The sequence below is a fragment of the Streptomyces sp. NPDC027185 genome (genome assembly GCF_055567035.1).
Window position 1 is genome coordinate 113551 of sequence record NZ_JBVHRF010000008.1, and the last position, 223920, is coordinate 337470.

Genomic DNA, 223920 nt, shown 5'->3' on the forward strand with positions numbered 1-223920 from the left:
ACAGGAGGCGGGCGTCTGCGCCTTCCACGTACTCGTCGCCGACGACGGCGCGGTGCTCGGCCGGTTCAACCTCATGGACCTCGCCGACGGCACCGCGACGCTCGGCTACCGCGTCGCGGAGCACGTCGCCGGGCGCGGTGTGGCGACCGCGACCGTCCGCGCGCTGTGCCCGCTCGCGGCCGAGCGGTACGGGCTGCGCACCCTGAGGGCGGCCGTCGCCCACGCGAACGCCGCGTCCCGGAAGGTGCTGCTCAAGGCCGGTTTCCACCCGGCCGGCCCGGCGGACCCGGCCGACATCGGCGGGGAGGAGGGCACCTGGTACCGGCGGGTCCTGCTCCCCTCCGGCTGACGGCGCGGTACGGGGCCCGTACCGTGACGGGTGCGCGCGGACCGGCCCGGCCCGGGAGTCCGGGCACCGGCCCCGGCCCACGGCGGTGCCCCGCGAACCCCGGAGTCCGGCCCGCGTCGTGTCGCGCCGTCGGGGGCGGCCGCTACCCGCCCACGCCCCGGTGCCGCACCGCCGACCCCGACCGGTCCTTGACGACCTCCAGCTGAGCGGGGATACGGCCCTTGAGGTCCGCGACATGGCTGACGATGCCCACGCTGCGGTCGCGTTCGCGCAGCCCGTCGAGGACGTCCAGCACCTCGTCCAGGCTCTGCTCGTCGAGGCTGCCGAAGCCCTCGTCGATGAAGAGGGTGTCCAGGCGGGTGCCGCCCGCCTCGTCGGTGACCACATCGGCCAGGCCCAGCGCCAGGGCGAGCGAGGCGTAGAACGTCTCCCCGCCCGACAGGCTCGACGTGTCCCGCTCCCGTCCCGTCCACGCGTCGATCACCCGCAGCCCCAGCCCGGAGCGGCGCACCCCGGCGCTGCGCGCGTCCGAGTGCACCAGGGTGTAGCGGCCGCCCGACATCCGCCGCAACCGCTCCCCCGCGACCACCGCGACCTGCTCCAGACGGGCGGCGAGCACGTACGACTCCAGCCGCATCCGGCGGACGTTCTCGCCGGAGGTCCCCGCCACCAGCGAGGCGATGCCGCCCACCACGCCGAACTCGGCGTACAGCGGGGCGAGCGCGCGGGCCTCGGCCGCCGCCCGCCGCGAGAGCCGGTCCAGCGCCGCGCAGCGCTCCGCGGCGCCGGTCCGGGCGGCGGTGGCCGCGCGCAGCCGCCGGGCGGCCATCTCCACGGCGCGGTACGCGTCCGCCGCATCCACCTCCGCGTCCGTCTCCACCGCCGCGGCCGCCGCCTCGGCCCCGGCCAGCTCCGCCGCCACGGCCGCGGCTTCCGCCTCCCGGTGCCGGACCCGTTCGGCCAGCTCCCGCCGGGCCGGCTCCGCCAGCTGCGCCGACCGCACCGCGTCCGCGTCCGGGAAACCGGCCGCCGCGACGGCCGCCGCCAGCGCCTCCTCGGCCTCCCGCAGCCGCCGCTCCGCCGTACGGGCGGCGCCCGCCGCCTCCACGACGGCGGCCAGCGCCGCCGCGCGCCGCTCCCCGCGCGCGGCCCGCTCCGCGACGCTCGCGCACTCCCCTCGGGCGAGCGCCACCTCCTGACCGAGCGCCGCCTCCTCCGCCTCCAGCGCCTCGCGCCGGGAGAGGCGGGCCGCGATCCGGCGCTCGGCGTCCTGCCGTGCCGTACGCCGCCGCTCCGCCTCCCGCTCGGCGGCCGCCAGCGCCTCCCGCGCGGGCCCCGCCCCGGCCGCCACCGCGCGCACCTCGGCGTACTCGGCGGCCAGCTTCTCGGCGTGGGTGGCGCGTTCGGCCGCCGGGGCGTCCCCGGCGGCGGCGGTGGCGGCGGCGAGTTCACCGGCCGCCTCCCGTACCCGGCCCTCCGCCGTGCGGTACGCCTCCTCGCGCTCGCGGTACGCGGTGAGCGCGGCCTCCTCCTCGGCCCGGCCGACGTGCCCCTCCTCCGGGCGCGCGGGGTCCGGGTGCCGCGTCGCGCCGCAGACCGCGCACGGGGCGCCGTCGCTCAGCGCGGCGGCCAGTTCGGCGGCGACGCCCCGCAGCCGGGCGTCCTTCCGCTCCAGCCAGTGTTCGTGGGCCGCCGCGGAGTGTTCCCGCGCGGTCAGCGCCAGGGCGCGCAGCCGCGCCAGCCGGTCCGTCAGCTCGTCGCGGTGGCGGGCCGCCGCCGCGCGTTCGCGGGCCGTGGCCACCGCCGCCTGAAGCGCCTCCGCCCGGCCGATGGCCTCCTGGGCGCGTTCCACCCGTTCCTGGAGGGCCAGCCGCCGCTCGCCGGCGCCGGCGAGCCAGTCGGCGCACTCCGCGACGGTGTCCTCGTCGGCGGCGCCCGCGCGCTCCGCCGCCTCCCGCTCGGCGGTCAAGGCGGCGACGCGCTCCTCCGCGCGGCGGGCCGCGGCCAGGGTGCCGAGCTGGGCGCGTTCGGTGTGCTCCCGTGCGGCGAGTTCGTCCGGTGCGGCGTCGGTGAGGGGGGCGGGCAGGGCGGCGCGGCGGGACCGCTCCGTGGCGGCGGCGGCCTCGGCCTCCCGCCGGGCCGTCGCGCACCACGCCAGCACGGGCGCCACCTCGGCGGCCCGGCCGGCCGCCGCCAGGCGCTCCCGGTCCCGGCCGTCCTCGTCGGCGGTCGCGGCCAGGCGGGCGGCGCGCTCCCGGGCCGCGTCACGGCGGCGCCGTACCCGGTCGCGCTCCTGCGCCTCCTCCCACACCACGGTGGCCGCGCGCTCCGCCGCCTCGGCGGACCGCTCGGCACAGCCGGCCACGGTCAGCCGCTCCCGCGCCGCGGCCCGCGCCACGGCCAGGCGGACGAGGACGGACGCGGCGAACCCGGGCTCGCCGACGCCCGGGACACCCGGGGCCGTCTCCGGTGCGCTCCGGCGGCCCGTGGTGCCCGCCTTCCGTGCGGCCGGGACGGTGCCGGACGGCAGCGGGGGCAGCGCCGCCAGGTCCGGGCAGTCGCCGGCCGCCTCCGCCGCGCGGTGCGCGAGCGCCAGCAGCCGTTCGTCGCCGCCGCGGACCCGTTCGGCCGCGGTCTTGCGCCGGAGGGTGAGCCGGTCCTCGACGGCGGCGAAGCGGCGGGTGTCGAAGAGGCGGCCCAGCAGCCGCGCCCGGGACTCCGCGTCGGCCCGCAGGAACCGCGCGAAATCGCCCTGCGGCAACAGCACCACCTGGCAGAACTGCTCCTTGTTCAAACCGAGCAGCCCGCCGATCTCCTCGCCGATCTCCTGGTGCGAGCGGCTGAGCGCCTTCCACCGGCCGCCCTCGCCGGGCCCCGGCACGTACTCCCGCAGCCGGCTCTGCGCCTTCTCCCGGGTCGTGCCCGTACCGCGCTTCTTCGGGCGGAGCTGCTCGGGCAGCCGGGTCAGCTCCAGCCGGCGTCCGGCGACGGTCAGTTCGAGGACCACCTCCGTCGGCACCGACGGGTCGGCGAGATCGCTGCGCAGCGCCTGACCGGCCTGCCGGGCGCCGGGGACGGAGCCGTACAGCGCGAAACAGACGGCGTCCAGGACGGAGGTCTTGCCCGCGCCGGTGGGGCCGTGCAGCAGGAACAGGCCATCGCGCGAGAGCCGGTCGAAGTCGACGGTCTGCACCCCGCCGAACGGTCCGAACGCCGTCACCGTCAACCGGTGCAGCCTCACGGCGCCACCTCTTCCGCCGCCTCGGCCAGCCGTACCTCTTCGAACGCCTCGCGCAACACCGCCCGCTCCTCCTCGTCCGCCGCCCGGCCGCCGCGCACATGCGCCACGAAGTCCTCGGCGACCTCCTGGTCCCCGCGGCCCCGCAGCCGCTGCGCGTACGAGGCGAACGTCTCCGCCGGGCGCTCGTCGGGGTCGAAGTCGAGGGCGAGGATGTGCCCGAACCGCTCCGTCAGGCGGGCCATCGGCTCCGCCGGGCGCACCGGATCGGTGAGCGTCGCCTCCACCCAGTGCTCCGTGTGGCGCTCCAGCGCCGGGTCCTCCAGCAGCGTCTCCAGACGGCCGCGCAGCCGGGCCAGCGGGCGCGGCACGGGCGCGTCGATCCGCTCCGCCGCGACCGCGCCGTCCGCGCCCAGCTCGATCAGCCAGGACGATTTGCGGTGCGTCGCCTCGGAGAAGGAGTACGCGAGCGGGGAGCCGGAGTAGCGGACCCGGTCGCTCAGCGTCTGGCAGCCGTGCAGATGGCCCAGTGCGACGTAGTCGACGCCGTCGAAGACCGCGGCGGGCACCGACGCCACACCGCCGACGGTGAGGTCCCGTTCGCTGTCGCTGACCTCGCCGCCGGTGACGAAGGCGTGCGCCAGGACGACGGAGCGGGTCCCGGCGGGCCGGGCGGCGAGGTCGGCGCGGACCCGGTCCATCGCGGCGCCCAGCACCTCGGTGTGGGCCGCGCGTCCGGCGCCGAGGCGGTCGCGGACGAGGGCCGGTTCGAGGTAGGGCAGGCCGTAGAAGGCGACCGGGCCGTCGGCGTCGTCGAGCAGGACCGGCTCACCGCAGCGCTCGGGGTCGGTGCGCAGGTGGACGCCGCCGTGCTCCATCAGTCCGGCGCCGACGCCGAGGCGGCGGGCCGAGTCGTGGTTGCCGGAAATCATGATCGTGGGGACGCCGAGCGCGGCGAGGCGGTGCAGCGCGGTGTCGAACAGTTCGACGGCGGCGAGCGGCGGCACCGCCCGGTCGTAGATGTCACCGGCGACGAGGACGGCGTCGACGTCCCGGGCGGTGACGGTCTCGACGAGATGGTCGAGGTAGGCGCGCTGGGCGGGGAGCAGGCTCACGCGGTGGAAGGAGCGTCCCAGGTGCCAGTCGGAGGTGTGCAGCAGTCTCACCACGCCGCTCCCGCCCGCATCGTCACTCCCTCACCCGCCGCCCCGGGGCGGCCTCGCCGGTCCGCTGTCACCCGGCCATCCTCGCAGGCGCGCGCGGTGCGCCCGGCCGCCCGGGGACGTGCCGTCCGTCTCACGCCTCGCCGTACACCTCGCCGCCCAGCTCCAGGACGGCGCTGCCGGCGGTGGTGTCCGCCAGCCAGGCGCCGAACGCCGCGACGTCCGCCTCGGGCAGCCCGATGCCGATCCGGACCTCGGCGCCGTAGCTGACCTCGCGCACCACGCGGCCGGTGGCGCGCAGATCGTTCTCCAGTTTCCCGGCCCGCTGGTGGTCGACGGTGACGGTGGCGAGGCGGTAGCGGCGGCGGACGACCGTGCCGAGGGTGTCGAGGGCCTCGCCGACGGCGCCGCCGTAGGCGCGGATCAGCCCGCCGGCGCCGAGCTTGACGCCGCCGAAGTAGCGGGTGACGACGGCGACGACGTACCGCATCTCGCGGCGCAGCAGCATCTGGAGCATCGGGACGCCGGCGGTGCCGCCCGGCTCGCCGTCGTCGCTGGCCTTCTGGACGCCGCCGTCGGCGCCGAGGACGTACGCGTAGCAGTGGTGGCGGGCGGTGGGGTGCTCCTTGCGGACGGCCGCGATGAAGTCCTGTGCCTCGGCCTCGGTCGCGACGGGCGCGAGGGCGCAGAGGAAGCGGGACTTGTTGATCTCGATCTCGTGCACCCCGGCGTGGGCGAGGGTCCGGTACTGCTCCTGCATCGCCCCAGCCTATGCGGCGGCACGGCGGCCGGGGTCACCGGCTGTCGCACGGGGGTACGGGCGCGGTGTCCGCCGTCCGGGGGCCCGGGGCGCGTCCAGGCGGCGTATCCGGGCGGGTGTTGCGGTGCGTCGGGCGGACGCGGGCGCCGCCCGTGGGCACTGTGACCGGGGCGACGGCCTCGTGCGCGGGGCCCGCTCGCGCACCCAGGAACCGTACGGCGGGTCGGCGGAGGCTTCATGGACGACAACACACACACGACGCTGGCGGCGGGCGCGCCCGTGACGGGCGAGGCGATGCCCGAGCCGCCGCCGGAGGTGGTCGAGGCGGCCCGCGAGGCGCCGGATCACTGGCTGGCCATGGTGGACCTGACGTGGACGGGCGAGGGCCCGCCGCCGCTGTGGGCGGTGATCGGACAGTGGCGCTCGGGGCCGGACGGCGAGATCGCGGACTGGCGGGACAACCCGGAGTACCGGCCGTCCCCGCAGATGCTGGACTGGGCCGAGCCGACGGACCCGGTCGACCACGCCGTGCAGCTGGCGGCGACGGGGTACGGTCCGGTGCCGGACGTGGCGCGGGCGCTGGCGGCGGCCGAGGTGTCGTTCCTGGTGTCGGCGGCGGGCGCGCCGCTGCCCGCGGCGTCGCCCGAGGGCACGCCGGTGGTGCCCGTCTACACCTCGGAGGAGCATCTGGAGCCGGTGGGCCGGGTGCTCGTCGACCGGCGCCCGGTGGCGGACCTGCTGGAGCTGCTGCCCGCCGGGCACGCGCTGTACGTCAATCCGACGGGCGCGGTGAGCATGCTGGTGGAACCGGACGCGGTCCGGACGGCGGTCGCGGAGCACGCGCCGGACCGGATCACGGTGGAGATCGGGCGGCCCGGTACGGGAGCGGGCGGCGCGGAGCCGGTACGGGACGGTGAGGCGGGTGAGCGCGGCGGTCTGCCGAAACCGGCGCGGACCGCCGCCGTCGCGGCGTCCATGGCGAGCAGCGGGGCCCGGGGCGGCGCCGTCTGACGGCCCCCCTCCCACGAACCCGCCCCGCCCGTCTTCCCCTTCGGGCGGGGCGTTCCGCGTCCGGCGCGGGAATCGCGGCCGCCCGGCGGGTGTTGGCCGTACGGAACCCGCCGTCCGGGCGCGGTTCCCCCACGGCACGGTGGGACGGAAGACGGGGAGGCGGCGCATGTACGGCGATCCTGCGGTGATCCGCGGCATGCTGACGGAGCTGGGCGACACCTGGGCGGTGGTGGGCCTGTCGGGGAACAGGTCACGGGCGGCGTACGGCGTCGCCGCGGCGCTGCAGCAGTTCGGCAAGCGGATCGTGCCGGTGCATCCACGGGCGGAGACGGTCCACGGCGAGCGGGGTTATCCCTCGCTGTCGGCGATCCCGTTCCCGGTGGACGTGGTGGACGTGTTCGTCGCCTCCGAGCGGGCGGGCGCGGTCGCGGACGAGGCGGTGGCCATCGGGGCGAAGGGCGTGTGGTTCCAGCTCGGCGTCGTGGACGAGGCGGCGTGGGAGCGGGTCCGCGGCCAGGGGGTCGCGATGGTGATGAACCACTGCCCGGCGATCGAGATACCGCGCCTAGGCTGAGGGCGCGGGGCCCGGTGGCGGCGCCGTACCCGGCGGGCGGTAGCGTCCGGGCATGAGTACACCGCGTCCCGCCGTGCCCGGGGATGCCGCCGAGTTGGTGCGGCTGCGCCGGTCGATGTTCGCCGCGATGACCGGGCGGGACGCGCCCGGCCCCTGGGAGGACGACGCGCGCGCCATGGCCCGGCGCCGGTTGGCCGACTCTCCCGAGGCGTTCGTGGCGTACGTCGTCGACGGTGTGTCCGGGGCGGCGGCGCCGCATCTGGCGGCGTGCGCGGTCGGCACGGTCGAGGAGCGGCTTCCCGCTCCCGGGCATCCCACGGGCCGGTTCGGCTTCGTCTTCAGCGTCTGCACGGACGAGCGGTACCGGGGGCGCGGGTACGCGCGGGCGGTGACGGAGGCGTTGCTGGGCCGGTTCGCGGAGCTGGGCGTCAGCCGGGTCGATCTGCACGCCACCGACGCCGCCGAACCTCTTTACCGCAGCCTGGGCTTCGCGGCGCACTCGACGGCGCTCTCGGTGGATCTGCGGTCGTGGCGGTCCGGCGGCTGAGCCGGATCAGGCGGTCGCCAGTCCTTCGAGGACGGTGGCGTGCGGGAGTTCGGCCAGCGCCTTGCCGGGGACGATGAGCTTGCCCCGGCGGCTGCCGCTGCCGATCAGCGCGTACGGCGTATCGGCGACGGCGGCGTCGACGAGCAGCGGCCAGTCGGCGGGCAGCCCGATGGGGGTGATGCCGCCGTACTCCATCCCGCTGTCGCCGACGGCGGTGTCCATGGGGGCGAACGACGCCTTACGGGCGCCGAGTTGGCGGCGTACGGCGCCGTTGACGTCGACGCGGGTGTGGGAGAGCACCAGGCAGGCGGCGAGGGTGCTGCTCCCGCCGCGCTTGCCGGCGACGACCACGCAGTTCGCGGACTGCTCCAGCAGCCACGCGCCGTGGTGGGCGACGAGCACGGCGGTGTCGGCGATGGCCGGGTCGGTGTCGACGTAGCGGATCTCCTCCACCGGAACCGAGCCGTTCCAGCTCCGCAGGGCGGCGGCGACGGGCGCGGCGAGCAGGTCCAGGCGTTCGACGGCGGGCCGGACCTCGCTGAATGCATCCATGGGCACGGGCATGGCGCCAAGCTAACAGCCGCCGACCTGCACCTGACGGCATGTCTTTGGTCAGCGGGCGGCCGGTGGGCCCGGGGCGGGGCCCGGCGTACGCGGCGGGCGCGGGACACCGGTGTCGAGGCCCCCGGCCGCGAGGGCTGGGGGAACGAGGGCACCGGCGGGACGCCGGGGAGGGAGGCCCTCGGCGGGTCCGGTTCAGCCCACCGGGTGACCGCGCCCGGTGGGCCCGGTCATCCGCGGACCCGCCCCGTGTGGTCACCCGGTGGGGCCGGGCCGGGCGTCCGGGGCGGCGCCCGCGTCCTTCGGGGCGGACGGGGGCTCCAGGGCGGAGAGCGCCACCAGCTGTTCGGGGGTGACGCCCTCGGGGACCGGTACCGGCGCCGGGGTGCGCAGCGGTGGGTGCCAGCCGGTTCCGGCCTCCCAGCGGCGGACGACGCGGGCGGGGGCGCCGGCGACGACGGCGTGGTCGGGAACCTCGCCGCGGACCACCGCGCCCGCCGCGACGACCGCGTTCCGGCCGAGCCGGGCGCCGGGCAGGATGACCGCGCCGGTGCCGATCCAGCTGCCCGGCCCGATGCTGACCGGGGCGCTGCGGGGCCACTGCTTGCCGACGGGCACCTCGGGGTCGTCGTAGCTGTGGTTGGTGGTGGTGAGGTAGACACCCGGGCCGAAGAAGCAGTCGTCGCCGATGGTGAGGGGGACGTCGGCGATGACATGGCTGCCGCGCCCGAGGACGACGCCGTTGCCGAGGGTGAGGATCGCGTCGGGGCCCAGGTCGAGGTCGGGCATCATCCCGGCGGTCAGGGTGACGTCCTGGGCGATGATGCAGTGCTCGCCCAGGGCTATCCAGGGGTCACCGAAGACGGTGCCCTGCGGGAAGGCGAGGCGGGTGCCGGTGCCGATGGCGCGGAAGCGGTACGGGCCGGGGCGCTCGGCGGTGACCGCTCCCGCGCGGCTCACCCAGCGGGTGCCGCGGTGCAGCGCGCGCGAGGCGGCCCGTCGCCGCCAGGCGGCGAGGGAGGAGAACACGTTCTTGTTCGACACCACTCGCACACCGTACTCAGCGCGCCGGGCCCCCGGCCGGGCCCGCCCCTGTGATCTTCGCCCCAGCCGCGCGCCGCCGTACGCCCCGGGGCCCGGGGCCGCGCCCTCAGCCGGTGGCCGGGCCGCTCAGCCGGTGAACGACGCGGCGTGGGTGGCCGCGAGGTCCTGGTAGACGGTGGCGTTCAGCTTGATGCCCGCGCGCTCCTCGTCGGTCAGCTCCCGCTTGACCTTGGCGGGGACACCGGCGACCAGCGAGCCGGGCGGGACGACCATGCCCTGGGGGACGAGCGCCTGTGCGGCGATCAGCGAACCGGCGCCGATGTACGCGCCGTTGAGGACGGTGGCACCCATGCCGACCAGGACGTCGTCCTCGATGGTGCAGCCGTGCAGGACGGCGTTGTGGCCGACCGAGACGCCGCTGCCGACGGTCACCGGGAAGCCGGGGTCGACGTGGACGGTGCAGTTGTCCTGGATGTTGCTCCCGGCGCCGACGGTGATCGGGCCGCAGTCGGCGCGCAGCACCGTCTGGTACCAGACGCTCGCCCGCTCGGCGAGCGTGACCTCGCCGAGCACGACCGAGGTCGGGGCGGTGAACGCCGCCGGGTCGACGACCGGTGCGGTGGTGCCCACGGCCGCGATGAGTGCGCCCTGCGCCATTGCTGTTCTCCTTCGTCCGTGCGGATCGCGCCGGGTGCACAGTAGGCGACGGGCCCGGCGGTCCGTCAGGCGGCTTCCCAGGCCGCCCCGATCATCCGGAAGACCTCGTCCACCGCGGTCTGCGGGTCGGCCGCCTCGCGCGCGACCGCGTAGGCGTCGATGACGAACCGGGCGAGCGCCCGGCAGGCCGTCGCGGTCAGGGCCAGGTCCGGATCGGCGGCGAGGGTGGCGGCCAGCGCTTCCGCGTGGCGCAGCCGCATCGACTCCTCGTACTCCCGCAGGGCGGGTGAGGCGGCGATCATCCGCCACACCGGGGCGGCGCCGTCCGCGGTGCAGTGGCGTACCAGCTCGTGGACCTCGCGGCGCAGTGCGGGCAGCGGCGAGCCGTGCGGGGCGCGCCCGGTGACCGCGCCGGTCAGGCGCCGCTCGAAGTCCTGGTCCTGCTCGAAGACGAGGGCCTCTTTCGAGGCGAAGTGGGAGAAGAGCGTGGTGACGGCGACGTCGGCCTCGGCGGCCACCTCACGGATGCCCACCGCGTCGTATCCGCGCTCCAGGAAGAGGCGGAGGGCGGCGTCGGCGATCTTCTGCCGGGTGGCGGCCTTCTTGCGTTCGCGGCGTCCGGACGGCTCGTTCATGCGGTGACGCTACCAAATGCGAATCCATAACCGTTCCAAAACACTAACGATTAGTGTTACGTTCTGCCGCATGAAGCGAGTGAGTTTTGCCGAGTTCGGCGGACCGGACGTGCTCCGCCTGGAAGACGCCGAGGAGCCCCACGCGGGCCCCGGCCGGATACGGATCGCCGTGCGGGCGGCGGGGGTGAACCCCGTCGACTGGCGGATCCGCGAGGGCCAGTCCCTCAAGGCCCATCCCGTCGCGCTGCCCTCCGGTGTCGGGCTGGACGCCGCCGGGGTGGTGGACGAGGTCGGCGCGGGCGTCACCGGCGTCGCGGTCGGCGACCGGGTGTTCGGCGAGGGGGAGAACACCTACGCCGAGCACGCCGTGCTGACGGCGTGGGCCCGGATGCCCGAGGGGCTGACGTTCGAGGAGGCGGCCGGGTACCCGTCCGTGATGGAGACAGCGCTGCGGCTGCTCCGCGAGGTCGGAGTGGTCCCCGGGCAGACGCTGCTGGTCAGCGGCGCGTCCGGCGGCGTCGGCTCGGCGGTGCTGCAGATCGCCCGCGACCGCGGCATCACGGTGATCGGCACCGCCGGCGCCGCGAACCAGGACTACCTGCGCGATCTGGGCGCCCTCGCCACGACGTACGGCGAGGGCTGGGCCGGGCGGGTGCGGCGGCTCGGCCGTCGTATCGACGCGGCGCTCGATCTGGCCGGGGCGGGCGTGCTCGACGAGTTGGTGGAGCTGACCGGGGATCCGCGGAAGGTGCTCTCCATCGCGGACCTGGACGCGGCCCGGTTCGGCGTCCGGTTCTCCGGAACGGCCGGAAGCGTGCCGGACGCGCTCGCCGAGACCGTCGCCCTGCTCGCGCGGGGCGCACTGCACATCCCGGTCGAGAAGGCGTACCCGCTCGCCGGGGCCGCGGCGGCGCACATCGACAGTCAGGCCGGTCATACCCGGGGCCGGCGGGTCATCGTCGTCTGAGCCACCCGGCGCGGCGCCCCCGCGGGCGGGGAAGCGGGGCGGCCGGCGCCCTCACCCACGGTGACGCGGCCCGCACCCCCGGCATGCGATCAAGGGCGGTGGCGGGCAGGCTGAGGCCATGGACCGCGTACCCGTTATCGTGCACCCGCCCTGTGCGGGCGGCCGTCGCGTCACGCTCCACGGGCAGGACATCGGGCGGGCCCGGCGGCCGGGCGACATCGCCGCGATCCTGCGCCGCGCCGGATTCCCCGCGACGGAGCTGATCTGGGACGACGCCGGGGTCTGCGAATGGCGGGAGGGCGGTCCCGACATCTGGTTCACCCGCTGAACGGCACCGGCCCGGTGGCAGCTGCCACCGGGCCGGAACGCTGTACGGGGGAAGGGTCAGTCGGTGCTCGCGCCGACCGCCGCCGCTTCCTCCTCCTTCGCCGCCTCACGCGCGGCGGCGGCCTTCTTCGCCCGCTGCTTCATGAGGAGGAACGAGCCGATGCCGAAGAGCACGGCGGCGGCCAGCCCCCAGTAGGAGAACCGCTTGAGCCACGGCTCGGCGACGACGCCGACGCTGTAGAGGAGGGCGGTGGTGCCGCCCGCCCAGACGATGCCGCCCAGGACGTTGGCGATGAGGAACTTCCAGTACGGCATCTTCAGCACGCCGGACAGCGGACCGGCGAAGATCCGCAGCAGGGCGATGAACCGGCCGATGAAGACCGCCCACATGCCCCACTTGTCGAACTTCTCCTCGGCCATCGCCACATGGTCGGGCCCGAAGTGCTTGGGGAACTTCCGCCCCGCCCAGTCCAGCAGCGGCTGACCGCCCTTGCGGCCGATGAGATAGCCGATGGAGTCACCGATGATCGCGCCGGCCGACGCGCAGGCGCCCAGGACGAACGGGTCGATGTGGTCCTGGGTCGCGGACAGGATCGCCGCGCTGACGAGGACGATCTCACCCGGCAGCGGAATGCCCAGGCTCTCCACCCCGATGACCACTCCGACCAGGAGATACACACTGATGGCCGGAACCGTCGCCAGCCACTCCTGGATATGCAAAGCCGCTTCCTCCGCATGGTGTCGGGCCCCCGTGGGCCGCTGCCCGGTGTCACCGAAACCGGTGCGTCCGATTCCCCCGGCGCGCCGGATGGGCGCGTCCGGGAAGCGTACTCGAACGAGCCGGACGGAGGCGGTGGCGCGAACGCGCGGAGGAACGCCGGCGCGCGGGGCGGACGGCGCGGCCCCGCGCGCCCCGCGGCCGGGCGGGCTCAGCCGTTCGGGCGGAGGGTCCAGACGATGGACATCTCGCCCGTCACCGCGCCGTCCTCGCGGGTGAGCGTGACGTTCACGGGGAATTCGGGGCGCGCTCCGGCGTCGAGGTCGGCGATCACCTCGGCGGCGGGGCGGCCGAGCTGCGCGGTGGCGGTGACGGGCCCCTTGGCGAGCTTCTTGTAGCCGATCTCGGCGCCGACGGCGAGCGGCACCGCACGGTGCAGCTCGGAGCCGAAGGCGGTCATGACGATCGCGCCGCTCGCGGACTCGGCGAGGGTGAACATCGCCCCGGCGTGCGGCCCGGCGACGTGGTTGTGGAAGGCGGGCTGGTCGGGCAGGCGGACGACGGCGCGCTCGGCCGTGGTCTCGGTGAATTCGAGGTTGAGGGTGCGGACCATCGGCACGGAGGCCGCCATCATCTCGCCGATGGACGGCAGGGACTCGGAAGACATGAGCGGCATGTTACCTGTGAGTAGCTTGGTGCGGAAGGCCCTGACCTGAGCCGTCGCGGCATCCGCCTATCGTGGATGCCCATGACGACGACCGCTCCGCAGCCGACCGGGAGACCCCGCCCGCACCGCTCCCCCGGCCCCGGCCCCGTACGCCCGGCCGCGGTGGCGGGGCGGCGGTGAGAGCGGGCCGGCCCGCCTGGGCGGGGCGGAACTACACGATCCTCACGGCCGCCGCCGTCGTCTCCGGACTCGGCCACTCCGGCGCGCTGATCGCCACCGCGTTCGCCGTGCTGGGGGCGGGCGGCTCCGCGACCGACGTGGGCCTGGTCGCCGCCGCCCGTACGGTCCCGCTGATCGCGCTGATCCTGGTCGGCGGGGCGCTCGCGGACCGGCTGCCGCGGCACCGGGTGATGGTCGCGGCCAACGTCCTCAGCTGCTTCTCGCAGGGCGCCTTCGCGCTGCTGGTGCTGACCGGTGAGCCGCGGTTGTGGCAGATGGCGGTGCTCGCGGCGCTGGGCGGCACCGGGCAGGCGTTCTTCGCGCCCGCCTCGGAGGGCATGGTGCTCGCCAGTGTCTCCGCGGAGGACTCCGGGCGGGCGTTCGCGGTGTTCCGGATGGGCCTGAACGGCGCGAACATCGGCGGCGCCGCGCTCGGCGGCGCGCTGATCGCGGCCGTCGGTCCGGGCTGGGTGCTCGCCGCCGACGCCGCGGCCTTCGCCTGCGCCGGGGCGCTGCGCGCCCTCCTCGACGTGAGCGGGGTGCCGCCGCGCGCGAGCGGGGAAGGCATGGTGCGGGCGCTGCGCGACGGCTGGCGCGAGGTGGTCTCCCGGCCCTGGCTGTGGTCGGTGGTGGTGCAGTTCTCCGTGGTCAACGCGGTGATCGCGGCGGCGGAGGCGGTCTACGGTCCGCTGGTCGCCGAGGCGCATCTGGGCGGACCGGGGCCCTGGGGCATGGCGCTCGGCGCGTTCGGCGCGGGCACCGTGGCCGGGGCGCTGCTGATGACCCGCTACCGGCCCCGCCGCCCGCTGCTGACCGGTTCACTCTGCGTCTTCCCGCTGGCCCTGCCGTCGGCGGCGCTGGCGGTGCCGCTGCCCGCCGCGTGGCTGACCGTGGTGATGGGCCTGACGGGCGTGTCCGTCGAGGTGTTCTCGGTGGCGTGGATGACGGCGCTGCACCAGGAGATCCCGGAGGAGAAGTTCTCCCGCGTCTCCTCGTACGACTGGCTGGGCTCGCTCGCCGGGGTTCCGCTCGCCACCGCGCTCGCCGGTCCCGTACAGGACGCCGTCGGCCTCCGGGCCGCACTGTGGGGGTGCGCCGGTGTGGTCGCGCTGCTCACCGCGGCGGTGCTGTGCGTCCCGGACGTACGGCGGCTGGCCCGGCGGGCGCCGGACGGGGCGGCGGGCGGCGGCGCGGCGGACGGGGCGCCGCCGGCGGCGGAGAGCCCGGCGGCGGGCTGAGGCGGCGGAGCACCGGGCGGGCCGCCGGTGCGCCCCGCCCGCATCAGCCGATGCTGAACGCGCCTTCGGGCGGCTCGGGCGAGGCGACCGCGTCGGCGTCCTGGACGGGGGTGGCGTCGCCGGTCAGCCGGTGCAGGGCGGCGCCGTGCGTCACCCGGGCGGGGAAGGCGTCACCGGCCGCGCGGCGGGTCAGCGCGGCCAGCGGCAGCGGGGCGGCGGAGGCGACCAGGACGGTGTTGCCGAAGCGGCGGCCACGGAGCACGGACGGTTCGGCGATCAGCGCCGTCTCCGGCCAGACCGCGGCGGCGCCGGCGAGCTGGCCGCGCAGGAAGGTGAACGGCGCGCCGTCGGCGAGGTTCGCCGCGTACACCCCGCCGGGGCGCAGCACCCGGGCGACCGCGCGGGCGTAGCTGACGGTGGTGAGGTGCGCGGGGACCCGCGAGCCGCCGAAGACGTCGCCGATGACGAGGTCCGCGGAGCCCGCGGGCGCCGCCTCCAGCGCCCGGCGGGCGTCGTCCGCGCGCACGGTGATGCCGCTGCCGGCGGGGAGCGGCAGCTCGTCGGCGACGAGGGCGAGCAGTCCCCGGTCGGCCTCGACGACGTGCTGGCGGGAGCCGGGGCGGGTGGCCGCGGTGTAGCGCGGCAGGGTCATCGCGCCGCCGCCGAGGTGCAGCACGTCGAGCGGCTCCCCGGGCGGGGCGATCTCGTCCAGGACGTGCGCGAGGCGGCGGACGTACTCGAACTCCAGGTGCTCGGGGTCGTCGAGGTCCACGTACGACTGCGGGGCGCCGTCGACGGTCAGCAGCCGGGCCCGGGGCCGGTCCACGTCGGGCAGGAGTCGGGCGGTGCCGCCGTCCACGTCACGGATGACCGGTATCGGCTCGGAGGGTGCGTCCACCGTCCCATTGTGCCGGGCGGGACGGAACGCGCCGGCGCCCGTCCCGGGCGGGGAACGCACCGGGCCCGCGCCGGGCCGGACGGCCCCCGTCGCGCGGCCCGGCGGACGCCCGGTGCGCGCCGCGTCCGTCGGTTACGCTCCCGACGTGTTCGAACCCGCCGCGCCCTACGACGGTCCCGCCGCGCGCGCCGCGCGTGTCCTGCGCTCCCCCTGGTGCCGGCTGGCGCTGCTGGTGACGGTGCTGGTCTGCGCGGCGGCGGCGATGGTGGTGTGGCAGCCGCAGCGGCTGCTGACGGGCGGAACGCCCGGGTGGCCGACCGGGCCCGGCGCGGTGGCGGTCTACGCGCTGGCGTACGGCGTGTGCACCACGGCGTTCGTCCCGCGGCCGGTCCTCAATCTCGCGGCGGGCGCGGTCTTCGGCAGCGCCTCGGGGAGCGCCGCCGCGCTCGCCGGGACGGTGCTGGGCGCGGGGTTCGCCTTCGGGCTGGGGCGGCTGCTGGGCCAGGACGCGCTGCGGCGGACGCTGCGGGCCCGGTGGCTGACCGCCGCCGACCGGCAGCTGAGCGAGCACGGCTTCCGTTCCATGCTGGTGATCCGGCTGCTGCCGGGGCTGCCGTTCTCCGGGACCAACTACTGCGCCGCGGTCTCCCGGATGCGGTGGGCGCCGTTCCTGCTGGCCACCGCGGTCGGCAGCGTCCCCAACACCGTCGCGTACACCGTCGCGGGGGCGCGGGCGACCGCCCCCACCTCCCCGGCGTTCCTGGCCGCGACGGCGTTCATCGTGGTGAGCGGGGTCGGGGCGGCGGCCGTGGCGTGGCGCAAGCGGGCGGCGCTGCAGGGCGGCTGACGGGGGTCACCGGGTGGCCGTCCGGGCGTGGCCCGCCGTACACCTTCCGTCGTTACGTTCCTCGGGCCGCCGCATGATCGCTTTCGTCGTCCGCCGTGCCGTGCCGCTTCCCCGACGCCCGGCGGCGCGCGGGGGCGGGCGGCCTCATCCCGGGATTGCCGCCCCATGAGCTGGTTCGCTTCCTTCGTCCTCGGACTCGTCCAAGGGCTGACCGAGTTCCTGCCGATCTCCTCCAGCGCGCATCTGCGGCTGACCGCCGCGTTCGCCGGCTGGCACGATCCGGGCGCGGCGTTCACCGCCGTCACCCAGATCGGCACCGAGGCGGCGGTCCTGCTGTACTTCCGCTCCGACATCGCGCGCATCGTGTCGGCGTGGGCGCGCTCACTGTTCGACCGGCGGTCGCGCGGGGACCTGGACGCGCGCACGGGCTGGCTGGTGATCGTCGGCTCGGTGCCGATCGGTGTGCTGGGGCTGACGCTGAAGGACGCGGTCGAGGGCCCGTTCCGCGATCTGCGGCTGATCGCCACCACGCTGATCGTGCTGGGGCTCGTCCTGGGCTTCGCCGACCGGCGGGCGGCGCGGGCGGAGCACGGCGGACGCCACCGCGCGGCCGCCCGCCGCAAGGACCTCACCGAGTTGAGCGTCCGCGACGGCCTGGTCTACGGCGTCTGCCAGGCGATGGCGCTGGTCCCGGGCGTCTCCCGTTCCGGCGCCACGATCAGCGGCGGTCTGCTGATGGGCTACACCCGCGAGTCCGCCGCCCGTTACTCCTTCCTGCTGGCCGTCCCCGCCGTCCTCGCCTCGGGTCTCTACGAGCTGAAGGATGCGGGCGAGGGGCACGTCGCGTGGGGCCCGACCCTGCTCGCCACGGTCGTCGCGTTCGCCGTGGGCTACGCGGTGATCGCGTGGTTCATGAAGTTCATCAGCACCAGGAGCTTCCTGCCGTTCGTGGTCTACCGCATCGTGCTGGGCGTGGCGCTGTTCGTGCTGATCGGCGCCGGGGCGCTCGACCCGCACGCGGCGGAGTCGGCGGGATGAGGCCGGCGGGGCCCGCGGCGATCGCTGAGCGTGTGGGAAGGGACACACGCGGCCAGCGGAACGGTGGCGAACGTTGTGCTGTTTGCGCTGGTCAGCGGGGAGTTGAGGGGGAATCAGGGGCGGTTGGCGCGGCGCCGGGCGGCGCGGAGGGCCGTGCACGGGGTGAGGCATTGTCAGTGGCTGCCCCTAGCATGTTTGCCATGTCCCCTACTCCTTCCGCCCTTTCGGGCGCCCTCGCCCCTGCCTCCGAGGCCAACGACGCGATCCGCCGTTTCGTGTGCGCCCGGCCCAGCTGGACCTGGACGGCGCAGGACATGACGGAGTACGCGACGCTGCTGGAGACCTGGACGCACGCGGTGCGCGCGGAGGTCGTCGAGGCGGCGTGACGAGCGGTCCTGACAGGGCGTCAGTTCGGTGACGGTCCGCGGAGGCGCGGCGGCCCCCGGGTGTTCCGGGGGCCGCCGCTCTCTCGTCCCGGGTCCGTCGGACCCGGCCCGTCATCCTTCGTACTGCGCCACGATCTTGGTGTACGCGTAGGGCTCCTGGTCCACGCCGCTGCAGCTGTCGCCGTCGCTGCCGCCGGAGCCGCAGGGGCGGTCGCGGTTGACGGCCCAGTAGGCGAAGCGGGCGAGGTGGTGGGTGCGGGCGTAGTCGAGGATGGTCGTGAAGTCGTCGAGGGTGACGTTCTCGTCGGCCTCGTCGGTGTGGCCGTTCATGGAGGAGACGCCGATCCTGCGGTAGGCGTCGTCGTCGCTGTAGCCGTAGGCCGCCTTGACGTCGGCGGCGAGACCGTCGAGGGCGCTGACGGTGGCCTCACCCATGGTGCCGCTGTGGCTGCCGAAGTCGAACGGCATGATCACCCAGCCGTCGTTGTCCAGTCCCGCCTTCGCACCGCGGCGGATGAGGTCCTTGCCCTCGTCGGTCGGGCCCTCGGGCGTGGTGCCCATGGTGACGTAGGTGACGAGCCCCTTGTTGGCGTCCTTGACCTTCTTCAGGGCGTCGACGACGCGCTGGCGGACGGTGGCGTTGCTCATCTCGGTGTCCTCGATGTCGATGTCGAGGGCCTTGAGGTGGTAGGCGTCGATGACCTTCTGGTAGGCGCCGGCCAGGGCGTCCGCGCTGGTGCACTTCTCGCCGAGCTTGTTGCCGCTCCAGCCGCCGGCGGAGATGACGACGTCGCCGCCGTTCGCGCGGATCGTCTCGATGGCCTCGGCGTCGCTGCCGCCGGTCAGCGGCCGGTCGCCGTCCCAGGCGGGGTTGCAGCCGCCGTCGGAGAGGATGAAGGCGAGGGTGAACCACTTGATGCCGGTCGCCTTCATCACCTCGGCGGGCGGCTGCGGGTCGCCCCAGCCGAGGTACTCGTAGGGCGCGGCGGCCATCGGCGGGGCGGCCTTCGGGGGGTGCGCGGGCGGCGCGGCGGCGGAGGTGCCGGCGGCGCCCGCCGTGGCGGCGGTGGCCAGGAGCGTCGCGGCCACGGCGCCGGCCAGGGCGCGGCGGCGGGTGGGGGGTGTGGCGCGATCCATCAGGAGGTCTCCACTTCGCGGGACGGGGACGGGTGGCCGGGCCGCCGGGGGCGGCCCAGCGCGGTGGTGGGGGGCGCGGGCGCGTCCACCAGGTCGCGGACGAGGGTGTGGTGCGGGGAGTGGCGGCACGCCGGGTCGGTGGCGGCGGCGTCCCCGGTGAGGGCGTACGCCTGGCAGCGGCAGCCGCCGAAGTCCCGTTCGCGCAGGGCGCAGCTGCGGCAGGGCTCGCGCATCCAGTCGGTGCCGCGGTAGCGGGCGAAGGCCGGGGAGCGTTCCCAGATCCAGCGCAGCGGGCGGTCGCGGACGCCGGGCGGGTCGAGTCCGGGGAGGGCGGCGGCCGCCGGGCAGGGCAGGACGGTGCCGTCGGGGGTGACGGTGAGGGAGACGGCGCCCCAGCCGCCCATACAGGGTTTGGCGGTGCCGTCGAAGTGGTCGGGGACGACCCAGATCACCTCGACCCGGCCGTCCAGCTCCTGCCTGCGGCGGCGTACGGTCTCCTCCGCCTCGGCCAGCTGCGCGCGCGAGGGCAGCAGTTCGGCCCGGTTGAGGAGGGCCCAGCCGTAGAACTGGGTGTTGGCGAGTTCGATGCGTCCGGCGCCCCAGGCGGGGGCGAGGTCGATGAGCGCGTCGAGGGCGGCGAGGTTGTGGCGGTGCAGGACGACGTTGAGGCCGAGCGGCAGTCCGGCGTCGGTGACGACGGCGGCGGCGCGTTCCTTCGCGGCGTGCGCGCGGCGGCGTCCGGCGATCCGGTCCCCGGCAGCCGCGTCGGCGTGCTGGACGGAGAGCTGGACGCTGCGCAGTCCGGCGTCGGTGAGGGCGGCCAGCCGGTCCCGGGTCAGGCCGATGCCGCTGGTGATCAGCTGGGTGTGGATGCCCGCCCCGTCGGCCGCGGCGACGATGCCGGTGAGGTCGGGGCGGAGCAGCGGTTCGCCGCCGGAGAGGTGGGTGCTGACGACGCCGAGGGCGGCGGCCTGCCGGAAGACGTCCTGCCACTCGGCGAGCGTCAGCTCCGCGCTGCGCCGGGTGAGTTCGAGGGGGTTGGAGCAGTAGGTGCAGTGCAGCGGGCAGCCGTGGGTCAGCTCGGCGAGGAGCGCCCAGGGCGGCGGCGGTGCGGGGGCGGCGGGGGCCGGGCCGGTATCCGTACGGGCGGGCCGGGCGGCGGCTTCCGGGGTGCCGGGGCCGGGGGTGCGCGGGCCGGTGTCCGGCGCGGATCCATGCCCGGCGGCGGGGGCGCCCGGTGGGGGTCCGGCGACGGAGGCGGGCGGCGCGGGCTCCGGGGGGTGCGGTGCGGTCATCGCAGCCAGCCCTCCTTACGTACGCGGTCGAGGAAGGCGGGCACCTCGTCGGCGACCGGCGCCTCGGGGTGGCGGGCGCTCAGCTCCCGGACGATCCGCGGGACGTCGCGGGTGCCGTCGCAGAGCCGCAGCACCTCACCCGCCGAACCCTCCAGCACCACGACACGTTCGGGCAGGAGCAGCAGGTCGACGCCGCGGACCGGGTCGGCGCGGAGGAGGACGCCGGGGGCGGGGCCCGGACGCCAGGTGGTCATGCCCGCGCTCCGGGTCCGCCGGCGGCCGGGCGGCCCCCGCGTTCGACGGCGTCGAGGAGCGACCAGAGCACCTCGCACTTGAAGGTGAGGGCGGCGACGGCGCGGTCCTGGTCCGCCTCGGTCCGGGCGCCGTCGAGGACGAGGGCGAGGGCTTCCTTGCTGTCGCGGCTGCCCTGGTCCTGCCGGTCGTGGAAGTAGGTCAGGCCGTCCCGTTCGATCCACGGGTAGTGGCGCTCGAAGGCGCCGATGCGGGTGCGCATGATGTCCGGGGCGGAGAGTTCGGTGAGGGAGGCGGCGACCGCCTCCAGCGGGGAGCGCAGCCGGCAGAAGTTGACATAGCCCTCGACGGCGAGGCGGACGCCGGGCAGTACCCCCGACTCGTCGAGCAGCACGGCGCGGTCGATTCCGGCGGCCTCGCCGAGCCGCAGCCAGCGCTCGATGCCGCCCTCGCCCTCGCGGTCGCCGTCGTGGTCGCGGATCCGCCGCAGCCACATCCGGCGCAGTTCGGGTGTGCCGAGCTTGGCGGTGATCAGCGCGTCCTTGACGGGGATGTGCCGCTGGTAGTGGAAGCGGTTACGGATCCAGCGGCGCAGCTCGTCCGGCGTCAACTCTCCTTCGTGCATACGTACGTTGAAGGGATGACGGTCGTGGTAGTGCTCGCGGGCGACGGTGCGCAGGCGCTCCTCGAAGGAGGCCCGCGCCGCCGGAGGTACGCAGTGGTCGGGGGTCGGGTCTCCCTGTGGGCCGTTCATGGCGCGATCTCCGTCCCTTCCGCCGCGGCGGCGCTCCTGCGGCGGACGCCCGGACGGGGCGCCGCGCGCCGGCCTGCGCGGGCGGCGGTGCGCGGGGTGGGTGGGGGTGAGGGGGCGTTCCGGGTGGACGCGTGCCCGGCCGGGCCGGGGCACGCGCCCAGGCGCCGTGGATGCGGCCGCCGCCCCGGCTCCGGGCGCACCCACCGGGACGCGCGGTGTCCGGGCCGGTCAGCGGCGGTTCTCGGCCGGTGGGGTCAGCGGTCGGCGAGGCGGTACGCGGTGACTTCGAGCGCGGTGTCGATCACGGTGTAGCCGGGGGTGGCCCAGGTCGCGGGCCGGACGGCGACACCGTGCGGACGGGGCGCGGACTGCGGGGCCGAGGTGGACGGGGTGTCCGTCGTCTGCGGGGTCCGTACGGTCTGGCTGGTCATGGGGTCCGCCCTTCGCTGGCAGGTCGTGGGGGAACGGAGAGTTTCGGACACGGCGGCGGCACCCCCCGGACGCCGCCCGCACCGGCCACGGCACCGACACCCGGAATTCACGTAACTCCCCTGCTCGAACAGGAGAGTTACGGCGCTTCCGCCTTCGGTACGGCACCGCCCCGGCCGACCGGCGCATGCCCGGTGCACCGCCACGCCGTGACGCTCCGTACCGCACCGCAGAATCACCGCCGACGCGTGCCGGAGTCAATGGGGCGGAACACCATTGGTCCGGTCCATCTCCCCTCGGGACGCCGTCCGCACTCCCCTCCTGCCGGGCAACGCACCTGGTCGGGCGGGATTTCCGGGGAACACCGCGGGGCCGTGCCGCGGATTCCGATCGGCGGTGAATCCGTCGACGAGGAGGCCGCCCCCACCGGGCGACCGCGCCGTTTCCGGGTGAGTGCGGCGGTACGTCAGCGGGCGGGCGCGGGGCCGGAGTTGCCGGATCCGGTGCGCGGGCCACTCACGGGCGGGGGCGGGCCGGGGCCGGATGCGGTCCGAGCCGGTGGGTGGGCCAGGGTGTCCCGGCAGGTGGTGTGCGCGTGAACGCGCCTGACAGGGCGACAGGTGGCGTGTCCGGCGGGCGCACCGCGCGGCGTTCCGGGTGCGCCGTGCGCCTTCCCGGTTCTGCCGGGTGTCTTGACGGTGCCCGGGGCCCGCAGTAGGTTCCCGGCTCAACAAACAGGAAACTTTCCTATCAGCTCTTGGCGGCCCGCCCGCCGGTCCCGCGCCCGGACGGGATCGGCGGCGTTCCGCGCCCGATCACGGTGAGCGGCGGGGTCGGTGCCGGTGACCGCCGCGTCCTCGGCAGCCGCCGCGACCGTGGTGGCCGCTTGCGGGCGAGGGCGTCGGCCGGCTGCTCTCGTTGCCCGGTGGTCGCCGTCGGCGGTAGGCACGGTCGGCGTGACCGGTGGCCGCTGCCGTCGGTGGTCACTGTCGCCGTGGGGCCGGTGGCCGGTGGCCGCCGCACCTCCCGTTCACCGGCCCTCGCACCGGTGGTGGCCGCCGGTGGTGGCCGCCCCGGTCGGTGCCCGGCGACACCTGCCGGACGAGGGTCTCCCCCGCACGGCGGGTCCGGCGGGCACCGGCCGAACCGCCCGCACACCGCTCCTCGTCCTCGTCCTCGTCCCGGCTCCGTACCGCGTCCTCGTCCCGCTCACCCGGGCATGTCCTGCCGCACCTTCCTGACCGGAGGCCCCCCATGCGCAAGCGCAGCCCCTTCCTCCCCCACCGTCTCTCCCTCGCCGGTCTCGGTGCGTCCGCCGTGGCCGCCGGGCTGCTGCTCGCCGCCGGTACGGCCGGACCGGCGACGGCGGGCCCGGCGCGTCCGGCGGGCGCCAACGGCCCCGCGGCCGTGGCCGATTCCGCTCCCGGCAAGCCCGCGACCGTATCGGAGGGCTGGTCCATCCCCTGGGGGCTGAGCTGGCTCCCCGACGGGAGCGCACTGCTGACGGAGCGGGACACCTTCAAGGTCTTCACCCTCACCCAGGACGGCAAGAAGAAGCAGGTCGGCAAGGTTCCCGAGGTGGTGACCACCGGTGGTGAGGGCGGGCTGCTGAGCATCGCGGTGTCACCGAAGTGGGAGAGCGACCACCATGTCTTCGTGATGCACACCGCCAAGGAGGGCAACCGCATCGCCCGCCTCACCTACCAGGACGGCAAACTCAGCGACTACACCGTGCTGGTCAAGGGGATCAAGAAGAACACGTACCACAACGGCGGCCGTATCAAGTTCGGCCCCGACGGCCTCCTCTACGCCACCACGGGCGAGGCCCAGACACCCGACCTGGCGCAGGACAAGAAGTCCCTCAACGGCAAGATCCTGCGGATGACACCCGACGGCAAACCCGCGCCGGGCAACCCCTTCGGCACCCTCGTCTACTCCCTGGGCCACCGCAATCCGCAGGGCCTCACCTGGGACGCCCAGGGCCGCCTGTGGGAGGCGGAGTTCGGCAACGCCAAGTACGACGAGCTGAACCTCATCGAGCCGGGCAAGAACTACGGCTGGCCGGTCTGCGAGGGCAACTGCTCGGAGAGCGGGATGACCAGCCCCAAGCGTCAGTGGCCGGTGAAGGAAGCGTCCCCCAGCGCCGTCGCCTACGCGGACGGCGCGATCTACATGGCGGCGCTGCGCGGCCAGCGGCTCTGGCGCATCCCCGTCGACGGCACCACCGCCGGTACGCCCAAGGCGTACTACACCAAGGACTACGGGCGGCTGCGCACCGTCGAGACCGTCCCCGGCAAGAAGGCGCTGTGGCTGACGACGACCAACGCCGACAACAACGGTGACGGCGGCGCCGGTTCGGACAAGGTCTTCCGGATCGACCTGAAGTGAGCCGGGGCGGGGGCCGGCGCCGCGCGGGCCGTGCGGTGAGGCGGGCCCCGCGCGAACCGGCGGCCCCCTGAGCCGGTGCGGGCGGAGCCGTGGGGTCCGCCCGCACCCGTACGGCGGCGCCGGGGCGGGACGCGTACGGCATGACGGCGGGCGTCCGCCGCTCCCCGGTCCGGCTCATGAGGGCCTGGTCCCGGGAGCGGCGGGCGCCCGTACGGTTTCCGCACCGCGGGCCGCCGCCCGCCTCAGCCGTCCGGGGGCCCGGGGCGGCCGGTCGGGGTCCCGGTCGAGGAGCGGGTGGCCGCCCCGGGCGGTGCGCTGCGGGTGGCCGGACGCGGTGCGGTGTACATGACCCACCGTCAGGAACACGCAGGTGCAGGCGCGTCCGGGCCGGTGGCGGTGTGGCCGGCCACGCCGCCGGTGTCAGTGACGGCGGTGCCGCCCCCGGCGGGCGCGGCGCGCGGGGTCCGGGGTCGGGTCCGGGAGGGTGAAGTGGCCTCCGGCGTCGGTGGTGGCGTCCGCCTGGTGGCCGCGCCGGTCGATGAGGGTGACGTTCGCCCCCGCCACGGGCGCGCCGGACGCGGTGTGGACCGCGCCGCGCATACCGGACGTTCCGCCGCCGCTCCCGGCGGGGCGGGCGGTGTGGCGCTGGGAGGGCAGGAAGGCGGCGAAGAGGACGCCGAGGAGCACCGCGCCCGTGGCGATCATGAAGGAGACCCGGAAGCCGGCCATCGTCGGGTAGGAGACCGGCCCGTGGGTGGTGGACATACGGGCCAGGACCATGCCGATGACGGCGCTCGACATGGAGGTGCCGATCGATCGCATCAGGGTGTTGAGGCCGTTGGCGGCACCGGTCTCCGACGGGTCGACGGCGCCGATGATCAAGGTGGGCAGTGAGGAGTAGGCCAGACCGATACCGGCGCCCACGACCACGGCGATGATGATCGTCTGCCAGGGGGCGTTCATCAGGCCGATGCCGGCGCCGTAGCCGACGCCCATGATCAGCATGCCCAGCAGCAGCGTGACCTTCGGGCCGTAGCGGGCGGCGAGGCGGGCGTAGACCGGGGCGATCATCATCATCGTCAGGCCGAGCGGCGCGACGCACAATCCGGCGACCAGCATCGACTGGCCGAGTCCGTAGCCGGTGGATGTCGGGAGCTGGAGCACCTGGGGCAGCACCAGCGAGATGGCGTAGAACGCGACGCCGACGGTGATGGACGTCAAGTTGGCGAGGAGGACCTCGCGGCGGGCGCTGGTGCGCAGGTCGATGAGGGGGTCGGCGCGGCGGAGTTCCATCACGCCCCACAGCGCGAGGATCAGCGCGGCGAGGCCGAACAGCCCGAGGGTGGTGGGCGAACCCCAGCCCCAGTCACTGCCCTTGGTGATCGGGAGAAGTAACGCGATCAGACCGGCGGAGAGCCCGAGGGCGCCGAGCAGGTCGAAGCGTCCGGGCGCCCGGACGGCGCTCTCGGGGACGACGAGCAGGGTCAGCAGCATCGCCAGGGAGCCGAGCCCGGCGGAGAGGAAGAACAGGGCGTGCCAGTCGGTGTTCTGGGCCACGAGGGCGGCGACGGGCAGCGCGAGTCCGCCGCCGACGCCGACCGACGAACTCATCAGGGCCATCGCCGAGCCGAGGCGTTCCTTGGGGAGTTCGTCGCGCATGATGCCGATGCCGAGCGGGATGGCGCCCATCGCGAAGCCCTGGAGCGCCCGGCCGACGATCATGACGATGAGGTTGTCGGTGAAGCCGCAGATCAGCGAGCCGAGGACCATGACGGCGAGGCTGGCGAGGAGCATCCGGCGCTTACCGGAGAGGTCGCCGAGGCGTCCCATGATGGGCGTGGCGACGGCGGCGGAGAGCAGGGTGGCGGTCATCACCCAGGTGGCGTTGCTGGGTGCTGTGTGCAGCAGCGTGGGCAGGTCCTTGATGACCGGCACGAGGAGCGTCTGCATCACCGCGACGGCGATACCGCAGAAGGCGAGGACGGGGACTATGCCGCCGGTTCTCCGCTCCTTCCCGGGGTCGGGCACCGGGAACGCGGCCATGGGCGGCGCGCTCCGAGGTGGCTGTTCCGTCGTCGTCTGGGTCATGCCTGGAGCCTCCGGGCGGAGTGGAACGGATACGGATCAGGTCCGTCCGGCCGGGATGCGGTCGGACGGTGCGGGTCAATCTCGAACGCGGCGGGTGGCGCCGCGGATGTGGCCGTGCTCGTGGGACGGACCGGGGTGCACACGATGTCTCACGCCGTCCGGCGGGCGGCGGTTCCGCGGGCCGGACGGCCTGGGACCGGCAGCGTACGCCGGGAGCGGCGGTGACGGGGCGTCACCGCGCGCGGCGGGCAACGTCCGTGTGCGACAAGGCTGTTGGTGCGGTGGCGTGGCTTCGGTGGGGCGAGGTCAGGACACCGGATCCCCGGGTGGGGGACCAGGTACATGCATACCGAACGTTGTATGCCGTGACCGTATTCCGACATGATCCCGTCCGCCCCGCGATCCGCGGGTGATCTCCGTCACTGACTCGACCGCTGTCAGGTTTCTCCCCGTCATCAGCCCTCCCCCGATGGCGTTTTGGCTGCTGGACCGGCCGGGCGGCCGGCGGCGCGGCCGGACGCGAGCCCGGCTCACCGGCGGCCGGACGGATCCCGCACCACGAGGGGCGCGATGCGTCCGACCGCGGTTCCCAGTCAACACCACACCACTGACAACGAGTTGGCCGCGGGCGGCACGGGGGCGCGAGATGGCGCTCCGTCAGCGCGCGGTCACCGAGGGCGGACCCGTCACGCGGAACCGTACGCGTGATTACCATCCGTCACGGATCAGGCGTCGTGGAAGGCGGGGCCGAGGGAGTGGCGGCGGCCGGACCGTACCGTGCTGACGCCGTGCCGGAGCTGCCCCGCCGGCCGGCCGCGGGCGGAGCGCACCGGACGGTCGTGAGTGGTGAAGACCAGGCCGCGGCCTTGCTCCCGGACGGTCGTGGTGCCGCGCGACCGGTCGCGCGGGCGCTGTTCGACGAGGAGCAACTCGCCGCCGGTGCGGTCCTCCCCGGGGACGCGAGGCCCAGGACGACTTGGACCGGGTCGGGCAGCGGGTGGGCGAAGTGGCGGTGTCCGCCGGATCCGAAGCGGTGGCGGGCCATGTCCGCGGTGGTGCGGAAGAGTTCGGGCCGGTCGTACCGGGCGATGAGGTGGCGGCGCCCCTCGGGAGTCTGGAGGGGCGGTGTCATGGCGCGCACCCCAGTGCGTCGAGTCCGGCGGCCAGGGCCCGCGGGCCCTGGCGGCGGCGCGGGCCGCGTGGCCGGAGCGGGCGGCGGTCGCGGACATACAGGCCCCCGGTTCGCGGATCGGTGGCGCGCCCCGGTGGCGGGCGGGGCGCGCCGGCGGTCAGGCGGTGCCGGGCAGGGCGCGCTCCAGGTGGAGCAGCCGCTCCTTGCGTTCGGGTCCGGCGGCGTAGCCGGAGAGGGAACCGTCGGCGCCGATCACCCGGTGGCAGGGCCGGACGATGAGCACGGGGTTGGCGCCGATGGCGGTCCCCAGGGCGCGGACGGCGCCCGGCGCGGCGCCGATCGCGGCGGTCAGCTCGCCGTAGCTGGTGGTCGTGCCGTACGGGATGGTGTCGAGGGCCTGCCAGACGCGCCCCTGGAACTCCGTTCCGTGGGTGGCGATTTCGAGGGAGAAGTCGGTGAGTTCACCGGCGAAGTAGGCCCGGAGCTGGCGGATGACCTCGGTGAAGGCCGCGGGGTCGTGGGTCCAGCCGTCCCGGACGGTGGCACCGCCCTTCTGGCCGGGCAGGGACAGGGCGGTCAGCGCGGTGCCGCCGGCGGCCGTCGCCGATTCCTCGCCCACGAGGAGGATCTCGCCCAGCGGGCTGTCGTACGTGGCGTAGCAGGTCATGAGGCTGTCCGTTCCTGGGATTCTCGGCCGTGCACGCTCCACTGTGCGGTACGGCGAAGGCTCTCGCTGGCGGAAATCGGACAGGGCGATCCGGAGCGGCCGGGGCCCGGCGGGCGGGGCCCAGGACGCCGGGCAGGGAGAGCCGGAACGCGCGGGGCCCGGCTGCGGGCGGCGGCCCGGCCCGGTCCCGGCCTCCGCGGGCAGGTGCAGGCCGGGCGGACCGGCGGGGCGACGCGGTCGGGCACGGAACCGGCCGGACCGGGAACGGGGCCGGTCAGGCCGGGGGCAGCGGCCAGTCGTTCAGGTCGCCGCCGCGCCATTCGACGAGGTTCGGGTCGTCGAGTGTGATGTCCTCGGCCGGTTCGCCGAGCCCCGCTCTGCGGAGGAACTCGGCGACGTCGCCGCGGCCGTGCGCCAGACCCACGATCTGGCCGTGCACGGTGACACGGCGCCCACCGGAGGGGGACGGCGGATGCACGATGACGGGCGGGTGCTCGGTCATGCCTCCAGACTGCGACGGGGTCCGCGGCCTCGCATGTCGGCCCGCCGCCACCCGCCCCGCACGGGGCGGAGCGGGGAGGCGGGAAGCCCCGGCCGGACGGGGGGAGCCGGCCGGGGCGGCTGAGGTGCGGGACCCGGAGGCGGTCGCCTCTCGGCGAAAGGCACTGCGGGGCTTCAGCCGGACGATCGTCCCCGCAGGCGGAGGGTGAGGCCCGGGGACACTGTCCCTCCGGGGCCCGCACCCAGTTGAACGGTGAACCGGACGGTGGTGTTCCAGCCGGTAGAGGTGACGGTCGTCACCCCTACCGGGACGTCCGGCGCCGCGCCGTACGGGACCGGCGTCCCCTGCGGTTTCGGCGCCCGTACGGGCTGACCAGCGGCACCGTCGCCCGGTGGCCCGTATGGACGGCGCCCCGAACCCGTACGGGCCGGACCCGGTGAGAAGGTCCGGCCCGTACGGGGGGCGGCGGAGGGGGCGGTGCGGCCGAGGTCGCGCCGCGGGCGGGCCCTCCTCCGTGCGGGAGAGGCGGCGCGGAGGAGGCCCGGGTCGTCAGACCTTCAGGGGCTTGATCGCCGTGGGGGCGTGGCCGGGCTCGGTGGCCAGCTCCTCCCACTCGTTGACCTTGTCGATCTCGGCTCCGGCCATCGAGATGTTGGTGATCCGCTCCAGGATCGCCTCGACGACCACCGGGACGCGGTACTCGGCGGCGAGCTTCTTCGCCTCCTCGAACGCGGGCAGCAACTGCTCGGGCTCGGTCACCCGGATCGCCTTGCAGCCCAGGCCCTCGGCGACCTTGACGTGGTCGACGCCGTAGACGCCCAGCTCAGGGGTGTTGATGTTCTCGAACTCCAGGTTGACCTGGAAGTTGATGTCGAAGTTGCGCTGTGCCTGGCGGATCAGTCCCAGGTAGGCGTTGTTCACCAGGACGTGGACGTACGGGATGCGGTGCTGGGCGCCGACCGCCAGCTCCTCGATCATGAACTGGAAGTCGTAGTCGCCGGAGAGCGCGACCACCGGGGTGTCCGGGTCGGCGGTGGCCACGCCGAGGGCGGCGGGGATGGTCCAGCCGAGCGGTCCGGCCTGGCCGCAGTTGATCCAGTGGCGCGGCTTGTAGACGTGCAGCATCTGCGCGCCGGCGATCTGCGAGAGGCCGATGGTCGTGACGTAGCGGGTGTCGGGCCCGAACGCCTTGTTCATCTCCTGGTAGACGCGCTGTGGCTTGATCGGGACGTTGTCGAAGTGGGTGCGGCGCTGGAGCCGGGCCTTGCGCTCCTGGGCGGCGGCGGCCCACGCGCCGCGGTCGGGCAGCTCGCCGGCGGCCTTCAGCTCCCCGGCGACCTCGACGAAGAGTTCCAGGGCGGCCTTGGCGTCGGAGGCGATGCCGTAGTCCGGGGCGAAGATCTTGCCGATCTGGGTGGGCTCGATGTCCACGTGGACGAACTTCCGGCCCTGGGTGTAGAGGTCCAGCTCGCCGGTGTGGCGGTTGGCCCAGCGGTTGCCGATGCCGAGGACGAAGTCCGACTCCAGGAAGGTGGCGTTGCCGTAGCGGTGCGAGGTCTGCAGGCCGACCATGCCGGCGTTCAGCTCGTGGTCGTCGGGGACGATGCCCCAGCCCATCAGGGTCGGGATGACCGGGACGCCGGTCAGCTCGGCGAACTCGACCAGCAGATCGGCCGCGTCGGCGTTGATGACGCCGCCGCCGGCGACGATCAGCGGCCGCTCGGACGCGTTGAGGAGGGTGAGCGCCTTCTCGATCTGGGCGCGGGTCGCGGCCGGTTTGAAGGCGGGCAGCGGCTCGTAGGTCTCCGGGTCGAAGTCGATCTCCGTCAGCTGGACGTCGATCGGCAGGTCGACGAGGACCGGGCCGGGCCGCCCGGAGCGCATCAGGTGGAACGCCTGCTGGAAGACGCCGGGGACCTGCGCGGCTTCGGTGACGGTGGTCGCCGCCTTGGTGACGGGCCCGGCGATGGCGGCGATGTCGACGGCCTGGAAGTCCTCCTTCCGCATGACCGCGACCGGCGCCTGACCGGTGATGCAGAGGATCGGGACGGAGTCGCCGGTCGCGGAGTACAGGCCGGTGATCATGTCGGTGCCGGCCGGGCCCGAGGTGCCGATGCAGACCCCGATGTTGCCGGGGTGGGTGCGGGAGTACCCCTCGGCCATGTGCGAGGCGCCCTCGACGTGGCGGGCGAGCGTGTGGTCGATCCCGCCGGCGGCCTTGAGCGCCGCGTAGAAGGGGTTGATCGCCGCGCCCGGCACTCCGAAGGCGTGGGAGATGCCCTCCCGCTTGAGGATCTCCACCGCGGCGCGGGCGGCTGTCATTCGAGGCATCGCGTACTCCTGCGTCGGCCTGTCAGGGGCGTGGTCCGGCCCGGAGCCGGAACTCTTTAATTCCGCATCATGGAATTCATGTTTTGCTTTATGGAAGGAAAGTAGAGCGCGGCCCCGCACCCGTCAAGAGATCCCGTGGCGACGGCGCCCGCCCCGGCCGGCGCGGCCATCCGCCGCACCCTCACCCCCACGCCTCAACTTCCCTGCCTGGCAAGGGAGTTCAGTTCACCGGCGACCCTGCCGCGAACCCGTTTCCGGTGGCGGGTACCGTCACGCCCGGCCGGAGGACGGCCGCCGGGCGACGCGCCCGGACCCGCCGAGATCAGGAGTACCGCCCGTGCGCCATGCCGCTGTGACCCCCGCAGGCGACCGCATCCGCTGGATCGAGCACCCGGACGACGGGACGGAGCGGCCCGCCCGCCTCTACCTGCACGGGCTCGGCGCCTCCTCCCCCGTCTACTGGAGCGCCACCGCCGCGCACCCGCTGCTCACCGGCGCACGGGCGCTCCTGCTCGATCTGCTCGGCTTCGGTATCAGCGACCGGCCGGCGGCGTTCGCGTACACGATGGAGGCGCACGCCGACGCGGTGGCGGCGGCGCTGGAGGCGGCGGAGGTGGAAGGCGCGCAGGTGGTGGCGCACAGCATGGGCGGCACCGTCGCCGTACTGCTCGCGGCGCGCCATCCGCGGCTGGTGTCGCGGCTGGTGCTGGTCGACCCCAATCTCGACGCGCTGGAGCCGGAGCGGGGCGCGGGCGGCAGCCGCGGGATCGCGGCGCGGACGGCCGGGGAGTTCGCGGCCGGTGACGCGGAGACCGCCGCCGCGGCGGGCAGCGAATGGTGGGCCACCATGCGGCTGGCCGGGCGGGACGCGCTGCACCGCAGCGCCGTGGAGCTGGTCCGCGGCTCCGCACCGTCCGTCCGGGAGACGCTGTGCGCCCTGACCGTCCCCCGGACGCTCCTGTACCCGACCGACGACGGGCCGTTCCCCGGCGCGGACGGGCTGACCGCGGCGGGCGTCACGGTCGTGGGCCTGCCCGGATGCGGGCACAACATGATGCTGGACGCCCCGGAGGCGTTCGCGCGGGCGACGGCCGAGGCGCTGGCGTAGCCCGCCCGGACCTGCGGAAACCGCCGGCCCCTGGTGTCAGGGTGCCGGCGGTCGGGAGTCCGGACGGGGCGCGCGGCCGTGGCGGCGCGCCCCTAGGGGGTCAGCGGATGGGCATCCCGGACAGCGTCCGGGCGATCACCAGGCGCTGGATCTCGCTGGTGCCCTCGAAGATCGTGTAGATCGCGGCGTCACGGTGCATCCGCTCGACCGGGTACTCCCGGGTGAAGCCGTTGCCGCCGAGGATCTGGAGGGCCTGGGCGGTGACCTTCTTGGCGGTCTCGCTGGCGAACAGCTTCGACTGCGAGCCCTCGGCGGCCGTGAACGGCTTGCCGTTGACCGCCATCCACGAGGCCCGCCACACCAGCAGCCGGGCCGCGTCGACGGAGGTGCGCATGTCGGCGAGCTGGAAGGCGACGCCCTGGTTGTCGATGATCGGGCGTCCGAACTGCTCCCGGGTCTTCGCGTACTCCAGCGCCTCCTCGTACGCGGCGCGGGCGGTGCCGACGGCCATCGCCCCGACCGCCGGACGGGACGCCTCGAAGGTGGCCATCGCGGCGTTCTTCACGCGCTCACCGCCGCCCTTCGCCCGCTCGCGGGCGCGGGCGAGGCGCTCGTCCAGCTTCTCCTTGCCGCCCAGCAGGCAGCTGCCGGGGACACGGACGCCGTCCAGAACGACCTCGGCGGTGTGGGAGGCGCGGATGCCGTGCTTGCGGAACTTCTGCCCCTGGGACAGCCCCGGGGTGTTCGGCGGCACGATGAAGGAGGCGTGCCCCTTGGAGCCCAGCTCCGGGTCGACGGCGGCGACGACGACGTGGACACCCGCGATACCGCCGTTGGTCGCCCAGGTCTTGGTGCCGTTCAGGACCCATTCGTCCTTGGCCTCGTCGTAGACGGCGCGGGTGCGCATCGAGGCGACGTCGGAGCCGGCGTCGGGCTCGGAGGAGCAGAAGGCGGCGACCTTGACGTCGTCCGGGGTGCCGTACATCTGGGGGATCCAGGTGCCGATCTGTTCCTCGGTGCCGTTGGCGAGGACGCCGACGGCGGCGAGACCGGTGCCGACGATCGACAGCGCGATGCCCGCGTCGCCCCAGAACAGCTCCTCCATCGCCATGGGGATGCCGAGACCGGTGGGGTCGAAGTACTGCTGGGCGTAGAAGTCGAGCGAGTAGATGCCGATCTTGGCGGCCTCCTGGATGACCGGCCAGGGCGTCTCCTCGCGCTCGTCCCACTCGGCGGCCGCGGGACGTATGACATCCGCGGCGAAGCCGTGGATCCAGTCCCGGACCTCCTTCTGCTCGTCGTTCAGCTCCATGATGAACTCGGCCATGTCCCCTCCAGCGGTACGCGCCCCATCCAGGCGTTACTTACGGTAACAGGAGTCTGTTACTCGCGAGTAAACGTGTCAACTCCCCCGCTGGCGGCAGGCACCGCGCGGCCCGGGTGTTACGTTGCGCGAGCACCACGGATACACAAGGGCGGGGAGCTGGACCATGGAGAGCACCGAGCGGGACGGCCGGCGGCAGACCACCGCGGACCGGCGGCGCGAGCTGCTGGAGGCGGCCGAGCGGATCGTCCTGCGCGACGGCCCGGAGGCATCGATGAACGCCATCGCCGCCGAAGCCGGGATCACCAAACCGATCCTCTACCGCCACTTCGGCGACAAGGGCGGTCTCTACCGCGCCCTCGCGGTACGCCACACCGACGGACTGCTGGCCGGACTGCGGGCGGCGCTCGCCTCCCCGGTACCGCGCCGCGAACGGGTCGAGGCCACCCTCGACACCTACCTCCTCGCCATCGAGACCCGCCCGCAGGTCTACCGCTTCCTGATGCACCCGGCCGACGAGGCGGCCCCCGCCGACTCCGGGTTCGACGTCGGACGGCACTCCGCCCCGCTGCTGCGCCGCCTCGGCGAGGAGCTGGCGGAGGTCATCACCGAACGCCTCGCCCTCGGCCCCGCGGGCGAGGAGAAGGCCCGCGTCTGGGGCCACGGCATCGTCGGCATGATGCACGCCGCCGGCGACTGGTGGCTGCGCGAACGCCCCTGCTCACGGCAGCAGTTGGTGACCCACCTGACGGATCTGCTGTGGGGCCAGCTCGCCGCCATCGAGGACCGGCCGGACGGACCCGGCTTCTGAAGAGCCCGCGCCGTCCGAAGACCGGAGCGCCGCGCGGACGCGGCCCGCGCCCTCAGCGGCCGGCCGCCGCCTCCTTCGCCCACGGGGCACGCGCCGCGGCGCGCAGCGCGCGGCGGCGGCGCAGCCCGGTGAGCCGGTCCACGTAGAGACCGCCCTCCAGGTGGTCGCACTCGTGCTGGAGGCAGCGGGCGAAGAAGCCGGTGCCCTCGATCCGGACCGGTGCGCCGGTGCGGTCGACGCCCTCGACCACCGCCTCGTCGTGGCGCGGGGTGCCGGCCTCGACACCGGGCAGCGACAGACAGCCCTCGGGTCCGCGGAGCAGCGGCCCGTCCGTCCGGACCGGCCGCGGGTTGACGACGTGCCCGAGGTGGCGGCGGTCCTCGTCGTCGGGGCAGTCGTAGACGAAGACCCGCAGCGGGACGCCGATCTGGTTGGCGGCCAGGCCCACACCCCGCGCCGCGTACATCGTCGCGAACATGTCCTCGATCAGCCGGGACAGCTCGGCGTCGAAGGACGTGACCTCCCGGCAGGGGGCCGCGAGGACCGGATCGCCGAGGAGGCGGAGGGGACGCGGGTGCCCGGTGCGGCCGGGGATGGTGCGGGACGGCATGGGGAACAGCGTACGGTTCCCCCTGCGCAGGGTGACGCCGCAGGGGTGGCGGGGTTCGGGCACGGGCCCGGATCTCGATAGGCTGATCCCCGACCGGAGCCCCCGGCCGGCCGTCGGCCGCGGGGGAGGCGTTCCACCGGCAGCCCGGAGGGCAGGCGGGCGCCGGATGCAAGGAGGATCAAGGACGATGGCAGGCAACACGGAGCCGCTGTCGCCACGGGCCAAGCTGGCCGTGACGGCGGGCAGAGCCGCGGCGGCGGTATCGCGCGCGGCGGGCCGCGGCAGCGGATCGGTGATCGGCGGCCGGGTGGCACTCAAGCTCGACCCCGACCTGCTGGCCCGGCTGGCGCGTCATCTGGACGTCGTGCTGGTGTCCGCGACCAACGGCAAGACCACCACGACCCGGCTGATCGCCGAGGCGCTGCGGGCCGGCGGCCCGGTGGTCTCCAACGCGCTGGGCGCCAACATGCCGGCGGGGATCACCTCCGCGCTGGCGGGCGGTTCGGACGCCAAGTTCGGTGTGATCGAGGTCGACGAGAAGTACCTCGCCGGAGTGGCGCGGGACGTCACGCCGAAGGCCATAGCGCTGCTGAACCTCTCGCGTGACCAGCTCGACCGGGCGGCGGAGACCCGTATGCTCGCCGAGCACTGGCGCGAGGGCCTCTCCGGCTCCAAGGCGCTGATCATCGCCAACGCCGACGACCCGCTGATCGTCTGGGCCGCGTCGTCCTCGGCGAACGTGGTGTGGGTCGCCGCCGGTCAGGAGTGGAAGGACGACGCCTGGTCGTGCCCCTCCTGCGGCGGTGTGATGCAGCGCCCCGACGACGACTGGTTCTGCGGTGAGTGCGGTTTCCGCCGCCCCACGCCGAGCTGGGCCCTGTCGGGCGACTACGTCCTCGACCCGCACGGCAGCGCCTGGCCGATCAAGCTCCAGCTGCCCGGCCGCGCCAACAAGGCGAACGCCACGACGTCCGCCGCGGTGGCCGCCGCCTTCGGCGTGCCCCCGCAGGTGGCGCTGGAGCGGATGTACAGCGTGCAGGCGGTCGCGGGCCGGTACGACGTGGTGTCGTTCATGGAGCGGGAGCTGCGGCTGCTGCTGGCGAAGAACCCGGCCGGCTGGCTGGAGACGTTCTCGCTGATCGACCCGCCGCCCACCCCGGTGATCATGTCCGTCAACGCCCGGGGCGCCGACGGTACCGACACCTCCTGGCTGTGGGACGTCGACTACACCCGCCTCGCCGGACACCCGCTGTTCGTCCTGGGCGACCGGAAGCTCGACCTCGCGGTCCGCCTGGAGGTCGCGGGGCTCGACTTCGAGGTCTGCGACAGCCTCGACCAGGCGGTCCAGATGGCGCCGCCCGGCCGGATCGAGGTCATCGCCAACTACACGGCCTTCCAGGACCTGCGCCGGCGCGTGGGCAACTGATGGCGATGGAACGACAAGGACGAGCGAGAATGAGCGACAACAGCCTGCGGCTGGTGTGGATCTATCCGGACCTGCTGAGCACCTACGGCGACCAGGGCAACGCGCTGGTCGTGGAGCGCCGGGCCCGGCAGCGCGGCCTGGACGTGCAGCGCCTCGACGTACGGTCCGACCAGCCGATCCCCACCTCCGGTGACATCTACCTGATCGGTGGCGGCGAGGACCGGCCGCAGCGGCTGGCGGCCGAGCGGCTGCTGCGCGACGGCGGGCTGAACCGCGCGGTCTCCAACGGCGCGATCGTCTTCTCGGTCTGTGCCGGGTACCAGATCCTCGGCCACGAGTTCATCAACGACCAGGACAAGCAGCAGCAGGGCCTGGGCCTCCTCGACGTGGTGAGCACCCGCGGTGAGGCGGAGCGGTGCGTCGGTGACGTCCTCGCCGACATCGACCCGCAGCTCAACCTCCCGCCGCTGACCGGTTTCGAGAACCACCAGGGCGTCACGCACCTGGGGCCGACGGCCCGTCCGTTCGCGAAGGTCCGGTTCGGCAACGGCAACGGCGTCGGCGACGGCTTCGAGGGCGCCTGGCAGGACACCGTCTTCGGCACCTACATGCACGGCCCCGTGATGGCGCGCAACCCGCACATCGCGGACCTGCTGCTGAAGCTGGCCCTGGACGTCAACGCCCTGCCCCCGGCCGACGACCGGTGGTACGAGGCGCTGCGCCAGGAGCGGATCGCCGCCGCGACCGCCACCACCTGACGGCCGCCGGGCGGCCCCCGCACGGCCCCGGCCCCTCTCCCCGTACGCCCGCGGTCCCGCACCGCGGGCGTACGTGTGCGTGCGGGCCCGGCGCTTGTAGGGTGAACGCCATCCCCACCGGACGACGGGGTCCGGCCTCCCCGCTCCACGTTGCAGAGGGTTTCTGGCATGCGTATTGGTGTACTCACCTCCGGTGGCGACTGCCCCGGTCTGAACGCCGTCATCCGCTCCGTCGTCCATCGCGCCACGGCCGACCACGGCGATGAGGTCATCGGTTTCCACGACGGCTGGCGCGGTCTGCTGGAGGGCGACTACCGCAAGCTCGACCTCGACGCCGTCGGCGGCATCCTGGCGCTGGGCGGCACCATCCTCGGCTCCTCCCGCGTCCAGCCCGCGCAGCTGCGCGACGGTGTCGAGCGGGCCCGCGGGCACGTCGCGGACCTGGGTCTTGACGCGATCATCCCGATCGGCGGGGAGGGCACGCTCAAGGCGGCGCGGCTGCTGTCGGACGCCGGGCTGCCGATCATCGGCGTGCCGAAGACCATCGACAACGACATCGCGGTCACCGATGTGACGTTCGGTTTCGACACCGCGGTGGGGGTGGCGACGGAGGCGCTGGACCGGCTCAAGACCACCGCCGAATCGCATCAGCGGGTGCTGATCGTCGAGGTGATGGGGCGGCACACCGGCTGGATCGCGCTGCACTCGGGGATGGCGGCGGGCGCGCACGCGATCGTGGTGCCGGAGCGGCCGTTCGACATCGAGGAGCTGACGGCGCGGGTCGGTGAGCGGTTCGCGGCGGGCAAGAAGTTCGCGATCGTGGTGGCGGCCGAGGGCGCGAAGCCGCGTGAGGGGTCGATGCGGTTCGAGGTCGGCGACACCGACATGTACGGCCACGAGCGGTTCGCCGGGGTGGCGCGGCAGCTGGCACGGGAGCTGGAGCACCGGCTCGGCAAGGAGGCCCGCCCGGTGATCCTCGGCCATGTGCAGCGCGGTGGGACGCCGACCGCGTACGACCGGGTGCTGGCGACCCGTTTCGGATGGCACGCGGTGGAGGCGGCGCATCGCGGGGACTTCGGGATGATGACGGCGCTGCGCGGCACGGACATCACGCTGGTGCCGCTGGCCGAGGCGGTCGAGACGCTGAAGACGGTGCCCGGCGAGCGGTACGACGAGGCAGAGTGCGTGCTGTGACCGGCGGCCGCGCCCCGGTGTGAGGCGCGCCGTGTGAACCGCCCCCGGCCGAGGCAGGCGCCGGGGGCGGTTCTAGTCTGGTCGCCGGAGTATCGGTACGAATCAGGAGCGAGCGGATGGATCACAGCGGGCACGGCATGACGATGGATCTGCCGCCGTTCACGCTGGGGCGGGGGCTGGAGTTCGGCGGTGATCCGTTCTTTCTCGTCGGGTGCCTGGCGGCGCTGGTGCTGTACGGCTGGGCGGTGGCGCGGCTGCGGCGGCGCGGTGACGCGTGGCCGGTGGGGCGGACCGTCGCCTGGGTGATCGGTGTGCTGACGATCGCGCTGGTGATGTGCACCGAGCTCAACGACTACGGCATGGTCATGTTCAGCGTGCACATGGTGCAGCACATGGTGATCTCCATGCTGTCGCCGATCCTGCTGCTGCTCGGGGCGCCGGTGACGCTGGCGCTGCGCGCGCTGCCGGCCGCCGGGCGGGGCCGCAAGGGGCCGCGGGAGCTGCTGGTGGCGCTGCTGCACAGCCGGTACGTGCGGATCATCTCGCATCCGGCGTTCACCATCCCGCTGTTCATCGCGAGCCTGTACGCGCTGTACTTCTCGCCGCTCTTCGACTTCCTGATGGAGTCGCGGGTGGGGCACATCGGGATGATGGCGCACTTCCTGGCGGTGGGCCTGGTGTTCTTCTGGCCGATCATGGGCGTGGACCCGGGGCCGCACCGGCCCGGTTACGTGATGCGGATGCTGGAGCTGTTCGCGGGCATGCCGTTCCACGCGTTCTTCGGTATCGCGCTGATGATGGGCACCGAGCCGATGGTGGACACGTATCTGCATCCGCCGGCCTCGCTGGGCATCGACGCGCTGTCGGATCAGACGGCGGCCGGCGGTATCGCGTGGGCGTTCAGCGAGATCCCGTCGGTGGTGGTGCTGATCGCGCTGGTCTACCAGTGGTACCGGTCCGAGGAGCGGCAGTCGCAGCGGTCGGACCGGGCGGCGGACCGCAACGGTGACCAGGATCTGGCGGACTACAACGCGTATCTGGCGTCGCTCAACGCGCGCGGGCGCTGACGGGGACGGATGGCGGTGCGGGCCGCGGCCGGGGACGATGGTCCCAGGCCGCGGCCCGCCGCCTTTGCGGCGCGGCCTTCGTGAGGAGGTACGCCGATGAGCGGATCCACGAGGACGATGACCGGGCTCACGGTGGCCGGTCTGGTGGTGGCGACCGCGTACAGCGTGGCGCTGGGCGGTGATCCGTGGGTCTGGCTCACCTGGGTGGTGGTGGCGCTGGTGACGGCGGCGATGGTGGTGTCCCAGCGGTACTGAGGGCGTCGGCGGTCAGAAGCGGAACAGCGGGCCGGTGGCGGCGTCCATGGTGCAGGCGTTGGCGAAGGTCCGCTGCCAGTCGATGCGCAGTCCGCGCCACTCCCCCTCGGCGGTGACCGTCACCGGCGCGTACTGCTTGGTGCAGGCGTGCGGTGTGCCGCGCAGCGCGTCGAGGTCGCCGCGGGCCCAGGTCAGCGCGGCGCAGGCGGCGTCGTGCCGGGGGTGGTGGTCGCGGCCGTCGGGGCAGCGCAGCAGGACGCCGCGGACCCAGGTGCGGGCGGTGTCGGAGACGGTGAGGAAGACGCCGCGGTCCTCCTGGGGCGTGGCGGCGTCGGCGGGGGCGGCGGGGGCGACGGCCACCGCGGTGACGAGGGCGGCGGCGGTGACCGCTACGGCGCGGGCCGCTCGGCGGCGTCGGCTGACGGACATGGGGCATCTCCTGGGCGCTCGTGGGGGTGGGCGGCACCGGGCGCGCCGGCCCTGCGTGGGGGCCGGGCGCGCCGGTATCCGCCTCAGCGCACCGCGCGCGGGCCGGTCCGGCAAGCGGGCTCGCCGTGTGGTCGCCCCAACGGCGCCCGGGTGCGCGGTGGCCGTCAGGCGCCGTCGGCGAGCGGGCCGACGGGGGCGCGGCGGACCACGTCCACCAGCGACCGGTCGGTGATCTTCAGGCTCGGGGAGACGGCGAGGGTGAGGGTGGAGACGCTCATGAAGGGGTTGAGGTGGTCCCAGCCCCATGCGTCGAGGGCGTCGCGGACCGCCCGGGAGCGGCGGACCGTCTCCTCGGCGGGTGCGGGCGACATCACGCCGCCGACCGGCAGCGGCAGGCTCGCCACCACCCGGTCGCCGTGGGCGACGGCCACCCCGCCGCCGGTGGCGACGACGTCCCGCGCGGCGGCGGCCATCGCGGCGCGGGAGGTGCCGATGGTGACGAGGTTGTGGCTGTCGTGGGCGTACGTGGTGGCGAGCGCGCCGTCGGTGAGGGTGCGGCCCAGCAGCGGGGCGAAGACGCGTCCGTCGCGCCCGTAGCGGTTGCGGACCCGGATGACGGTGGCGCGGCCCTCCCACTGCACCTCGCCGTCGCGGACCGGCAGGTCGAGCGCGTCCTCCTCGGTGTAGGTGTCGCGGGGGTTGAGGCGCAGGGCGCGGAAGCGGTGGGTGCCGTCGGGGAGGTCGGTGTGCCAGCGGAAGCCGTCGGCGTCCTGCGGTTCGACGTGGACGGTGCCGGTGAGGGCGCCGGATGCGCCGGAGGAAGGGGCGGGGGCGGCCGTCTCCGGTACGGCGACGGCGTCGCGGGCCACGACGCGGCCGCCGGCGAGGACGAGCGCCGGGTCGAAGGCGGCCAGGTCGCCGCGGAGGAGGACGAGGTCGGCGCGTTTGCCCGGGGCGACCACGCCGCGGTCGTACAGGCGCAGGCGCTGGGCCGGGTTCCAGGTCAGGGCGCGCAGGACCGCCTCGGCGGGGAAGCCGGCGCGGACGGCGACGCGGGCGATGTGGTCGAGGTGGCCGTGGGCCAGGATGTGGTCGGCCGCGAGGTCGTCGGTGACCAGGCAGAACGGCGGGAGCTGCGGGAGGGCGAGGAGCGCCTGGGCGACCTCGGGGAGCAGGCATTTCTCCTGGAGCATCATCAGCATGCCCAGGCGGGCCTTCTCCAGGACGACCTCGGTGCGGTTCTTGGTGTGGTCGGAGTCGACGCCGGTGGCGAGGTAGGCGCTGAGGTCGGCGCCGCTGAGGTTGGGGCAGTGGCCGTCGAGGATCATGCCGCGGCGGCGGGCGGCGCCGACCACGTCGCGCATCCGCGGGTCACCGCCGACGACGGCGCGGTAGTCCATGACCTCGCCGAGGGCGATGACGCCGGGCCAGCCGAGCATCGTGTCGATGTCGTCGGCGCTCAGGCTGGCCCCGGCGTGCTCCAGCCCCTCCAGGGCGGGGACGCAGGAGGGGACGCCCCACAGCTGGGTCTGGGCGGTGGTGGCGCCCGCGTCGATCATCCAGCGCATGGCGGCGGCGCCGGCGACGTTGACGATCTCGTGGGGGTCGGCGAGGACGGTGGTGGTGCCGCGGGCCAGGGTGAGGGCGGCGAAGGTCTGCGGGGTGAGGAACGAGCTCTCGATGTGCATGTGCGCGTCGACGAAACCGGGCGCGATCAGCAGACCGGTGGCGTCGAGGTGCTCGCGGGCGTCGGCGGGGGTACCGGGCGGCAGGACGCCGCTGATCAGGTCGGAGCGGACCAGGACGTCGGCGGCGAACCGTTCGCCGGTGAAGCTGGACACCACCTGGCCGCCGCTGATCCTCAGGTCGTGCGGGCGGGGGGAGGGCATGGGCGTATCTCCTCGTACGGTGCGGGGTGGGCCGCGGGTGTCAGGTGGCGAGGGTGAAGAAGTAGTAGCCGAGCGGGACCAGGACGACCCACAGGCCCCACGGGATCTCGCGGAAGCGTCCGGCGACGGCCTTGACCAGCACGTGGGAGGTCAGGCCGACGGCGATGCCGGTGCCGAAGTTGCCGAAGAAGAGCGTGGTCGCGACGGTGAGGGCGGCGGGGACGGCGTCGGTCGGATCGGTGAAGTCGATCTTGCGCAGGGCGCCGAGCATGGTCAGTCCGACGTACATCAGCACCGGTGCGGTGGCCGCCGACGGGATGAGCGTGGCGAACGGGGTGACCAGCAGCAGCGCGGCGAAGCCGAGCGCCGCCCAGACGGAGGCGAGACCGGTCCGGGCGCCGCTGTCGGCGCCCGCCGAGGACTCCAGGTAGGCGGTCATGCTGGGCGCGCCGAGGGCCGCGCCGCCGATGACGGCGCCGGAGTCGACGTAGAAGGGTGTGCGGACGCCGGGGAGGTTGCCGTCCGCGTCGGTGAGCCCGGCGCGGCCCGCGACGGCGAGCAGGGTGCCGGTCATCGAGAAGAACTCGGAGACGAAGAAGGCGAAGATGTACGGGAAGTACTCGGGCTTGAGGGCGCCGAACACGTCGATGTGGAAGACGGCGGGGCCGGGGCTCGACGGCAGGGCGAAGAGGTGGTCGGGCAGGTGGGTCACGCCGAGCGGGATGCCGGCGAGGGTGACCGCGGCCATGGTGATCAGGAACGCGCCGGGGACCTTGCGGGTGGCGAGGGCGGTGAGCAGGACGAGTCCGGCGAGCGCCAGCAGTCCGGCGGGGGCGGCGAGATCGCCGACGGTGAGCGCGGCGCTGTCCGGGCGGGCCTTGACCAGCCCGCTGTCGCGGAAGCCGATCAGCGCGATGTAGAGGCCGAGGCCGCCGCTGATGGCGTACTTGAGGTTCAGCGGCATCATGCGGGTGATGAGGTCGCGGATGCCGAGCGCGGTCAGCAGCAGGAAGGCGACGCCGGACCAGAGGACCATGCCGAGGGCGGCGTCCCAGGGGACCTTGTCCTGGCCGACGATGGTGACGGCGAGCAGGGCGACGCCGCCGAGCCCCGGGGCGACGACGAAGGGGAGGTTGGCGACGAGGCCCATCGCCAGTGTCGCCAGGACGATCGCGATCAGGACGGCGGTGGTGGCAGCCCCGTGCGGGATTCCGGCCTTGGCGAGCTGACTGGGCACGACGACCGCCGCGTAGGCGGCCGCCACGAACATCGACAGTCCGGCCAGCGCCTCCGTCCGCGGTGTGCTGCCGCGCTCCCGCAGCCGGAAGAGCCGTTCCAGGCGGGAGACGGGCGCCTCGGGCCCGGACGTGGCCGTGGGCCCGGCGCCGCGTGCGTCGGTAGGGGGCATGAACACCTCGGAGGAGGACGGGGCAGCTCCGGGAAGTCTCTCCCCGGCCGCTGCCGAGTGCCGTGAAACCGGTTGCAGAGACCGGTTGCAGACAGCATGCCACGGGTGGCGGCGCGGGGGAAGGCCGGGCGGGGCCACGGCCCGCGCCGCCGCCGCATACTTGGCCGATGGCCGAACCGAGAGAATCCTGGACCCACACCACCCACGACTGGGCCGCCACCGTGGACGAGGCCCACCTCGCACTCATCCGCCGGAACCCCGCCGGGTTCGCTCCGGGCGGGCCGGTCCACCTCGTCCTCGAAGTGCTCGCCCACGCCGGCGACGAGGCGGCGGACCGGGGCGGCGGGCGGTGCGTGGTCACCCTCCACCCGGACGGTTCCGTCGCGGTGACGGACGACGGGCGGGGCACCGACACCCGGTTCGACGAGGAGGGGCGGGCCGTTCGGAAGCCGGTCATGTCCACGGAGGACCTCCGCTTCTTCCGCGCCCCCGCGCCCGAACGCCTGCCGGACGGGAAGCCGCGCCGGGGCATGTCCGTCGTCGCGGCGCTGAGCCCGTGGCTCACGCACACCAACCGCCGCGCGGACGGTGCCTGGCGGCAGCGCTACGCGTACGGCGTCCCCGTGACCGGCCTGGAGCCCGTCGCGGCGGACGGCACGACCGGGACCCGGGTCCACTTCCTGCCGGACGCGGCCCTGGGGCCGCGGTGGTCGCCGACCGCGGCGGAGGTGGCCCGGTGGTCCGCCCACTGGCCGCAGCTGACGCTCCGCCTCGACGACCGGCGCGGCCACGGGGACCGTACGGTGCGCTGATCACGGCAGACGGGAGGCGCCCACGGCGAGCCGCCGGCCACGGAAGAGACGGCCGCGGCGCCCGCACGGGAACGGCCCCGGGCGCCCCTCGGTCCCCGGCGGGACGTGCGGGGCGCCGGGCCGCCCCTCGCGGGCGCCGCGGCGTACGTCTCTCCGTCAGTCCTTGTGCAGCGCGCCGTCGAGGAGCGGCAGCAGGCGGTCCCAGTGGCGCTGGTAGGCCGCGGGGTCGAAGGCGGCGGTGTCGGACATGGTGAAGCCGTGGAGGGTGTCCGGGTAGATCTCGGTGGTGTGGCTGACGCCCGCGGCGTCCAGCGCGCGGTTCAGCTCCTCGATGCCCTCCGGGGAGAGGTCGCCCTCGGCGAGACCGATGTGGACCCGCGCGGTCAGTTCGGGCATCAGGCGGTGCGGGCTGTCGGGCTCGTCGGTGACCAGGGGGCCGGGGTGGAATCCGGCGACGGCGGCGACCCGGTCGGGGTGGGCCGTCGCGGTGCGCATCGCCAGGATGGCGCCGAAGCAGTAGCCGATCGCGGCGACGGGCCCGGCGGCGACCTCGGGCTGTTCGGCGAGGAACCGCAGGTAGGCATCGGCGTCGCGCAGCGCGTGGTCGGTGGTGTACGCCTCGATCAGCGGCATGATCCGGCCGAAGAGCGCGGGCCGGGACGCCTCGTCGATGTGGTCGGGAAGCTCGAACACCGGCGCCGGGCGGGTGCGGTAGTAGAAGTTGGGGACGAGGACGTAGTAGCCGTGGCCGGCCAGTTCCCGCGCCATCTCGCGCAGGACGGGCCGGACGCCGAAGGCATCGGGGTGGAGCAGCACCGCGGGGTGGCGCCCGCCGCCGTCGGGGAAGGCGGCGAAGGCGTCGGCGGTGCCGTCCGGAGTGGGGATCTGCACCTGCTTGTGGGGCATGGGATGTTCCTTCCTCGGGCTGCGCCGCCGGTGCGCAGCCCCGGTCCGGGTGGAGTCTCCAGAAGATCACCCCGGCGCGGGACCGGGCGGTGATTTTCCGGATGGAGCGACGGGAACCGCGGCGAGGCGGGCGGAACGGGCCCCGCCACGGGAGCGGGGCGTCCGGTCCGGCCCGGTCGCCGGTCATGATCCGCCATGAGGGTACGGGCCGGGCGACGCGCCGCCCCCGGGTGGTCGGGGGCCGGCGGGCGCGGACGCGTACCGCCGCGGATCCGGACCGCCCGGTGGGGGCCCGGCGCCGTACCGCGCAGCCCGGCTCCGGGCCGCCCGCCGACGGCCCCGGCCCCCTGCTACGACTTCGGATGACGCGATTTCCGGACACACCCCGGCCCGTCGGCCACCGCCCGGAGCCGCCTCCCGGACCGCCACGGCCGGCCGTCTCCCCCGCCCCGGCGCACGGCCGCTGACCTGGCCCGCCCGCTCCTTCCCCGCCTACCGGCGACGGACTTCCGCCCGTTTTGCGGCCGGGCGGGAATATCACCGCACCGGTCACGTCCGGCCGTGACCGGAAAAGGCGGGAGTGACAGGTGATCCACTCCGTCCGGTTTTCCGGAACGGAGCCCCGGGGAAAGATCGCCGCGTGTCATTCCTGTTATGAGCAGACCGTACGGCGCGAGCGCTTCCGGCCCTCGGAAGAACCCCCCTGCGCCCTCCCCGGGCCCCTTCGAGTCCGCCTCGGGGGCCGCCCCCTCCTCCCTGATTCCGGAGAGCGGTATGCCCTTTTCCCTGCCCGCCGAGATGGAGCGCTTCGGCGACTCCATCGCCATGATTTCCGCAGACCGGACCTGTAGTTACCGGGAACTTTCCGCACACGTCACCGAATGGCGCTCCCATCTCGACTCCCACGGAATTTCCGCGGGAGCGGTCGTGACCCTGGAGGGCCCGTGCACCCCGCGCACCGTCGCGGGCCTGCTCGCCCTCGCCGAACGCGGCGCGATCACCGTGCCGCTGAACGACCCGCCCGCCGCCAAGCGCGCGGAGTACCTCGACGTGGCCGGGGCGGAGGTGACGATCACCGTCGGCGCGGACGGCGGCGTACACACCGAACGCACCGGCCACACCGCCGGCCACCCCCTCTACACCCGCCTGCGCCGGGCGCGCCGCCCCGGTCTCGTACTGTTCAGCTCGGGCACCACCGGGCGCAGCAAGGCGTCGCTGCTGGATCTGGAGAAGATGCTGGCCCGGTACGCCGCGGGCGGGACCGGGCGCCGCATCCTGTCGTTCCTGAGCATGGATCACATCGGCGGGGTCAACACCGTCCTGCACACGCTGAGCACCGGCGGCACCGTCGTCACCGTCACCGAGCGCACCCCGGACGCGGTGCTGGCGACGGTCGCCGCGCACCGCGTCCAGGTGCTCCCCACCACTCCGACGTTCTTGAACATGGTGCTGATCTCCGGCGCCGCCGAACGCCACGACGTCTCCGGCCTGGAGCTGATCACCTACGGCACCGAACCGATGCCCCAGCGCACCCTGGAATGGCTCTGCCGCGCTTTTCCGCAGACCCGCCTGAAACAGACCTACGGCCTTTCCGAACTGGGCATCCTGCCGACGAAATCGCGCGGGAACGGTGAGCTGTGGATGAAACTCGGCAGCGCCGGATTCGCCCATAAAATCATCGACGACGTGTTGTGGATACGTTCGGAGATGGCCATGCTCGGCTATCTCAACGCCCCGGCACCTTTCGACTCCGAGGGATTTTTCAACACCCAGGACGTGGTGGTGCGCGAAGGAGAATGGATAAGAGTTCTCGGTCGCCGTTCGGAAATCATCAACGTCGGCGGCGAGAAGGTTTATCCCAGTGAGGTGGAGAGCGTACTGCTGGAGGTGCCCGGCGTCGCCGAGGCCACCGTCAGCGGCCACCCCAGCCCGGTGACCGGCATGGTGGTCCGGGCGACGCTGCTGCCCTCCGCGGCGGCGGACGCCACGGACCTCGTCAACCGGGCCCGCCGCCACTGCCGCACCCGGCTGGAGGCGTACAAGGTGCCCGCCCTGCTGACGGTCTCGGACGCCGAGCAGCACTCGGACCGGTACAAGAAGATCCGGGCGGGCCGGTCGTGACGGGCGGACCGGCGCGGGACGGCGCACCCGGCGCCGGGCCGGTGGCCGTGATCAGCGGCGGGAGCCGCGGGCTGGGCCGGACCGTGGCCGAACGGCTGCTGGCGGACGGCTGGCGGGTCGCCGCCTTCAGCCGCGGCGCGAGCGCGTTCACCGACGAGGCGCGGCAGAAGTGGCCGGACACCTTCTGGTGGGACGCCGCCGACCTCGCCGATCCCGCACAGCTGCGGGCCTTCACCGCGGCGGCCGCCGAACGGTTCGGGCGGATCGACGCACTGCTCAACAACGCCGCCGCACTGGACCGTCAGGAACTCTTCCTGACCGCCTCGCCCCGCCGCGTCGAGGAGTCCCTCACCGTCAACCTCACCGGTCCCCTGGTCCTGACGCAGGCGTGCGCCAAGGTCATGGCCCGCGGGCAGGGCGGACAGATCCTCAACGTCTCGTCGGTCAACGCGGTACGCGGCTACCGCGGGGTGGCCGTCTACACCGCCGCCAAGAGCGGTCTCGACGGCACGGTCCGCGCGCTGGCGCGGGAGCTGGGACCGCTCGGCATCCGGGTCAACTCGGTCGTCCCCGGGTTCTTCGACAGCGAGCTGACCCGGGACGTCACCGACGAACACCGCGACCGTATCCGGCGCCGCACCCCGCTGGGGCGGCTGGCGGACATCGAGGAGATCGCCGACGCCGTGGGCTATCTCCTCTCCCCCCGGGCGTCCTTCATCACCGGACAGACCCTCGTAGTCGACGGAGGACTCACATGCTGACATCCCGTGACGACATCACCGCGGTGGTGCACGACACGCTCAACGAACTCCTCAAGGAGGCGGAGTTCGACCCGATGGCCTTCACCGGCGCCGAACGCATCGGCGACATCGGCTTCACCTCGCTGCTGCTGGCCCGGCTGATCATCCAGCTGGAGGCGGCCGTCGGCGCCTCCCCCTTCGAGGAGCGCTACGTCGTCTCCGACATCCGCACCGTCGACGACCTCGTCGACGCCTACCGGCAGACGCTCCACGCGTCCGCGGCCGGCTGAACCCGAGACCGAAAGGAGGGAGCCGGCCATGCCGGAGAACGTCCTGGTCGTCGTGGGCGACCGCTTCCCGCAGTTCGCCGCCAACCGCGGCACGGTGACCGCCTCGCAGCTCCTGGAGCGGCTCCGCTCCGGCGAGGCGGGCACCCCGCTCCGTCTCGCCCTGGGGCAGGGCCTGTCCCCCGAACAGCGCGCCGCGATCGGGAAGTACGCCGCCACCGGCGCGGTGGTGTGCCACGACGGCGTCCCCGCCCCCGCCGAGCACCGCACCGTCCGGCCCGGCCATCCGCCGACCGCGCTCGTCGGACAGCTGGTGCGCACGGCCCCGGGCCGGTTCACGGCGCCGCTGCTGCTCGACGAGCGGGTGGATCTGCTCCAGGACCGCCTCAGCAGCCAGCACATCTCGGCGATCACGCTGCTGGAGGCCGCCCGGCAGACGTGGGTGACCGTCACCGAACAGTTCCTGCTCTCCGCCGAGGAGCGCGCCACCTGCGTGATCAGCGAGGTCACGAGCGTGAGCGCGGCCTACCACCGCTATGTGTTCCCGCTGCCGGCCACCGTCGAGTTCCGCCTGACCTCGCACGAGACGGCCCTGGCCGAGCGGTTCGGCTTCACCGTCGCCTTTCACCAGAACGGGCGGCTCACCACGGAGATCGCCGCGGAGATCGGCGTCCTGCCGCAGACCGTCGCGAAGAAGCAGGAGGCGCTGGCGGCCCGGCAGGCCCTGCACGACACCCTCGCGCCACTGCGGGCGGCGCAGCCCGCGCCCGCGGCGGACCCGCACCCGGGAGGAATACCCGTATGACCCTGAAACGCTACGCACTCACCCCGCAGATGGAGCAGTACGACGACTTCGACGACCGCGGTGAGGCCCGGTACCTGCCGTATCTCATGTACTACCACCGTGCCGGCTACCGCTCGGAGGTGCTCAACACCGACCGGTTGGGGTTCCGTATCGGACACGGCGCGGGCGCGGCGGCGTCGGTCGCCGGGGAGCGGCCGCCGGGCCCGGTGAAGCTGCTCGTCGGCAGCTCCACCGCGTTCGGCATCGGCGCCACCACGGACGCGGCGACCCTCTCCTCGCGGCTGTGGAGCCGGTACGCGCCGTCGACGCCGTGGCTCAACTTCGGCGGGCGCAGCTACAGTTCCGCGCAGGAGTTGCTGCTCTTCGTGCTGCACCAGCATCTGCTGCCGCCGGTCGAGGAGATCGTGATCCTCTCCGGCTTCAACAACCTGGCGCTCGCGCGGCTGCCGGAGCACCAGCAGGGTGAGCACGGCGCGTTCTTCTTCTGCGGCGACTACTACGCGCAGATGGCGGAGTTGCAGGCGCGGCACCGGAAGACGAAGCCGGGGTTCGGCCGCCGGGCGCAGCGCCGGTCCGCCGCCCCGCCGGACGACGCGCCGGTTCCCGCCACCCCGGAACTCGTCTCCCGCGCCACCGAGCTGACCGCCCGTCACCTGGAGACCTGGCGCAAGCTCGCCTCCGTCACCGGCGCCCGGCTGTCGTACGTGCTCCAGCCCCTGGCGACGTGGGTGCGGCAGGAGGCGGCGCCGCAGGAGACCGTCCTGTTCAAGGAGTTGGACAAGATGTCCCGGCTCGGCGTCTTCGAGGACCTCTTCGGCGACATCGTCACCCCGGAGACCGGCCGGGCGTACGCCGAGGCGCTGCGGGTGGCCTGCGAGAAGCAGGACGTGCCGTTCCTCGACCTCAACCCCGTCCTCGCCGAGGCCACCACGCCCGAGGACTGGCTCTACGTCGACCGGGCGCACTGCACCGACCACGGCTACGACACCGTCGCCCGGCTGCTGGCCGACAGTCTCGGCCTGCGCTGAGCCCCGCACCTTCCCGACAGCAGAGAGGCACCCCATGGCGTTCTTCCGATGGCTGCGCGACCGCGTGTTCCGGCGTAAGCGCCGTGCCGAGCAGGACGCGTCCATCTACCCGATGTTCTGACCGTGTTCCCCCGCCGGCGGGGCCGCACCGCGGTCACCGTCCGGCGCCCGGCAAGTGAAGGAGGCATCAGGTGCGAAGCCGCCCCGGCCCGCACGAGGGCCCCGAGGGGACGAGCCGGTCGCTCTACCTGTCCGCGACCGACCCGGAGGGGCTCTTCCCGCACGGCCGGCTCCACCCGGCACAGCTCCGCGCCGAGCTGGCACAGGCCCCGCCGGCGACCGGGCACCTCGAACCGCCGGACGGTCCGGGGCCGGACGGCGCCGCCGCCTGGTCCACCCGGGAGGCCGCGCGGTTCCGCGCGCTGTACGACCGGGCGGACCCGGCGGCGCGCGAGGTCCTGATCCGCAAGGCGGCCCTGGGCAGCGCCCCGCTGGCGCTGGTCTCCGGGGCATGGCTGCAGTGGCTGAGCGATCCGGGCAACGCCGACGACCCCGGCACCCTGCGGCTGCTCGCCCGGTACGCGGGGGACGTGGGCGCCGGGAGCCCGCGGGCCTCCCGGGGCAGCGCCGCGCTGGAACTGCTGCGCCGGCTGCGCCTGTCGGAGCAGGCCGTCCCGGTGTCCCGGCTGCCCTTCGACCGGCGCATCGCGGAGGGGTGTTTCCGGCTCCCTGCGGTGCTGCTGACGATGAGCCGGTTCCCCGACGCGTTCCGTCACGAGATCGCCGGCGCCGACGCGTGGCTGCGGGCCGTGGGCCTGCTCCCGGCCCTCGGCTTCGTGCGGGACGCGCTGCCCGGCGCGACGGACTGGCGCCGTCTCGACCCCGGGGACGCGGCGGCGCAGGACGCGGTGCCCGAACGGGCCGAGGACGCCGCCGCGTTCGCCCGGGGCCGCGACTGGGCCCGCTGGGCGCTGGAGCGGTGGAGCGCGGCCCTCCACGACGAACTGCTCGCCTCGCTGGACCCGGCGCACGACATGCGGGAGCTGCTGCGGCAGCGGGCCCGGGAGGGCGCGGTCTACCACCACGACTTCCCGCTCGGGGGACGGCCGCTCGCGCAGTGGCTGGCCGAGTCCGTCACCGACCCCGGGCCGCTGCTGGCCGCACTGGCGGCGAGCCGGCTGATCCGGCCGGGCGCCCCGGACCGCAGCCCCCTGGTGAACGCCCTGATCGGGGAGAGCGGCCCGATGTTCCGGGTCTTCTCCCCGGACGACATCGCCGTCATCCGCCGCTGGATCGCCTCCCTGAGCACCGCGCCCGCCCCGGAGTCCCCGGCGCCGCCGGTACGGTCCGGCCCGCCGCTCACCGACGCCTTCCCGCGGCTCCCGGCCCTCTCCGCGGTCCCGGAGGAGACGGGCCGGACACCGGCCGGTCCACGGGAGGCGTACCACCTGCTGCAGCGGCGCGACGACACCCCGGCGCTGCGGGCCTACGCGCTGGAGCACACCCGCCGCTGGCTGGCCGCCACGCGGCGGGGCGCCCGGCGCGGCGCACTGCCGCTGCCCGACCGGTGGGACGCCCGGGGCCTGCGGCCCTGGCTGCTGGACCAGCACGACCGGCACGGCGCGGAGTTCGAGGAGACCGCCCGTACCCCGCTGCCGACGCGGGAGCAGCTCATCGACTCGACCGTCCAGCTGGCGCCGCTGACCTTGATCGACGGCAGCTGGATCCGCGGTTTCACCGATTACGCCGAGGCCACGTCCGACATCGGCCACTTCCTCTTCTCCACCTACTGGGACGAGCTGGGCAACGGCGAGACGGAGCTGAACCATCCGCTGATCTACCGCGAGGTCCTGGCGGAGATGGGCGTGGAGCTGCCGCCCACCGGCTCGGCGGAGTTCGCGCGGTGGCCGGGCTTCCGGGACGAGTCGTTCGCGCTGCCCGTGCACTGGCTGTGCATCGGGCGCTTCCCCCGCACGTTCCTGCCGGAGGTGCTGGGGCTGAACCTCGCCATGGAGCTGTCCGGGGTGGGCGGCTCGTACCGCAGGGGCCGGCTCGCGCTGCGCGCGCACGGCTTCTCCACCCGCTTCGTCGACATCCACAACACCATCGACAACGTCGCCACCGGGCACTCCGCCTGGGCGGCGGACGCCATCGACACCTATCTGGCCACCCTCCCGGACGGCGACCGCGAGGACGCCAGGGGCCGGGCCTGGGAACGCGTCCGGATCGGCTACCTCTCCCTCCAGACCCCCGGTGGCCTGCGGGCGCGGCGCGTGCGGCGGATGCCCCGCGGTCGCCGCCCGCACGGTTCCCCCACGGCGTGACGACGCGCGAAGGAGCACGCTCATGAACAACGACCTGGTCCTGGGAATCTCCGCCTTCTACCACGACAGCGCCGCCGCGCTGGTCCGCGGCGGGCACATCGTGGCGGCGGCGCAGGAGGAGCGGTTCAGCCGCCGCCGGCACGACTCCGCCTTCCCCTCGCGGGCGGCGGAGTACTGCCTGCGCGAGGCCGGCGCGGAGCTGGGCGACGTCGCGGCGGTGGCGTACTACGAGGACGCGGAGCTGAAGTTCCGGCGGGTCCTGGGGACCCACCTGGCCGCCGCACCGCTCGGCTTCGCGTCGTTCCGGGAGACGCTGCCGTCCTGGCTGGCGTGGAAACGCGACGTCAGGAGCACCGTACGGAAGAATCTCGCCGCGCTGGACTGCGGCCCGGTGCCGGAGATCGTGACCCGCCGCCACCACGAGTCGCACGCGGCGTCGGCGTTCCTGCCCGGACCGTACGAGTCGGCGGCGGTGCTCTGCGTCGACGGTGTCGGCGAGTGGGCGACGACCACGCTCTGGCACGGCCAAGACAGTACGCTCACGCCCCTGGCCGAGCTGCGCTTCCCGCACTCACTGGGGCTGCTGTACTCGGCGTTCACCTACTTCTGCGGCTTCAAGGTCGACTCCGGCGAGTACAAGCTGATGGGGCTCGCGCCGTACGGCACACCCCGCTACGCCGGGCTCATCCGGGAGCGACTGATCGACGTCAAACCCGACGGCTCGTTCCGGCTGAACATGGCCTACTTCGCGTATCTGCGGGGTCAGGTGATGACCGGGCGGGCCTTCGAGAAGCTCTTCGGCGGGCCCCGGCGGCTGCCGGAGAGCCCGCTGACCGAGCGGGAGTGCGACCTGGCCGCGTCGGTGCAGGAGGTCACCGAGGAGGTGATGGTCAAACTGGCCCGCTCGGCCCGGGAGCGGACCGGCGAGCGCCACCTCTGCCTGGCCGGCGGGGTCGCCCTCAACTGCGTCGCCAACGGCAAGATCATCGAGGAGGGGATCTTCGACGAGGTGTGGGTGCAGCCGGCCGCGGGCGACGCCGGCGGCGCCCTCGGAGCGGCCCTGTCCGTCGCCGTCGACCGCGGCGCCGGCCGGCCGCACCTGGGAAGCGGCCGGGACGCGATGTCCGGCTCGCTGCTCGGGCCGGGCCACGGCGACGCGGAGATCGGCGCGTTCCTGCGCGCCCGGGGCCTACCGCACACCGAGCTGACGGCGGACACCGTCGCCGGGGCGGTGGCGAAGCGGCTCGCCGAGGGCGCGGTCGTCGGGTGGTTCCAGGGGCGGACGGAGTTCGGGCCGCGCGCGCTCGGTGCCCGTTCCATCCTCGGGGATCCGCGCGATCCCGGGATGCAGTCCGCGATGAACCTCAAGATCAAGTTCCGGGAGTCGTTCCGGCCGTTCGCCCCCTCGGTCCTCGCCGAGGACGCCAAGGACTACTTCGCGCTGCGCCAGGAGAGCCCGTACATGCTGGTGGTCGGCCAGATCGCCGAGCCGCAGCGCCTGGCGGCCGAGGCGGACGACGCGACCGGTCTCGACCGGCTCAAAACCCTCCGCTCCACGATCCCGGCCGTCACCCACGTCGACTGCTCGGCCCGCGTCCAGACGGTGACCGAGGAGGCCAACGCCCCCTACCACCGGCTGCTGACCGCCTTCAAGGAGGAGACCGGCTGCCCGGTGCTGATCAACACCTCGTTCAACGTCCGCGGCGAACCGATCGTCAACACCCCCGAGGAGGCTTACACCTGCTTCATGCGCACCCATATCGACGTACTGGTCCTCGGCAACTTCGTGCTGGAGAAGGACGATCAGCCGCGCTGGGAGGAGGAGCACGACTGGCGCGAGTCGATCCCGCTGGACTGACCGGACACCCCACGGAAAGGAACACACCCCATGCGCAAACCGCTGCTTCTCCTCGCCTACGCCCTGCTGGTGACGCCTGCCGGGCTGGTGCTGAGGATCGTGCGCGACCCGCTCACCCGCCGCCTGCGGCCGGGCGCCGCCAGCTACTGGACGCGTCCGGCGTAGGGCGACCGCGCCGAGGGCCCGTGCGGGAGGTGTCCGCGCGGGCCTCAGCGCCGTCCCGGCGGCGCCGTCGACGCGCGGACCTCCAGCCGGGGCGCCAGACGGGTGGTGGTGCGCGGGCCCGTACCGGCGCACAGGTCCAGAAGGCGGCGGACGGCCGTCGCGCCCGCCTCCGCCACCGGGAGCGCCAGCGCGGTGACGGGCGGATCGGTGGCGGTGAAGGCGGTGAGGTCGTCGCCGGCCGCCACGCTCAGATCCTCCGGGACGCGGCGGCCCGCGGCGCGCAGCCCGTGCAGCAGACCGAGGGTGAGGTAGCTGTTGTAGACGAGCACCGCCGTGGCGTCGCCGGGGAGTCCGGCCGCGGCGGTGATGCCCGCGTCGAAGGTGGGCGGCAGCGGTCCCAGGACGTGCAGGCGGGCGCCGGCGGCCGCGGTCCGTTCGGCCAGCGCCGCCCGGCGGTGGGTGTCCGACCAGGAGCCGGGCGGCCCGGAGACGTATGCGAGGTCGCGGTGGCCCAGCTCCAGCAGGTGGTCGGCGAGGCGGGCCGCGCCCTCCTCGGCGTCGAGGACGACGGCGGGCAGCCGGCCCACCCGGCGGTCGACGAGGATCAGCGGCCGGTGTCCGGCGTGCTCGCGCAGTGCGGCGTCGGTGCCGACGGGCGCCACCATGACGACGCCGTCGGCCTGTTCGCCCAGGCGCGCGACGAGCGCCGCCTCCCGGTCGGCGTCGGCCTCGGAGACGCTGATGAGGAGGTGGGCGTCGGCCTCCTCGGCGGCCCGCTGCGCCCCCAGGACCAGCGGGGAGAAGAAGGGGTTGGCCAGCGTCGGCACGATCAGGCCGATCAGACCGGTACGGCCGGTGGTCAGCGCGCGGGCGCTGCGGTTGGGCTGGAAGCCGAGCCGGGCGGCGGCGTCACGGACCTTCTCGCGGGTGGCGTCCGTGACCATCTCCGGGCGGGTCAGCGCGCGCGAGGCGGTGGCCTTGGAGACCCCCGCCACGCGCGCCACGTCCGCGAGTGTCGCCATCCGCCGCCTCCTCCTGACCGCCCGCCGGCCGACCGCCGCGCGGGCACGCGGTATGGCGTCCGATGCTAGTGCAACCGCTCTCTGAAACCGGTTCCCCCGACGGGGGACGGTACAGGGGAGAGCCGCAACACGCGGGCGCGGGCGCCCCGGAGGGATCCGGGACGCCCGCGCCGCACCACGGTGCCGGTCAGGGGGCGCCGGGCAGGTCGCTCGCGCCCACGGCGGCGGCCTTCGCGCTCTTCTTCGCGGGCTCCGGGGTGGCGTGCGGGGCGCACGTCACGTCCCGGGCGTCGGTCTTCCCGTGCAGCAGGTAGGCGTCGACCCGGTCGTTGATGCAGGGGTTGGTCAGACCGGTGACGCCGTGCGAACCGGCGTCCCGCTCGGTGATCAGCCGCGAACCGGCGAACCGCTTGTGCAGTTCGACCGCGCCGTCGTACGGGGTGGCGGCGTCGCGGGCGCTCTGGACGATCAGCACCGGCGGCAGCCCCTTGCCGCTCTTGACCTCGACGGGGCGCTGCTGCTTGGCGGACCAGGTCGCGCACGGCAGGTTCATCCAGGCGTTCGCCCAGGTCATGAAGGGGGCCTTGGCGTGGACGCGGGTGTTGTCACGGTCCCAGGTGCGCCAGTTCGTGGGCCACTTGGCGTCGGCGCACTCGACGGCGGTGTAGACCGCGTTGCTGTTCTCGGACGCGACGTTGCCGGCCTTGTCGTCGAGGTTCGGGCCCGCGTTCTCGATCAGCGGCTTCTCGTCACCGGCGCGGTAGGCGCTCCACACCTCGGCGGCGGGCGCCCACATCGAGTCGTAGTAGGGCGCCTGCTGGAAGAAGCCGATCAGCTCGGCGGGGCCGACGACGCCGCCGACGGGCTTCTTCGCCGCGCTCGCGCGCAGCTTCTCCCACTGCGCCTGGACCTTCTCGGGGGTGTCGCCGATGTGGTACGTCGCGTCGTGCTGGGCGACCCACTTCTTCCAGTCGCCCCAACGGGTCTCGAAGGCGACGTCCTGGTCGAGGTTGGCCTGGTACCAGACCTTCTCGCGCGCGGGGTTGACGACGCTGTCGACGATCATGCGGCGGACGTGGCCCGGGAAGAGCGTGCCGTAGACGGCGCCGAGGTAGGTGCCGTAGGAGACGCCGAGGTAGTTGAGCTTCTTCTCGCCGAGCGCGGCGCGGATGACGTCCAGGTCGCGGGCGGTGTTGGGCGTCGTCAGGTACGGCAGGAGGTCGCCGCTGCGGGCCGCGCAGCCGTCCGCGTACGCCTTGGCGAGCTTGCGCTGGACACGCTTGTCGGCCTCGTTGCGGGGCACCGGGTCGGCCTTGGGGGCGCTGACGAACTCCTGCGGGTCGACGCAGGAGATGGCGGCGGAGTGGCCGACACCGCGCGGATCGAAGCCGACGAAGTCGTAGGCGGCGGAGGTCTTCTTCCACAGCGGGTTGCCGCCGGTGACCCGGGTGGGGAAGCGCATGCCGGAGCCGCCGGGGCCGCCCGGGTTGTAGACGAGGGCGCCCTGCCGCGCGTCCTTGCCGCCGGTGTTGCGGACCCGGTCGACGGCGATCTTGATGGTGCGGCCGCCGGGGCGGGCGTAGTCCACGGGCACGGTGACGTATCCGCACTGGATCGGGGCCTTGAGCCCCCAGTCGGCGGGGCAGTCCTGCCAGTCGATGCCCTGGGCGGCGGCGCGGGCGGCGGCGGTCCGCACACCGCGGTCCTCGGCCGAGGCGGCGGGGCGGCGCTCACCGGCGGTGGCGGGCGTGGCGGAGATCGCTCCGGCCAGGAGCGCGCCGGTCACCAGGGTGCCGGCGGCGCCGAGTGCTGCTGTTCTTCTCACGTGGTGGTTCCCCCTGAGGGCGTGCCGCGCGTAGCGGCTGATCACAGCGGTGTACGAGGGGATCCTGTCGCTCTCCACCCCCTCTTGAAAAGATTCGAACATCATTTCTTTATCAATCCGTAGGAATGGTGGGGAGAGTGGAGGAGCTGCGACCGAGACCCCTCACGTCACATCCGCCGCCCCGTCGCCCTCCTTTCCCTGCCGTTACGGACAGTGGTGGCCGAGACGGCGTCAGCACGGCCGGAAGTCGCCGTGGCCGCCGTGTTTCGCGGCGCTCCGAAGGCATTTCCGAGGCGCGGGAGCACCAACCCACCGAAAGGAAAGGGCTGTTCAGCTCCAGGTCGGCGTGGTGCGCGGCGAACCGCTGGGCGTCCGGCGCGCTGCACATGGACCAGAACGCGTCAATCGTCCGTCATGTACGTTCCGGCTCTGTGCGAAGACACGCACGGTGAGTAGCCTTCAAGCGGGCTCTCCTCCGTGCCAGCCGCGCGGGGAGAGCTGTCGGCGTTTCGCCTCCGTCCCGTGACCGAGAAGGAGTTCCGCGTGCCGGGTATCGATCAGGTGTTGTCCGAGGCGATGGGTATCCCCGGCGTTCTCGGCGCCGGGCTGATCGACTGGACCAGCGGGCTGTCCCTCGGCACGGCGGGCCGGGCGCCCCGGAACGACCACGACGCCGCCGCCGCGGACACCGCCGAGGTCGTCCAGGCGGTCCAGCGCAGCGCCACCTTCGACTCCGGCGCCGACGGGGCGCGACCGGGTCTGGAAGACCTGATCCTCACCGCCGCCGGGGGCTACCACCTCATCCGCTTCGTCCACACCGCCTTCGACAGTCAGACGTACCTGTACCTGTACCTGGACCGGGAGCGGGCCAATCTGGCCGTCGCACGCAGGCGGCTGCACGATCTGGCGGCCGGGCTCGTGCCGGGCTGACCGCGGGCCCGCCCGCGCCGCCGCGACACGTCCGCGGCCCCGGCACCACCGGTGCGCGGGGCCGTGCCCGGCCCCGGTACCGCTCGACCGGACACGCTAGGGGAACGCCATGGGCCACTCCGCCGCCACTCCCCCGACCGGACCGGACGGCCCGCTCGCGCGACTCGCCGCCGAACGGGCCACCGGAGCACTCCACTTTCCCGGTGGCCGCATCCGTCTCCGAGACGGTGCGGTCTCCTGGGTGGAGTGCGACGACCTGCCCGGGTCCGCCGCGCCCGGCGGCCCGGCCCGCGAGGGCGGACGACCACGCCGTACGCGGCAGGGCCGGGCGGCCCGCGGAGCCTCCGGGGACGGCAGGGCGCCGGAGCCGGACGCCGGGGACACCGCCCCGGAGAGCCTGACGCTCCGGCAGATCCGCCATCTGACGCTGCTGCTGGACGCGGCGTTCCTGGTGCTGCCGCTCCCGGCGGAGGGCACCTCGTTCACGCCCGGCGCGGAGCACTGCCCCGCGGCCGTACGGCAGGTGGGCGTCGCCGCGCTGCTGCGGGCGGTCGCCGCCCGCCGGGCGCAGCTCGACGCCTGGCGGACGTGGGCGGCGGTGGACGGCGCGCCGGTCGTCCTCGCCCCGGACGCCCGGCGTACGGACGGCCCCGGCTGGCGGGCCCGGCTGCTGCTCGGGGCGGCGGACGGCCGGCGCACCCCCGCCGATCTCGCCCGCACGCTGGGACATTCGGTGTTCTGGACGCTGCTGGAGGTACGGCGGCTGGCCGCCGGCGGGCTGATCGCACTGCCGGAGGGCGCGACGGAGACGGACGGCACGCGGACCGGCGGCGCGTCCGTCACCGGTCCGGCGGCGGACGGCGGGACGGAGACAGCCGGCCCCGCGGCGGCCACGGGCACGGCGACGGGTAGCCGCAGGACGGGCGGCGGGACGGGGACGACCGGCGCCGCGAGCGGCCGGAAGGCGGGCCGGGGCACGGCGTCCGGCGGCCGGAAGACAGCCGGTGGCGCGGCGACCGGTGGGACGGAGGGTGCGGGGGCGGCCCGTGACGCGGGACCGGAGGCGTCCGGCGGACGGTCCCCGGGCCGTGGCGGCGGGACGCGGCCGGGCGGGTCCGGGCGTCCCCGCGGCGGGGAGAAGCGTTCCGCCACGGCCGGGCGGGAGCGGAGCGGGACGGACAAGCGGCCGGGTGCCGCGCCCTCGCTGCCGTCGCGCCCGGTGTCCGGCGGCCGGGAGGGCGGGTTGCCGACCCGCGCCCCCGCGGGCGGGCGGGGCGGCGGGCCGTCGTCGCGCGCCGCGGGGCGGGAGCGGGACACGGAGCGTCCGGCGCACTCCGCCGCGGACGACGGCGGGGCGCCGGGCGGGCTGCCCCGGCGGCGTCCGGGGGTGTGTCTGGAGGAGGCGCGGGAGCGGGACCCGCAGCCCGCCGGGGCGCCGGCGCTGCCGCCGGGACTCCCGGAGACCGCCGACCCCGACGTCACGCTCCTCACCCGCCTGCGTACGGCACTGGAGGAGAACTTGTGATCCGTGGTGACGACCCATGAGACGCGCCCTCGCACGGCGCGCCGAGAAGAGGAGACTGATGACGATCCAGCCCAGGGTGCGGGACGAACTGCACGCGCTGCGGGACCAGGTGCGCCATCTCCGCGGCGGCATGGTGGCCAGCGCGGACGGCATGGTCATCGCCCACGATCTGCGGAACATCGAACCGGACGCCCTCGCCGCGCTCACAGCGGCGGCCATCGGCGTCGCCAAACGTCTCACCGAGGCGACCGGTCAGGGCGCCTTCGAGGAGACCCTCACCCGCGGCACCCACGGCTACGTCGCGGCGTACGCGGCGGGGGCGCGGGCGGTGCTGACCACCGTGGGCGGCCCGGAGATCAACGTCGGGCGGCTGCATCTCCAGGCCCGGCAGGCCGCGGAGCGCATCGGCGCGCTGGTGGACGAGGCGCCCGCCCCGGACCCGTCCTGAGACCGCTCCCGCCCCGCGCCCACGGGTCGTCGCCCGGCCGGCGCCCCGCCCCGTACCCCGTGTTCCCGGCCCGCCGCAATCCGTACCCAGAAAGGTGTGCACCGTTATGGCATCCATGGAAACCGCGCTCGCCGATGCGATGTCGACCATCGAAGGCGTCATCGGCATCGCCCTCGTCGATCACACCAGCGGGATGACGCTGGCGGCGCTCGGCGGCGGCAACACACTGGATATGGAGGTCGCGGCGGCGGGGAACACCGACCTCGTCCGCGCGAAGCTGCGCACGATGGAGATGCTCGAACTCCAGGGCTCCATCGAGGACATGCTGATCACGCTCACCTCCCAGTACCACCTGCTCCGGCCGGTGACCGGGCGCCACGGCGCCGGCCTCTTCCTGTATCTGGTGCTCGACCGCAAGCGCGCCAATCTCGCGCTGGCCCGGCACCGGCTCGCCCGGGTCGAGGAGGTACTGGAGGTGTGAGCGCCGGGCCCCGCCGGTCCCGCGTCCGCCGTCCGGACGCCGAGGGTCGGGCGGGGCCCGGCGCGCCCTCAGCCGGGCAGGTTCCCGGCCGCCTCGTCGAGGACGGCGCGCAGCCGCAGGGCGTCCGGGGCGACGGCGGTGGCGAGGAGGGCGGGGCCGGTCAGCGGTGTCAGCACGCCCTGCCCGGCGGCCGGGTCCAGGCGTTCCGGCGCGGCGGCGCCCAGCAGCCGCACCCGCTGCTCCTCCTCCGCCAACTCCGGTTTCACGAAGAGGAGTTGGCCGATGGCCCGGTGGCCGCCGAGGACGGCGGAGGTGTCCCAGCCGGGTACGCCGGGGCCGTAGGCGGTCTCCTGGTCGAGCAGGGTTCGGCCGGCGCGGCGGACCGTCAGGCGGCTGTGGAGGCGGCCGGTGGGTTCCCCGGCGCGGCCCAGGACCTGTTCCTCGCGCAGGACGAGGCGGGCGGTGGGGGCGAGGTCGATGGTGGTGGTCATCCACAGGTCGCTGCCCGCGGCGCAGATCAGCGGTTCGGGCAGCCAGTCGAGGCGGGCGCCGTCGCCGACGGTCAGGTGGACGTCGTAGGTGGCGGCGTCGCCGGTGCGGCCGGGCAGCGCCACGGTGGCGGCGGCCGCGGTCAGCTCAAGTGACGCCCCGTCCTCGGCGGTGGCCTCGACGGCCAGCCGGTCACCGCCGAGCGGGGCGCTCATCGCGCCCACCATGCAGACGCGGGCCCGCGGTCCCGGGAGGCCGAGCCGGCGCAGCGCGAACGGCCCGGAACCGTCCAGGACGGGCAGCCGGGTGGTGCCGTGCGCGTCGGTGCGGGCGACGATGCGGGCGGTGGCCCGCAGCCCGGCGGCCGTGGTGAGGTCGCCGGACGGCCGGGTGATCGTGGTGGGCACGGTGGTCATGCGGCGCTCGTGGTCCAGGCGGTGAGGCGGTCGCGGACCCATGCGGCGACCGGGGTGACGCCGCCCTCGGACTTGACGTTGGTGAACACCACGGGCAGTTCGCCGCGCTGCGCCTTGGCGTCGCGGGCCATGCCCTCCAGGTCGACGCCGACGTAGGGGGCGAGGTCGGTCTTGTTGACGATCAGCAGGTCGGCGGTGGTCACACCGGGGCCGCCCTTGCGGGGGATGTCGTCGCCGCCCGCCACGTCGATGACGAAGATCTGCGCGTCGACCAGGCCCTTGGAGAAGGTGGCCGTCAGGTTGTCGCCACCGGACTCGACGAGGATCAGATCGAGGGGGCCGACCTCGTCCTCCAGGTCCTCGACGGCTTCGAGGTTGGCGGAGATGTCGTCGCGGATCGCGGTGTGCGGGCACGCGCCCGTCTCCACCGCCTTGATCCGCTCACCCGGCAGGACCGCCTCCCGCAGCAGGAACTCGGCGTCCTCCCGCGTGTAGATGTCGTTGGTGACGACGGCGAGGGAGAGTTCGTCGCGCAGCGCGCGGCACAGAGCGGCGACGGTGGCGGTCTTGCCGGTGCCGACCGGGCCGCCCAGACCGATCCGCAGCGCGCGGCGGGAGCCGTCGGGGCGGATCGGCGTCGCGGCGCTGTAGCTGTGGCGGTGCGGGAAGATCTCGTCGAGTTCGTGGTCGAGGTGCATACGGACTCCGTAGGTCGTGCGGGCGCGCGAGGCGCCCGTGGCCGCCGGGAACGCGGGGCTCCCGGCGACGGTGGATCAGGAAGCGAAGAGGCGGACCGGCCAGGCCGCGTGCTGCTCGGCGGTGAGATCGAGGAGCGGCGCGGACGCGGCGGGCAGGACCTGCGGCCCCTCCGCCGGGAAGCGGGACCCGGCCGCCGCGGCGTCGGCCGCGAGGCGGTCGAGGTCACCGGCGAGGCGGGCGAGGACGGCGGTGGCGTCGAACGGATCCAGGCTCAGCAACCGGACCACCGCCGTCGCCGGGCCGCTGACGTTCTCGTACGCCGCGGCGTACGCGGCATCCAGCGGCGCCAGCCCGGCGGCGCGGGCCGCGACGCCCAGCACCACCGGCTGATGGGCGCCACGCGGCCGCGCCGCCGCCAGCGCGGCCAGCTCCGCCGACGGCCACGCCGCCCGCGCCGCACGCATCATCTGACGGCCCAACCGGCGGGCGGCGGCCCGCAGCGCCGGGACGGGGGTGCGGGCGTCGGCCGCGTCGTCGAGGGCGAGCGGGTCGCCGCCGGCCGCGGCGGCCGCGGCGAGTCCCGCCGCGACCAGCCCGGCGGTGTGCAGCCGACCGCGGCAGAACGCCTCCAGGGAGGCGGCGTCCGTGACGCGTCCGGCCGCGACCGCGGCCTCCGCCCCGCCGGAGTGCGCATGGCCTCCGGCGGGGAACCGGCCGTCGGCCAGCACCATGAGGGCGGCCCGGCTCATCGCCGGTTCCCGGGGTGCGTAGCGTTCATGGGAGAGATCACCTGTGCCGCGTCAGAAGAGGAAGTACCGCTGGGCCATGGGGAGTTCGGCGGCGGGGGCGGGCTCGACCACCTCGTCGTCGATGGTCACCGTGAAGGTGTCCGGCTCCACGTGGACCCGCGGCAGGGCGTCGTTGTTGCGCATCGACGCCTTGGTGACGGACCGGGTGCTGCGGATCGGCTCGTACGCCTTGCCGAGCGGGAGCCGTTCGGCGATGCCGTCCTCGACCGCCTGCGCGGAGACGAAGTTGACGGAGTTGCTGCCCGGGGCCTTGCCGATGGCGCCGAACATGGGGCGCGGCAGGATCGGCTGCGGGGTGGGGATGGAGGCGTTGGCGTCGCCGACCTGCGCGTACGCGATCTGACCGCCCTTGATGACGAGCAGCGGCTTGACGCCGAAGAACGCCGGGTCCCACAGCACGAGGTCGGCGAGTTTGCCGTCCTCGACGGAGCCGATGACGTGGTCGATGCCCTGGGCGGCGGCCGGGTTGATGGTGTACTTCGCGACGTACCGGCGGGCGCGGTTGTTGTCCGCGGCGCTGTCGCCGGTGAGGAGGCCGCGGCGCTTCTTCATCACGTGCGCGGTCTGCCAGGTGCGCATGACGACCTCGCCGATGCGGCCCATGGCCTGCGCGTCCGAGGACATGATCGAGATGGCGCCGAGGTCGTGCAGGATGTCCTCGGCGGCGATGGTCGAGGGCCGGATGCGGGACTCGGCGAACGCGAGGTCCTCGGGGACCGCCGGGTTCAGGTGGTGGCAGACCATCAGCATGTCGAGGTGCTCCTCGACGGTGTTGACGGTGTGCGGCCGGGTCGGGTTGGTCGACGCGGGCAGCACGTTCGGCTCGGAGACCATGGCGATCATGTCGGGGGCGTGCCCGCCGCCCGCGCCCTCGACGTGGAAGGCGTGGAGGGAGCGCCCGGCGATGGCCGCGATGGTGTCGCCGAGGAAGCCGGCCTCGTTGAGGGTGTCCGTGTGGATCGCGAGCTGGGCGCCGCTCTCCTCGCAGATGTTCAGGCAGGCGTCGAGGACGGCGGGGGTCGCGCCCCAGTCCTCGTGGATCTTGAAGCCGAGGACCCCGGCGCGCAGCTGGTCGCGCATCGAGTCGGCGGACATGGTGTTGCCCTTGCCCAGCAGCCCGATGTTGACGGGGAGGTGGTCCATCGACTCCAGGAGCCGGGAGATGTGCCAGGCGCCGGGGGTGATGGTGGTGGCCTTGCTGCCCTCGGCGGGGCCGGTGCCGCCGCCGACGAGGGTGGTGACGCCGGAGGCGAGCGCCTCGTCCACCTGCTGGGGGCAGATGAAGTGGACGTGGGTGTCGATGGCGCCGGCGGTGAGGATCTTGCCGTTACCGGCGATGATCTCGGTCTCCGGGCCGATGACGAGGTCCGGGTGGACGCCGTCCATCGTCTCGGGGTTGCCCGCCTTGCCGAGCCCGGTGATCCGGCCGTCGCGTATGCCGACGTCCGCCTTGACGATGCCCCAGTGGTCGAGGACGACGACGCCGGTGATGACGGTGTCGGGGGCGCCCTCGGCGCGGGTGACGCGGGACTGTCCCATCGACTCGCGGATGACCTTGCCGCCGCCGAAGACGGCCTCGTCACCGGCGCGCCCGGGACCGCCGCCGCGGTCCTCCTCGATCTCGATGACCAGGTCGGTGTCGGCGAGGCGGATACGGTCGCCGGTCGTCGGGCCGAAGAGGTCGGCGTAGTCCTGGCGGGAGAGCTCAGCCATCGAGGGTGCCTCCGGTCTCACCGCGCAGCCCGGCGACGATCCGCTTGCCCGCGAGGGGGACCAGCTCGACCTCGGTGGGGATGCCGGGCTCGAAACGTACGGCGGAGCCCGCCGCGACGTTGAGCCGCAGGCCGTGCGCGGCCGCGCGGTCGAACGCCAGGCCCGGGTTGGCCTCGGCGAAGTGGTAGTGGGAGCCGACCTGCACGGGGCGGTCGGCGGAGTTGAGGACGGTCATGCGCGTGAGGGGGCGGCCTTCGTTGAGGCGTACCGGCTCGTCGGCGTAGAGGATCTGTCCCGGGATCATCTTCTGCTCTCCCGCGGTCAGTTGATGGGTTCGTGAACGGTGACGAGCTTGGTGCCGTCGGGGAAGGTGGCCTCGACCTGCACGTCGTGAATCATTTCGGGGACGCCGTCCATGACATCGTCGCGGCTGAGCACCTGGCGTCCGGAGGACATCAGCTCGGCGACGGTCCGGCCGTCCCGGGCCCCTTCGAGGATGTGAGCGGTGAGCAGCGCAATGGATTCCGGATGGTTGAGCTTCAGCCCCCGGGCACGGCGTTTTTCGGCCACGTCTGCCGCCACATGAATCATCAGACGTTCCTGCTCATGCGGAGTCAGTTGCATACGTTCCACCTCACAGACTTCCTGCCCGGGTACGCGTTCGCCCAGGTCACAGGCGTGGACACGCCCGTATAGGTAGATGTATCACACAGCGACTAAAGGGAGAGCAAACCGCCTCTCCGCGGGAGGTCATCAACACCCGCCCGCGCAGAGGTTAGTTCGGGCGCATTTCCGTGGCGTTACACGCCCGGTCACCTGCGGAACCCTTCTCAGCACTGAAGAGTCGGCACCTCCCTTACCGGGAGTTACCGACCGGCGACCGAATTCCCCTTCCGGATTTCCCGTACGGGAATTTCCGGCGACCTGAATACGGTGGCGAATTCCACATCCCGGAACGGACGGCGGACCGATCGGACAGGCCCCCTCGGGAGCCGCGAATTGGATGCACCGGGCAATCCGGGCCACCTCCGCTGGACGAACACCACTGTCCGGTATCCGCTCTTGACGGGGCGGTGATCGCTCACGATCCTCATGTGCGCGTCAAACGCTCCGCACCACCCCCCACACCAGTATCGGAGCCACACCGTGACTCGCACCGCCCGTACCCGCCGTCTCACCCTCGCCATCGGCGCCTGTACCGCCGTCGTCGCCCTGCTCGGCGTCGCGGCCGGCGCCCAGGCGACCGCACCGGCCGCCGCCCCCGACATCCCCGTGGCGGACGTCAAGGCCGACCTCGCCAAGTTCCAGTCCATAGCCGACGCCAACAACGGCACCCGCGCCCACGGCACCCCCGGCTACCAGCAGTCGGTCGACTACGTGAAGAGCAAGCTGGACGCCGCCGGATTCACCACGAAGGTCCAGGAGTTCACCAGCGGCGGCGCGAAGGGGTACAACCTCATCGCCGACTGGCCCGGCGGCGACGAGAGCAAGACCGTGATGTCCGGGGCCCACCTCGACTCCGTCCCCGCGGGCCCCGGCATCAACGACAACGGCTCCGGCTCGGCGGGCATCCTGGAGGTCGCGCTCGCGGTCGCCAAGGCCGACCTCAAGCCCACCAAGCACCTGCGGTTCGGCTGGTGGGGCGATGAGGAGGACGGCATGATCGGCTCCTCCCACTACGTCGACTCGCTCGGCGCCGACACCGCCAAGCTCGACTCGTACCTCAACTTCGACATGATCGGCTCGCCCAACCCCGGCTACTTCGTCTACGACGACGACGCGCGGCTGGAGAAGGTCTTCAAGGACTGGTTCGCGAGCAAGAACATCGCCACCGAGAAGGAGACCGAGGGCGACGGCCGCTCCGACCACGCGCCGTTCCAGGACGCCGGTGTCCCCGTGGGCGGTCTGTTCTCCGGCGCCGACTACATCAAGACCGACGCGCAGGCCAAGGCGTGGGGCGGCGAGGCGGGCAAGGCGTTCGACGCCTGCTACCACGAGTCCTGCGACACGGTGAAGAACATCGACGACACCGCGCTGGACAACCACACCGACGCCATCGCCCACGCCCTGTGGGAGCTGAGCTCCTGACCCCGCACGCCTCGCGGGGCACCGCCCGCGACGCCTGAGGGCGGACGCGTACGGGCGCCCCCGCCCCTCTCCGGCCCGCGCGGCCGGCTCCCGGCCCGGCCGCTCCCCTCCGACGGCCGGGCCGCGGCGTGCCGGGAAGCCGCGTCGCGGGCGAGCGGTCCGGCCGCCGGTCCGCGGCGGCACCCCTCCCCCGGACGGGCTCGCCCGTACGGCCCACCCCGTTCCCGGTCCGCGCGGGGGCGTCACGTTGCGGGGCGCGGGGGCGGGCCGTGGCGGGGGCGGGCCTCTTCCCGCTGGTCCGGGGCGCGCGAGCGGTGCGGGCGCCGCACACCCGGCGCCCGGAAAGCACCGTTTGGCACACTTGTGACCAATGTCACACTCCGTCATTTCAGCGCGGAATCCGGGCCTGTGATGCGTGACGATCCCCACGACGACAAGCCCCCGCCGCAGCGGCGGGGCGGTCCGGGCGGACGCCGAATCCTGCCGCCGTCCGGACGTCAGGTCGACGCGGACGCACCGGCAGGAGCGGAGGACCCGAGCACGACGGGGCCGGGCCGCCGGGGCGCCTCCGCGAAGTCCCGCCCCCGGGCGGACGACAGGGCTTCGCGGGCGCGCCCCGGGCCGACGGCCCCTTGGGGTGAAGCCGTACACGGCCGGGCACCTTCGCCTGCCCGAACCCGACAGGTCTTCCTTCGCAGGCGGCTGACGAAGGGTTTGCGCATGACTGTGCGCATGCATGTGCCGGCCGCGGTCGCCCGCGCCGGAACCATCTCCGCTCTCACACTCGCCACCGTCGGCGCCGCCGTCACGCTCCCCCCGGACGCCGACGCCACCGCCGTCTCCACCACGGCGGTACGGATCGCCGCCTCCAAGAAGGGCGCGCCGTACCAGTACGGGGCCCGGGGGCCGCACCGCTTCGACTGTTCGGGGCTGACGCAGTACGCCTTCAAGCGCGCCGGGCGGAGCCTGCCCCGCACCGCCGCCGCGCAGTACAACCGCGCCCGCCACGTCCGTGCCGGCTCCCGCAAAGCCGGTGACCTGGTCTTCTTCCACGGCCGTCAGGGCGTCTACCACGTCGGCATCTACGCCGGGCACAGCCGTATCTGGCACGCCCCGCACTCCGGCACCGTCGTGAAGCTGGAGAAGATCTGGACCCGCTCGGTCTCGTACGGGCGGGTCGGCTGACCCCGGTCAGGCTCCGGCGGACGGCCACGGCAGCCGCACCCGGACGGTCTTGCCGCCGCCCGGCTCCGGCACGGTCGCCACCTCTCCCCCGGACTCGGCGGCCAGCAGCCCGACGATGAGCAGACCGCGCCCGCCGGGGCGGCACTCCTCGGCGGGCAGCCGCCGGGGCGGCCGGGGGTCGCGGTCGGTGACCCCCGCGGTCAGCGTCGTGTCCCGGTCGAGCCGGAGCGCGACGGTGAAGTACGGGGAGGTGTCGCCGGTGTGCCGGACGGCGTTGGTCGCCAGCTCGGAGACGATCAGCCGGACCGCGTCGGTGAGCGGCGCGGCCGGATCGAGACCCCAGGCGCCGAGCACCGCGGAAACGTGCCTGCGCGCGGCCGCGACCGACTCCGGCGCGCCGGGGAGGGTGAGGGTGGATTCCTGGTGGTCTGCCATCGCCGTGCCGTCCTTCTTCCCACCGGGGTCGGATCCGGCGCACGGGCGCGGGCGGGACGCCGCTCGGTCACCGAGCCGGTCCGTACATCAAAGGGTGCGGACCGGGCGGTCCATGCTGCCGGTACGCCCCGCGATCCACCATGAAATGCCCATATCTCTCGCTCGAAGCGGTGAACGGTACGACGCGAGAACGGATCACCGGCCCGGCGGCTCCGGCGCACGCGCGCCCGGAGCCGGCCGTCAGCCGCGCGGCGCGGTCGCCGTCAAGATCCGTACGGCCGTGGCGAGTTGCTCCTCCGTCAGGTCGGCGCGGGCCGTCAACCGCAGCCGGGAGACGCCGTCGGGTACGGACGGCGGGCGGAAGCAGCCGACGAGCAGTCCGGCGGCGCGGCATTCGGCCGCCCAGCCGACGGCCGCCTCCGCCGACGGGGCGCGGACCGCGACGACGGCGGCGTCCGGACGGACCGCGGCCGGCCCGGCGGCGGTCAGCCGGTCGTACAGGGCGCCGGCGATCTTCCGGGCGCGGGCCGCGCGCTCCGGCTCGCGGCGCAGCAGCCGCAGCGCGGCGAGCGCGGCACCGGCCGCCGCCGGGGCGAGCCCGGTGTCGAAGATGAACGTCCGCGCGGTGTTGACCAGGTGCTCGATGACCCGCGCCGGTCCGAGGACCGCGCCGCCCTGGGAGCCGAGGGACTTCGACAGCGTCACGGTCGCGACGGTGTCGGGGGCCCCGGCGAGTCCGGCGGCGGCGACGGCGCCGCGTCCGCCGTCGCCGAGCACCCCGAGCCCGTGGGCGTCGTCGACGAGGAGGCCCGCGCCGTGGCGGCGGCAGACGGCGGCGAGGGCGGGCAGCGGGGCCGCGTCGCCGTCGACGGAGAACACCGCGTCGGTGACGGTGAGCGCCCGGCCCTCGTTGGCGGACAGCGCGGCGTCCACGGCGGCGGGGTCGGCGTGCGCGACGACGGTCTTCCGGGCGCGGGAGAGGCGGCAGCCGTCGATGAGGGAGGCGTGGTTGCCCGCGTCGGAGACGAGGAGGGCGCCGGGGCCGGACAGGGCGGTGACGGCGGCGAGGTTGGCGGCGTACCCGGAGGAGAGGACGAGGGCCGCCTCGAAGCCGCAGAACGCGGCGAGTTCGCGCTCCAGCGTGGCGTGGAGTTCGGTGGAGCCGGTGACCAGCCGGGAGCCGGTGGCCCCGGCGCCCCAGCGGTGCGCGGCCTGCGCGGCGGCGCGGGTGACCAGCGGGTGGCGGGCGAGTCCGAGGTAGTCGTTGCTCGCCAGGTCCAGCAGTTCACCGGCGGCCGGGCGGGGGCGCAGGATCCGGCGCAGACCGGCGCGGCGCCGTGCGTCGTGGGCCGCGTCGAGCCAGTCGAACGCGCCCGGATCCCGCGGCGCGGCGTCGGCCAACGGGGCGTCACGGGGCGGCGGCGGGGCGGGATCCGCGGGCATCGGCTTTCCTTCGTTTTCCCTCGGTGATTGTGGACTGCCGATAGACGTTAGCGGCCGTTCCACCGGCTCAGGGTGTGGTGATACACACACCCCGATCCGGGCGCGTTGTGGGAATCCTCCTTGGCCAGGGGCACCGGCGTACGTCAGGATCATCGCCATGGAGCTGCTGAACACGTTGGTGGAGAAGGGGCTGCGGCGCGAGCTGCCGACCCGTGAAGAGGCGCTCGCCGTACTGGCGACGTCCGATGACGACCTGCTCGACGTCGTGGCCGCGGCCGGCAAGGTGCGCCGTAAGTGGTTCGGCCGGCGGGTGAAGCTCAACTATCTCGTCAACCTCAAGTCCGGGCTCTGCCCCGAGGACTGCTCGTACTGCTCGCAGCGGCTCGGGTCGAAGGCCGAGATCCTCAAGTACACCTGGCTGAAGCCGGAGGAGGCGTCGCGGGCGGCGGCCGCCGGGGTGGCCGGGGGCGCCAAGCGGGTCTGTCTGGTGGCCAGCGGGCGCGGGCCGACCGACCGGGACGTGGCGCGGGTGTCGGAGACCATCTCCGCCATCAAGGAGCAGAACGAGGGCGTCGAGGTCTGCGCCTGCCTCGGACTGCTGACGGACGGCCAGGCCGGGCAGCTGCGGGAGGCCGGGGCGGACGCCTACAACCACAACCTCAACACCTCCGAGGCGACGTACGGCGACATCTGCACCACCCATGACTTCGGCGACCGGGTGGCGACGGTCAAACAGGCGCAGGCCGCCGGGATGTCGGCGTGCTCCGGGCTGATCGCCGGGATGGGCGAGAGCGACGCGGACCTGGTCGACGTGGTGTTCGCGCTGCGGGAGCTGGACCCGGACTCGGTGCCGGTGAACTTCCTGATCCCGTTCGAGGGGACGCCGCTGGCGAAGGAGTGGAACCTCACGCCGCAGCGGGCGCTGCGGATCCTGGCGATGACCCGCTTCGTCTGCCCGGACGTCGAGGTCCGGCTGGCCGGCGGGCGGGAGGTGCATCTGCGCAGCATGCAGCCGCTGGCGCTGCACCTGGTCAACTCCCTGTTCCTGGGCGACTACCTGACCAGTGAGGGCCAGGCCGGCAAGGACGACCTCGCGATGATCGCGGACGCCGGTTTCGAGGTGGAGGGCACCGGCACCACGACGCTGCCCGAACACCGCGTCACGGGCGGGACCTGCGGCGACGGCGGCTGCGGCGACACGGCGGCGGGCGGCTGCCACGGCGCCGCCGAGGTCCCCGAGCAGGCCGGCGGCGCCCTCTCCGACGAGGAGCGGCGCGGCCTGGTCGCGGTGCGCCGCCGGGGCGCGGGCACGGAGCTGCCGCCCAATGCCTGAGCCGCTCACCCCGGCCGAACTCCTCGACCTCGACCGGCGGCACGTCTGGCATCCGTACGGTCCGATGCCCCCACGCGCCGAGCCGCTGGTGGTCGAATCGGCGGCCGGGGTGCGGCTGCGGCTGGCCGAACCGGCGGGCGGCCACCGTGAACTGGTCGACGGGATGGCGTCGTGGTGGTCGGCGGTGCACGGCTACCGGCACCCGGTGCTGGACGAGGCAGCTCGCGAGCAGTTGGGGCGGATGAGTCATGTGATGTTCGGTGGGCTCACCCACGAGCCCGCCGTCCGGCTGGCCGAGCGGCTGGTCGCGATCACACCGGAGCCGCTGCGTCATGTCTTCCTCGCCGACTCGGGATCGGTGGCGGTCGAGGTCGCCGCCAAGATGTCTCTGCAGTACTGGCGCTCGGTGGGCCGCCCGCGCAAGCAGCGGCTGCTGACCTGGCGCGGCGGCTACCACGGCGACACCTGGCACCCGATGTCGGTGTGCGACCCCGAGGGCGGGATGCACGACCTGTGGCGGGGCGTCCTGCCGCGCCAGATCTTCGCGGACGCGCCGCCACCGGGCTTCGACGCACCGGTCGACGAGGCGTACGCGGCCCACCTGCGGGAGCTGATCGCCCGCCACGCCGACGAGCTGGCCGCGGTGATCGTGGAGCCGGTGGTGCAGGGCGCGGGCGGGATGGTGTTCCACTCCCCCGGCTATCTGCGGGTGCTGCGCGAGGCGTGCGACGCCCACGACGTCCTGCTGATCTTCGACGAGATCGCCACCGGGTTCGGCCGTACGGGCACGTTGTTCGCCGCCGGGCACGCCGGGGTCACCCCCGACGTGATGTGCCTGGGCAAGGCTCTGACCGGCGGTTATCTCACGCTGGCGGCGACGTTGTGCACGGCCGGGGTGGCGGCGGGCATCTCGCGCGGCGAGGTGCCGGTGCTGGCGCACGGCCCGACGTTCATGGGCAATCCGCTGGCCACCGCCGTCGCCGGCGCCAGCGTCGAGCTGCTGCTCGCCCAGGACTGGGCGGGCGAGGTGGCCCGTATCGGATCCGGACTGCGGACGGGTCTGGCCGCGGCCCGGGACCTGCCCGGGGTCCGCGACGTACGGGTGCTGGGCGCGATCGGTGTCGTCCAGCTCGATCACGAGGTGGACCTGGCCGCGGCGACGGCGGCGGCGGTCCGCGAGGGCGTCTGGCTGCGCCCGTTCCGCGACCTCGTCTACACCATGCCGCCGTACGTCACCGGCGACGACGACGTGGCCCGGATCTGCGCCGGGGTGTGCGCGGCGGCCCGCGAGGGCTGAGCGGCGCGGGTGTCCCGGGAGTCCGGGCGCCCGCGGCTACGGGGCCAGGTACGACAAGACGGAAGGAGGCACCATGACGGTGCTGTTCGTGACGGGTACCGGTACCGGTATCGGCAAGACCGTGACGACGGCGGCGCTCGCGGCGGCGGCGCTCGCGGCCGGCCGTTCGGTGGCGGTGCTCAAGCCCGCGCAGACCGGCGTCGGGCCGGACGAGCCGGGCGACGCGGCGGAGGTGGCGCGGCTCGCGGGAGCGGTGACGACGGCGGAACTGGCGCGGTTCCCCGAGCCGCTGGCCCCGGCGACGGCGGCGGCGCGGGCGGGCCTGGCCCCGGTCGGACCGCAGGAGGTCGCCGACGCCGCGGAGAAGCTGGCGGCCTCGCACGATCTGGTGCTGGTCGAGGGCGCGGGCGGGCTTCTGGTGCAGTTCGACGCGGACGGCAGCACCCTCGCGGACGCGGCGCGGCGGGCGGACGCACCGGTGCTGATGGTGACGGAGGCGGGGCTGGGCACGCTCAACACGACCGCGCTGACCGCACTGGCCCTGCGTACCCACGGCCTGCGCTGCGCGGGCGTGGTGATCGGCAACTGGCCAGCCGAACCCGATCTGGCCTCCCGCTGCAACCTCACCGACCTGCCCACGGCGGCGAACGCCCCGCTGCTCGGCCTGGTGCCGGAGGGCGCCGGAAGCCTGCCGCCGGGCGCGTTCCGCTCGGCGGCCACGGGGTGGCTGGCGCCGGCGCTCGGGGGGTCGGGGGCGTTCCGGGTGCCGGAGTGAAGGGAGGCGGCCGAGGCAGGGCGTACTCCCGCAGGGCCGTCCGCCGGGCGGAAATCCGCTCCCCGGCCGCCCCGTCCCCGGCACACTGGCCGCCATGACCGGTCTGACCGACGCCGGACTTCTGGCGCACTGGTACGACGCCTGCAATCCCTGGGGTGCCTGCGACGACTTCTTCCTCGATCCGGTGATGCGGGCCGGCGCCGTCCTCGACGTCGGCTGCGGCACCGGCACCCTGCTGCACCGCGCCCGCGTGCACGGCCATCGCGGACGGCTCTGCGGTCTCGACCCGGACCCGGCGATGCTGGCCCGAGCGCGGGCGGGCGGCCCCGGCGACATCACCTGGATCGCGGCCGGTCTGGGCGCCACCACCGACCCGGCGCGGCTGGGCGGAGTCGGCGCGGCGCCGGAGTTCGACCTCGTGGTGATGACCGGCCACGCCTTCCAGGTGCTGTGCGACGACGCGGAGCTGCGGGCCGCGCTCGCCGTCGTCCGCCGGGCGCTGGTCCCCGGCGGGCGGTTCGTGTTCGAGACGCGCAATCCGGGGGCGCGGGCATGGGAGCGGTGGACCCCCGAGCACGCGCGGGAGGTGAGGGGCCCGGACGGTGCGCGGGCCCGGATCGCGCACCGGGTGCGGCAGCCCGTGACCGGCGGGTTGGTGCGCTTCACCACCACTCTCACCGGGCCGGGTCTGCCACGTCCCGTCCGGGCGGACAGCACGTTGCGCTTCCTGCCCGCGGAGGTGCTCGACGGGTTCCTGGCCGAGGCGGGGTTCACCGTCGAGGAACGCTACGGCGACTGGGACCGCTCCCCGCTGACCCCGGCGAGCCCCGAGATCATCACCGTCGCGGGGCTCAGTCCAGCGCCGCGCCCTTGCGTTCGGGGATGAGGAACATCGCGGCCATGTCGAGGACGTAGAGGACGGCGAGGAGGCCGATGGCCTTCTGGAAGCCGTAGGTTCCGGCTACCAGGGCGACGAGGAGCGGGGCGAAGCCGCCGACGCCGCGGCCGAGGTTGAACAGGACGTTCTGTGCGGTGGCGCGGGCGTGTGTGGGGTACAGCTCGGCGATGAGCGCGCCGTAGCCGCCGGTCATGCCGTTGACGAACGCGCCCATGACGGCGCCGCCGATGAGCAGGGCTACGGGGGTGGTGAGGGTGGCGTAGGCGAGGACGGTCACGACCGCGCCCGCCTGGAAGAGCCAGAAGGTGGGGCGGCGGCCGATGCGGTCGGCGAGGTGGCCGAAGGCGAGGATGCCGCAGGCCATGCCGAGGACGGTGACGGCGGTCCAGGCGCCTGACTTGGTGAGGCTGTAGCCGAACTGCTGGGAGAGGTAGCTGGGCAGCCAGGTCATCAGGCCGTAGTAGCCGAAGTTCTGGACGGAGGTCAGGACGAGGACGCCGAGGGTGGCGCGGCGTGCGGCGGGGGTGTCGACGAGGCTGCGCAGCGGTGCGGTGGCCGGGCGGGCGCGGCCGGCTGCGGCGGTGAACGCGGCCGGCTCGTGCATGGTGCGGCGGAAGAGGAACGCGGCGAGGGCGGGCACCACACCGAGCGCGAAGAGGGCCCGCCAGCCCCAGGCGTTGATGACGGGCGCGGAGACGAGGGCGGCGGCGAGGACACCCGCCTGCCAGCCGAGGCCGACGTACGAGGTGCCGCGGGCGCGTTTGCGGCTGGGGAACGCCTCGGCGGCGAGCGCCATGCCGATGCCGAACTCACCGCCGATGCCCATCCCGGCGAGGAACCGGAAGGCCGCGAGCTGCGGGAAGTCCTGGGCGAGGGCGGTGGCGCCGGTGAAGACGGCGAAGAGCACGATCGACCAGGACAGCACCCGGATCCGGCCGAGGCGGTCGGAGAGCATCCCGAAGAGGAGGCCGCCGGCGACACAGCCGATGAGGGTGAGGGTGGTCAGCGATCCGGCCTGGGTGGAGGTCAGATGCAGTCCGGCGGTGACGGCGGAGAGCGCGAAGCTGAGGATGAGGAGGTCGAAACCTTCGAGCCCGTAGCCGACGGCGGAGGCGACGACGGCCTTGCGGGCGTAGCGGTCCGCGGCGGCGTCGGGCGCCGCGTCCGTCGTCTCGGAGGGGTGCGGGGGTGCCGGCGGCGCGGGGTGCTGGGGCATGCGTCCTTCAGTGCTGCGTACGGAGCGGGGGCGGTCTGGCGACCTGGAGGTCAGCAGCCGGGCCGAAGGCGGTCGGTGTCTCCCGTACGGGATGCCGCCGGTGCCGCGTGCCCACCGTGTCCGGCCGCGCGCGGGGCCGAAGGGCCATTCTAGGGGGCGTGGCGCGATCTTTTCGCACGGGCGTCCGGTCAAGGGGTCCGGCGGCCCCGGTGGCGGTGTCAGACCGTCCAGCTGCGCAGTTCGTCGGCGATGGCGGACAGCTCGGTGGTGTCGTCCTTGACGAGGCGGGCGAGGTCGCGGACCCGCTCGGGCGAGGTCGCGATCTTCAGGCCGCTGGCGACGAGGTAGCCGTAGGCCACGGCCGTCGCGAACATGGCGTTGGACCGCTCCAGCGCGGGCACCCGCAGCAGGAGCTGGAGAAGGGCGGCGGCGCGGTCCTGCGGGTCGGTGTAGACGGGGACGCCGATGATCTCCGCCTCGTGGCGGGCGACGGCGGCGACGAGGGCGCCCCAGTCGGTAACCGCGGGATCGCCCGGGGTGTGCTGTTCGGCGACGAGGAGCAGCCAGGCGAGGTCGATGCGGAGGGTCACTTCTTGCCCGGGTGTCCTTCCCTGCCACCGGCCGCGCCGTGCGCGGGCCCCGCCGCGCCCCGCCCGAATTCCTCGGCGAAGACGCGCTCGTACTGCTTCATGAAGTCGGAGGCCGCCTCGACGAAGGTCTGGCCGACCTCGCCGGCGTCCCGGAGGACGAGTTCCTCGATATAGCGATTCACGCTCACTCCCCGCTGCAGGGCGCGCTCCCGGGCCGCTTCGGCGGTGGCTTCGTCCACACGGACGTTCAACTGTGTTTTCGCCACGCCTTCACGCTAGCGCGCATCCGCTAGCACCGGCAAGCGGCGGGTGGCCCGGCGAACGGGGCCGTGCGCCCCGCTCCGTTCCGCGGCGCATGTCCCGGCGCGGTTCAGGCGTCGCGGCCGTTAGGGGCGACCGGGACCGGCGGGGAGACCGCTTCCGCGGCGGGCGGCGCGCCGCCGCCGTCGGCGGGCCCGTGGCCGAGGGCATGCACGCACAGCCCGGCGAGGATCAGCGCGAGCCCGAGCAGGCCGGTGGCCGCGGGTGCCGCGACGCCGAGCAGCAGTGCCTCGCCGAGCAGCGTGAACGGGACCTCGGCGGCCTGGGTGGCCTCGACCGCGCCGAGCCCCGCGGGGTGGTGGCGGACGAGGTCGGTCGCGCGGAAGAAGAGGGTGGTGGCGAGGACCCCGGAGGCCAGCGCGACGATCACGGACTGCACCAGCTGCCCGCCGGACGGCGGCCCCGCGGTGACGCCCGCGACGGCCGCCAGCACCAGCCACAGCGGCAGCGAGCCCAGCGTCATCGCCAGGGTGCGCTGGACGCCGTCGAGCCCGTCGGTGCCGAGCAGCATGCGGTTGCCGAGCGGGTAGGCGACGGCCGCGATCAGGACGGGCACCACCACCGTCAGCGCGGTGGACACACCCGTACCGCCGGCGTGTTCCAGCTGGGTCAGGACGACACCGAGGACGATCAGCGCGGAGACCAGGACGGTACGGAGCGGGACGCGGGCGCCGCCCAGGGCGCCGATGGCGATGCCCGCGACGATGACCAGCTGCCAGGTCGAGGCGACCAGCCAGCCCGCGCCCGCCTGGGAGGCCCAGGCCAGCGGCGCGTAGAAGAGGCCGAAGCCGACCGTCGACCACAGGAGCCAGCGGGCGGGGCGGGCGCGCAGGCTGCGCAGCACGTCGGGCAGGCCGCCGCGCACCGCGACCAGGAGGGTCATCGGCGCCACCATGAAGAGGTAGCGCAGGCTCGCGGTCCACAGCCAGGAACCGCCGGACAGACTCATTCCGCGGTTGAGCACGAAGCTCATGGCGAATCCGGCGGCGGCGAGGACGCCGAGGGCCATGGGCGTGGCGAGGGCCGGTGTCCGGCCGCCGGGGCGTATCCGCACTGTCGTCTCTCCGATTTCTCCGTGGTGTCCGCCGCTGTCGCGCCGCACCGTCCGTCCGCGTCGCGCACTGACATCTGAAATGTCAGTGGGTGCGGTCACCGTACGGCACCCGTTGCGGGGCCGGTCCCCCGCCCCCGCCGCCGTCCGGCCGGTGCCGGGACGGGCGCTTAGGATCGCCGGGTGACCGCACTGGAACCGGTCCCGAGAAGGCTGCTGCGCGACGAGGCGTACGACGCGCTGCTGGAGGCGATCGTCTCCGGTGAGCTGCCTCCCGGGCAGAAACTCAACGACGCCGAGCTGGCCGCGCGCCTGGGGCTCTCCCGCGCGCCGGTCCGCCAGGCCCTGGCGCGGTTGGCCGGGGAGCGTCTGGTGGTGTCGAAGCCGCAGAGCTACACGCGGGTCGCGCCCGTCGACGAACGGGAGACCCGGGACGCGCTGGCGGTGGTCCGGGCGATGCACGCACTGGCCGTGCGGGCGGCGGTGCCCCGGCTGACCGGCGGCGACCTGGCGCGGATGCGGGCGGCCAACGCGGACTTCGTCCGGGCGCTGGACGCCGAGGACGTCTCGGCGGCGCTGGCCGCGGACGACGCGCTGCACGCCGTCCCCGTCGAGGTGTGCGGCAACGCGGCGCTCGCCGAGACCATCCGCCGCTACACGCCGCTGCTGCGGCGCCGGGAGCGGCGCCGGTTCTCGGGGGCGGCGGCCCGCGCCTCCGCCGCCCGCCACGACGCGCTGATCGACGCGTGCGCGGCGGGTGCGACGGAGACCGCGGTGGAGCTGTCCGGGGAGATCTGGGGCGGTCTGGACACGCCGGACTGAGCGGCGGAGCCGTCCCGGCGGTACGGGCGGCGGGCCGGGCGAGGGCCGGGTCCGGGCGCGCGCCCCGTACGCCCCGGGCTGCTGCCGGTCCCGGCGGTGCGGCGCCCGGCGGCCCCGGCAGCGGCCCGGCTCCGGACCGGCTCCGGACCGGTCTCCGGCCGGTGACCGTACGCACCGCCCGCCCCGGGACACGGATGCCCGCCGGAGCCCCCGCCGCGCCTACGGGGCCGTCTCCGTCCAGGTGACCGGCAGGGCGTGGACGCCGTAGATGTTCATGTCGGTCCGCAGGGGTACCTCGTCGGCGGGGACGGCGAGGGCGAGGTCCGGGAAGCGGCGGAGCAGCGCGGTGAGGGCGGCGCGCATCTCGATACGGGCCAGTTGCTGGCCGAGGCACTGGTGGACACCGTGGCCGAAGGCGAGGTGGCCGCGGGCGTTGCGGTGGACGTCCAGGGCGTCGGGGTCGTCGAAGCGGCGGGGGTCGCGGTCGGCGGCGAGCAGGGAGAGGACGACGGTGGAGCCCTCGGGGACGGTCTCGCCGCCGAGTTCGATGTCCTCGGTGGCGTAGCGGTAGAAGATGTCGGCGACGGTCAGGTGGCGCAGCAGTTCCTCGACGGCGCCGGGCATCAGGCCCGGATCGGCGCGCAGCGCGGCCAGTTGTGCGGGGTGCTCCAGGAGGGCGAAGGTGCCCAGGGCGAGCATGTTGGCGGTGGTCTCGTGCCCCGCGAGCAGCAGCAGGAAGGCGATACCGGTCAGTTCCTCGGCGGTGAGGTCGTCGTGGCGGGTCAGGTCGGAGAGGAGGTCGTCGCCGGGTTCGGCGCGCTTACGCGTGACCAGCGCGGCGAGGTAGGAGGTGAGCGCGGTGTACGCGGCCATCTTCTCGTCGATCGGCTGCTCCTTGACCATGAAGCGGGCGGAGTCGGCCTGGAAGGCGGCGCGGTCGTCGTAGGGGACGCCGAGCAGTTCGCAGATGACCAGTGACGGGACCGGCAGCGCGAACTCCTGGACCAGGTCGACCGGCGGGGTCAGGCGCACGACGGCGTCCAGCCGGTGTTCGACGATCTCGGCGATGTGCGCTTCGAGGTTCTTCATCCGCCTGACGGTGAAGGCGCCGGTGAGCTTGCGCCGCAGCCGGGTGTGGTCCGGCGGGTCCATGGCGATGAACAGACCCGGCACCTGCGGCGACGGTTCGGTCAGGACGGGCATGCCCGGGATCTCGTACGGCACGTGGAGGACGCCGAGGTCCTGGCGGGAGCTGAAACGGGGGTCGGCCAGGACCCGGCGGGCCTCCTCGTGACCGGTGACGAGCCATCCCTCGTGGCCGTCGGGGAAGAGCAGCGGGCTGACGGGGCGGGCCTCGCGCAGCCGGCTGATGCGGCGGGGCGGGTCGAAGGGGCCGGCGTCGCGCTCCATGGGCAGGCCGTGCGGGACGGGTTCGGTGTGGCGCATGGGAGGTCCTTCCGTACGGGGCCGGCCGGTGGGCGCGGCCGGCCCCGGGCTATGTGGATATGGGCATGACAAGTAGGGCCACGTCCTCTCCCCGTACGAGGGGTGACGTGTCCGGAGGCGGCGGACCGGCGGGCCGGCCCGGCGGTCAGGCGCGGGCGCGCAGGACGTCGATGTTGCCGTGGCGGGTGCGGGCGTGGACCTCGACGGTGTCCTCGGTCTTCCCCGGGGCCTCGGCGGCGGCGAGCGCGTTGCGTACCTGGCCGGAGCCGGAGGCGGCGTCGATCCAGGCGGCGGTGCCGGAGCGGATGCCGACCTCGATGGAGCCGGATGAGGTCTCCAGGCGCACGGTGCCGCGGGCGGCGTCGGCCAGCCGCAGCGCGCCGTGGGCGGTGGTGGCGGTGACCGAGTCCTCGGCGCGGGCGATGTCGATGTCGCCGTGGGCGCCGCTGACCCGCAGTTCGCCGGTGACGGTGCCGACGGTGGTGGCGCCGTGCGCGTTCTTCAGGACGGCGGGGCCGTCGAGGGTGGAGACGCGCAGGCTGCCGGAGCTGGTGCCGATCTCGGCCGCGCCCTCGACCCGGCCGACGGTGACCGAGCCGTGGGCCGCGGTCAGCCGGAGCGGGCCGGTCTCGTCGAGGCGGACATCGCCGGACGAGGTCTTCACCCGGACCTCACCGAGCCGCCCCTCGCCCAGCACCTGCGTCCAGGCGCCGGTCAGTTCGACGTCCGAGCCCGCGGGCAGTTCCACCGTCACATCGACGGTGCCGGTCCGCCCGAAGAGGGAGCGCGGCTTGGGCGTACGGACCGTCAGGACCCCGCCCGCGTATCCGACCTCGGTCTGCTCGGCCGCGCGCACGTCGCGCTCCCGCCCCGTCTCGCGGGGCCGTACCTCGACGGCGGTGTCCGGGCGGTCGCCCGCCAGGAAGCGGATCGAACCGGCGTCGACCTGGGCGGTGACGGTGATCGGTCCGGGGGTGTCGAAAGAAGGCATGGCGCTACCGTCCTCAAGAGTCGGTGGGCCGTCCCCGCAGGTGGGACGGGTGTGTGGTGGATTCCGGCGCGGGAGGCGCCGGGGCGGTACCGGTGGTGCGGGGCGGGCGTACCGGGCCGGTCGCCGGACTCCCGCCGGGCGGGGCGCCCTGGGGGCGTCTCGTCGGCCTTCAGGGGATCGGGCGCGGCGTCGGGTGACATGCGCCGTGGCGAAGTACCTGCCACGGGCGGGTGTCCGCGCGGTGCGGCGCCGGATGCCCGGCCCGGCGAAGGCCGACGAGGTGCCCTAGCGGACCCAGCCCGTGAAGCTCTGGCCGACGGCGTGGGCCCGTCGGGGGGCGGCGGTCGGCCGGGGGTCGCCGTCGACCGCGGCGGAGACCGCCCGTACCAGCCAGGCGTTGACCGACAGGCCCTCGCGGCCGGCGGCCTCCTCGGCGCGCGCCTTGAGGTGCGCCGGGAGCCGGAGGTTCACCCGGGCCGTGCCGCCCTCCTCCGCCTCGGCGGGCGGCGGCGCCGGGGCCGACCCGGGGGCGCTCTCCGGCACCTCGGCGGCCGGCGGCGGCGTCACCACGAACTCGGGGTCCAGCCCCCGCAGCCGCACATCGACCGAGCCGGGCGCCAGGTCGCGGGTGATCTCGTCCATCGCGGCGGAGAGCACCTGCAGCATGGCGAGCCGGGCCGCCGACTCCAGCGGAGCCGTCAGCCGCTCCGCCACCTCACGGGCGCCCTCCCCGCCTGCTTCGGCGGCCACCGCGAGATCACGGCGCAGGGTTTCGACATACGGGGTGAGATCCATGGCGTCATCATGGCACCATAGTGGCACCACACGCAAGCCCACATGGCGCCAGTGTCGCAGCGGGCTCTCCTTCACCCGTCATGACCTGCGGAAACGTACGGATTTCGAGTCGGTCAGTGGCGCAGCCGCGAGTTTCCGGAAGGCTACGGAGGCCCGGACCAGCGCCATCTGGCACCATGTGGCACCAGATGGCGCCACGAGGTGCCACGTGACGTCACCTTCCGCGCCGGAGGAGAGCGAGCCCCAGGCAGCGCCCCCGCCCGGACGTACCTCCCGTGATCCCCCATCGCGCCCGCTCGGCGCCCCGGCTGTCGGACCCATCTGGTTGCATGGGCCCGTTCGGCCATCACCGAACACGCCCACGGGCGCCGGGCTTCGGGCGCCCGCCACTCAGGGGGTCCCATGTCCCGACCGTTCCGCTTCGGACTCAACATCCTCTCCATCGACACCGGTACGACCTGGCGGCAGACCTGCCGCCGGGCCGAGGAGCTGGGCTACGACGCCCTGCTCGTCCCGGACCATCTCGGCCGTCCGGCACCGTTCCCGGCACTGGTCACCGCGGCGGAGGTGACCAGCCGGCCACGGGTCGGCACCTTCGTCCTCAACGCCGGTTTCACCAATCCCGCGCTGCTCGCCCGTGAGGTGGCGACGACCGACACGCTCACCGGCGGGCGGCTGGAGCTGGGGCTGGGCACCGGCTACGTCCGCGCCGAGCACGAGACTGCCGGGCTGCCCTGGGGCTCCCCCGGCGAGCGCGTCGACCATCTGACGCGCACCGTGGAGGAGTTGGACCGGCTGCTGGGCGACCCGGACTTCACCCCGCGTCCGGCCCAGCGGCCGGGCCCGCCCCTGCTGATCGGCGGCAACGGCCCGCGAATGCTGCGGCTGGCCGCCCGGCACGCGCAGACCGCCGCCTTCTCCGGCGTTCGGCAGGCCGCCGGACGCCCCGAGGGCACGCTGGAGTTGCTCTCCGCCGAGGAGGTCGCCGCGTCGGTGGCCCGCTACGCGACGTACGAGGAGGCCGCCGGGCGCACCGAGCCGGCGGAGCGGAACATCCTCATCCAGCGGGTGGTGGTGACCGGTGACCGCCGGGCCGCGGCGCGGGAGTTGGCGGCGGAGGGCGTGGGGCTCGACGCGGAGCAGCTGCTGGCCGCGCCGACGGTGCTGCTCGGCACGCCCGCCGAGATGGCGGAGCAACTCCGCGAGCGCCGCGAGCGCTTCGGGTTCTCGTACATCACCGTGCTGGATCCGGTCATGGAGGAGTTCGCGTCGGTGATGGAGGAGTTCGCGTCGGTGATGGAGGAGGTGCGGCGCGGCTGACGGCCGGGGCGCGGGCCCGGCGCGTGCGGGAGGGAGGAGCGGGCCGCCGCCCCGGTGGGCAGGGCCCGGCGCGCCCCGGCCCCCGGCGCGCGGAGCCGCGGGCGCGCGGAGCCCCTGGCGCGCCGGGGCCCCGGCCGACGTCACCGGCAGGGCTCGCGACCCCGCGCGGCACGGCATGCGGCCCGGTGGCGGGCGGCAGGGCCCCGCGGCTGCGCACGGTGCGGCCGCGGGGCCCTACGGGGGCGCCACCGCCCGCATCGTGGAAGGGGTTCGACGCCGCGCGGGGGCCGTTGATGGGATGGGAGCATGAGTGATCAGCCGCGCATCCGCCACGCCCGCCTCTCCGACATCGACGCCGTACTCGGCTTCTGGCGTACGGCGGCGGAGGGCACCAGCATCAGCGACGACCACGACGGCATGACCCGGCTGCTGACCCGCGACCCCGAATCCCTCCTGCTGGCCGAGCGGGACGGGGAGTTGGTGGGGACGGTCATCGCCGGGTTCGACGGATGGCGGTGCTCGGCCTACCGGTTGGCGGTCCATCCCGGGCATCGCCGGCAGGGTGTGGCCACCGCGCTCATGGAGGCGGCGCAGGCGCGGTTCCGCGCGCTGGGCGGCCGCCGGATCGACGCGATGGTCCTGGAGGCCAACGAACCGGCGCACCACACCTGGGCCGCGGCGGGCTACCACCGTGAGGACCACTGGCGACGCTGGGTGAAGCCGCTGCCCGCCGAGGGCTGAGCCGCCTTGTCGCGCCCACAGGTCCCCGAGGGCTTCCCGCCGGATGATCCGGGCTGCCCGGAACGTCCGTAGGATTCACCCTTCTCCCTCCGAATCACCTTTCCCATGGGCAAGTTGACCTCCCCCGGCCCTCAACACCCACCCATATACATCGTGCGTATACACGCGTTATATAGTCGGCCACCCGTCACACCCGGCGGGGCGCTCGATTCGTCTGGAGGACCACCGTGCTCAGGGGCACTTCGCTACTTCCCGCCCGGAAGGGGCGCGCGCCCGCGGCGAACCGGACGGACGGCGCCCCCCTGCCCCCGCCCGGCGGACCGCGCCTGGCCGCCATCGACGGACTGCGGCTGCTGGCCGCCGCAGCGGTGGCCGCGTACCACTTCCTGGGGACGACCACCCCGCACTTCTGGGGCGCTCACAACCTGCGGGAGAGCGTTCCGGTGCTGCACGAGCTGAGCCGGTACGGCTGGCTGGGCGTGGAGTTCTTCTTCCTGATCAGCGGGTTCGTGATCTGCATGAGCTGCTGGGGCCGCACGCCCGCGCAGTTCGTCGTCTCCCGCGTCTCCCGGCTGTTCCCCACGTACTGGTGCGCGGTGCTGCTCGTCGTCGCGCTGGTGCTGACCGCGCGGGTCGCGCATCTGGACGCGGCGACACCGATCGACCTCCGGACGGTGCTGGGGAATCTGACGATGGCTCCGGGCCCGATGGGACTGACGCTCATCGACGGCGTCGCCTGGACGCTGTGGGTGGAGGCGCGGTTCTACCTGCTGATGGCGCTGATGCTCTTCATCGGGATCACCTACCGCCGCATGATCGCCTTCTGCGGTGCCTGGCTGACCCTGGCGCTGCTCGCCCGCGAACTCCACTCCGAGACGCTCGACGCGCTGGTGCTGAGCCAGTACGCGGGGCTGTTCGTCACCGGGATCGCGCTGTACCTGATGTACCGCTTCGGACAGAACCTCGTCCTGTGGCTGCTGGCCGGTTTCGCCTGGTGCTACGAGCTGACGGTGCTGCACGCGCGGGTCGCCGGGCACACCGTGAAGCCCGCCGCGGGCGGCGCGCTCTCCTGGGGCGCGTGCGCCGCGCTGCTCACCTTCTTCCTCGTCGTCCTGGCGCTCGCGGCGTTCGGCCCGCTGGCCCGGATACGGTGGCGCGCCCTCGTCACGGCGGGCGCGCTCACCTACCCGTTCTACCTGGTGCACCAGAGCATCGGCGTACCGGTGGCGAAGGGGCTGCTCCAGCTGGCGCCCGGACTGGGCCTCCTGCCGTCGGTGGCGGCGGGCCTCGCCTTCGCCCTGCTGCTCTCCTACGCGCTCTACCGCCTCGTCGACCGCCCCGGAGGACGCCTGCTGCGGCGCCACCTCGTCCGCGGGATGAACGCGACCGATCGCCCGGCCCCTGCCGCCCCGGAGAACGGCCCGCGGCGCGACCGGGAGGACGGCGCCGCGCCGCACCGGGCGGCGGGCGGCGCGGAGCCGGCTGCGCAGCCGGTGACCAGCGGCGTCTGACACGGGCACGACCGGCGCGGGAAGACGCAGGAGCATGACGAGGGGCCGTCTCCCCGGAGGCGGCCCCTTCCGCACACCCAGCAGCATCACACCGCGCTCACCGTCCCGCCTTTTGCCCATCCTTTACCATGGTGGGGTCTCTTCCCCCGTACGCGGCGCGCCCGGCGCTCCGTACGACTCCCCTGCGAAAGGTGTGTGAGCGTCCAGCCATGGGCGAGCCTCCCAGTTGCCGAGCCCGCTTTCGACAGAGCGCGAACCTCCGGATCCTGTTCGATCATGGGACGGAGGTGACCCGATGACCGAGCTGCTCCTCCTGGCCCTGGCGCTCCTGCTGACGCTGGCCTGCGGCGTCTTCGTCGCGGCCGAGTTCTCGTTGACCACCGTCGAGCGCAGCGATCTCGAACGCGCCGTGGAGCGCGGCGAGCGCGGCGCGGGCAGTGCGCTCAAGGCGGTCCGCCGTCTGACCTTCCAGCTCTCCGGCGCTCAGCTGGGCATCACCGTGACCGGTCTGGTCATCGGCATGCTCTCCAAACCGGCGCTGGCCACCTTGCTCGCCGGACCGCTCGACGCGCTCGGGCTGTCGCACGGCGCCGCCGAGTCCGTCGCGCTGATCCTCGGCACGGCACTCTCCACCGTCGTCCTGATGGTCGTCGGCGAGCTGGTGCCCAAGAACTGGGCGATCTCCAGCCCGCTGCCCGTCGCGAAGCGGGTCGCCGGGGTGCAGCGGGCGTTCAGCGCCGCGTTCTCCCCGCTCATCGCCCATCTCAACACCACCGCCAACCACGCCGTGCGCCGGATGGGGCTGGAGCCCGCCGAGGAGCTGGCCTCCGCCCGGGGGCCGCAGGAGCTGGTGGCGCTGGCCCGGCACTCCGCCGAGGAGGGCGCGCTGGAGCCGGACACCGCCGAGCTGTTCGTCCGCACCCTCAACCTCCCGGCCCTCACCGCCGAGAACGTCATGACGCCCCGTGTCCAGGTCACCGCCCTCGACGTCCTGGCCAACGCCGAGGACGTCGCCAACGCGACGCGGGCGACCGGACTGTCCCGCTTCCCCGTCTACCGCGGCAGCCTGGACAGCGTCGTCGGCGTCGCGCACATCAAGGACGTCCTGGCCGTACCGGACGGGCTGCGCGCCCGCCGCCCGGTCGCCGGGATGCTCCGCGAACCGCTGCTGGTCCCGGCCACCCTCCCGGTCGACCAGCTCCTCGACCGGCTCTCCGGCAAGCGCACCATGGCCGTGGTCATCGACGAGTACGGCGGTACCGCGGGCGTCGTCACGCTGGAGGACATCGTCGAGGAGGTGGTCGGCGAGGTCCGCGACGAGCACGACCCGATGGAGACCCCCGACCTCGCGCCCGCGGGCAGCGACGCCGAGGGCCACGCCCTCTACCACGCCGACGGCGCCGCCCGCACCGACCAGCTCGCCCGCATCGGACTGCGGCTGCCCGAGGGCCCGTACGAGACGCTGGCCGGGGTGATCGCCGCGGGTCTGGGCCGTATCCCGGCCGAGGGCGACACGCTGGAGGTGGCGGGCTGGACGATGGACGTGCTCGACGCGTCCGGTCGCCGCGCCGCGCGGGTGCTGCTGCGCGCGCCCCTCCCGGAACCACCCGGTGACCGGGGGCAGGAGGCCGCCCGATGACCGCACTGCAGATCTTCGTCGGGCTGCTCACCCTCGTCGTCAACGCGTTCTTCGTCGGCGCCGAGTTCTCACTGATCTCGGTGCGCCGCAGCCAGATCGAACCCCACGCCGAGCAGGGCGACCGCCGGGCGCACCGGGTGCTGTGGGGGCTCCGGCACGTCTCGGCGCTGCTGGCCACCGCGCAGCTGGGCATCACGCTGTGCACGCTGGTGCTGGGCGCGGTCGCCGAACCGGCCATCGCCCATCTGCTGGAGCCGGTCTTCCACGCCGTGTCCGTACCGGACGCGCTGGTCCACCCGGTCTCGTTCGTGATCGCGCTGGCGCTGGCGACCTATCTGCACATGCTCTTCGGCGAGATGGTGCCGAAGAACGTGGCGCTGGCCGAGCCGGTGCGCACCGCGCTGCTGCTGGGCCCGCCGCTGGTGGCGCTGACCCGGGCGCTGCGCCCGGTGATCTTCGCGATCAACAAGCTGGCCAACGGTGCGCTCCGGCTGCTGCGGGTGGAGGCCAAGGACGAGGTCGAGGCGACGTTCTCGGACGATCAGCTGGCCCGGATGGTCGACGACTCGCGGGCGGCGGGACTGCTGGACGACCGCGCCAAGGAGCGGCTGCGGGACGCCCTGGAGCTGGGCCGGCGGCCGGTGCGCGATGTGGTGCTGCCGGTGGAGAAGGTCGTCTCGGCGGGTCTGGGGATCACCCCGGAGGGCCTGGAGCGGCTGGCCGCGGCGTCCGGCTTCTCGCGCTTCCCGGTCGTCGACGACACCCATCGGATCGTGGGATATCTGCACGTCAAGGACGCTTTGGACGCGATGCCGCGGGAGGTGCCGTTCCCGGTGTCGGCGATGCGGCCGATCGCGCGGGTACGGGCGGCGACGCCGCTGGACGACGTGCTGACCGCGATGCGCGGCTCCCGGACGCACCTGGCCGCGGTGATCGGCGAGGGCGGCACGCTGGCCGGGCTGGTGACCATGGAGGACGTCCTGCGCGAGCTGGTGCTCCAGCAGCCGGCGGCCTGAGCCCGCCTTTGCCGGACCGCCTCTCCGTACGGCCCGTACGGCACCCCCGGTTCCCCGCGGCTGACCGATCGGTTAGTTTACTGACCGATCGGTCAGACAGCGTGCGCCGCACGCGCCGGCCGGTCGCGCCGCCGTGGGCGTACGGCGGCGGCCGGACACCTGGGGGAACGAAGAAATGGCACGCACCACCTGCTGCGTCGTGGGCGGCGGACCCGCCGGAATGATGCTCGGCCTGCTCCTGGCACGGGCGGGGCTGCACGTCACCGTCCTGGAGAAGCACGGCGACTTCCTGCGCGACTTCCGCGGCGACACCGTCCACCCCTCGACCCTGCGCCTCCTCGACGAACTCGGGCTCGGCGCGGAGTTCGCCGCGATCCCGTTCCCCCGGCTGACCGAGATGCGGACCCGGATCGGGGACACCACCGTCGTCATGGCCGACATGCGGCACCTGCCCGGACGGCACCCGTACATCGCGATGGTGCCGCAGTGGGACTTCCTCGCCCTGCTCGCCCGCGCCGCGTCCGCCGAGCCCTCCTTCGAACTGCGGATGCGCACCGAGGTCACCGGGCTGCTGACCGAGGGCGGCCGGGTGCGGGGCGTGCGCCTGCGCGACGCGGACGGCCGGGCCGGCACCCTCACCGCGGACCTCACCGTCGCCTGCGACGGCCGCGGCTCGGTCGTGGCGGCCGCCGCCGGACTGCGCCAGGAGCAGTTCGACGTACCGATGGACGTCTGGCAGGTACGGGTCGACGCCCCGGCCGACTCCCTGAAGTCCGGCCGGGTCTTCGCCCGCTTCGGCGGCGGGCAGGCGGCCGTCACCATGGACCGCGGCGCCTACTTCCAGACCTCGTACCTGATCGCCAAGGGCCGTGACGCGGAGCTGCGCCGCCACGACATCCAGTGGCTGCGCGACCGGCTCGGCGCCCTCTTCGGCTGGGACGCGCGGGTGACCGCCGCCATCGGCTCCTGGGACGACGTCAAACTCCTCGACGTGACCTTCGGACGGCTGCGCCGCTGGTACCGGCCGGGGCTGCTCTGCATCGGGGACGCGGCGCACACCATGTCGCCGGTGGGCGGCGTCGGCGTCAACATCGCGCTCCAGGACGCCGTCGCCGCCGCCCGGATCCTCGCCGGTCCGCTGCGCGCGGGCACCGTCTCCGTCCGCGATCTGGCGCGCGTCCAGCGCCGCCGCCGGCTGCCGCTGACCGTCGCGCAGAAGGCACAGCACACCGAACACGGGCTGATCGCCGCCGCCCTCGGCGACACCCTCGACCCGCGCCGCCTGCCGCCGATGCTGCGGCTGCTGCGCCGGGTGCCGCCGCTGCGGACGGTCACCGGCTACCTGGGCGCGATCGGCATCCGCCCGGAACACGCCCCGCCGTTCGCCCGGCGGGACTGAGCCGGTCCGGGGCGCGGGCGGTACGGGGGTCCGGCCGCGCCCCGGACCCGCAGGCCGCAGGGGACCAGGACCGGGCGGGCCGGGCGGACCGCCCGCGCGCTCAGTCCCGCGGCTCGATCGCGTACCGCGTGAACGCCTCCAGTTCGGCGGTGGCCGCGTCCAGATCCAGTTCGGGGTGGGCCAGCCAGTGCGCGATGACGCCGTCGATGGCACCGCCGATGGCGAGCGCGACGGTCTTGGTGTCGCAACGGCGCACCCGCCCGGCGTCCTGACCCGCGGCGAGCAGCGCGGCCAGGAACTGCCAGCGGCCGTGGGTGTCGTGCGAGCCGGGGGTCTTCAGCCGGGTGCCGCCCGCGTCGTCGAGCAGCATCTCGGTGATCACCCGGACCTGGCTGCGGTGCGCCCGCTGGTAGCCGATCATCGCCCGGACGTAGGCGAGCACCGCTTCCCCGGGGTCGCTCTCCTTCGCCACCTGCGCGGTGACATAGGCGGCGAACGCCTCCAGCACCTGCGTGAGCGTGGCGCGGGTGAGGTTGTCCTTGGAGGAGAAGTGGTAGAGGACCGCCGCCTTGGACAGGCCCGCGCGCTCGGCGATGGCGGCGAGCGAGGTCGCCGGGTAGCCGCGGCCGGCGATCAGCTCGATGGTGCAGTCGATCAGCTGCTGCCTGCGGGCGCTCTCCGTGAAGGTCGGTGTGGCGCCGTCCGCACCGCGGCGAGGCGTCATCGCGGACCCACCCCTGTTCGTTCGTCGTGTACCGGCCGGAAGCCGACCGTACACCGCGGGATAGGATCGCCGCGCCATGGAGATGAATGCCCGCTACACCAGTTTTGTCGCGGTCGGCGACAGCTTCACCGAGGGAATGTCGGACGGCCTGCCGGACGGCTCCTACCGCGGCTGGGCCGATCTGCTCGCGGCCCGCCTCGCCGCCCGCACCCCCGGCTTCCGCTACGCCAACCTCGCCGTGCGCGGCAAGCTCATCGCGCAGATCGCCGACGACCAGGCCGGGCCCGCGGCCGCGATGGGCGCCGATCTGGTGACGCTGGTCGGCGGGCTCAACGACGTCCTGCGGCCCAAGTGCGACGTGGCGCAGGTCTGCGAACGGTTCTCCGCCGCGGCGGCGGTGCTCGCCCGCGGCGGCGGACAGCTGGTGCTGATGCGCAGCCCCGGCCGCCAGGGCCCGGTCCTGGAGCGCTTCCGGCCGCGGATGGAGCAGCTGTACGCGCACATCGACGCGGTCGCCGCCCGGCACGGCGCGCTCGTCGTCGACCTGTACGCCTCCCGGGCGCTGGCCGATCCGCGGATGTGGGCCGACGACCGGCTGCACCTCAACGCCGAGGGCCACCGGCGGGTGGCGGAGGCCGTCTGGCAGGCGCTGGGGCTCGGCGCGGAGAGCGACTGGGACGCCCCGCTGCCGCCCGCGGTGGCACCGGGCTGGCGCACGCGCCGCTCCTCGGACCTGCGGTTCGCCCGCGAGCATCTGGTGCCGTGGATCGGCCGCCGGCTGACCGGCCGCTCCTCCGGCGACAACCGGGCGGGCGCCCAGTTCAACGCCGAGTTGGGCAGAGCCTTCTGGGTCACCCCCGCGGACCACACCAGCCCCGGCCCCGTGACCGACTGGCGCCGGCTGGACCCCTGACCCGGAGCCCCGGCCCGACGGCCGCGCACCGTACGCCCCCGGGCCCTCGCCCGCCCGGCGCCCGTGGCCACCGGACCGGCGCCGCACCGCGAACCGTCCGGAGATCCCGGGCCTCAGGCCCCGTGGATCTCCGGGCCGCCTCCCCGGGCGACCTTGAGCAGCGCCCCGGTGATCACCGCTGCCTCCTCGTCCGTCAGATGGGCGGAGAAGTGGCGGCGGATGCTGCGCAGGTAGACCGGCGCGGTCTCCTTCAGCGCCGCTGCGCCCTCCTCGGTGATGGCCGCCCAGGAGACCCGTTTGTCGGCGGGGTCGGGCTGCTTGGTCACCAGGCCGACCCGTTGCATCTCGTCGACCAGCCGGCTCACCCGGGTACGGCTGAGCACGACCCGGTTGGCGACCTCCTGCATCCGCAGGCCGCGCTCCCCCGCGCCCTTGAGCTCCAGCAGCACGTCGTACCACGTGAGCGGGATCCGCCCGTCCCGCTGCACATCGGTCTCGATGGCGCGCACGGCCGCGTTGTGCGCCAGCAGCAGGGCACGCCAGGCGTCCAGTCGGTGTTTTCCCTGGTTCTTCGCGTCGCTCACCGGCTCAGTATATCCAGCGTTGCGTGCGCGCGCACGCACCTGTTAAGGTGCGTGCGTACGCACAGATCGATGAACGGCATCCGATCGTCATCCAACGGAGGTGTGACGCACATGGTCCGGAAGATCACGCGCGACGAGGTACAGAAGAAGATCGACGCGGGGACCGCCACGGTGGTCGAGACACTGCCCGCGGAGTACTACACCAAGGCCCACCTGCCCGGCGCCCTCAACCTGCCGCACGACGCGGTGGACGCGCTGGCCCCGGGTCTGCTGCCCGACAAGCAGGCCGAGGTCATCGTGTACTGCGCCAACCTGCCCTGCCCCAACTCGCAGATCGCCGCCGAGCGCCTGGCCGAGCTGGGTTACACCAACGTCCACGAGTACGAGGCGGGCAAGGACGACTGGATCGCGGCCGGGCTGCCGACCGAGACCGGCGCCTGACCCTCCGACATCACGGGGAAGGACTCATCATGACCAGTGGAACCACTCCGACCCGCACACTCGGCGGGGTCGAGCTGCCGGCCGCCGGAGTCTGGAAGGTCGACCCCGGCCACGCCGAAGTCGGCTTCGTGGGGCGGCACTTCATGCTCACCAAGGTGCGCGGCCGCTTCACCGCGGTGGACGCGGCCGTGGAGGTCGGCGAGCGGCCCGAGGACAGCAAGGTCACCGCGGTGATCGACATGGCGAGCGTCGACAGCGGCGACCAGGCCCGCGACGACCACCTCCGCTCGAAGGACTTCTTCGATGTGGACAACCACCCGAAGGCCACCTTCAGTTCGACGTCGGTGACGTGGAACGGCACCAGCGGCACGTTGACCGGCGAGCTGACCATCAAGGGCGTCACCCGCCCGGTCACCCTCGCCGTCGACTACCTCGGCTACGCCCGCGACCCGTGGGACAACGACCGCACGGCCTTCTCGGCCCACGGCAAGGTCAACCGCGAGGACTGGGGCCTGACCTGGAACATGGCGCTGGAAACCGGCGGCATCCTGGTCTCCAAGGAGATCGAGCTGGCGCTGGAGCTGGAAGCGGTCCGGGAGGTCTGACCGGTCCGAGGGGGAAAGCGCGGGCCCGGGGCATGGCCACACGCCCCGGGCCCGCGCGCGCCTCGGCGTCAGCCGCCCACCATGCGGCGCACCAGCCTGCCGACCGCCTCCCGGGTCCGCCCGTGCGCGAACCCCCGCTCCTCCAGGGCGTGCTGGAGGTCGGCGTCGAGCGGTGCCAGCAGCAGGTGCGCGGTGCACTCCGCGTCCAGCTCGGGCTGCGCCTCGGCCAGCAGGATCGCCAGATGGCGCTGCCAGAAACCGTACGAGCCGACCCGGTAGCGGGCGCCCGGCGCCGCGGTCTCGGAGAGCCGGACCAGTTCGAGGTTCACCTCCAGCACCCGGAGATAGGCGTCGAAGAAGGCCACGATCCGTTCGGCGGGCGCCGCACCCGGGCCGAGCGGGGGCGGGCCGAAGAGGATGCGCTCCTGGAGCTCCCGGTCCTGGTCGTCCAGGAGAGCGGCGGCCAGCCCCGCCTTGTTGCCGAACCGGCGGAAGAGCGTTCCCTTGCCCACCCGGGCCTGCGCCGCGATGGTGTCCAGAGAGACGCCGTCCACCCCGTGTTCGGCGAAGAGCTGGGCCGCGGCGGCGAGGATCCGGCGGCGGTTGTGGGCGGCGTCCGCGCGTTCCCGGGGCGGGCGGACGGCGAAATCGGCCAGTTCGCCCACTGGCTGTTTATGCACGTGAAGCCTCCACTCACCACGGTCACCGGCGGAAAGGGCCGGTCGTGTGGACAGGGTCCAGGGAGCCTACCCACTCCCCGTAGGCCGGAAATCGATTGTCGTCCGCGGCTGGATATGACTAGAGTCACCAATCGGACCACAGTCCGTTTACGGGGGGAATCGTGACTGGATTGACCGAGCGCGCCTGTTTCGCGCCACCGGCGGCTCCATGCCGCCCCGGCCCGTCGTCCGGGCCGAGCGACGTTCGCCACACCGGCTGACGACACACGCCGGCACATCCCGCGCACCGCGCCATGCCACCAGCCGGCCCATGCCGGCGCCTGCGCCGCGGCCGCGCCGATGACCTCCCACGTCCGACGGGGCGTTGACGCGTACCTACGCGCCGCGCTGCCCGCGCCCATGAGCACCGTGTGTGACTGGAGGAACCATGAACCCGCACAGCACCACGCGTACCACCGCCGAACCCGGTCAGGAACTACTCGACCTGACACAGCACGAGATCCAGGCACTGCGCACCAAGTTCAACCTCGCCGACGCCCACACCCACCAGCGGCAGTCCGCGAGCCAGCACCGCATCGTCTCCCGGCTGCCCGAGCTCTGGTACGAGGCCGAGGAAGGTCTGCAGGCCACCTACGAGCAGAAGTTCCTCCAGGCGTTCTTCCGGCTGCACCGCCAGCCCACCGCCCTGGCCAGGAACAAGACGCTGCTCTCCTACGCCGCGTCGATCTCCACCATGGTCGTGGGGATGTACCTCAAGCGGCAGCGGATGGCCGTCACCCTCGTCGAGCCCTGCTTCGACAACCTCTACGACGTCCTCGCCAACATGGACGTCCCGCTCTACCCCATCGACGAGTCCGCGCTGCACGACCCGGACCGCATCTACGCCGAGCTCAAACGCCGGGTCCGCACCGACGCGCTCTTCCTCGTCGACCCCAACAACCCGACCGGCCACACCCTGCTCCAGCACGGCCGCCGGGGCTTCGAGGAGGTGGTCCGCTTCTGCAAGGACCACAACAAGCTGCTGGTCATCGACTTCTGCTTCGCGTCCTTCACCCTCTTCGACTCCGAGCCGGCGCGGTTCGACATCTACGAACTGCTGGAGTCCTCGGGCGTGTCGTACCTGGCCATCGAGGACACCGGCAAGACCTGGCCCGTCCAGGACGCCAAGGCGGCGATGGTCACCGCCAGCGACGACATCCGCGAGGACGTGTACAACCTCCACACCAGCGTCCTGCTCAACGTCTCACCGTTCGTCCTGAACATGCTCACCCAGTACGTCGAGGACTCCACCGCCGACCGGCTCGCCTCGGTCCGTGAGGTGCTCACCGTCAACCGTGACGCGGTGCGCAAGGCGCTGGACGGTTCGATCCTCGAATACCAGGAACCCCTCGCCAAGGTCAGCGTCGCCTGGGCCCGGATCAACCATCCGGAGCTGACCGCCACCGAACTGCAGCGGCTGCTGAGCGCCGAGGGGGTGTACGTCCTGCCGGGCCGGTACTTCTACTGGAGTCAGCCGGGCAAGGGCGAGTCCCATGTGCGGCTGGCGCTGGCCCGGGAGCCGGAACTCTTCGCGGACGCCATGGTGCGGATGCGGGAGGTGCTGGACCGTCATGCCCGCTGACACGGCGCCGGACGCGTACGCGGACGCCGCGCTGTTCCTCGGGATGAACAGCGCCGACGACCGGCTCCGGCGCGCCTGCAAGGCGTTCTTCGCCGACCGGCTGCACGGCCGGGTGGTGATGAGCCAGGAACAGGTCGGCCGCTGCGACGACACCATCTGGCGGTTCGACCGCGCACTCCAGGACGCGTACTACCCGTTCATGGACAACCTGCACACCGTCATGGACATCGCCCGCCCGCCGTACGACGAGGACGATGTGCGCCGCGGGCTCGACGGCGAGCCGCCCCGCACGCTGCCCGTGCACGAGCGGCTGCTGCTGGGCATGGTCCTCAACCGGCACGGACGGCTGTACTCGGCCAGCGCCCGGCTGCTGGAGCACGGCGCCCGCGGCGGACTCCCCGTCGCGGCCCCGGCTCCGGTCAGCGGGCCCGAGCCGGTCTTCCCCGAGCCGCTGGAGAAGCTGTACCAGCAGTCGCTGGCCCTGCGGATACCGGTGGACACGCCGTGACCGACGCGCCGGTGCCCACCGGAGATCCGTACCCGAGCCCGTGCTGACGCCCGCGCCGGCGTCCGCACCGAAGGAGGCGAGCACAGCATGTTCCCAGGGGTGACCGTCGCGCTGGTGACGCCGCTCTCGGATGCCGGGGAGGTGTCCGGGAAGGCCGTGGCGCGCCTGGTCGCCTCCGTCCGGCCGTACGCCGGCGCGCTGCTGCCGGCCCTGAGCACCGGCGAGGGCGGCGCGCTGACGGACGCGCAATGGGAGGTGATGGTGTCCGCCACCGTCCGGCACGCCGGCGGGCTGCCGGTGGTGGCGGGCGCCCTGCGGCCCACCACGGACGAGGTCGCCGACCGGGCGCGGGCCGCCGAGCGGCTGGGCGCCCGCGCCGTGGCGGCGACCACCCCGTACGGGCCGGGCGTCACCCAGGAGGAGATGTTCCGGCACTACGAACGGCTGGCGCGGGCCACCCGGCTGCCGCTGGTCGTCTACCACGAGTCCGCGGTGTCCGGGAACGCCCTCGACCTCACCACCCTGCTGCGGATCTGCGCCCTGCCCGGTGTGGCAGGTGTCAAGGACTCGGCGGGCAGCGGCCGGTTCACCCGGGAACTGGTCGCCGCCCGTCCCGGGGTGCCGGTCCTCCAGGGGCTGGAACATCTGCTGCTGGAGTCCGGGCCCGTCGACGGGTTCGTCCTGGCCCTGGCCAACGTCGAACCCGCCCTGTGCGCGGCCCTGTTCACCGACCCATCGGCGGACCGGGCCGCCGAACTCACCGCTGCCTGCGCACGGTTCGGGCTGGAGCGCGACGACTGGTACCGCGCGCTCAAGTCCGAGCTGTGCCGGCGCGGCGTACTGGAGACCGACCGCACGGTCGCTCCCGGTGCGGCCGGCACCGACCGGACCACCGCCACCGGGAGCACCGTCGAGAGCGGAGAGAGCCTGTCATGAGCAGTACGACACCCAGCCGGACAGCATTACCGACACGGACGCGAGCACGGACACGGGCGTCCTCCGCGGCTCCGGGGCCGGGCAGCGTCCACCGGCGGCTGTTCGTCCTCAACCGTTCGCGCGCCACCTCCGAGGTCCTCGCGGAGATCGAGGAGCTGGAGAGGGGGTGGATAGAGCCGCGGATCGCCCAGCTCACCGACGCCGCGGAACCGGTCGCCTCCCGCACCGAGTGGACGGAGCGGCTGGACGCCCTGCTCGCCGAGGAGCGGGCCGGAAGCCCGGCCGCGGAGTACCTCGCCGAGCACGCCACCCGCGACCAATTCGCTTACGTGGTGAGGGAGTTCGCGCTCGACGGACTGACCGAGGCACAGAACTTCTTCCCCTCGGTACCGCGGCTGCCCATCAGGGCGCAGATGGCCGTGATGCGGGTGCTGATCGACGAGTTCGGCTGCGGCAACCTCCAGCAGGCGCACTCCCAGCTCTACCGCAACCTCCTCGCCGAACTGGGCCTGCCGCAGGAGACCGAGCACTTCCTCGACACCACCGGCGACGAGACCTTCCAGTTCCTCAACGTCTTCTACTGGCTCACCCAGCGCGCCCCGGACGTCGAGTACTTCCTCGGCGCGCTGGCCTATCTGGAGGCCAGCATCCCCGACTCCTTCCGGACCCAGGCCCGCGCCTGCGCCCGCCTCGGCATCGCCAACGACCGCTACTACACCGAGCACCTGCACATCGACACCTTCCACCGGGAGGAGACGCAGCAGGCCATCAAGGAGTACGGAGCGGTGCACGGCCTCGACCCCACCAAGGTGTGGACCGGCGCCCGGCTGCTCTCCGGTCTGATCGGGGACGCCTTCGACGCGGCGGTGCGGCGGGCGCGGGAGGCGGCATGACGGACACGGTGCTCGAAGAGCTGCCGGGCGACCGGGTGCGGGTGCGGGTCGCCGGCCGGGAGTTCGTCATCGACGGTGCCTGCCCGCACCGCAAGGGCCGCCTCGTGCACGGCTACGTCAACCCGCGCACCCTGCGGATCGTCTGCCCGCTGCACCGCAGCGGTTTCGACCTGGCCACCGGCTGCCCGGTGAGCGGTCCCGGCACCGACGCGCTCACCGTGCACCGGGCCGGTGTCCTCGGGCAGGACTACGAGCCGGAGCAGATCTGGCTCCCGGCGTCGGAGCAACTGCTGGAGTGGGACGACGGGTTCCACGACCTGATGCTGGGCGACCGGCTGCGGATGGCGGCCTTCCGGGCCGCGGTCATGGAGGCCGTACGCCCCGGGGACACCGTCCTCGACCTGGGCACCGGCACCGGCATCCTGGCCCGCTGGGCGCTGGACGCAGGAGCCGCCCGGGTCTACGGCATCGACCTCAACGCGTCGGTCCTCGACACGGCCGTGGCAGGGCTGACCGCCGCCGGATACGGCGACCGCTTCCACCCCCTGCGCGGGCTCTCCTTCGATCTGGAGCTGCCCGAGCGGGTGGATGTGGTGATCTCCGAGATCATGGGCAACCTCGCCGACAACGAGAACTTCGCCGCGATCCTCGCCGACGCCCGGCGCCGCTTCCTCAAGCCCGGCGGCACCATGCTGCCGCGCCGGGTGGAGAGCCATCTCGTCCCGGTGGCCGCCGAGCGGGCCCACGCCCAGCTGGCCCGCGGCGTGCCCGAGGACGCGGGCAGCGCCGCCGCGTTCGCCGCGCTGCTGCGCCGGCGCGGGGCCCGCAGCCCGTTCGACCTCTACTACGACGCGGTCCTCCCGGTGGACGGGTACCTCGCCGCGCCCCGGCCGGCCAGGACGTACGACCTCCAGGCGGACGGGGCCGCGGACGCCGCCTACCGGCTGCCGCTGGTCTACCCGGTCCGCCGCGACGGGGTGTTCACCGGTTTCAAGGGCTACTTCACCGCGACCCTGTCGGACACCGTCGCCCTGGACATCTCCGGGGACGACACCGGCGGCCCGGACCGGGCCCGGACCACCTCCGACAGCTGGAAGCACTGCTATCTGCCGGTCGCCGAGGCGGTGCCCGTGCGGCGCGGCGACCGGATCGTGCTGACCTTCGGCCGGGACGCCGGAGCGGACCGCTCCTTCGGCCAGCACTACTTCTGGGAGGGGCGGGTGGTCTCCGGCACCACCACCGTCGCCCGCTTCGCGCACAGCACCCGCCCGTACGGCACGGGCGAGGCGGGTACGCCCGGACACTCCTGACACCGGCGCACCACCGTTCCATCGGCACCACGGGGGAGAGACACATGAGCACCGCATTCACACCAGGGGAGCAGACCCGCGACGGGCGCCCCATCAGGACGTACGACGTGGTCGCGCTCCACGTCCCCATCGCCTACAACGAGTACGGCGACCACGACCGCGACGGCGCGCTCTACACGCTCGTCCACGACGCCCACGAGCTGCGTGAGGTGGCGGCCACCTGGCCCGAGCCGTTCCCCAGCTATCTGGAGGAGCCCGAGCTGGTGCCGCGTCCGCATCCGCTCGCCCGGCCGCTGGTGCTGCGCGTGCGCAGGGGCGAGCGGCTGCGGGTGCGGCTCAACAACGAGCTGTCCCGACCGGTCGGGATCACCCTGCAGGGCGTGCGCTACGACGCCCGCACCATGGACGGCGCGGCGGTCGGCGCCAATCCGGACAGCAGTGTGGCGCCCGGCGAGGCCCGGGTGTACGAGTGGGTGTGCGAGCACGAAGGCGTCTTCCACTTCGGTGACATGTCCGACGTGCGGGGCGAGGGGACGCAGAGCCACGGGCTGGTCGGCGCGCTGGTCGTCGAGGCGCCGGAGGCGACCTGGACCGATCCGGAGACCGGCAGTCCGCTGGCGGCCGGGCTCTACGCCGACGTCCACCTTCCCGAGCGCAGCTTCCGCGAGTTCGTGGTCTTCATGATGGAGTACCCGAGCAACGCCAACCCCGCTTCCCCGCCGCCGATGGCGGGGATGCCGGGGCACGGCGGCGGGCACGGTCACGACGGCATGGCTGACACGGGTGACACGGGTGACACGGACGACGCCTCCGCCCCGGCGTCCGACGTGACGCGGATGCTGCGCGTGCTCCCCGACGGCGGCGCGCCGGCGGCGACCGCACCGGCCGAGTTGCCCGCCTCGCCCGGGAATCCCGCGCCCGCCGAGCGGCCCGAGGAGTCCGACAGCCTCTCCGACCTCACCCCGCCCAACGTCGCGATGCTCCCGGTCAACCTCCGTATCGAGCCGATGGAATGGCGGATGTACCGCCACCACAAGATGATGAAGGAGGGGGTGCTCGACCCGGAGCGGGACGCCGCCTACGGCGAGGAGATGCACCACAGCTCGTGGATGTTCGGCGATCCCGCCACCCCGGTCCTGCGGGGCTACGCGGGCGACCCGGCCGTCATCCGGCTGGTGCACGGCGGGATGCGGGACACCCACGTCTTCCACACCCACCTCCACCAGTGGCGGCTCGATCCCGCCGACGAGCGCTCCCCCATCGTGGACTCGGTCAGCATCAGCCCGCAGGAGGCCATGACCCTGGAGCTGCTCGGCGGACTCGGCTCCCGGCAGCACGCGGTCGGCGACTCCCTGTGGCACTGCCACATGTACGTCCACTTCCACATGGGCATGTGGGGCATGTTCCGGATCTTCGACACCCTCCAGAACGGCACCGGGCGCTTCCCGGACGGCACCCGCATCCAGCCGCTGGTCCCGCTGCCGCACCGCGACGCGCCGCCGCTGCCCACGGCGGGACGACCCGGTTTTCCCGGCTTCCTCGCCCAGTCGGCGACGTACCCGCAGAAGAACCCGCGGCCGCCGCGGACCCCGCTCCAGCCGCCGGGCATGGGGCGCGAGCCCACCACGCTGGAGACGCTGGCGTACTGCGCGGATCCGCAGCCCGGCGAGGCGTTCACCAAGATCGGCCCGCCGGACGCGCCGGTGCGCCGCTACCACCTCGTGGTCACCAACGGCACGCTCTTCTACCACGGCGACCCGAGGAAACCGCACGCCGAGACGTGGCACGACCACAACGCGATGTTCTACGTCCTCGCCGAGGAGGTGGAGGAAGCCGGCGGGCTCGACGCCTTCAAGGCACAACTCGCCAGTGGCGAGCGGCGGTTGGAGCCATTGGTGATCCGGGCCAACAAGGGCGAGGTGCTGGAGATGACCCTCACCAACGCCCTGCCGTCCGGCCCGCAGAAGGAGTCCGCGTTCGATCCGCCACTGCCCTTCCAGCCCGAACTCGGCCTCCACACCCACCTGGTGAAGTACGACCCGCTGGTCTCCGACGGCTCCGCCATCGGCTGGAACTACCTCTCCGCGACCACCACCGCCGACCAGGGCCGTGAGGCGTACGAGCAGTACAACTCGTGGACGTACCGCTGGTACCTCGACGAGGAGTTCGGCGCGGTCTTCTTCCACGACCATCTGGCCGCCAACTACCGGCAGCGGCACGGCCTGTTCGGCGCGCTGATGGCCGAGCCGGAGGGGGCCACCTGGGTCTCCCCCGCCGACCACACCACCGAGCTGCGCCGCGGCAGCCAGGCCGTCGTCAAGCTGCCCAACGGCCATGCCTACCGCGAGATGGTGCTGGCCCTGGGCGACTTCGTCCCGCTGGAGCGGCACACCGGCCGTGCGCACGGCGAGCCCGTCAACCCGCCGCCGTCCCCCGGCGCCACCGACGACCAGGGCGGTATGGGCGTCAATTACCGCTGCGAACCGCTCGGGAACCGGCACGGCGACCCGGCCCACTGGTTCGCCAGCGGTGTCCACGGCGACCCCGGCACCCCGCTGCTGCGCGCCTACCCGGGCGAGGACCTCCGGCTCCACGTCCTGCAGGGCTCGCACGACCTCCAGCACAGCTTCACCCTCAGCGGCGCCCGCTGGCGCGAATGGCCCCGCCGGCCCGAGACCGCCTGGCGCAACCAGCAGACCCTCGGGATCTCCCAGGTCGCCCAGCTCGCCCTGGCCCCCACCCTCGGCGCCGGCGACCATCTCTGGTCGTTCACCTCCGGCAGCGAACTGTGGCTCGGTTGCTGGGGACTGCTGCGGATGCACGGCCGCAGCCAACCGGACCTGCCGCCGCTGGCCGGCGCGTACCCCCGCCCCGCCCCGCCCGGCCCCGGCCCCACCCGCCGCTACACGGTCCGCGCCCGCTCCCGCACCCTCGACTACAACGACCGGCGCACCGACCCGTACGGCCTGGTCTTCACGGTGGACGGCGAGGACGGCGAGGGGCCACTGGTGCTGCGCGCCCGCGCCGGCGAACGGATCGAGGTCACGCTGATCAACGAACTGGCCGGACCGCCGCCGGCCAGCCCCCTCGACCCCAAGCTGATGGCCGAGGACGACCCCGGCGCCCGCACCGTCTCGGGCCGGGTCTCCCTGCACCCCACCCTCCTGTCGTACGACGTGCGCACCGACGACGGCGCCCATGTCGGCCACAACGAGGACAGCACCGTCAAACCCGGTGGCTCCCGCACCTACCACTGGTACGCCGACGAGCCGGGTGTGTCCCTGCTCCGCTCGCACGCCGATGTCGTCTCCCACCTGCACCGCGGTCTGGTCGGCGCGCTGGTCGTCGAGGCGGCGGACGCCACCCCCTACGACCCGGCCACCGGGCGGGAGCGGTGGAGCGGTGAACAAGCCGTGATCCGCCGCCCGGACGCCGAAACGGTGCGGGAACTGGTCCTCATCACCCAGGACGGTCTGCGGCTCTACCACGGCGGTGACCTCACCCAGCCGGTCACCGACCTCTTCTCCGACAGTCCCGACGACGCCGGTCAGAAGGCGTACAACTACCGCACCGCCGCACTGCACCCGCTGGCCCCGCACCTGTCCGACCCCGAACCGCCGACGCCGCTGCTGCGGTGCCGTCCCGGTGATCAGGTGGCCATCCACCTCGCCGTCGGCGCCGCGCGGATGCGCAACCAGGGTTTCACCGTGCACGGCCAGATCTGGGACGCTTCCGAGACCGGCCGCGGCGCCTTCGTCTCCACGATCGGCGCCCTGGCCTCCGCCAGCACCCGTACCGTCCGATTCCGCGCCAACCACCCCGGCGACTACGCCTACCGCACCGGCAATCTGCACTGGGGCGTCAGCGAGGGCTGGTGGGGCCTGATCCGAGTCCAGGAGACACCATGACCGACAAGGACGTATCTGCCGAGGACCCCCGGCTGCCGGCCACCCCGGACACCCTCGCGGTCTTCACCGACCTGAACTGCTCCTTCGCCCATGTGGCCGTCCACCGGCTGCACGAAACCCGTAAGCGGCTGGGTCTGGAGGGGAGGCTGTGGTTCGACTTCCGGGCCTTCCCGCTGGAGCTGTTCAACCGCGAGGTCAACGCCCGGCCCGGCGTCGACTCCGAGATCTCGGTGCTCGGCGCCATCGAGCCCGAGGCGGGCTGGCGCCTCTGGCAGGGCCCGGACTGGACCTACCCCGTCACCACCCTCCCGGCGCTGGAGGCCGTCCACGCGGCCAAGGCGCAGGGCTGGCACGCCAGCGAGCAGCTCGACCGGGCGCTGCGCCGGGCCTTCTGGGCGCAGGGGCGCTGCATCTCGCTCCGGCACGTCATCCTCGACGTCGCGGCGGAGACCGGCGCGGTGGACGTCACCGCGCTGGCCGGTGCGCTCGACACCGGGTCGGCCCGCACCGCCGTGATGGACCAGTACCGGGCGGCCGGTGACGGACGCGTCAACTGCAGCCCGCACCTCTTCCTGCACGACGGCACCAACAGCGCCAACCCCGGCGTCCAGGCCCACTGGGTCAACGGTGACTTCGGCGTGGGCGCCCCGGTGATCGACAAGGACCGCGGCCCGGAGGTCTACGAGGAACTTCTCACCCACGCCGCCGGCCTGATCTGAGATCCCGGGCGGCCGGGTGAGCGGCCGGGTGGCGGCCGACCACCTGGCCGGCCGTCCGGCGAGGTGGCCGACCGCCGCCCGGCGGGCTCCGGACCGCACGTCGATCAGGCGATCAGGCGATCAGGCGATCACCGACACGTTCGGACCGGAGCCCGGCCCCGGCGTGCCCGGCCCGGAGCCTCGCCGACGCCCGGCCCGCTCCGGCCCCCCTGCCGTACGTGCCCTCAGCCCCCGGTGCGGGACGCCCGGACGTACGGCACGCCGTGCGGCGACGGCCGCCCGCCGGACGGCCCGGCCCGCCGCACAGGGGCCGCGCGGTCGGCACACCGCGGGCCTGTAGGAACGTACAGCCGGGACCGGGGCGCTGGCCTGCGGAAACCGACAGTAGACTCTGGCCATGTGACTGCTGTGACTGCGAAGCCCCGCATCCCCAATGTCCTGGCCGGCCGCTACGCCTCCACCGAGCTGGCCGTGCTCTGGTCCCCCGAGTACAAGGTCGAGCTGGAGCGGAAGCTGTGGCTCGCCGTCCTGCGCGCGCAGAAGGACCTGGGCGTGGAGGTGCCCGAGGAGGCCCTCGCGGACTACGAGCGGGTCCTGACCACCGTCGACCTCGCCTCCATCGCCGAGCGCGAGAAGGTCACCCGGCACGACGTCAAGGCCCGTATCGAGGAGTTCAACGCCCTCGCCGGGCACGAGCAGGTCCACAAGGGGATGACCTCCCGCGACCTGACGGAGAACGTCGAGCAGCTCCAGGTCCGGCTGTCGCTGGAGCTGATGCGCGACCGTACGGTGGCGGTCCTCGCCCGCCTCGGCTCGCTCGCCGCCCAGCACGCCGAGCTGGTCATGGCCGGGCGCTCGCACAACGTCGCGGCGCAGGCCACCACCCTCGGCAAGCGGTTCGCGACCGCGGCGGACGAGCTGCTGGTGGCGTACGGGCGGCTGGAGGAGCTGCTGGCGCGCTACCCGCTGCGCGGCATCAAGGGCCCGGTCGGCACCGCGCAGGACATGCTCGACCTGCTGGGCGGGGACGGCGCCAAGCTCGCCGAGCTGGAGCAGCGGATCGCCGCCCACCTGGGCTTCGGCCGCGCCTTCACCTCCGTCGGGCAGGTCTACCCGCGCTCCCTCGACTACGACGTCGTCACCGCGCTGGTGCAGCTGGCCGCCGCGCCGTCCTCGCTCGCCAAGACGATCCGGCTGATGGCCGGGCACGAGCTGGTGACCGAGGGCTTCAAGCCCGGCCAGGTCGGCTCGTCGGCGATGCCGCACAAGATGAACACCCGCTCCTGCGAGCGCGTCAACGGCCTGATGGTGATCCTGCGCGGCTACGCGTCGATGACCGGTGAGCTGTCGGGCGACCAGTGGAACGAGGGCGACGTGTCCTGCTCCGTGGTCCGCCGGGTGGCGCTGCCCGACGCGTTCTTCGCGCTGGACGGCCTGCTGGAGACGTTCTTGACGGTGCTCGACGAGTTCGGCGCGTTCCCCGCCGTCGTCGCCCGTGAGCTGGACCGTTACCTGCCGTTCCTCGCCACCACGAAGGTGCTGATGGGCGCGGTGCGCGCCGGGGTGGGCCGCGAGGAGGCGCACGAGGCGATCAAGGAGAACGCGGTGGCGTCGGCGCTGGCCATGCGCGAGCAGGGCGCGGAGCGCAACGAACTCCTCGACAAGCTGGCCGCCGATTCCCGGATCCCGCTGGACCGGGCGCAGCTCGACGCGCTGATGGCCGACAAGCTGTCGTTCACCGGTGCCGCCGCCGACCAGGTCGCGTCCGTGGTGGAGCGGATCGGGAAGATCACCGAGGAGCACCCCGAGGCCGCGGCGTACACGCCCGGCGCCATCCTCTGACCGTGGGTTTCACCCCCGAGGAGCTGCAGGCCGGGCGCGGCCGTCATGTCCCCGATGTGACGGCGCCCGGCCTGCGGGTCCTGTTCTGCGGGATCAACCCGTCGCTGATGACGGCGGTCACCGGGCACCACTTCGCCCGGCCCGGCAACCGCTTCTGGCCGGTGCTGCACGCCGCGGGTTTCACCCCGCGGCAGCTGACCCCCGCCGAGCAGGGTGAGCTGCCCTCGTTCGGGCTGGGCATCACCAACGTCGTGGCGCGGGCGACCGCGCGGGCCGACGAGCTGACGGCCGAGGAGTTCCGCGAGGGCGGGAAGCTGCTGGCCGAGAAGGTGGCGCGACTGCGCCCGCGCTGGCTGGCCGTGGCGGGCGTCACCGCGTACCGCACCGCCTTCGGCGACCGGCACGCGGCCATCGGCCCGCAGGAACGCACTCTGGGCACCACCCGCGTCTGGGCGCTGCCCAACCCCAGCGGCCTCAACGCCCGGTGGACGGTGGCGGCGATGGCAGAGGAGTACGGCCGGCTGCGCGCCGCGGCGTTCGACGGGGAGGACGCGCCCGCGGAGTGAGCCACGGGCCGGGCCCGCCCACCGCGCCCGGCGCCGCCGCAGCCGCTCCGTACCCGACGGCCCGCCCCACCGCCCGGGGCGGGCCGTCCGGCTTTTGTCCGTGCCCGTCCGGCGGCTCTCCGGGGCTCGCCGGTATCCCGCTGACCGGCTACGATCCGCCACACACCGAGGCGAGGAGACGGACGTTGGGGCGGCTCACCGGCGGGGACCCCTCCCTGCTGCGACGGATCAACTCGGCGGTCGTGCTGCACGCGCTGCGCGCCGCCGGCTCCTCCCCCACGCTCACCGATCTCGTCCAGGTGACGGGGTTGTCCCGGCCGACGGTCGAGGGCGTGGTGGAAGGGCTCATCGAGACCGGGCTGGTGGCCGAGGCGGCCGCCGAGGAGGGCGAGGCGCGCCGCCAGGGCCGGCCCGCGCGCCGGTTCCGTTTCCGGGCCGAGGCCGGGCATCTGCTGGGCATCGAGATCGGCCCGCACCGCGTCACCGTCCTCCTGTCCGACCTCGGCGGCCGCGTCGTGGACTGTGCTCAGCGCACGGTCGACGAACGGGCCGGTGCCGACGAGCGGTTGGAGCGGGTGCGTACCGCCGTCGCCGAACTGCTGCGCCGGGCCGGGGTGCCGCGCAGCTCCCTGCGGGCCGTCGGCGTGGCCAGTCCGGGCATCGTGGAGGCGGACGGCACGGTACGGCTGGGCACCGCGCTGCCCGGGTGGACGGGGCTACCGCTCGGCGAACGGCTGCGCCGCTCGTTCCGCTGCCCGGTACTGGTCGAGAACGACGCCAACGCGGCGGTGGTGGCCGAGCACTGGAGCGGCGCGGCGACCGGCAGCGACGACGTCGTCTTCGTCCTCGCCGGGCTGAGCCCCGGGGCCGGCGCGCTGATCGGCGGACGGCTGCACCGCGGTTTCGGCGGCGCCGCCGGCGAAATAGGCGCCCTGCACCTGCTCGGCCGGGAGGCCACCCCGGAGAAACTGCTGTCGACCACGGGGAAGCCGCTGCACCCGCTCGACGAGGCCCAGGTCGCCGAGGTCTTCGCGCTGGCGCACGAGGGCGACGCCCGTGCGCAGGAGGCGATGGACCGCTTCCTGCAACGCCTGGTCCACCACGTGGCGGCGCTGGTCCTGGCCCTCGACCCGGAACTGGTCGTCATCGGCGGCTGGACGGCGGGCCTGGCGGGCGCCCTCGACCCGCTCCGCGACGAACTGGCCCGCTACTGCCTGCGCCCCCCGCGGGTCGCGCTCTCCACCCTGGGTGAAACGGCGATCGCCACCGGAGCGCTGCGCCTGGCCCTCGACCACGTCGAGGGCGAACTCTTCGCGGTCGAGAGCCACTGAAGAACCGCACTCCGCGGCGGCTTTCCGCCCCACGGGGCCCGGCCCGGTTCCCGTGACAGTGCCTCGCGGCGTCCCTTCCAGGAGGCTCTTCCGGATGCCCCCGGACGAGGGCGGCCGGGCGATCGGCGGCGTTGTCAGAGGTGCTGGTTACGCTCCAGACATGAGCGACAACACGATGTGGGACGCCCTGGCGGCGACCCCTCTCCCGGAAGTACGACGCCGCGCGGCCGTCATGGACGAACTCGCCGAGGTCGAACCGGTGACGGTGCCCGGCGCACGGCGTCTGGCGTGGAACGACGGCGGCGGTCAGTCCGCGGTCTGGTACTTCGCCGAGGACGGCCGCGCGCTGCTGCTGACGTTCGACCACGAGTCCACACTGAATCTGTACGCCGAGGACGATTTCGCCCTCCAGGAATCCTTCTACGAGGGTGTCCCCGAGCCCCTCGTCGCCCTGGTCCGCGACCGCCCCGAGAACTACGAGTCGCTGAACCTCACGGACCCGGCGACGGGCCGGACGATCCACTACGCGGGCGGTGTCTTCTGGTACGACGGCACCCGCTGGCACGTGGCCGACGGCCTCGCGGAGTACTGCCGCCGCGAGGACACCGACCTCTTCGGCGAGTCCGGCTTCGAGTACTGCCTGGACGGCTACCGCTTCGGTCAGGACTTCACCCCGGAGACCGTCGTGGCGGCCCAGGACGAGGACGGCTGGTACGAGGACGAGAAGCAGAAGGAAGCCGCCCTGTCCGGCATCCGTGAAATCTTCGCCCGGCACGGCTAGCCGTTTCATTCCTCGCCCGGCACGGCTAGCCGCTTCTCTGCACCGCCGTGCCGCGCGGACGCGTCTCCTGGCCGGTTCGCCGTCAGGTCCAAAGACGGGGCGCCCGGCGGGCCGGCGCGCCCGCCCGCACACGCCTCGGGCCCGGACCGCCGTGCGGCGGCCGGGCCCGAGGGAGCGTCGTCGGTCAGCCGGCGAGCAGGGAGACCGCTTCGCTCTCGCCGAAGGTGAGGCGGCAGGTGTCGGCGCGGTAGGTGGAGACCGCCACGGCGGCGGGGCGGCCGCCGGAGACGTAGCGGGTCGTCACGACCAGGACGGGGGCGCCGGGCAGCCGGTCGAGGGCCTTGGCGTCCTCGGCGCTGGCGGAGCCCAGTTCGACGGTGCGGTCCTGGCCCTCCAGCTCGTGGACGGCGAGGGCGTCCAGCACCGCGCGGGCACGGGCCGGGGCGCTGACCGCGGCGATCTCGGCGCAGCCGGGGACCGACGCCGCGGGGACGTACAGCAGCTCGGCGGCGACGGGGCGGCCGGCGGTGACGCGGTTGCGGCGGACGATGTGCACGGGGGCGCCCGGCTCGGCCTCCAGGAGGCGGGCGACGGACGCCGGGGCGGCGTCGGTGGTGCCGGCGTCGACGGGCTCCCAGTCGTCCCCGGCGGCGCCGGGCCAGGTGTGGCGGGCCGGGTCGACGGCGACGCCGACGCGCGGCGGGGCGACGGTGGTGCCCACCCCGCGGCGGCGCTGGAGGCGGCCCTCCAGCTCCAACTGTTCCAGCGCCTGACGCAGCGTGGCGCGGGCGACGCCGAACCGGGCGGCCAGCTCCCGCTCGTTGGGGAGGATCTCGCCGACGGAGAACTCCGAGTCCAGCGCCTCGCTGAGTACGGTCTTGAGGTGCCAGTACTTCGGCTCCGGCACCGTTTCGAGCTGCGTGGTCCCCACCCTGTCCTCCGCCTCGGCCGTGCCCCGAAGGGCCGCGCTCCGCTCCCGCTGTCCATTGGGCGGACCGGTTATGAGCGCTTCTTTATTAAAGGTTGTTGCAGTATCGCCGACGATAGGCCCGGCCCCACCCTTGGTCAAGACCAATGAGCCAGGAGTGGGGGAATCGCCGGGCGGGACGCCAGGGGCTGCCGCGGACACCCCTGACCGTCTAGCGGAGCCGTCAAGGACCCGGCGGGCGGCTGGCCTTCGGCACGGCGGCTTGCCACGATGGCCCGGTCGCGGGGCGCGGTGGTCGGCCGGAGTTCACCGGGAGTTGGCCGACCGGGCATCGCGGCACGGTACGAACGGGACGTCACGGTACGTGTGCGACTTCACGGAGGTACATCTGATGGCACCGGGATCCGGCGGCGGGTTCGGACGGCGGTCGCTGCTGCGCGGCGCCGCGGTGGGCTCCGCCGCGCTGGCGCTGCCCGCCCTGTCCTGCGCCGCGCCCGCGCAGGCCCGCAGCGGACGGCCGGCGGCCCGGTGGGGCACCCAGGTCGGCGATGTGACGGCGACGTCGGGGCTGGTGTGGGTGCGCTCCGACCGCCCGGCCCGGATGATCGTCGAGACGGCGGCGACCGAGGCGTTCCGTAACGCCCGGACCTGGACCGGCCCGGTGACCGGCGCCGGGACGGACTTCACCGGCGTCACCGCGGTGCACGGACTGCCGCCCGGTGAGCAGATCCACTACCGGGTGCGGCTCGCCGACCCGGACGACCCGCGGCGCTCCGGCGAGCCGCTGACCGGTACGTTCCGGACCGCTCCGGCGCACCGCCGCGACGGGGTGCGTTTCCTGTGGTCGGGCGATCTGGCCGGACAGGGCTGGGGCATCAACCCCGACCGGGGCGGCTACCGGATCTACGAGGACATGCGCCGCCGCGACCCGGACTTCTTCCTGTGCAGCGGCGACAACATCTACGCCGACAACCCGATCGAGGCACAGGTCACGCTGCCCGACGGCCGGATCTGGCGGAACGTGACGACCGAGGAGAAGGCGAAGGTCGCCGAGACGACCGACGAGTTCCGCGGCGCGTTCCGCTACAACCTCCAGGACCACCATCTGCGGGCGTTCAACGCCCAGGTGCCGACGATCACGCAGTGGGACGACCACGAGGTGCACAACAACTGGTACCCGGGGCAACTGCTGGACGACGACCGGTACACGGTCAAGGACGCCGATGTGCTGGCGGCGCGGTCGCTGCGGGCGTTCGGCGAGTACTTCCCGATCCGTACGCTGCGGCCCGGACGGGAGGGACGGGTGTACCGCGTGGTGCGGCACGGTCCGCTGCTGGACGTGTTCGTGCTGGACATGCGGCGCTACCGCAACGCCAACTCGCCAGGGCGGCAGACCGACGACCCGCAGGGCATCCTCGGCGCGGAGCAGCTGCGCTGGCTCAAGCGGGAGCTGTCGCGTTCGCGGGCGGTGTGGAAGGTCATCGCGTCGGACATGCCGCTGGGTCTGGTCGTACCGGACGGCAAGGAGAACTTCGAGGCGGTGGCGCAGGGGGATCCGGGTGCGCCGCTGGGGCGGGAGCTGCAACTCGCCGAGCTGCTGCGGCACATCAAGCACCGGCGGATCACCGGCACGGTGTGGCTGACCACCGATGTGCACTACACCTCGGCGCAGCACTACGCGCCCGAGCGGGCGGCGTTCAAGGACTTCGAGCCGTTCTGGGAGTTCGTGTCGGGTCCGCTGCACGCGGGCGGTTTCCCGGCGGTGAAGCTGGACGGCACGTTCGGGCCCCGGCAGGCGTTCGTCCGGGCGCCGGACCGTGCCAACACCTCGCCCGCGGAGTCGCCGCAGTACTTCGGCGAGGTCGACATCGACGGCGGCAGCGGTGAGCTGACGGTGCGGCTGCGGCGGGACAGCGGGCCGGGGGACGGCCGGGAGGGCGACGAGGTGCTCTTCAGCAAGGTGCTGCAACCCGGGCGAGTGGGGCAGTAGCCGCGTCATGCCGCGAAACAGGAGCTTGCGCCTCTTGCACCCCTTACCGGTTTTTACCCGTCGGACACAAGACGTTGGCGGCCAGGCAACACCGGTCGGCGAGGCTGACGGCATGACCGACACCACCCCCGCCCTCTCCACCCGCCGGGACCACCGGCGCCGGAACGCCCTCGCCCTCGCGGCGCCGTACGCGGCCGTCGCGGGCGTGGCCGGCGCCGCGGGCTCGCTGGTCCACGGCCCGGCGGGGCCGGCGCTGCTCGGCGCCGCCGGGCTCGCCGCCGCCGCTCGGCCCGCCGTGACCGGGCTGCGGACACGGTGGTCACGCCGGCACGATCCGGCGCCGCCGCCGTCCGATACCGGCGCCGCGGCACCGAACGCCGCCGCGGGGGCTCCGGCGCCCGCGGCGCGGACGGCGCTGTGGCGGATGCGTACCACCGTCGAGGACACCCCGGGCAGCCTGGCCGCGCTCTGCACGGCGCTGGCCGCGCACGGCGTGGACATCCTCAGCCTCCAGGCCCATCCGCTGTCGGCGGGGACGGCGGACGAGTTCCTGCTGCGCGCGCCGGGAGAGCTGACCCCGGAGCAGCTGACGTACTCGGTGGCCGGTGCGGGTGGCCGCCACACCTGGCTGGAGCGGGCCGACGCGCACGATCTGGTGGACGCGCCGGCCCGGATGCTGGGCCTGGCCACCCGTACGGCGCTGGACTCCGCGGAACTGCCGCTGGCGCTGCGGCAGTTGCTGGGCCGGTGCACGATCCGCTCGGTGCCGGCCCGGCCGGCGCACGGGCGGCCCGCCGAGCCGCCGCCCGCCGAGGGTGTGCTGGAGGACCATGTCATGAAGTTCCGGGACCCCTCGGGGGGTTCCCTGATCGTCGAAAGGCCGCAGTTGCCGTTCACACCCACCGAGTTCGCGCGGGTGCACGCGCTGGTCGAGCTGGACCGCCGGCTGGGGCAGCGGGTGCCGCCGCGCCGGGACGTCCTGACCCTGCCCGAGGGGAACGATCTGACGGTCCGCCGGGCCGGTCCGAAGGACCTGGCGGCGGCGGTGGCGATGCACCGGCGCTGCTCACCGGAGACGCTGGCCCGCCGCTACCACGGTCCGGTCGGTGACGCCGACGCCTATCTGCGGCATCTGCTCGGCCCGCACCACGGCCGCACCCTCGCGGTGGAGACCGCGTCGGGCCGTCTGGTGGCGCTCGGGCATCTGCTGTGGGACGGCGAGGAGACCGAGGTGGCGCTGCTGGTCGAGGACGTCTGGCAGAGCCGGGGCATCGGCGCGGATCTGCTGCGCCGGCTGGTGGCGATGGCCGGTGCGGACGGCTGCGGGAGCGTCTACGCGATCACGCAGCCGTCCAACACCCAGATGGTGGCGGCGATGCGGAGTCTGGGCCTGCCGCTCGACTACCAGATCGAGGAGGGCACCCTGGTGATCACCACCCGGCCGGAGGGCGGCCCGGCCCCGTACCCCGTCCGTCCGGCGACCGCCTCCGGCGAGTTGCCCGGCCCGGTCTGACCCCGGCCCCACGGCCTCACCCCGCCCCCACCGCGGGCTCCTTCAAGCCCCGCAGCAGGAGGCCGCCGAGGGCCGGGAGCGCGATCAGCGGCAGCAGCGCGGTCCGCAGCGAGGTGGCGTCGGCGAGGGTGCCGATCAGCGGGGTGGCGAGGCCGCCGACGCTGACGGCGAGCCCGAGCGTCACCCCGCCCGCGGTGCCCACCCGGCCCGGCAGGTAGTCCTGGCCGAGCGTGACCTGGAGCGAGAACGGCACGTACAGCGCGGCCGAGGTGAGCGCCACGCACACGTACAGCGCGGGCCCCGGGACGAGGACGACGCCGGCGACGGCCGGGACGGTCAGCGCGCAGGCCCACCGGACCACCGGGAGGCGGCCGAAGCGGGTGGCGAGGCGGCCGCCCGCGACGGTGCCGACGGCGCCGCCGAGGTAGAGGACGAAGAGGGCGGCCGCGCCCGCGGCGGGCCCGCCCCCGGTGCGCTGGCGCGCGTAGAGGGAGAGGAAGGCGCCCAGGCCGACGAAGACGACCGAGCGGCAGACGACGGCGCCGGAGAGGCGGGCGAAGGAGGCCCAGTCGTCGCGGGCGGCGGGGGCCGTCCGGGCGGGCGCGGGTCCGGACGCCGGTGCGGCGAGGGCGCGCAGCGCGGCGGCGCAGAGGACGGCGCCGAGGAGCGCGGGCAGCGCCAGCAACGGGGAGGCGCGCAGTCCGCCGGTGGCGACGACGACGGCAACGAGCAACGGGGCGGTGGCGAAGCCGAGGTTGCCGCCCAGTGAGAACCAGCCCATGGCGGTGTGGCTCCCGCGGCTCGCCACGCGCGCCACCCGGGCGGCCTCGGGGTGGTACGCGGCGACGCCGAGGCCGCCGACCGCGACGGCCGCGAGGGTGAGGCCGTAGGTGCCGGTCAGTCCGGCGGCGGCGACGCCCGCACCGGACAGCAGGACGCTGACCGGCAGCAGCCACGGCAGCGGCCGCCGGTCGGTGACCGCGCCGAACAGCGGCTGCACGACGGAGGAGAGCAGCGAGGCGGCCAGCACGATCCCTGAGGCGGCGGCGTAGCCGTAGTGCCGTTCGGCCACGAAGAACGGTACGAGGGCGGCGACGGCCCCCTGGTAGACGTCCACGCAGGCGTGTCCGAGGGAGAGCAACGGCAGCGGACGGAGGGCGCGCGGGGTGCGGGGGCGGGCCGGGGCGTCGGGGTCCGGGCGGGTGACGCCCGGGGCGCCGGGCTGCCGGTGTGCGGTGGCCGGGCCGTCGTCCGGTCGGGGTCCGGGGCCTGTTCCCGCGACGCCGGGGGCCGGGCCGGGACCGGCGGGTGGGGGGACCGAGCGGGAACGGGAGGTCCGTCGTGTCGTCATACCGCCATCGTCGGCGGCGGATCGGCGGCGCGCTTCCGGTAAATTGCCAAGTGATGCCGGAGATCCGCCACACCCCCGAGGCGCCCACCCGGGCCCGCTCCCTCGCGCCGGGCGAGCGGATCGCCGCGCACCGCCACGACGGGCATCAGATCATCTACGCGGGCTCCGGGCTGGTCGCCGTCACCACCGACGCGGGGACGTGGTTCGCGCCCGGCAACCGCGCGCTGTGGGTGCCCGCCGGATGCGTCCACGCCCACCGGGCCCACGGCCGTCTCGCCCTGCATCTGCTCGGGCTGCCCGCCGACGTCAACCCGCTCGGTCTCGACGCCCCGACGGTCCTCACCGTCGATCCGCTGCTGCGGGAGCTGATCGTCGCGTACACCCGCGAGAGCGCTGCGGACAGCCCCGAGCGGCGGCGGCTGCGTGCCGTGCTGCTCGACCGGTTGCGGGCGTCGGCGCAGCAGCCGTTCCGGCTTCCGGCGCCGGCCGATCCGCGGCTCGTCGCGGTCTGCGGGCTGCTGCACCGCGATCCGGCGGATGCGCGGACGCTGGCGGCGCTGGGTGCCGCGACCGGCACCGGTGCCCGTACCCTCAGCCGCCTCTTCCGGCGGGAGCTGGGCATGACGTTCCCGCAGTGGCGTACGCAGTTGCGGCTCTACCACGCGCTGCGGTTGCTGGCCGATGAGGTGCCGGTGACGGTGGTGGCGCACCGTTGCGGGTGGGCCTCCGCCAGCGCGTTCATCGATGTCTTCCGCCGTGCGTTCGGCCATACGCCGGGCAGCCACCACGGCCCGGCCTGACGTGCCGTCACCTTCGGGGGGCGCCCGTGCGCAGGCCGTCCATGACGAGGTCCAGCAGCCGGGCGGCGCGGCCCTGCCAGTCGCCGCGGGGATCGAGCTGCCAGAGTCCGGCGATGGCGAGGAGGAAGTCGTCGGGGGTGACGCCGGGGCGGATGGTTCCGGCGCGGGTGTTGGCGTCGAGGAGGAGCGTCACGGCGGCGGTCACCGGGGCGCGGCCGACGCCCGCGAGGCCGCCGGGCGCGCTGGCCCGGCGGAGCGCCTCGGCGAGTCCCGCCTTCGTCAGGGCGTGCCGGGCGAGGCGGTCGAGCCAGGTGCGGAGTGCCACGTCGGGGGCGTGGGCGCGCAGGAGCGGGGCGGCGAGGGCGGCGACCCGCTCGACCTCGTGGCGGTAGACCTCCAGCACCAGGCACTCCCGGCTGGGGAAGTTGCGGTAGAAGGTGGCCTGTCCGACGCCGGCCCGGCGGGCGATGACGCTGAGCGGGGCGCCGGCGTCGGCCGTGAGTTCGGTGAGCGCGGCGTCGAGGATGCGCGCGCGGTTGCGCAGGGCGTCGGCGCGCCGGGGAGGTTCCCGGCGCGGACCGGGCCGGGGTTCCTCGTGCACCCGTCCTCCTCCGGAAGCGGCCGGCGGCCCTTGCTGCGCGCACGGCCGTCCACTAGGTTTCCCCGATGTGGACAACTGTCCGCTCGGTCCACCGTAGCGGCTGACGGGCGTGGTGGGGAGAGGCGGTTCCGCCGGTGCGGGCGCCGCTTTCGGCCGCCCTCCGGCCCGCCTCCCCGCTCCCGTACCGGCACCGCCCTCGCGGTGCAACCCCCTCCCGTGCTCCCGCCGTTCACCGATGGCACCGTCCGGCGGCGCGGGAGCACCCGACCTCCGGTCGACCACTCCGTCCGCCGGGCCGCCCGGCCCGGATGCGGCCGCGCCTGACTCCTGCGAAAGAAGGCTGACCCATGCCCCCATCGACGTCCCCGGCGTCGTCGGCGCCGTCACCGTCGTCCCCGTCCAGCGACATCACCCTGCGCGTCAACGGAGAGGCGCACACGCTCCCCGTCGACCACCGCACCACGCTGCTCGACGCGTTGCGCGAGCGGCTCGATCTGACGGGCACCAAGAAGGGCTGTGACCACGGCCAGTGCGGTGCCTGCACGGTGCTGGTGGACGGGCGGCGGTCGCTGGCGTGTCTGCAGTTCGCGGTGGCCACCGAGGGCCGGGAGGTCACCACCATCGAGGGGGTGGCCGACGGCGATCAACTCCACCCCGTGCAGCAGGCGTTCCTCGACCTCGACGGCTACCAGTGCGGTTACTGCACGCCGGGGCAGATCTGTTCGGCGCTCGGGGTGATCGCGGAACACGCGGCGGGCTGGCCCAGCGCGGTCACCGCCGATGTCCGCCCCGGGGCCGCTCCGCCGCCGCTGGACGCGGCGGAGATCCGGGAGCGGATGAGTGGCAACCTCTGCCGCTGCGGCGCGTACGCCTCCATCGTCGAGGCGGTGGCACGGGCCGCGGCCGAGACCGCGGGCTCCCCGTGCGGCGGGGTCTGCGGGACGGAGGTGACGGCGTGAGGGAGTTCGCCTACGAGCGGGCGGCCGATGTGGCCGGTGCGGTGGCGCTGCTGGCCTCCGGCCCCGAGGTGCGGGCCCTGGGCGGCGGCACCAACCTCGTCGATCTGATGAAGTCGGGGGTCGAGCGGCCGCGGCTGCTGGTCGACGTACGGGAGTTGCCGCTCGACCGGATCGAGGAGGGGGACGACGGCGGGCTGCGGATCGGTGCGACCGTCACCAACAGCGATCTGGCCGCCCACCCCGAGGTGCGGCGGCGCTACCCGGCGCTGGCGCAGGCGGTGCTGGCCGGGGCCTCGGGACAGTTGCGGAACATGGCGACGGTCGGCGGGAACCTCCTCCAGCGCACCCGCTGCGGCTACTTCACCGACACCACCAAGGCGTGCAACCGGCGCTCCCCCGGCAGCGGTTGCCCGGCCGTCGCGGGCGAGCACCGCAACGCCGCGATCCTGGGCGCCTCGGAACACTGCGTGGCGGTGCACCCCTCCGACATGGGCGTGGCGCTGGCCGCCTTCGACGCGGTGGTGGAGTACGAGACGGCGGACGGGCCGGGGGCGCTGCCGCTGGACGCGCTGTATCCGGCGGTGGGCGACACCCCGCACCGGGAGACGGCGCTGCCGGACGGTGCGCTGATCACCGGCGTGACGCTGCCGCCCGCGCCGGTGGCGGCGCACTCGCGCTACCGCAAGGTGCGCGAGCGGGCCTCGTACGCCTTCGCGATCGGCTCGCTGGCGGCGGCGCTCGGCGTCCGGGACGGGGTGGTGGCCGAGGTGCGGCTGGCGTTCGGTGCGGTCGCCTCGCGGCCGTGGCGGGCGCGGCGGGCCGAGGAGGCGCTGCTCGGCGAGGTGGCCGGGGCCGAGGCGTTCGCCGCCGCGGCGGACGCGGAGCTGGCGGCGGCACGGGCGCTGCCGGACAACGGATACAAGCTGACGTTGATGCGCAACCTCGTCGTGGCCGTCCTCGGCGAGCTGACCGAGGAGGCGGGCCGATGACGGTCGCGACGGGAACCGCGGCGGGCAGCCGCGCGGCGGGCGGTGCGGTGGGCACCGCGCACACCCGGCTGGAGGGCCGGGCGAAGGTCACCGGGGCGGCGCGGTACGCCGGAGAGGTGCCGTTCGCGGAGCTGGCCCACGGGCACCTGGTGGTCTCGACCGTCGCCCGCGGGCGGATCACGGCGGTGGAGACGGACGCGGCGCTGGCGCTGCCCGGGGTCCTGGCGGTGCTGCACCACGGCAACGCGCCGCGGCTGAACGGCGCGTACTCCGGTATGGGCGGGGCGCCCGACCCGCTGCTCCAGCTCTTCCAGGACGAGCGGGTGCGGCACGTGGGGTGGCCGGTGGCGCTGGTCGTCGCCGAGACGCCGGAGCAGGCGCGGGAGGCCGCCGACACGCTGGTGGTGCGGTACGCGGCACAGGCGCACGACGTGGCGTTCTCCGAGGCGCATCCGGACGCGTACGGCACCGGTGCGGAGACCGGCGGGACGGCGGGGACCGAGGAGGCGCTCGCCGCGTCCGCGGTCGTGGTGGACGCGCGGTACACCACGCCGGAGGAGCACCATCACCCGATGGAGCCGCATGCGGCGATGGCCCGCTGGGACGGCGGGCGGCTGGAGGTGGTCGACTCCAACCAGGGCAGTTCCTTCGTCGCGAGCGAGCTGGCGCAGCTGTTCTCGCTCGACCCGGGGTCGGTGCGGGTGCGGTCGGAGCATGTCGGCGGGGCGTTCGGCGCGAAGGGGACGCGGCCCCCGGTGGTGCTCGCCGCGATGGCCGCGACGGCGCTGCACCGGCCGGTACGGGTGACGCTGACGCGCCGTCAGCTCTTCTCGCTGGTGGGGTACCGCAGCCCGACGGTGCAGCGGGTGCGGCTGGGCGCGGACGCCGACGGGCGGCTGCGGGCCCTGGATCACCAGGCGTACTCGGCGACGTCGTCGTTCCGCGAGTTCATCGAGCGCAGCTCCGGCTTCGGCCGGGTGATGTACGGGCCGGACGCCTACCGGTCGGAGAACCACGTCGTGCCGCTGGACGTGCCGACGCCCGGGTTCATGCGGGCGCCGGGTGAGGCGCCGGGGTCGTTCGCCCTGGAGTGCGCGGTCGACGAGCTGGCCGAGAAGTGCGGTATCGACCCGATCGTGTTGCGCGCCCGGAACGAACCCGAGGTGGGGGTGGTCTCCGGGCTGCCGTTCGGCAGCCGGAATCTGCTGGCCTGCTTCGAGGAGGGCGCCCGGCGGTTCGGGTGGGCGGAGCGCGATCCGCGTCCGGGGGTGCGCCGTGAGGGGCGCTGGCTGCTGGGCACCGGGACGGCCGCGGCGCGGTTCCCGTCGGGTGTCGCGCCGTCGACCGCGGCGGTGACGGCGGAGGCGGACGGGACGTTCACCGTCCGGATCACCGCGGCGGACGTCGGGACGGGGGCGCGCACCGCGCTGGCGCTGGTCGCGGCGGACGCGCTGGAGGTGGCGCCGGAGCGGATCGACATCCGGATCGCGGACAGCGACTTCGGCCCGGCGATGCTGGCCGGCGGCTCGATGGGGACCCGCTCCTGGGCGTGGGCGATCATCGAGGCGGTGGCGGCGCTGCGCGAGAAGCTGGCGCTGGGCGGCACCGTCCCGCCGCAGGGCCTCACCGCGCGGGCGGACACCGGCGCGTCGGTCGGCGCGCTGTCGCAGAAGGAGCGGCACTCCTTCGGGGCGCAGTTCGCCGAGGTGGCCGTGGACACCGCCACCGGTGAGGTGCGGGTGCGGCGGATGCTGGGGATGTTCGCCGCCGGGAGGATCGTCAATCCGCTGACGGCGCGCAGTCAGTTCCTCGGCGGGATGGTCTGGGGACTGTCGATGGCGCTGCACGAGGAGGCGGCGCGGGACGGGGAGACCGGCGGGCACGTCGGCGCGGACCTGGCCGGATACCACATCGCGGCGCACGCCGACATCCCGCAGCTGGAGGCCGGTTGGGTCGACGACGTGGACGAGGACGACCCGGTCGGTATCAAGGGCATCGGGGAGATCGGCATCGTCGGCTCCGCAGCGGCCATCGCCAACGCGGTCTGGCACGCCACCGGTGTCCGCCACCGGGACCTGCCGATCCGCCCGGACCGGGTACTGGCGGCGGGATCGGCGGAGCGGCCGGCGGACAGCTGATCCGTGACACCTGCGCGTCGGGCCCCGGGCGGTGCTGCCCGGGGCCCGACGGGCCGGGGCGCACGGGCGCCGGGTCCGGTCGGTGATGACCGGGCCCGGCGCGGCATCCGGGCTGGGACACCGAGGCGCCCGGGGGCCGGGGCGCCGGGCCACGGTCCGCTCACCCCCGCCCGGCGGCTTTTCGGGCCGCGCTCTCCAGGCGTGCGTGGTACTCCTCCCACCAGGCGGGGTCCTGCGACGGCAGGTTGGTGTTGCCGACGCGCATCCCGGCGGCGCCGTCGATCAGTTCGCGGACGATGTCGGCGTGGCCGACGTGACGGTGGGTCTCGGCGGTCATGTGCAGCAGCACCTGGTGCAACGTCACATCCCGGCGCTCCTGCGGCCACCACGGCACCTGGCCGGGGGCGTCGAGCGGGAGCGCCGCGACGGTCGCGTCGGCGTGCCGCCACGCCCGGTGGTACAGCCCCACGATCTCCTCGCGCGTCTCGTCGGCGGTGGCCCACATGTCGGCGTTGGGGTCGGCGCCGTCCGCGAGCCAGGGCAGCGGCTCGCCGGGCGGGCGGCCGAACGCCTCGCCGAAATAGCCCAGTTCCACACTGGCGAGATGCTTGACCAGGCCCAGCAGATTGGTACCGGTCGGTGTCAGGGGGCGGCGGATGTCGTACTCGTCGAGCCCGTCGAGCTTCCAGAGCAGGGCATCGCGGGCGGCCTGCAGATAGCGCAGGAGGTCGGCTTTCGGCTTCGTCTCGTCCATACCGGGAAGCATGCCACCCGCCACTGACAACGGTCCCGGACCGGGCCTCCGGCCGTCCGGGGCGGGGGTGTTCAGGAGGCCCGGCAGACGCAGAACGGCTGGCCGGACGGGTCGAGGAGGACGGTCCAGCGTCCCTCGCCCGGCTGGTGGTCGGGGCGGGTGGCGCCGAGGGCGAGCAGGCGTTCCTCGGCCGCGGCGGGGTCCTCGAAGGCGAGGTCGAGGTGGAAGGGGAGTTCGTCCCGCGGCCACTCGGGGGCGCGGAAGGTGCGGGCCGTGCAGAACACCAGGGTCCGCACGCCGTCGCTGATGAGGTGTGCGGCCGGGTTGCCGTCCTCGTCGTGGAAGGTGTGGCGGCTCTCCCAGCCGAGGGCGGCGGCGTAGAAGTCGGCGAGGGCCGCACCGTCGGGGGCCCAGATCCCGGAGCCCAGCAAGGTGCCGGTGGGGGTCGCCGGGGCGGTGGTGGCGGGGGTCTGCGTCATGGGTGCGGTCCTTCGGGAGGCGCGGTGGCGCCCGGACCGCACCGTGGCGGTGTCCCGGGCGCCCGGACACCTCCACGATGTCCGCCGTTCCGGCCAGTTCCTGTCCGCAATGACGCTACGGGGACGGCGGACCTGCGGCGCACCGGGACGGGGCGGCACCGGGCCGCCCCGCCCCGCGCCCGCCCGGTGGTGTCGCGCCCCGTGAGCCGCGATCGGCCCGGCCCGTACCGCCGCCCCGTGCCGTCGGCCCCGTGCCGCTCTCCGGCGGCCGTCCGCTACGCGATCCGGCCGTCCCGCAGGCGGCGGTTGTCGAGGACGGCGACGGCGCGGCGGACGCGGGCGGTCTCCGCCTCGTCGACGGTGACGGTGACCGTGGCGGGCTCCGCGCCGAGGCGGGCGCGGACGGTGCCGTCGGGGGCGGCGAGGAGGCTGTGCCCGACGCCGGTCGGCGCCTTGGTGGGCTGCTCGGGGTCGGCCGCCGGGTCCGGGGCGCACTGGCCGACGGCGGCGAGCCAGACGGTGGCGTCCAGGGCACGGGCGCGGACCAGGAGTTCCCACTGGTCGCGTTTGCCGGGGCCGGCGCCCCAGGAGGCGGGGAGCACGCTGACGGTGGCGCCGGCGTCCGCGTGGGCCCGGAACAGTTCGGGGAAGCGCAGGTCGTAGCAGGTGGCGAGGCCGACGCGGACGCCGTCGACGTCGAGGGTGACGACGCGGTCCCCGGCGGCGACGGTGTCGGACTCGCGGAAGCCGAAGGCGTCGTAGAGGTGGATCTTGTCGTAGGAGGTCTCCGCCTCGGGGCCGGTCGCCAGGAGGGTGTTGGCGACCCGGCCGCCGGGGGCGGGGGTGAACATCCCGGCGACGACGGTGATCCCGGCGGCCTGCGCGGCGGCGCGGACGCCGTCCGCCCACGGGCCGTCGAGCGGTTCGGCGACGGGGCCGAGCGGGACACCGAACCGGCACATGGCCGCCTCGGGCAGGACCGCCAGCCGGGCACCGTCGTCGGCGGCGCGGCGGACGTGCTCGGTGAGCAGGGCGAGGTTCTGCCGCGGGTCGGCCGTCGAGGTCAGCTGGCAGAGGGCGATACGCATGGGGCTCCGTTTCCTGGTGTCGGGTGCGGTGCGTCCGGGGCGCGCGGGGTGTACCCGTAGCAGCATGGTGCCCCGCCCGGACGGACGGCGGCAGCGGGATCCCGGCCGAAAGGCCGGGGCGCCGCCCTGCCGCGCAGGTCAGGCGGCGGCACGCCTCGTCGCCCGGGGCGCGGCACCGGCGGAGCGGCCGGGCCGTCACTCCCCCATGTGCGCCGCGATCTCCTCCACGCAGCCGCGCAGCCGCGGCAGATGGCCGCGGAGTTCGTCGGCCGGGGTCAGGGCGGTGACGGCGCCGAGGGAGACCGCCAGGCGCGGGGGGCCCGAGCGGGCCGGGACCGCCATGGCGATCGAGCGGACGCCGGCCTCGCCCTCCTCGTCGACCTCGGCCCAGCCCCGGGCGCGTACCCGGGCCAGTTCCTCGCGTACCGCCTCGGGGTCGGTCACCGTGCGGGCGGTCACCGCGGGCAGCGGTGCGGACAGCAGGGTGTCGGTGGTGGCGGCGGACGCTCCGGAGACCAGGGCCTTGCCGAGCGAGGTGGCGTGCCAGGCGTTGCGGGTGCCCTCGGCGCTGCGGAGCTGGAGGTGCTGGGTGCCCTGGACGGCGAGGACCAGCAGGACGGCGCCGTCGTGGAGGATGCCGGCGATGGCGGGCAGTCCGGTGGCGGCGGCGAGGGCGCGCATGGGCGCGGCGGCCTCGGAGTAGCCGGCCGGTGAGCGGTGGAAGCCGCGGGAGAGTTCCAGGACGCGCACGCCCGGGGCGTAGCGGCGGGCGCGTTCGTCGTAGGAGGCGAAGCGTTCGGCCACCAGGCGGCCCAGGATGCGGTGGGCGCTGCTGACGGGGAGGCCCGTCAGCCGGGCCGCGGCGCTGACCCCGAGACCTTCGGGGTGGTCGGCGAGGGCGGACAGCAGGCGCAGCCCCCGGCTGAGCTGGTCGTCGCCGGATGTCGTGGTCATGGTGGGTCTCTCCTGTGTGCCGCGCCGGTGGCCCGGCCGTTCCCCTTGCGTCAGCGGGCCTTCGCGGGCGCCGGCTGCCCGGCCACCGTACCCAAGGGCTCCGTGGCGGTGCGGGGTTCGCGCACCGTGAGGGTCAGTGCGGCGGAGAGCAGTGCGCCGGCGGCCATCAGGGCGAAGGCTCCCGCGTCGCCGAGCGGGGTGCCGCGCACCCAGCCGACCAGGTACGTACCGGCGAACGAGCCGAGCGCGCCGAAGGAGTTGACCATCGCGACGGCCGCGCCGGAGATCTGGGCCGGGGCGAGCGAGGAGACCAGCGCGAAGAACGGCCCGTAGGGCGCGTAGAGGCAGGCGGCGGCGATCACCAGCAGGGCGAAGGCGAGGGTGAAGCGGTCGCCCGCCGCGTAGGAGCCGAAGAGGGCGAGGCCGCCGGTGGCGAGCCAGGGCCAGACGGCGGTGCGGCGGCGGCCGCTGCGGTCCGAGAGGCGGGAGTTGACGAGCATCGCGACGACGGCGAAGGCGTACGGGACGGCGGTGAGCAGTCCGGTGGCGCCGATGCCCTCGCCGGTACCGCGCTTGACGATCGAGGGCAGCCAGAAGATGAAGCCGTACATCCCGAACGACCAGCAGAAGTACTGCGCGGACATCAGCAGGACGGGGCGTGAGCGCAGCACGGCGCGGTAGGAGCGGGCCAGGTCGCGGGTGGCGGCGGGGGCGGCCGGGGCGGTGGTGGGGTCGGCGCGCAGCTCGGTGAGTTCGGCGGCGGGGAGCCAGCCGGCGTCCTCGGGGCGGTCCTTGATCAGGCGGAGGCAGAGCAGGCCCCAGAGCACCGAGGGGACGCCCTCGACGATGAACATCACGCGCCAGTCGGAGACGGAGATCAGCCAGCCGGAGAGGGCGGACAGCCACATCACGGTGACGGGGTTGCCGAGGATCAAAAGTGTGTTGGCGCGCCCGCGCTCGGCGTGGGTGAACCAGCGGCCCAGCAGCATGACCATCGACGGCAGGACGGCGCCCTCGACGACGCCGAGCGCGAAGCGGACGGCGATCAGCTGCGCCGGGTCGCTCAGCAGGCCCTGGACGACGGCGAGCAGCCCCCACACCACGGTCGACCAGGCGACCAGGCGGCGGGCGCTGCGCTGCTCGGCGTAGATGGTGCCGGGGATCTGGAAGACGAAGTAGCCGAGGAAGAAGGAGGCCGCGATCAGCGAGTCGAGGCCCGCCGAGAGGTGCAGTTCCTGGGCCATCCCGCCCGCCGAGGCGAGGGAGTAGTTGGACTTGTCCAGGTAGGCGAGCGAGTACGTGAGGAAGGCGACGGGCATGAGGTGCCGGGCGCGGCTGGAGGCCCACAGGGAGCGTGCGGGCTTCAGGGACGGTGACGGCGTTGTCATCGTTGACCCCCCGTTTTCCGTGAGATGGAAAGTGTTTCACTAGGCGGGAAGAACTTACGAGGAGGCGGACGTTCCGGTCAACGGTTCGACGCTCCCCGTTCACCGACTTCACCCGCCGTCGAGGAGACGCACGATGACCGACGTCCTGATCCCCTGGCCGCAGCTCGACACCCGCCACGGCCCCTGGCCCGACGGCACCCGCGTCCATGTGTGGGACGGCCGCACCCCCGTCGGGGAACTGTCCGCCGACGCGCTGGCCGCGGTGAGCCTGTGGGTCATGCCGTACGCGGTCGCGGACGCGCACCGGCTGCTGGCGCGGCTGCCGCGGCTGCGCGCCGTACAGTCGCTGAGCGCGGGCGTCGAGAAGCTCCAGCCGCTGCTGCCGGACGGCGTCGCGCTGCACAACGGCCGCGGACTGCACGACGCGTCCACCGCCGAGCACGCCCTCGGCCTGATCCTCGCCGCCCAGCGCGAACTGCCGCGCTGGGTCGCCGATCAGTCAGCGGGCCGCTGGGCACCGCACTTCACCCGCGCGCTCGCGGACAGCCGGGTCGCGATCGTCGGGTACGGGTCGATCGGCGAGGCGCTGGAGCGGCGGCTGCTCGCCTGTGAGGCAGAGGTCGTACGGATCGCCCGCAGGGCCCGGCCCGAGAGCGGGGTGCATGCCGTGGAGGAGCTGCCCGCGCTGCTGCCGGACGTCGACATCGCGGTGCTCACCCTGCCCGAAACCCCGGCCACCACCGGGCTGTTCGGCGCCCGGGAGCTGGCCGCGCTGCCGGACGGCGCGCTCGTCGTCAACGTCGGACGGGGCCGCACCCTGGACACCTCGGCGCTGCTGGCGGAGACGGCGGCCGGCCGGCTGCGCGCCGCCCTCGACGTCACCGACCCCGAACCGCTGCCCGGCGACCACCCGCTGCGCCACGCGCCCGGTGTACTGCTGACCCCGCACGTCGGCGGCGGCGCGGCGTCGTTCCGCCCGCGCGCCGAGCGGCTGATCGTCGAACAGGTCCGCCGGTGGGCGGCGGGCGAGGAACTGCTGAACCCGGTGCCCGCGCGGGGGTGACGGGCTGCCGCCGCGTCCTCCGTCCGGGACGGTGCCGAGCAGGGCGTACGGGCCCCGGGACCGCGGCGGCGGACGGACGCGGCGGCTCCGGCGACACGGGCCCCGGCGACGCGGGGCCACCGCGCGCCCGATGCCGTAAAGCTCCCGCGCCCGCGGACGGCCGTCCGGCGGGCGCCCGCTTCCGTCAGGCGGCCACCGGGTCGCCCGGCGGGACCGCCGTGGCCGCCGCGCTCAGGGCGTCGAGGACCGGGCGGAAGAGCGGATGGTCCTCGGCGCCGTGGCGGACGGCGGCGAAGACCCGGCGCGTCGCCGCCACCCCGTCGACCGGCCGTACCGCGACCTGCGTGAGATCGGTGTCGCGCAGCGCCGAGCGCGGCACCAGCGCCACCCCGGCCCCCGCGCCGGCGAGCGTGACCACGGCCCGGAAGTCGTCCGACGAATGCGCCAGCTCGGGCCGGAACCCGGCGTATTCGCAGGCCAGGACCATCACGTCATGGCAGGGGTTACCCGGGTACGGGCCGATCCACGGGTCCTCGGCGAGCGCCGCCACCGGCACCGCGGGGGCGTGCGCGAGCCGGTGGTCGCGCGGCAGCACCGCGTCGAACGGCTCGGCGTACAGCGGCACGCGCACCAGCCGCCGGTCAGCGGCGCTCGGCGCGCCCCGGTACTCGACGGCGACGGCGATGTCGGCACGCCCGTCGAGCACCATCGGCAGACTCTCGTCGCCCTCCGCGTCCCGCACCCGGACGACGATGCCGGGCGCGGCGGCGCGCAGCGTGGTGATGGCCGGGGCCACCACCACGCCGATGCCGGTGGCGAACGCGGCGACGGTGACCTCACCCGCCGCCCCGCTGGTGTACGCCGCGACCTCCGCCTCGGCGCGCTCCAGCTCCGCGAGGACCGCCCCGGCGTGCCGCAGCAGGATCGCGCCGACCGGGGTCAGACGCGCCCCGCGGTGGTCGCGGGCGAGGACCTTGTGGCCGGTTTCCTGCTCCAGGGCCGCGATCTGCTGGGAGACGGCGGAGGGCGTCAGGTGCAGCGCCGCGGCTGCCGCGGTCACCGTCCGGTGGTCGGCCACCGCCTGGAGGGTGCGCAGCCGTCGTGCGTCGATCACACCGTCGATTCTGCCAGGCGGCTCACGCCACCTCGGTGGCCAGGGCCTTTTGTGCGGCGACGAAGGCGTCCACGGCGCGGTGCACGTCCTCGGTCGAGTGCGCGGCGGAGAGCTGGACGCGGATCCGGGCGGCGCCGTGCGGCACCACCGGGTACGAGAAGCCGATGACGTAGACGCCGCGCTCCAGGAGAAGTTCGGCCATCCGCGCCGCCTCTGCCGCGTCGCCGATCATGACGGGGGCGATGGGATGGTCGCCCGGCAGCAGGTCGAAGCCCTCCTCCGTCATCCGGGAGCGGAACAGCGCGGTGTTCGCGGCGAGCTTGTCGCGCAGGTCACCGGCGGACTCCAGCAGGTCGAGGACCTTCAGCGAGGCGGCGGCGATCACCGGGGCCAGGCTGTTGGAGAAGAGGTACGGGCGGGAGCGCTGGCGCAGCAGGGCGACGATCTCGGCGCGGGCGGCGACATAGCCGCCGGAGGCGCCGCCGAGGGCCTTGCCGAGGGTGCCGGTGAGGATGTCGACACGGTCCATCACGCCGTGCAGCTCCGGGGTGCCGCGCCCGCCCGCGCCGACGAAGCCGACGGCGTGCGAGTCGTCGACCATGACCATCGCGTCGTAGCGCTCGGCGAGGTCGCAGATCTCCTGCAGCGGCGCGACATGGCCGTCCATGGAGAAGACGCCGTCGGTGACGACGAGCCGGCGGCGGGCGCCCGCCGCCTCCTTGAGCTGCGTCTCCAGGTCGGCGAGGTCGCGGTTGGCGTAGCGGAAGCGGCGGGCCTTGGACAGGCGGATGCCGTCGATGATGGAGGCGTGGTTGAGGGCGTCGGAGATGACCGCGTCCTCCGGGCCGAGGAGCGTTTCGAAGACACCGCCGTTGGCGTCGAAGCAGGAGGAGTAGAGGATCGTGTCCTCCTGGCCGAGGAAGGCCGAAAGGCGCGCCTCCAGCTCCTTGTGGACCTCCTGCGTCCCGCAGATGAAGCGGACGGAGGCCATGCCGTAGCCCCAGCGGTCCAGGGCGTCGCGGGCGGCGGCGACGACCTCGGGGTGGTCGGCGAGGCCGAGGTAGTTGTTGGCGCAGAAGTTGAGCACGTCGCCGGGGCGGCCTCCCGCGGTGACCTGCACGCTCGCGGACTGCGGGGTGGAGATGACGCGCTCGGGCTTGTGCAGTCCGGCGCTGCGGATCTCGTCGAGGTCGGCGCGCAGGTCATCGCGTACGGAGTCGAACATGGCCTGTCCTTCGGGGTCGGTTACCGGGATGCGGAGGGACGGGTCGCCGGGCGCGCCCGGCGGGGGGAACGGGAGGTCAGACGGTCCAGTCGAGGATGACCTTGCCGCCGCGGCCGCTCGCGGCGTCGGCGAAGGCCGCCTCGTGGTCGCGGTGGCCGTAGCGGCCGGTGATCACCGGCGCGAGGTCGAGGCCGCCTTCGAGCAGCACCGACATCGCGTACCAGGTCTCGAACATCTCGCGGCCGTAGATGCCCTTGAGGGTGATCATCGAGGTGACGATGCGGGCCCAGTCGACGGGGAACTCGTCGGAGGGCAGGCCGAGCATGGCGATGCGGCCGCCGTTGGTCATGTTGGCGATCATGTCGCGCAGCGCCTCGGGACGGCCGGACATCTCCAGGCCGATGTCGAAGCCCTCGCGCAGCCCGATCTCCCGCTGGCCGTCGGCGATCGTCGCGTCCGCCACGTTCAGCGCGAGGCCGACGCCGATCTTGCGGGCCAGCTCCAGGCGCTCCTCGCTGACGTCGGTGATCACGACGTTCCGGGCGCCGGCGTGCCGGGCGACGGCCGCCGCCATCAGCCCGATCGGCCCGGCGCCGGTGATCAGCACGTCCTCGCCGACCAGCGGGAACGACAGGGCGGTGTGCACGGCGTTGCCGAACGGGTCGAAGATCGCGGCCACATCGAGGTCGACGGGGACCCGGTGCACCCACACGTTGGAGGCGGGCAGCGCGACGTACTCGGCGAACGCGCCGTCGCGGCCGACGCCGAGCCCGACGGTGGCGCGGCACAGGTGGCGGCGCCCGGCCAGACAGTTGCGGCACTTGCCGCACACCAGGTGGCCCTCGCCGCTGACCCGGTCGCCGACGGCGATGTCGGCGACGTCCCGGCCGGTCTCCACGACCTCGCCGACGAACTCGTGGCCGACGATGAGCGGGGCGGCGACGGCCTGCTGCGCCCAGCCGTCCCAGTCCCGGATGTGCAGATCGGTGCCGCAGATCCCGGTGCGCAACACCTTGATCAGCACATCGCCGGGTCCGACGGCCGGCTCCGGGACGTCCCGGAGCCGCAGACCGGGCTCAGCCTTCTCCTTGACCAGCGCTTTCACCGAGGCGTCTCCTGTGCCGACGACGGGCCCGGCGCCTCGCGGCGGAGCGCGTCCGGGCAGGAAAAACCGGCACACGGCGACGGACGCGGGAACCCGCGGCCGCCCGTGGCCGGACGCCTCACAATCTGCCGTCCGGCGGGCGCCGCGTCCATCGATCATTTCTTAAGCCGGGCAACAGAAGCGCTTCATCCGCCCCTCCCGGCCCACGGCACACCCGTCAGCGCGGCCGTTGCGGCGCGGGGTCCTCGTCGAGGAGCGGCCGCAGCGCGCCCAGCAGCGCACCGATGCACACCTCACGGAGTTCGGCCCGGGTGCAGCTCTCCTCGGTGAGCCGGTCCACGCAGAGCACCTGGACGAAGACGAGCCGGCTCTTCAGCACGCCGGAGGCGGCCTCCCGCCGGCCCTGCGCGTAGGGCAGCACGGCGAGCAACCGCTCGCGCAGCGCGTCGAGTTCCCCGTCGATGATCGTCTGGATGAGCCGGTCCCCCCGCCCCCGGCCCCGTCCGTGGTCCCGGCCGCCGGTCCGGCGTGCGCCCCGGCCCCGCCGGCTACACGGCCCCGGTCGCGGAGGTGCGGCAGTCCGGGTGGCCCCAGCCGTCCGGGTTCTTGGCGATGGGCTCACCGGCGGCGTACGAACGGCCGCAGCGGCAGCGGCCGGGGAACTTCGCCTTCAGCGTCCGGGACGAGCCGCCGCCGGAGCCGCCGGTACGGGTGGCGCCGGTGCGGCGGGCCGGCTTGGGGCGGGCGGCGGACGGTGCGGAGGGCGGCGGCTCCGGGGAGCCCCGGTCGCTGCCGGCGGGCTCCTGTTCGGTCGCGGCGCGGCTCGCGGCACGGTCGGCGAAGTCGTTGAGCCGGTCGCCGTCCACCTGGTGGGCGGGGACGTAGCGGAACGTGACGGAGCGGTCGGTCAGCAGTGCGTCGATGCGGACCACCAGCTCCTGGTTGGCGACCGGCTTGCCCGCGGCGGTCTTCCAGCCCTTGCGCTTCCAGCCCGGCAGCCAGGTGGTGACCGCCTTCATCGCGTACTGCGAGTCCATCCGGATCTCCAGCGGGAGCTGCGGATCGGCGTGGGTCAGCAGCCGCTCCAGGGCGGTCAGCTCGGCGACGTTGTTGGTCGCCGTGCCCAGCGGGCCCGCCTCCCAGACGGCCGGGTCGCCCGCCTCGTCGGCGATGACCCAGGCCCAGCCCGCCGGTCCCGGATTTCCTTTCGACGCCCCGTCACACGCGGCGATTACGCGTTCAGCCATACCCCGATCATCCCAGGCCCGGCGGGGTGCCGGACGCCACTCCCCCGCCGTGACTCAGTGCGCCGGGCCGGTGGCGGGCCGCCAGGACGTCAGCCGGTCCGCGCGGTTGCGGGCACACCAGGCGGTGAACGCGGGATAGCCGCGCACCCCGTCGTCGACGACCGCGCGGTAGACCCGGATGCCCGGCAGCGGCTCGCCGGCGGCGGCCGCCGCCTCCTTGATCGTGAGGATCGCGTCCCGCGTCTCCTCGGTCAGCGCCGCGCGCAGCGGTCCGACCAGATCGGCGGCGCGGGGGCCCGGGTGATCGTCGGCCAGCCACCACATGTCGATCTGCCAGGTCTCACCGGCGTCCGTCTCGTGGTCCAGGCGCCAGTAGAGGCCCTGGTCGGGCAGGTCAAGGGCGTTGGTGAAGCGCAGCCGCCGGACGCCCGGCAGCTCGGCGCAGGGTGTCAGGGCGGCGAAGCCCTGAGCGACGGACGGCGCCGGGGAGTAGATCTCCAGGTCGATGTCGGGTTCGACGACGAGGTCCAGCGCGACCGACCCGACGAGCACCGGGCGGCCGAGCGGACGCCAGCGGTCGAGCAGCCCGAGCGTGCCGAGGACGTCGAGGGCGGCGGTGCGGCGGCGAACGGCGCGGTCGCGGCGGGCGGCGGCCTCGGTGGCGGACATGCGCCGAGCGTAGCCCCGCAGACCCCGCGGGTGCGCCCGCCGGTCCGCGGAGGCGGCGCCGCCCGGTCCGTCCGCTACCGGCCGAAGGTCTCCGTCAGCCGGGGCGGCGCCGCCTGCTGCCAGGAGTCGGTCAGGATGTCGCGGAGTTCGGCCTCGTCCTCCAGGGCGGCGAGCCGGACGCGTACCCAGTGCGAACCGGCCTCGTGCGGCGGGACCCAGAACTTCTCCGGCTCCGCCGCGATCAGTTCGTCCCGCTCGTGCATCGGGCAGCGGACGGCGAACGACGTCTCGTCGTCCGGCACGGTGACGAACATCTTCCCGGCGACCCGGAAGGTCGGCATCCCCCACGCAAGCCGCTCCTCCGTGGCGGGGAGCGAGAGCGCGATTCGGCGGACGTCGTCGGAGTCGGGCAGGCCCTGGGCGTCGGTCATGCCCCGAGGTTACGAGGGCGGCGCGGGGGTGCGCACACGGACGCGGGCCGGCGCCGCGTCCGGCCCCCGGAATCGGTCCAGTTGCCGGCGGGTGGACCGGGCCGCGGCCGTACGCACCGGCCTGGCGTGGCGCCGAAACCGAAGAACGGAGTCCCCGTGCACCACCGCCTCGCCGCCGACCTCACCGACCTGCCCACCCTGTTGGACGCCGCACGCGAACGCGCCGTGGCCTTCCTCGACGGGCTGCCCGAGCGGCCGGTGGTCCCGGCGTGGCAGCCGCCGCCCGAGGCACCGCTGCCGGAGCGCGGAACGGGGCTGCGCGGTGCGCTCGCGGAGTTCGGCGACGTCCGGGAGCCGGGCCTGCCGGCGAGCGCGGGGCCGCGCCACCTCGGGTTCGTCACGGGCGGGGCGACTCCCGCGGCGCCGGCCGGTGACTGGCTGACGGCCACCGCCGACCAGAACTCCAGCACCTCGCTGGACGGAGCGGACCAGGTCCTGGAGCGGCGGACGGTGGCCTGGCTGCGGGAGCTGTTCGGCCTGTCCGGCGCGCACGCGGGGACGTTCGTGAGCGGCGCGACGGTGTCGAACACCGTCGGGCTCGCGGTGGCCCGCGAATGGCTCGGGGAGCGGCGCGGCGTCTCCCCCGCCCGCGACGGTGTGGCGGCGCTCGGCCCCGTACGGGTGCTCTCCGGCGCCGCGCACGCGAGCGTCGCCAAGGGCCTGTCGGTGCTGGGGCTCGGGCGCAACGCGCTGGTGCCGGTGGCGACGCTGCCGGGGCGGGAGGCCGTCGACGTCGCCGCGCTGGAGCGGGAGTTGGCCCGGCAGGACGGGCCGTGCGTCGTCGTGGCGAACGCCGGGACCGTCAACACCGTCGACTTCGACGATCTGACGGCCGTCGTCGCGCTCCGCGAACGTTACGGCTGCCGGCTGCACGTCGACGCCGCGTACGGCGCCTTCGCCGCGCTCTCCCCCGCGTCGGCGCCGCTGGTGGCCGGGCTGGACCTGGCCGACTCGATCTGCGTGAACCTGCGCACATGGCTCAACGTGCCGTACGACAGCGCGGTGCGGTTCACCCGGCGGCCGGATCTGCAGGCGGCGGTCTTCCGCAGTGCGGCGGCCTACCTGGGGCCGCTGGGAGCCGAGCCGGACCTCGTCCATCTGACACCCGAGAACTCGCGCCGGCTGCGGGCGCTCGCCGCGTGGTTCACCCTGCGCGCCTACGGGCGGGACGGCTACCGGGAGATCGTCGAACGGTGTGTGGCCGGGGCCCGGAGCCTGGGGCGGGCGGTGGCGCGAGCGCCGGAGCTGCGGCTGCCGGCGCCGGTGCGGCTGAACGTCGTCTGCTTCACGCTGTCCGGCGAACCGACGGCGGAGCGGCTGCGGGCGTTCGCGGACGCGGTCGCCCCCGGAGGTGTTCGTGACGCCGACGACGTACGACGGTACGCCCGCGCTGCGGGCCGCGTTCAGCAATTGGCGCACCGAGGAGGCGGACGTCGCCCGCGCCGCGGCGGCGCTGACGGCGGCGGCCCGCGAACGGTGAACACGGAGCACGGCGGCGGGGGTCCGGACCCCCGCCGCCATGTCCGGGCCGCTTCCGTGGCGGCCTGCGCGCCGTAACGCGGGCCCCGGGCAACGGCGTTCGGACCGGATGTGCCGAGGTGCGGTGATCGGCGGGCCCCGCCCGGGATAGACTTGCTGGATACAAGCAACATGCCGGGTCGGCCGTGGTGCGCGCCGACGGACTTCGCAAGGATTCACCATGAACAAGGGGACGGTCCCCCCTGTCGGCCGCACGGGCGAGCGGGTCACCGCCGCCTCGCAACTGGACGAGGCAGCCGCGGGGCTGGGGTCGGAGATCGTGCGGTTCACGCGGCTCATCGCGGCGTGGAAACAGCGCGCGAAGAACGACGCGAGCGCCGCCGACCGGGTGCTGCTGGCCCGGTTGGTGCTCGGCGGCGACCGCCGGGCCACCGATCTGGCCGCCGATGCGTTCCTGGACCTGTCGACGGTCAGCCGTCAGGTCCGGGCGCTGGTCGACCGGGGTCTGGTCGAGCGGCGGCCCGATCCGGACGACCGGCGGGTGACGCTGCTGAGCGCCACCCCGTCCGGCCGGGAGACCTTCGAGCACTACCGGCGTCAGCGCGACGCCGAACTGGCCAGACTGCTGGAGCCATGGACACCGCAGGACCGGGCGGACCTGATCCGGCTGATGGGCCGCCTCAACAACGACTTGGTGGAACACCAACACGCGCGACCGTGCTCCGGGGGAGACCAGGGCGACGCCGCGCAACAGGGAGAGCACAGCGCATGAGCACATCCACCTCCCCACCCACGGCGGGGGCCAAGGAGATACCGGGGACAGGTGTCCTCACCCATCGCCAGATCCTGACCATCCTCAGCGGACTCATGCTGGGGATGTTCCTGGCCGCGCTCGACCAGACCATCGTCAGCACCTCGATCCGCACCATCGCCGACGACCTGCACGGGCTGAGCCAGCAGGCGTGGGCGACCACCGCGTACCTCATCACCTCGACGATCTCCACACCGCTGTACGGCAAGCTGTCCGACCTGCACGGCCGTAAGCCGTACTACCTGACGGCGATCAGCGTCTTCGTCGTCGGCTCGGTGGCCTGCACCTTCTCCACCTCGATGACGGAACTGGCGGCGTTCCGCGCCGTGCAGGGGCTGGGCGCGGGCGGTCTGATGTCGCTGGCGCTGGCCATCATCGGCGACGTCGTCCCGCCCCGCGAACGGGCCCGCTACCAGGGCTACATGCTGGGTACCTTCGCCACCTCCAGCGTCGCCGGGCCGCTGATCGGCGGTGCGCTGGCGGGGCAGGAGCACCTGCTGGGCATCACCGGCTGGCGCTGGGTGTTCCTGGTGAACGTGCCGATCGGCATCATCGCGCTGTTCGTCGTCGCGAAGGTCCTCAACATCCCGCACACCCGGCGGGATCACCGCATCGACTGGTGGGGCGCGCTGACCATCGCGATCGGTGTCGTCCCGCTGCTGCTCGTCGCCGAGCAGGGCCGCGAGTGGGGCTGGGGCTCGAACACCTCGATCGCCTGCTATGTCATCGGCGGGATCGGCATCATCGCGTGGATCTTCGTCGAGCGGTGGATCGGGGACGACGCGCTGATCCCGATGCGGCTCTTCCGCAACAGCACCTTCAGCATGACGAGCCTGCTGTCCGTGCTGATCGGTATGGGGATGTTCGGCGGGATGCTGATGATCCCGCAGTACCTCCAGATCGTGAAGGGCGCGAGCCCCACCCGCTCGGGTCTGGAGATGCTGCCGCTGATGGCGGGCATGCTGATCGCCTCCGTCGCGTGCGGCCAGATCACGGCGAAGACCGGGCGCTACAAGATCTTCCCGATCGTCGGTACGGCGCTGATGGTCGCGGCGATGCTGCTGTTCCACTTCCGGGTGCAGTGGGACACGCCGCTGTGGGAGACGATGCTCTACATGCTCGTCTTCGGCCTGGGGCTGGGCGGTTGCATGCAGACGCTGGTGCTGGCGGTGCAGAACGCCGTGCCGCCGCGGGACATGGGCGTGGCGACCGCGTCGTCGACGTTCTTCCGGCAGATGGGCGCCACCGCCGGTACCGCGATCTTCCTGTCGGTGCTGTTCAGCACCGTCGGCGACAAGATCGCGGACGCGTTCGGCTCCGCCGTGCGCACCGAGCGCTTCCAGGCGGCGCTGCACGATCCGAAGGTCCTCCAGGACCCGGCCAACAAGCCGGTCCTGGACATGCTCAAGGCGCCCGGGGGCGGCGGGAACTCCTCCGGTGTGCTCAGCGACTCGTCGTTCATCCAGCATCTGGACCCGCGGCTGGCCGAGCCGTTCAAGCGCGGCTTCGCCGACTCGATGCACACGGTGTTCCTGATGGGTGCGATCGTCGTGGCGGTGGCGTTCCTGCTGGTGCTGTTCGTCAAGGAGGTGCCGCTGCGGCAGATCTCCGGACTCCAGGCGCGCGCCCAGGCCGAGGCGGAGGACGCCGGGGCCGCCGGGGCCGATGCGGGTGAGCCCGCCGCGGCGGAGACCGGCGCCGTGGCCACCGCCGTGGAGGCGGTGCCCACCGCACCGGCGGAGGTGACGGGTCCCTGCGTCGAGGGCACGGTGCACGACGGCGGCGGCGCGCCGGTGGCGCAGGCCGTGATCACGCTGATCGACATCGGCGGGCGGCAGTTGGGCCGGACCGCCACCGGGGCGGACGGCCGCTACGTGCTGGCCGCGCCGGGCGCCGGGACGTACGTCCTGATCGGCTCGGCGGGCGCCCGGCAGCCGCAGGCGGCGACGGTCGTGGTGGCGGACGGGCCGGTGCGGTTCGATCTGGCGCTCGGCGGCGCGGCCGGGCTCTCCGGCGAAGTCGTCGCGGACGCGGACAGCGCTCCCTTGCCGGGTGCGCTGGTGGTCGCCACGGACGTCCGCGGTGAGGTCGTGGCGTCCGGGGTCGCCGGTGCGGACGGCGGCTTCGTCTTCGGGGAGCTGGCGCAGGGCGGTTACACCCTCGCGGTCAGCGCCGAGGGGCACCGCCCGGCCGCGCTCCCGGTGGAGGTCACGCCCGGCGCCCGCAACCGTTACGAGATCCGGCTGACGCCCGGCGCGCGGATCCGCGGCACGGTGCGCACCGCGCACCGCGGCCCGCTGGGCGACGCCCGCGTCACGCTGCTGGACCCGGCGGGCAACGTCGTGGGCACGGCGACGACCGGCGATGACGGCGCGTACGCCTTCACCGACCTCGACCAGGGCACCTACACGGTGATCGCGAGCGGCTATCCGCCGGTCGCCACGCCGCTGCGGGTGAGCACCGAGGGGCACACCGAGCTGGACATCGACCTCGGTCACGACACGGCCGGCTGACCGGCCGCCGACGGGACTCCGGGCCCGGCTCCCACCGAGGGGGCCGGGCCCGCTGCCGTCCGGGGCCCGGCGTGGCGCGCCCCGGCGTGCGCGGCGCCGTCCCTCCGACGCCTCCTCACCCTCCGTTCCCCTCCACCAACACGCGAAATACACGAAACCCTCCCCAAACGCGCACTCTTTGTGGCCAACAAGTCACTCTCTGTGTAACGTCGAGGGGTGGCTGCCGTGTTCCCGATCGGAGCCGGCCGGTCACCACTTGTCAGTCATCCATCGTCTGTCACGGCCTCCCGCACGGTGCGGGAGGTCTTACGAGTTCCCGTGGAGGGCATATGAAGAGCGGCATCGTGAAGTGGTTCAACGCGGAGAAGGGATACGGCTTCATCCAGCAGGACGGCGGCGGTCCCGACGTCTTCGCCCATTACTCCCACATCAACGCCACCGGCTTCCGGGAGCTGCGGGAGGGCCAGGCCGTCACCTTCGACGTCACCGAGGGCCACAAGGGTCCGCAGGCCGAGAACATCGTGGTCAGCACGGTCGTCGCCTGATCCGCCGCCCGGCCCCCTTCCCGGGCTCCGTCGCCGTCCCGCTCCCGTCGGGGGCGGGACGGTTCCGTGTCCGCCCACGCGCTCACCACACCCCGGCCGGTGGGAGAATGCGGTGCCACGGTCCCGGGGAAAGGTGCGCAGGGTGGAGTCTCCCGTTCCGAGTGTGCTGTGTGAGGTGGGGGCGCTCACCGCGGACGTCCCCGGCAATGCCGCGGTGCGGTGGAAACTGGCCGAGTCCGGGCGTCAGCTCGACGCCAACGTCGTCCATCTGACGGCCGGGCAGCGTGTGGACACCCACACCGAACCGGATCTGGACGTCCTCCTCCTCGTCCTGGCCGGGGACGGCACCCTGGAATCCCCCGCGGGCGACGCGGCGCTGGGCGCGGATGCGCTGGTGTGGCTGCCGCACGGCGCGACCCGGGCGCTCGTCGCGGGTCCGGCGGGCCTGTCGTACCTCACCGTGCACCGCAGGCGTCCCGGTATGCGGATCGGCCGCCGTCCCCCCGGGCCCGCCGCCGGCTGACGCCGCGCGCCGGGCCGCCGGCGGCCGGGCCGTCAGGGGGTGGCGGTGTGGTCGGGGTGGCCGCGGGTGCGGCGGGATTCCTTGAGTTCCGCCTCGTGGACGTGGGTGCGGCCCTCGACGAGCGCGTCGCGGACCTGCTCCTCGACGGCGGTGAAGGGCCGGTAGTAGGTCGCGTTGTACTCCTCGACGACCTGGAACGTCCAGCGGCCCGGGAGGACGTTGCGGCCGACGATCTCCCGCTCGACCAGGTCGGCCAGATCGAGGTGACCGGCCGCCCGGAGCTGGTGGACGCTCTCCCCCACCACGCGGTCGGCGCCGCCGGTGAGCTGGTGGAAGGCGTAGAGGTGGCCGCGGGCCCGTTCGACGGTCTCCAGGGCTTCCGAAAGGGTGCCCAGCGCCCGGACCGTGGCGTCACCGACCCCCTCGGGTCTGCGGTGGGCGGGGTCGGGGCCGGGCCGGTCGGCATCGCGCGGTGCGGAGTGACTGCTCATGCCCCTCCTCTGCCCCGAAGCCGGGCGGCTGTCCGCACGGGCACGGCCACCGGAGTGAACCGGGCCGCCCTGCGGCGACCGGCCGCCGGTGCCAGACTTGAGGAACTGCGCCCGGCCGCCGGCCGGTGCCCCCGTCACCCGAGGGGGAATTCATGACCTGGGCTTCCTGGACCACCGTCGGCATCCACGCGCGGCCGGGCGCCGTCCGCACCGAGGAGGTGGGGGTGCTCAACGGCGATGTGACCATCCATACGACCTGGTCGGAGGGGCAGGCGCAGGTGGCGGTGCAGCCCACCGGCGCCTCGGACTGGTACACGATGGTCGGCAGTCCCGTGCCCTGCTTCTCCGAGGAGGACAGCCGCAGCTTCCACCAGGCGGTCGTGGAGGCGGTACGCGGCGGCGAGGACGCGGAGCAGGAGCTGCAACGGCTCTTCGAGCGGTGAGCCGGGCGTTGGGGGCGCGCGGTCCGCGGCCGGGCCGCGCGCCCCGGTGTGACGGCCGTCCTGCCGCGCCCGTACCCCTGTCTTCTCCCTGTTCCCGGCCCGCGGGCGCCGTGCGGGCTCTACCGTCCCTGGGGAGCGACGACTTCGGCCCGCCGGGCCGGTCGCGGGACGAGAGAGGACCGTCATGGCGCAGGCACGTACGGAGCACGACTTCCTTGTGGTGGGGGCCGGTTCGGCCGGGAGCGTGCTGACCCGGAGACTGCTGGACCGGGGGTACTCCGTGCAGGTGCTGGAGGCCGGGCCGCCGGATGACGACGCGCGGGTGCACAGCCCGCAGGGCTGGCCGGCGCTCCTGGGGTCCGCGCTGGACTGGGCGGCCGTCTCCGTCCCCCAACGGCACGCCAACAACCGGGTGTTGGCCTGGCCGCGCGGGAAGGTGCTCGGCGGTTCCAGCTCCCTCAACGGCATGATCTACATCCGCGGGCACCGCAGCGACTACGACGGCTGGGCCGCCGATGGCTGCGAGGGCTGGGACTGGGAGAGCGTACTGCCGCTGTTCAAACGGTCCGAGGACCATGTGGACGGCGCCGGCGCGTGGCACGGCGCGGGCGGGCCGCTGCCGGTCAGCCGGATCACCGCGCCGCATCCGACGGCGACCGCGTTCGTCGAGGCGGCGGCCGGTCTCGGCCATCCGGTCACCGAGGACTTCAACGGCACCCACATGACCGGTGTCGGCTTCAACCACGTCACGGTCCGCGACGGGCTGCGGATGAGCGCCTGGCAGAGCTTCGTCGCCCCCGTCCTGGGCCATCCGAGGCTGACGGTGACGACCGGGGCGCGGGTGCACCGGGTGCTGCTGGAGAAGGGCCGGGCCGTCGGGGTGGAGTACGCGGCCGACGGGCGGCTGCACCGGGCCCGCGCCGCGCGGGAGGTGCTGCTCTGCGGCGGGGTGCTCGGCTCGCCGCAGACGCTGCTGCACTCCGGTATCGGCCCGGCGGCGGACCTGCGCGCGGTGGGGGTGGAGACGGCCGTGGACCTGCCGGGCGTCGGCGCCAACCTCCACGACCACCTGCTGGTGAGCAACGTCTACGAGGCCACCGGGCCGCTCCCGGCGGGCACCGCGAACCTGCTGGAGGCGCAGTTGTTCGCGTCGTCCGACGCGGACCTGCCGGGGCCCGACCTCCAGCCGCTCTTCATGCACCTGGTGTATCCGGCGGAGTCCTATCCGGTGCCGGAGCACGGCTACACCATCGCGCCGGGGCTCGTGCGGCCCCGCTCGCGCGGCACGCTGCGGCTGGCCTCCGCGGATCCGGAGGCGGCGCCGCTGCTCGACCCGAACGTGCTGGACGATCCGTACGACCTGGAGGCGCTGGTCGACGCGGTGGAGCTGAGCCGGGAGATCGGCGGGCAGCGGGCGTTCGACGCCTGGCGGAGGGCGGAGGTGGCGCCGGGGCCCGAGGCCCGTACCCGGGACGACCTGCGGGCCTATGTGCGGCGGGCGGTGGGGACGTACCACCACCAGGTGGGCACCTGCCGGATGGGGCGGGGGGATCGGGCGGTGGTCGATCCGTCGTTGCGGGTGTACGGCGTGGACGGGCTGCGGGTGGCGGACGCGTCGGTGATGCCGTCGGTGCCGTCCGGCAACACCAACGCCCCGACGATCATGATCGGCGAGAAGGCGGCGGAGCTGGTGCTCGCGGACGCGGGCTGAGGACCGGTCCGGGGCGCACGGTGCGGTGCCGGGGCGTGCGGGGCCCCGTTCAGCCGGGCGTGGTGGCGGCCGTTCCCGGGCGTCCGGGAGGGGTACACGGGGCCGGTCCGGTGCGTACGGACGCGCCGGACCGGCACGTATCGCTCTGAGCCGGGCCGTCCCGTACATCGGCTCCGGAGCCGTCCGGCGGCGGGTCGTCACGGCGCCGGGCGGGCGGGGTTCAGCGGTCGTGCTCGCGGAGGTCCGCGACGCGGCGGATCTTGCCGACCGAGCGTTCCAGGGTCTCCGGGTCGACGACCGTCACCTCGACCGTGACGCCGACGCCGTCCTTGACGCCCTTGGCGATCCGGGCGGCGGCGGCCGTGCGCGCCTCGGGGGCGGCGTCCGGCCGGGCCTCGACGAGGACGGTCAGGTGGTCCATGCGGCCGCGGCGGGTCAGCCGGAGCTGGAAGTGCGGGGCGACGCCGGGGGCGGCCAGGACGATCTCCTCGATCTGGCTGGGGAAGACGTTGACCCCGCGCAGGATGATCATGTCGTCGCAGCGCCCGGTGATCTTCTCGATCCGGCGGAAGGCGGGGCGGGCGGTGCCGGGGAGCAGACGGGTCAGGTCGTGGGTGCGGTAGCGGATCACGGGCAGCGCCTCCTTGGTGAGGGAGGTGAAGGCCAGTTCGCCGTGGCCGCCGTCGGGCACGGATTCGCCGGTGAGCGGGTCGACGATCTCGGGGTAGAAGTGGTCCTCCCAGACGTGCAGACCGTCCTTGACCTCGACACATTCCTGGGCGATGCCGGGGCCGCAGACCTCGGAGAGGCCGTAGATGTCGACGGCGTGCAGATCCAGCCGCTCCTCGATCTCGCGGCGCATGCCCTCCGTCCAGGGCTCGGCTCCGAAGACGCCGACCCGCAGGGAGGTGGTGCGCGGATCGATGCCCTGCCGCTCGAACTCGTCGAGGAGGGTGAGCATGTAGGACGGGGTGACCATGATGATCTCGGGGCGGAAGTCCTGGATGATCTGTACCTGACGGGCGGTCATGCCGCCGGACGCGGGGATGACCGTACAGCCGGCCCGCTCGGCGCCGTAGTGGGCGCCGAGGCCGCCGGTGAACAGGCCGTATCCGTAGGAGATGTGCACCTTGTCGCCGGGGCGGGCGCCGGCGGCACGCAGCGAGCGGGCGACGACGTCGGCCCACATCGAGAGGTCGTTCTCGGTGTAGCCGACGACGGTGGGGCGGCCGGTGGTGCCGCTGGAGGCGTGGACACGGCGCACCTCGGACATCGGGACGGCGAACATCCCGAAGGGGTAGGTGTCGCGCAGGTCCGCCTTGGTGGTGAAGGGGAAGCGCGCCAGGTCCTCCAGGGTGCGGCAGTCCTCGGGGCGGACCCCGGCGCGGTCGAACTTGGTGCGGTACAGCTCGACGTGGTCGTACGCGTGGCGCAGTGTGGCGCGCAGCCGGCGGAGCTGGACGGCGCGCAGTTCTTCGCGGGTCAGCCGCTCGCCGTCGTCCAGCAGGGCGGGGGGCAGGGGCGCGCCGAGGCGGGTGCGGCCGGCGGCCCGGAGGGTCGGTTCGCTGCTCATCTCGGCTCCTTCGCCGTCGTTCCGCGGACGCTGCGGCTCCGGCCGCGGAACTCCGCGATGACCGTGTCGGCCCGGCGGACCGTCACGTCGTAGATGCCGCTGCGGCCGAAGCGGGTGCGCTCCGCGGCGGCGGCGTGGAGGATGTCGCCCTCGTGCGCGGGGGCGATGAAGTCGATGTCCGCGGCGGCCGCGACGGTCACCGGGCCGTGGCTGTTGCAGGCGCAGGCGAACGCGGTGTCGGCGAGCAGGAAGAGGCAGCCGCCGTGGGCGGTGCCGTGGCCGTTGACCATCGCGGCGGTCACCGTCATCCGCAGCAGGGCGTGTCCTTCGCCGTGGGTGACCAGCTCGATCCCCATGGCACGGGAGGCCCGGTCCGCGGCGAGCATGCGCTCGACCGGTCCGGGGGCGGCGCCAGCGGTGTACCTCACCTTTTCCCCAGCTCCTTTCGGCACCTTGTGCGCCGACCGAACATTCGGTTAGCGTCGGCTCCGTCACGTAAGCAAGCATCAGCACTGCCTGTCAAGAGGTGGACCGCATGCCCCAGTACGCCCCGGGAAGCCCCGGCTCCCCCGCCCGCCGCCGGCCGCCGCGGGGGCGCGCCGCGACCGCCGCGCACCGCGCGCCGGGAGCGGTGCGCCTCCCGGGCGGCGCCCCTCTCCCGGAGGGGGCCGGCCGTGGCTGACGAGGTCTACCTCATCGACGGTGCCCGTACCCCGCAGGGCCGCTACGGCGGGGCGCTGGCCTCCGTACGGCCGGACGATCTCGCGGCCCTGGTGGTCGGGGAGGCGATGCGGCGCGCGGGGATTCCGGGCGAGGCGGTGGACGAGGTGATACTCGGCGCCGCCAATCAGGCAGGCGAGGACAACCGCAACGTGGCGCGGATGGCCGCCTTGCTGGCGGGTCTGCCGCACACGGTGCCCGGCCACACCGTCAACCGGCTGTGCGCCTCGGGGCTGACGGCCGTCGCCTCCGCGGCCCAGGCGGTGCGGGCGGGCGAGGCCGAGCTGGTCGTGGCGGGCGGGGTGGAGTCGATGACCCGCGCCCCGTGGGTGATGGAGAAGCCGGGCACGCCGTGGGCGAAGCCCGGCGAGCTCCGGGACACCTCCCTGGGCTGGCGGTTCACCAACCCGCGCTTCGCGGCGGCGGACCGCGCGGTGGCGGCGGACGCGGGGCCCGAGGCGGTGCGGGTGACGCTGTCGATGGGCGAGACGGCCGAGGAGGTCGCGGCGCTCGACGGGATCGACCGCGCCGCATGTGACGCGTTCGCGCTGCGCAGCCACCGGCGGGCGGTCGCCGCCCGGGAGGCGGGCCGGTTCGACCGCGAGATCGTGCCGGTGGAGACGGCGGACACCACGGTGACCCGCGACGAGGGGCCGCGTCCGTCGACGACGGCCCAGAAGCTCGCGGCGCTCCGTCCGCTCTTCCGGCCCGGAGGTGTGGTGACGGCGGGTTCCGCCTCACCGCTCTCGGACGGCGCGGCGGCGCTGGTGGTGGCGGGCCCGGCCGCCGTCGAGCGGTACGGACTGACGCCACGCGCCCGGATCGTCGCCTCGGCGGCGGCCGGGGTGGCGCCGCAGCTGATGGGTCTTGGGCCGGTGCCCGCCACCGGGAAGGCGCTGGTGCGGGCCGGCTGGCGGGCGGCGCAGCTGGACGCGGTCGAGCTGAACGAGGCGTTCGCCGCGCAGGCGCTCGCGGTGATCCGGCGGCTGGAGCTGGACGAGGCGCGGGTCAACGCGGACGGCGGGGCGCTGGCCCTGGGGCATCCGCTGGGGTGCTCGGGCGCCCGGATCCTGCTGACGCTGCTGGGGCGGCTGGAGCGGGAGGACGCCCGGCGCGGGCTCGCCACGCTCTGCGTGGGCGTCGGCCAGGGTGTGGCGATGCTCGTGGAGCGGGTGTGAGGGGCGCGGGGGCCGGGGCCCGCCGCGCGGGGCGCCCGGTGTGCGCCCCGGCGACGACAGGACGCGGGCCCTCCCGGGCACCGCGGGATGCGCGGCGAAAGGAACGGACATGACCAGCGGATCTGCCGGGCCGTCGGTGCCGGAGGTGGTCGGGGTGATCGGCGGTGGCCGGATGGGCGCGGGCATCGCCCAGTCCTTCGCCGCCGCCGGGGCGTCGGTGACGGTCGTGGAGAGCGACGAGCGGGCGGCGGCCGCCGCGGTGGAGCGGGTGGCCACGGGGCTGCGGCGCGCCGCCGAGCGCGGCAAGCTCGCGGAGCCGGCCGAGCGGGTGCTCGGCCGGGTGACCACCGTGGCGTCGGCCGGGGCGCTGCCGCCGGGGGCCGCGCTGGTCGTCGAGGCGGTGCCGGAGGACGCGCGGCTCAAGGCCGAGGTGCTGGCCGCGGCGGAGCGGGCGGTCGGCGAGGGGACGGTGCTGGCCACCAACACCTCCTCCCTGCCGGTCACCGAGCTGGCGGCGGCGCTCGACCGTCCCGGCCGCTTCCTGGGCATGCACTTCTTCAACCCCGTCCCCGCCTCGGCGCTGGTGGAGATCGTCGTCGGAGCGGCCACCGAGGAGGCGACGGTCGAGCGGGCGCTCGGCTGGACGCGGGCGCTGGGCAAGAAGGACGTGGTGGTCAAGGACTCCCCCGGGTTCGCGAGCAGCCGTCTGGGGGTGGCGCTGGGCCTGGAGGCGATCCGGATGGTCGAGGAGGGCGTCGCCGCGCCGGAGGCGATCGACGACGCGATGACGCTGGGCTACCGCCACCCGATGGGGCCGCTGCGCCTGACGGACCTGGTGGGGCTGGATGTCCGGCTGGCCATCGCCGAGCATCTGCACGCCACGCTCGGCGCGCGCTTCGCCCCACCGGAACTGCTGCGCGCCAAGGTGGCCCGCGGGGAGCTGGGGCGGAAGTCGGGGCAGGGGTTCTACAGCTGGGAATGAGGGCCGGCCGGCCGCTCGGGCGCCGGGACCGGGAGGCCGGCGGATGCCGGGGCGGGCGGCCCTCACGGCGGCGGCCCCGGGTGCGCCGCGGGCTCCGGGGCCGAGCGGCGGCGCCCGGCGGCGTACGGCCGCAGGGCGCGGACGCGCCCGAGCGGTCCGCCGCGCTCCCGGGCCCTCCTGGACACCCGGGCGCCCGAGGCGTCCCGCCCTCGAAAGGGGCTTGCCCGTGCCGCGGAAACTCGTCAGAATATGAACCGAACGAATGGTCGGTAGGGAAGTTGGTATCGATGACCACGACAGACTCCGCCCCGTCGGCCACCGGCGGCACCGAGCGGGAGCTCCAGGAGCGGTTCGACACCTCGATCGACAAGGACCGGCGCATCGAGCCACGCGACTGGATGCCCGACGGCTACCGCAAAACCCTGATCCGGCAGATCGCGCAGCACGCGCACTCCGAGATCATCGGCATGCAGCCCGAGGGCGCGTGGATCACCCGGGCGCCCTCGCTGCGCCGTAAGGCGATCCTCTTCGCCAAGGTCCAGGACGAGGCGGGGCACGGCCTGTATCTCTACTCCGCCGCCGAGACGCTGGGCGCCGAGCGCACCGAGCTGACCGAGCGGCTGATCGCGGGCCGCCAGAAGTACTCCTCGATCTTCAACTACCCCACCCCGACCTTCGCCGACGTCGGCGTCATCGGCTGGTTCGTGGACGGCGCCGCGATCTGCAACCAGGTGCCGCTGTGCCGGAGTTCGTACGGTCCCTACGCCCGCGCGATGGTGCGGATCTGCAAGGAGGAGTCGTTCCACCAGCGGCAGGGCTACGAGCTGCTGATGACGATGATGCGCGGCACCGAGGCGCAGCGGGAGATGGTCCAGGACGCGGTGAACCGCTGGTGGTGGCCGTCGCTGATGATGTTCGGCCCGCCCGACGGCGACTCCCCCAACTCCGCGGCGTCGATGGCCTGGAAGATCAAGCGGCACACCAACGACGAGCTGCGCAGCCGGTTCGTCGACATGACGGTCCCGCAGGCGGAGCGGCTCGGCGTCACCCTGCCCGATCCCGAGCTGCGCTGGAACGCCGAGCGCGGGCGCCACGACTTCGGCACCCCCGACTGGTCCGAGCTGCAGCGCGTCATCCAGGGCGACGGGCCCTGCAACGCCGAGCGGATGGCCCGCCGCCGCACGGCGCACGAGGACGGCGCCTGGGTGCGCGAGGCGGCCACCGCCCACGCGGCGAAGCAGGCGGCCCGCGGCCCGCACGGACCCCACACCGAGGAAGGAACGGCGGCATGAGCGACACCGACGACCCGAAGGCCGGCTGGCCGCTGTACGAGGTGTTCATCCGCGGCAAGCGCGGGCTCAACCACGTGCACGTCGGCTCGCTGCACGCCGCCGACGACCGGATGGCCCTCACCCACGCCCGCGATCTGTACACCCGCCGCAACGAGGGCGTCAGCATCTGGGTGGTCCGCTCGTCCCACATCGCGGCCTCCACGCGCGACGAGAAGGACCCGTTCTTCGCGCCCAGCGCCGACAAGATCTACCGCCATCCCACCTTCTACGACATACCCGACGACGTCCCGCACATCTGAGGCCGGGAAGGAGCAGGACATGGCCGGCACCGACGACGATCACATCTACCTGTCCCTGGCCGAGGAGCACGGCGACGGCGACACCCGCTGGGCGTTCGGCACCGGCTTCGAGGACCCGCTGCACGGCGTGGAGACGGCCGTGCCCGCCGGGGTGGACGCGGCGCGGCTGGCCGCCGACTGCGCGGCGCTCGCCGACGACGCGCTGATCGGCGCGCAGCGGCTGGCCCAGTGGTGCACCCGCGCCCCGGAGCTGGAGGAGGAGGTGGCGCTCGCCAACATCGGCCTCGACCTGCTGGGCCAGGCCCGTCTGCTGTACACCCGCGCGGGCCAGGTGGACGGCAGCGGCCGGGACGAGGACGCCTTCGCCTACTTCCGCGACGCGGACGCCTTCCGCCCGCTCCGGCTGGCCGAACTGCCCAACGGCGACTTCGCGTTCTGTGTGGTGCGGCTGCTCTGGCTGGCGAGCTGGCGGCTGGCGCTCTTCACCCGCCTCGCGCACGGCGCGCCCGACCCGGTGGTGGCCGCCGTCGCCGGAAAGGGCGTCAAGGAGCTGACGTACCACCGTCAGTACGCCGCGGACTGGGCCGTCCGGCTCGGGGACGGCACCGAGGAGTCGCACCGCCGGATGCGGGCGGCGCTCGCCGCTGTCGCCCCGTACACCGGTGAGCTGTTCACCGGCGACCCGGTGTGCGGGGTGGCTCCGGCGGAGCTGCGGGACGAGGTGACCGGAGTGGTGCGGCAGGTCTGCGACGCGGCGGGGCTGGAGCCCGCGCAGGCGCCGCCGCTGCCCGGGGGCGGCCGGGACGGGGAGCACACCGCCCATCTGGCGCCGCTGGTCGAGGAGTTGCAGAGCGTGGCGCGGGCGCACCCGGAAGGAGTGTGGTGACCATGGCCACCGTCACCGGTCTCGGCGGCGCCGAGCTGGCCCGGCGGATCGCGGCGCAGGTGCCCGACCCGGAGCTGCCCATGCTGACCCTCGCCGACCTCGGGGTGCTGCGGGGTGTGGAGGTCGCCGCGGACGGCGCGGTCACGGCCACGCTGACGCCGACGTATTCGGGGTGCCCGGCGATGGCGGAGATGCGGGCCGCCGTCGCGGCACGGCTGCGGGACGCCGGGTTCACGCGGGTCACCATCCGTACGACCCTGGAGCCGGCGTGGACCACCGACTGGATCACCGCCGAGGGCCGCCGCAAGCTCGCCGAGCACGGCATCGCGCCGCCCGGTCCGGCGCCGCGGCGGACCTCGGGGCCGGTGCCGCTGGAGCTGTCCGGGGTGCGGCGCGCGGTGCGCTGCCCGCACTGCGGCGCGGCGGACACCCGGGAGACCTCACGTTTCGGCGCCACCTCATGCAAGTCCCTGTGGCGGTGCGGGAGTTGCCGCGAGCCCTTCGAGTACGTCAAGGAGATCTGATGGCCCCGACCTCGTCCGAGCCGATCGGGACGGCGTCGCCCCGGGCGTCCGCGGCGCAGCGGTCCGGCGCGCCCGCCCGGCGGCGTCCGGCGTTCCACCGGCTGCGCGTCGCGGAGGTGGAGCCGCTGTGCGACGACGCCGCGGCGGTCAGTTTCGAGGTGCCCGGGGAGCTGGCGGCCCGGTTCGCGTTCCGGCCCGGTCAGTCGCTGACGTTGCGGCGGGAGATCGAAGGGCGCGACGAGCGGCGGTCGTACTCGATCTGCGCGCCGGTGGGCGCCCGGCCGCGGATCGGGGTGCGCGTGGTGCCCGGCGGGCTGTTCTCGTCCTGGCTGGTGCACGAGGTGCGTCCCGGGGACACCGTCGAGGTGATGGCGCCGACGGGCGCGTTCACCCCGGATCTGTCGCGTCCCGGCCACCATGTGCTGATCGCGGCGGGTTCCGGGATCACGCCGATGGTGTCGATCGCGGAGTCGGTGCTCGCCGCCGATCCGCGCTCGCAGGTCACTCTCTTCTACGGCAACCGCCGGACGGATTCGGTGATGTTCGCCGATGAGCTGGCCGATCTGAAGGACCTGTATCCGGCCCGGTTCGAGCTGGCCCATGTGCTCTCCCGGGAGCCACGCGAGGCGGAGCTGCTGTCGGGCCGGCTGGACGCGGCGCGGCTGGCGGCGCTGATCGGCGGGCTGGTGGACGTCCCGTCGGCCGATCACTGGTGGCTGTGCGGTCCGCACGGCATGGTCGAGGGCGCCCGGCGGGTGCTGGCGGAGCTGGGGGTGCCGGGCGAGCGGGTGCACCAGGAGCTGTTCTTCGCCGATGACGAGCCGGTCCGTCCGGTGCGGCACGCGGAGGCGGCTGCCGAGGGCCCGGTCAGCCGGGTCACGCTGGTCCTGGACGGGCGGTCCACCACCGCGCCGCTCCCCCGCGGCACCACCCTCCTCGACGGCGCCGCGCGGATCCGCCCGGACACCCCTTTCGCCTGCAAGGGCGGGGTGTGCGGCACCTGCCGGGCGCTGGTCACCGAGGGCACGGCGGACATGCGCCGCAACTACGCGCTGGAGGAGGCCGAGGTGTCCGCCGGGTACGTCCTGACCTGCCAGAGTTTCCCGGTGTCCGAGGAGCTGACGGTCGACTTCGACAGCTGAGGGAGCGCCGCGGGCCCGGGGCGCCGGGCCGGCCTCCCGCCAGTCCGGGCCCCGGCCGCCCGGTGCGTCGCCGGCCGTGCGGCCCCGCCGTCGTCCGGCCCGCCGTCGTCCGCAGCCCGCCAGCCGCCTCCGTACCCTCCCCCGTACCCCTTCCGTACGGCCTCCCCTCCCTCTCCTGCCGCGTCCGGGGCGGGCGCCCGGTGGGCACATGCCGGAAGTGCCGGATCCGGCCACCCTGGAGGGAGAAGGTGTGTCGCTGCGGCGGGGCAGCCGGAGCGGCGTCGTCCGGAAGGGAGTGCCGTGATGGAGTGCCGTACACGAGGCGGTCCGAGGCCCCGGGGGGCGGTGCGGCCGTGGGCCGGTGGCCGTGCCGCCGGGGAGCCGCGCGGCGCCGTGTCCACCGGGGCGTGGCGGGCCGGGCGCACCGCGGCGGACGGCTCCGGAGGGGCGTCGTGACGGGCGCGACCGCCGCGGCGGGCACCGTGACGGTGGGACTGGACGGCAGCCCCGAGTCGATGGCGGCCGTGCTGTGGGCGGCGGAGGAGGCCGGATCGCGGGGTGCGCGGCTGCGGTTGCTGCACGCCTGGGCGATGCTCGCGCCGGAGGACGCGGAGGAGCCGGAGCTGGAGCCGGACGCGCGGGCGCGGGCGGCGGAGCGGCCGGATCAGGGGCGGCGGCAGCCGGGCGGCGCGTCGCTGCGGCGACTGCGCCCGGGGCGGAGGTCGCGGGGCGCGGAGCAGAACCAGTGGGCGCACCGGATCGTCGAGCAGGCGCACGGCGCCGTGCGGGAGCGCCATCCGGAGCTGGCGGTGGACGAGGAGCTGGTCCCCGGCGATCCACTCGCGGCGCTGTCCGACGCGGCGGAGCGTTCGGATCTGCTGGTGCTCGGCTCCCGGAACCTGGGCCCGGTGGCCCGGTACGTGCTGGGTGATGTCGCGTTGCGGCTGGTGACGCGGGTGAATGTGCCGACGGTGCTGGTCCGGGCGCGGCAGGGCGCCGCCGCGGATGTGCGGCACGGCGATGTGGTGGTCGGGGTGAGCCTGCACGAGCCGTGTGTGGCGATGATGGACTTCGCGTTCGCGACCGCCGCCCGGCGCGGGGCCCCGCTGCGCGCGGTCCACGGACGTCATCTGCCCGCGCACGCCTACAACCGCGGCGGCGGGGTGGAGCCGTACGTGGCGGAGCAGACCGCGCAGGACGCCCGTAAGGAGCTGGCCGAGGCGCTGCGGCCCTGGCGGGCGCGGTATCCCGGGGTGCGGGTGGTGGAGCGGGTGGATCTGGAGAGCCCGGCGCAGGCGCTGCTGGAGGAGGCCGGACGGGGCGGTCTGCTGGTCGTGGGGCGCCGTCACCGCCGCCCCCGGATCCCGTCGCGGATCGGCCATCTCGTCCAGGCGGCGCTGCACCACGCGCCGTGTGCGGTGGCGGTCGTCCCGCACGAGTGAGCGCCGTCCGCCCCGCGCGGGCGGCGGAACGGAGGTACGTCATGACGAGAACCACCGAGTGGACGGTGCGGATCCAGCTCTTCGAGGAGGACGGAACGACGAAGGCGCGGGCGGTCCTCGACACCGGGACGGCCGCGCTCGCGGGCCGCGGTACGGCCCACTGCAACCCCGAGGACGTGGACATCCCCGAGATCGGCGACGAGCTGGCCTGCGGCCGCGCCCTGAAGGACCTCGCCGGACGCCTGCTCCGGGTGGCCGACCGGGATCTGATCGACGTCGGCGCGGCACCGGACCGGTCCCGGGCCACCCCGACCGTGACCGGGTGGGACACCCCGGTCTGAACAGGCGGCCGTCGCCGCGGAGCGGTGTACGCCGGTCCCGTCGGCCGCGGCCCGCGCGCCCCCGCGCCCGCGCCGTCGGCGGCGTGCGGGCGGCGCGGGCGCGGTGCTCGTACACGGTTCGGACACCTCGGGCGGCGGGGCGCGGAAGGGGCTTTGGGGTGTTCGGCGACTCCGGTCCGGGGGCGGGCGTGCGACCGTCGGAGGAGGGGGCCGGACGGGACGCGGGGCGGAGGCGTGGACGATGCGGGGCGCGGGGTTCTTCGGACGGATGCGAACGCAGCTCTTCGGGAAGACACGGCGGGGCGCGGGCCTCTTCGGGCGGGTGCGCCCAGGGCCGTTGCGGCGGGGGACGCGGCTCTTCGGACGGGTCCGGCCAGGGCCGTTGCGGCGGGGGACGGATGTGGCGGAGTTCTGGCTGGTGCCGGTCACCGCGGTGCTGATCGCGGTGGGCGCGCCGGCCGTGGGGGTCACGGTGGCGCACGCGGTGCAGGCCCGTGCCCCGGCCGCCCGGGGCACGCACGGTGTACGGGCGGTGCTGACGGAGGATCCCCCGCCCCGGATCGGGGTGGACGCGGCGACGGCGGCCGGGGCGCGGGTCCGGGCGACGGTGCGGTGGACCGCGGCCGACGGTTCGGTCCGCCACGGCCGGACCGCGGTACCGGCCGGGGCGCGGGCGGGAACGCCGACCACCGCCCGGCTGGACGGGTCGGGCCGGCTGCTGCCCGACCCGGCGGGCCCGGCGCGGGCGGCGGCGGAGAGCGTCGCCGTCGGCGTGGTGGCGGCCTCGGCCGGCGCGTTGCTGCTGCTCGGGGCGGCGCGCGGCACCCGGCTGCTGCTGGACCGGCGGCGCGAGGCCCAGTGGGAGCGCGCCTGGGAACGCGTCGGCCCGGAGTGGGGCGGGCCACCGGACTGACCTGGTCGCGGCCGCCACCGGCGACCGCCCCGCGTACGGCGGAGGGAGGGCGGTCTTGAAGCTCCGCCCTCCCTCCGTGCCGTCCGGGTCCGGCCGCGCGGCTCACGGCCGGTGCGGGTCGTCCCGGCTCAGGACGCCTTCCTGGAGGAGGAAAGGTGGGCGAAGACCACGACGTTGTCCGTGTAGTCCTTGGCGGCCTTGTCGTAGGCGCCGCCGCAGGTGATCACCCGGAGCTGGGGGTTGGGGGTCTCGGCGTACACCCGGTCGTCGGGGAACTGGGCCTTGCTGAAGGTCTCGACGTCGTCGACGGTGAAGGTCGCGACGGACTTGTCGGCGCGGGTGATCTCGATGGTGCTGCCCTTCTTCACCTCGTCGAGCTGGAGGAAGACCGCCGGGCCGGTCTTGGTGTCGACGTGTCCGGCGACGATGGCGGAGCCGTTCTCGCCGGGGGTGGCGCCGTCCTTGTACCAGCCGACGAGGTTGCTGTTGTCCGGCGGCGGGGCGTTGAGCTGCCCGGTGGGGGCGAGGGACAGCGGGGTGAACGGCGCGTCGACGCCGATCTTCGGGATGCGGATACGGGTCGGTGCGGAGCGGGGCAGCGCCGTGGAGGTCTTCGGGTGTGTCGTCGGGGGCGCCGACGGCACGGTGACGTCCGGGGCCACCGGCGCCAGCGCCACGGGCGAGGAGGGCGGTTTGGAGTCCGCCGAGGTGTCGAGGGAGTTGAAGACGAGCAGGGCCCCCACGCCCACGGCCGCCGCCGGCCACATCAGGGCCCGTGCGAACGGACGGGGAGCTGCGCCGGACCGGCGCTCTTTCGGGGAGGGCTGATGCCGGGGAGGTGTCGTGGGAGCCATCGGGACGTGCCTTTCTTCCACACGAGGTGAGCTGTTGGTGCCGTCCGCGTACGGGGCGGCGGGCCCCGGTGCCCGGGTCGACCGCCGCGCGTACCGGGTGGCCGTACGGGCGAAACGCAAGCGCCGCGACCACCGCCGGTGAGGACGGTGGCCGCGACAGCTCAGCGTGTTACGCCGGGCGGGAGGCGTCAGGCGGCCGTACCGGAGTTACGGCGGCGCAGGACGTACGCCCCGGCGCCGAGGCCACCGAGGAGCAGGACCGAACCGGCCGCGAGACCACTGCCGGAGAGGGCTGTACCGCCGCCACCGGTGTGCATGCCGCCGTGCGGGCGGTCGCCGTGGTCGCGGTCGCCGTGGTCGCCACGGCCGCCCCGGTCACCGTGGTCCCCGTGGTCGCCACGGCCCCCGCGGTCCCCGTGCTCACCACGGTCGCCCCGGTCACCGCGGTCGCCACGGTCGCCCTTGTCACCCTTGTCGCCCTTGTCGTGGTCGGAGTCGTTGCCCTGACCCCACTCGTTGGCGACGACGGAGGCGAGGGCGCCGCCGCCGGTGTGCATGCCGCCGTGCGGGCGGTCGCCGCGGTCACGGTCGCCGTGGTCCCCACGACCGCCACGGTCACCGTGGTCCCCGTGGTCGCCACGGCCCCCGCGGTCCCCGTGCTCACCACGGTCGCCCCGGTCGCCCCGGTCGCCCCGGTCGCCCCGGTCACCGCGGTCGCCCTTGTCACCCTTGTCGTGGTCGGAGCCCTCGTCGCCCATCACCTTGGCGAGGAAGCCACCACCGGTGTGCATGCCACCGTGCGGACGGTCGCCACGGCCGCGGTCGCCGTGGTCGCCACGGTCACGGTCACCGTGGTCCCCACGACCGCCACGGTCGCCGTGGTCACCGCGGTCGCCACGGTCACCGTGGTCCCCACGGTCGCCGCGGTCGCCACGGTCACCCTTGTCACCCTTGTCGTGGTCGGAGCCCTCGTCGCCCATCACCTTGGCGAGGAAGCCACCACCGGTGTGCACGCCGCCGTGCGGACGGTCGCCACGGTCACGGTCGCCGTGGTCGCCACGGTCACGGTCACCGTGGTCCCCACGACCGCCACGGTCGCCGTGGTCACCGCGGTCGCCACGGTCACCCCGGTCGCCACGGTCACCGTGGTCGCCACGGTCCCCGCGGTCGGAGTCGCGGTGTTCGCTGCTGGAGTGGGAGGACCCGCCGTCGTCACCGGCGACGGTGAGCGCGTACGCGGCGGGGGTCGTGATGGCCAGGACCGCGCCGATGGCGGCCGAGGCGAACAGGCTGCGGGAAGTGCGCATGAAAACGTGTGTCCTTTCACGTACGGCACCGCGAAGGCTGACAGGTCGTCGGCACATCGGATTCGCGGTGGCGACGTGATCACCGTCATCCGAAATGCCGGGGCGCACCACCGGAGAGATCCGCATTCGGGGGACGGCGTGGGCTCATCGGGTGGCCCGGGGCCCGTTCCTCACCCGTTGGACGGCGCCGGGCGCCGCCGCACGTCACCACGTCGGGCCAATGCCCCCTCACCCCCACGCGACGAGCCTCCGCCACGCCTCTTCCGCGCCGTCCCGGCCCGCCGGCGACTCCGCGGAACACCTTACTGACATCACATCAGATTCCTTTGCAGCAAACGCATTTGAGGGCCTTCACCGGCGCGTCTTCACCGCCTCCGTACGCGTCGGCGCCCGCCACGGCCGGGTGGGCCGTGGCGGGCGCCGTCGGGGGCGGAGGCGGCGTCAGGTGCGGTGGAGCAGGCGTCCCAGGGCGTCGCGGAGGGCGGATTCCGGGTCGTCCACGGGGCCGGGGGCCCGCCACGCGACGAAGCCGTCCGGACGGACCAGTACGGCGCCGCCGGGGGTCGTGCCGTGGGCCTCGGCCCAGTCGGCGCCGTCCTCCGGGGCGAAGTCGTCATCGGGTCCGTCCCCGATGGCGTAGCGGTCCAGGGGGAGCGACCACGCGGCGGCGACCGCGGCGGCGGCGCTGCGCCAGGCGGCGCCCGCCGAGCCGGTGAGCAGGACGAAGGAGCGCTCGTAGAGGTCGAGGGTGGAGCGGCGGGTGGTGCCGGAGCGCAGCCACAGGTGCGGGGCGCGGGTGCCCGGGGCGCCGGTGAGGGACATCCGGTCGGGGACGACGGGCAGATCCGGGTCGGCGCCGACCACGGCGCCGCGGGGATAGGCGTAGCCCAGGGCGACGGTCAGCACGCCCTTCTGCCGGGCGCCGGCGGCCGAGGGCGCCGGTTCGTAGCCGGGGTGGCTGTGCTCGGCGGAGCGCGCCGAGGCGCGGGCGCTGGTCTCCTGCGCGACGGGGCGGCGCTCCGCCTCGTAGCTCTCCAGCAGGCCGGGGCCGGCCGAGCCGTCGAGGACGGCGGCGAGTTTCCAGGCGAGGTTGTGGGCGTCCTGGATGCCGGTGTTGGAGCCGAACGCGCCGGTGGGGGACATCTCGTGGGCGGAGTCCCCGGCGAGGAAGACGCGGCCGGAGCCGTAGCGTTCGGCGACGCGTTCGGCGGCGTGCCAGGGGGCCTTTCCGGTGATCTCGACGGCGAGGTCGAGTGCGCCGGTGGCGCGGCGGATGTGGTCGGCGCAGCGGGCGTCGGTGAAGTCCTCCAGGGTCTCGCCGCGCTCGGGGTGCCAGGGGGCGTGGAAGACCCAGTGGGTGTGGTTGTCGACGGGCAGCAGGGCGCCGTCGGCTTCCGGGTCGGTGAGATAGCAGGCGATGAAGTGGCGGTCGCCGACGACCTCGGCGAGCCCCGGGGCGCGGAAGGTGATGCTGACGTTGTGGAAGAGGGCGCCGGGCCCGGTCATGGCGATGCCGAGGCGGTCGCGGGCGGGACTGCGGGGGCCGTCGGCGGCGATGACGTAGTCGGCGCGGACGGTCAGGTGCTCACCGGTCTCGCTGCTCTTGACCAGCGCCGTCACCCCGTCGGGGTCCTGGTCGAAGGAGAGCAGTTCGTGGGAGAAGCGCAGATCACCGCCGAGTTCGCGGGCGGCGCTGACCAGGACCGGCTCCAGGTCGTTCTGGCTGCACAGGCACCAGCCGGCGGGGCTGAAGCGGGCGAGTCCGCCGCCCGGGTCCATCTCCTTGAACAGCCAGTGCTGCTCCTGGCCCGTCAGCGACGGGGCCTGGAGGATGCCGTGGTTGCCGGCGAGGACGGACGCCGCCTCGCGGATGCGGCCCTCGACGCCGGCGGTGCGGTACAGCTCCATGGTGCGGACGTTGTTGCCGCGTCCGCGCGGATGACGCGAGGTGTCCGAGTGCCGTTCCACGAGGAGGTGTTCGACGCCCAGACGTCCCAGGAAGAGCGAGGCCGACAGACCCACCAGGGATCCGCCGACGACGAGTACCGGAACCCTGACGGATGCCGTTGATTTCATTGCGGTGCTCCAGCTCCTACGGCGGTGCGTACGGGCTGGATTTCCCCTGCTGACAGGCGATTCGATCATGCTTCACCCGCATGGGTCACAGATCTCGCGGACCCCGTGGGAGCCGTCCACGATCGACAAGACGGCCGCCCCAGGTGCGGGGCCGTCGGCGACCGCTGGGCACGACGCCCCGGCGCACCGGGCCTGACGGCCCCTCACACGATCTGCCGCAAGGAGTTGCGTAGCGATGACCATGCTGTCGGAACGAATATCTCAGTCCGCCTTCGACGGCTCGCGCCTGCGGGTCGTCCTGCTCCTGGACCTTCACGACGGCGCCCAGCAGCGCTTCCTCGAAGCGTACGAACACCTCTGCAACCAGGTCGCCTCCGTCCCCGGTCACCTCTCCGACCAGCTGTGCCAGTCCATCGAGAACCCCTCGCAGTGGCTGATCACCAGCGAATGGGAGAGCGCCCCGCCGTTCCTCGCCTGGGTCAACAGCGAGGAGCACGTCGACATGGTGCAGCCGCTGCACGGCTGTGTCCGTGACACCCGTTCGCTGCGGTTCAGCGTCATGCGGGAGACCGCCCACGGCGCGGACTCCACCCCCGAGCCCGTGAAGGGCAACTTCCCCGCCTCCCCCCGCGTCGGCGACGGCATCGTCCGGCACGCCCTGACGTTCACCGTCAAGCCGGGCAGTGAACCGAAGGTCGCGGAGATCCTGTCCGGTTACACCTCGCCCGAGGCGCGGGTCGACGACACCACCCGACTGCTGCGCACCACTCTCTTCCTGCAGGGCAACCGGGTGGTGCGCGCCGTCGAGGTGCAGGGCGACCTGGTCGCCGCGTTGCGGTACATCGCCCAGCAGCCGGAGATCCGGCGGGTCGAGGAGGAGATCAACCCGTATCTGGAGCAGGACCGGGACCTGTCGGACCCGAACTCCGCGCGGATGTTCTTCACCCGTGCCGCGCTGCCCGCGGTGCACCATGTGGCGGCCGGTACGGCGACGCCCGCCGACGTCTCCCGCCACGCGCTGTGCTACCCGGCCCGGGAGGGCTGCGGGATGGCGCTGGCGCGGCTGCTGGCGCAGCAGGACGAGGCGGCGGCCGACGACCCGGCGAGCCCCGTCGCCGCCAGCACCGTCTTCCAGCGCGACGACATCGTCGTCCGCCTCGTCGATCTCACCGCTCCCCCGGAGCGTGATCCGGCGGCGGTGCTCGGCGTCCGCGGCCCCCGCAAGACCGAGGTGCTGCGGCGGCTGCTGGACACCGGCGCGGCGGGCGACCTCTCCGACGACCGGGCGCTGGCCCGCTTCCTGACCCGCTGCGACATGCGGCTTCTCACCGACCGCCGGTCCCCGCGGCCCTGACCGCGCCCGGTACGCCGCCCGGCCGCGCGACGGCCGGGCCGCTCCCCACCATCCCGCACATCTGGAGGAAGAAAGTCATGAGCACGCACCGCCCACGCATCGTGGACCTCGGCGAGACGCAGCCCAACCGCCGGCGCGGAGGTGACCTGCGCGCGATGCTGACGCCCAGCGCGGTCGGCGCCACGAGCGGCTTCATGGGCATGGCGCTCATCGAGCCGGGCGAGCGCATCGGCGAGCACTACCACCCCTACTCCGAGGAGTTCGTCTACGTGGTGGACGGCGCCCTGGAGGTCGATCTGGACGACGAGACGTACCCGCTGGTGCCGGACCAGGCGCTGCTGATCCCGCTCGGGGTGCGGCACCGCTTCCGCAACGTCGGGGACGTCCAGGCGCGGATGGTGTTCCATCTGGGGCCGCTGGCGCCGCGTCCGGAGCTGGGTCACGTCGACACCGAGGTCACCGAAGCCGCAGCCCAGGCGGGCCCACCGGAACGAACGGAGGTGGTTTCATGAGCCGCCGGGTCGCGGTCACCGGTATGGGGATCGTGGCGCCGGGCGGTGTGGGTGTCCCCGCCTTCTGGGACCTGCTGTCCGCCGGGCGCACGGCGACCCGGGCCATCTCGCTCTTCGACGCGACGGGGTTCCGGTCCCGCATCGCCGCCGAGTGCGACTTCGACCCGGTGGCGCACGGGCTGAGCGGTGAGCAGATCGCCCGCTCGGACCGGTACGTGCAGTTCGCGCTGGTCGCGGCCGCCGAGGCACTGCGTGACGCCGGTCTGGACATGGCGGCGCAGGACCCGTGGCGGGTCGGGGTGTCCCTGGGCACCGCGGTCGGCGGCACCACCCGGCTGGAGAGCGACTACGTGGCGGTCAGCGCGGCCGGCTCCCGCTGGGACGTCGACCACCGGCCGTCCGGGCGGTACCTGGAGCGGGCGTTCGCACCCAGTTCGCTGGCGTCCGCGGTGGCCGAGGAGGTGGGCGCCCGCGGGCCGGTGCAGACCGTGTCGACGGGCTGCACCTCCGGTCTCGACGCGATCGGGTACGCGTTCCACACGATCGAGGAGGGCCGGGCCGATGTGTGCGTCGCGGGCGCGTCGGACTCCCCCATCTCCCCGATCACGGTGGCGTGCTTCGACGCGATCAAGGCCACGTCGCCCAACAACGACGACCCCGAGCACGCCTCCCGGCCGTTCGACGCGCACCGCGACGGCTTCGTGATGGGTGAGGGCGGCGCCGTCCTCGTCCTGGAGGAGCTGGAGCGGGCGCGGGCCCGCGGCGCCACCGTGCACTGCGTCATCGGCGGCTACGCGACCTTCGGGAACGCGTACCACATGACGGGGCTGACGCAGGAGGGCCTGGAGATGGCCGAGGCGATCAACCACGCCCTCGACCACGCCCGGCTCGACGCCACGGCGGTCGACTACGTCAACGCGCACGGGTCGGGCACCAAGCAGAACGACCGGCACGAGACCGCCGCGGTCAAACGGTCCCTGGGGGCGCACGCCCGCAAGGTGCCGATGAGTTCCATCAAGTCGATGGTGGGGCACTCGCTGGGCGCGATCGGCGCGATAGAGATCGTCGCGTCGGTGCTGGCGCTGGCCCATCAGGTGGTGCCGCCCACCGCCAATTACGAGACGCCGGACCCGGAGTGCGATCTGGACTACGTCCCGCGCACGGCCCGGGAGGCCCGGCTGCGGTCCGTGCTGTCGGTCGGCAGCGGGTTCGGCGGCTTCCAGTCCGCCGTGGTCCTCACCGACCCGGGAGGGAGAGTGTCATGAGCGCAGGTGAGCGACGCCGCTGCGCCGTCACCGGCATCGGTGTGGTGGCCCCGAACGGCACCGGCACCGAACCGTTCTGGAAGGCGACCCGGGAAGGCGTCAGCGTGCTGGACCGCGTCACCCGGGAGGGCTGCGGGCAGTTGCCGCTGAAGGTGGCGGGCGAGGTCCGCGACTTCGACCCCGGCGGGCTGGTGGAGGAGCGGTTCCTGGTCCAGACGGACCGCTTCACGCACTTCGCGATGGCGGCGGCGGACCTCGCCCTGGAGGACGCCGGGCTGGTGCCCGACGAGCGCCGTTCGCCGTACGCGGTGGGCGTGGTGACCGCCGCGGGCTCCGGCGGCGGCGAGTTCGGCCAGCGGGAGCTGCAGCACCTGTGGGGCCAGGGCCCGCGCCATGTCGGGCCGTACCAGTCGATCGCGTGGTTCTACGCGGCGAGCACCGGTCAGGTCTCCATCCGCGGCGGCTTCAAGGGGCCGTGCGGGGTGGTCGCGAGCGATGAGGCCGGTGGTCTGGACGCGCTGGCGCACGCCGCCCGCACCCTCGCGCGCGGCACCGACGCCGTGGTGGTGGGCGCCGCGGAGGCGCCGCTGGCGCCGTACTCGATCGTCTGCCAGCTCGGGTACGAGGACCTCAGCCTGGTGCCCGACCCGGAGCGCGCCTACCGGCCGTTCACCTCCTGGGCCTGCGGGTTCGTGCCCGCCGAGGGCGGCGCGATGCTCGTCGTCGAGGAGGAGCGGACGGCACGGGAGCGGGGGGCGGCGGTGCGCGCGACGGTGGCGGGGCACGGGGCGACGTTCACCGGCGCGTCCCGGTGGGCGGAGTCCCGGGCCGGTCTGGCGCGGGCCATCGAGGTCGCGCTGGCGGAGGCGGAGTGCGCCCCGGAGGAGATCGACGTGGTCTTCGCCGACGCGCTGGGCGTGCCGGCGGCCGACCGCGCCGAGGCGCTGGCGCTCGCCGACACGCTCGGCGGGCACGCGGTGCGGGTCCCGGTGACCGCGCCGAAGACCGGGACGGGGCGGGCGTACTGCGGCGCCCCGCTCCTGGACACGGCGGCGGCGGTGCTCTCCCTGGAACACCAGGTGGTGCCGCCGACGCCGAACGTCGTGGACGTCTGCCACGACCTGGACGTGGTGACCGGCCGGGCGCGCCCCGCCGAGCTGCGCACCGCGCTCGTGCTGAGCCGGGGGCTGATGGGTTCGAACGCGGCGCTGGTGCTGCGGCGGGCCGGCGACGCCCTCTGATGAGAAGGAGAACTGCCATGACCGAACGACTGACCTTCGACGAACTCGCCGCGCTGATGAAGTCGGCGGCCGGCGTGACCGTCGACCCGAAGGAGATGGCGACCCGCCCCGACGTGCCCTTCGCCGAGCTGGGTCTCGACTCGCTCGGCCTGCTCGGCATCGTCGGTGAGCTGGAGAACCGCTTCGCGCACCCGATGCCGGAGGACGCCGAGCGCTGCCGTTCCCCGCGTGACTTCCTCGACCTCGTCAACACCGCATCCCCGACAGGAGCCTGACATGCCCGGCCACACCGAGAACGCCATCACCATCGCCGCCCCGCTCGACCTGGTCTGGGAGATGACCAACGACCTGGAGAACTGGCCGCAGCTCTTCAGCGAGTACGCGTCGGTCGAGATCCTCTCGCGGGAGGGCGACACCACGACGTTCCGGCTGACGATGCACCCGGACGACTCCGGCAAGGTCTGGAGCTGGGTGTCGGAGCGCACCTGTGACCGCGAGGCGCTGAGCGTGCGCGCGCGCCGCGTCGAGACCGGTCCGTTCGCGCACATGGACATCCACTGGACGTACACGCCGAACAAGACCGGCACGACGATGCACTGGACGCAGGACTTCGCGATGAAGCCGCAGGCGCCCGTCGACGACCAGGGCATGACCGACCACATCAACCGCAACTCGCGGATCCAGCTGGAGCTGATCCGCGACAAGATCGAGCAGCGCGCCCGGGAGCTGCGCGGCGCCTCCGTCCCCGCCAACTGACGGGCCGCGGGCCCGCGTTCGCACGCGCCGCCCCGAGGCGGCGGGAAAGGTACCTGACCGATGCACCACGCACTGATCGTCGCCCGGATGGCTCCGGAGTCGGCGCCGAAGATCGCGGATGTGTTCGCCGCGTCCGACCGGACGGAGCTGCCGCGGCTGGTCGGCGTCACCCGGCGGACGCTGTTCCAGTTCGGCGATGTGTATCTGCACCTCATCGAGTCGGAACGGCCGCCCGGTCCGGAGATCGCGAAGGTGACCTCGCACCCGGAGTTCCGCGCCATCAGCGACCGGCTGTCGTCGTTCGTCAGCCCGTACGACCCGCAGACGTGGCGCGGGCCGAAGGACGCGATGGCCCATCAGTTCTACCGGTGGGAGAGCACGGGTCCGAACTGACCGCCGCCACCGCAACGGGCCGCCCGCCGGGGAAGTTCCCCGGCGGGCGGCCCGTTGTCGCGGTGGCGCGGGTTGCGTCAGTGCGGGACGGTGCAGTCGAAGGCGTGCAGGTACGGGTTGACCTCCAGGATGTCGTGGAGGACGAGTCCGGCCTCGGTCATCCGCTGCACCAGGCTGTCCTTGGTGTGCTTGGCGCCGCCGACGTTGAGCAGGAGCAGCAGGTCCATGGCGGTGGTGAACTTCATGGACGGGCTGTCGTCGACGAGGTTTTCGATGATGACGACGCGGGCGCCGGGCGCGGCGGCGTCCATGACGTTGCGCAGGGTGCGGCGGGTGGACTCGTCGTCCCACTCCAGGATGTTCTTGATGAGGTAGACGTCGGCGCGGACGGGGAGGGCGGTGCGGCAGTCGCCGGGTACGACGGTGGCCCGGTCGGCGAGCGCCCCGCCGTCGCGCAGCCGCGCGTCGGCGCCGGCGACGACCGCCGGGAGGTCGACGAGGGTGCCCTTGAGGTGCGGGTGTTTCTCCAGGAGGGCGGCGAGGACGTGGCCCTGGCCGCCGCCGATGTCGGCGACGGTGGCGGCGCCGGAGAGGTCGAGGAGGTCCGCGACGTCCTGGGCGGACTGCCGGCTGGAGGTGGTCATCGCCCGGTCGAAGATCTGGGCGGAGTCGCGGGCGTCCTGGTGCAGGTAGGTGAAGAAGTCCTTGCCGTAGAGGGTGTCGAAGACGTCGCGGCCGGAGCGGACGGCCTCGTCCAGCAGCGGCCATGCCTGCCAGGTCCACGGTTCGGTGCACCACAGGGAGATGTGGCGCAGGCTCTGCGGGGTGTCGTCGCGCAGCAGCCGGGACATGTCGGTGTGCGCGAAGGTGCCCTCGTCGGTCTCGGTGAAGATGCCGTAGCAGGTCAGGGCGCGCAGCAGCCGGGCGAGGGGCCGGGGTTCGGTGCCGACGGCGGCGGCGAGCGTCTCGGCGGTGGCGGGGTCCTCCCCCAGTGCGTCGGCGACGCCGAGCCGGGCTGCGGCGCGGACGGCGGCGGCGGGCGCGGCGCCGAAGATGATCTCCCGGAGCTGCATGGCCGCCGGGGGTGCGGGCGGCTGCTGGGCGGGGGGTTGGGGTGGGGGGCTGACGGTGGTCATGGGGTCTCGTCTCTCCTGGTGGGGCGGGCGGGGATCAGCACAGCCCCGCGGGCTGCGAGGTGCGGCAGGCGTTGCGGGTGAAGTGGTTGCTGGTCGCGGTGTCGCGGTTGGCGAGGTCGGGCTCGTTGCCGCTCAGGATGTTGCCGCTGATGTCGTTGCGTTCGTTGCGGACGCCGACGAAGCTGCGGAAGAGGACGATGCCGCCGGCCAGCGGGGAGTCGCCGGCGTTGTTCCGTACCAGGTTGCGGGTGACCTCGGTGTCCTCGGCACCGGTGAGGACGATGCCGGCGCCCTGGAGGGCGGGCAGGCGTTTGGTGGCGGCGCACTTCCTGGTGTTCTCGGAGACGTTGTTGTCGCGGACGGTCAGGGCGCCGCCGCGGGGGCGGGACTCGTCGCCCACGACGAAGACGCCGCTGCAGTTGCCGGTGACGGTGTTGAGGGCGATGTCGAGGTGGCGGACGCGGCGGGCGGTGATGCCGATGCGGTTGCCGGTGACGGTGTTGCCGCGGATGTCGGTGCCCTCGGTGTCGAGGGCACCGCCCTCCTCGTCGACGGTGTTGGCGACGAAGATCCCGGCGTCGCCGTTGCCGGTGGCGGTGTTGCCGCGCAGCGAGGACCGGACGGACTCCTGCTGGGCGATGCCCCACTGCCCCATGTCGCGGGCGGTGACGTCGCGGACGCTGAGCCGGTCGGTCCCCGACGCCCAGACGCCGCTCTTGCGGAAGCCCTCGACGGTCAGGGAGCGCAGCGCGACGTCCGCGACGCGGTGGCCGGGGGTGCCCAGTACGCAGATGCCGTTGCCGTCCTTGCCGCAGTCGTCCGCCGCACGGGTGGCGGCGGGCCGCAGCACGGTGCGCTCCCCCGCGCCGCGCAGCGTCAGCGGCTTGTCGATACGGACGGACTCCCGGTACGTGCCGGGGGCGAGGTGGATGGTGTCGCCGGGCTGCGCGGCGTCCACGGCTTTCTGGATCGACTCACCCGGACGGACGGTGTGCGAGGGGTCGGCCTGACCGGGCGGGGCGGCGGCCACGCCGGTGACCAGCATCGTCACCAGACATCCGGTGGTTGTCAGTTGTCGTTTCACCATGAGGCGAAGCTATGGGCGCGCGCCGGGCCCCGCCACATGTGGTAACCCGAGGGGCACACAGCGTGCGCGACCGGGTGGTGGCGTTCCCCCGGTGGTGGCCCGGACACGGCCCGCGCATCATGGAACGGGCCCGTCACGCGGGGCCGTGCGTCCGGCCCCGCCTTCCCCTCCAGGAGCCGCGTATGAGCGCCGGAACGGAACTGCTCGTCGACGCCTTCGGGCGGATCCGGGAGACCGTCGAGGAGGTGGTCGGCGGGCTGAGGCCGGAGGAGTTGGCGACGTCGCCCGGTGGTGGCGCCAATCCGATCGCCTGGCTGGTGTGGCACCTCACCCGGGTGCAGGACGACCACATCGCCGACGCCGCCGGCACCGAGCAGGTGTGGACGGCGCAGGACTGGGCGCACCGCTTCGGGCTGGCGCTGCCCGCGTCGGACACCGGGTACGGCCACTCCCGGCGGGAGGTGGCGAAGGTCCGCGACCTGACGTCACGTCAGCTGCTGGGCTACCACGACGCGGTGCACGCGGTGACCGTCCGCTTCGTCGAGGATCTCCAGGTCAAGGACCTGACCCGGGTGATCGACCGGTCCTGGGACCCGCCCGTCACCCTCGCCGTCCGGCTGATCAGCGTGATCAGCGACGGCCTCCAGCACGCGGGGCAGGCGGCGTACGCACGGGGCCAGCTGGGCGGGTGAGACGGGTACGGGCCGGGCCCGCCGCCTTCTGCTCGCGGCGGGCCCGGCCCGTGTCACACCCCGTGGGGCGTCAGCTCTGCGGGGTGTCAGCCCTGCGCGGCGGCGCGCTGCTCGTAGCCGACCAGGCGGACGCAGACGGCGAGGCCGTGGATGGCGGCCTCCAGTTCGGCGAGGCCGGGGTAGCTGGGGGCGATGCGGATGACGGCGTCGCGCGGGTCGTCGCCGTACGGGTGGGTGGCGCCGGCCGGGGTCAGGACGATGCCGGCCTCACCGGCGCGGCGGACGACCTCCTTGGCGCAGCCGTCGGGGACGGTGAGGGTGACGAAGTAGCCGCCCTTGGGCGCGGTCCACTCGGCGAGGCCGGTGGCGCCCAGCTCGGCGTCGAGGATGCGGGCCACCGCGGCGAACTTGGGCGCCAGCACGGCGCGCTGGCGCTCCATGTGGGCGCGGACGCCGTCCGCGTCGCGCAGGAACAGCACATGGCGGAGCTGGTTGATCTTGTCCGGGCCGATCGAGCGCTTGCTGTTGTTGGCGAGCAGCCAGGAGACGTTGGCGGGCGAGGAGCCGAAGAAGGCGACACCGGCGCCGGCGGCGGTGATCTTCGAGGTGGAGCCGAAGACGAAGGCCCGGTCGGCGTGGCCGCTCGCCTCGCAGGCGGCGAGCAGGTCGGCGATCTCCACCTGCTCGTCGGTGAGGTGGTGGGCCGCGTAGGCGTTGTCCCAGAAGATGCGGAAGTCGGGGGCGGCGGTGGGCATCGCGGCGAGGCGGCGGACGGTCTCGTCGCTGTAGACGATGCCGTCGGGGTTGCTGTACTTCGGGACGCACCAGATGCCCTTGACGGCCGGGTCCTCGGCGACGAGGCGCTCGACGGTGTCCATGTCGGGGCCGTCGGCGGTCATCGGCACCTGGATCATGTCGATGCCGAACCGCTCGCAGAGCGCGAAGTGACGGTCGTAGCCGGGGACCGGGCACAGGAAGGCGATGCGCTCCTGGTCGACCCAGCGGGACTCGGCGCCGGGCAGCACGCTCAGCAGGGCGTGCACCAGGCAGTCGTGCATCAGCTCCAGGCTGGAGTTACCGGCCGCGAGGAGCTGCGGTACGGGGACCTGGAGCACGTCGGAGAAGATCTCCCGCAGCTCCACGAGGCCCTGGAGCCCGCCGTAGTTGCGGACGTCGGTGCCGTCGGCGGCCGTGTGCCGTCCGCCGGGCAGGCTGAGCAGGTCCTCGGAGAGGTCGAGCTGCTCGGGGGCCGGCTTGCCGCGGGTGAGGTTGAGGGCGAGCCCGCGGCCGGCGAGGTCCTTGTAGTCACTCCGTGCCTGCTCAAGGAGCTCGCTGAGGGTGGCGTCGCTCAGCTCGGTGGTCATGGTGTTTCCTCTCGACCGCGATGTTGCCGGATGGCTCGTCTTGCCCTGCCGAGGATACAAACCGCCGGTCGGAGGGTGTCGGGCGCGGTCGGGCCGGGACCGGGACGCGACGGGGAGCGGCGCCGGAGGGCCCCGTCAGGAGCCCTCCGGCCCCTCCAGGACGACCACCGCTTCGTCGGTGTACGCCAAGAACGTCAGCGTCTCCTGGAGGTACAGCTCGATGCCGTGCGCGTCGTGCGCGGTGTAGCCGATCGCGACGTCCTGGCCGAGCCGGAGGGTGAAGTCGCCGCCCCGGGTGGAGAGGACGAACGCGCCCTTGACCGCGGGTGCCCAGATCGGCTTGCCGTCCAGGATCCGGGCGAGGTGCGCGGCGATCGGGTAGCCGTGGTCGGAGGTCTCGCTGACCGCGGTGTACGCGTCGGCGCCGAGCAGCAGCGCGTACGGGCCGTCGACACCGGCCAGCCGCAGCGCGGTCAGCGCCCCGCTGACCGCGTCGGGGTAGTCGCGCGCCTCGGCGGGCAGCCGCAGCACCGGGTTGGAGCTGCGGGCGCGCAGTCCGTCGATGCCGGCCGCCGGGTAGCCGTCGAAGACCGCGTGGTCTTCGGCGAGGGCCAGGGCGCGGGCGGCGTCCTTGACCGGCTGCCAGTCGGAGTCCTGCGCACCGCGTTCGACGTCGTCGACGGCGGCGCGGGTGACGGTGAAGGCGCTGCGCAGTTCGACCAGGGGCCGGGCCTCGCGCAGCCGGGCGGTGACGCCGCGGGCGGGCGGTTCGACGCCGGTGGTGTGGCCGGTGCCGACGGCGGCGAGTTCCGGTCCGGCGGCGTCGGGGACGTCGACGACGCGGCGCCCGGCGACGTGGCGGCGGAAGGTGCGGCGGGCCTCCTCCTCGATCTCCGCCCACGCCTGCGGGGTGATGGGGGCGAGTTCACGGTGCAGGTTGTCCGTGCCGTGGGGCGTCGTGGGGTCGGTCATGGCGCTCAGGTTCCTTTCAGGCTGCCGATGTGCAGGGAGCCGCCCGGGGCGGCGGCGCCGGTCGGCGGGTCGGGCAGGTCGTCGAGGAAGTCGGCGGTGGGGACGTGGAAGAGGCCGCCGGTCACGGCGGTGGAGAAGTCGAGGATGCGGTCGGTGGTGCCCGGCGGGTCGCCGAGGAACATGTTCCGCAGCATCCGCTCGGTCACCTCGGGGGTGCGGGCGTAGCCGATGAAGTAGGTGCCGAACTCGCCCTGTCCGACCCGGCCGAATGCCATGTTCTCCCGGACGATCTTCCGTTCGGTGCCGTCGGCGTCGGTGATCGTGTTGAGCGCGACGTGCGAGTCGGCGGGTTTGACGTCGTCGGGCATCTCGACGTTGTCCATCTTGCCGCGGCCGATGACGCGCTCCTGTTCGTCGACGGTGAGTGCCTGCCAGGCGGCCATGTCGTGGAGGTATTTCTGCACGATCACATAGCTGCCGCCGCGGAACTCCGGGTCCTCGTCGCCGATGTACACGGCGTCGTCGGCGGCGGTGTCGGTGGGGTTCTCGCTGCCGTCGACGAAGCCGAGGAGATCGCGGGTCTCGAAGTAGCGGAAGCCGTGGACCTCGTCGACGACGGTGACGGCGGAGCCGAGGCGGTCGGTGAGCAGCCGGGCCAGTTCGAAGCAGAGGTCGGGGCGGGAGGCCCGGAGGTGGAAGAGGAGGTCGCCGGGGGTGGCCGGGGCGCGGTGGCGGGGGCCGTGCAGGGGCTGGAAGGGGTGCAGCTCGCGCGGGCGCGGGCCGGTGAAGAGCCGGTCCCAGGCGGCGGAGCCGATCCCGGCGACGCAGGTCAGACCGGCTTCGGCGCCCCGGAAGCCGACCGAGCGGACCAGCCCCGACAGATCCTGGAGGGCGTCGCGGACGGCGCTCTCACCGCCGGGGCCGATGGTGGCCACGAGGAAGACGGCGGCGCGGGCGGGCAGCCGGACGACGGACTGTGAGGTGACCATGGAGCTCCCGGCGGGCGTACGGGCGGGGCCGGGGCGAACCCCCGGATCGGACCAAAAGCCTTCAAGAACGGCAAAAAGCATGGAACGGGCTCAGCGTATCCGCGGCCGCCACCGCACGCAGTCGGGCGCCGCGCCGCGACCGCCGTCCCCCGAGGTGTCCGCGCCGGGCCACGCGGCACCGGCGGGGCGGCGGCGCGCCGGTGCCGTACGCCGCCCCGGGCAAACCCGCGCGCCGTCGCCCGCCCCGCCTCGCCCCGCCCGCTCCCCCGCCCTAGCCTGACCGCAAGGGCCCGCTGCGGGCCGCCCCCGGACGAGGGAAAAGGTCGACACGGTGAGCACCTTCGAGGAGCCGGAACAGCCGACGCACCAGGTGGGGCCCGACCCCGAGGGCGAGCCGTCCTTCCGGCCCTACCACCACCCCGCCGCCGGATGGGGCGCGGCGAAGAGCGTGACCCGGGTCCTGGCCCGGGAGAAGCAGTGGGTGGACGGACCGCGCGCGATCATGCGGATGAACCACGAGAGGAGCGGCTTCGACTGCCCCGGGTGCGCCTGGCCGGACGACACCAAGGGCCTGCACCTCGACATCTGCGAGAACGGCATCAAACACGTCACGTGGGAGATGACCCGCAAACGCGTGGGCCGGGAGTTCTTCGCCGCGCACACGGTCACCGAACTCTCCTCCTGGAGCGACTTCGCCCTGGAGGACCAGGGCCGGCTGACCGAGCCGATGGTCTACGACCCGGACACCGACCATTACGTACCGATCAGCTGGAAGGACGCGTTCGCGCTGTTCGGCCGGGTGGTGCGCGGACTCGACGGTCCCGGCCGGGCGTCGTTCTACACCTCCGGGCGGCTCGGCAACGAGGCGACCTTCCTCTACCAGCTGATGGCGCGGGAGCTGGGCACCAACAACCTGCCGGACTGCTCCAACATGTGCCACGAGGCGAGCGGCCGCGCCCTGACGGCGTCCCTGGGCACCGGCAAGGGCACCGTCGACCTCAAGGACTGGGAGGCCACCGACGCGCTCTTCATCATGGGCGTCAACGCCGCCTCCAACGCGCCCCGGATGCTCACCGCACTCGCCGAGGCGTACGACCGGGGCGCGCAGATCGTGCACATCAACCCGATGGTCGAGGCCGCCGCCACCCGTACGATCGTGCCGCACGACTTCACCGACATGGCGCTGTTCAAGGCGACGCGGACCAGCACCCTCAACCTCCAGGTGCGCATCGGCGGCGACATGGCGCTGCTGCGCGGTATGGCCAAAGCCGTCCTGGAACAGGCGCGGACCGACCCCAAGGCGCTCGACCAGGAGTTCATCGACCGGCACACCACCGGCTTCGCGGCGTACCGGGAGCTGTGCGAGGCCACGCCCTGGGAGGAGATCGAGCGGCAGTCGGGGCTCTCCCGCGGCGACATCCTCAAGGCGGCGCGGATCTACGGTGACGCCGACCGGTCGATCATCAGCTGGTGCCTGGGCGTCAGCCAGCACGAGCACGGCGTCGACACCGTCCGGGAGATCGTCAACCTGCTGCTGCTCCGCGGCAACCTGGGCCGCGAGGGCGCGGGTCCCTCCCCCGTCCGCGGCCACAGCAACGTGCAGGGCAACCGGACCTGCGGGATCGACCACCGGCCCGACGACGCGTTCCTCGACCGGCTCGCCGAGATCTGCGGTATCGAACCGCCGCGGGAGCACGGACTGGACACCGTCGCCACCATCGAGGCGATGCACCGCGGCGAGGTGGAGGTCTTCGTCGGCATGGGCGGCAATTTCGCCCTCGCCGCGCCGGACACCCCGTACACCTTCGCGGCGCTGCGCACGTGCGCGCTGACCGTGCAGGTCAGCACCAAGCTCAACCGCAGCCATCTCGTCCACGGCAGGCAGGCGCTGATCCTGCCGTGCCTGGGCCGGACCGAGAAGGACCGGCAGCGCGGCGGGGTGCAGTCCACCTCGGTCGAGGACTCGATGAGCATGGTCCACCTCTCCGTCGGCATGAAGCGCCCGGCCTCGCCGCACCTGCTGTCGGAGCCCGCGATCATCGCCGGGCTGGCCCGCGCCGCACTGCCGGACAGCGCCACGCCCTGGGAGTGGTACGTGGAGGACTACGACCGGATCCGCGACACGATGGCGCAGGTCCTGGACGGTTTCGAGGACTTCAACCGGCGGGTGCGGCTGCCGCTGGGCTTCCGGATCAAACAGCCCGCGCGGGAGCTGGTGTTCCGTACCCCGTCCGGGGCGGCGGAGTTCTCCACCGCCCCGCTGCCGGACGTGGTCCCCGCGCCCGGGACGCTGGCGCTGGGCACGATGCGCTCCCACGACCAGTGGAACACCACCCTGTACTCCGACAACGACCGCTACCGCGGCATCCGCAACCTGCGCACGCTGGTCTTCATGAACGACGACGACATGCGCGAACGCGGGATCGCGGAGTTCGACCCGGTGGACATCACCGCGACCGCGAAGGACGGCACCACCCGTTCCCTGAACGGCTACCTCGCCGTCCCGTACGCCCTGCCCCGGGGCTGCGCGGCCGGGTACATGCCCGAGATGAACGTACTGATCGCGGTCTGCGACTACAGCGTCCAGAGCGATCAGCCGCTGATGAAGCATCTGAAGGTGACCATCGCACCGGCGGCGTGAGGGGCCCGCGCCTCACCCGGGAGCCGGTGCCCACCCGGGTACCGGCTCAGACCCGGGTGAAGCGCTCCAGCAGCAGATGGGCGCGGGTCTCGGCGGCGACGAGTTCGGCGGGGTCCACCTCCGCCCGCCATATCTCGCCCGCCGCGGCGTCGTCCGCCTCCCGCAGTTCGACGACGGTCACCGCCAGCCGCGCCTGGACGTCCGCGAACGCCGCCGTCCGGCCGCCGGCGAGCACCCGCTCGGCGTCCGCGGCGGCGGCGTTGCACGCGGTCAGCGCCCGCCGCGCCCGCAGCACGGCGCGGTCGTGGACGACCAGCAGACCGCAGAGCAGTCCGACGGCGATGCCCAGGACGCTGGCGAGGGCCCGGTCGGCGACGAGCGTGCCGGCGGACTCCGGTGCGGTCAGATCGGTCATCAGCAGCGCCAGCGGGGTCAGGAAGACCACGCCGAGGCCGTAGTTGCGCGCCACGACGTACTCCAGCAGGAATTCCAGCACCACGATCACCGCGACCAGCGCGCCGGCGCCCGGGTGGAGGGCGAGCAGCGCCAGGGCGAGGACCAGTCCGGCGGCCGTGCCCAGGGTCCGCTGCACGGCGCGCTGCGTCGCCGTCCGGACGTTGATCGAGTGCAGCACGGCGGCGGCGGACACCGCGGCCCAGTAGCCGTGCCCGAGGCCCAGCGCCAGGGCCGCGCCGCCCGCCAGACCGGTGCCGAGGGTCATCCGCAGCGCCGGGACGAGCAGCACGGAACGGTGGCCGGGGCCGCCGGGGTGGCGGCCCGCGACCAGTTCGGCGGCGCGGAGTTCGGCGGCGCGGAGTTCGGCGCCCGGCGGCGCGGTGCCCGCCCCGGGGCCGCCCGCCGTGGCCGGGGCGGACCAGGAGGCCGGTCCGGGCAGCAGCCGCGGTACCCGGCGCCGCCGGTCGGCGAGGACGCGGGCCTGGCGGCGCAGGTGGCGGGCGAGCAGCGTGGGGTCCTCCGGCGGCCGGCGCGCGGAGCTGATCAGCAGCGACCAGGACAGATCGGTGAGGTGGACGCAGACCCCGCCGTGGCGCTCCCCGCCCGCCGACCGCGGCAGCAGACCGAGGGAGTGGTGGGCGCGGAGCACGGCGGCGGTCGCGCGGTGGCGCCGCCGCCCGTCGTGGTCCGGCCCGGGGGCGTCCCACAGGTCGGCGAGGGCGCGGAGCGCGGCGGCCACCGCGAGGCGCTGCGGGCGGTCGGGGTGGACGAAGCGGCCCGCCATGGCCAGTGCCCAGGAGAGGGCGGCGCCCGCGGCGGCCAGCGCGGTGTGCGCCAGGACGTCGGCGGGGCCGGCGGTGCCGTTGGCCGCGGCGGCGAACGCGAAGAGCAGCAGGACGGCGCCGAGGCCGCCGAGCCGGGCCGCGTCGCAGGCGTACTTGGCGGCGCCCGCGACCAGCGCCGTCGCGGCGACCACCACGGCGGCGCCGGCCCCGGAGTCACCGGGCCGGGCCCAGGCGGCGAGCGCGGAGCCGCCGCCGACGCACGCCGTCATGGCGAGGGCGACCAGCGCCAGGGCGGGGGCGCGCCGCCGGTAGGGCAGGTTGCGGCCGAAGGTGGTGGTGAAGCCGCCGAGCATGGCGTAGACGGCCTGTTCGGTACGGCCGGTGGCGGCGAGGGCCAGTGCGGGCAGCGCCATGGCGAGGGCGGCGCGCAGCGCGAAGGTGAACGCGCCGTCCACCGGGTGCAGGGTGAGGGAGCCGCGCGGGGAGAGTACCCGCAGCACTCCGGCCGCGGTCTGCCGCCGGCCGCGCGGGCGGCCGGCGCGGCCGTCGTCACCGGTCGGGCTCATGAGGGGGTGCGGGGGTCGGGCGGGCGAGGCGGCTGGTGCATCTCTCCGGTTTCCGGTGGTGGGCGGGTGCTCTTGGACAACCCGGCCGCCGGTACCGGAATTCCGCGCTCCGTTCGCCGTCGGCGAAACCCCGGGATCGGCCGTGCCCCTTCTGACCTGCGACGTCGCGCCGGAAGCGGCACGCGGCCGGGCCCGCGCCAGGTGGCGGGCACGCCCGCGGGGCCGTCCGCTCTACGCCGCCGCCCGCTCCCCGGCCTCGGCGCCCTTGCGGACGGTGCAGTGCAGGGAGTCGTCCTCGCCCACGTCGGCGACGATGGTGTCGCCGGGCCCTGCCTCGTCGGCCAGGAGCAGCGAGGCGATCCGGTTGTCCAGCTCGGTCTGGATGGTGCGGCGCAGCGGACGGGCGCCGAACTCCGGCTGGTAGCCGTGGGCGACCAGCAGTTTCTTCGCCGCCTCGGTGACCTCCAACGTCATGTCCTGGGCGTGGACACGGCGCTGGCTGCGGTCGAGGAGGTGGTCGACGATCCGGGTCAGATCGTCCTCGGTGAGGCTGTGGAAGAGGATGATGTCGTCGATCCGGTTGAGGAACTCCGGCAGGAAGCGCGCCCGCAGGTCCTCCATCAGCTCGTCCTTCAGCTCCGAGACGTCACCCTCGTGCGCGATGATCCGCTGGGCGCCGATGTTGGACGTCATGATGACGACGCAGTGGCGGAAGCTGACGGTGCGGCCCTGCGCGTCGGTGAGGCGGCCGTCGTCGAGGATCTGCAGCAGGGTGTTGAAGATGTCCGGGTGGGCCTTCTCCACCTCGTCGAAGAGGAGCACGCAGTACGGGCGGCGGCGCACCCGGTCGGTGAGCTGACCGGCCTCCTCGTAGCCGACGTAGCCGGGGGGCGCCCCGACGAGCCGGGCGACGGTGTGCTTCTCCTGGAACTCGCTCATGTCGAAGCGGATCATGCGGTCCTCGTCGCCGAAGAGGAGTTCGGCGAGGGTTTTGGCGAGTTCGGTCTTGCCGACGCCGGTGGGGCCGAGGAAGAGGAAGGAGCCGACCGGCCGGTTGGGGTCGCCCATACCGGAGCGGTTGCGGCGGACCGCCTCGGAGACGGCGGTGACGGCCTCGCTCTGGCCGACGATCCGCTCGTGCATCGCGTCCTCCAGCTTGAGCAGCTTCTCCTTCTCCCCGGCGGTGAGCTGGGCGACGGGGATGCCGGTGCGGCGGGAGACGACGTCGGCGATGTCGTCGGCGGTGACGGAGACGACGCCCTCGCGGCGCTCCTCGATACCGGCGAGTTCGCCCTCCGCCTCGGCGATCTGCTCCTTCAGGGCGGACGCCTTGGCGAAGTCCTCGGCGGCGACCGCCTGGTCCTTCTCGCGCCGCAGTTTGGCGAGGCGGTCCTCGCGGCTGACGACCTCGGTGGAGCGTCCGGCGCTGCGCAGCCGTACCCGGGCGCCCGCCTGGTCCATCAGGTCGATGGCCTTGTCGGGCAGGAAGCGGTCGGAGACGTAGCGGTCGGAGAGTTCGGCGGCCGCGGTCAGCGCGCCGTCGGCGAACCGGACCTGGTGGTGCGCCTCGTAGGAGTCGCGCAGCCCCTCCAGGATCTGCACGGTCTCCTCGACGGTCGGTTCGGGGATCATCACCGGCTGGAAACGGCGCTCCAGGGCGGCGTCCTTCTCGATGTGTTTGCGGTACTCGTCGATGGTGGTGGCGCCGACGACGTGGAGTTCGCCGCGGGCCAGTGCGGGTTTGAGCATGTTGCCGGCGTCCATGGCGCCTTCACCGGCGGCGCCCGCGCCGACGACGGTGTGGAGTTCGTCGATGAAGAGGATGATCTCGCCCTCGGCCTGCTGGACGTCCTCGATGACCTTCTTCAGCCGCTCCTCGAACTGGCCCCGGTACTGCGCCCCCGCGACCATGCCGGACAGGTCGAGGGCGACGACCCGCTTGTCCTTGAGGGTCTGCGGGACCTCACCGGCCACGATGCGCTGGGCGAGCCCCTCGACGATGGCGGTCTTGCCGACGCCGGGTTCGCCGATGAGGACCGGGTTGTTCTTCGAGCGCCGGGAGAGGATCTCGACGGTCTGCTCGATCTCGTCCGCCCGTCCGACGACGGGGTCGAGCTTGCCCGCCTTCGCCTCCTCGGTGAGGTCGCGGCCGTACTCGTCGAGGGTGGTGGCAGGGGGTTTGGCGGCGGCGGGGGTGCCCTCGGCGCGGGCCGCCTCCTCGGCCTGCCGCCGCACCTTGTCGACGTCGAGGTCCTCGGCGCGCAGCAGCCGGGTGGCGCCGGATCCGGCGCCGGGCCCGGAGGTGTCGAGGAGCGCGCCGAGGATGTGCTCGGGGCCGATGTAGGAGACGCCCGCGGCCTGGGAGCGGTCGTAGGCGCTGGTCAGAGTGCGTTTGGCGGCGGGGGTCAGGCCCGGTTCGGCGGAGGGTTCGCCGGATTCGCGGGGCAGTACGGCGGCGATCTTGTCGCCGAGGCCGTCCGGGTCGACTCCGGCGCGGGCGAGGAGGGTGCGGGCCGGTTCGACCTTGGTGGCGGCCCACAGCAGGTGTTCGGTGTCGAGGTCGGAGGTGCCGTCCTCGGCCGCCCGGCCCGCGGCCAGGTTGATCAGTTCCTGGGAGGAGTCGGTCAGCAGCCGCCCGATGGGGACCCGCTGGACGGCGGGCGGCGAGGACGCCGGGGACATTCCGAAGAACCGGTTCAGCAGCTCACTGAACGGGTCGGACGCGCCGAAAGCGGAACCGAACGGCATCGACATGTCTGCTCCTGGTGCGTGGGGGGTTCTCCTCACTCAAGCGCGGCCCCGGGTGCTCCGCAAACGGAGCCGGGGCCCGCCCCCCCGGCGCGGACCGCCCCGCCGCACCGGTCGGTGTGCCGCCCGCCGCCGCAGGTCAGGAGGGGTCGTCCGCGAGGGCGTCGGTGACCCAGCGGTGGAAGGCACCGATGTGGTGTTCGCTGGGGACGAGGACGCCGCCGTCGCGGTAGGCGCGGGAGTCCATGGCGGGCTGGGTGCGTTCGCAGGCGGCGAAGTCCTGGGTGTTGACGCGGTGGAACAGCTCGACCGACGGGGTGAGGTCGGCGCCGGACGCCAGGACCTCGGGCCGGTAGAGCCAGTCGCACTCGACGGTGGTGCGGTCGGCGGCGGACGGGAACATCCGGTGGACGATGACGTGGTCCGGGACGAGGTTGACGAAGACCTGCGGGCGCAGGGTGAGCGCGTAGTAGCGGCGGTCCTGGGTGTCGTCGATGCCGGGCAGCCGGCCGAAGCCGCCGGTGCCGTCGACGGTGAATCCCTCGGCCGTCTCGGCGAAGGCCGCGCCGTGGCCGACGTGGTACTGGGCGGCGAGTCCGTCGGCGAACTCCGGGAGTACGTCGGTGAGTTCGGGGTGGATGGTGGCGCAGTGGTAGCACTCCATGAAGTTCTCGACGACGAGTTTCCAGTTGGCGCGGACGTCGTAGGTGATCCGGCGGCCGAGGGCGAGGTGGGCGGTGCCGTAGCGGTCGAGGGCGGTGGCGTCGCCGAGGCGTTCGGTGGCCGCGGCGATGACGGTGTCCTCGAAGGACGGGGGCGCGTCGGCGAGGCACACCCAGAGGTAGCCGAGCCATTCCCGCAGGTGGACGGGGATCAGTCCGCGTTCGGTGCGGTCGATGCCGGGCATCTGCCCGAGATTGGGGGCGGCGGTCAGGCGGCCGTCGAGGCCGTACGTCCAGGCGTGGTAAGGGCATTGCAGGGTGCGGCGGACGGTGCCGCTCTCCTCGGTGCACAGGCGGGCGCCGCGGTGGCGGCAGATGTTGAGGTGGGCGCGGGCCTCGCCGTGCCGGTCGCGGACGAGCAGCACGCTCTCCCGGCCGACCTGGACGGTACGGAAGGCGCCGGGCCCGGCGAGATCGGTGGCGCGGACCGCGCAGAACCACCGCCGTTCGAAGATCCGCTCCTGTTCGCGGCGGAAGACGGCGGGGTCGGTGTAGGCGGCGCCGGGCAGCGTGGCGATCAGCTCGCCGCCGGGCGCGCTCGCCCGCGGACCGGTGAGAGGCGTGGCGGTCATCTTCGTTCTCCTCGGGCGGGGGCGGTCCGGCGGGGGTGCGGCGCGGGCCTGGTGCGGACGGGGGCGGCGGTACGGGCCGTACGGGCAAGGCGTTCCGGACGGCGCTGACGGGCCGGTGCGGCCGTGCGGGCGGCGGGCTCAGCGGTGGCGGCGGGCCGCCTCCGGGGCGACGAGGGGTTCGGCGGTGACGGTCGCGGCGAGCAGGTCACCGAAGTAGCCGACGTGGACGGCGGTGCCGGGTGCGGTGTGCGCGGGGGGCAGCCAGGCGTGGGCGACGCAGCGGCCGGCGGTCGGACCGTGGGCGGCGGAGGTGACGTGACCGGCCGCCTCCCCGGCCACGTACACCGGTTCACCGCCCAGGACGGCGGCGGCCGGGTCGTCGAGGGTGAGGCAGACCAGGCGGCGCCGGACGGCGCCTTCGCGTCCGGCGAGGGCGGCGCGGCCGAGGAAGTCGCCCTTGTCCGGGCGGACGGCGAAGCCGAGGCCCGCCTCGTACGGGTCGTCCTCGCAGGTCATGTCGTGGCCCCAGGCACGAAAGCCCTTCTCCAGGCGGAGGCTGTCCAGGGCGGCGCGCCCGGCGGCGACGGCGCCGAGGCCGCGGCCGGCCTCCCACAGTGCGTCCCACAGACAGCGGCCGAGGTCGGCGGTGGTGTACAGCTCCCAGCCCAGCTCCCCGGCGTAGGAGACACGCTGGGCGAGGACCGGGACGGGGCCGAGGTGGGCGCGGCGGGCCCGGAAGCGGCCGAAGCCCCGGTGCGAGAAGTCCCCGTCGGCCAGCGGCTGGACGAGGTCGCGGGCGCGCGGGCCCCAGACGCCGATGCCGCAGGTGCCCGCGGTGAGGTCGCGGACGCGGACGTCCGCGGGGGCGTGGTGGCGCAGCCACACCAGGTCGGCGGCGCTGTTGGCGCCGATGCGGAAGCGGTCCTCGGCCAGGCGGGTGACGGTGAGGTCGGAGCGGATGCCGCCGTGCGCGTCGAGCAGCAGGGTGTACGTCACCGTTCCCGATGGCCGGTCGAGTTGATTGGTCGTCAGGTACTGCAGGAAGGCGAGCGCGCCGGGCCCCTCGACCTCCAGGCGGCGCAGCGGGGTGAGGTCGTACAGGCCGACGCGTTCGCGGGTGGCGCGGGCCTCGGCGACGCTCACCGGCGACCAGTGGCGGGCCGCCCAGGCATCGCGCGGAGGCAGGTCGAGGCCGTCGGCGAGCGGGGCGTTCGCCTCGTACCACTGGGGGCGCTCCCAGCCGCCCGACTCCAGGAAGTACGCGCCGAGTTCCCGCTGCCGGTCGTGGAAGGGGCTCACCCGCAGCGGGCGGGGGCCCGCGGGTGGCTGGAGGGGGTGGACGACGTCGTAGACCTCGATGAAGCTGCGGACGGCGCGCTCGGCGGTGTACGCGGGTGAGCGCTGGGCGCCCTCGAAGCGGTGCGGATCGCAGGCGTGCAGGTCAAGGGTGGAGTGACCGTCGGTGATCAGTTCGGCGACGGCGCGGGCGGCGCCCGCGGAGTGGGTGACCCAGACCGCCTCGGCGAGCCAGAAGCCGCGCGGCGTGGCCGCCTCGCCGAGGAGCGGCATCCCGTCCGGGGTGAAGGAGAAGACACCGTTGAAGCCGTCGGCGATCTCCGACGTACCGAGTGCGGGCAGCAGTTCGGTGGCGTCGCGCCGGCTCGGGGCGAAGTCCTCGGCGGTGAACGGCAGCGAGGACGGCATGACGGGCGCGTCGTCGTAGGCGGGCACGGTGTACGGGTCGACGGGCATCGGGCGGTGGGCGTACGAGCCGATGCCGAGGCGGTCGCCGTGTTCGCGGAAATACAGGTCACGGTCCTGGAAGCGCAGGAGCGGGCGGACCGCATCGGCCCGCGGTCCGCCGGGGGCGGCGAGTGCGGGCAGCGGTGCGGTCGTCGCGTACTGGTGGGCGAGCGGCAGCAGCGGCACCCGCACCCCGGCCATCGCGCCGATCACCGGGCCCCAGAACCCGGCGGCGGACACGACGTGGTCGGCGGGGAAGGTGCCGCGGTCGGTGACGACGGCGGTGACGCGGCCGCCGGAGTGCTCGATGCCGGTGACGGTGTGCCGGTCCAGGACGCGGGCGCCGCGGGCGGCGGCGCGGGCGAGCTGTGCGCGGCAGGCGGGCACGGCGCGGGCGATGCCGTCGTCGGGGGTGTACCAGCCGCCGTAGAGCAGGGCGGCATCCAGCATCGGCCAGTGGCGGGCGCACTCGTCGGGGGTGAGGAGTTCCCCGCGGACGCCCCAGGAGGCGGCGAGGCGGGCCTTGCGGTGCAGGTCGGCCCAGCGTTCCGCGGTGGTGGCGATCTCCAGCCCGCCGACGGCCGAGAAGCAGGGCGCGCCGTCGCCCTCCAGGGCGGTGAACTTCTCGATGGTGTAGGCGGCGAAGCGCGTCATGGTGCGGGACGGGGCGGTGGCGAAGACCAGGCCGGGGGCGTGCGAGGTGGAGCCGCCGGGGGCCGGGAGGGGGCCTTGTTCCAGGACGGTGACGTCGCGCAGGCCACGGGCGGTGAGTTCGTCGGCGAGGGAGCAGCCGACGATGCCGGCGCCGATGACGACCACGCGGGCGTCGGTCGGGGGTACGGGAGGCATGTCCCTCCTCGGGGAGGTCGGTGCGGGCGGTGCCGGGGCGCGCGGGGCAGCGGGAGGGCACGGGGCGGCAGAGGTTCATGGTGTTGCGCAGAGCACGATCGGTTGCGCGATGAGAGACATAGTGGGAACGCGGGAGCGGCACCGTCAAGGGGTCGGGAGCGGCGGCCGGGAATCGCCCGGCGGCTCGGCGCAGCCGCTTGACGGGCCCTGGGCGCACCGGGATTCTGTTGCGCAGAACGCTCCACCGTGCGCATCGCGAAACGCTGTCCGGGTGCTGGGCGGTGCGCTGTCCGCACGTTCCGGACCGGCGCGGCGGCCACTGTCCGGCCGCCCGCCACCCGCGGCTCTTGAGGAGGACGCCCATGCACACCGTCACGGTCGTCGGCGCGTCACTGGCGGGGCTCGGCGCCGCCCGTGCGCTGCGCACCGAGGGGTACACGGGCCGGCTGATCCTGCTCGGCGAGGAGCGCCACCGGCCGTACGACCGGCCGCCGTTGTCGAAGGCGTTCCTCACCGGCGCGGCGGACGACACCGCCCTCGCGCTCACCGACGACGAGGAGACCGCCGGACTCGCCCTCGATCTGCGCACCGGCTCCCGCGCCGTCCGCCTCGATCCGCGGGCACGGTCGGTGACGCTCGCCACCGGGGAGGAGATCCGCACCGACGGCGTCGTCCTCGCCACCGGCGCCGCGCCGCGCACCCTGCCGGGACCGGTGCCCGGCGGGGTGCACACGCTGCGCACCCTCGACGACGCGCGGGCGCTGCGCGCCGCGCTGAGCGCCGGACCGGTGCGGGTGGTGGTGATCGGCGGCGGATTCCTCGGCGCGGAGACCGCCTCCTCGTGCGCCGCGCTCGGCCACGACGTGACGGTGGTGGAGGCCGCGCCGCTGCCGCTCGTCCGGCAGTTGGGCGAGGCGATGGCCCGGGTGTGTGCCGCGCTGCACGCCGATCACGGGGTGCGGCTGCTGACCGGCACCGGGGTGGCCGGTCTGCGGGCGGACGCTGCGGCGGACACCGTCACCGGCGTCGCGCTGGCCGACGGGCGGCTGCTCCCCGCGGAGGTGGTGGTCGTCGCCGTCGGGGTCCGTCCGCGTACCGGTTGGCTGGCCGGGAGCGGGCTGCCGCTCGACGACGGGGTGTGCTGCGACGCGGGCGGGGTGACGCCGCTGCCGCGGGTGGTGGCCGCCGGGGACGTGGCGCGGGCGGCGGGGGTACGCGGTGAGCACTGGAGCGCCGCCACCGAACAGGCGGCGGTGTGCGCCCGCAATCTCCTCGCCGGCCGCACCGTGGCCACCTGCCGGGCGGTGCCGTACTTCTGGTCGGAGCAGTACGGCGTCCGGCTCCAGTTCGCCGGACGCCGGGTCCCCGGGGACCTGCCGCGCGTCGTGGCGGGCTCCCCGGCCGACCGTTCCTTCCTCGCCGTCTACGAGCGGAACGGCCGCCCCACCGCCGCGCTCGCCCTCAACCTCCCGCGGCCGTTCGCCCGGCTGCGGCGGGAGTGGGGGCGGGCGGCGGAGGCGGTGGGGTGAGGCGGGCGGTCAGGCGTCCGCGCCGCCGATCCGCATGTCCCGGCCCGCCTGGTAGACGCGGGCGTTGCCGGAGGCGGTGGCGTGCAGGGTGGTGCCGCCGGGCGCGGGGGCCTCGGGCGGGGTGAGGTCGGCCACGAGGGCGCGCAGGTCGGCGGCGAGTTCGGGGTGGGCGGTGAGCAGGCGGCGCAGCCGGCCCTGCCATTCGGTGCCGCTGCCCTCCGCGACGGTGTCCCGCCCCGGGCCCTCGGGTGCGGCGAGCAGTTCCTCGCGGGTGTCGTCGAGGTCGCGGGCGACGCCCGGTTCCTGCTCGGGGCGGGCGCGCCGCCACAGTGCGAGAAAACGGTCGCGTACGCCGTGCCAGGCGTCCGTCGTCAACGCGCCGATCAGCGCCGTGCCCGCGCTGCCCGCCAGTGCCGCGATCTCCGGATCCACAACTCCCCCTCGGGGTCGAACCGTTCGGACGTCCAGCCTACCGGGGTGATCAGACGGCGACGGGCGGCTCGGGGCGGGTGCGGCGTTCGGCGTCGATGGCGTCGGCGGCGGTGCGCAGGGTGCGGATCGCGCCGTCCAGGAAGGGGTTGGGGTCGGCGGCGCGGCGGACCGCGAAGACCCGGCGGACGTGGGCGGGGCCGGCGAGCCGGATGAGGTGGACCTCTTCGGAGGCGAGCAGCGCGAGTTCGGGGACGATGGCGACGCCGAGGCCCTTGCGGACCAGTTCGAAGGGGAGGTTGTAGTCGTTGGTGCGGAACAGCACCTCGGGGCGGAAGCCGCCCTCGGCGCAGATGTGCAGCAGGGAGCGGGCGGCGTCGGTGTCCTCGCGGTAGCTGATCCAGCGTTCGCCGGAGAGGTCGCCGACCCGGATGCGTCTGCGGCCGGAGAGGCGGTGGCCGGTGGGGACGAGGACGTAGAGCGGTTCCTCCAGGAGGAGGGTGGTCTCCAGGTCCTCGGGCCGGTTGTGCGGCACCATCCCGTATTCGAAGATCACCGCGAGGTCGAGGCGTCCTTCGGAGACGGCGGGGACGGTGGTCCGCGGGTCGCCCTCCTCGTAGCGGACGTCGACCTGCGGGCGGTCGCGGAGGAATTCCGCGAGGACGTCGGGGACGAGGCGGAAGCCGGCCGACCAGAAGCTGCCCAGGTGCAGCCGGCCGCGTTCGGCGGCGGCGAAGGAGCGCAACTCGTCCTCGGCCGACTCCAGTTCGGCCAGCAGCCGGGCGGCGCGGCGGGCCAGTTGCACCCCGGCGGCGGTGGGGCGGACGCTGCGCGGCGACCGTTCGAAGAGCTGGACGCCCAGGGCCCGTTCGACGGAGGAGATCTGCTGGGAGACGGCGGAGGGGGTGTACCCCAGGAGGCGCGCCGCGGTACGCAGCGAACCCGTCGCCACGACGTCGCGTACCGCCTGGAGCTGCGTGGGGGTCAGCATCAGGTGACGTTAACACCGGGGAGCGAGGCGCCACCAGGAGTGGTGCTCATGGCCGGGCGGGCGGGCGGCGGGGCCCCGCGGCGCGCGTCGGCGATCACGGGTTCTACCCCGGATGACGCCGTTCGCACACCCCTGTTCCGCCCGTTGAGATGCGACAGCTCAGCTGAACAGTGCGTCCATGGATGCTCACCCTGCCTCATCTTGTGTGCGGCCGCGGGCTCGCGCACATTGAGCGGTCAGTGGCCGACCCGGCAGAAGGGCAACTCCATGGACAGACCGCTCCCCGGCCCCCGGGCCCGTGGCAGGACGCGCCGGACGGTGGCCGGTCTCTGCGTCACAGCGCTCCTGCCGCTCACCGCGGCCTGCGGCGGCACCGATCCGACGACCCGGTCCGCGGCGCCGGTGCAGAAGAAGGACCCGGCGCTGCACGCCCTGCTGCCGCAGAAGATCCGGGCGGCGGGCACCCTGACCGTCGCGACGGGCGACGACTATCCGCCGCTGGTGTCGCTGGCGACGGACAACAGGACCCTGGTCGGGGTGGAGCCGGATCTGATCCAGGCGATCGCGCAGACCCTCGGGGTCAAGGTCACCTTCGTCAGGGCGAGTTTCGACAGTCTCATCGGCGGGGTGCAGTCGCACCGCTACGACCTGGCGATCCAGGCGATGCTGGACAAGCCCGAGCGGCGCGGCCGGATCACCTTCGTCGACTACTTCCGCACCAGCAGCTCGATCCTCGTACCCGAGCAGCGGGCGGAGGACATCGCGGCGCTGACGGACCTGTGCGGCAGGCAGGTCGCGGTCGAACAGGGCACGGCGCAGGTCGACGATCTGGCGGCGCAGCGGAAGAAGTGCGCGGCGGCCGGGGAGAAGGCGCCGGAGGTGCTGGTCTTCCCCGACTCGGTGGGCTGTTTCCAGGCGCTGTCGACCGGCCGCGCCGAGGCGTTCGTCGGCGGCACCCCGACCGTCGGGTACCAGGCGGCGCAATCCGGCGGCCGGCTGCGGAAGACCGGTCGGCCCTACCGCTTCCTGCCGTACGGGATTCTCGTCGACAAGGAGGACAAGGCGCTGGTCACCGCGGTGCGGCGGGCGTTGCAGAAGGTCATCGACAACGGCGGTTACACGAAGATCCTCACGGCGTGGAAGGTCCGGGCGGGTGCGCTCCGGCAGGCGACGGTGAACGGGGGCTCGGCATGAGCGGTCAGGCGCTGACGGCACGGGCGGGCGGCGGGCCCGCGGCGAAGACCCCGCCGGACGGGCGGATCCGGGCGGTGCCGCAACGGCACCCCGGACGGTGGGTGACCTCGGCGGTCCTCCTCTTCCTGCTGGTGTTCCTGGTGCAGGGGTGGGCGGCCAATCCGCGGATGCAGTGGGCGACGGTCGGGGAGTTCCTCTTCGCGCCGGTGGTGCTGGAGGGGCTGCGGACCACGCTGGTGCTGACCGTCCTCGCGATGGCGGTCGGCATCGTGGGCGGGGTGGCGGTCGCGGTGCTACGGATGTCCCCGAACCCGGTACTGGCACGGCTGAGCGCCCTGTACATCTGGGTGTTCCGCGGGACGCCGCTCCTGGTGCAGCTGCTGTTCTGGTACTTCCTGTCGGCGATCGTGCCGGTCATCGGCCTCGGCGTGCCGTGGGGGCCGACGTTCTTCCAGGTCGACACCAACCATCTCATCACCCAGCTGACGGCGGCGGTCCTGGGGCTGGGGCTGCACGAGGCGGCGTACATGGCGGAGATCGTGCGCGCCGGGCTGGCGTCGGTGGACGAGGGGCAGACGGAGGCGGCGCACGCGCTGGGGCTGACGCGGCGCCGGACGCTGCGGCGGATCGTGCTGCCGCAGGCGCTGCGGATGATCATCCCGCCCACCGGCAATCAGGCCATCTCGATGCTGAAGACCACCTCGCTGGTGTTCGCCATCGCCGTGCCGGAGCTGCTGACGTCGATCCAGGGCATCTACTCCCGCAACTTCCAGCAGGTGCCGCTGCTCGCGGTGGCGTGCGTCTGGTACCTGGTGGCGACGTCGGTGCTCAACGTCGGCCAGCACTTTCTGGAGCGCCGCTTCTCCCGGGGCGCGGACCGCTCCGCCCCGGCGCCCCGCGCCCGCCGCGGCTCCGCCGCCACCGCCGAGGAGGGCCGGTCATGACGACAACTCCCGTACAGCAGAAGGCCGTTGAGGTGGTCCGGGCCGAGGGGGTGCGCAAGAGCTTCGGCTCCGTCGAGGTGCTGAAGGGCATCGATCTGACGGTGCGGGCGGGCGAGGTGATGTGCCTGGTGGGCCCGTCGGGCTCCGGCAAGTCGACGTTCCTGCGCTGCGTCAACCATCTGGAGCGGATCGACGCGGGCCGGCTGTACGTCAGCGACGAGCTGGTGGGGTACGCCGAGCGCGGGGGCCGCCTCCACGAGCTGGGCGAGAAGGACATCGCGCGGCAGCGGCGCGCCATCGGGATGGTCTTCCAGAAGTTCCATCTCTTCCCGCATCTGACGGCGTTGGAGAACGTCACCGAGGCTCCGGTCTTGGTCAACGGCGAGCCGAAGGCGGCGGCGCGGGAGCGTGGCCGGGAACTGCTCGCCCGGGTCGGTCTCGCGGACAAGGCCGGCGCCTACCCCGCGCAGCTCTCCGGCGGGCAGCAGCAGCGCGTCGCCATCGCCCGTGCGCTGGCCATGCGCCCGCGGCTGATGCTCTTCGACGAGCCGACCTCGGCGCTCGACCCGGAGCTGGTCGGTGAGGTGCTGGACGTGATGCGGGGCCTGGCCGGCGACGGGATGACGATGATCGTGGTGACCCATGAGATGGGCTTCGCCCGGGAGGCCGGCGACACGCTGGTCTTCATGGACGACGGCGCCGTCGTCGAGTCCGGCCGCCCCGCCGACGTCCTTTCCTCCCCGCGCGAGGCCCGCACCCGCGCCTTCCTCCGCAAGGTCCTGTGACCCGCATCCGTCCTCGGCAGGAGAGACCATGTCCCGTGCAGTAGTCATCGGCGCCGGAGTGCTCGGCGCATCCGTCGCCCACCATCTGACACGCGCCGGGGTGGCGGTCACCGTCCTCGACGCGGGCGGCCCCGCGTCCGGGACGTCCGGCGCCACCTTCGCCATCGACGTCACCCACCTCAAGACCCCGTACTCCTACTACGCGTTGAACCGCCGCAGCGCCGCGGCGCATCTGACGCTGGGCGAAGAGGACGGCGCCGGGGCGCGGTGGCGGCATCCGGTGCCGCTGGTGCAGTGGGGACACACCGCGCAGGAGCGGCGGGTGATCGAGGAGCGGGCGCGGCGGCTGCGGGAGTGGGGCCATCCGTGCCGGACGACGGGCCCGGAGGCGCTGGCCGAGCTGGCGCCGGGCGTGGATCCGGCATCCTGCCGGGCCGAGGAGCTGGTGGTCCACGACCATGCCGCCTGGTACGACGCGCCGCTCTTCGTCCGCACCCTGCTGGACCGGGCGGTGCGGCGCGGCGCGGCCGTCCACCACGGGCTGCGCGTCACCGGGCTGCTGCGCCGCGGCGGGCGGGTCACCGGTGTGGAGAGCGAGGGCCGCCGCTGGGAGGCGGACCATGTCGTCAACTGCGCCGGTCCGGACGCCGGGCGGATCGCGGCGCTGGCCGGGGCGGCGCTGCCGCTGACCCGGATCCCGGGGCTGGTCGGCGAGAGCGTGCCGGTGCCCGAGGCGCGGCTGGGCGCGATCCTGGCGACGCCCGGGGTGGATCTGCGTCCGGCGCCGGGCGACCGGGTGTGCTCGATCTCCTGGCCGGTCGACGCCCGGCTCGCCCCGGACGGCGCTCCGCGCGGTGCCCAGGACCCGGGGCTGGAGGCGGAGTTGCACCGGCTGGGCCAGGAGGTGCTGCCCGCACTGCGGGGCGCGGCGGCCACCGCGGTGCGCCGGGGGATCCGCCCGGTGCCGGCCGACGGACTGCCGCTGGTCGGCGAGGTGCCGGACGCGCCGGGGCTGTACCACGTGGTCACCCACAGCGGGGTGACGCTGGCCCCGCTGCTGGGCGAACTGACCGCCCGGGAGCTGACCCTCGCCGCCCCGGTGGCCGAACTGGCGCCGTACCGCCCCGGACGTGAGCCCGCGACCGGCGTACGGGACGAGAGCCTTCAGGTGATGCGCGGTCAGCCGGGGGCCGGGGCTCGCCCGTAGGCCGCTCGGGCCGCCCACCGCTGCCGCGTCCTGGCCCCGGCGCCCCGTTCCGGGCGGCTCCGCCGGACGGCCCGGGTCGGCGGGCCCGCGGGTGAACGCGGGGGGCGCCCCCTTGCCACCACCCGATCGTACGTGTTCGGATTATCTCGGCGGTGGTCCCGCATCCCCCGCGGGATCACCGCCGATCAGCGTGTTCCCGTCCGACCGCAGCCGCCGTCCCGGGGCCCGCGCGGCCCCCGCCCTCCGCGCCCTCCGTCCCGCACGCCCCGCACGCCCCGCACGCCGCCGTCCCTCCCCGCACCGGACCCGCTCCCCCCGGCCGCGTCCCGTACCGCCCTTCGGCGGACGGCCGTCGTACGCGCTCCCCCCGGCGGGCCGTCGCCGTACGAACTGGAGTGAGTGATGAAACCCGCCGCGTTCCGCTACCACCGGGCCCGTGACGCCGAGGGCGCGGTGCGGCTCCTCGCCGAGTTGGGTGAGGACGCCAAGGTGATCGCCGGGGGTCAGAGTCTGGTGGCGATGATGGCGTACCGGCTCGCCCGGCCCCGGCACCTCGTCGACATCGGCGCCTTACGCGGGCTCGACCGGCTCGGGAACGACGGCGGTGCGCTGCACGTCGGGGCGCTGACCACCCATCACGCCGTCGAGCGGGCCCCGGACTCCGTCCTCGGCCCCGGCTTCGCGGTGGTGCGGGAGACGATGCGGTGGATCGGGCATCTGCCGATCCGCACCCGCGGCACGGCCGGCGGCAGCCTCGCGCACGCCGACGCGACCGCCGAATGGTGCCTGCTCGCCGTGGTCCTCGACGCCGAACTGCACGTCCTCGGGCCCGGCGGGACGCGCCGGATCGCCGCCGCGGACTTCTTCCTCGGCCCGTACACCACCGCCCTGGAGCCGGACGAACTCCTCGTCGAGACCGTCTTCCCGCGCCCGGCGCCGTACGCCGCGGTCACCGAGTTCGCCGAGCGGCACGGGGACTTCGCGCTCGCCTCCGCCGCCGTCGTGCTGGAGAAGGACGGCAAGGCGGTGCGCGGCGGGCGGGTGGCGCTCGGCGGCGTCGGCCCGGTGCCGCTGCGGGCGCCCGGGGCGGAGCGGGTGCTCGCGGACGGCGGCACCTTCACCGAGTGCGCCGAGGCGGCGGCCACCGCCCTCCCGCACGACGGTCCCGGGGACGACGGGCCGTACCGGCGGCACCTGATCCGCACGCTGGTACGGCGGGCCTGCGAGGAGGCGGACGCGCGATGACGGCGAGCACACCCGAGGAGCGGTGCGGCGAGGAGCGCGCGGGCGAGGAGCGCGCCGGGCACCCCGGCCCTCCGCCCGGCGAGGGCCCCGCGCCGCTGATCGGCCGCTCGGTGCCCCGGAAGGAGGACCCCCGGCTGCTGACCGGGCGGGGCCGGTTCGTGGACGACCTCACCGAACCGGGGGTGCTGTACGCCCAGTTCGTCCGCTCGTCGGTCGCGCACGGGGAGGTCACCGCGCTCGATCTGGACGCGGTGCGGGCGGTGCCGGGGGTGGTCGCCGCGTTCGACGCCGCCGACCTGGGGCTCGGGGACATCACCGCCCGGCTGGACCGGCCGCCGCAGGAGTTCGCCGAGACCGCGATGCCGGTGCTGGCGCGGCGCCGGGTGCGGTACGTCGGCGAACCGCTGGCGATCGTCGTGGCCCGGGACGCGTACGCCGCCGAGGACGGTCTGGAGGCCGCCCGCGTCGGCTACGAGACGTGGCCGCCGGTGGTGAGCGAGGCGGCGGCGCTGGCCGACGGGGCGCCGCTGCTGCACGCCGCGGCGGCCCGTAACACCCTGGTGGACGTCGCGCCGTTCGCCACCGAGGGCATCGACGACATCTTCGCCGCCGCCCACCGTGTGGTGCGGGTCGAGGCCCGCACCGGGCGGCAGAACGCGCTGCCGCTGGAGACCCGCGGCGCGCTCGCCCACTGGGACGACCGGGCCGAACAGCTGGTGCTGCGGACCTGCACCCAGGTACCGCACCAGGTACGGACGGTCGCGGCGGGCTGCCTGGGACTCGACGAGCGGGCGGTACGGGTCCTCGTCCCCGACATGGGCGGCGGTTTCGGGCTGAAGTGCGTGGTGGGCCGGGAGGAGATCGCGACCGCCGCGGCGGCGCTGCGGCTCGGCCGCCCGGTGAAGTGGACCGAGGACCGCAAGGACGCGCTGACCGCGTCATTCCTCGCCCGCGAGCAGCGCTACGACGTCCGCGCCGCGTTCGCCGCCGACGGCCGGATCCTGGGCCTGGACGCCGACATCGTCTGCGACATGGGCGCCTACTCCTGCTATCCGTTCACCGCCGGTATCGAACCGCTGATGGCCGCGGCGGAGCTGCCGGGCGTCTACCGGGTGCCCGCCTACCGGGTGCGCGGCCGGGCGGTGGCCACCAACAAGGCGCCGAGCGCGCCGTACCGGGGCGTCAGCCGCCCGCAGTACGTGATGGTGATGGAGCGGCTCTTCGAACGCGCCGCCCGGGAACTGGGCGTCGACGCGGTGGACCTGCGCCGCCGCAACCTCATCACCGACTTCCCGTACACCGGCGTCAACGGCATCACCTACGACCCCGGCTCGTACCGCGAGTCGCTGGATCTGTGCGAGCGGACGCTGCGCGCGGAGGGCTGGTACGAGCGGCGGGACGCGGCGGCGGCCGAGGGGCGGTGGCTGGGCATCGGCTACGCCTGCTTCAACGAGCGGACCGGCTACGGCTCCACCGCGTTCGCGCAGCGGAAGATGGAGCTGGTGCCCGGCTACGACCTCGCCGAGGTGCGGATGGACCCCGGCGGCGCGGTGAGCGTCACCACCGGCACGATGAGCCACGGCCAGAGCCACGAGACGACGCTGGCGCAGATCGCCGCCGACACCCTCGGGGTCGGCCTCGCGCGCGTCAAGCTCCACCAGGGCGACACCGACCGGGTGCCGTACGGCTGGGGGACGTTCGCCAGCCGGTCGGTGACGGTCGGCGGCAGCGCGGTGCGGCTCGCCGCCGAACGGCTCGGCGGGAAACTGCGGCGGCTGGCCGCGGCACGCTGGGACGTCCCCTGGGAACAGACCGAGCTGCACCACGGCACGGTGCGGCGCCGTGACGCCCCGGACACCGCGCTCCCGTACGCCGAACTCGCCGCGCTCGCGCACTTCCGGGCCCATCTGCTGCCGGCGGGCACGGAGCCGGGGCTGACCGCGACGGCGTCGTTCGACGTCCACCACGACGGGACGTTCTCCAACGCCACCCACGGCGTCGTCGCCGAACTCGACGCGGGCACCGGCGGCGTACGGCTGCTGCGGTACGTCTGCGTCGAGGACTGCGGGGTGGCGATCAACCCGCGGGTCGTCGAGGGGCAGTGCCGCGGCGGCATCGCCCAGGGCATCGCCGGCGCGCTGTTCGAGCAGATCACCTACGACGAGCGGGGCGAGCCGTCGGCGACCGGATTCGGCGACTACAAGGTGCCCACCGCCCAGGAAATCCCCGACATCACCCTCCTCCACCTGCAGACGCCGTGCCTAACCAACGCGACGGGCGCCAAGGGCGTCGGCGAGGGCGGCACGATCGGCGCGCCCGCCGCCGTCCTCAACGCCGTCAACGACGCGCTGCGCGCCACCGGCACCGAACTCGACACCCTGCCCGTCACCCCCCGAGCGGTGCACCGCGCCCTGCACGGCAGCTGACCCGCGCCACGCCCCGGACCCCGCCGACCGACCCTGGAGCCTGCCGTGAGCGACCATCCGCCCGACCTGCCGCTGACCGATCCGGCGGCCGCCGGTACCGACCCGGCGCTGGAGCGCCAGCTGCTGGAGCTGGACGTCAACGGCGCCGCGTACGAGGTGCTGTGCGAGCCGCGCCGCACCCTGGTGGACGTGCTCCGCCACGAGCTGGGGCTGACCGGCACCCACGTCGGCTGCGAGCACGGCGTCTGCGGCGCCTGCACCGTGCTGCTCGACGGCCGGCCGGTACGGGCCTGTCTGCTCTTCGCCGTCCAGGCGGAGGGCGCCGCGGTCCGCACCGTCGAATCACTCTCCGACGACGGTGAACTGAGCGATCTGCAACGGGAGTTCGCCGCCCACCACGCGCTTCAGTGCGGCTTTTGCACCCCCGGTTTCCTGATGCTGGCGGAGGGGTTCCTCGCCGAGCGGCCGGACGCGGGGCGGGCGGAGATCCGTGAGCTGGTCGCGGCGAACCTGTGCCGCTGCACCGGCTACCAGCCGATCACCGACGCGATCCACAGCTGCGCCACGGCCCGGCGCGCCGCCCGGAAGGAGAACTGATGCGGATCGGCAGCAGCGTGCCCGTCGCCGGGGAGCCGGCGGCGGTGTTCGCCCTCCTCAACGACGTACGGCGGGTGGCGTCCTGTATGCCGGGGGCCGTCCTCGACGGGCCGGACGGCGCGGACGGCGACGCCTGGCGGGGCCGGGTGACGGTCCGCGTCGGCCCGGTCGCCGCCGCGTACGGGGGCACCGTGCGGTTCCTGGAGTCCGACGCGGAGCGGCGGCGGCTGCGGCTCCAGGCGCGCGGTGCCGACCGGCACGGCCGGGGCGACGCGGAGGCGGAGGTGGTGCTGACGGTGACCGGCGACCCGGCGGGCGCCCGGCTGGACGTCGCCACCGACCTCGTGATCAGCGGCAAGATCGCCCAGTTCGGCAAGGGCGCGCTGGACGCCGTGGCCCAGCGGCTGCTCCAGCGGTTCGCGGCCAATCTGGGCGAGCTGCTGGCGGCGGAGCGGAGGGGCGGGGCAGCCGCGGAGGGAGAGACGGCCGCTTCTGGGGCCGGGGCGGACCACCCGGGGTCTGAGGCGGGCCACCCGGGGGCCGGGGCGGGCCGCGCCGCGTCTGCGAGCGCCGTGCAGCCGTCCGGCGGACCGGTCGACGCCGGGCCCAGGCCCGCGCCCGGCCCCGCACCCGGCCCCGCACCCGCACCCGCACCCGCACCCGCCGCGAACGGCCCGGCGCTCCCGGGCGGTTCGCCGGCCGCCCGGTACGGGCCGCTGGTGGCCGCCTTCGCCTTCGGTGTCTTCGAGGGCTGGCTGCTGACCCGCTTCGGCCAGCTGCGCCGCGAGGCGGCGCGGGCCCGGCGCGGGTGAACGTCCGGGCCGGGGTCCGGTGCGTGGCGGCGGAGGCTCCGGCCCGGTCGGCCCCGGACTCCCGGCACGGCCCGGCCCCGGGCGCCCGGCACGGCCCGGCCCCGGGCTTCTCCGCACGGCCCGGCCCGCGCCGGAAGGAGGCTCCGGCCCGGCCCGAAGGAGACTCCCGGCCCGGACCGGCCCGTACCGGTGCCCGGGTCCCGCATCGGGGGAGGTTCGGGGTCCGGCCCGCACCGGGTCTCCGGGCCCGCCCCTGGTCTTCCCCCCCATGGCCGGGATCGGCCCCGTCCGCTCCGCGATCACCGTGATTGAGTGGCCCCATGGCTGACGAGACCCCTGCGGGCACCGTTCCCGCGTCCGGGCCCGCGATCCCTCCGGCGCTCAACGGCGCCGCCGGCTATCAGGTGCGCCGGCTCCATCAGGCGTACCTGGCGCTGTGGGCGCGTGAGGTCGATCCGACCCTGACCGGGCCGCAGTTCGCGGTGCTGACCGCGGTGCAGGCGGCGCCCGGCCGCGATCAGCGGTCGATGGCGACGGCGGTGGCGCTGGACACCTCGACCATGGCGGACGTGGCCCGCCGCCTGGAGAGCCGGGGCCTGCTCGTCCGCCACACCGCCGCGGCCGACGGACGCCGCAAACTGCTCCACCTCACCGAGGCGGGCGAGCGGGCGCTGCGCGCCGCCCGCGACCGCCTCACCCTGCTCGACGAGCGGCTCTTCGCCCCGTACGGCGCCGAGCGGCGCGCCGAGCTGATAGGGCTGCTGACCTCGCTGGCCGACCGCTGGGAGGGGCTGGCCCAGGGCACCACCCCGTAGACCGTCCGTATCAGGAGCATCAGGACACGGGTTCTCTCCGACCGATACCGAATCGTGTCATTGAGGTGCGATCCGGCGGACAACCACGGAAGCCGACAAACCGTCTTCTCTCATGGCGGAACGTCCGCGCGGTGCGCCGCGTACACGTTCCGCACCCGTTTGTCTGCGCTCTGTGCCCTGGAGGAACCCGTGCTCGCCGCACCACGCCGTCATGCCGTCCGCTGGATACCCGCCCTGCTCGCGGCGGCCCTGGTGACCTCGTGCGGTACGGGGGCGACCGCCTCCCAGGCCCAGGAGCAGCCCGCCGCCAAGGTCACGGTCACCCCGTCCGCCGCCGGGAAGACCGCACCGCTCGGCTCCCCCATAGCGATACGCGCCGAGGGCGGCACGATCACCTCGGTCGAGGCGAAGGACGACAAGGGCGCCGCGGTCCCGGGGAAGCTGGCCTCCGGCGGCACGTCCTGGACCTCCGACGGCAAGGTCCGGCCCGGCACCACGTACACCCTGACCACCCGCACCACCTCCGACGGCGGGCGGAAGGCCACGAAGAAGACGGTGCTGACGACCGCCGCGGCCGAGCGCGTCAACAAGCTCACCAACTCCCCCGGCAACGGCCAGACCGTCGGCACCGGTATGCCGGTCTCGATCCTCTTCGACAACCCCGTCGACAAGGCCCGCCGCGCCGGGATCGAGAAGGCGCTCAAGGTCACGACCTCGCCGAAGGTCGAGGGCGCCTGGGGCTGGGTCACCGACTACTCCGGCAAGGACCGCATCGACTGGCGGCCGAAGACGTACTGGCCGGCCGGGACCAAGGTCACCGTCAAGGGCGCGCTGACCGGCGTCGACTCGGGCAAGGGCGGCTGGTTCGTCCGTGACTACGACTACGGCTTCTCCATCGGCGCCGACCACCGGGCCGTCATCGACGTCCCGTCGCACACCCTGACCATGTACGAGAACGGCAAGGCCGTCGGCACGGTCAAGGGTTCGGCCGGCTCGCCGCAGGCGCCCACCCGCGGCGGGGTGCACACCGTCCGCAGCAAGAACGCCGACGAGACCATGGACTCCTCCACCATCGGCTACGGCGACCAGTGGATGCTGGACGCGAAGTGGGTCACCCACCTCACCGCCTCCGGTACGTTCCTGCACTCCGCGCCGTGGAACAACTCCATCGGCGTGGTCAACAACTCCCACGGCTGCTTCGGCATGACCACCGCGGACGCCAAGCGGGTCTACGACTTCCTGCCGGTCGGCTCCACCGTCGAGGTGCGGGGCACCAGCAACACCGAGCGGACGGACGTCGGCAACGGTCTGGAGGTCTGGCAGGAGAGCTGGCCGCAGTGGCAGCAGCGCTCCGCCCTCCGCTGAGCCGCACCCCGCCTCTCCCGCACGCCCCGGCCCGGCGCCGTCCCTCACGGACGGCGCCGGGCCGCTGTGTGCGAGGCGTAACCCCGCAAGATCAACAGCTGTGACATCCGGGAAACCCGCGCTCCCTACCGTCGTACGCGTCCCGCGTCCGAGCACACAGGAGCCGCACATGACCGCACCCGAACCGGGATCGCGCCCCCTGCCCCAGGTGCGGACCGTGTGCTCGTACTGCGGGGTCGGCTGCGGCATCGTCCTCGACGTGGCGGAAGGTCCCGACGGGCGGCGGACGGTCCGCCGGGCCGCCGGCGACAAGGCACATCCGGCCAACTCCGGGCGGTTGTGCGCCAAAGGTGCCACCGGCGCGGAGCTGATGGCCGCGCCCGGCCGGCTGACCGCCGCGCTGCGCCGCCCGCACCGCGGCGCGGCCCCCGAGCCGGTCGCCATGGAGGCGGCGATCGCCGAGACGGCCCGGCGGCTGCGCGCCACCGCCGACGCGCACGGCCCGGACGCGGTGGCGCTGTACGTCTCCGGACAGCTGACGCTGGAGGCCCAGTACCTGGCGACCAAACTGGCCAAGGGGTACCTGCGGACCAGCTGGCTGGAGTCGAACTCCCGGCTGTGCATGGCGAGCGCCGCCGGCGGCTACAAGCTGTCGCTGGGCGCCGACGGGCCGCCCGGTTCGTACGACGACTTCGCGCACGCGGACGTCTTCCTGGTCATCGGCGCCAACATGGCCGACTGCCATCCGGTGCTGTACCTGCGGATGATGGAACGGGTGAGGGCCGGGGCGAAGCTGATCGTCGTCGATCCGCGGCGCACCGCCACCGCCGCCAAGGCCGACCTCTTCCTCCAGATCCGGCCCGGCACCGACCTGGCGCTCCTCAACGGTCTGCTGCACCTGCTGGCGGAGAACGGCCACACCGACCCCGCCTTCATCGCCGAGCACACCGAGGGCTGGGCGGCGATGGCCGGTGTCCTCGCGGACCATCCGCCGCACACCGTCGCCGCGCTGACCGGTCTGCCGGAGGCGGAGCTGCGGCGGGCGGCGGAGTGGATCGGCACCGCCGGGGCGTGGATGAGCTGCTGGACGATGGGGCTCAACCAGTCCACGCACGGCACGTGGAACACCAACGCGCTGATCAACCTGCATCTGGCGACCGGTGCGATCTGCCGCCCCGGCTGCGGCCCGTTCTCGCTGACCGGGCAGACCAACGCGATGGGCGGCCGGGAGATGGGATACATGGGCCCGGGGCTCCCGGGGCAGCGGTCGGCGGAGGTGGCGGCGGACCGGGCGTTCACCGAGGAGCTGTGGGGGCTGCCGCCCGGCACGATCCGGTCCGGCAGCGGCGGCGGGGGGACCGTCGAGATGTTCCGGCGGATGGCGCGCGGCGAGATCAAGGCGGCGTGGATCCTGTGCACCAACCCGGTCGCGTCGGTCGCCCGCCGCCGCACCGTCGTCGAGGGGCTGACGGCCGCGGAGTTCGTCGTCACCCAGGACGTGTTCGCCACGACCGAGACGCAGGGCTTCGCGGACGTCCAGCTGCCCGCCGCGATGTGGGCGGAGACCGAGGGCGTGATGGTCAACTCCGAGCGGAACCTCACCCTGATGCGGCAGGCGGTCGAACCGCCCGGCGACGCCTGGCCGGACTGGCGGATCATCGCCGCCGTCGCCCGGGAGATGGGGTACGGCGAGGCGTTCGCGTACGACAGCGCCGAGGAGGTCTTCGCCGAACTCTCCCGCGCGCACAACCCGCGGACCGGCTACGACCTGCGCGGGATCAGCCACCGGCGGCTGCGCCGGGGCCCGGTGCAGTGGCCCAGCGCCACCCCGGACGGACCGGACCGCAACCCGGTGCGCTACCTCAACGACGGTTTCGTACGGCCGCCCCGGGTGCGGGCGGACGGCAGCCGCCCCCGGCTGTGGTTCCCGACCCCCGACGGGCGGGCCGTCTTCCACCCCCGCCCCTCCCTGCCGGCCGCCGAACTCCCCGACGACAGCTATCCGTTCGTGCTGAACACCGGACGGCTGCCGCACCAGTGGCACACCCTGACCAAGACCGCGAAGATCCCCCGGCTCGACGCACTCGACCCGCGGCCGTTCGTGGAGATCCACCCGCGGGACGCGGCGGCCCTGGGCCTCGCGGACGGTGACGCCGTGGAGATCACCTCCCGGCGCGGCCGCGCGGTACTCCCCGCGAGGATCGGCGACCGGGTCCGGCCCGGTGACTGCTTCGCCCCCTTCCACTGGAACGACCTCTTCGGCGCGGAGCTGAGCGTCAACGAGGTCACCCACGACGCGGTCGACCCGGTCTCCTTCCAGCCCGGGACGAAGGCGTGCGCGGTGGCCCTGGCGAAGGCCCCGGCGGGAACGGACCTGTTCGGGAAGCAGCCCCGGGAAGGGGCTCAGGACCGCGGGGCCGCCGGCCGCCCGGCGGAGAACGGCGGCGTGGTCCCCGCCGAGCGGCCGGCGAAGCCCGGGACGGCCCCGCTGACCGGGACGGGCGCGGCATCCGGAAGTCCGGTACCGGCGGACGCCGTGGCGGCGGGGGCGCCGGACGGAACGCCGCTGCCTGCGGGTGCCGTGGCGGCGGGTACGACGGGCGGCATACCCCTGCCCACGGACGCCGTGGCGGCGGGTACGACGGGCGGTGCGGGAGCCTCCGTTCCGGCGCAGGCACAGGTACAGGCACCGGCACCGGCAGGTGTGGCGGCCGGTGCCTCCCCGTCCCGGGACGCCGCGCCCGCGACGTCCGTCGCCTCACCCGTCATCTCCCCCGTCGCCTCGGCGGTCGCCGGGACCGCCGCCGAGGTGTTCCGCACCGGCGGTATCGCCCCGCCCGCGCTGGCCGAACCGGAGCGGCGCTACCTCGCCGGGTTCCTCGCGGGGGTGGGGGCGGGCACGCCGGGCGCCCCGGTGCTGCCGGACCGCGCCCCGCTCAGCCCGGAGCACGCCCTGTGGGTCAACGGCTGGCTGGCCGGGGCCTTCTCCCGGGCCCCGCTCCCGGCGGCGGAACCCGCGCCGACCGGCCGGGAAACGGGCCCCGCCCCCGGCACCGGGGCCGAGGGCGGGGACGGCACGCCCGCCCCGGAGGTGCTGGTGCTGTGGGCCTCGCAGACCGGGAACGCCGAGGAGGCGGCGGCCGCCGCGGCACGCGGGCTGACCGAACGCGGGTGGCCGGCCCGGCTGCTGCGGATGGACGACGGGGAGCCCGCGGCCCTGCCGTCCGGCGCCACGCTGCTCCTGGTCACCAGCACCTTCGGCGACGGCGACGCCCCCGACAACGGCGCCCGCTTCTGGGCGGCGCTCAACGCCCCGGACGCGCCCCGCCTGGACGGCAGGCGCTACGCCGTCCTCGCGCTCGGCGACTCGTCCTACGACGACTTCTGCGGCCACGGCCGCCGCCTCGACGAGCGTCTGGCCGCCCTCGGCGCCCACCGGCTGATCCCCCGTACGGAGTGCGAACCCGACGACACCGCACCCGCGGACCACTGGCTCACCGCCGTCCTCACCGCCCTCACCGCCCCGCGCACCGCCCCGCCACCGGCCGGCAGCGACACTCCGTCCGGCCCACCGCCCGCCACCGGCCTCACACCTGCCGACGCCGGTACCCCGGCCACCGACGGCCGCCCCACCGACACCGCACCGGCCGGCACCGAACCGGCCGCCGCCGGGCCCACGTCCGACCCTTCGCCCGCCACCGGCCCGGCCACGCCGCCCTCCACCGGCCCCACGCCCCCATCCGGCCGCGGCCCCACCGGCACCGCACCGGCCGCTCCCCCCGCTCCCCGCACCCCGACCCGGCGCTCGCCCGCCACCGCGCACCTCATCGGCAACCGGCTGCTGAGCGGGCCGGGTTCCGGCAAGGAGGTCCGGGGCTTCACCCTCGACACCCGGGAGGCGGGGGCGCCGCTCGGCTACGCGGCGGGGGACGCGCTGGGAGTGGTGCCGCGCACCGGCCCCGCGGTGGTGGCGGAGTGGCTGGCGGTGACCGGCGCGGACGCCGGGGCCGAGGTGGAGATCGCGGGCGTCGGCACCGTCCCCCTCGCCACCGCGCTGGAGCGCCACCTCGACCCCACCCGTATCACCACCGGGCTGCTCCGGCTGATCGCCGACCGCACCGGGGACCGTCTCCTCACCCGCCTGCTGGAGCCCGCCGCCAAGGCCGAACGCGCGCGGTGGGCGTGGGGGCGCCAGGCGCTCGACGTGCTCGCCGAACACCCGGCGCGAGCCTCCGCCGCCGAGTGGGCCGCCGCCCTGCCCCGACTGCGGCCCCGGCTGTACTCCATCGCGTCCAGCCCGCTCCGGGATCCGTATCTGATCCGGCTGACGGTCTCCGTCGTCCGCTTCGCCGGGCACCGCGGGCGGCCCCGCCACGGTGTCGCGTCGGGCCGCCTCGCCGACGCCGCGCCGGGCGCCCCGGTGCAGGTCTTCGTCCAGCGCTCGGCGCACTTCCGGCCGCCGGCCGACCCGGCGGTACCGATGGTGATGGTCGGGCCGGGCACCGGCGTCGCGCCGTTCCTCGGCTTCCTCCAGGACCGGGCGGCCCGCGGCCACACCGCCCCCAACTGGCTGTTCTTCGGCGAACGGCACCACGCGAGCGATTTCCACCACCGCGCCGAACTGGAAGCGCTCCGCGACGCGGGCACCCTCACCCGGCTCGACACCGCGTTCTCCCGCGACCAGCCGGAGAAGATCTACGTCCAGGACCGGATGCGCGAACACGGCGCACTGCTGTGGTCCTGGCTGCGCGACGGCGCGCACTTCTACGTCTGCGGGGACGCGTCCCGGATGGCCGGGGACGTCGACCGGGCGCTGCGGAACGTCGCCATGGCCCACGGCGGTCTCGACGAGGACGGCGCCGCCGCCCATGTCGCCCGCCTCGCCGCCGAACGGCGCTACGTCCGCGACGTCTACTGACGCCCCGCCCGGCCGTGCGCCGGGCGGGCGGCGCGGTGGTCAGAACCAGTGCAGGCAGTGCGGCGGCGTCCCCGTACGGAACAGGGCGTCGGCGCGGTGCGCCGCGTCCGGACGGTGGGCCCGGACGTGTCCGGCGCGCACCAGCGTGCTCGGGGCGGTGCCGCCGAGATAGACCGCGCCCAGGTCCCGTACGTCCAGGGAGAGATCGGGCGCCCGGTCCGTCGGGACGCAGTCGGCCCGGCCCTCCCGGACGGTCAGCAGATGGCGGTGGTGTTCGCCGAGGAACGGGTCGGTGACGTCGAGGACGAGATCGCCGTCCGCGTCCCAACCGCGTGCGGTCAGCGCCCGCGGGACGTCCAGCAGCCGCACCCAGAGCCAGTCGGTGTCCTCGCTCACCCGGGCGGCGCGGAAGTCCCCGAGCTGCCAGCGCAGCGGATGGCCGGGCGGGACGTGCCGGAACACGGCCTCGGAGACCAGGTCGTGGCCGAGGACGAAGCGGGCCAGGGCGGTGAAGACGGTGTCGTCGGCGGTGACGATCTCGTCGACCGTCACGGTGCCCGACTCGACCGCGTAGCTGGCGTATCCGTCCGGTGTGCCGTCGGTGGCGCGGTGGACGGCGATGTGGCGCGGCGCCGGTGCGAGCGGAGGCTGCCCGGCGCGCCGGGCCCACCAGCGGTGCGGCCGGGACAGCGCCCCGTGCTGGGCGCGGCGGTACCGGTCGTGGAGCTCCTCCAGGAGATCGCCGCACCGGTCACGCCGCAGGACCTCGACCGTGCCGGTGGCCGCCGCCGGTGTGCCGGCGGTGTCCGCCCGGGGAGCGGCGAGGGCGGCGCGGTGGCGCGCCACCGTCAGATGTGTCGTGTACGTCGCCGGTCCGTAGCCGAACCTGCCGTAGATCGGTGCCTCGGACGCCAGCAGCACGGCGAGGAACTCCCCGCGGGCCCGCAGCGCGGCGAACTGATGGCGCATCATCGCGCTGAGCACACCCCGGCGCCGGTGCGTGGGCAGGACCCCGACGGCGGACACCCCGGCAACCGGGGCGAGGGCCCCGCCGGGCAGGGTGAGTTCGAAGGAGTACGCGGCGGCGGTGCCGACGGGCCTCCCGCCCTCGGCCAGGGCGAGCAGTCCGCGGTCCATCTCCAGCGCCGACCACCACAGCCCGCCGCCGTCGGCCGGGGTCTCCGGGTGGCGTCCGAACGCCGTATGGACCGTCTCGACGAAGACGTCGAGATCCTCGTCGGTCGTGGGGCGGATCTCCACCACTGCCGCTGCCTCCTCGGGTACCGGCGCCACACCGCGTGGCGCCCGGACGCCACCATGCAGCGCCGCCCCGCGGCCCGGTCAACCGGATTACGGCGCCGGACCGGCCGTCCGCGCCCGTGCGGCCGGCCGGTCGCCGCTCCTAGCCCAGTTCCAGGCTGGTGATCCCGTGGATGCGGTCCTGGCGGACGGCCGGTACGGGGCCGGTGTACATCCGGGTGGAGCGGGAGACCGGCGCCAGGCCCCGGGCCCGCGCCAACTCCTGGGTGGCGGGGGCGGTTTCCGGCACGTCGATGACGATCTCGGCGGCGGGCCCGGCGGCTTCGGCGAGCGCGTCGAAGAGCGTGGCCGCGTCCTCGGGGGTGTCGGCGAAGAGCGGCCCGATGCGGTGCCCGCTGCGGGCCGGGCGGATCACGCCGTACCCGGTGAGGGCCCCGTCGCGCAGGACGACGCGGACGGTGTGGCCGGGCGCGGCCAGCCAGCGGCCGAGGAACCCGGACCGGTCGGCGGGGAAGCACGTGCGGTCGTAGGCGAGGACCGCGTCGTGGTGGGCCGCGGTGTACGGCTCGGCGGCCGAGGGGCCGTCCGCCGGGGCGGGGCGACCGGCGTAGCGGACGGATTCGTGGGCGGCGGTGAACCCGGCGCGCTCGTACGTGGCCTTCTGGGCGGGGACGGCGTCGAGCCCGATGGTGCGGGCCCCGGCGTGCGGCAGGGCGGCGCGCCAGGTGGCAAGGCCCAGGCCCCGCCCGCGGTGTCCGGGGTGGACGAGGTAGTAGCCGAGGAAGGCGTAGCTGTCGGAGTAGGTGACGACGGAGACGGCGGAGACGGTGCGGTCGCCGAGGCGGCCGGTGAAGAACCCGGCCGGGTCGGTGGGGTGGAAGCACCCGGTGTCGGCGAGCCCGGGGTTCCACTCCTCGTCGGCCGCCCACTCCTCGATGAGGAGCCAGTCCTTGGACGAGGCGGCGGCGACGGTGAGTTCGGGGGCGGAGGTGCCGGAGGCGGACATCGGTGGCGTCCCTTCGGTCGGGGCCGGGGCCCGGCGAGGAGCGCGGTACGCCGCGTCCCCGGCCGGGCCCGTGGCCGGGCGGAGTGTCAGATGAGATCCATGGCGGCGACCTCGTCGGGGCGGCCGTAGCTGACCGGCCCCTGGAAGCGGCGGCGGGCGGTGGCGAACCACCAGACGGTGGCGATGACGAGGACCACCGCGAGGGCGATCGGCGCGTAGTTGAACGACTCCGCGGTGATCGGATACGCCTGCGGCAGCATGAACAGCACATTGCTGATAAGGATCCAGGCCACCGCGATGAAGGCGACGGGCTTACCGAATCGCCCGAGGTTCCACGGACCCGGCCGGAAGTCGTCGAGCCGCAGCCGGAGGAATATCGGCACCCCGTAGGCGAGGAAGAGACCCACGACATTGACGCTGACGACAGCGGTGAACGCGGTGTGTGACCACCATCCGGGCAGCACCAGCACGAGCGGACAGGCGGCGGCCAGCCATACCGCCTTGACGGGGGTGCGGGTACGCGCGGAAACCGAATGCCACCAGCGGGAACCGGGCATCGCACCGTCGCGGGAGAAGGCGAAGATCTGCCGGGTATTGCTCGTCATGTTGGCGAGCCCGCAGAAGAGCATCGCGCCGATGACGATCAACAGGAGCAGCTTGGCGGTGCCCGGTCCGAGCGCGTCGATGAGAATCTGCACGGGCGGCGCGTCGGCGCTCGCCGCATGCCCGTAATCCTTGATCGCGTACACCAGTGCGAGCATGAGGATGAGGCCGGTGAGGGCGGAGTAGCTGATCGCACGCATGATCCCGCGCGGGGCGTTGACGGTGGCCTTCACGGTCTCTTCCGACATGTGAAAGCTGCCGTCGAAGCCGGTGAACGTCCAGCTGGTGACCAGCAGTCCGAGCATTCCGCCGTAAATCGCGTGGGTGAAGCCGGTGTTGTTGGCGAAATGGGTGACGAACGACGCCGGCTGATGGCTGTCGGGGATGACCGTCAGCGCGGTGACGATCACCACCAGGCCGATGAGCAGCCACCAGACGGAAATGCGGTTGAACACCGCGACCAGCCGCACGGTGTAGGTGTTGGCCAGCGCCTGGAGCAGCAGGATGACGGCGGTGATGCCGACGGTCTGCTGCGGGGTGGCCACGTAGGACGGCCACTGCATGCCGATGAACGCCTGGATGAAGGTGGCGGCGGCGAAGTTGGTGGCCGCGGTGCCGCCGACCTGACCGACGAAGTTGAGCCAGCCGGTGTACCAGGACCAGGCGCCGCGGTGGCGCTTGGCGAGCTTTCCGGCGGAGAAGTAAAGGGCGCCGCTGGTGGGATAGGCGGAGGCGATTTCCCCCATCGCGGCGCCGACGAACAGCACCATGACCGACACACCGATCCAGCCGAACACCAAAATACGCGGGCCGCCCGCGTTCATTCCGAAACCGAAGGAGGAGAAGATCCCGGAGATAATGTTGATGATGGTGAAGGAGATCGCGAAATTGTCGAAGGCACGGAATCTTCGGGTGAGTTTCCGCGGATATCCCATCGCGTGCAGTGTGGCATCGTCATCGAGCGTCCCGGTATCCACCGGGCCGGATGTTTTCGAGCGGGGCGGCGCAATGCGCTCGGACACAACCGTATCCTTTCTGACAGAGCTGATAGGGGACTTCGGTGGGGGCGAACAGTCGCACTTTCGGCGCTATCGGTACGCGTCGGATCTCAGGTATGCGTCCGCAGCTGAAGGGAAATGACGCTCAGGCGGCCCCGGGGACCGGCAGGCCGCAGGAGCGCCTGGCCTTCGTCAATTGCTCTTCGGGCGGCCCGAAGGCGCTCCACGGCATACGGGCCGCGTAGGGCCCCATCGCCGTGAAGACCTCGCGCGCCTCGAATTCACGCTTCGCCATGAACAGCGCGTGCGCGAGATGGGAGAGGTCGACCACCGGCACGAAGCGGTAGTCGGCCACGTGCGGGAACCAGTGGCGGTGGATGCTCAGCGCGGTGCTGGTCCACTGCGGCTGTTCCCAGGTCCGGTCGGCCAGCAGCGCTGTCGGGTCGTACTCGTCGACCAGTGCGACCAGCGGCAGCAGCCGCAGCGGTGAGGAGGCCGCGGCGCGCTGTCCGAGGAAGGCGGCGACGTCCCAGCTGGCGCTCGCCGAACCGCCGTTACGGCTGAAGAAGAAGGAGAGGAAGCGGTGGTGGGCCTCGCGGTGCCAGGGGTCGATCCGGAGGATGTGGGCGAAGAGGTACCACGGTCCGGTGGGCGCGGTGAGCAGGCCCTGCGGGGCCGGGTCACGGGGCCGCTGGAAACGGGCGAGCGCCAGCTGGCAGACCCAGGGGGTGGGGTCGTCGGGCAGCATCTGGGCGGCGCGCTCGGCGGCGGTCCGCGCGATACGTACCAGGGCTTCGTGCCGCCGGTCCGCGGTATCCGCCATGCGCAATGCCCGGATCATCGCGACCCGCGCCCACATGAGTGCGGCTTCGGGTCCGGGTTCTTCCGCTATCCAGCGTTCCGACAGGTCCGAGTCGGCGGCTTCCGATGCCAGCACCAGCGACCGGTGTGCGCGGACCTCGAAATCCCCCCGAGCCTCTTTGAGTACCTCATGTGCGCTGAAGTACCGGCCGGCCCTGACATCCATGCACGCCTGCGCCAACTGCCGGTCATTGGCCGCCGGACTCCACACGTACTGCCCTTCGAATGAGCCCGCCGCCATGAGCCCCTCCTGGTCCTGAAGGCGTCATCGTCCCCCCGCTCACATTCTCTGCGTGCCGAATTAAGCCGGATCGTTTCCCCCGATCCGTCCGTGGCGGGGCACACCCTACTCACCTCCAAGTGAGAGCGAAAATAGTCGCCGGGAATATCGACTTCCGCACCTTTTGCCCCACCCATTCGAGGGGTTATCCCGTCACCCTCCGAACCATCGGGCCACCCTTCTCCACCATTCAATGCCGCAGCTCACCGGCCGATTGGCATATGCCCATCTTTTCAGCATCTTCATATCTGACGGAGTGTCACACCAGGTCCACCGCCCGCACGCCGCCCCCGGCGGCGCCGCGACGGGACCGCCGCGGACGGCGGGCGGACCAGGTCATCCCCAACTGACCACGGAAGCCCACTTCTTGACGGAGGCCCGGCCACCCGACCGCCGCGGTCGGCCCCGTCACACCCCCGCCGCCGATACGAGCGGCGGAATCGCGCCAAAGATGGCGCGCGGAAGGTCCTTCACCCGAAGGACACATTGCCTTTCATTGACACCCACTTGGTGATCCTTTTACTTTCGGGTGGTGCGGCGACGTCCGGTGCCGCACCACCCCACCCACGAACGCCCCGGAGGCCGACATGGAGCAGCTCATCAAGAAGATGGCGCAGGACGACGTCTGGCAGGGCTGGCTCGCCGCCAACTCCGCGAGCGCCGCCGCCAAGAACGGCTGCATCAGCGCCGCCCCGAAGACCGGCTGCATCAGCGCCGCGCCCAAGTCCGGGTGCATCAGCGCGACGAAGGCCGGCTGTATCTCCTGACCGTCCGCCCCGGGAGGCGGCGGCCCCGCGCCCGTCGCCTCCCGCCGGGTGCCCGTTTCCGAGCACGAGTGAAGGTACGCACATGGAGTGGGACGGCCAGCCGACGGCCGAGGTCCGCGCGCAGATCAAGGACATACCGATCTACCGTGACGCCCTGGAGCGGGGGCACTTCCCCCTGCTCGACAAGCCGGAGATCGCCCGCGGCTTCCCCGACAACTGGATGACCCCGGAGCTGGCCCGCGCACTGGAGAACGGCGACGCCGAGTTCGTCCTGTCCACCGGCACCAACCACGCCCGGATGCAGCTCATCCGGCCGCCCTACTTCCTGCTGCGCTCCTACTACCGGCTGTGGAGCGAGCACCCGGACATCGCACACACCTGGCAGGAGGGCTGCCGCCGGGTGTCGCTGACCACCGTCCTGGCCACCGAGCACGTCGCCCGCGTCAACGCCGCCAAGCGCGGCGCCGCGCCCGACGCCTCCCCCGGCCCCGCCGACCGGCGGCTCGACCCCCGCACCTCGTACGTCAACCTCCGGCTCGATCCGGCGCTGTGGGAGCGCGACGAGGTCGTGCGGATGCTCGGCGAGATCGACGAGGCCCGGCAGGCGCATCCGCGCGGCTGGTACCACCTCGACTGCTCCGGCTACCACCTGGCGCATCTGCTGCTGAAGATCGGCCGGTGGGGCCTGTGGGACGACTTCCCGCCGCCGGCCAGCATCATCCACGCGTACGAGTACACGCCGGTCAACGTCCGCCGTTTCCTGGCGCAGCACTTCGCCTGTCCGGTCATCGACCTCTTCGGCTCCACCGAACTGGGCTACCTCTTCTTCAGCGACCGCCGCGGGCGCTACCACCCGCACCTGGACCGGATGAGCGTCGAACTGCTGCCCGTCGCCCCCGGCAGCGAGATCTTCCAGCTCATCGTCACCAGCGTCCGCAACCCGTACATGCCGCTGGTGCGCTACCGCTCGGGGGACTGCGTCCGTACCGAGGGCGGGGTGCCGGACCCGGAGCGGATCGTGCGGTTCTGCGGGCGGGAGAAGGAGTTGCTGGCCACCGCGCACGGGCCGGTGGCGCAGGGCGACCTCGACGACCGGATCGGTGCCGCCAGCCCCCGGATCTTCCTGCACCAGCTGCGCACCGGCGGCAGCGACGGCGGACCGGCCACCCTCGCGTACACCACGTTCGACGGGGCGCCGCTGACCGCCGCGGAGCGCACCGCGCTGGAGGACGGTGTCCGGGCGCTGACCGGCCGCGACTGCCGGGCCGACCACCACGCCCACCTGCCGATCGGCGCCTCCGGCAAGTACGCCTGGCTCGCCACCGGCGCCTGACCCACGACGCCGACCGCCCACGGGAGAACCCATGACCTTCGCCGCCGCCCCGACCGCCGCCGTGACCGCCGACGAGCTGACCGCGCTGCTCGGCGACCGGCTGCACACCGAGACGGTCGACCACACCGTGCGGACCACCGGTGTGCCGCGGGAGTTCGCCGAGCGCCAGGTGACCGAGTGCCTGCGCTACCTCTACCTCGTCTCGCGCCACCACGACCGGCTCGGCGGTCTCTTCCTCCCCGTGGAGCAGGAGATCGACGAGATCTGGCACTACCTGATCCTCCAGACCCGCGAGTACCGCGCGCTGTGCGAGGAGCGGCTGCCCGGCCGGTTCTTCATCGAGCACCGCTCGATCGCGTACGAGGACTACCAGCGCGAGCCGGGCCGCGAGCAGGTGCTGGAGGAGGCGCTGCGCTGGATACCGCTGTACTGCGCGGCGTTCGGAGCGTTCGACGAAGGTGCGTTGCCGCACTGGACGATCGTGCGGTTCCTGCACCAGCGGCTGGAGATGTCGCTGGCGGAGATCTCCGCCCTGGAGAGCGCCGCCGCCTGACCGGCCGGGGCACGAAGCGCCCCGGCCCCGCGCGCGGCCCGCCCACGGCGACCGCGCACCTTCCACCCACCACCCCGACCACGACCGGCCCGGGAACCCGAGGCCGGCCGAACCCGAGAGGCGATGATGCGCCGGGACAACACCACACCGGACGGACGCCGTCCGGCCGTACTACCACTGACCACGCTCACCGTGATCCTTCTCTTCCTGCTGGGCACCGCGGTGCCGACCGCCAACTTCGCGGCGGTGCCGGCGACCGCGGTCACCGGCGCGGCGGCACCGCCCGTCGTCGTCTCACCGAGCTACACCAACGGTGAACTCGCCGAACGCGAGAACGACCGCGGCCAGGGGATACGGCGCGGCGCGCGCAACGCCGCCCCGCTGCCGCCTCCGGGCGCCCCCGGGGCCCCGGACCGCGCCCCCGCCGTCCGTACTCCCGCGGCCGGCGGACACGCCGTACCGCCACGGACCGACGACGGAAGGCGACAGCCGTCCGAACTTCCCCTTCTGCACTGTGTGTTCCGCTGCTGAGCGCGCCACGGACCGACCGCACCATGCGTTCCGGCCGCCTCCTGGCGGCCTTTCCACGGCCCACCCTCATCAGCAGGAGAACCCGTCCAGATGGACACCTTCATCCAGCACGCCCGGGGCCACAGTGCCCGTATCGCCGACCGTGAGGAGGAGCGGGAGACCTACGGCAAGCTCGCCGACGGGCAGTCGCCGCTCGCCCTCTTCATCACCTGCTCCGACTCCCGGGTCATCCCGTCGCTGATCACCGGCGCGCGCCCGGGAGAACTCTTCGAACTGCGCACGGCGGGCAACGCCGTGCCCCTCTACTCCCCCGGCCGGGCGGCGAGTTCCGAGGCCGCCACCATCGAGTACGCCATGCGGGTGCTGAAGGTCGCCGACATCGTCGTCTGCGGCCACTCGCACTGCGGAGCGGTCGGCGCGAAGTGCCGCGGCGAGGATCTGACCTCGGCGCCGGACGTCCACGACTGGCTCAGCCAGGAACTCTCCGACTCCCTGCCCCACGACGCGGAACCGGCCGCGGCCAACGCCGTCCGCCGCCATGTCTGCGAACAGGTCGACCGGCTGCGTGCGTACCCGAGCGTGCGCGAACGGCTGGCGGACGACGCCGTCCGCCTGCACGGCTGGTTCTACGAGGTCCACACCGGCCGGGTCACCGTGCACGACCCGGCGTCCGACTCGTTCCTCCCGCTGTGAAGGCGGTTCCACCCACCATGAATCGACTGATCGTGAACCGACTCCCGTCCTTCCGGGCGGACTTCGCCGCGTCCCTCGTCGTCTTCCTCGTCGCCGTCCCGCTCTGTGTGGGCGTCGCGGTGGCCTCCGGTGTCCCCGCCGAACTGGGCCTGGTCACCGGTATCGTCGGCGGTCTGCTGACGGGCCTGCTGCCCGGCAGCAGCCTCCAGGTCTCCGGCCCGGCGGCCGGTCTGACCGTCCTCGTGTACGAAGCGGTGCAGGAGTACGGGCTGGGGGCGCTGGGCGCCATCGTGCTGGCCGCCGGTGCGCTGCAACTGCTGATGGGCGCGTTGCGGTGGGGGCGGTGGTTCCGGGCGATCTCGGTGGCCGTCGTCCAGGGCATGCTGGCCGGTATCGGCCTGGTGCTGATCGCCGGGCAGCTCTACACCCTCACCGACGCCAAGGCGCCCGGCAACGGCCTCGCCAACCTCGCCGGGCTCCCCCGCCTGGTCTGGCAGACCGTCGGGGACGGCGGCGCCGCCACCGCCTTCGCGGTCGGCGCGGGCACCATCGCCGTCCTGGTGCTGTGGCCGCGCTGGAAGCGGGCGGCGCGGGTGCTGCCGGCGCCGCTGGCCGCCGTGCTGCTCGCCACCGCCACGGTGTTCGTGCTGGATCTGCCGGTGGCGCGGGTCGAGGTCAGCGGGCTGCTGGCGGCCGTGCAGCCGCCCGGGTTCGCCGACATCGGCCGGCTGACCGAACCGCTGGTGCTCGGCACGGTGCTGTCGTTCACCCTGATCGCGTCGGCGGAGTCGCTGTTCAGCGCGGCGGCGGTGGACCGGCTGCACGACGGTCCGAAGACCGACTACGACAAGGAGCTGATGGCGCAGGGCGCGGGCAACGCGGTGTGCGGTGTGCTCGGCGCGCTGCCAATGACCGCGGTGATCGTGCGGAGCGCCGCGAATGTGCAGGCGGGCGCGCGGACGAAGGCGTCGCGGGTGCTGCACGGGGTGTGGATCCTGCTGTTCGCCGCGGCGTTCCCGGCGGCGCTCGGTGTCGTACCGGTCGCGGCGCTGGCGGGTGTGCTGGTGCACGCCGGGTGGAAGCTGATCCCGCTGCGGGAGCTGCCGGCGCTGTGGCGCGAACACCGCGGTGAGGCACTGGTGTTGCTGGTCACGGCGGTGGCGATCGTCACGGTCAACATGTTCGAGGGCGTGCTGATCGGTCTGCTGCTGGCCGTCGTCAAGACCGCGTGGGACACCTCGAAGGTGCATCTGGAGATCGAGGTGCCGGAGGGGGACGCGCCGATCCGGGTGCGGGCCGTCGGCAACGCCACGTTCCTGCGGCTGCCGAAGCTGCTGGACGAGTTGGCGGAGCTGCCGCCGGAGCGCGAGGTCGAACTGGACCTGACCGCGCTGCGCCATCTCGACCACGCCTGCGCCACCGCGCTGCGCGCCTGGTCGGAGCAGCGCCGCCGGGCCCGCCCGGAGCCGGAGCCGGTCCTGGTGCCGTGAGGACGCGGTGACCGCCGGTGCCCCGGGCCTTCTCGCGGAGGTCCGGGGCACCGGTGCGTGTGGTCAGCCGCGCTCCGCGTCGACGGTGGTGAGCCGGGCGTACGCGGTCCGGTCGCGGCGGCGGATCCGCAGCGCCACGGCGGTCCCGGCGGCGCCGGCGAGGGGCAGCGGGGCGAGCAGGGCGGCGTTGACGCCGGGGCCGGCGCCGGTGAGCAGGGTGAAGTTCCGGCAGACCAGGACGGTCAGCGCGGTCAGCCCGGCGCACGCCACCAGCGGCGCGGCCACCACCCGCCACCGGGGCAGCCCGCGCCGGTCGCCCCGGAAGAAGCCGAACACCGCCGCCGCGGCGAGCGCCTGGAGCACCATCACCCCGACGATGCCGGTGCCGCTGGTCCACAGGAACGTCACCGCGTACGGGTCGGCGCCCGCGGCGGCGGTGACGGCGACGGTGAGCAGCGCGCACGCCGACTGGGCGAGGACGGCGGCGGCGGGCGCGCGGGTGCGGGCGGAGACGGTGCCGAGGCGGCGGGGCAGCAGTCCCTCGCGGCCGAGGGCGTAGCCGTAGCGGGTGGCGCCGTTGTGGAAGGCGAGGGTGGCGGCGAAGACGCTGGTGACGAGGAGGAGCCGCATGGCGTCGGCGGCCCAGGCGCCGGCGAAGCGGGTGGCGGCCGTGAAGAACATGTCGGTGCCGCCGGGCCCGCGCGCGACGTCCTGGGCGTGGTCCGCCCCGTAGGCGCTGATGACCAGCCAGGTGGTGAGCGTGTAGAAGAGCGCGAGGAAGGCGACGGCGAGGCAGGTGGCGCGCGGCACGGCGCGGGCCGCGTCGCGGGTCTCCTCGGCGTAGAGGGCGGTCGCCTCGAAGCCGATGAACGCGCCGATCGCGAGGACGAACATGCCGCCGGCACCGGACCCGGTGAGGCGGCCGGGCATGAGGACGGTGAGGTCCCATCCGGCCGGTCCGCCGCCGTGCGCGAGGATGCCGGTCTCCAGGACGAGGAGGACCAGCACCTCCAGGACGAGGGCGGCGCCGAGCACCTTGGCGCTGAGGGTGACCTTGAGGTAGCCGAGCACACCGATGGCGACGAGCCCGCCGAGCGACCACGGCCACCAGGCGGTGCGGGCCCCGGTGAGGTCGGCGAACGCGCCCGCCGTGAAGTGCCCGAACGCGGCGAGCAGCCCGACCTCCAGGGCGTTGTAGGCGAGCAGCGCGACATAGGCGGCCCCGGCGCCGGCCGGGCGGCCCAGGCCGCGGCCGATGTACGCGTAGAAGGCGCCGGCGTTGCGGACGTACCGGCTCATCGCGGTGAAACCGGCGGCGAAGACGGCCAGGAGCAGTCCGGCGACGAGGTAGCCGAGGGGCACGGCGGGGCCCGCCATGGCGATGGCGACGGGTGCGGCGCCCGCCATGACGGTGAGCGGCGCGGCCGCGGCGACCACGAAGAAGACGAGGTCCCCCGTCCCGATGGCGCCGCGTTCGAGAGTGGGGGCGGCCGCCGGTGCGGGGGCGGCGGTCTGCTGCGCGGACATGTGCGGTCCTCATCGGCGTCGGGGATCGGGCGGTGTGCGGGGTGACCGTACGGGCGCCGCGGCGGCGGGCGGAAGAGCGCCCGGCGGCCAACGGGGCGGGCGCGGGGGTGCGAGGGCCGGGGCGGGGCGGCGCCGCGTGGGCGGCCCGGTGCTCCGCCGCCGGTCCCGGGCCACGACACGACCGCCCGGTTCGGGAGTGAACGGCGGGGCGCCGGTGTTGAGTGGGACGGGCCGCCGCGCGGCGGTGCGAGTGACGGCAACGACGAGACAGCGACGAGACGAGGAGCCACCGATGCCTCTTGCGGGCGAGTACGAGCCGAGCCCCACGGAGTGGGTGCGCAAGCAGGTCGAGGAGATCGAGAGTTCCGGCGGGACGAAGGGCACGACCCTGCGCGGGATGCCGGTGGTGGTGCTGACCACCAAGGGCGCGAAGAGCGGGAAGCTGCGCAAGTCACCGGTGATGCGGGTGGAGCACAACGGCCGGTACGCGGCGGTGGCGTCGCTGGGCGGCGCGCCCCGGCACCCGGTCTGGTACCACAACCTGGTGGCCGATCCCCGGCTGGAGCTCCAGGACGGGCCGATGCGGCAGGACATGACGGCGCGTGAGGTGCACGGCGCGGAGAAGGCCGAGTGGTGGGCGCGGGCCGTGGCGGCCTTCCCCGACTACGCCGACTACCAGAAGAAGACCGACCGGACGATCCCGGTCTTCGTCCTGGAACCGGCCGAGCGACCGCACTGACCGGCCGGGCCGGCGGCGTCACAGGGCGATGAGACAGACCTCCGTCGCCTTGACGCCCGTCCACACGGCGACGCCGTCGGCCAGCCCCAGTTCGGCGGCGGCCTGCGGGGTGACCTCGGCGATCAACTCGGGGGCGGCCGGCGAGGTGATCCGCACCCGCAGCCGGCCGCCCGCCGCGGTGATCTCCCGTACGGTGCCGGGCCAGACGTTACGGGGGCTGCCGCCGGGCCGTTCGCGGTGGACGGCGACGGCCTCCGGCGCGACGATCGCGAGCGCCGCGGTGCCTTCGGGCAGCGGGTCGGCGGCGATGACGTGGCCGCCGCCGTCGGGGGCGAGGCCGTCGGCGGTGGCGGTGCCCGGCCAGGCGTTGCGGCCCAGCATCCGGGCGACCCACGGGGAGCGCGGGCCGCGGGCGACCTCGGCGGGCGGCGCGTCCTGGACGGCCCGGCCGCCGTCGAGCACCAGCACCCGGTCGGCGAGCGACACCGCCTCCACCGGGTCGTGGGTGACGATCAGGCAGACGCCGCCGAAGCCCGCGAGGTGGCGGCGGAGGGTGTGGCGGACGTGGGCGCGGGTGGTCTGGTCGAGGGCGGCGAGCGGTTCGTCGAGGAGCAGCAGCCGGGGGCGGGCGGCCAGTGCGCGGGCGAGGGCGACGCGCTGGGCCTGGCCGCCGGAGAGCTGGCCGGGGCGGCGGTGGGCGAGCGGGCCGACGCCGAGCCGGTCGAGCCATTCCTGGGCGGCGCGGCGGGCGGCGGCGCGCGGCATGCCGTGGGCGCGCAGCCCGTAGGCGGTGTTGCTCAGGGCGCTGAGGTGCGGGAAGAGCGCGCCGTCCTGCGGGACCCAGGCGACGCCGCGGCGGTGCGGGGGCAGCGCGGTGGCGTCGCGGTCGCCGAGCCGCAGGTCGGCGCGGGCGCGCGGGGTGAGGCCGAGCAGGGCGCGCAGCAGGGTGGTCTTGCCCGCGCCGTTGGGTCCGACGACGGCGAGGGTGGTGCCGGGCGCGGCGTCCAGGGTGAGGGTGGTGAAGCCGGTGACGTCGGCGTGGAGGGCGTACCGGTCCTCGGGCGCCGGGGGCGCGGGAGCGTCCTCGTGGCCGGTGTCCGCGGGGCTGTCGGGTGCGGCGGTGGCGCCCGGCCGGCCGGCGGGACCCGGTCGGCGCGGTGTGCGGCGCGCGGGGGTGCCCGCCCAGCGGCCGCGCAGGGCCACCAGGACGGCCATGGCGATGGCGAGGAGCAGCAGGGAGACCGAGGTGGCGGCCTCCGGTGAGTCCTGGAGCAGCAGATAGACCTGGAGCGGCAGCGTCTGGGTGGTGCCGGGCAGGTTGCCGGCGAAGGTGATGGTGGCGCCGAATTCGCCGAGGGCGCGGGCCCAGGTCAGGGCGGCGCCCGCGGCGAGGCCCGGAGCGATCATCGGGAGGGTGACGGTGACGAAGACGCGGAGCGGGGAGGCGCCGAGGGAGGCGGCGGTCTCCTCGTAGGCGGGGCGGAGTCCGGCGAGGGCGCCTTCGAGGCTGATGACCAGGAACGGCATGGCGACGAAGGTGGCGGCGACGACCGCGCCGGAGGTGTGGAACGGCAGGGTCAGCCCGAAGGTGTCCTCCAGCCACGGGCCGAGCACCCCGCGGCGGCCGAAGCCCAGGAGCAGCGCGACGCCGCCGACGGTCGGCGGCAGCACCATCGGCAGCAGCACCAGCGAGCGCACCAGCGCCTTCCCGGGGAACGCGGTGCGCGCCAGCAGCCAGGCGAGCGGCACCCCGAGCAGCAGGGACAGCCCCAGCGCCCAGCAGGAGACCAGCAGGGACAGCCGCAGCGCCTCGGTGACGCCGGGGCTGGTGAGGTGGGTGCCCAGCTCGCTCCAGGAGGTGCGGGCGAGGATGCCGACGAGCGGCAGCAGCAGGAACGCCACGGCCAGCAGCGCGGGCACCGCCAGCGCCACGGGCGTACGCCCCCCGGACCACCGGCCCCGCGGCGGACGGCTTCTCATCGCGGCTCCTGTGCCATGGCGGTTCCTGTACGTCGGTGCGGGGGCGGGCTGTTCGGCGCGCCGGGGCGGTGGCCGGTGGCCCGGCGGCGCTCCGGGCCACCGCCGGACGGCTACGGCTACGGGCGCGCGGGCCGGTTCCGTCCGTACGTTCGCGGGGCCGCGGTGCGGACGGGCCGGGGTTTGGTCGTCACCCTGCCATCCGGTGGCCGGGCCGGGCGCCGGGACCTGCCGGGGCCCGGCGCGCGGCACGGGTCATGTGCGGGTCACGGTTGCTGGAATCCGGCCTCGCGGAGGATCCGCTGGGCCTCGGGCGCGGCGAGCCACTTCACGAACGCGGCGGCGTCCGCGGCGTGCCGGGAGGACTTGAGGGTGGCGGCGGGGTAGTCGGCGACGGCGTTCTGCGCGTCGGGGATGGTGAGGGCGTCGACCTTGCCGGGGGCGGTGGCCGCGTCCGTCCTGTACACGATCCCGGCGTCCGCCTCGCCGAGTTCGACCTTGCTGAGGACGGCGCGGACGTTGGGCTCCTGGGAGACCGGTTTCACCGTCAGATGCTGCTTGCCCAGCACCTGCTCGCTGTAGCGTCCGACGGGCACCTCAGCGGCGGCGAGGACCACCTTCACGTCGGGGGCGGTGAGGTCCTTCAGTGTGTGGATCTTCTTCGGGTTGCCCTTGCCGACGGCGATGACCAGGCGGTTCCTGGCGATGACGGTGGGCTTGCCGGTGTCGGCGCGGAGCCCGTCCATGGTGGTGGTGTCGGCGGTGACCAGTGCGTCGGCGGGCGCGCCCTGCCGTACCTGCGCGGCCAGTTCCTGCGAACCGGCGAAGGAGAAGTGCACCTCGGTGCCGGGGTGCGCCTTCTCGTACGCGGCGCCCGCCGTGGTGAAGACATCGGTGAGGGAGGCGGCGGCGAGGACCGTCAGTTCGGTGGCGGCGCCCTCGGTGTCCTTCTCCTTGCCGTTGCCGCCGCAGGCGGCGAGCGGGACGAGCAGGGCGGCGGTCATGAGCGCGGCGGCGCGGCGGCGGGTCACGGCGTGCGGCATGGAGGCTCCTTCGGGGCGGGACGGTCCGGGCGGACGGGGCGGGAGCGCGGCTCAGGCGCGGTCGATGTGCACGCTGGTGGCCTTGACCCGGGCGGTGGCCTCCGTGCCGACCTCCAGGCCGAGTTCCTCGACGGCTTCCCGGGTGAGCAGCGACACCAGCCGGTGCGGACCGGCCTGGATCTCCACCTGGGCCGCCACATCGCCGAGGGTGACGGCGGTGACGATGCCGGGGAAGGCGTTGCGGGCGGAGGTGTAGGAGCCCTCCTCGTCCGCGTCGCCGCGGCCGATCTCGGCGGCGAAGGCGGCGAGGTCCTTGCCGTCGATCACGCGGCGGCCGTTCTCGTCGCGGTGGGTGGCGATCCGTCCGGCGTCGGCCCAACGGCGCGCGGTGTCCGGGCTGACGCCCAGCAACCGCGCGGCCCGGCTGAGGGTGTAGGGAGGCATGTGCGGAAAGATATGCGGGTTTCTGACGCATCTGCAATCCCTTCGGGTGATCAGCCAGGGCAGTTGCGAGGCGCGTCGGAGCTTCCTCCGGACACGGCCGGACGCCCGCCGGACACGGCCGGGCGGGCGCCGGACACGGCCGGGCGGGCGCCGGTCGGGGCGCCCCGTAGCCGCGTCCGCGGGACCGCTTCCCGCGCCGTACGGGCGCCGCGCCGATGCCCGGACGCCGGCCCCCGGAAGCGGGCCGCCCGCCTCCGGCCGACCCGGCGCGGGCCTCGTCGCCCGCGGACGGACAGACCTCCGGGTACGGCCCTACGCGGGAGGGGGCGGAGCCGAGGCGGCATCGAGGGGGCGACCGGGCCGGGAGCGGAGCCACCGAGGCGCGCGCTCCGTCGCCAACAGGGCGAAGAGGAGCTGCTTTTGACGGCCCTTCAGAGAATGACCCCGGGCCGGGCGAGCGCGGCGCCCTCCCGTCCGGGAAGGGCGCCGCCGGCCCGCCCCTCCGCGCCCGCCTCCCGCCATCGGCGCCCCTGACGCACCGTCGCCCCGTACGCGCCCGGGAAACCCCACACCCCCGCGGGCGGCCACAGACAGCCACAGGTGCCCGTTTCTTCCGATTGCGCCGGATTAAAGGTGATGTAAGAGTGAAGTCACTGCCGTAGAAGGAGATGATCCCATGACCACGGATCGCACAGCTTCGGTCGAGTCGGTGACCCTCGCCGTCGAGGTCGAGGACCTGCTGGACTCCACCGAACCGGACGGCGCCTTCCGGGACACGCGTGAGTGTGCCGGGGCGGCCCTGCTCGCCGGCCTCCTGCTGGCGTCGCCCCCCACCCCCCGTCCCAAGCCGGACCCGCGCTGAAAGGTAGTGCGTTGGTAGATCAGGCCGAGGGTTCCGGAGCCCTGAGAACCGTGATCGCCGATGCCGCATCAGGGGTCGCCCTCGCCCTCCGGGGCGAGGGCGGCCCTTATGCGCTCTCCCGCGTCCTCGGACCGGGCGACGCGCTGGCACCGGCCGCCGTCCGCGTCCTGGGCGCCGACGCGCTCGCGCCGTACGCGGTGGACGCCCCCACCCCGGCGGCGGACCCCGCGGACCGGGACGTCGTACGGGCGGCGCTGGCGGCCTTTCCGCCGGGTGCCGACGCCTCGGCGGTCTCCGTCTGGAGCTACCGGGGTCTGGTCGAGGCGTCCCACGCGTTCCTGCCCGGCGGGACGGAGACCTGGCCGCAGGCGCCGGACGCCGCGTCGGGCTGGATCGACACCGACCCCTGGCCCAAGCTCGCCCACCGCGCCTCCCAACTGGCGGCGCTGGCGCTGCCCGGCCTCTCCCCCGCCCTCGCCGACGCGCTGACCGCCCGTACCGACGATCTCGCCCGCGGCTTCGTCCGCGCGGTGCGCCGCCGGGACTGGCTCCAGGCGGCGGGGCTCGGGCGCTGGCTGGCCCGGCTGCCCGGGGTGCCCTCCACGCTCGGGCTGGACGCCGGGCTCACCTTCATCGGCCACATGGGCGGCGACGACGCCCGGGTGGCCCTGCATCTCGTCGCCGCCCGGTGCTTCTACGGGCGGGGGGAGTGAGCGGCCCGCCGCCCGCGGCGGCCGCCCCCGACCTGCTGGACTCCGTCGTCACCGGCGCGCTGGACTGGCTCGGCACCCACCGCGACCGCTTCCGGCTGCCCGCCGACGTCGCCACCGACGCCGACCCGAACCTCACCCTCAAACCCCTCGGCGAACTGGCCGAACTCACCCAGCTGATCCACGCCCGGCATCCGCGCGCCGACGTGCGCGAGGCGGCCGGCGACCTCTTCGCGTTCGCCTGGGCGGAGTTCGGACACGGCGCGCTCCACGCGGAGCTGGTGCGCGGGGAGCCGCAGGCGGCGTACCCGGTGGAGCTGTACGGGGTCTTCGCCCGCGCCGGACTGCGCCATCCGGAGGCCGACGCCCTGCTGGCGACCGTCACCGGGCTGCGCGGCTGGCGGGTGGCGGGCGGTGACCACACCCGGACGCTCAGCGTCCTCAACGCCGAACGGCGCATCGGACTTCCGCTCCACGCCGACCCCGACGCGGTGTTCGCCCTGACCGGTCTGGGGGTCCGCGCCGAGCCCTGGCTGCTGGACCGCCGGGCCGCGTACGGCATCACCCACGACGTCTTCCACCGCACCGACTGGGGACGCGCCCGCCACCGGATGTCCGGGCCGCTCACCGCCTATCTGCGGCTGTGGCTGCCCTGCTGGCTGGAGGGCGAGCTGGAGCGGGAACTGTGGGACCTGGCGGGCGAACTCCTCGCCGTCGGCGGGTGCCTGCCCGAGCCCTGGTGCCCGGCGGACGCCTGGCAGCGGCTGGCCGCGGCGCAACGGCCGGACGGCGGGGTGCCGGAGACCGGCGATCCGGCGCAGTTCCCCTACGGGGACGACCCGTTCCTCCTCTGCTACCACTCCACCCTGGTGACCGCGTTCGCCGCCACGCTCGCCCGCGCCGGTACGGACGCCGCCCCCGACGACCTTCCCCACACGGCTTCCGGCCAGGAGAGCGAGGCAGCACCGTGACCGTGACGGCCGCGTCCCCGGCACTGCTCCACGGGGTCGGCGACCGGGCCCTGGCCTGGCTCGACGACCACCGTGAACACTTCCGGCTGACCCCTGAGGACCGCGCCACCAACCGCGCGCTGCTGGAACGGCTCAAACCGGTCGGCGAGTTGGTGATCAACATGCAGGTGCTGTTCCGGGAGGGCGTGGCCGGCTCACGGCAACGGACCCACGCCGGACGGCTGCTGGACTTCGCCTGGCGCGAACTGCTCGACGGCGGCAACGTCCTGGCCTCGCTCCAGCACGACGAGCCGTTCTCCCCCGTCCCGCTGGAGATCTACGGCAGCTTCCACGAGCTGGGCCACCGCCACCCGGAGCTGGAACGCGCGATCGCCACCGCCCGGCAGACGCTCGGCTGGTCGGCGCTGGAGATGGTGCCCAACCGGCGCCTGGGCGTCCTCAACGCCGAACGCAAACTCGGGCTGACCCCGAGCGGCGACATCGGCCGGGCCCTGTCCCGCACCTGGCTGGCGCAGCTCCCCGAGCCGTGGACGGTGCAGCTGCACACCGCGTACGACGTGACCCACACCGTCTTCCACCTCACCAACTGGGGCGCCGCCCCCGGACGGATCCCGCCGAAGATCGCCGACTACCTCACCCGCTACCTCCCGGCGTGGCTGGAGGACTGGACGGACCTGGGCCACTGGGACCTGCTGGGGGAACTCCTCGTCGTCGACGCGTGTCTGCCGCGGCCGTCGCTGGACGCGGGGGTGTGGGAGCGGTTCGCGGCGGCGCAGGACGCGAGCGGGGCGATGCCGCTCCAGCGGGAGATGCCGGACGGTGACGCCGGGACGGTCTTCGACACCGTCCACCATCCGACGCTGGTCGCCGCGTTCGCCTCCGCGATGGCCACCTCACGGGCCCTGTCGGACGCGCGGTGACGGCGGCGGAGCGGGCGGCGGACGCCGTCGCCGCCATCGAGGCGCCGGACGTGGTCGTCGCCGTCACCCGCCGCGGCGTCCGCACCGTCCTGACCGGCGGCACCGCCCCGCCCCCGCCCGCCGGCCGCCACGCGCTGCGCTACGAACTCGGGTCGCTCAGCAAGACGTTCACGGTCCTGCTGTTCGCCGCGCTCGCCGGTGACGGCGCGGTCGGCACCGACGACCGGCTCACCGCCCACCTGCCCCGCCCCGCGCCACCGCACCGCACCGCGCACCGCATCACCCTGCGCCATCTGGCCACCCACACCTCCGGGCTGCCGCGGATCCCGCGCGAGATGGTGCCCGGCGCCCTGCTCCAGCCGTACGCCAACGGCTACCACGGTTACGGCACCGAACGGCTGCTGCACGCCTTCGCCCGCACCCGGCCCCGGCCGCCCGGGACCCGCTGGCACTACTCCAACTTCGGACTGGCGCTGCTGGGCTGCGCACTGGCCCGCGCCACCGGCACCGCCTTCCCCGCCCTGCTGACCCGCCGGGTGCTGGCCCCGCTCGGACTGACCGGCACCGCGCTGGAGCCCGGCACCACCGGAACCGACGCGCTCGGCCACCGGGCCGACGGGCACACGCCCGTACCGGCCGGTTCGATGGGCGCGTTCGCCCCGGCGGCGGCGGTCCGCGCCACCCCCGGCGATCTGCTCACCTTCCTGGAGGCGCATCTGGACCCCGGCGCGACGCCGCTGGCCGGGGCGGTGCGCGCGGTGCAGGTGCCGCAGCTGCGACGCGGCGCCGGACGCCTGCACACCCATACGCTGACGTGGTTCCGGCATCCGGCGCCGGGCGGCCCGCTCCTGTTCCACATGGGGGCGACGTTCGGGCAGCAGGCGTTCATCGGGTTCCATCCCGCCACCGGCACCGGCGTCGCCGCGCTCGCCACCCGCCGCGGCCGCGCCTGCCGCCTGACGGGCACCGCGTACGAGCTGCTGTACGCGCTGTGCGGCGACGCGGCCGGGGGCTGAGCGGGCGTCAGCCGCCCAGGCCCAGTTCGTCCGGGCCCAGGGAGCGGAAGTGCCGGGCGACCTCGCCGTCGGTGACGTCCGCCAGGTGCGCGGGGGTCCAGCGGGGCGCGCGGTCCTTGTCGACGATGCGGGCGCGGATACCCTCCACCAGGTCGGGGGAGGCGAGCGCCGCGGAGGCGATGCGGTAGTCCTGGTCGAGGACGCGCTCCAGCGAGCCGAGGCGCGGCACCCGGCGCAGCGCGGCGAGGGTGACCTTCAGCGACGTCGGCGAGAGTTCCAGCAGGCTCTGCGCGGCGCTCTTCGCCGCGGGCTCCCCGCTGTGCTCCAGCCGGTCGACGATCTCCTCGACACCACCGGCGGCGTAGCAGGCGTCGATCCAGCCGCGGTGGGCGGCGAGCGGAGCCTCGGGCGCGGGTTCGGCGTACCGCGCCACGGCCGCGGCCACGTCGCCGGTGGCGAGGGCGGCGGCCAGCTCCGGCAGGCGGGCGGCGGGCACGTAGTGGTCGGCGAGGCCGCACAGCAGGGCGTCGCCGGCGGTCATCGGGGCGCCGGTGAGGGCGAGGTGGGTGCCGAGTTCGCCGGGGGCGGCGGCCAGCAGGTGGAGTCCGCCGACGTCGGGCACGAAGCCGATGGCGGTCTCCGGCATGGCGACGCGGGAGCGTTCGGTGACGATCCGGACGCCGCCGTGCGCGGAGACGCCGACACCGCCGCCCATCACGATGCCGTCCATGAACGCGACGAACGGCTTGGGGTAGCGGGCGATCTGCGCGTTGAGGTGGTACTCGGCGCGCCAGAAGGCGCGGGTGGCGGCGGTGTCGCCGTCCCGGACGTCGTCGTGGATGGCGCGGATGTCGCCGCCCGCGCACAGCCCGCGCTCGCCCGCCCCGGAGAGCACCACGGTGGCGACGGCGGGATCGTCCCGCCAGGCGTCGAGCGCGGCGGACAGCTGCCGCACCATGCCGTGGGTGAGGGAGTTGAGCGCCCGGGGCCGGTTGAGGACGAGGTGTCCGGCGTGGCCCTCGGTGCGGCGCAGTACGGAGTCGTCGGCGGTGGTCATCGGGCGTCTCCGGTGCGCTGCGGGGTGGTGAACGGCATCTTCTCGTCGGTCCTTTCCGGCGGTACGGCGCCCGCGGGCCGCGGACGGTCGGTGACGACCCCACTCCATCAGACGGCGCGCGTCCGCGGGCGGGCGCGGGCGGGATTCCCGGGCCGGCGGCGCCGGATTCCGTGGCGGGAAGCGCGCCCGGTGGCCGGACGCGGGCCGCTCCGGCGGGCACCGCACCCGCGCCGTAATCCCCCAAATCCGGCCATTTAAGGCTGGGTTAAACTGCCGGGGCCGACAACGCACTGTTGTGCGGCCGTCACCCGTTCCGTGGTGGACGGCCGTACGTTCCGGGACGAACGGGAGGAACGGACATGCCGACCACCGCCCCGTCCTCCGTCTCCCCCGCCACGCACCCCGTCTCCGGTGACCGTCCGCACGGCGGCGCCGGCGACGCGGTCCGGCCGCGCCGGGTCCGGCGGACCGCCGCGCACGCCCACGGTTTCGTCCCGCACCGCAGGCCCCGTCTCGCCCCCTGCGCACGCAGCGGCATTCCCGATATGGACTGCGCCGGCTGACACCTCGTCACCGCCTTCGGGGCCCGCTCCGCCCGGCCCCGGTCACCGGCGCCGGATGCTGCACAATGCCTGACCAGTGACGGCCGGTCGTACCGGTCCGTCCGGCCAGGGGCCTCGCACGCCCGCACGCTGTACGCACCCCCGCAGGGAGCACCTCCATGGAGCCATCGGCCCACGTCGGCAAGACCCCCCTCCCCGGGGTCGGCACCCGCTACGACCTCGACACCGAGGGCGGCCGGCACGTCTCGGTCGTCGTCCACCAGGACGGCCGCCGCATCCTCGCCTTCCACGACCCGCAGGACGAGGACAGCTGCCAGGACTCCGTCGCGCTCGCCCCGCAGGAGGCCGGCGCGCTCTCCAAGCTCCTCTTCCCCGACCCCGTCGCCCACCTCCACCAGCACCGGGAGATCGACCTGGTCACCGAACACATCCCGGTCACCAAACGCTCCCCGTACGCCGGGCGGACCCTGGGGGCCACCGCGGCCCGCACCCGTACCGGCGCGTCCATCGTCGCCGTTCTGCGCCGTACCGACGCCGTGCCCTCGCCCACCCCGGACTTCCGTTTCGCGATCGGCGACACCCTCGTCGTGGTCGGCACCCGGGAAGGCGTGGACGCCGTCGCCGCATTGATCACCGGAGGGTAACCGCCCGTGCACGACACCACCGCGCTGCTCATCGAACTCGGGGCCATCATCCTCGGCCTGGGCATACTCGGCCGGCTCGCGGGGCGGGTGGGATTCTCACCGATTCCGCTCTACCTGCTCGCCGGACTCGCCTTCGGCCACGGGGGGCTGCTGCCGCTCAACGCCAGTGAGGAATTCGTCTCCACCGGCGCCGAGATCGGCGTCATCCTGCTGCTGCTCCTGCTGGGCCTGGAGTACAGCGCCTCGGAGCTGGTCACCAACCTCAAGACGCAATACCCCTCCGGGATCGTCGACTTCGCGCTGAACGCCGTACCGGGCGCGGTGGCCGCGCTGGTGCTCGGGTGGGGGCCGGTGGCCGCGGTGGCGCTGGCCGGTGTCACCTGGATCTCGTCGTCGGGGGTGATCGCCAAGGTGCTCGGCGACCTCGGGCGGCTGGGCAACCGCGAGACGCCGGTGATCCTCGGCGTCCTCGTCATCGAGGACCTGGCGATGGCGGTCTACCTGCCGCTGCTGACCGCGCTGCTGGCCGGTCTGAGTCTGGCGGGCGGCAGCCTGACCCTGCTGATCTCGCTCGGTACCGTCGGCGCGGTCCTGTACGTGGCGCTGCGGCACGGCAGACTCATCAGCCGGGCGGTCTCCTCGGACAACCCGGAGATGCTGCTGCTGGTGGTGCTGGGGCTGACGGTGCTGGTCGCCGGGGTGGCGCAGCAGTTGCAGGTGTCGGCGGCGGTCGGCGCGTTCCTCGTCGGCATCGCGCTCTCCGGTGAGGTGGCCGAGGGCGCGCACCATCTGCTGGCACCGATGCGGGACCTGTTCGCCGCGGTGTTCTTCGTCTTCTTCGGTCTCAACACCGATCCGGCGGCGATCCCGCCGGTCCTCGTCCCCGCGCTGATCCTGGCCGTGATCACCGCCGGCACCAAGATCGCCACCGGGTGGTTCGCCGCGCGCCGCGCCGGGGTGCGTACGGCGGGACGCTGGCGGACCGGCGGCACGCTGGTGGCCCGCGGCGAGTTCTCCATCGTCATCGCCGGTCTCGCGGTCGGTGTCGAGCCCCGCATCGGCCCACTGGCCACCGCGTACGTACTGATCCTGGTGATCCTCGGGCCGCTGGCCGCCCGCTTCACCGAGCCGGTGGCGCGCCGCGCGACCCGGCTGCTGGGCCGCGCCCCGGCCCCGGCGGGCGCCCCGGCCGGGTCCGCCGCACCGGCCCCCGCACCGGCCGAGGAGTCCCCGGCCGCCCCGGGCGACACCGCCCGCGCCGGCGGCTGACGGCGCCCGCGAACACGACGGCGGCCGGTGCCCGCTCACGGGCACCGGCCGCAGTGGCGTCCGCACGGCCGATGGCCGTGCGCGGATCAGCCGTGGTGCCGGCTTCTGCCGGACACCGCGACGCAGATCAGCCCGAGCAGGCACGTCAGACCGCCGATGATCGCGTTGGTCCAGATCACGCCCCGGTCCGGGCCGCTGCCGACGATCCAGGGCGCGATGATCATCCAGATGCCCATGGCGCACATCGCCCAGCTCAGTCCGTACATCCGGGCGGGCCGGACGGTGAAGCCGAGGCCCAGCGCGACGATGGCGACGCCCATGATCAGGTTGTGGGTCATCAGCGCCGGCTGGCTCGCGGTGAAGTGCACGATCCACGGTGAGACCGCGCAGAACAGACCGACGAGGAAGACCGGCCCGTCCACGAGTGCCACATCACGCCCGCCGAGCACCCGCTCGTACCGGGCCTGCATCTCCGAAACATCGGGGTGACCTGCGAGATCTCCCCTGTGGTGTGAGACGTCGGCCATGCGACTCGCCTCCTTCGTCCGCAAGCCTGGCCGTATCGCGGTGGAGTACCGCACCTCTCCATTCTGCGCTTATGTCTCCTTTATGTGTAGTGGGGCGGTACGCGACTTCCGCCGGAACGCGCGGCGGCCGCACCGTCCCGGCGGCGGCTGAGGACGACGAGCCGCCCGGTCGCCCGCGTCATCGCGACGTACCGGTCCACCGCCCCCGCGGTGCCCGTGCCGAACGCCTCCGGATCGACGAGGACCACCAGATCGAATTCGAGGCCCTTCGCCAGCTCCGGGGTGAGCGAGCGCACCCGTGGCACCGGCCGGAACTCCGGATCGCCGATGACACAGGCGATCCCGTCGTCCTGCCCGGCGAGCCAGGCGTCCAGCACCGCGTCCCGCTCCGTGACCGACCCGTACGTGACGGGGACGCCGCCCCGGCGGACGGAGAGGGGCACATTGGCGTCCGGCAGCGCCGCGCGGATGACCTTCTCCGCCTCCGTCATGACCTCCCGCGGCGTGCGGTAGTTGATGCCCAGCGAGGCGACGTCGATCCGGTGGAGGCCGACCCGCTCCAGCCGCTCCCGCCACGACTCGGGGAAGCCGCGCCGGGCCTGGGCCCGGTCCCCGACGAGCGTGAAGCTCCGCGACGGGCAGCGCGACAGCAGCATCCGCCACTCCGCGTCGGTCAGCTCCTGGGCCTCGTCCACCACGATGTGCGCGAACGGCCCGGCGAACGGATCCGTCTCCCCCGCCGGCAGCGCACCCTCGTCGGCCAGGCGTTCTCGCAGGTCCTGGTGGCGCAGCATGGTCACCGCGCCCTCGCCGTCGGCATCGGCGGCGACGAGGTGGTCGATGACGTCGGCCATCCGCGCCCGCTCGGCGGCCGCCACCGCCGCCCGCCGCCGCGCACGCGGCGCCGCCTCCGGATCGCCGAGCCGCTGCCGCGCCGCGTCCAGCAGCGGCAGATCGGCGACCGTCCAGGCCGAGCCCTCCGGGCGCCGGAGCCTTCGGACGTCGTCCGGGGACAGCCACGGCGCGCACCTGCGCAGGTACGCGGGGACCGCCCACAGGTCGCCGACCAGCTCGGCGGCGTCCAGCGTCGGCCAGGCACGGTGGAGGTCCCGCCGCAGCTCCCGGTCCCGCCGCAGCTCCCGGCCGAACTCCTCGGCCGCCACCGCCGCGCCGCACTTGTCCCGCAGGATCGCCACCAGCTCCTCCCAGATCGCCTCCCGCGCGTCGTTGTGCGGAGTGCCCGGCGGCACCGCGCCGAACGCGTGGGCCCAGTCGGCCGGGCCGAGCCGCACCTCACCCCACGCCGTGGTGACCTCCCGCCCCTCGGCGGGCGGCTCCTCGTAGAGCCGGACCGCCTCCTCGATCGCGCGCACCATCCCCACGGACGCCTTCAGCCGCGCCGCCTCCGGATCGGCCTCCGGCACCGCCGCGGCCCCCTCGGGGACGAGATCACGCACCGTGCAGGTCCGTACGCCCTCCTCACCGAGGCTGGGCAGGACGTCGGCGACGTACGCGAGATACGGCTGGTGCGGGCCGACGAAGAGGACGCCGCCCCGGCGGTGCCCCAGGCGGGGATCGGCGTACAGGAGGTGGGCGGTGCGGTGGAGGGCGACGACGGTCTTGCCGGTGCCCGGACCGCCGTCGACGACGAGCGCGCCCCGCGAGTCCGCCCTGATGACGGCGGACTGATCGGCCTGGAGGGTGGCGAGCACATCCCGCATCCGGGCCGACCGGCTGCCGCCCAGACTCGCGAGGAAGGCGGACTGATCGTCGAGGGCGGCGTGCCCGTCGAGCCCGTCGGCGGTGAACACCTCGTCCCAGTAGTCGCCGACGCGGCCGCCGGTCCAGCGGTATCTGCGGCGGCTGACCAGCCCCATCGGGTCGGCGTGGGTCGCGGCGAAGAACGGCTCGGCCGCGGGGGAACGCCAGTCGGTCAGCAGCCGGCGCCCGCTGCCGTCGGTGAGGCCGAGCCGCCCGATGTACACCGGCTCGGGGTCGTCCGCGGCGACCATCCGCCCCAGGCACAGATCGAGCCCGAAGCGGCGCAGGGTGCGCAGCCGGCCGCTCAGCCGGTGCGCCTCCAGGTCCCGCTCCATCGCCTCCCGTCCCGCACCGCCCGGCCCCTGCTGCACCTCGGCGAGCCGGCCGGACAGTTCGGCGACCGACCGCTCCAGGCTCTCCGCGAGGGCGGCGAAGTGCCGCTCGTCCTCGGCGATCAGCCCCGGATCGGCCTTGGCCGCGAGCCGCCCGGGAAGATCGAACGCGCTGGTCTCCGACGTCATCCCCGCGCCTCCGCCCCGGCTTGGCCCGCGACGCCGGCCGGCGCACCCACCCGGCCCGTGCCCCCTGCCGACGGCCCGCCGCCCCCGTACCCGCCGTGAACCGCCCGCACCGCACACACCTCGTAGCTCTCCTCTTCCGCAACCGTCCCGGGCCCCGGACCTGCCGCCTCCCCTCCCCTCGGCACCCACCGGATCGGGACGTACCGGGACGAACCGACGGCGCCACGACAGGCGCGCCGGGGTGACAGGGAAGACGGGAAATACGGCGACAGGGCCTGGATCCGCGATTGTGCGGCACCGAGGGGGCCTTGCCGCAAGGCCCCCCGTCAGCTATACGTTGAGAGTGGCAAGGAGGCGGTGACCTCCTTGCCTTCGGTTTTTCCGCCGCCCGTCCGCCCCCGCCGGACGGCACCCGGCACACACGGAAGCGGCGCCCCGTCCCGTGGACGAGGGCGCCGCTTCCCGGTGGAGCCGACGGACTCCGCGGCGGACATCAGGTGCCCGCGTGCCGCCCCAGGTAGACGAGCAGGGCCAAGAAGCCCGCCACGAGATGACCCACGGCTATGTAGAGCAGAACCTGACGGGTCGTCGGGTGCGTACGGTGCCCGGAGAGCAGTGCGAGCACGCGCGGCGGAGCCGACGGCCGGACGGGCGGACGGCCGATGGGCCGGCCGGTGCGCCGCCCCGTCGGCACGGCGCGCCGGCGCACCCCGCAGCGCGCCGCGGTCCGCCCGCCGGCCGGACGCCACGGACAGGGGCGCCGCCCCCGGGAGGCGACCGTGCCCTCGTCGTACGGATGGTGGTGCGGGCCGGCGCACGGGCGGCGGG

206 protein-coding genes and 2 pseudogenes (1 of these 208 only partly in view) are annotated in these 223920 nt (G+C 74.3%); 118 read left to right on the forward strand and 90 right to left on the reverse strand.

What is annotated here, in order from left to right; translation table 11 throughout:
- Positions 1-349: the 3' portion of a GNAT family N-acetyltransferase gene (locus ACZ4M8_RS24755; RefSeq protein WP_467610799.1), read on the forward strand. The gene continues 152 nt to the left of window position 1, outside the view; the window shows 349 of its 501 coding nt (coding positions 153-501); its start codon lies off the left edge, out of view; its stop codon occupies positions 347-349.
- A gap of 142 nt (positions 350-491) precedes the next feature.
- On the opposite strand, the gene ACZ4M8_RS24760 is transcribed toward ACZ4M8_RS24755, so the two are convergent.
- From ACZ4M8_RS24760 to ACZ4M8_RS24770, 3 genes are all read right to left on the reverse strand, one after another.
- Entirely contained in the window at positions 492-3590 is a 3099-nt protein-coding gene (locus ACZ4M8_RS24760) for an AAA family ATPase (RefSeq protein WP_467610801.1), read from the reverse strand.
- Positions 3587-4753, reverse strand: coding sequence for an exonuclease SbcCD subunit D (locus tag ACZ4M8_RS24765; protein WP_467610803.1), 1167 nt, complete (start codon positions 4751-4753; stop codon positions 3587-3589). Before ACZ4M8_RS24765 ends, ACZ4M8_RS24760 begins: the two co-directional genes overlap by 4 nt.
- Positions 4754-4883: 130 nt before the next feature.
- Entirely contained in the window at positions 4884-5510 is a 627-nt protein-coding gene (locus tag ACZ4M8_RS24770; protein ID WP_467610805.1) for a YigZ family protein, read from the reverse strand.
- Positions 5511-5747: 237 nt separating this feature from the next.
- Between ACZ4M8_RS24770 and ACZ4M8_RS24775 the strand changes: the two genes are divergently transcribed.
- From ACZ4M8_RS24775 to ACZ4M8_RS24785, 3 genes are all read left to right on the forward strand, one after another.
- A complete protein-coding gene (locus ACZ4M8_RS24775; protein WP_467610807.1) occupies positions 5748-6521 on the forward strand; it encodes a type VII secretion system-associated protein in 774 nt (257 codons plus the stop codon).
- Between the two features lie 166 nt (positions 6522-6687).
- Positions 6688-7095, forward strand: a complete 408-nt coding sequence (locus ACZ4M8_RS24780) for a CoA-binding protein (protein WP_467610809.1) — start codon at positions 6688-6690, stop codon at positions 7093-7095.
- Between the two features lie 52 nt (positions 7096-7147).
- Positions 7148-7642: a GNAT family N-acetyltransferase gene (locus ACZ4M8_RS24785; protein ID WP_467610811.1), complete on the forward strand. Its 495-nt coding sequence runs from the start codon at positions 7148-7150 to the stop codon at positions 7640-7642.
- A 6-nt stretch (positions 7643-7648) separates the two neighbouring features.
- Here the strand turns inward: ACZ4M8_RS24785 and ACZ4M8_RS24790 are convergent, their stop codons facing one another.
- The 4 genes from ACZ4M8_RS24790 to ACZ4M8_RS24805 form a co-directional block, all read right to left on the reverse strand.
- Positions 7649-8194, reverse strand: coding sequence for a YbaK/EbsC family protein (locus tag ACZ4M8_RS24790; RefSeq protein ID WP_467610813.1), 546 nt, complete (start codon positions 8192-8194; stop codon positions 7649-7651).
- A 264-nt stretch (positions 8195-8458) separates the two neighbouring features.
- A complete protein-coding gene (locus ACZ4M8_RS24795) occupies positions 8459-9256 on the reverse strand; it encodes an acyltransferase (protein ID WP_467610815.1) in 798 nt (265 codons plus the stop codon).
- Positions 9257-9373: 117 nt separating this feature from the next.
- Entirely contained in the window at positions 9374-9904 is a 531-nt protein-coding gene (locus ACZ4M8_RS24800) for a gamma carbonic anhydrase family protein (RefSeq protein WP_467610817.1), read from the reverse strand.
- A 65-nt stretch (positions 9905-9969) separates the two neighbouring features.
- The gene (locus ACZ4M8_RS24805; RefSeq protein WP_467610819.1) at positions 9970-10539 is read right to left on the reverse strand and encodes a TetR/AcrR family transcriptional regulator; all 570 of its coding nucleotides are present in this window, start codon (positions 10537-10539) and stop codon (positions 9970-9972) included.
- Positions 10540-10609: 70 nt separating this feature from the next.
- On the opposite strand from ACZ4M8_RS24805, the gene ACZ4M8_RS24810 reads away from it, so the two are divergent.
- Positions 10610-11506, forward strand: coding sequence for an NADP-dependent oxidoreductase (locus ACZ4M8_RS24810; protein WP_467610821.1), 897 nt, complete (start codon positions 10610-10612; stop codon positions 11504-11506).
- 118 nt (positions 11507-11624) lie between these two features.
- Positions 11625-11834, forward strand: a complete 210-nt coding sequence (locus ACZ4M8_RS24815; protein ID WP_467610823.1) for a hypothetical protein — start codon at positions 11625-11627, stop codon at positions 11832-11834.
- A 56-nt stretch (positions 11835-11890) separates the two neighbouring features.
- Here the strand turns inward: ACZ4M8_RS24815 and ACZ4M8_RS24820 are convergent, their stop codons facing one another.
- The gene (locus ACZ4M8_RS24820) at positions 11891-12553 is read right to left on the reverse strand and encodes a DedA family protein (protein ID WP_467610825.1); all 663 of its coding nucleotides are present in this window, start codon (positions 12551-12553) and stop codon (positions 11891-11893) included.
- A 209-nt stretch (positions 12554-12762) separates the two neighbouring features.
- Positions 12763-13218 carry a DUF4442 domain-containing protein gene (locus tag ACZ4M8_RS24825; RefSeq protein WP_467610827.1) on the reverse strand — a complete coding sequence of 152 codons (456 nt, stop codon included), beginning with the start codon at positions 13216-13218 and terminating at the stop codon, positions 12763-12765.
- 176 nt (positions 13219-13394) lie between these two features.
- Here ACZ4M8_RS24825 and ACZ4M8_RS24830 point away from each other — a divergent pair, with 176 nt between their 5' ends.
- The gene (locus ACZ4M8_RS24830; protein ID WP_467611307.1) at positions 13395-14675 is read left to right on the forward strand and encodes an MFS transporter; all 1281 of its coding nucleotides are present in this window, start codon (positions 13395-13397) and stop codon (positions 14673-14675) included.
- Positions 14676-14718: 43 nt separating this feature from the next.
- Here the strand turns inward: ACZ4M8_RS24830 and ACZ4M8_RS24835 are convergent, their stop codons facing one another.
- Positions 14719-15573, reverse strand: a complete 855-nt coding sequence (locus tag ACZ4M8_RS24835) for a spermidine synthase (RefSeq protein ID WP_467610829.1) — start codon at positions 15571-15573, stop codon at positions 14719-14721.
- A gap of 145 nt (positions 15574-15718) precedes the next feature.
- Here ACZ4M8_RS24835 and ACZ4M8_RS24840 point away from each other — a divergent pair, with 145 nt between their 5' ends.
- The 3 genes from ACZ4M8_RS24840 (at position 15719) to ACZ4M8_RS24850 (ending at position 17844) form a co-directional block, all read left to right on the forward strand.
- A complete protein-coding gene (locus ACZ4M8_RS24840) occupies positions 15719-16420 on the forward strand; it encodes a TVP38/TMEM64 family protein (protein ID WP_467610831.1) in 702 nt (233 codons plus the stop codon).
- Positions 16421-16585: 165 nt separating this feature from the next.
- Complete coding sequence (locus ACZ4M8_RS24845) at positions 16586-17458, forward strand: undecaprenyl-diphosphate phosphatase (protein ID WP_467610833.1); 873 nt, start codon at positions 16586-16588, stop codon at positions 17456-17458.
- A gap of 200 nt (positions 17459-17658) precedes the next feature.
- Positions 17659-17844, forward strand: coding sequence for a hypothetical protein (locus tag ACZ4M8_RS24850; protein ID WP_399095571.1), 186 nt, complete (start codon positions 17659-17661; stop codon positions 17842-17844).
- Positions 17845-17955: 111 nt separating this feature from the next.
- On the opposite strand, the gene ACZ4M8_RS24855 is transcribed toward ACZ4M8_RS24850, so the two are convergent.
- The 5 genes from ACZ4M8_RS24855 to pqqA form a co-directional block, all read right to left on the reverse strand.
- Complete coding sequence (locus ACZ4M8_RS24855) at positions 17956-18981, reverse strand: chitinase (protein WP_467610835.1); 1026 nt, start codon at positions 18979-18981, stop codon at positions 17956-17958.
- Positions 18981-20276, reverse strand: a complete 1296-nt coding sequence (pqqE, locus tag ACZ4M8_RS24860) for a pyrroloquinoline quinone biosynthesis protein PqqE (protein ID WP_467610837.1) — start codon at positions 20274-20276, stop codon at positions 18981-18983. Before pqqE ends, ACZ4M8_RS24855 begins: the two co-directional genes overlap by 1 nt.
- Complete coding sequence (gene pqqD / locus ACZ4M8_RS24865) at positions 20273-20530, reverse strand: pyrroloquinoline quinone biosynthesis peptide chaperone PqqD (RefSeq protein WP_467610839.1); 258 nt, start codon at positions 20528-20530, stop codon at positions 20273-20275. The genes pqqE and pqqD overlap by 4 nt, the downstream gene beginning before the upstream one ends.
- Positions 20527-21282, reverse strand: coding sequence for a pyrroloquinoline-quinone synthase PqqC (gene pqqC, locus ACZ4M8_RS24870; protein ID WP_467610841.1), 756 nt, complete (start codon positions 21280-21282; stop codon positions 20527-20529). Before pqqC ends, pqqD begins: the two co-directional genes overlap by 4 nt.
- A gap of 254 nt (positions 21283-21536) precedes the next feature.
- On the reverse strand, positions 21537-21713 hold the full coding sequence (gene pqqA / locus ACZ4M8_RS24875) for a pyrroloquinoline quinone precursor peptide PqqA (RefSeq protein ID WP_467610843.1): 177 nt from the start codon (positions 21711-21713) through the stop codon (positions 21537-21539).
- Positions 21714-22965: 1252 nt separating this feature from the next.
- On the opposite strand from pqqA, the gene ACZ4M8_RS24880 reads away from it, so the two are divergent.
- Positions 22966-24099 carry a PQQ-dependent sugar dehydrogenase gene (locus ACZ4M8_RS24880; RefSeq protein WP_467610845.1) on the forward strand — a complete coding sequence of 378 codons (1134 nt, stop codon included), beginning with the start codon at positions 22966-22968 and terminating at the stop codon, positions 24097-24099.
- Positions 24100-24519: 420 nt separating this feature from the next.
- Here ACZ4M8_RS24880 and ACZ4M8_RS24885 read toward each other — a convergent pair whose 3' ends face one another.
- The 5 genes from ACZ4M8_RS24885 to gcl form a co-directional block, all read right to left on the reverse strand.
- Entirely contained in the window at positions 24520-26187 is a 1668-nt protein-coding gene (locus ACZ4M8_RS24885; protein ID WP_467610847.1) for an MFS transporter, read from the reverse strand.
- A gap of 725 nt (positions 26188-26912) precedes the next feature.
- A complete protein-coding gene (locus ACZ4M8_RS24890) occupies positions 26913-27116 on the reverse strand; it encodes a 2OG-Fe(II) oxygenase (protein WP_467610849.1) in 204 nt (67 codons plus the stop codon).
- A gap of 360 nt (positions 27117-27476) precedes the next feature.
- Complete coding sequence (locus ACZ4M8_RS24895) at positions 27477-27986, reverse strand: methylated-DNA--[protein]-cysteine S-methyltransferase (RefSeq protein WP_467610851.1); 510 nt, start codon at positions 27984-27986, stop codon at positions 27477-27479.
- Between the two features lie 274 nt (positions 27987-28260).
- The gene (locus ACZ4M8_RS24900) at positions 28261-28488 is read right to left on the reverse strand and encodes a hypothetical protein (protein WP_399095544.1); all 228 of its coding nucleotides are present in this window, start codon (positions 28486-28488) and stop codon (positions 28261-28263) included.
- Positions 28489-29037: 549 nt separating this feature from the next.
- Entirely contained in the window at positions 29038-30819 is a 1782-nt protein-coding gene (gene gcl, locus ACZ4M8_RS24905) for a glyoxylate carboligase (RefSeq protein WP_467610853.1), read from the reverse strand.
- Positions 30820-31156: 337 nt separating this feature from the next.
- On the opposite strand from gcl, the gene ACZ4M8_RS24910 reads away from it, so the two are divergent.
- Positions 31157-31927, forward strand: coding sequence for an alpha/beta fold hydrolase (locus tag ACZ4M8_RS24910; RefSeq protein WP_467610855.1), 771 nt, complete (start codon positions 31157-31159; stop codon positions 31925-31927).
- Positions 31928-32027: 100 nt separating this feature from the next.
- Here the strand turns inward: ACZ4M8_RS24910 and ACZ4M8_RS24915 are convergent, their stop codons facing one another.
- Positions 32028-33254, reverse strand: coding sequence for an acyl-CoA dehydrogenase family protein (locus ACZ4M8_RS24915; RefSeq protein WP_467610857.1), 1227 nt, complete (start codon positions 33252-33254; stop codon positions 32028-32030).
- Between the two features lie 163 nt (positions 33255-33417).
- Between ACZ4M8_RS24915 and ACZ4M8_RS24920 the strand changes: the two genes are divergently transcribed.
- Positions 33418-34062, forward strand: a complete 645-nt coding sequence (locus tag ACZ4M8_RS24920) for a TetR/AcrR family transcriptional regulator (protein ID WP_467610859.1) — start codon at positions 33418-33420, stop codon at positions 34060-34062.
- A 52-nt stretch (positions 34063-34114) separates the two neighbouring features.
- On the opposite strand, the gene def is transcribed toward ACZ4M8_RS24920, so the two are convergent.
- A complete protein-coding gene (gene def, locus ACZ4M8_RS24925) occupies positions 34115-34672 on the reverse strand; it encodes a peptide deformylase (protein ID WP_467610861.1) in 558 nt (185 codons plus the stop codon).
- Between the two features lie 187 nt (positions 34673-34859).
- Here def and ACZ4M8_RS24930 point away from each other — a divergent pair, with 187 nt between their 5' ends.
- From ACZ4M8_RS24930 to ACZ4M8_RS24950, 5 genes are all read left to right on the forward strand, one after another.
- Positions 34860-36098 (forward strand): MurT ligase domain-containing protein, encoded by a 1239-nt coding sequence (locus ACZ4M8_RS24930; RefSeq protein ID WP_345081726.1) that lies wholly within the window; start codon positions 34860-34862, stop codon positions 36096-36098.
- Between the two features lie 29 nt (positions 36099-36127).
- Complete coding sequence (locus tag ACZ4M8_RS24935; protein ID WP_467610863.1) at positions 36128-36856, forward strand: type 1 glutamine amidotransferase; 729 nt, start codon at positions 36128-36130, stop codon at positions 36854-36856.
- Positions 36857-37024: 168 nt separating this feature from the next.
- Positions 37025-38050: a 6-phosphofructokinase gene (locus tag ACZ4M8_RS24940; RefSeq protein ID WP_467610865.1), complete on the forward strand. Its 1026-nt coding sequence runs from the start codon at positions 37025-37027 to the stop codon at positions 38048-38050.
- Positions 38051-38166: 116 nt separating this feature from the next.
- On the forward strand, positions 38167-39117 hold the full coding sequence (locus ACZ4M8_RS24945) for a cytochrome c oxidase assembly protein (RefSeq protein WP_467610867.1): 951 nt from the start codon (positions 38167-38169) through the stop codon (positions 39115-39117).
- Between the two features lie 96 nt (positions 39118-39213).
- Positions 39214-39372: a hypothetical protein gene (locus tag ACZ4M8_RS24950; protein WP_467610869.1), complete on the forward strand. Its 159-nt coding sequence runs from the start codon at positions 39214-39216 to the stop codon at positions 39370-39372.
- Positions 39373-39384: 12 nt separating this feature from the next.
- On the opposite strand, the gene ACZ4M8_RS24955 is transcribed toward ACZ4M8_RS24950, so the two are convergent.
- The 3 genes from ACZ4M8_RS24955 to ACZ4M8_RS24965 form a co-directional block, all read right to left on the reverse strand.
- Entirely contained in the window at positions 39385-39801 is a 417-nt protein-coding gene (locus ACZ4M8_RS24955) for an SSI family serine proteinase inhibitor (RefSeq protein WP_467610871.1), read from the reverse strand.
- A gap of 164 nt (positions 39802-39965) precedes the next feature.
- Positions 39966-41690, reverse strand: a complete 1725-nt coding sequence (locus ACZ4M8_RS24960; protein ID WP_467610873.1) for an adenine deaminase C-terminal domain-containing protein — start codon at positions 41688-41690, stop codon at positions 39966-39968.
- Between the two features lie 40 nt (positions 41691-41730).
- Positions 41731-43098 carry an NCS2 family permease gene (locus ACZ4M8_RS24965; protein WP_467610875.1) on the reverse strand — a complete coding sequence of 456 codons (1368 nt, stop codon included), beginning with the start codon at positions 43096-43098 and terminating at the stop codon, positions 41731-41733.
- Positions 43099-43265: 167 nt separating this feature from the next.
- Between ACZ4M8_RS24965 and ACZ4M8_RS24970 the strand changes: the two genes are divergently transcribed.
- Positions 43266-43910 carry an ATP-binding protein gene (locus ACZ4M8_RS24970; protein ID WP_467610877.1) on the forward strand — a complete coding sequence of 215 codons (645 nt, stop codon included), beginning with the start codon at positions 43266-43268 and terminating at the stop codon, positions 43908-43910.
- 156 nt (positions 43911-44066) lie between these two features.
- On the opposite strand, the gene ACZ4M8_RS24975 is transcribed toward ACZ4M8_RS24970, so the two are convergent.
- On the reverse strand, positions 44067-44816 hold the full coding sequence (locus ACZ4M8_RS24975) for a dienelactone hydrolase family protein (protein WP_467610879.1): 750 nt from the start codon (positions 44814-44816) through the stop codon (positions 44067-44069).
- A 774-nt stretch (positions 44817-45590) separates the two neighbouring features.
- On the opposite strand from ACZ4M8_RS24975, the gene ACZ4M8_RS24980 reads away from it, so the two are divergent.
- The 8 genes from ACZ4M8_RS24980 to ACZ4M8_RS25015 all read left to right on the forward strand — a co-directional run bounded on the left by ACZ4M8_RS24980 (position 45591) and on the right by ACZ4M8_RS25015 (position 54144).
- Positions 45591-46937 carry a class I adenylate-forming enzyme family protein gene (locus ACZ4M8_RS24980; protein ID WP_467610881.1) on the forward strand — a complete coding sequence of 449 codons (1347 nt, stop codon included), beginning with the start codon at positions 45591-45593 and terminating at the stop codon, positions 46935-46937.
- On the forward strand, positions 46934-47698 hold the full coding sequence (locus ACZ4M8_RS24985; RefSeq protein ID WP_467610883.1) for an SDR family NAD(P)-dependent oxidoreductase: 765 nt from the start codon (positions 46934-46936) through the stop codon (positions 47696-47698). Before ACZ4M8_RS24980 ends, ACZ4M8_RS24985 begins: the two co-directional genes overlap by 4 nt.
- Entirely contained in the window at positions 47692-47967 is a 276-nt protein-coding gene (locus tag ACZ4M8_RS24990; protein ID WP_467610885.1) for a phosphopantetheine-binding protein, read from the forward strand. Before ACZ4M8_RS24985 ends, ACZ4M8_RS24990 begins: the two co-directional genes overlap by 7 nt.
- Positions 47968-47995: 28 nt before the next feature.
- Positions 47996-48769 carry an AfsA-related hotdog domain-containing protein gene (locus tag ACZ4M8_RS24995; RefSeq protein ID WP_467610887.1) on the forward strand — a complete coding sequence of 258 codons (774 nt, stop codon included), beginning with the start codon at positions 47996-47998 and terminating at the stop codon, positions 48767-48769.
- Positions 48766-49797, forward strand: coding sequence for an Inducer of phenazine A (locus tag ACZ4M8_RS25000; RefSeq protein WP_467610889.1), 1032 nt, complete (start codon positions 48766-48768; stop codon positions 49795-49797). The genes ACZ4M8_RS24995 and ACZ4M8_RS25000 overlap by 4 nt, the downstream gene beginning before the upstream one ends.
- A 191-nt stretch (positions 49798-49988) precedes the next feature.
- The gene (locus tag ACZ4M8_RS25005; protein ID WP_467610891.1) at positions 49989-52121 is read left to right on the forward strand and encodes an iron-containing redox enzyme family protein; all 2133 of its coding nucleotides are present in this window, start codon (positions 49989-49991) and stop codon (positions 52119-52121) included.
- Between the two features lie 22 nt (positions 52122-52143).
- The gene (locus ACZ4M8_RS25010; RefSeq protein WP_467610893.1) at positions 52144-53979 is read left to right on the forward strand and encodes a carbamoyltransferase family protein; all 1836 of its coding nucleotides are present in this window, start codon (positions 52144-52146) and stop codon (positions 53977-53979) included.
- Positions 53980-54009: 30 nt separating this feature from the next.
- Positions 54010-54144 (forward strand): hypothetical protein, encoded by a 135-nt coding sequence (locus ACZ4M8_RS25015; protein ID WP_467610895.1) that lies wholly within the window; start codon positions 54010-54012, stop codon positions 54142-54144.
- Positions 54145-54188: 44 nt separating this feature from the next.
- Here the strand turns inward: ACZ4M8_RS25015 and ACZ4M8_RS25020 are convergent, their stop codons facing one another.
- On the reverse strand, positions 54189-55166 hold the full coding sequence (locus ACZ4M8_RS25020) for a LacI family DNA-binding transcriptional regulator (RefSeq protein ID WP_467610897.1): 978 nt from the start codon (positions 55164-55166) through the stop codon (positions 54189-54191).
- Between the two features lie 187 nt (positions 55167-55353).
- The gene (locus ACZ4M8_RS25025) at positions 55354-56991 is read right to left on the reverse strand and encodes an alpha/beta hydrolase (RefSeq protein WP_467610899.1); all 1638 of its coding nucleotides are present in this window, start codon (positions 56989-56991) and stop codon (positions 55354-55356) included.
- A 543-nt stretch (positions 56992-57534) separates the two neighbouring features.
- Here ACZ4M8_RS25025 and ACZ4M8_RS25030 point away from each other — a divergent pair.
- The 4 genes from ACZ4M8_RS25030 (at position 57535) to ACZ4M8_RS25045 (ending at position 60375) form a co-directional block, all read left to right on the forward strand.
- The gene (locus ACZ4M8_RS25030; RefSeq protein ID WP_399095487.1) at positions 57535-57921 is read left to right on the forward strand and encodes a hypothetical protein; all 387 of its coding nucleotides are present in this window, start codon (positions 57535-57537) and stop codon (positions 57919-57921) included.
- Positions 57922-58030: 109 nt separating this feature from the next.
- Positions 58031-59446 carry a hypothetical protein gene (locus ACZ4M8_RS25035; RefSeq protein ID WP_467610901.1) on the forward strand — a complete coding sequence of 472 codons (1416 nt, stop codon included), beginning with the start codon at positions 58031-58033 and terminating at the stop codon, positions 59444-59446.
- A 58-nt stretch (positions 59447-59504) separates the two neighbouring features.
- Positions 59505-59894, forward strand: coding sequence for a roadblock/LC7 domain-containing protein (locus ACZ4M8_RS25040; protein WP_399095481.1), 390 nt, complete (start codon positions 59505-59507; stop codon positions 59892-59894).
- 106 nt (positions 59895-60000) lie between these two features.
- Complete coding sequence (locus ACZ4M8_RS25045; RefSeq protein ID WP_467610903.1) at positions 60001-60375, forward strand: roadblock/LC7 domain-containing protein; 375 nt, start codon at positions 60001-60003, stop codon at positions 60373-60375.
- Positions 60376-60443: 68 nt separating this feature from the next.
- On the opposite strand, the gene ACZ4M8_RS25050 is transcribed toward ACZ4M8_RS25045, so the two are convergent.
- The 6 genes from ACZ4M8_RS25050 to ACZ4M8_RS25075 all read right to left on the reverse strand — a co-directional run bounded on the left by ACZ4M8_RS25050 (position 60444) and on the right by ACZ4M8_RS25075 (position 65125).
- The gene (locus ACZ4M8_RS25050; RefSeq protein ID WP_467610905.1) at positions 60444-61280 is read right to left on the reverse strand and encodes an urease accessory protein UreD; all 837 of its coding nucleotides are present in this window, start codon (positions 61278-61280) and stop codon (positions 60444-60446) included.
- A complete protein-coding gene (ureG, locus tag ACZ4M8_RS25055) occupies positions 61277-61978 on the reverse strand; it encodes an urease accessory protein UreG (protein ID WP_467610907.1) in 702 nt (233 codons plus the stop codon). The genes ACZ4M8_RS25050 and ureG overlap by 4 nt, the downstream gene beginning before the upstream one ends.
- Before the next feature lie 75 nt (positions 61979-62053).
- On the reverse strand, positions 62054-62728 hold the full coding sequence (locus ACZ4M8_RS25060) for an urease accessory protein UreF (protein WP_467610909.1): 675 nt from the start codon (positions 62726-62728) through the stop codon (positions 62054-62056).
- A 51-nt stretch (positions 62729-62779) separates the two neighbouring features.
- A complete protein-coding gene (locus ACZ4M8_RS25065; RefSeq protein ID WP_467610911.1) occupies positions 62780-64501 on the reverse strand; it encodes an urease subunit alpha in 1722 nt (573 codons plus the stop codon).
- Positions 64494-64805, reverse strand: coding sequence for an urease subunit beta (locus ACZ4M8_RS25070; RefSeq protein WP_030281360.1), 312 nt, complete (start codon positions 64803-64805; stop codon positions 64494-64496). The genes ACZ4M8_RS25065 and ACZ4M8_RS25070 overlap by 8 nt, the downstream gene beginning before the upstream one ends.
- Before the next feature lie 17 nt (positions 64806-64822).
- On the reverse strand, positions 64823-65125 hold the full coding sequence (locus ACZ4M8_RS25075) for an urease subunit gamma (RefSeq protein ID WP_143940408.1): 303 nt from the start codon (positions 65123-65125) through the stop codon (positions 64823-64825).
- Between the two features lie 522 nt (positions 65126-65647).
- Between ACZ4M8_RS25075 and ACZ4M8_RS25080 the strand changes: the two genes are divergently transcribed.
- Together ACZ4M8_RS25080 and ACZ4M8_RS25085 are read left to right on the forward strand one after the other, a co-directional pair.
- Positions 65648-66589 (forward strand): M28 family metallopeptidase, encoded by a 942-nt coding sequence (locus tag ACZ4M8_RS25080; protein WP_467610913.1) that lies wholly within the window; start codon positions 65648-65650, stop codon positions 66587-66589.
- Positions 66590-67309: 720 nt separating this feature from the next.
- Positions 67310-67774, forward strand: coding sequence for a C40 family peptidase (locus tag ACZ4M8_RS25085; RefSeq protein WP_467610915.1), 465 nt, complete (start codon positions 67310-67312; stop codon positions 67772-67774).
- 6 nt (positions 67775-67780) lie between these two features.
- Here ACZ4M8_RS25085 and ACZ4M8_RS25090 read toward each other — a convergent pair whose 3' ends face one another.
- Positions 67781-68209, reverse strand: coding sequence for an ATP-binding protein (locus tag ACZ4M8_RS25090; protein ID WP_467610917.1), 429 nt, complete (start codon positions 68207-68209; stop codon positions 67781-67783).
- A gap of 240 nt (positions 68210-68449) precedes the next feature.
- The gene (locus ACZ4M8_RS25095; protein ID WP_467610919.1) at positions 68450-69652 is read right to left on the reverse strand and encodes an 8-amino-7-oxononanoate synthase; all 1203 of its coding nucleotides are present in this window, start codon (positions 69650-69652) and stop codon (positions 68450-68452) included.
- A 157-nt stretch (positions 69653-69809) separates the two neighbouring features.
- Here ACZ4M8_RS25095 and bioB point away from each other — a divergent pair, with 157 nt between their 5' ends.
- The 4 genes from bioB (at position 69810) to ACZ4M8_RS25115 (ending at position 73943) form a co-directional block, all read left to right on the forward strand.
- Positions 69810-70985 (forward strand): biotin synthase BioB, encoded by a 1176-nt coding sequence (gene bioB / locus ACZ4M8_RS25100; protein ID WP_467610920.1) that lies wholly within the window; start codon positions 69810-69812, stop codon positions 70983-70985.
- Entirely contained in the window at positions 70978-72282 is a 1305-nt protein-coding gene (locus ACZ4M8_RS25105; protein WP_467610922.1) for an adenosylmethionine--8-amino-7-oxononanoate transaminase, read from the forward strand. The genes bioB and ACZ4M8_RS25105 overlap by 8 nt, the downstream gene beginning before the upstream one ends.
- Positions 72283-72355: 73 nt before the next feature.
- Positions 72356-73057 (forward strand): dethiobiotin synthase, encoded by a 702-nt coding sequence (gene bioD / locus ACZ4M8_RS25110; protein WP_467610924.1) that lies wholly within the window; start codon positions 72356-72358, stop codon positions 73055-73057.
- Between the two features lie 94 nt (positions 73058-73151).
- Positions 73152-73943, forward strand: a complete 792-nt coding sequence (locus ACZ4M8_RS25115; RefSeq protein ID WP_467610926.1) for a class I SAM-dependent DNA methyltransferase — start codon at positions 73152-73154, stop codon at positions 73941-73943.
- Here the strand turns inward: ACZ4M8_RS25115 and ACZ4M8_RS25120 are convergent.
- The 4 genes from ACZ4M8_RS25120 to ACZ4M8_RS25135 form a co-directional block, all read right to left on the reverse strand.
- Positions 73909-75171, reverse strand: a complete 1263-nt coding sequence (locus ACZ4M8_RS25120) for an MFS transporter (RefSeq protein ID WP_467610928.1) — start codon at positions 75169-75171, stop codon at positions 73909-73911. The two genes, ACZ4M8_RS25115 and ACZ4M8_RS25120, sit on opposite strands and share 35 nt — an antisense overlap.
- A 218-nt stretch (positions 75172-75389) precedes the next feature.
- Entirely contained in the window at positions 75390-75761 is a 372-nt protein-coding gene (locus tag ACZ4M8_RS25125) for a fic family toxin-antitoxin system, toxin component (RefSeq protein ID WP_467610930.1), read from the reverse strand.
- Positions 75758-76027: a hypothetical protein gene (locus ACZ4M8_RS25130; RefSeq protein ID WP_467610932.1), complete on the reverse strand. Its 270-nt coding sequence runs from the start codon at positions 76025-76027 to the stop codon at positions 75758-75760. The genes ACZ4M8_RS25125 and ACZ4M8_RS25130 overlap by 4 nt, the downstream gene beginning before the upstream one ends.
- 104 nt (positions 76028-76131) lie before the next feature.
- Entirely contained in the window at positions 76132-77136 is a 1005-nt protein-coding gene (locus tag ACZ4M8_RS25135; protein WP_467610934.1) for a DMT family transporter, read from the reverse strand.
- A 180-nt stretch (positions 77137-77316) separates the two neighbouring features.
- Between ACZ4M8_RS25135 and ACZ4M8_RS25140 the strand changes: the two genes are divergently transcribed.
- The gene (locus ACZ4M8_RS25140; protein ID WP_467610936.1) at positions 77317-77955 is read left to right on the forward strand and encodes a GntR family transcriptional regulator; all 639 of its coding nucleotides are present in this window, start codon (positions 77317-77319) and stop codon (positions 77953-77955) included.
- Positions 77956-78174: 219 nt separating this feature from the next.
- Here the strand turns inward: ACZ4M8_RS25140 and ACZ4M8_RS25145 are convergent, their stop codons facing one another.
- The 3 genes from ACZ4M8_RS25145 to ACZ4M8_RS25155 all read right to left on the reverse strand — a co-directional run bounded on the left by ACZ4M8_RS25145 (position 78175) and on the right by ACZ4M8_RS25155 (position 81187).
- Positions 78175-79401 (reverse strand): cytochrome P450, encoded by a 1227-nt coding sequence (locus ACZ4M8_RS25145; protein ID WP_467610938.1) that lies wholly within the window; start codon positions 79399-79401, stop codon positions 78175-78177.
- Positions 79402-79546: 145 nt separating this feature from the next.
- A complete protein-coding gene (locus tag ACZ4M8_RS25150; protein WP_467610940.1) occupies positions 79547-80392 on the reverse strand; it encodes a DUF4097 family beta strand repeat-containing protein in 846 nt (281 codons plus the stop codon).
- 285 nt (positions 80393-80677) lie between these two features.
- Complete coding sequence (locus ACZ4M8_RS25155) at positions 80678-81187, reverse strand: toxin-antitoxin system HicB family antitoxin (RefSeq protein ID WP_467610942.1); 510 nt, start codon at positions 81185-81187, stop codon at positions 80678-80680.
- A 402-nt stretch (positions 81188-81589) separates the two neighbouring features.
- Here ACZ4M8_RS25155 and ACZ4M8_RS25160 point away from each other — a divergent pair, with 402 nt between their 5' ends.
- From ACZ4M8_RS25160 to ACZ4M8_RS25185, 6 genes are all read left to right on the forward strand, one after another.
- Complete coding sequence (locus tag ACZ4M8_RS25160) at positions 81590-82507, forward strand: TIGR03621 family F420-dependent LLM class oxidoreductase (RefSeq protein WP_467610944.1); 918 nt, start codon at positions 81590-81592, stop codon at positions 82505-82507.
- Positions 82508-82813: 306 nt separating this feature from the next.
- Entirely contained in the window at positions 82814-83248 is a 435-nt protein-coding gene (locus ACZ4M8_RS25165) for a GNAT family N-acetyltransferase (protein WP_467610946.1), read from the forward strand.
- A gap of 227 nt (positions 83249-83475) precedes the next feature.
- The gene (locus ACZ4M8_RS25170) at positions 83476-84759 is read left to right on the forward strand and encodes an acyltransferase family protein (RefSeq protein WP_467610948.1); all 1284 of its coding nucleotides are present in this window, start codon (positions 83476-83478) and stop codon (positions 84757-84759) included.
- A gap of 295 nt (positions 84760-85054) precedes the next feature.
- Positions 85055-86398 (forward strand): hemolysin family protein, encoded by a 1344-nt coding sequence (locus ACZ4M8_RS25175; protein WP_467610950.1) that lies wholly within the window; start codon positions 85055-85057, stop codon positions 86396-86398.
- Positions 86395-87414 carry a hemolysin family protein gene (locus tag ACZ4M8_RS25180; protein ID WP_467610952.1) on the forward strand — a complete coding sequence of 340 codons (1020 nt, stop codon included), beginning with the start codon at positions 86395-86397 and terminating at the stop codon, positions 87412-87414. Before ACZ4M8_RS25175 ends, ACZ4M8_RS25180 begins: the two co-directional genes overlap by 4 nt.
- Positions 87415-87589: 175 nt before the next feature.
- Entirely contained in the window at positions 87590-88813 is a 1224-nt protein-coding gene (locus ACZ4M8_RS25185; RefSeq protein WP_467610954.1) for an FAD-dependent oxidoreductase, read from the forward strand.
- A gap of 100 nt (positions 88814-88913) precedes the next feature.
- Here the strand turns inward: ACZ4M8_RS25185 and ACZ4M8_RS25190 are convergent, their stop codons facing one another.
- Positions 88914-89537, reverse strand: a complete 624-nt coding sequence (locus ACZ4M8_RS25190) for a TetR/AcrR family transcriptional regulator (protein WP_467610956.1) — start codon at positions 89535-89537, stop codon at positions 88914-88916.
- A gap of 76 nt (positions 89538-89613) precedes the next feature.
- Between ACZ4M8_RS25190 and ACZ4M8_RS25195 the strand changes: the two genes are divergently transcribed.
- Positions 89614-90450: an SGNH/GDSL hydrolase family protein gene (locus ACZ4M8_RS25195; protein ID WP_467610958.1), complete on the forward strand. Its 837-nt coding sequence runs from the start codon at positions 89614-89616 to the stop codon at positions 90448-90450.
- Positions 90451-90563: 113 nt separating this feature from the next.
- Here the strand turns inward: ACZ4M8_RS25195 and ACZ4M8_RS25200 are convergent, their stop codons facing one another.
- Entirely contained in the window at positions 90564-91034 is a 471-nt protein-coding gene (locus tag ACZ4M8_RS25200; RefSeq protein ID WP_467610960.1) for a MarR family winged helix-turn-helix transcriptional regulator, read from the reverse strand.
- A gap of 111 nt (positions 91035-91145) precedes the next feature.
- On the opposite strand from ACZ4M8_RS25200, the gene ACZ4M8_RS25205 reads away from it, so the two are divergent.
- Entirely contained in the window at positions 91146-91475 is a 330-nt protein-coding gene (locus ACZ4M8_RS25205) for a rhodanese-like domain-containing protein (protein ID WP_467610962.1), read from the forward strand.
- A gap of 29 nt (positions 91476-91504) precedes the next feature.
- Entirely contained in the window at positions 91505-92080 is a 576-nt protein-coding gene (locus ACZ4M8_RS25210) for a YceI family protein (protein ID WP_467610964.1), read from the forward strand.
- A 68-nt stretch (positions 92081-92148) separates the two neighbouring features.
- On the opposite strand, the gene ACZ4M8_RS25215 is transcribed toward ACZ4M8_RS25210, so the two are convergent.
- Positions 92149-92760 carry a TetR/AcrR family transcriptional regulator gene (locus ACZ4M8_RS25215; RefSeq protein WP_467610966.1) on the reverse strand — a complete coding sequence of 204 codons (612 nt, stop codon included), beginning with the start codon at positions 92758-92760 and terminating at the stop codon, positions 92149-92151.
- Between the two features lie 427 nt (positions 92761-93187).
- Between ACZ4M8_RS25215 and ACZ4M8_RS25220 the strand changes: the two genes are divergently transcribed.
- From ACZ4M8_RS25220 to ACZ4M8_RS25270, 11 genes are all read left to right on the forward strand, one after another.
- Positions 93188-94381 (forward strand): pyridoxal phosphate-dependent aminotransferase, encoded by a 1194-nt coding sequence (locus tag ACZ4M8_RS25220; RefSeq protein WP_467610968.1) that lies wholly within the window; start codon positions 93188-93190, stop codon positions 94379-94381.
- Positions 94371-94889: a DUF6190 family protein gene (locus tag ACZ4M8_RS25225; protein ID WP_467610970.1), complete on the forward strand. Its 519-nt coding sequence runs from the start codon at positions 94371-94373 to the stop codon at positions 94887-94889. Before ACZ4M8_RS25220 ends, ACZ4M8_RS25225 begins: the two co-directional genes overlap by 11 nt.
- An 87-nt stretch (positions 94890-94976) precedes the next feature.
- Positions 94977-95825: a dihydrodipicolinate synthase family protein gene (locus tag ACZ4M8_RS25230; protein WP_467610972.1), complete on the forward strand. Its 849-nt coding sequence runs from the start codon at positions 94977-94979 to the stop codon at positions 95823-95825.
- The gene (locus ACZ4M8_RS25235) at positions 95822-96718 is read left to right on the forward strand and encodes an iron-containing redox enzyme family protein (RefSeq protein ID WP_467610974.1); all 897 of its coding nucleotides are present in this window, start codon (positions 95822-95824) and stop codon (positions 96716-96718) included. The genes ACZ4M8_RS25230 and ACZ4M8_RS25235 overlap by 4 nt, the downstream gene beginning before the upstream one ends.
- The gene (locus ACZ4M8_RS25240) at positions 96715-98028 is read left to right on the forward strand and encodes a methyltransferase domain-containing protein (protein WP_467610976.1); all 1314 of its coding nucleotides are present in this window, start codon (positions 96715-96717) and stop codon (positions 98026-98028) included. Before ACZ4M8_RS25235 ends, ACZ4M8_RS25240 begins: the two co-directional genes overlap by 4 nt.
- Before the next feature lie 44 nt (positions 98029-98072).
- Positions 98073-101936, forward strand: a complete 3864-nt coding sequence (locus tag ACZ4M8_RS25245; RefSeq protein WP_467610978.1) for a multicopper oxidase domain-containing protein — start codon at positions 98073-98075, stop codon at positions 101934-101936.
- Positions 101933-102655 carry a DsbA family oxidoreductase gene (locus ACZ4M8_RS25250; RefSeq protein ID WP_467610980.1) on the forward strand — a complete coding sequence of 241 codons (723 nt, stop codon included), beginning with the start codon at positions 101933-101935 and terminating at the stop codon, positions 102653-102655. The genes ACZ4M8_RS25245 and ACZ4M8_RS25250 overlap by 4 nt, the downstream gene beginning before the upstream one ends.
- 408 nt (positions 102656-103063) lie before the next feature.
- Positions 103064-104497: an adenylosuccinate lyase gene (purB, locus tag ACZ4M8_RS25255; RefSeq protein ID WP_467611308.1), complete on the forward strand. Its 1434-nt coding sequence runs from the start codon at positions 103064-103066 to the stop codon at positions 104495-104497.
- Positions 104498-104499: 2 nt separating this feature from the next.
- A complete protein-coding gene (gene mug, locus ACZ4M8_RS25260; protein WP_467610982.1) occupies positions 104500-105063 on the forward strand; it encodes a G/U mismatch-specific DNA glycosylase in 564 nt (187 codons plus the stop codon).
- A 185-nt stretch (positions 105064-105248) separates the two neighbouring features.
- On the forward strand, positions 105249-106394 hold the full coding sequence (locus ACZ4M8_RS25265; protein ID WP_467610984.1) for an ROK family protein: 1146 nt from the start codon (positions 105249-105251) through the stop codon (positions 106392-106394).
- A gap of 160 nt (positions 106395-106554) precedes the next feature.
- Positions 106555-107175 (forward strand): hypothetical protein, encoded by a 621-nt coding sequence (locus ACZ4M8_RS25270; RefSeq protein ID WP_467610986.1) that lies wholly within the window; start codon positions 106555-106557, stop codon positions 107173-107175.
- A 184-nt stretch (positions 107176-107359) separates the two neighbouring features.
- Here the strand turns inward: ACZ4M8_RS25270 and ACZ4M8_RS25275 are convergent, their stop codons facing one another.
- Entirely contained in the window at positions 107360-108106 is a 747-nt protein-coding gene (locus ACZ4M8_RS25275) for a GntR family transcriptional regulator (RefSeq protein WP_467610988.1), read from the reverse strand.
- Positions 108107-108494: 388 nt separating this feature from the next.
- On the opposite strand from ACZ4M8_RS25275, the gene ACZ4M8_RS25280 reads away from it, so the two are divergent.
- Both ACZ4M8_RS25280 and ACZ4M8_RS25285 read left to right on the forward strand, forming a co-directional pair.
- Positions 108495-110093, forward strand: coding sequence for an alkaline phosphatase D family protein (locus ACZ4M8_RS25280; protein WP_467610990.1), 1599 nt, complete (start codon positions 108495-108497; stop codon positions 110091-110093).
- 112 nt (positions 110094-110205) lie between these two features.
- On the forward strand, positions 110206-111606 hold the full coding sequence (locus tag ACZ4M8_RS25285) for a GNAT family N-acetyltransferase (protein ID WP_467610992.1): 1401 nt from the start codon (positions 110206-110208) through the stop codon (positions 111604-111606).
- A 16-nt stretch (positions 111607-111622) separates the two neighbouring features.
- Here the strand turns inward: ACZ4M8_RS25285 and ACZ4M8_RS25290 are convergent, their stop codons facing one another.
- A complete protein-coding gene (locus tag ACZ4M8_RS25290) occupies positions 111623-112753 on the reverse strand; it encodes an MFS transporter (RefSeq protein ID WP_467611310.1) in 1131 nt (376 codons plus the stop codon).
- A gap of 257 nt (positions 112754-113010) precedes the next feature.
- Between ACZ4M8_RS25290 and ACZ4M8_RS25295 the strand changes: the two genes are divergently transcribed.
- The gene (locus tag ACZ4M8_RS25295) at positions 113011-113757 is read left to right on the forward strand and encodes an AraC family transcriptional regulator (RefSeq protein ID WP_467610994.1); all 747 of its coding nucleotides are present in this window, start codon (positions 113011-113013) and stop codon (positions 113755-113757) included.
- A 7-nt stretch (positions 113758-113764) separates the two neighbouring features.
- Here ACZ4M8_RS25295 and ACZ4M8_RS25300 read toward each other — a convergent pair whose 3' ends face one another.
- On the reverse strand, positions 113765-114358 hold the full coding sequence (locus ACZ4M8_RS25300; protein WP_467610996.1) for a TetR/AcrR family transcriptional regulator: 594 nt from the start codon (positions 114356-114358) through the stop codon (positions 113765-113767).
- A 347-nt stretch (positions 114359-114705) separates the two neighbouring features.
- Here ACZ4M8_RS25300 and ACZ4M8_RS25305 point away from each other — a divergent pair, with 347 nt between their 5' ends.
- Genes ACZ4M8_RS25305 through ACZ4M8_RS25315 form a run of 3 tightly spaced genes read left to right on the forward strand, consistent with a single transcriptional unit; the run spans position 114706 to position 118444 of the window.
- Positions 114706-115317, forward strand: a complete 612-nt coding sequence (locus ACZ4M8_RS25305; RefSeq protein ID WP_467610998.1) for a 2Fe-2S iron-sulfur cluster-binding protein — start codon at positions 114706-114708, stop codon at positions 115315-115317.
- Positions 115314-116306: an FAD binding domain-containing protein gene (locus ACZ4M8_RS25310; RefSeq protein ID WP_467611000.1), complete on the forward strand. Its 993-nt coding sequence runs from the start codon at positions 115314-115316 to the stop codon at positions 116304-116306. The genes ACZ4M8_RS25305 and ACZ4M8_RS25310 overlap by 4 nt, the downstream gene beginning before the upstream one ends.
- The gene (locus tag ACZ4M8_RS25315) at positions 116303-118444 is read left to right on the forward strand and encodes a xanthine dehydrogenase family protein molybdopterin-binding subunit (protein WP_467611002.1); all 2142 of its coding nucleotides are present in this window, start codon (positions 116303-116305) and stop codon (positions 118442-118444) included. Before ACZ4M8_RS25310 ends, ACZ4M8_RS25315 begins: the two co-directional genes overlap by 4 nt.
- A gap of 160 nt (positions 118445-118604) precedes the next feature.
- Here ACZ4M8_RS25315 and ACZ4M8_RS25320 read toward each other — a convergent pair whose 3' ends face one another.
- From ACZ4M8_RS25320 to ACZ4M8_RS25340, 5 genes are all read right to left on the reverse strand, one after another.
- Complete coding sequence (locus ACZ4M8_RS25320; protein WP_467611004.1) at positions 118605-119198, reverse strand: DinB family protein; 594 nt, start codon at positions 119196-119198, stop codon at positions 118605-118607.
- A gap of 71 nt (positions 119199-119269) precedes the next feature.
- Complete coding sequence (locus tag ACZ4M8_RS25325; RefSeq protein WP_467611006.1) at positions 119270-119677, reverse strand: VOC family protein; 408 nt, start codon at positions 119675-119677, stop codon at positions 119270-119272.
- Positions 119678-119952: 275 nt separating this feature from the next.
- Positions 119953-120765, reverse strand: a complete 813-nt coding sequence (locus tag ACZ4M8_RS25330) for a carbon-nitrogen hydrolase family protein (protein WP_467611008.1) — start codon at positions 120763-120765, stop codon at positions 119953-119955.
- A gap of 195 nt (positions 120766-120960) precedes the next feature.
- On the reverse strand, positions 120961-121719 hold the full coding sequence (locus ACZ4M8_RS25335; RefSeq protein WP_467611010.1) for an IclR family transcriptional regulator: 759 nt from the start codon (positions 121717-121719) through the stop codon (positions 120961-120963).
- Between the two features lie 50 nt (positions 121720-121769).
- Positions 121770-123107: an MFS transporter gene (locus ACZ4M8_RS25340; protein WP_467611012.1), complete on the reverse strand. Its 1338-nt coding sequence runs from the start codon at positions 123105-123107 to the stop codon at positions 121770-121772.
- A gap of 133 nt (positions 123108-123240) precedes the next feature.
- Here ACZ4M8_RS25340 and ACZ4M8_RS25345 point away from each other — a divergent pair, with 133 nt between their 5' ends.
- Complete coding sequence (locus ACZ4M8_RS25345) at positions 123241-124170, forward strand: 2-hydroxyacid dehydrogenase (protein ID WP_467611014.1); 930 nt, start codon at positions 123241-123243, stop codon at positions 124168-124170.
- A gap of 184 nt (positions 124171-124354) precedes the next feature.
- Here ACZ4M8_RS25345 and ACZ4M8_RS25350 read toward each other — a convergent pair whose 3' ends face one another.
- From ACZ4M8_RS25350 to ACZ4M8_RS25380, 7 genes and pseudogenes are all read right to left on the reverse strand, one after another.
- Complete coding sequence (locus tag ACZ4M8_RS25350) at positions 124355-125284, reverse strand: LysR substrate-binding domain-containing protein (RefSeq protein WP_467611016.1); 930 nt, start codon at positions 125282-125284, stop codon at positions 124355-124357.
- A gap of 22 nt (positions 125285-125306) precedes the next feature.
- Positions 125307-126509: a glycine C-acetyltransferase gene (locus ACZ4M8_RS25355; RefSeq protein ID WP_467611018.1), complete on the reverse strand. Its 1203-nt coding sequence runs from the start codon at positions 126507-126509 to the stop codon at positions 125307-125309.
- Positions 126510-126585: 76 nt separating this feature from the next.
- Positions 126586-127614 carry an L-threonine 3-dehydrogenase gene (gene tdh, locus ACZ4M8_RS25360; protein ID WP_467611020.1) on the reverse strand — a complete coding sequence of 343 codons (1029 nt, stop codon included), beginning with the start codon at positions 127612-127614 and terminating at the stop codon, positions 126586-126588.
- A gap of 217 nt (positions 127615-127831) precedes the next feature.
- A pseudogene (locus ACZ4M8_RS25365) lies at positions 127832-128101 on the reverse strand (TetR/AcrR family transcriptional regulator); the annotation flags it as partial.
- Positions 128102-128162: 61 nt separating this feature from the next.
- Positions 128163-128861 (reverse strand): ribonuclease H family protein, encoded by a 699-nt coding sequence (locus ACZ4M8_RS25370; RefSeq protein WP_467611022.1) that lies wholly within the window; start codon positions 128859-128861, stop codon positions 128163-128165.
- A gap of 54 nt (positions 128862-128915) precedes the next feature.
- Positions 128916-129530 carry a hypothetical protein gene (locus tag ACZ4M8_RS25375; RefSeq protein ID WP_467611024.1) on the reverse strand — a complete coding sequence of 205 codons (615 nt, stop codon included), beginning with the start codon at positions 129528-129530 and terminating at the stop codon, positions 128916-128918.
- 74 nt (positions 129531-129604) lie between these two features.
- Positions 129605-129961 carry an MmcQ/YjbR family DNA-binding protein gene (locus tag ACZ4M8_RS25380; protein ID WP_467611026.1) on the reverse strand — a complete coding sequence of 119 codons (357 nt, stop codon included), beginning with the start codon at positions 129959-129961 and terminating at the stop codon, positions 129605-129607.
- A 156-nt stretch (positions 129962-130117) separates the two neighbouring features.
- Here ACZ4M8_RS25380 and ACZ4M8_RS25385 point away from each other — a divergent pair.
- The 5 genes and pseudogenes from ACZ4M8_RS25385 (at position 130118) to ACZ4M8_RS25405 (ending at position 135892) form a co-directional block, all read left to right on the forward strand.
- Positions 130118-131501, forward strand: a pseudogene (locus ACZ4M8_RS25385) (pyridoxal phosphate-dependent decarboxylase family protein).
- Between the two features lie 219 nt (positions 131502-131720).
- On the forward strand, positions 131721-132272 hold the full coding sequence (locus tag ACZ4M8_RS25390) for a MarR family winged helix-turn-helix transcriptional regulator (RefSeq protein ID WP_467611028.1): 552 nt from the start codon (positions 131721-131723) through the stop codon (positions 132270-132272).
- Positions 132269-134824: an MFS transporter gene (locus ACZ4M8_RS25395; RefSeq protein WP_467611030.1), complete on the forward strand. Its 2556-nt coding sequence runs from the start codon at positions 132269-132271 to the stop codon at positions 134822-134824. Before ACZ4M8_RS25390 ends, ACZ4M8_RS25395 begins: the two co-directional genes overlap by 4 nt.
- Before the next feature lie 329 nt (positions 134825-135153).
- A complete protein-coding gene (locus ACZ4M8_RS25400; protein WP_399095296.1) occupies positions 135154-135369 on the forward strand; it encodes a cold-shock protein in 216 nt (71 codons plus the stop codon).
- A 142-nt stretch (positions 135370-135511) separates the two neighbouring features.
- Positions 135512-135892 carry a hypothetical protein gene (locus ACZ4M8_RS25405; protein ID WP_467611032.1) on the forward strand — a complete coding sequence of 127 codons (381 nt, stop codon included), beginning with the start codon at positions 135512-135514 and terminating at the stop codon, positions 135890-135892.
- 32 nt (positions 135893-135924) lie between these two features.
- On the opposite strand, the gene ACZ4M8_RS25410 is transcribed toward ACZ4M8_RS25405, so the two are convergent.
- Entirely contained in the window at positions 135925-136383 is a 459-nt protein-coding gene (locus tag ACZ4M8_RS25410; protein WP_467611034.1) for a hypothetical protein, read from the reverse strand.
- 152 nt (positions 136384-136535) lie between these two features.
- On the opposite strand from ACZ4M8_RS25410, the gene ACZ4M8_RS25415 reads away from it, so the two are divergent.
- Together ACZ4M8_RS25415 and ACZ4M8_RS25420 are read left to right on the forward strand one after the other, a co-directional pair.
- Positions 136536-136826: a hypothetical protein gene (locus tag ACZ4M8_RS25415; RefSeq protein ID WP_467611036.1), complete on the forward strand. Its 291-nt coding sequence runs from the start codon at positions 136536-136538 to the stop codon at positions 136824-136826.
- A gap of 184 nt (positions 136827-137010) precedes the next feature.
- Positions 137011-138537 (forward strand): GMC family oxidoreductase, encoded by a 1527-nt coding sequence (locus tag ACZ4M8_RS25420; RefSeq protein ID WP_467611038.1) that lies wholly within the window; start codon positions 137011-137013, stop codon positions 138535-138537.
- Between the two features lie 220 nt (positions 138538-138757).
- Here ACZ4M8_RS25420 and paaK read toward each other — a convergent pair whose 3' ends face one another.
- Entirely contained in the window at positions 138758-140110 is a 1353-nt protein-coding gene (gene paaK / locus ACZ4M8_RS25425) for a phenylacetate--CoA ligase PaaK (RefSeq protein ID WP_467611040.1), read from the reverse strand.
- On the reverse strand, positions 140107-140496 hold the full coding sequence (gene paaI, locus ACZ4M8_RS25430) for a hydroxyphenylacetyl-CoA thioesterase PaaI (protein ID WP_467611312.1): 390 nt from the start codon (positions 140494-140496) through the stop codon (positions 140107-140109). The genes paaK and paaI overlap by 4 nt, the downstream gene beginning before the upstream one ends.
- Before the next feature lie 288 nt (positions 140497-140784).
- Here paaI and ACZ4M8_RS25435 point away from each other — a divergent pair, with 288 nt between their 5' ends.
- The 10 genes from ACZ4M8_RS25435 (at position 140785) to ACZ4M8_RS25480 (ending at position 149829) form a co-directional block, all read left to right on the forward strand.
- Positions 140785-142008 (forward strand): thiolase family protein, encoded by a 1224-nt coding sequence (locus ACZ4M8_RS25435; RefSeq protein WP_467611042.1) that lies wholly within the window; start codon positions 140785-140787, stop codon positions 142006-142008.
- A gap of 109 nt (positions 142009-142117) precedes the next feature.
- Positions 142118-142990 carry a 3-hydroxyacyl-CoA dehydrogenase family protein gene (locus ACZ4M8_RS25440; RefSeq protein ID WP_467611044.1) on the forward strand — a complete coding sequence of 291 codons (873 nt, stop codon included), beginning with the start codon at positions 142118-142120 and terminating at the stop codon, positions 142988-142990.
- A gap of 287 nt (positions 142991-143277) precedes the next feature.
- On the forward strand, positions 143278-144282 hold the full coding sequence (paaA, locus tag ACZ4M8_RS25445) for a 1,2-phenylacetyl-CoA epoxidase subunit PaaA (RefSeq protein ID WP_467611046.1): 1005 nt from the start codon (positions 143278-143280) through the stop codon (positions 144280-144282).
- A complete protein-coding gene (gene paaB / locus ACZ4M8_RS25450; protein WP_467611048.1) occupies positions 144279-144581 on the forward strand; it encodes a 1,2-phenylacetyl-CoA epoxidase subunit PaaB in 303 nt (100 codons plus the stop codon). The genes paaA and paaB overlap by 4 nt, the downstream gene beginning before the upstream one ends.
- Positions 144582-144600: 19 nt before the next feature.
- The gene (gene paaC / locus ACZ4M8_RS25455) at positions 144601-145467 is read left to right on the forward strand and encodes a 1,2-phenylacetyl-CoA epoxidase subunit PaaC (protein WP_467611050.1); all 867 of its coding nucleotides are present in this window, start codon (positions 144601-144603) and stop codon (positions 145465-145467) included.
- A gap of 2 nt (positions 145468-145469) precedes the next feature.
- The gene (gene paaD / locus ACZ4M8_RS25460; protein WP_467611052.1) at positions 145470-145991 is read left to right on the forward strand and encodes a 1,2-phenylacetyl-CoA epoxidase subunit PaaD; all 522 of its coding nucleotides are present in this window, start codon (positions 145470-145472) and stop codon (positions 145989-145991) included.
- Positions 145991-147133, forward strand: coding sequence for a 1,2-phenylacetyl-CoA epoxidase subunit PaaE (paaE, locus tag ACZ4M8_RS25465; protein ID WP_467611054.1), 1143 nt, complete (start codon positions 145991-145993; stop codon positions 147131-147133). The genes paaD and paaE overlap by 1 nt, the downstream gene beginning before the upstream one ends.
- A 452-nt stretch (positions 147134-147585) precedes the next feature.
- Complete coding sequence (locus tag ACZ4M8_RS25470) at positions 147586-148575, forward strand: universal stress protein (protein WP_467611056.1); 990 nt, start codon at positions 147586-147588, stop codon at positions 148573-148575.
- A 41-nt stretch (positions 148576-148616) separates the two neighbouring features.
- Positions 148617-148916, forward strand: a complete 300-nt coding sequence (locus ACZ4M8_RS25475) for a DUF1876 domain-containing protein (RefSeq protein ID WP_467611058.1) — start codon at positions 148617-148619, stop codon at positions 148914-148916.
- A gap of 322 nt (positions 148917-149238) precedes the next feature.
- A complete protein-coding gene (locus ACZ4M8_RS25480) occupies positions 149239-149829 on the forward strand; it encodes an Rv1733c family protein (RefSeq protein ID WP_467611314.1) in 591 nt (196 codons plus the stop codon).
- A 128-nt stretch (positions 149830-149957) separates the two neighbouring features.
- On the opposite strand, the gene ACZ4M8_RS25485 is transcribed toward ACZ4M8_RS25480, so the two are convergent.
- From ACZ4M8_RS25485 to ACZ4M8_RS25495, 3 genes are all read right to left on the reverse strand, one after another.
- On the reverse strand, positions 149958-150683 hold the full coding sequence (locus tag ACZ4M8_RS25485; RefSeq protein ID WP_467611060.1) for a class F sortase: 726 nt from the start codon (positions 150681-150683) through the stop codon (positions 149958-149960).
- A 188-nt stretch (positions 150684-150871) separates the two neighbouring features.
- Positions 150872-151990 carry a hypothetical protein gene (locus tag ACZ4M8_RS25490; RefSeq protein ID WP_467611062.1) on the reverse strand — a complete coding sequence of 373 codons (1119 nt, stop codon included), beginning with the start codon at positions 151988-151990 and terminating at the stop codon, positions 150872-150874.
- 441 nt (positions 151991-152431) lie between these two features.
- Entirely contained in the window at positions 152432-154066 is a 1635-nt protein-coding gene (locus ACZ4M8_RS25495; protein WP_467611064.1) for an FAD-dependent oxidoreductase, read from the reverse strand.
- A 235-nt stretch (positions 154067-154301) separates the two neighbouring features.
- On the opposite strand from ACZ4M8_RS25495, the gene ACZ4M8_RS25500 reads away from it, so the two are divergent.
- The 7 genes from ACZ4M8_RS25500 (at position 154302) to ACZ4M8_RS25530 (ending at position 159587) form a co-directional block, all read left to right on the forward strand.
- Positions 154302-155420 (forward strand): SchA/CurD-like domain-containing protein, encoded by a 1119-nt coding sequence (locus ACZ4M8_RS25500; RefSeq protein ID WP_467611066.1) that lies wholly within the window; start codon positions 154302-154304, stop codon positions 155418-155420.
- Positions 155421-155497: 77 nt separating this feature from the next.
- Entirely contained in the window at positions 155498-155932 is a 435-nt protein-coding gene (locus tag ACZ4M8_RS25505) for a cupin domain-containing protein (RefSeq protein ID WP_399095237.1), read from the forward strand.
- On the forward strand, positions 155929-157197 hold the full coding sequence (locus tag ACZ4M8_RS25510; protein WP_467611068.1) for a beta-ketoacyl-[acyl-carrier-protein] synthase family protein: 1269 nt from the start codon (positions 155929-155931) through the stop codon (positions 157195-157197). Before ACZ4M8_RS25505 ends, ACZ4M8_RS25510 begins: the two co-directional genes overlap by 4 nt.
- Positions 157194-158438 carry a ketosynthase chain-length factor gene (locus ACZ4M8_RS25515; protein ID WP_467611070.1) on the forward strand — a complete coding sequence of 415 codons (1245 nt, stop codon included), beginning with the start codon at positions 157194-157196 and terminating at the stop codon, positions 158436-158438. Before ACZ4M8_RS25510 ends, ACZ4M8_RS25515 begins: the two co-directional genes overlap by 4 nt.
- Before the next feature lie 17 nt (positions 158439-158455).
- The gene (locus ACZ4M8_RS25520) at positions 158456-158713 is read left to right on the forward strand and encodes a phosphopantetheine-binding protein (RefSeq protein ID WP_467611072.1); all 258 of its coding nucleotides are present in this window, start codon (positions 158456-158458) and stop codon (positions 158711-158713) included.
- A gap of 1 nt (position 158714) precedes the next feature.
- Positions 158715-159194, forward strand: a complete 480-nt coding sequence (locus tag ACZ4M8_RS25525) for an SRPBCC family protein (protein ID WP_467611074.1) — start codon at positions 158715-158717, stop codon at positions 159192-159194.
- 60 nt (positions 159195-159254) lie between these two features.
- On the forward strand, positions 159255-159587 hold the full coding sequence (locus ACZ4M8_RS25530; RefSeq protein WP_467611076.1) for a TcmI family type II polyketide cyclase: 333 nt from the start codon (positions 159255-159257) through the stop codon (positions 159585-159587).
- Positions 159588-159664: 77 nt separating this feature from the next.
- Here the strand turns inward: ACZ4M8_RS25530 and ACZ4M8_RS25535 are convergent, their stop codons facing one another.
- Positions 159665-160723 carry a methyltransferase gene (locus ACZ4M8_RS25535; RefSeq protein ID WP_467611078.1) on the reverse strand — a complete coding sequence of 353 codons (1059 nt, stop codon included), beginning with the start codon at positions 160721-160723 and terminating at the stop codon, positions 159665-159667.
- Between the two features lie 34 nt (positions 160724-160757).
- A complete protein-coding gene (locus ACZ4M8_RS25540) occupies positions 160758-161810 on the reverse strand; it encodes a right-handed parallel beta-helix repeat-containing protein (protein ID WP_467611080.1) in 1053 nt (350 codons plus the stop codon).
- 182 nt (positions 161811-161992) lie between these two features.
- Between ACZ4M8_RS25540 and ACZ4M8_RS25545 the strand changes: the two genes are divergently transcribed.
- Positions 161993-162502 carry a mycothiol transferase gene (locus ACZ4M8_RS25545; RefSeq protein ID WP_467611082.1) on the forward strand — a complete coding sequence of 170 codons (510 nt, stop codon included), beginning with the start codon at positions 161993-161995 and terminating at the stop codon, positions 162500-162502.
- 86 nt (positions 162503-162588) lie between these two features.
- Here ACZ4M8_RS25545 and ACZ4M8_RS25550 read toward each other — a convergent pair whose 3' ends face one another.
- The 3 genes from ACZ4M8_RS25550 to ACZ4M8_RS25560 form a co-directional block, all read right to left on the reverse strand.
- Positions 162589-163866, reverse strand: a complete 1278-nt coding sequence (locus ACZ4M8_RS25550) for an aspartate aminotransferase type Ic (protein ID WP_467611084.1) — start codon at positions 163864-163866, stop codon at positions 162589-162591.
- Between the two features lie 135 nt (positions 163867-164001).
- Positions 164002-164838: a family 1 encapsulin nanocompartment shell protein gene (locus tag ACZ4M8_RS25555; protein ID WP_467611086.1), complete on the reverse strand. Its 837-nt coding sequence runs from the start codon at positions 164836-164838 to the stop codon at positions 164002-164004.
- 5 nt (positions 164839-164843) lie between these two features.
- Positions 164844-165827 (reverse strand): Dyp-type peroxidase, encoded by a 984-nt coding sequence (locus ACZ4M8_RS25560; RefSeq protein ID WP_467611088.1) that lies wholly within the window; start codon positions 165825-165827, stop codon positions 164844-164846.
- A gap of 331 nt (positions 165828-166158) precedes the next feature.
- Between ACZ4M8_RS25560 and ACZ4M8_RS25565 the strand changes: the two genes are divergently transcribed.
- The gene (locus ACZ4M8_RS25565; RefSeq protein WP_467611090.1) at positions 166159-168468 is read left to right on the forward strand and encodes an FdhF/YdeP family oxidoreductase; all 2310 of its coding nucleotides are present in this window, start codon (positions 166159-166161) and stop codon (positions 168466-168468) included.
- 46 nt (positions 168469-168514) lie between these two features.
- Here the strand turns inward: ACZ4M8_RS25565 and ACZ4M8_RS25570 are convergent, their stop codons facing one another.
- The 4 genes from ACZ4M8_RS25570 to ACZ4M8_RS25585 form a co-directional block, all read right to left on the reverse strand.
- Positions 168515-170275 (reverse strand): FUSC family protein, encoded by a 1761-nt coding sequence (locus ACZ4M8_RS25570; protein ID WP_467611092.1) that lies wholly within the window; start codon positions 170273-170275, stop codon positions 168515-168517.
- Positions 170276-170506: 231 nt separating this feature from the next.
- Complete coding sequence (locus ACZ4M8_RS25575; RefSeq protein WP_467611094.1) at positions 170507-173029, reverse strand: ATP-dependent Clp protease ATP-binding subunit; 2523 nt, start codon at positions 173027-173029, stop codon at positions 170507-170509.
- A 133-nt stretch (positions 173030-173162) separates the two neighbouring features.
- Positions 173163-174317, reverse strand: coding sequence for an aromatic ring-hydroxylating oxygenase subunit alpha (locus tag ACZ4M8_RS25580; RefSeq protein WP_467611096.1), 1155 nt, complete (start codon positions 174315-174317; stop codon positions 173163-173165).
- Between the two features lie 138 nt (positions 174318-174455).
- Positions 174456-176909: a GcvT family protein gene (locus ACZ4M8_RS25585; protein WP_467611098.1), complete on the reverse strand. Its 2454-nt coding sequence runs from the start codon at positions 176907-176909 to the stop codon at positions 174456-174458.
- Positions 176910-177271: 362 nt separating this feature from the next.
- Between ACZ4M8_RS25585 and ACZ4M8_RS25590 the strand changes: the two genes are divergently transcribed.
- Positions 177272-178438 (forward strand): NAD(P)/FAD-dependent oxidoreductase, encoded by a 1167-nt coding sequence (locus tag ACZ4M8_RS25590; protein WP_467611100.1) that lies wholly within the window; start codon positions 177272-177274, stop codon positions 178436-178438.
- A 9-nt stretch (positions 178439-178447) separates the two neighbouring features.
- Here the strand turns inward: ACZ4M8_RS25590 and ACZ4M8_RS25595 are convergent, their stop codons facing one another.
- Positions 178448-178870: a hypothetical protein gene (locus ACZ4M8_RS25595; protein ID WP_467611102.1), complete on the reverse strand. Its 423-nt coding sequence runs from the start codon at positions 178868-178870 to the stop codon at positions 178448-178450.
- A 49-nt stretch (positions 178871-178919) separates the two neighbouring features.
- Complete coding sequence (locus tag ACZ4M8_RS25600) at positions 178920-179858, reverse strand: LysR family transcriptional regulator (protein WP_467611104.1); 939 nt, start codon at positions 179856-179858, stop codon at positions 178920-178922.
- Positions 179859-180125: 267 nt separating this feature from the next.
- Here ACZ4M8_RS25600 and ACZ4M8_RS25605 point away from each other — a divergent pair, with 267 nt between their 5' ends.
- The 11 genes from ACZ4M8_RS25605 to ACZ4M8_RS25655 all read left to right on the forward strand — a co-directional run bounded on the left by ACZ4M8_RS25605 (position 180126) and on the right by ACZ4M8_RS25655 (position 196166).
- Complete coding sequence (locus ACZ4M8_RS25605; protein ID WP_467611106.1) at positions 180126-181052, forward strand: ABC transporter substrate-binding protein; 927 nt, start codon at positions 180126-180128, stop codon at positions 181050-181052.
- Positions 181049-181996, forward strand: a complete 948-nt coding sequence (locus tag ACZ4M8_RS25610) for an amino acid ABC transporter permease (RefSeq protein WP_467611108.1) — start codon at positions 181049-181051, stop codon at positions 181994-181996. Before ACZ4M8_RS25605 ends, ACZ4M8_RS25610 begins: the two co-directional genes overlap by 4 nt.
- Complete coding sequence (locus ACZ4M8_RS25615) at positions 181993-182781, forward strand: amino acid ABC transporter ATP-binding protein (protein ID WP_467611110.1); 789 nt, start codon at positions 181993-181995, stop codon at positions 182779-182781. Before ACZ4M8_RS25610 ends, ACZ4M8_RS25615 begins: the two co-directional genes overlap by 4 nt.
- 28 nt (positions 182782-182809) lie before the next feature.
- Positions 182810-183988, forward strand: coding sequence for an NAD(P)/FAD-dependent oxidoreductase (locus tag ACZ4M8_RS25620; RefSeq protein WP_467611112.1), 1179 nt, complete (start codon positions 182810-182812; stop codon positions 183986-183988).
- 402 nt (positions 183989-184390) lie between these two features.
- Positions 184391-185233: an FAD binding domain-containing protein gene (locus tag ACZ4M8_RS25625; protein WP_467611114.1), complete on the forward strand. Its 843-nt coding sequence runs from the start codon at positions 184391-184393 to the stop codon at positions 185231-185233.
- A complete protein-coding gene (locus ACZ4M8_RS25630) occupies positions 185230-187659 on the forward strand; it encodes a xanthine dehydrogenase family protein molybdopterin-binding subunit (protein ID WP_467611116.1) in 2430 nt (809 codons plus the stop codon). The genes ACZ4M8_RS25625 and ACZ4M8_RS25630 overlap by 4 nt, the downstream gene beginning before the upstream one ends.
- Positions 187660-187731: 72 nt before the next feature.
- The gene (locus ACZ4M8_RS25635; protein WP_467611316.1) at positions 187732-188256 is read left to right on the forward strand and encodes a (2Fe-2S)-binding protein; all 525 of its coding nucleotides are present in this window, start codon (positions 187732-187734) and stop codon (positions 188254-188256) included.
- Positions 188256-189068: an SRPBCC family protein gene (locus tag ACZ4M8_RS25640; RefSeq protein WP_467611118.1), complete on the forward strand. Its 813-nt coding sequence runs from the start codon at positions 188256-188258 to the stop codon at positions 189066-189068. The genes ACZ4M8_RS25635 and ACZ4M8_RS25640 overlap by 1 nt, the downstream gene beginning before the upstream one ends.
- A 320-nt stretch (positions 189069-189388) precedes the next feature.
- Positions 189389-189883 (forward strand): MarR family winged helix-turn-helix transcriptional regulator, encoded by a 495-nt coding sequence (locus tag ACZ4M8_RS25645; protein ID WP_467611120.1) that lies wholly within the window; start codon positions 189389-189391, stop codon positions 189881-189883.
- 189 nt (positions 189884-190072) lie between these two features.
- Positions 190073-191248, forward strand: a complete 1176-nt coding sequence (locus ACZ4M8_RS25650) for a L,D-transpeptidase family protein (protein ID WP_467611122.1) — start codon at positions 190073-190075, stop codon at positions 191246-191248.
- 169 nt (positions 191249-191417) lie between these two features.
- Complete coding sequence (locus ACZ4M8_RS25655; protein ID WP_467611124.1) at positions 191418-196166, forward strand: molybdopterin-dependent oxidoreductase; 4749 nt, start codon at positions 191418-191420, stop codon at positions 196164-196166.
- A 39-nt stretch (positions 196167-196205) separates the two neighbouring features.
- Here ACZ4M8_RS25655 and ACZ4M8_RS25660 read toward each other — a convergent pair whose 3' ends face one another.
- The 4 genes from ACZ4M8_RS25660 to ACZ4M8_RS25675 all read right to left on the reverse strand — a co-directional run bounded on the left by ACZ4M8_RS25660 (position 196206) and on the right by ACZ4M8_RS25675 (position 201135).
- A complete protein-coding gene (locus tag ACZ4M8_RS25660) occupies positions 196206-197426 on the reverse strand; it encodes a GNAT family N-acetyltransferase (RefSeq protein ID WP_467611318.1) in 1221 nt (406 codons plus the stop codon).
- 142 nt (positions 197427-197568) lie between these two features.
- Positions 197569-198432, reverse strand: a complete 864-nt coding sequence (locus ACZ4M8_RS25665; protein WP_467611126.1) for a GNAT family N-acetyltransferase — start codon at positions 198430-198432, stop codon at positions 197569-197571.
- A gap of 86 nt (positions 198433-198518) precedes the next feature.
- A complete protein-coding gene (locus tag ACZ4M8_RS25670; protein WP_467611320.1) occupies positions 198519-199970 on the reverse strand; it encodes an amino acid permease in 1452 nt (483 codons plus the stop codon).
- Positions 199971-200178: 208 nt separating this feature from the next.
- Positions 200179-201135, reverse strand: a complete 957-nt coding sequence (locus ACZ4M8_RS25675; protein ID WP_467611128.1) for a hypothetical protein — start codon at positions 201133-201135, stop codon at positions 200179-200181.
- Between the two features lie 626 nt (positions 201136-201761).
- Between ACZ4M8_RS25675 and ACZ4M8_RS25680 the strand changes: the two genes are divergently transcribed.
- The 6 genes from ACZ4M8_RS25680 (at position 201762) to ACZ4M8_RS25705 (ending at position 206541) form a co-directional block, all read left to right on the forward strand.
- Entirely contained in the window at positions 201762-201941 is a 180-nt protein-coding gene (locus tag ACZ4M8_RS25680) for a hypothetical protein (protein ID WP_467611130.1), read from the forward strand.
- Between the two features lie 82 nt (positions 201942-202023).
- Complete coding sequence (locus ACZ4M8_RS25685) at positions 202024-203274, forward strand: hypothetical protein (protein WP_467611132.1); 1251 nt, start codon at positions 202024-202026, stop codon at positions 203272-203274.
- A 31-nt stretch (positions 203275-203305) separates the two neighbouring features.
- Positions 203306-203827, forward strand: a complete 522-nt coding sequence (locus ACZ4M8_RS25690) for a glycine-rich domain-containing protein (RefSeq protein ID WP_467611134.1) — start codon at positions 203306-203308, stop codon at positions 203825-203827.
- A gap of 192 nt (positions 203828-204019) precedes the next feature.
- Positions 204020-204358 (forward strand): hypothetical protein, encoded by a 339-nt coding sequence (locus ACZ4M8_RS25695; protein ID WP_467611136.1) that lies wholly within the window; start codon positions 204020-204022, stop codon positions 204356-204358.
- Between the two features lie 90 nt (positions 204359-204448).
- Entirely contained in the window at positions 204449-205051 is a 603-nt protein-coding gene (locus ACZ4M8_RS25700) for a carbonic anhydrase (protein ID WP_467611138.1), read from the forward strand.
- A 17-nt stretch (positions 205052-205068) separates the two neighbouring features.
- A complete protein-coding gene (locus ACZ4M8_RS25705; RefSeq protein ID WP_467611140.1) occupies positions 205069-206541 on the forward strand; it encodes a SulP family inorganic anion transporter in 1473 nt (490 codons plus the stop codon).
- Positions 206542-206604: 63 nt separating this feature from the next.
- Here ACZ4M8_RS25705 and ACZ4M8_RS25710 read toward each other — a convergent pair whose 3' ends face one another.
- Entirely contained in the window at positions 206605-208068 is a 1464-nt protein-coding gene (locus tag ACZ4M8_RS25710; protein WP_467611142.1) for an APC family permease, read from the reverse strand.
- 292 nt (positions 208069-208360) lie between these two features.
- On the opposite strand from ACZ4M8_RS25710, the gene ACZ4M8_RS25715 reads away from it, so the two are divergent.
- Positions 208361-208807: a nitroreductase family deazaflavin-dependent oxidoreductase gene (locus ACZ4M8_RS25715; protein WP_467611144.1), complete on the forward strand. Its 447-nt coding sequence runs from the start codon at positions 208361-208363 to the stop codon at positions 208805-208807.
- Between the two features lie 18 nt (positions 208808-208825).
- Here the strand turns inward: ACZ4M8_RS25715 and ACZ4M8_RS25720 are convergent, their stop codons facing one another.
- From ACZ4M8_RS25720 to ACZ4M8_RS25730, 3 genes are all read right to left on the reverse strand, one after another.
- Positions 208826-210787: an ABC transporter permease gene (locus tag ACZ4M8_RS25720; RefSeq protein ID WP_467611146.1), complete on the reverse strand. Its 1962-nt coding sequence runs from the start codon at positions 210785-210787 to the stop codon at positions 208826-208828.
- Between the two features lie 263 nt (positions 210788-211050).
- Complete coding sequence (gene modA / locus ACZ4M8_RS25725) at positions 211051-211827, reverse strand: molybdate ABC transporter substrate-binding protein (RefSeq protein WP_467611148.1); 777 nt, start codon at positions 211825-211827, stop codon at positions 211051-211053.
- Between the two features lie 51 nt (positions 211828-211878).
- Positions 211879-212271 (reverse strand): TOBE domain-containing protein, encoded by a 393-nt coding sequence (locus tag ACZ4M8_RS25730; RefSeq protein WP_467611150.1) that lies wholly within the window; start codon positions 212269-212271, stop codon positions 211879-211881.
- Positions 212272-212947: 676 nt separating this feature from the next.
- Between ACZ4M8_RS25730 and ACZ4M8_RS25735 the strand changes: the two genes are divergently transcribed.
- From ACZ4M8_RS25735 to ACZ4M8_RS25755, 5 genes are read left to right on the forward strand one after another with little or no spacing between them, the layout of a single operon-like run.
- Positions 212948-213133: a hypothetical protein gene (locus ACZ4M8_RS25735; protein ID WP_467611152.1), complete on the forward strand. Its 186-nt coding sequence runs from the start codon at positions 212948-212950 to the stop codon at positions 213131-213133.
- A gap of 50 nt (positions 213134-213183) precedes the next feature.
- On the forward strand, positions 213184-213846 hold the full coding sequence (locus ACZ4M8_RS25740; RefSeq protein WP_467611154.1) for a hypothetical protein: 663 nt from the start codon (positions 213184-213186) through the stop codon (positions 213844-213846).
- Entirely contained in the window at positions 213843-214814 is a 972-nt protein-coding gene (locus tag ACZ4M8_RS25745) for a DUF6895 family protein (protein WP_467611156.1), read from the forward strand. The genes ACZ4M8_RS25740 and ACZ4M8_RS25745 overlap by 4 nt, the downstream gene beginning before the upstream one ends.
- Positions 214811-215734, forward strand: coding sequence for a DUF6895 family protein (locus ACZ4M8_RS25750; protein WP_467611158.1), 924 nt, complete (start codon positions 214811-214813; stop codon positions 215732-215734). The genes ACZ4M8_RS25745 and ACZ4M8_RS25750 overlap by 4 nt, the downstream gene beginning before the upstream one ends.
- Positions 215731-216750: a serine hydrolase domain-containing protein gene (locus tag ACZ4M8_RS25755; RefSeq protein WP_467611160.1), complete on the forward strand. Its 1020-nt coding sequence runs from the start codon at positions 215731-215733 to the stop codon at positions 216748-216750. Before ACZ4M8_RS25750 ends, ACZ4M8_RS25755 begins: the two co-directional genes overlap by 4 nt.
- Positions 216751-216757: 7 nt before the next feature.
- On the opposite strand, the gene ACZ4M8_RS25760 is transcribed toward ACZ4M8_RS25755, so the two are convergent.
- On the reverse strand, positions 216758-217807 hold the full coding sequence (locus ACZ4M8_RS25760) for an enoyl-CoA hydratase/isomerase family protein (RefSeq protein ID WP_467611162.1): 1050 nt from the start codon (positions 217805-217807) through the stop codon (positions 216758-216760).
- Positions 217808-218166: 359 nt separating this feature from the next.
- Here ACZ4M8_RS25760 and ACZ4M8_RS25765 point away from each other — a divergent pair, with 359 nt between their 5' ends.
- The 3 genes from ACZ4M8_RS25765 to ACZ4M8_RS25775 all read left to right on the forward strand — a co-directional run bounded on the left by ACZ4M8_RS25765 (position 218167) and on the right by ACZ4M8_RS25775 (position 220283).
- Positions 218167-218370, forward strand: a complete 204-nt coding sequence (locus ACZ4M8_RS25765) for a hypothetical protein (RefSeq protein WP_467611164.1) — start codon at positions 218167-218169, stop codon at positions 218368-218370.
- Between the two features lie 158 nt (positions 218371-218528).
- Positions 218529-219014 (forward strand): cation:proton antiporter regulatory subunit, encoded by a 486-nt coding sequence (locus ACZ4M8_RS25770; protein ID WP_467611166.1) that lies wholly within the window; start codon positions 218529-218531, stop codon positions 219012-219014.
- A gap of 6 nt (positions 219015-219020) precedes the next feature.
- Positions 219021-220283, forward strand: a complete 1263-nt coding sequence (locus tag ACZ4M8_RS25775) for a cation:proton antiporter (RefSeq protein ID WP_467611168.1) — start codon at positions 219021-219023, stop codon at positions 220281-220283.
- Positions 220284-220369: 86 nt separating this feature from the next.
- Here the strand turns inward: ACZ4M8_RS25775 and ACZ4M8_RS25780 are convergent, their stop codons facing one another.
- The 3 genes from ACZ4M8_RS25780 to ACZ4M8_RS25790 form a co-directional block, all read right to left on the reverse strand.
- The gene (locus ACZ4M8_RS25780) at positions 220370-220810 is read right to left on the reverse strand and encodes an SPW repeat protein (protein ID WP_467611170.1); all 441 of its coding nucleotides are present in this window, start codon (positions 220808-220810) and stop codon (positions 220370-220372) included.
- Positions 220811-220890: 80 nt separating this feature from the next.
- Positions 220891-223092: an RNA polymerase recycling motor ATPase HelR gene (gene helR / locus ACZ4M8_RS25785; RefSeq protein ID WP_467611172.1), complete on the reverse strand. Its 2202-nt coding sequence runs from the start codon at positions 223090-223092 to the stop codon at positions 220891-220893.
- 493 nt (positions 223093-223585) lie between these two features.
- A complete protein-coding gene (locus tag ACZ4M8_RS25790) occupies positions 223586-223717 on the reverse strand; it encodes a DUF6126 family protein (protein WP_467611174.1) in 132 nt (43 codons plus the stop codon).
- Positions 223718-223920: the final 203 nt, after the last annotated feature.

Coding starts and splice junctions, on each gene's coding strand:
- ACZ4M8_RS24770 (WP_467610805.1), bottom strand. CDS start 5,510: ATGCAGGAGCAGTACCGGACCCTCGCCCACGCCGGGGTGCACGAGATC.
- ACZ4M8_RS24775 (WP_467610807.1), top strand. CDS start 5,748: ATGGACGACAACACACACACGACGCTGGCGGCGGGCGCGCCCGTGACG.
- ACZ4M8_RS24780 (WP_467610809.1), top strand. CDS start 6,688: ATGTACGGCGATCCTGCGGTGATCCGCGGCATGCTGACGGAGCTGGGC.
- ACZ4M8_RS24785 (WP_467610811.1), top strand. CDS start 7,148: ATGAGTACACCGCGTCCCGCCGTGCCCGGGGATGCCGCCGAGTTGGTG.
- ACZ4M8_RS24790 (WP_467610813.1), bottom strand. CDS start 8,194: ATGGATGCATTCAGCGAGGTCCGGCCCGCCGTCGAACGCCTGGACCTG.
- ACZ4M8_RS24800 (WP_467610817.1), bottom strand. CDS start 9,904: ATGGCGCAGGGCGCACTCATCGCGGCCGTGGGCACCACCGCACCGGTC.
- ACZ4M8_RS24805 (WP_467610819.1), bottom strand. CDS start 10,539: ATGAACGAGCCGTCCGGACGCCGCGAACGCAAGAAGGCCGCCACCCGG.
- ACZ4M8_RS24810 (WP_467610821.1), top strand. CDS start 10,610: ATGAAGCGAGTGAGTTTTGCCGAGTTCGGCGGACCGGACGTGCTCCGC.
- ACZ4M8_RS24815 (WP_467610823.1), top strand. CDS start 11,625: ATGGACCGCGTACCCGTTATCGTGCACCCGCCCTGTGCGGGCGGCCGT.
- ACZ4M8_RS24825 (WP_467610827.1), bottom strand. CDS start 13,218: ATGTCTTCCGAGTCCCTGCCGTCCATCGGCGAGATGATGGCGGCCTCC.
- ACZ4M8_RS24845 (WP_467610833.1), top strand. CDS start 16,586: ATGAGCTGGTTCGCTTCCTTCGTCCTCGGACTCGTCCAAGGGCTGACC.
- ACZ4M8_RS24850 (WP_399095571.1), top strand. CDS start 17,659: ATGTCCCCTACTCCTTCCGCCCTTTCGGGCGCCCTCGCCCCTGCCTCC.
- ACZ4M8_RS24855 (WP_467610835.1), bottom strand. CDS start 18,981: ATGGATCGCGCCACACCCCCCACCCGCCGCCGCGCCCTGGCCGGCGCC.
- pqqE (WP_467610837.1), bottom strand. CDS start 20,276: ATGACCGCACCGCACCCCCCGGAGCCCGCGCCGCCCGCCTCCGTCGCC.
- pqqD (WP_467610839.1), bottom strand. CDS start 20,530: ATGACCACCTGGCGTCCGGGCCCCGCCCCCGGCGTCCTCCTCCGCGCC.
- pqqC (WP_467610841.1), bottom strand. CDS start 21,282: ATGAACGGCCCACAGGGAGACCCGACCCCCGACCACTGCGTACCTCCG.
- pqqA (WP_467610843.1), bottom strand. CDS start 21,713: ATGACCAGCCAGACCGTACGGACCCCGCAGACGACGGACACCCCGTCC.
- ACZ4M8_RS24880 (WP_467610845.1), top strand. CDS start 22,966: ATGCGCAAGCGCAGCCCCTTCCTCCCCCACCGTCTCTCCCTCGCCGGT.
- ACZ4M8_RS24885 (WP_467610847.1), bottom strand. CDS start 26,187: ATGACCCAGACGACGACGGAACAGCCACCTCGGAGCGCGCCGCCCATG.
- ACZ4M8_RS24895 (WP_467610851.1), bottom strand. CDS start 27,986: ATGACCTGCTACGCCACGTACGACAGCCCGCTGGGCGAGATCCTCCTC.
- ACZ4M8_RS24900 (WP_399095544.1), bottom strand. CDS start 28,488: ATGACCGAGCACCCGCCCGTCATCGTGCATCCGCCGTCCCCCTCCGGT.
- gcl (WP_467610853.1), bottom strand. CDS start 30,819: ATGCCTCGAATGACAGCCGCCCGCGCCGCGGTGGAGATCCTCAAGCGG.
- ACZ4M8_RS24915 (WP_467610857.1), bottom strand. CDS start 33,254: ATGGCCGAGTTCATCATGGAGCTGAACGACGAGCAGAAGGAGGTCCGG.
- ACZ4M8_RS24920 (WP_467610859.1), top strand. CDS start 33,418: ATGGAGAGCACCGAGCGGGACGGCCGGCGGCAGACCACCGCGGACCGG.
- def (WP_467610861.1), bottom strand. CDS start 34,672: ATGCCGTCCCGCACCATCCCCGGCCGCACCGGGCACCCGCGTCCCCTC.
- ACZ4M8_RS24930 (WP_345081726.1), top strand. CDS start 34,860: ATGGCAGGCAACACGGAGCCGCTGTCGCCACGGGCCAAGCTGGCCGTG.
- ACZ4M8_RS24935 (WP_467610863.1), top strand. CDS start 36,128: ATGAGCGACAACAGCCTGCGGCTGGTGTGGATCTATCCGGACCTGCTG.
- ACZ4M8_RS24940 (WP_467610865.1), top strand. CDS start 37,025: ATGCGTATTGGTGTACTCACCTCCGGTGGCGACTGCCCCGGTCTGAAC.
- ACZ4M8_RS24945 (WP_467610867.1), top strand. CDS start 38,167: ATGGATCACAGCGGGCACGGCATGACGATGGATCTGCCGCCGTTCACG.
- ACZ4M8_RS24950 (WP_467610869.1), top strand. CDS start 39,214: ATGAGCGGATCCACGAGGACGATGACCGGGCTCACGGTGGCCGGTCTG.
- ACZ4M8_RS24955 (WP_467610871.1), bottom strand. CDS start 39,801: ATGTCCGTCAGCCGACGCCGCCGAGCGGCCCGCGCCGTAGCGGTCACC.
- ACZ4M8_RS24960 (WP_467610873.1), bottom strand. CDS start 41,690: ATGCCCTCCCCCCGCCCGCACGACCTGAGGATCAGCGGCGGCCAGGTG.
- ACZ4M8_RS24965 (WP_467610875.1), bottom strand. CDS start 43,098: ATGCCCCCTACCGACGCACGCGGCGCCGGGCCCACGGCCACGTCCGGG.
- ACZ4M8_RS24970 (WP_467610877.1), top strand. CDS start 43,266: ATGGCCGAACCGAGAGAATCCTGGACCCACACCACCCACGACTGGGCC.
- ACZ4M8_RS24975 (WP_467610879.1), bottom strand. CDS start 44,816: ATGCCCCACAAGCAGGTGCAGATCCCCACTCCGGACGGCACCGCCGAC.
- ACZ4M8_RS24980 (WP_467610881.1), top strand. CDS start 45,591: ATGCCCTTTTCCCTGCCCGCCGAGATGGAGCGCTTCGGCGACTCCATC.
- ACZ4M8_RS24990 (WP_467610885.1), top strand. CDS start 47,692: ATGCTGACATCCCGTGACGACATCACCGCGGTGGTGCACGACACGCTC.
- ACZ4M8_RS24995 (WP_467610887.1), top strand. CDS start 47,996: ATGCCGGAGAACGTCCTGGTCGTCGTGGGCGACCGCTTCCCGCAGTTC.
- ACZ4M8_RS25000 (WP_467610889.1), top strand. CDS start 48,766: ATGACCCTGAAACGCTACGCACTCACCCCGCAGATGGAGCAGTACGAC.
- ACZ4M8_RS25010 (WP_467610893.1), top strand. CDS start 52,144: ATGAACAACGACCTGGTCCTGGGAATCTCCGCCTTCTACCACGACAGC.
- ACZ4M8_RS25015 (WP_467610895.1), top strand. CDS start 54,010: ATGCGCAAACCGCTGCTTCTCCTCGCCTACGCCCTGCTGGTGACGCCT.
- ACZ4M8_RS25020 (WP_467610897.1), bottom strand. CDS start 55,166: ATGGCGACACTCGCGGACGTGGCGCGCGTGGCGGGGGTCTCCAAGGCC.
- ACZ4M8_RS25035 (WP_467610901.1), top strand. CDS start 58,031: ATGGGCCACTCCGCCGCCACTCCCCCGACCGGACCGGACGGCCCGCTC.
- ACZ4M8_RS25040 (WP_399095481.1), top strand. CDS start 59,505: ATGACGATCCAGCCCAGGGTGCGGGACGAACTGCACGCGCTGCGGGAC.
- ACZ4M8_RS25045 (WP_467610903.1), top strand. CDS start 60,001: ATGGCATCCATGGAAACCGCGCTCGCCGATGCGATGTCGACCATCGAA.
- ACZ4M8_RS25050 (WP_467610905.1), bottom strand. CDS start 61,280: ATGACCACCGTGCCCACCACGATCACCCGGCCGTCCGGCGACCTCACC.
- ureG (WP_467610907.1), bottom strand. CDS start 61,978: ATGCACCTCGACCACGAACTCGACGAGATCTTCCCGCACCGCCACAGC.
- ACZ4M8_RS25060 (WP_467610909.1), bottom strand. CDS start 62,728: ATGAGCCGGGCCGCCCTCATGGTGCTGGCCGACGGCCGGTTCCCCGCC.
- ACZ4M8_RS25065 (WP_467610911.1), bottom strand. CDS start 64,501: ATGGCTGAGCTCTCCCGCCAGGACTACGCCGACCTCTTCGGCCCGACG.
- ACZ4M8_RS25070 (WP_030281360.1), bottom strand. CDS start 64,805: ATGATCCCGGGACAGATCCTCTACGCCGACGAGCCGGTACGCCTCAAC.
- ACZ4M8_RS25075 (WP_143940408.1), bottom strand. CDS start 65,125: ATGCAACTGACTCCGCATGAGCAGGAACGTCTGATGATTCATGTGGCG.
- ACZ4M8_RS25085 (WP_467610915.1), top strand. CDS start 67,310: ATGACTGTGCGCATGCATGTGCCGGCCGCGGTCGCCCGCGCCGGAACC.
- ACZ4M8_RS25090 (WP_467610917.1), bottom strand. CDS start 68,209: ATGGCAGACCACCAGGAATCCACCCTCACCCTCCCCGGCGCGCCGGAG.
- ACZ4M8_RS25095 (WP_467610919.1), bottom strand. CDS start 69,652: ATGCCCGCGGATCCCGCCCCGCCGCCGCCCCGTGACGCCCCGTTGGCC.
- bioB (WP_467610920.1), top strand. CDS start 69,810: ATGGAGCTGCTGAACACGTTGGTGGAGAAGGGGCTGCGGCGCGAGCTG.
- ACZ4M8_RS25105 (WP_467610922.1), top strand. CDS start 70,978: ATGCCTGAGCCGCTCACCCCGGCCGAACTCCTCGACCTCGACCGGCGG.
- bioD (WP_467610924.1), top strand. CDS start 72,356: ATGACGGTGCTGTTCGTGACGGGTACCGGTACCGGTATCGGCAAGACC.
- ACZ4M8_RS25115 (WP_467610926.1), top strand. CDS start 73,152: ATGACCGGTCTGACCGACGCCGGACTTCTGGCGCACTGGTACGACGCC.
- ACZ4M8_RS25120 (WP_467610928.1), bottom strand. CDS start 75,171: ATGCCCCAGCACCCCGCGCCGCCGGCACCCCCGCACCCCTCCGAGACG.
- ACZ4M8_RS25145 (WP_467610938.1), bottom strand. CDS start 79,401: ATGCGCCACACCGAACCCGTCCCGCACGGCCTGCCCATGGAGCGCGAC.
- ACZ4M8_RS25150 (WP_467610940.1), bottom strand. CDS start 80,392: ATGCCTTCTTTCGACACCCCCGGACCGATCACCGTCACCGCCCAGGTC.
- ACZ4M8_RS25155 (WP_467610942.1), bottom strand. CDS start 81,187: ATGGATCTCACCCCGTATGTCGAAACCCTGCGCCGTGATCTCGCGGTG.
- ACZ4M8_RS25160 (WP_467610944.1), top strand. CDS start 81,590: ATGTCCCGACCGTTCCGCTTCGGACTCAACATCCTCTCCATCGACACC.
- ACZ4M8_RS25165 (WP_467610946.1), top strand. CDS start 82,814: ATGAGTGATCAGCCGCGCATCCGCCACGCCCGCCTCTCCGACATCGAC.
- ACZ4M8_RS25175 (WP_467610950.1), top strand. CDS start 85,055: ATGACCGAGCTGCTCCTCCTGGCCCTGGCGCTCCTGCTGACGCTGGCC.
- ACZ4M8_RS25180 (WP_467610952.1), top strand. CDS start 86,395: ATGACCGCACTGCAGATCTTCGTCGGGCTGCTCACCCTCGTCGTCAAC.
- ACZ4M8_RS25185 (WP_467610954.1), top strand. CDS start 87,590: ATGGCACGCACCACCTGCTGCGTCGTGGGCGGCGGACCCGCCGGAATG.
- ACZ4M8_RS25190 (WP_467610956.1), bottom strand. CDS start 89,537: ATGACGCCTCGCCGCGGTGCGGACGGCGCCACACCGACCTTCACGGAG.
- ACZ4M8_RS25195 (WP_467610958.1), top strand. CDS start 89,614: ATGGAGATGAATGCCCGCTACACCAGTTTTGTCGCGGTCGGCGACAGC.
- ACZ4M8_RS25205 (WP_467610962.1), top strand. CDS start 91,146: ATGGTCCGGAAGATCACGCGCGACGAGGTACAGAAGAAGATCGACGCG.
- ACZ4M8_RS25210 (WP_467610964.1), top strand. CDS start 91,505: ATGACCAGTGGAACCACTCCGACCCGCACACTCGGCGGGGTCGAGCTG.
- ACZ4M8_RS25220 (WP_467610968.1), top strand. CDS start 93,188: ATGAACCCGCACAGCACCACGCGTACCACCGCCGAACCCGGTCAGGAA.
- ACZ4M8_RS25225 (WP_467610970.1), top strand. CDS start 94,371: ATGCCCGCTGACACGGCGCCGGACGCGTACGCGGACGCCGCGCTGTTC.
- ACZ4M8_RS25230 (WP_467610972.1), top strand. CDS start 94,977: ATGTTCCCAGGGGTGACCGTCGCGCTGGTGACGCCGCTCTCGGATGCC.
- ACZ4M8_RS25235 (WP_467610974.1), top strand. CDS start 95,822: ATGAGCAGTACGACACCCAGCCGGACAGCATTACCGACACGGACGCGA.
- ACZ4M8_RS25240 (WP_467610976.1), top strand. CDS start 96,715: ATGACGGACACGGTGCTCGAAGAGCTGCCGGGCGACCGGGTGCGGGTG.
- ACZ4M8_RS25245 (WP_467610978.1), top strand. CDS start 98,073: ATGAGCACCGCATTCACACCAGGGGAGCAGACCCGCGACGGGCGCCCC.
- ACZ4M8_RS25250 (WP_467610980.1), top strand. CDS start 101,933: ATGACCGACAAGGACGTATCTGCCGAGGACCCCCGGCTGCCGGCCACC.
- ACZ4M8_RS25270 (WP_467610986.1), top strand. CDS start 106,555: ATGAGCGACAACACGATGTGGGACGCCCTGGCGGCGACCCCTCTCCCG.
- ACZ4M8_RS25280 (WP_467610990.1), top strand. CDS start 108,495: ATGGCACCGGGATCCGGCGGCGGGTTCGGACGGCGGTCGCTGCTGCGC.
- ACZ4M8_RS25285 (WP_467610992.1), top strand. CDS start 110,206: ATGACCGACACCACCCCCGCCCTCTCCACCCGCCGGGACCACCGGCGC.
- ACZ4M8_RS25295 (WP_467610994.1), top strand. CDS start 113,011: ATGCCGGAGATCCGCCACACCCCCGAGGCGCCCACCCGGGCCCGCTCC.
- ACZ4M8_RS25305 (WP_467610998.1), top strand. CDS start 114,706: ATGCCCCCATCGACGTCCCCGGCGTCGTCGGCGCCGTCACCGTCGTCC.
- ACZ4M8_RS25315 (WP_467611002.1), top strand. CDS start 116,303: ATGACGGTCGCGACGGGAACCGCGGCGGGCAGCCGCGCGGCGGGCGGT.
- ACZ4M8_RS25320 (WP_467611004.1), bottom strand. CDS start 119,198: ATGGACGAGACGAAGCCGAAAGCCGACCTCCTGCGCTATCTGCAGGCC.
- ACZ4M8_RS25325 (WP_467611006.1), bottom strand. CDS start 119,677: ATGACGCAGACCCCCGCCACCACCGCCCCGGCGACCCCCACCGGCACC.
- ACZ4M8_RS25330 (WP_467611008.1), bottom strand. CDS start 120,765: ATGCGTATCGCCCTCTGCCAGCTGACCTCGACGGCCGACCCGCGGCAG.
- ACZ4M8_RS25335 (WP_467611010.1), bottom strand. CDS start 121,719: ATGACCACGACATCCGGCGACGACCAGCTCAGCCGGGGGCTGCGCCTG.
- ACZ4M8_RS25340 (WP_467611012.1), bottom strand. CDS start 123,107: ATGACAACGCCGTCACCGTCCCTGAAGCCCGCACGCTCCCTGTGGGCC.
- ACZ4M8_RS25345 (WP_467611014.1), top strand. CDS start 123,241: ATGACCGACGTCCTGATCCCCTGGCCGCAGCTCGACACCCGCCACGGC.
- ACZ4M8_RS25355 (WP_467611018.1), bottom strand. CDS start 126,509: ATGTTCGACTCCGTACGCGATGACCTGCGCGCCGACCTCGACGAGATC.
- ACZ4M8_RS25370 (WP_467611022.1), bottom strand. CDS start 128,861: ATGGCTGAACGCGTAATCGCCGCGTGTGACGGGGCGTCGAAAGGAAAT.
- ACZ4M8_RS25375 (WP_467611024.1), bottom strand. CDS start 129,530: ATGTCCGCCACCGAGGCCGCCGCCCGCCGCGACCGCGCCGTTCGCCGC.
- ACZ4M8_RS25380 (WP_467611026.1), bottom strand. CDS start 129,961: ATGACCGACGCCCAGGGCCTGCCCGACTCCGACGACGTCCGCCGAATC.
- ACZ4M8_RS25390 (WP_467611028.1), top strand. CDS start 131,721: ATGAACAAGGGGACGGTCCCCCCTGTCGGCCGCACGGGCGAGCGGGTC.
- ACZ4M8_RS25395 (WP_467611030.1), top strand. CDS start 132,269: ATGAGCACATCCACCTCCCCACCCACGGCGGGGGCCAAGGAGATACCG.
- ACZ4M8_RS25400 (WP_399095296.1), top strand. CDS start 135,154: ATGAAGAGCGGCATCGTGAAGTGGTTCAACGCGGAGAAGGGATACGGC.
- ACZ4M8_RS25410 (WP_467611034.1), bottom strand. CDS start 136,383: ATGAGCAGTCACTCCGCACCGCGCGATGCCGACCGGCCCGGCCCCGAC.
- ACZ4M8_RS25415 (WP_467611036.1), top strand. CDS start 136,536: ATGACCTGGGCTTCCTGGACCACCGTCGGCATCCACGCGCGGCCGGGC.
- ACZ4M8_RS25420 (WP_467611038.1), top strand. CDS start 137,011: ATGGCGCAGGCACGTACGGAGCACGACTTCCTTGTGGTGGGGGCCGGT.
- paaK (WP_467611040.1), bottom strand. CDS start 140,110: ATGAGCAGCGAACCGACCCTCCGGGCCGCCGGCCGCACCCGCCTCGGC.
- paaI (WP_467611312.1), bottom strand. CDS start 140,496: ATGCTCGCCGCGGACCGGGCCTCCCGTGCCATGGGGATCGAGCTGGTC.
- ACZ4M8_RS25440 (WP_467611044.1), top strand. CDS start 142,118: ATGACCAGCGGATCTGCCGGGCCGTCGGTGCCGGAGGTGGTCGGGGTG.
- paaA (WP_467611046.1), top strand. CDS start 143,278: ATGACCACGACAGACTCCGCCCCGTCGGCCACCGGCGGCACCGAGCGG.
- paaB (WP_467611048.1), top strand. CDS start 144,279: ATGAGCGACACCGACGACCCGAAGGCCGGCTGGCCGCTGTACGAGGTG.
- paaC (WP_467611050.1), top strand. CDS start 144,601: ATGGCCGGCACCGACGACGATCACATCTACCTGTCCCTGGCCGAGGAG.
- paaD (WP_467611052.1), top strand. CDS start 145,470: ATGGCCACCGTCACCGGTCTCGGCGGCGCCGAGCTGGCCCGGCGGATC.
- paaE (WP_467611054.1), top strand. CDS start 145,991: ATGGCCCCGACCTCGTCCGAGCCGATCGGGACGGCGTCGCCCCGGGCG.
- ACZ4M8_RS25475 (WP_467611058.1), top strand. CDS start 148,617: ATGACGAGAACCACCGAGTGGACGGTGCGGATCCAGCTCTTCGAGGAG.
- ACZ4M8_RS25485 (WP_467611060.1), bottom strand. CDS start 150,683: ATGGCTCCCACGACACCTCCCCGGCATCAGCCCTCCCCGAAAGAGCGC.
- ACZ4M8_RS25490 (WP_467611062.1), bottom strand. CDS start 151,990: ATGCGCACTTCCCGCAGCCTGTTCGCCTCGGCCGCCATCGGCGCGGTC.
- ACZ4M8_RS25495 (WP_467611064.1), bottom strand. CDS start 154,066: ATGAAATCAACGGCATCCGTCAGGGTTCCGGTACTCGTCGTCGGCGGA.
- ACZ4M8_RS25500 (WP_467611066.1), top strand. CDS start 154,302: ATGACCATGCTGTCGGAACGAATATCTCAGTCCGCCTTCGACGGCTCG.
- ACZ4M8_RS25505 (WP_399095237.1), top strand. CDS start 155,498: ATGAGCACGCACCGCCCACGCATCGTGGACCTCGGCGAGACGCAGCCC.
- ACZ4M8_RS25510 (WP_467611068.1), top strand. CDS start 155,929: ATGAGCCGCCGGGTCGCGGTCACCGGTATGGGGATCGTGGCGCCGGGC.
- ACZ4M8_RS25515 (WP_467611070.1), top strand. CDS start 157,194: ATGAGCGCAGGTGAGCGACGCCGCTGCGCCGTCACCGGCATCGGTGTG.
- ACZ4M8_RS25520 (WP_467611072.1), top strand. CDS start 158,456: ATGACCGAACGACTGACCTTCGACGAACTCGCCGCGCTGATGAAGTCG.
- ACZ4M8_RS25525 (WP_467611074.1), top strand. CDS start 158,715: ATGCCCGGCCACACCGAGAACGCCATCACCATCGCCGCCCCGCTCGAC.
- ACZ4M8_RS25530 (WP_467611076.1), top strand. CDS start 159,255: ATGCACCACGCACTGATCGTCGCCCGGATGGCTCCGGAGTCGGCGCCG.
- ACZ4M8_RS25535 (WP_467611078.1), bottom strand. CDS start 160,723: ATGACCACCGTCAGCCCCCCACCCCAACCCCCCGCCCAGCAGCCGCCC.
- ACZ4M8_RS25540 (WP_467611080.1), bottom strand. CDS start 161,810: ATGGTGAAACGACAACTGACAACCACCGGATGTCTGGTGACGATGCTG.
- ACZ4M8_RS25545 (WP_467611082.1), top strand. CDS start 161,993: ATGAGCGCCGGAACGGAACTGCTCGTCGACGCCTTCGGGCGGATCCGG.
- ACZ4M8_RS25550 (WP_467611084.1), bottom strand. CDS start 163,866: ATGACCACCGAGCTGAGCGACGCCACCCTCAGCGAGCTCCTTGAGCAG.
- ACZ4M8_RS25555 (WP_467611086.1), bottom strand. CDS start 164,838: ATGACCGACCCCACGACGCCCCACGGCACGGACAACCTGCACCGTGAA.
- ACZ4M8_RS25560 (WP_467611088.1), bottom strand. CDS start 165,827: ATGGTCACCTCACAGTCCGTCGTCCGGCTGCCCGCCCGCGCCGCCGTC.
- ACZ4M8_RS25570 (WP_467611092.1), bottom strand. CDS start 170,275: ATGAGCCCGACCGGTGACGACGGCCGCGCCGGCCGCCCGCGCGGCCGG.
- ACZ4M8_RS25575 (WP_467611094.1), bottom strand. CDS start 173,029: ATGTCGATGCCGTTCGGTTCCGCTTTCGGCGCGTCCGACCCGTTCAGT.
- ACZ4M8_RS25580 (WP_467611096.1), bottom strand. CDS start 174,317: ATGACCGCCACGCCTCTCACCGGTCCGCGGGCGAGCGCGCCCGGCGGC.
- ACZ4M8_RS25585 (WP_467611098.1), bottom strand. CDS start 176,909: ATGCCTCCCGTACCCCCGACCGACGCCCGCGTGGTCGTCATCGGCGCC.
- ACZ4M8_RS25590 (WP_467611100.1), top strand. CDS start 177,272: ATGCACACCGTCACGGTCGTCGGCGCGTCACTGGCGGGGCTCGGCGCC.
- ACZ4M8_RS25600 (WP_467611104.1), bottom strand. CDS start 179,858: ATGCTGACCCCCACGCAGCTCCAGGCGGTACGCGACGTCGTGGCGACG.
- ACZ4M8_RS25605 (WP_467611106.1), top strand. CDS start 180,126: ATGGACAGACCGCTCCCCGGCCCCCGGGCCCGTGGCAGGACGCGCCGG.
- ACZ4M8_RS25610 (WP_467611108.1), top strand. CDS start 181,049: ATGAGCGGTCAGGCGCTGACGGCACGGGCGGGCGGCGGGCCCGCGGCG.
- ACZ4M8_RS25615 (WP_467611110.1), top strand. CDS start 181,993: ATGACGACAACTCCCGTACAGCAGAAGGCCGTTGAGGTGGTCCGGGCC.
- ACZ4M8_RS25620 (WP_467611112.1), top strand. CDS start 182,810: ATGTCCCGTGCAGTAGTCATCGGCGCCGGAGTGCTCGGCGCATCCGTC.
- ACZ4M8_RS25625 (WP_467611114.1), top strand. CDS start 184,391: ATGAAACCCGCCGCGTTCCGCTACCACCGGGCCCGTGACGCCGAGGGC.
- ACZ4M8_RS25630 (WP_467611116.1), top strand. CDS start 185,230: ATGACGGCGAGCACACCCGAGGAGCGGTGCGGCGAGGAGCGCGCGGGC.
- ACZ4M8_RS25640 (WP_467611118.1), top strand. CDS start 188,256: ATGCGGATCGGCAGCAGCGTGCCCGTCGCCGGGGAGCCGGCGGCGGTG.
- ACZ4M8_RS25645 (WP_467611120.1), top strand. CDS start 189,389: ATGGCTGACGAGACCCCTGCGGGCACCGTTCCCGCGTCCGGGCCCGCG.
- ACZ4M8_RS25655 (WP_467611124.1), top strand. CDS start 191,418: ATGACCGCACCCGAACCGGGATCGCGCCCCCTGCCCCAGGTGCGGACC.
- ACZ4M8_RS25665 (WP_467611126.1), bottom strand. CDS start 198,432: ATGTCCGCCTCCGGCACCTCCGCCCCCGAACTCACCGTCGCCGCCGCC.
- ACZ4M8_RS25670 (WP_467611320.1), bottom strand. CDS start 199,970: ATGGGATATCCGCGGAAACTCACCCGAAGATTCCGTGCCTTCGACAAT.
- ACZ4M8_RS25675 (WP_467611128.1), bottom strand. CDS start 201,135: ATGGCGGCGGGCTCATTCGAAGGGCAGTACGTGTGGAGTCCGGCGGCC.
- ACZ4M8_RS25680 (WP_467611130.1), top strand. CDS start 201,762: ATGGAGCAGCTCATCAAGAAGATGGCGCAGGACGACGTCTGGCAGGGC.
- ACZ4M8_RS25685 (WP_467611132.1), top strand. CDS start 202,024: ATGGAGTGGGACGGCCAGCCGACGGCCGAGGTCCGCGCGCAGATCAAG.
- ACZ4M8_RS25690 (WP_467611134.1), top strand. CDS start 203,306: ATGACCTTCGCCGCCGCCCCGACCGCCGCCGTGACCGCCGACGAGCTG.
- ACZ4M8_RS25700 (WP_467611138.1), top strand. CDS start 204,449: ATGGACACCTTCATCCAGCACGCCCGGGGCCACAGTGCCCGTATCGCC.
- ACZ4M8_RS25705 (WP_467611140.1), top strand. CDS start 205,069: ATGAATCGACTGATCGTGAACCGACTCCCGTCCTTCCGGGCGGACTTC.
- ACZ4M8_RS25710 (WP_467611142.1), bottom strand. CDS start 208,068: ATGTCCGCGCAGCAGACCGCCGCCCCCGCACCGGCGGCCGCCCCCACT.
- ACZ4M8_RS25715 (WP_467611144.1), top strand. CDS start 208,361: ATGCCTCTTGCGGGCGAGTACGAGCCGAGCCCCACGGAGTGGGTGCGC.
- ACZ4M8_RS25720 (WP_467611146.1), bottom strand. CDS start 210,787: ATGAGAAGCCGTCCGCCGCGGGGCCGGTGGTCCGGGGGGCGTACGCCC.
- modA (WP_467611148.1), bottom strand. CDS start 211,827: ATGCCGCACGCCGTGACCCGCCGCCGCGCCGCCGCGCTCATGACCGCC.
- ACZ4M8_RS25730 (WP_467611150.1), bottom strand. CDS start 212,271: ATGCCTCCCTACACCCTCAGCCGGGCCGCGCGGTTGCTGGGCGTCAGC.
- ACZ4M8_RS25735 (WP_467611152.1), top strand. CDS start 212,948: ATGACCACGGATCGCACAGCTTCGGTCGAGTCGGTGACCCTCGCCGTC.
- ACZ4M8_RS25760 (WP_467611162.1), bottom strand. CDS start 217,807: ATGACCACCGCCGACGACTCCGTACTGCGCCGCACCGAGGGCCACGCC.
- ACZ4M8_RS25765 (WP_467611164.1), top strand. CDS start 218,167: ATGCCGACCACCGCCCCGTCCTCCGTCTCCCCCGCCACGCACCCCGTC.
- ACZ4M8_RS25770 (WP_467611166.1), top strand. CDS start 218,529: ATGGAGCCATCGGCCCACGTCGGCAAGACCCCCCTCCCCGGGGTCGGC.
- ACZ4M8_RS25780 (WP_467611170.1), bottom strand. CDS start 220,810: ATGGCCGACGTCTCACACCACAGGGGAGATCTCGCAGGTCACCCCGAT.
- helR (WP_467611172.1), bottom strand. CDS start 223,092: ATGACGTCGGAGACCAGCGCGTTCGATCTTCCCGGGCGGCTCGCGGCC.